Source organism: Paenibacillus sp. 2RAB27 (genome assembly GCF_052115445.1).
Taxonomy (GTDB): domain Bacteria; phylum Bacillota; class Bacilli; order Paenibacillales; family NBRC-103111; genus Paenibacillus_E.
The window spans coordinates 1-230,686 of record NZ_JBFRGR010000006.1 but is presented as its reverse complement, the minus strand read 5'-3'; the positions used below and the strand labels follow the sequence as shown (position 1 = coordinate 230,686).

253 protein-coding genes, 16 tRNA genes, 1 rRNA gene, 2 riboswitches and 1 other annotated feature (1 of these 273 cut by a window edge) are annotated in these 230,686 nt (G+C 44.3%); of the genes, 57 read left to right on the top strand and 213 right to left on the bottom strand.

The annotated features are described in order from the left end of the window. The 10 genes from AB4114_RS11875 to AB4114_RS11830 form a co-directional block, all read right to left on the bottom strand. Positions 1-737, bottom strand: partial view of a UbiD family decarboxylase gene (locus tag AB4114_RS11875; RefSeq protein ID WP_441988651.1) — the 5' end (the start) only. It extends 1,027 nt beyond the left edge of the window; 737 of the gene's 1,764 nt are visible here — the first part of the coding sequence; its start codon is at positions 735-737; its stop codon lies beyond the left edge, outside the window. Positions 738-843: 106 nt separating this feature from the next. Continuing rightward, positions 844-1,743: a COX15/CtaA family protein gene (locus tag AB4114_RS11870; RefSeq protein WP_441988650.1), complete on the bottom strand. Its 900-nt coding sequence runs from the start codon at positions 1,741-1,743 to the stop codon at positions 844-846. A gap of 524 nt (positions 1,744-2,267) precedes the next feature. After that, positions 2,268-2,612: a thioredoxin family protein gene (locus tag AB4114_RS11865; protein WP_441988649.1), complete on the bottom strand. Its 345-nt coding sequence runs from the start codon at positions 2,610-2,612 to the stop codon at positions 2,268-2,270. 385 nt (positions 2,613-2,997) lie between these two features. Then, positions 2,998-4,902 carry a heparinase II/III domain-containing protein gene (locus tag AB4114_RS11860; protein WP_441988648.1) on the bottom strand — a complete coding sequence of 635 codons (1,905 nt, stop codon included), beginning with the start codon at positions 4,900-4,902 and terminating at the stop codon, positions 2,998-3,000. Between the two features lie 34 nt (positions 4,903-4,936). Continuing rightward, positions 4,937-7,435 carry a glycoside hydrolase family 2 TIM barrel-domain containing protein gene (locus AB4114_RS11855; protein WP_441988647.1) on the bottom strand — a complete coding sequence of 833 codons (2,499 nt, stop codon included), beginning with the start codon at positions 7,433-7,435 and terminating at the stop codon, positions 4,937-4,939. Between the two features lie 23 nt (positions 7,436-7,458). Beyond that, positions 7,459-8,700: a glycoside hydrolase family 88 protein gene (locus AB4114_RS11850; RefSeq protein ID WP_441988646.1), complete on the bottom strand. Its 1,242-nt coding sequence runs from the start codon at positions 8,698-8,700 to the stop codon at positions 7,459-7,461. Positions 8,701-8,743: 43 nt separating this feature from the next. Then, entirely contained in the window at positions 8,744-9,613 is an 870-nt protein-coding gene (locus tag AB4114_RS11845; protein WP_441988645.1) for a carbohydrate ABC transporter permease, read from the bottom strand. Between the two features lie 36 nt (positions 9,614-9,649). Beyond that, entirely contained in the window at positions 9,650-10,603 is a 954-nt protein-coding gene (locus AB4114_RS11840; RefSeq protein ID WP_441988644.1) for an ABC transporter permease, read from the bottom strand. Positions 10,604-10,709: 106 nt separating this feature from the next. Further along, the gene (locus AB4114_RS11835) at positions 10,710-12,293 is read right to left on the bottom strand and encodes an extracellular solute-binding protein (RefSeq protein ID WP_441988643.1); all 1,584 of its coding nucleotides are present in this window, start codon (positions 12,291-12,293) and stop codon (positions 10,710-10,712) included. Between the two features lie 291 nt (positions 12,294-12,584). Then, positions 12,585-16,535: an OmpL47-type beta-barrel domain-containing protein gene (locus tag AB4114_RS11830; RefSeq protein ID WP_441988642.1), complete on the bottom strand. Its 3,951-nt coding sequence runs from the start codon at positions 16,533-16,535 to the stop codon at positions 12,585-12,587. 393 nt (positions 16,536-16,928) lie between these two features. Between AB4114_RS11830 and AB4114_RS11825 the strand changes: the two genes are divergently transcribed. The 3 genes from AB4114_RS11825 to AB4114_RS11815 all read left to right on the top strand — a co-directional run bounded on the left by AB4114_RS11825 (position 16,929) and on the right by AB4114_RS11815 (position 21,480). After that, on the top strand, positions 16,929-19,265 hold the full coding sequence (locus AB4114_RS11825; protein WP_441988641.1) for a helix-turn-helix domain-containing protein: 2,337 nt from the start codon (positions 16,929-16,931) through the stop codon (positions 19,263-19,265). 1,171 nt (positions 19,266-20,436) lie between these two features. Then, entirely contained in the window at positions 20,437-21,276 is an 840-nt protein-coding gene (locus AB4114_RS11820) for an SPFH domain-containing protein (protein WP_171629155.1), read from the top strand. 12 nt (positions 21,277-21,288) lie between these two features. Further along, positions 21,289-21,480, top strand: coding sequence for a toxin-antitoxin system HicB family antitoxin (locus tag AB4114_RS11815; RefSeq protein ID WP_441988640.1), 192 nt, complete (start codon positions 21,289-21,291; stop codon positions 21,478-21,480). A 135-nt stretch (positions 21,481-21,615) separates the two neighbouring features. Here the strand turns inward: AB4114_RS11815 and AB4114_RS11810 are convergent, their stop codons facing one another. From AB4114_RS11810 to AB4114_RS11795, 4 genes are all read right to left on the bottom strand, one after another. Next, positions 21,616-22,842, bottom strand: a complete 1,227-nt coding sequence (locus AB4114_RS11810; RefSeq protein WP_441988639.1) for a hypothetical protein — start codon at positions 22,840-22,842, stop codon at positions 21,616-21,618. Positions 22,843-22,904: 62 nt separating this feature from the next. After that, entirely contained in the window at positions 22,905-23,738 is an 834-nt protein-coding gene (locus tag AB4114_RS11805) for a hypothetical protein (protein ID WP_441988638.1), read from the bottom strand. Further along, on the bottom strand, positions 23,735-24,424 hold the full coding sequence (locus tag AB4114_RS11800) for an ATP-binding cassette domain-containing protein (RefSeq protein ID WP_441988637.1): 690 nt from the start codon (positions 24,422-24,424) through the stop codon (positions 23,735-23,737). The genes AB4114_RS11805 and AB4114_RS11800 overlap by 4 nt, the downstream gene beginning before the upstream one ends. Next, complete coding sequence (locus AB4114_RS11795; RefSeq protein ID WP_441988636.1) at positions 24,421-24,807, bottom strand: GntR family transcriptional regulator; 387 nt, start codon at positions 24,805-24,807, stop codon at positions 24,421-24,423. The genes AB4114_RS11800 and AB4114_RS11795 overlap by 4 nt, the downstream gene beginning before the upstream one ends. Before the next feature lie 223 nt (positions 24,808-25,030). Between AB4114_RS11795 and AB4114_RS11790 the strand changes: the two genes are divergently transcribed. Next, the gene (locus AB4114_RS11790; protein ID WP_441988635.1) at positions 25,031-26,332 is read left to right on the top strand and encodes a DUF2515 family protein; all 1,302 of its coding nucleotides are present in this window, start codon (positions 25,031-25,033) and stop codon (positions 26,330-26,332) included. A 14-nt stretch (positions 26,333-26,346) separates the two neighbouring features. Here AB4114_RS11790 and AB4114_RS11785 read toward each other — a convergent pair whose 3' ends face one another. The 8 genes from AB4114_RS11785 to AB4114_RS11750 form a co-directional block, all read right to left on the bottom strand. Beyond that, positions 26,347-28,035 (bottom strand): putative polysaccharide biosynthesis protein, encoded by a 1,689-nt coding sequence (locus tag AB4114_RS11785; protein WP_441988634.1) that lies wholly within the window; start codon positions 28,033-28,035, stop codon positions 26,347-26,349. A gap of 46 nt (positions 28,036-28,081) precedes the next feature. After that, positions 28,082-28,561: a DUF456 domain-containing protein gene (locus tag AB4114_RS11780; protein WP_441988633.1), complete on the bottom strand. Its 480-nt coding sequence runs from the start codon at positions 28,559-28,561 to the stop codon at positions 28,082-28,084. Between the two features lie 49 nt (positions 28,562-28,610). Beyond that, a complete protein-coding gene (locus AB4114_RS11775) occupies positions 28,611-29,348 on the bottom strand; it encodes a Cof-type HAD-IIB family hydrolase (RefSeq protein WP_441988632.1) in 738 nt (245 codons plus the stop codon). Between the two features lie 40 nt (positions 29,349-29,388). Next, positions 29,389-31,263, bottom strand: coding sequence for an asparagine synthase (glutamine-hydrolyzing) (gene asnB / locus AB4114_RS11770; protein WP_441988631.1), 1,875 nt, complete (start codon positions 31,261-31,263; stop codon positions 29,389-29,391). A 1,243-nt stretch (positions 31,264-32,506) separates the two neighbouring features. Further along, positions 32,507-34,567 carry a peptidoglycan D,D-transpeptidase FtsI family protein gene (locus tag AB4114_RS11765; RefSeq protein WP_441988630.1) on the bottom strand — a complete coding sequence of 687 codons (2,061 nt, stop codon included), beginning with the start codon at positions 34,565-34,567 and terminating at the stop codon, positions 32,507-32,509. Positions 34,568-34,648: 81 nt separating this feature from the next. Next, the gene (locus tag AB4114_RS11760) at positions 34,649-35,356 is read right to left on the bottom strand and encodes an HAD-IA family hydrolase (protein ID WP_441988629.1); all 708 of its coding nucleotides are present in this window, start codon (positions 35,354-35,356) and stop codon (positions 34,649-34,651) included. A gap of 10 nt (positions 35,357-35,366) precedes the next feature. After that, positions 35,367-36,515 (bottom strand): transglutaminase domain-containing protein, encoded by a 1,149-nt coding sequence (locus AB4114_RS11755; protein WP_441988628.1) that lies wholly within the window; start codon positions 36,513-36,515, stop codon positions 35,367-35,369. A gap of 40 nt (positions 36,516-36,555) precedes the next feature. Continuing rightward, the gene (locus AB4114_RS11750) at positions 36,556-36,984 is read right to left on the bottom strand and encodes a hypothetical protein (protein WP_441988627.1); all 429 of its coding nucleotides are present in this window, start codon (positions 36,982-36,984) and stop codon (positions 36,556-36,558) included. Positions 36,985-37,306: 322 nt separating this feature from the next. Between AB4114_RS11750 and AB4114_RS11745 the strand changes: the two genes are divergently transcribed. Together AB4114_RS11745 and AB4114_RS11740 are read left to right on the top strand one after the other, a co-directional pair. Further along, positions 37,307-38,491 (top strand): MFS transporter, encoded by a 1,185-nt coding sequence (locus AB4114_RS11745; protein WP_441988626.1) that lies wholly within the window; start codon positions 37,307-37,309, stop codon positions 38,489-38,491. Positions 38,492-38,649: 158 nt separating this feature from the next. Then, positions 38,650-39,003: a toprim domain-containing protein gene (locus tag AB4114_RS11740; protein ID WP_441988625.1), complete on the top strand. Its 354-nt coding sequence runs from the start codon at positions 38,650-38,652 to the stop codon at positions 39,001-39,003. Positions 39,004-39,013: 10 nt separating this feature from the next. Here the strand turns inward: AB4114_RS11740 and AB4114_RS11735 are convergent, their stop codons facing one another. The 8 genes from AB4114_RS11735 to AB4114_RS11700 form a co-directional block, all read right to left on the bottom strand. Further along, positions 39,014-39,646, bottom strand: a complete 633-nt coding sequence (locus AB4114_RS11735; RefSeq protein WP_441988624.1) for an SCO family protein — start codon at positions 39,644-39,646, stop codon at positions 39,014-39,016. 17 nt (positions 39,647-39,663) lie between these two features. After that, complete coding sequence (gene cyoE / locus AB4114_RS11730; protein ID WP_441988623.1) at positions 39,664-40,641, bottom strand: heme o synthase; 978 nt, start codon at positions 40,639-40,641, stop codon at positions 39,664-39,666. A gap of 394 nt (positions 40,642-41,035) precedes the next feature. Continuing rightward, positions 41,036-41,890: an urease accessory protein UreD gene (locus tag AB4114_RS11725; RefSeq protein WP_441988622.1), complete on the bottom strand. Its 855-nt coding sequence runs from the start codon at positions 41,888-41,890 to the stop codon at positions 41,036-41,038. Further along, positions 41,883-42,542, bottom strand: a complete 660-nt coding sequence (gene ureG, locus AB4114_RS11720; protein ID WP_441988621.1) for an urease accessory protein UreG — start codon at positions 42,540-42,542, stop codon at positions 41,883-41,885. The genes AB4114_RS11725 and ureG overlap by 8 nt, the downstream gene beginning before the upstream one ends. A 36-nt stretch (positions 42,543-42,578) precedes the next feature. Further along, a complete protein-coding gene (locus tag AB4114_RS11715) occupies positions 42,579-43,283 on the bottom strand; it encodes an urease accessory protein UreF (protein ID WP_441988620.1) in 705 nt (234 codons plus the stop codon). A gap of 36 nt (positions 43,284-43,319) precedes the next feature. Next, positions 43,320-45,035: an urease subunit alpha gene (gene ureC / locus AB4114_RS11710; protein ID WP_441988619.1), complete on the bottom strand. Its 1,716-nt coding sequence runs from the start codon at positions 45,033-45,035 to the stop codon at positions 43,320-43,322. Further along, positions 45,016-45,399 (bottom strand): urease subunit beta, encoded by a 384-nt coding sequence (gene ureB / locus AB4114_RS11705; protein WP_441988618.1) that lies wholly within the window; start codon positions 45,397-45,399, stop codon positions 45,016-45,018. Before ureB ends, ureC begins: the two co-directional genes overlap by 20 nt. Positions 45,400-45,422: 23 nt before the next feature. Further along, positions 45,423-45,725 (bottom strand): urease subunit gamma, encoded by a 303-nt coding sequence (locus tag AB4114_RS11700; protein ID WP_441988617.1) that lies wholly within the window; start codon positions 45,723-45,725, stop codon positions 45,423-45,425. 283 nt (positions 45,726-46,008) lie between these two features. Between AB4114_RS11700 and urtA the strand changes: the two genes are divergently transcribed. The 7 genes from urtA (at position 46,009) to gerQ (ending at position 52,407) form a co-directional block, all read left to right on the top strand. Then, on the top strand, positions 46,009-47,256 hold the full coding sequence (gene urtA, locus AB4114_RS11695) for an urea ABC transporter substrate-binding protein (protein WP_246302581.1): 1,248 nt from the start codon (positions 46,009-46,011) through the stop codon (positions 47,254-47,256). A gap of 93 nt (positions 47,257-47,349) precedes the next feature. Continuing rightward, positions 47,350-48,255: an urea ABC transporter permease subunit UrtB gene (urtB, locus tag AB4114_RS11690; protein ID WP_056613419.1), complete on the top strand. Its 906-nt coding sequence runs from the start codon at positions 47,350-47,352 to the stop codon at positions 48,253-48,255. A 22-nt stretch (positions 48,256-48,277) separates the two neighbouring features. Then, entirely contained in the window at positions 48,278-49,369 is a 1,092-nt protein-coding gene (gene urtC, locus AB4114_RS11685) for an urea ABC transporter permease subunit UrtC (RefSeq protein WP_441988616.1), read from the top strand. Positions 49,370-49,404: 35 nt separating this feature from the next. Continuing rightward, positions 49,405-50,196: an urea ABC transporter ATP-binding protein UrtD gene (gene urtD / locus AB4114_RS11680; protein WP_441988615.1), complete on the top strand. Its 792-nt coding sequence runs from the start codon at positions 49,405-49,407 to the stop codon at positions 50,194-50,196. Then, on the top strand, positions 50,189-50,884 hold the full coding sequence (gene urtE, locus AB4114_RS11675; protein WP_441988614.1) for an urea ABC transporter ATP-binding subunit UrtE: 696 nt from the start codon (positions 50,189-50,191) through the stop codon (positions 50,882-50,884). Before urtD ends, urtE begins: the two co-directional genes overlap by 8 nt. Before the next feature lie 216 nt (positions 50,885-51,100). Beyond that, a complete protein-coding gene (locus AB4114_RS11670; RefSeq protein WP_441988613.1) occupies positions 51,101-51,790 on the top strand; it encodes a response regulator transcription factor in 690 nt (229 codons plus the stop codon). Between the two features lie 164 nt (positions 51,791-51,954). Then, complete coding sequence (gene gerQ, locus AB4114_RS11665) at positions 51,955-52,407, top strand: spore coat protein GerQ (protein WP_441988612.1); 453 nt, start codon at positions 51,955-51,957, stop codon at positions 52,405-52,407. Positions 52,408-52,461: 54 nt separating this feature from the next. On the opposite strand, the gene AB4114_RS11660 is transcribed toward gerQ, so the two are convergent. Further along, entirely contained in the window at positions 52,462-52,761 is a 300-nt protein-coding gene (locus AB4114_RS11660) for a hypothetical protein (RefSeq protein ID WP_441988611.1), read from the bottom strand. 124 nt (positions 52,762-52,885) lie between these two features. On the opposite strand from AB4114_RS11660, the gene AB4114_RS11655 reads away from it, so the two are divergent. Continuing rightward, positions 52,886-53,869, top strand: coding sequence for a metal-dependent hydrolase (locus AB4114_RS11655; protein WP_441988610.1), 984 nt, complete (start codon positions 52,886-52,888; stop codon positions 53,867-53,869). A 144-nt stretch (positions 53,870-54,013) separates the two neighbouring features. Here AB4114_RS11655 and AB4114_RS11650 read toward each other — a convergent pair whose 3' ends face one another. Then, the gene (locus AB4114_RS11650) at positions 54,014-54,244 is read right to left on the bottom strand and encodes an alpha/beta-type small acid-soluble spore protein (protein ID WP_236288880.1); all 231 of its coding nucleotides are present in this window, start codon (positions 54,242-54,244) and stop codon (positions 54,014-54,016) included. 151 nt (positions 54,245-54,395) lie between these two features. On the opposite strand from AB4114_RS11650, the gene AB4114_RS11645 reads away from it, so the two are divergent. Beyond that, positions 54,396-54,584, top strand: a complete 189-nt coding sequence (locus AB4114_RS11645; RefSeq protein WP_082595379.1) for a DUF5325 family protein — start codon at positions 54,396-54,398, stop codon at positions 54,582-54,584. A 60-nt stretch (positions 54,585-54,644) separates the two neighbouring features. Here AB4114_RS11645 and trpS read toward each other — a convergent pair whose 3' ends face one another. After that, positions 54,645-55,628 carry a tryptophan--tRNA ligase gene (trpS, locus tag AB4114_RS11640; protein ID WP_441988609.1) on the bottom strand — a complete coding sequence of 328 codons (984 nt, stop codon included), beginning with the start codon at positions 55,626-55,628 and terminating at the stop codon, positions 54,645-54,647. Between the two features lie 73 nt (positions 55,629-55,701). After that, positions 55,702-55,974: a binding site (T-box leader), on the bottom strand. Positions 55,975-56,200: 226 nt separating this feature from the next. Between trpS and AB4114_RS11635 the strand changes: the two genes are divergently transcribed. Then, positions 56,201-57,235, top strand: a complete 1,035-nt coding sequence (locus tag AB4114_RS11635; protein WP_441988608.1) for a permease — start codon at positions 56,201-56,203, stop codon at positions 57,233-57,235. A gap of 218 nt (positions 57,236-57,453) precedes the next feature. Here AB4114_RS11635 and ilvD read toward each other — a convergent pair whose 3' ends face one another. The 3 genes from ilvD to AB4114_RS11620 form a co-directional block, all read right to left on the bottom strand. Further along, a complete protein-coding gene (gene ilvD, locus AB4114_RS11630) occupies positions 57,454-59,139 on the bottom strand; it encodes a dihydroxy-acid dehydratase (protein ID WP_068668162.1) in 1,686 nt (561 codons plus the stop codon). Between the two features lie 150 nt (positions 59,140-59,289). Then, complete coding sequence (gene rnhA / locus AB4114_RS11625; RefSeq protein ID WP_441988607.1) at positions 59,290-59,937, bottom strand: ribonuclease H; 648 nt, start codon at positions 59,935-59,937, stop codon at positions 59,290-59,292. A 1-nt stretch (position 59,938) separates the two neighbouring features. After that, complete coding sequence (locus tag AB4114_RS11620) at positions 59,939-60,436, bottom strand: hypothetical protein (RefSeq protein ID WP_441988606.1); 498 nt, start codon at positions 60,434-60,436, stop codon at positions 59,939-59,941. Positions 60,437-60,592: 156 nt separating this feature from the next. Here AB4114_RS11620 and AB4114_RS11615 point away from each other — a divergent pair, with 156 nt between their 5' ends. Then, complete coding sequence (locus AB4114_RS11615; RefSeq protein WP_441988605.1) at positions 60,593-60,847, top strand: small, acid-soluble spore protein, alpha/beta type; 255 nt, start codon at positions 60,593-60,595, stop codon at positions 60,845-60,847. 77 nt (positions 60,848-60,924) lie between these two features. Here the strand turns inward: AB4114_RS11615 and AB4114_RS11610 are convergent, their stop codons facing one another. Then, positions 60,925-61,920 carry an ABC transporter substrate-binding protein gene (locus tag AB4114_RS11610; protein ID WP_441988604.1) on the bottom strand — a complete coding sequence of 332 codons (996 nt, stop codon included), beginning with the start codon at positions 61,918-61,920 and terminating at the stop codon, positions 60,925-60,927. Between the two features lie 185 nt (positions 61,921-62,105). On the opposite strand from AB4114_RS11610, the gene AB4114_RS11605 reads away from it, so the two are divergent. Genes AB4114_RS11605 through AB4114_RS11595 form a run of 3 tightly spaced genes read left to right on the top strand, consistent with a single transcriptional unit; the run spans position 62,106 to position 65,036 of the window. Next, complete coding sequence (locus tag AB4114_RS11605) at positions 62,106-63,128, top strand: FecCD family ABC transporter permease (protein WP_441988603.1); 1,023 nt, start codon at positions 62,106-62,108, stop codon at positions 63,126-63,128. Continuing rightward, positions 63,125-64,174, top strand: a complete 1,050-nt coding sequence (locus AB4114_RS11600) for a FecCD family ABC transporter permease (protein ID WP_441988602.1) — start codon at positions 63,125-63,127, stop codon at positions 64,172-64,174. The genes AB4114_RS11605 and AB4114_RS11600 overlap by 4 nt, the downstream gene beginning before the upstream one ends. Positions 64,175-64,205: 31 nt before the next feature. Further along, positions 64,206-65,036, top strand: coding sequence for an ABC transporter ATP-binding protein (locus AB4114_RS11595; protein WP_441988601.1), 831 nt, complete (start codon positions 64,206-64,208; stop codon positions 65,034-65,036). Between the two features lie 40 nt (positions 65,037-65,076). Here the strand turns inward: AB4114_RS11595 and AB4114_RS11590 are convergent, their stop codons facing one another. Beyond that, positions 65,077-65,439: an O-methyltransferase gene (locus tag AB4114_RS11590; RefSeq protein ID WP_441988600.1), complete on the bottom strand. Its 363-nt coding sequence runs from the start codon at positions 65,437-65,439 to the stop codon at positions 65,077-65,079. A gap of 289 nt (positions 65,440-65,728) precedes the next feature. Between AB4114_RS11590 and AB4114_RS11585 the strand changes: the two genes are divergently transcribed. Continuing rightward, positions 65,729-66,988, top strand: coding sequence for a methyl-accepting chemotaxis protein (locus AB4114_RS11585; RefSeq protein ID WP_441988599.1), 1,260 nt, complete (start codon positions 65,729-65,731; stop codon positions 66,986-66,988). A gap of 351 nt (positions 66,989-67,339) precedes the next feature. Here the strand turns inward: AB4114_RS11585 and AB4114_RS11580 are convergent, their stop codons facing one another. Continuing rightward, positions 67,340-69,157, bottom strand: coding sequence for a M3 family oligoendopeptidase (locus AB4114_RS11580; protein WP_441988598.1), 1,818 nt, complete (start codon positions 69,155-69,157; stop codon positions 67,340-67,342). A 147-nt stretch (positions 69,158-69,304) separates the two neighbouring features. On the opposite strand from AB4114_RS11580, the gene AB4114_RS11575 reads away from it, so the two are divergent. Genes AB4114_RS11575 through AB4114_RS11565 form a run of 3 tightly spaced genes read left to right on the top strand, consistent with a single transcriptional unit; the run spans position 69,305 to position 70,855 of the window. Continuing rightward, positions 69,305-69,469: a YycC family protein gene (locus AB4114_RS11575; protein WP_068668182.1), complete on the top strand. Its 165-nt coding sequence runs from the start codon at positions 69,305-69,307 to the stop codon at positions 69,467-69,469. 3 nt (positions 69,470-69,472) lie between these two features. Beyond that, the gene (locus AB4114_RS11570; RefSeq protein ID WP_082595376.1) at positions 69,473-69,718 is read left to right on the top strand and encodes a hypothetical protein; all 246 of its coding nucleotides are present in this window, start codon (positions 69,473-69,475) and stop codon (positions 69,716-69,718) included. Positions 69,719-69,745: 27 nt separating this feature from the next. Continuing rightward, on the top strand, positions 69,746-70,855 hold the full coding sequence (locus AB4114_RS11565; RefSeq protein ID WP_441988597.1) for a diguanylate cyclase: 1,110 nt from the start codon (positions 69,746-69,748) through the stop codon (positions 70,853-70,855). A 66-nt stretch (positions 70,856-70,921) separates the two neighbouring features. Here AB4114_RS11565 and AB4114_RS11560 read toward each other — a convergent pair whose 3' ends face one another. Then, entirely contained in the window at positions 70,922-71,623 is a 702-nt protein-coding gene (locus tag AB4114_RS11560) for a DUF2225 domain-containing protein (protein WP_441988596.1), read from the bottom strand. Between the two features lie 52 nt (positions 71,624-71,675). Continuing rightward, entirely contained in the window at positions 71,676-72,068 is a 393-nt protein-coding gene (locus tag AB4114_RS11555) for a globin domain-containing protein (RefSeq protein ID WP_056613325.1), read from the bottom strand. A gap of 332 nt (positions 72,069-72,400) precedes the next feature. On the opposite strand from AB4114_RS11555, the gene ylbJ reads away from it, so the two are divergent. The 4 genes from ylbJ to AB4114_RS11535 all read left to right on the top strand — a co-directional run bounded on the left by ylbJ (position 72,401) and on the right by AB4114_RS11535 (position 78,103). Continuing rightward, entirely contained in the window at positions 72,401-73,639 is a 1,239-nt protein-coding gene (ylbJ, locus tag AB4114_RS11550; RefSeq protein WP_441988595.1) for a sporulation integral membrane protein YlbJ, read from the top strand. 1 nt (position 73,640) lies between these two features. Next, a complete protein-coding gene (gene glgP, locus AB4114_RS11545; RefSeq protein WP_441988594.1) occupies positions 73,641-76,235 on the top strand; it encodes an alpha-glucan family phosphorylase in 2,595 nt (864 codons plus the stop codon). Positions 76,236-76,541: 306 nt separating this feature from the next. Next, positions 76,542-77,213 (top strand): PilZ domain-containing protein, encoded by a 672-nt coding sequence (locus AB4114_RS11540; RefSeq protein ID WP_441988593.1) that lies wholly within the window; start codon positions 76,542-76,544, stop codon positions 77,211-77,213. Positions 77,214-77,290: 77 nt separating this feature from the next. Further along, on the top strand, positions 77,291-78,103 hold the full coding sequence (locus AB4114_RS11535) for an NAD kinase (RefSeq protein ID WP_441988592.1): 813 nt from the start codon (positions 77,291-77,293) through the stop codon (positions 78,101-78,103). Between the two features lie 89 nt (positions 78,104-78,192). On the opposite strand, the gene AB4114_RS11530 is transcribed toward AB4114_RS11535, so the two are convergent. Continuing rightward, a complete protein-coding gene (locus tag AB4114_RS11530; RefSeq protein WP_056613316.1) occupies positions 78,193-78,513 on the bottom strand; it encodes a YutD family protein in 321 nt (106 codons plus the stop codon). A gap of 48 nt (positions 78,514-78,561) precedes the next feature. Continuing rightward, positions 78,562-79,509: a lipoyl synthase gene (lipA, locus tag AB4114_RS11525; protein WP_441988591.1), complete on the bottom strand. Its 948-nt coding sequence runs from the start codon at positions 79,507-79,509 to the stop codon at positions 78,562-78,564. An 85-nt stretch (positions 79,510-79,594) separates the two neighbouring features. On the opposite strand from lipA, the gene larE reads away from it, so the two are divergent. From larE to larC (AB4114_RS11510), 3 genes are read left to right on the top strand one after another with little or no spacing between them, the layout of a single operon-like run. Then, entirely contained in the window at positions 79,595-80,443 is an 849-nt protein-coding gene (gene larE, locus AB4114_RS11520; RefSeq protein WP_171629210.1) for an ATP-dependent sacrificial sulfur transferase LarE, read from the top strand. Further along, entirely contained in the window at positions 80,440-81,213 is a 774-nt protein-coding gene (larB, locus tag AB4114_RS11515; protein WP_441988590.1) for a nickel pincer cofactor biosynthesis protein LarB, read from the top strand. The genes larE and larB overlap by 4 nt, the downstream gene beginning before the upstream one ends. Before the next feature lie 9 nt (positions 81,214-81,222). After that, entirely contained in the window at positions 81,223-82,215 is a 993-nt protein-coding gene (gene larC / locus AB4114_RS11510) for a nickel pincer cofactor biosynthesis protein LarC (protein ID WP_441988589.1), read from the top strand. A 25-nt stretch (positions 82,216-82,240) separates the two neighbouring features. Here larC (AB4114_RS11510) and larC (AB4114_RS11505) read toward each other — a convergent pair whose 3' ends face one another. Continuing rightward, complete coding sequence (gene larC / locus AB4114_RS11505; RefSeq protein WP_441988588.1) at positions 82,241-82,735, bottom strand: nickel insertion protein; 495 nt, start codon at positions 82,733-82,735, stop codon at positions 82,241-82,243. 116 nt (positions 82,736-82,851) lie between these two features. Here larC (AB4114_RS11505) and AB4114_RS11500 point away from each other — a divergent pair, with 116 nt between their 5' ends. After that, complete coding sequence (locus tag AB4114_RS11500) at positions 82,852-83,898, top strand: M23 family metallopeptidase (protein WP_441988587.1); 1,047 nt, start codon at positions 82,852-82,854, stop codon at positions 83,896-83,898. 33 nt (positions 83,899-83,931) lie between these two features. Here AB4114_RS11500 and yunB read toward each other — a convergent pair whose 3' ends face one another. Continuing rightward, positions 83,932-84,663 (bottom strand): sporulation protein YunB, encoded by a 732-nt coding sequence (gene yunB / locus AB4114_RS11495; protein ID WP_441988586.1) that lies wholly within the window; start codon positions 84,661-84,663, stop codon positions 83,932-83,934. A 412-nt stretch (positions 84,664-85,075) separates the two neighbouring features. On the opposite strand from yunB, the gene AB4114_RS11490 reads away from it, so the two are divergent. Further along, the gene (locus AB4114_RS11490) at positions 85,076-85,975 is read left to right on the top strand and encodes a transposase (protein ID WP_441988585.1); all 900 of its coding nucleotides are present in this window, start codon (positions 85,076-85,078) and stop codon (positions 85,973-85,975) included. 328 nt (positions 85,976-86,303) lie between these two features. On the opposite strand, the gene AB4114_RS11485 is transcribed toward AB4114_RS11490, so the two are convergent. The 42 genes from AB4114_RS11485 to AB4114_RS11280 all read right to left on the bottom strand — a co-directional run bounded on the left by AB4114_RS11485 (position 86,304) and on the right by AB4114_RS11280 (position 118,006). Then, positions 86,304-86,867, bottom strand: a complete 564-nt coding sequence (locus tag AB4114_RS11485) for a 5' nucleotidase, NT5C type (protein WP_441988584.1) — start codon at positions 86,865-86,867, stop codon at positions 86,304-86,306. 26 nt (positions 86,868-86,893) lie between these two features. After that, positions 86,894-87,538, bottom strand: a complete 645-nt coding sequence (locus tag AB4114_RS11480; protein WP_441988583.1) for a pentapeptide repeat-containing protein — start codon at positions 87,536-87,538, stop codon at positions 86,894-86,896. A gap of 56 nt (positions 87,539-87,594) precedes the next feature. Continuing rightward, on the bottom strand, positions 87,595-88,203 hold the full coding sequence (locus tag AB4114_RS11475) for a sigma-70 family RNA polymerase sigma factor (RefSeq protein ID WP_441988582.1): 609 nt from the start codon (positions 88,201-88,203) through the stop codon (positions 87,595-87,597). Between the two features lie 261 nt (positions 88,204-88,464). Next, positions 88,465-89,487, bottom strand: a complete 1,023-nt coding sequence (locus tag AB4114_RS11470; RefSeq protein WP_441988581.1) for an ATP-grasp domain-containing protein — start codon at positions 89,485-89,487, stop codon at positions 88,465-88,467. After that, complete coding sequence (locus AB4114_RS11465) at positions 89,484-90,317, bottom strand: HAD family hydrolase (protein WP_441988580.1); 834 nt, start codon at positions 90,315-90,317, stop codon at positions 89,484-89,486. The genes AB4114_RS11470 and AB4114_RS11465 overlap by 4 nt, the downstream gene beginning before the upstream one ends. Continuing rightward, positions 90,314-91,447: a cysteine protease StiP family protein gene (locus AB4114_RS11460; RefSeq protein ID WP_441988579.1), complete on the bottom strand. Its 1,134-nt coding sequence runs from the start codon at positions 91,445-91,447 to the stop codon at positions 90,314-90,316. The genes AB4114_RS11465 and AB4114_RS11460 overlap by 4 nt, the downstream gene beginning before the upstream one ends. Beyond that, positions 91,420-92,832, bottom strand: a complete 1,413-nt coding sequence (locus AB4114_RS11455; protein ID WP_441988578.1) for a phosphoribosyltransferase family protein — start codon at positions 92,830-92,832, stop codon at positions 91,420-91,422. Before AB4114_RS11455 ends, AB4114_RS11460 begins: the two co-directional genes overlap by 28 nt. Beyond that, complete coding sequence (locus AB4114_RS11450; protein ID WP_441988577.1) at positions 92,777-93,880, bottom strand: HpcH/HpaI aldolase/citrate lyase family protein; 1,104 nt, start codon at positions 93,878-93,880, stop codon at positions 92,777-92,779. The genes AB4114_RS11455 and AB4114_RS11450 overlap by 56 nt, the downstream gene beginning before the upstream one ends. A gap of 191 nt (positions 93,881-94,071) precedes the next feature. Further along, complete coding sequence (locus AB4114_RS11445; RefSeq protein WP_441988576.1) at positions 94,072-94,818, bottom strand: TerC family protein; 747 nt, start codon at positions 94,816-94,818, stop codon at positions 94,072-94,074. A gap of 217 nt (positions 94,819-95,035) precedes the next feature. Then, positions 95,036-95,617: a TerD family protein gene (locus AB4114_RS11440; RefSeq protein ID WP_441988575.1), complete on the bottom strand. Its 582-nt coding sequence runs from the start codon at positions 95,615-95,617 to the stop codon at positions 95,036-95,038. Positions 95,618-95,655: 38 nt separating this feature from the next. Next, positions 95,656-96,255, bottom strand: a complete 600-nt coding sequence (locus AB4114_RS11435) for a TerD family protein (protein ID WP_441988574.1) — start codon at positions 96,253-96,255, stop codon at positions 95,656-95,658. Between the two features lie 231 nt (positions 96,256-96,486). Further along, positions 96,487-97,836, bottom strand: a complete 1,350-nt coding sequence (locus tag AB4114_RS11430; protein ID WP_441988573.1) for a TrkH family potassium uptake protein — start codon at positions 97,834-97,836, stop codon at positions 96,487-96,489. Between the two features lie 29 nt (positions 97,837-97,865). After that, entirely contained in the window at positions 97,866-98,666 is an 801-nt protein-coding gene (locus AB4114_RS11425; RefSeq protein WP_441988572.1) for a sugar phosphate isomerase/epimerase family protein, read from the bottom strand. Between the two features lie 341 nt (positions 98,667-99,007). After that, complete coding sequence (locus AB4114_RS11420) at positions 99,008-99,913, bottom strand: DMT family transporter (RefSeq protein ID WP_441988735.1); 906 nt, start codon at positions 99,911-99,913, stop codon at positions 99,008-99,010. Between the two features lie 186 nt (positions 99,914-100,099). Next, positions 100,100-100,251, bottom strand: a riboswitch (FMN riboswitch). Positions 100,252-100,494: 243 nt separating this feature from the next. Beyond that, positions 100,495-100,701 carry a helix-turn-helix domain-containing protein gene (locus AB4114_RS11415; RefSeq protein WP_441988571.1) on the bottom strand — a complete coding sequence of 69 codons (207 nt, stop codon included), beginning with the start codon at positions 100,699-100,701 and terminating at the stop codon, positions 100,495-100,497. 100 nt (positions 100,702-100,801) lie between these two features. Next, positions 100,802-102,586 (bottom strand): DNA cytosine methyltransferase, encoded by a 1,785-nt coding sequence (locus AB4114_RS11410; RefSeq protein WP_441988570.1) that lies wholly within the window; start codon positions 102,584-102,586, stop codon positions 100,802-100,804. A gap of 86 nt (positions 102,587-102,672) precedes the next feature. Then, entirely contained in the window at positions 102,673-103,074 is a 402-nt protein-coding gene (locus AB4114_RS11405; RefSeq protein ID WP_441988569.1) for a hypothetical protein, read from the bottom strand. Next, on the bottom strand, positions 103,071-104,153 hold the full coding sequence (gene dnaN, locus AB4114_RS11400) for a DNA polymerase III subunit beta (protein ID WP_441988568.1): 1,083 nt from the start codon (positions 104,151-104,153) through the stop codon (positions 103,071-103,073). The genes AB4114_RS11405 and dnaN overlap by 4 nt, the downstream gene beginning before the upstream one ends. 86 nt (positions 104,154-104,239) lie before the next feature. Continuing rightward, complete coding sequence (locus AB4114_RS11395) at positions 104,240-104,947, bottom strand: ATP-binding protein (RefSeq protein WP_441988567.1); 708 nt, start codon at positions 104,945-104,947, stop codon at positions 104,240-104,242. 52 nt (positions 104,948-104,999) lie between these two features. Then, positions 105,000-105,800, bottom strand: a complete 801-nt coding sequence (locus AB4114_RS11390) for a phage replisome organizer N-terminal domain-containing protein (RefSeq protein WP_441988566.1) — start codon at positions 105,798-105,800, stop codon at positions 105,000-105,002. A 6-nt stretch (positions 105,801-105,806) separates the two neighbouring features. Further along, positions 105,807-106,115: a LexA family protein gene (locus AB4114_RS11385; RefSeq protein WP_441988565.1), complete on the bottom strand. Its 309-nt coding sequence runs from the start codon at positions 106,113-106,115 to the stop codon at positions 105,807-105,809. Next, a complete protein-coding gene (locus AB4114_RS11380) occupies positions 106,112-106,522 on the bottom strand; it encodes a hypothetical protein (protein WP_441988564.1) in 411 nt (136 codons plus the stop codon). The genes AB4114_RS11385 and AB4114_RS11380 overlap by 4 nt, the downstream gene beginning before the upstream one ends. Continuing rightward, a complete protein-coding gene (locus AB4114_RS11375; RefSeq protein ID WP_441988563.1) occupies positions 106,512-107,144 on the bottom strand; it encodes a hypothetical protein in 633 nt (210 codons plus the stop codon). The genes AB4114_RS11380 and AB4114_RS11375 overlap by 11 nt, the downstream gene beginning before the upstream one ends. Before the next feature lie 28 nt (positions 107,145-107,172). Continuing rightward, on the bottom strand, positions 107,173-107,577 hold the full coding sequence (locus AB4114_RS11370; RefSeq protein ID WP_441988562.1) for a hypothetical protein: 405 nt from the start codon (positions 107,575-107,577) through the stop codon (positions 107,173-107,175). A 13-nt stretch (positions 107,578-107,590) separates the two neighbouring features. Then, on the bottom strand, positions 107,591-109,420 hold the full coding sequence (locus tag AB4114_RS11365; protein WP_441988561.1) for an ATP-dependent helicase: 1,830 nt from the start codon (positions 109,418-109,420) through the stop codon (positions 107,591-107,593). Beyond that, positions 109,408-111,516 (bottom strand): hypothetical protein, encoded by a 2,109-nt coding sequence (locus tag AB4114_RS11360; protein ID WP_441988560.1) that lies wholly within the window; start codon positions 111,514-111,516, stop codon positions 109,408-109,410. Before AB4114_RS11360 ends, AB4114_RS11365 begins: the two co-directional genes overlap by 13 nt. Further along, positions 111,516-112,382 carry a hypothetical protein gene (locus AB4114_RS11355; RefSeq protein ID WP_441988559.1) on the bottom strand — a complete coding sequence of 289 codons (867 nt, stop codon included), beginning with the start codon at positions 112,380-112,382 and terminating at the stop codon, positions 111,516-111,518. Before AB4114_RS11355 ends, AB4114_RS11360 begins: the two co-directional genes overlap by 1 nt. Before the next feature lie 2 nt (positions 112,383-112,384). Next, the gene (locus AB4114_RS11350) at positions 112,385-112,960 is read right to left on the bottom strand and encodes a hypothetical protein (RefSeq protein WP_441988558.1); all 576 of its coding nucleotides are present in this window, start codon (positions 112,958-112,960) and stop codon (positions 112,385-112,387) included. 125 nt (positions 112,961-113,085) lie between these two features. Next, positions 113,086-113,331 (bottom strand): hypothetical protein, encoded by a 246-nt coding sequence (locus AB4114_RS11345; protein ID WP_441988557.1) that lies wholly within the window; start codon positions 113,329-113,331, stop codon positions 113,086-113,088. Continuing rightward, positions 113,303-113,560, bottom strand: coding sequence for a KTSC domain-containing protein (locus tag AB4114_RS11340; protein ID WP_441988556.1), 258 nt, complete (start codon positions 113,558-113,560; stop codon positions 113,303-113,305). The genes AB4114_RS11345 and AB4114_RS11340 overlap by 29 nt, the downstream gene beginning before the upstream one ends. A gap of 2 nt (positions 113,561-113,562) precedes the next feature. Then, complete coding sequence (locus AB4114_RS11335; protein ID WP_441988555.1) at positions 113,563-113,877, bottom strand: DNA-entry nuclease; 315 nt, start codon at positions 113,875-113,877, stop codon at positions 113,563-113,565. Between the two features lie 2 nt (positions 113,878-113,879). Beyond that, positions 113,880-114,302 (bottom strand): ORF6C domain-containing protein, encoded by a 423-nt coding sequence (locus AB4114_RS11330; RefSeq protein WP_441988554.1) that lies wholly within the window; start codon positions 114,300-114,302, stop codon positions 113,880-113,882. Continuing rightward, positions 114,289-115,422, bottom strand: a complete 1,134-nt coding sequence (locus AB4114_RS11325) for a ParB N-terminal domain-containing protein (RefSeq protein WP_441988553.1) — start codon at positions 115,420-115,422, stop codon at positions 114,289-114,291. The genes AB4114_RS11330 and AB4114_RS11325 overlap by 14 nt, the downstream gene beginning before the upstream one ends. Before the next feature lie 20 nt (positions 115,423-115,442). After that, a complete protein-coding gene (locus tag AB4114_RS11320; RefSeq protein ID WP_441988552.1) occupies positions 115,443-115,631 on the bottom strand; it encodes a helix-turn-helix domain-containing protein in 189 nt (62 codons plus the stop codon). Positions 115,632-115,636: 5 nt separating this feature from the next. Beyond that, positions 115,637-116,107, bottom strand: coding sequence for a DUF1360 domain-containing protein (locus AB4114_RS11315; protein WP_441988551.1), 471 nt, complete (start codon positions 116,105-116,107; stop codon positions 115,637-115,639). A gap of 3 nt (positions 116,108-116,110) precedes the next feature. Next, complete coding sequence (locus tag AB4114_RS11310) at positions 116,111-116,371, bottom strand: AbrB/MazE/SpoVT family DNA-binding domain-containing protein (RefSeq protein WP_441988550.1); 261 nt, start codon at positions 116,369-116,371, stop codon at positions 116,111-116,113. Next, positions 116,372-116,629, bottom strand: coding sequence for a hypothetical protein (locus AB4114_RS11305; RefSeq protein WP_441988549.1), 258 nt, complete (start codon positions 116,627-116,629; stop codon positions 116,372-116,374). Positions 116,630-116,743: 114 nt separating this feature from the next. Beyond that, on the bottom strand, positions 116,744-116,965 hold the full coding sequence (locus AB4114_RS11300) for a hypothetical protein (RefSeq protein WP_441988548.1): 222 nt from the start codon (positions 116,963-116,965) through the stop codon (positions 116,744-116,746). A gap of 17 nt (positions 116,966-116,982) precedes the next feature. Further along, on the bottom strand, positions 116,983-117,231 hold the full coding sequence (locus tag AB4114_RS11295; RefSeq protein WP_441988547.1) for a DUF7667 family protein: 249 nt from the start codon (positions 117,229-117,231) through the stop codon (positions 116,983-116,985). Next, positions 117,231-117,377 (bottom strand): hypothetical protein, encoded by a 147-nt coding sequence (locus AB4114_RS11290; protein ID WP_441988546.1) that lies wholly within the window; start codon positions 117,375-117,377, stop codon positions 117,231-117,233. The genes AB4114_RS11295 and AB4114_RS11290 overlap by 1 nt, the downstream gene beginning before the upstream one ends. Beyond that, positions 117,361-117,558, bottom strand: coding sequence for a hypothetical protein (locus AB4114_RS11285; protein ID WP_441988545.1), 198 nt, complete (start codon positions 117,556-117,558; stop codon positions 117,361-117,363). Before AB4114_RS11285 ends, AB4114_RS11290 begins: the two co-directional genes overlap by 17 nt. A 157-nt stretch (positions 117,559-117,715) precedes the next feature. Continuing rightward, positions 117,716-118,006, bottom strand: a complete 291-nt coding sequence (locus AB4114_RS11280) for a hypothetical protein (RefSeq protein WP_441988544.1) — start codon at positions 118,004-118,006, stop codon at positions 117,716-117,718. Between the two features lie 111 nt (positions 118,007-118,117). On the opposite strand from AB4114_RS11280, the gene AB4114_RS11275 reads away from it, so the two are divergent. Next, on the top strand, positions 118,118-118,528 hold the full coding sequence (locus tag AB4114_RS11275) for a helix-turn-helix domain-containing protein (protein WP_441988543.1): 411 nt from the start codon (positions 118,118-118,120) through the stop codon (positions 118,526-118,528). Between the two features lie 239 nt (positions 118,529-118,767). Here the strand turns inward: AB4114_RS11275 and AB4114_RS11270 are convergent, their stop codons facing one another. Next, entirely contained in the window at positions 118,768-119,034 is a 267-nt protein-coding gene (locus AB4114_RS11270) for a helix-turn-helix domain-containing protein (protein ID WP_441988542.1), read from the bottom strand. 332 nt (positions 119,035-119,366) lie between these two features. Between AB4114_RS11270 and AB4114_RS11265 the strand changes: the two genes are divergently transcribed. Continuing rightward, positions 119,367-119,723: a hypothetical protein gene (locus AB4114_RS11265; RefSeq protein WP_441988541.1), complete on the top strand. Its 357-nt coding sequence runs from the start codon at positions 119,367-119,369 to the stop codon at positions 119,721-119,723. 68 nt (positions 119,724-119,791) lie between these two features. Here the strand turns inward: AB4114_RS11265 and AB4114_RS11260 are convergent, their stop codons facing one another. From AB4114_RS11260 to AB4114_RS11245, 4 genes are read right to left on the bottom strand one after another with little or no spacing between them, the layout of a single operon-like run. Continuing rightward, positions 119,792-119,914 (bottom strand): AgrD family cyclic lactone autoinducer peptide, encoded by a 123-nt coding sequence (locus AB4114_RS11260; RefSeq protein ID WP_441988540.1) that lies wholly within the window; start codon positions 119,912-119,914, stop codon positions 119,792-119,794. A gap of 16 nt (positions 119,915-119,930) precedes the next feature. Continuing rightward, entirely contained in the window at positions 119,931-120,467 is a 537-nt protein-coding gene (locus AB4114_RS11255) for an accessory gene regulator B family protein (RefSeq protein ID WP_441988539.1), read from the bottom strand. Next, a complete protein-coding gene (locus AB4114_RS11250; protein ID WP_441988538.1) occupies positions 120,468-121,163 on the bottom strand; it encodes a hypothetical protein in 696 nt (231 codons plus the stop codon). After that, positions 121,164-121,373, bottom strand: a complete 210-nt coding sequence (locus AB4114_RS11245) for a hypothetical protein (protein WP_441988537.1) — start codon at positions 121,371-121,373, stop codon at positions 121,164-121,166. A gap of 108 nt (positions 121,374-121,481) precedes the next feature. On the opposite strand from AB4114_RS11245, the gene AB4114_RS11240 reads away from it, so the two are divergent. Beyond that, entirely contained in the window at positions 121,482-122,144 is a 663-nt protein-coding gene (locus AB4114_RS11240) for a CPBP family intramembrane glutamic endopeptidase (RefSeq protein WP_441988536.1), read from the top strand. A 38-nt stretch (positions 122,145-122,182) separates the two neighbouring features. Here the strand turns inward: AB4114_RS11240 and AB4114_RS11235 are convergent, their stop codons facing one another. The 17 genes from AB4114_RS11235 to AB4114_RS11155 form a co-directional block, all read right to left on the bottom strand. Continuing rightward, entirely contained in the window at positions 122,183-122,326 is a 144-nt protein-coding gene (locus AB4114_RS11235) for a hypothetical protein (protein ID WP_441988535.1), read from the bottom strand. A 1,041-nt stretch (positions 122,327-123,367) separates the two neighbouring features. After that, on the bottom strand, positions 123,368-123,517 hold the full coding sequence (locus AB4114_RS11230; RefSeq protein WP_441988534.1) for a hypothetical protein: 150 nt from the start codon (positions 123,515-123,517) through the stop codon (positions 123,368-123,370). A 12-nt stretch (positions 123,518-123,529) separates the two neighbouring features. Then, positions 123,530-124,381, bottom strand: a complete 852-nt coding sequence (locus tag AB4114_RS11225; protein ID WP_441988533.1) for an ATP-dependent DNA ligase — start codon at positions 124,379-124,381, stop codon at positions 123,530-123,532. 96 nt (positions 124,382-124,477) lie between these two features. Further along, positions 124,478-124,669: a YqaE/Pmp3 family membrane protein gene (locus AB4114_RS11220; protein ID WP_441988532.1), complete on the bottom strand. Its 192-nt coding sequence runs from the start codon at positions 124,667-124,669 to the stop codon at positions 124,478-124,480. A gap of 93 nt (positions 124,670-124,762) precedes the next feature. Beyond that, complete coding sequence (locus AB4114_RS11215; protein WP_441988531.1) at positions 124,763-127,141, bottom strand: type IV secretion system DNA-binding domain-containing protein; 2,379 nt, start codon at positions 127,139-127,141, stop codon at positions 124,763-124,765. Further along, positions 127,138-127,356: a hypothetical protein gene (locus AB4114_RS11210; protein ID WP_441988530.1), complete on the bottom strand. Its 219-nt coding sequence runs from the start codon at positions 127,354-127,356 to the stop codon at positions 127,138-127,140. The genes AB4114_RS11215 and AB4114_RS11210 overlap by 4 nt, the downstream gene beginning before the upstream one ends. A 7-nt stretch (positions 127,357-127,363) precedes the next feature. Continuing rightward, a complete protein-coding gene (locus AB4114_RS11205; protein ID WP_441988529.1) occupies positions 127,364-127,501 on the bottom strand; it encodes a hypothetical protein in 138 nt (45 codons plus the stop codon). 1 nt (position 127,502) lies between these two features. Further along, a complete protein-coding gene (locus tag AB4114_RS11200; protein ID WP_441988528.1) occupies positions 127,503-127,736 on the bottom strand; it encodes a hypothetical protein in 234 nt (77 codons plus the stop codon). 130 nt (positions 127,737-127,866) lie between these two features. Further along, the gene (locus AB4114_RS11195; protein WP_441988527.1) at positions 127,867-128,529 is read right to left on the bottom strand and encodes a M23 family metallopeptidase; all 663 of its coding nucleotides are present in this window, start codon (positions 128,527-128,529) and stop codon (positions 127,867-127,869) included. Then, positions 128,526-128,930: a hypothetical protein gene (locus tag AB4114_RS11190; RefSeq protein WP_441988526.1), complete on the bottom strand. Its 405-nt coding sequence runs from the start codon at positions 128,928-128,930 to the stop codon at positions 128,526-128,528. The genes AB4114_RS11195 and AB4114_RS11190 overlap by 4 nt, the downstream gene beginning before the upstream one ends. Before the next feature lie 4 nt (positions 128,931-128,934). Next, positions 128,935-129,210, bottom strand: a complete 276-nt coding sequence (locus AB4114_RS11185) for a hypothetical protein (protein ID WP_441988525.1) — start codon at positions 129,208-129,210, stop codon at positions 128,935-128,937. A 105-nt stretch (positions 129,211-129,315) separates the two neighbouring features. Then, positions 129,316-129,555: a hypothetical protein gene (locus AB4114_RS11180; protein WP_441988524.1), complete on the bottom strand. Its 240-nt coding sequence runs from the start codon at positions 129,553-129,555 to the stop codon at positions 129,316-129,318. After that, complete coding sequence (locus tag AB4114_RS11175; protein ID WP_441988523.1) at positions 129,545-130,342, bottom strand: ParM/StbA family protein; 798 nt, start codon at positions 130,340-130,342, stop codon at positions 129,545-129,547. The genes AB4114_RS11180 and AB4114_RS11175 overlap by 11 nt, the downstream gene beginning before the upstream one ends. Before the next feature lie 736 nt (positions 130,343-131,078). Continuing rightward, positions 131,079-131,330: a hypothetical protein gene (locus AB4114_RS11170; protein ID WP_441988522.1), complete on the bottom strand. Its 252-nt coding sequence runs from the start codon at positions 131,328-131,330 to the stop codon at positions 131,079-131,081. Between the two features lie 65 nt (positions 131,331-131,395). Beyond that, positions 131,396-131,776: a YolD-like family protein gene (locus AB4114_RS11165; protein WP_441988521.1), complete on the bottom strand. Its 381-nt coding sequence runs from the start codon at positions 131,774-131,776 to the stop codon at positions 131,396-131,398. Beyond that, the gene (locus AB4114_RS11160) at positions 131,773-133,044 is read right to left on the bottom strand and encodes a DNA polymerase IV (RefSeq protein WP_441988520.1); all 1,272 of its coding nucleotides are present in this window, start codon (positions 133,042-133,044) and stop codon (positions 131,773-131,775) included. Before AB4114_RS11160 ends, AB4114_RS11165 begins: the two co-directional genes overlap by 4 nt. Next, positions 133,044-133,412, bottom strand: a complete 369-nt coding sequence (locus AB4114_RS11155; protein ID WP_441988519.1) for a hypothetical protein — start codon at positions 133,410-133,412, stop codon at positions 133,044-133,046. The genes AB4114_RS11160 and AB4114_RS11155 overlap by 1 nt, the downstream gene beginning before the upstream one ends. A 241-nt stretch (positions 133,413-133,653) precedes the next feature. Between AB4114_RS11155 and AB4114_RS11150 the strand changes: the two genes are divergently transcribed. Continuing rightward, entirely contained in the window at positions 133,654-134,757 is a 1,104-nt protein-coding gene (locus tag AB4114_RS11150) for an acyltransferase family protein (RefSeq protein ID WP_441988518.1), read from the top strand. 54 nt (positions 134,758-134,811) lie between these two features. On the opposite strand, the gene AB4114_RS11145 is transcribed toward AB4114_RS11150, so the two are convergent. From AB4114_RS11145 to AB4114_RS10975, 35 genes are all read right to left on the bottom strand, one after another. Next, on the bottom strand, positions 134,812-135,564 hold the full coding sequence (locus AB4114_RS11145) for a DUF1906 domain-containing protein (protein WP_441988517.1): 753 nt from the start codon (positions 135,562-135,564) through the stop codon (positions 134,812-134,814). Then, positions 135,548-136,003, bottom strand: coding sequence for a phage holin family protein (locus tag AB4114_RS11140; protein ID WP_441988516.1), 456 nt, complete (start codon positions 136,001-136,003; stop codon positions 135,548-135,550). The genes AB4114_RS11145 and AB4114_RS11140 overlap by 17 nt, the downstream gene beginning before the upstream one ends. Positions 136,004-136,066: 63 nt before the next feature. Next, the gene (locus AB4114_RS11135) at positions 136,067-137,605 is read right to left on the bottom strand and encodes a hypothetical protein (RefSeq protein WP_441988515.1); all 1,539 of its coding nucleotides are present in this window, start codon (positions 137,603-137,605) and stop codon (positions 136,067-136,069) included. Between the two features lie 15 nt (positions 137,606-137,620). Next, on the bottom strand, positions 137,621-140,317 hold the full coding sequence (locus AB4114_RS11130; RefSeq protein ID WP_441988514.1) for a fibronectin type III domain-containing protein: 2,697 nt from the start codon (positions 140,315-140,317) through the stop codon (positions 137,621-137,623). Continuing rightward, positions 140,317-140,721 (bottom strand): hypothetical protein, encoded by a 405-nt coding sequence (locus tag AB4114_RS11125; RefSeq protein WP_441988513.1) that lies wholly within the window; start codon positions 140,719-140,721, stop codon positions 140,317-140,319. The genes AB4114_RS11130 and AB4114_RS11125 overlap by 1 nt, the downstream gene beginning before the upstream one ends. Before the next feature lie 344 nt (positions 140,722-141,065). Next, positions 141,066-141,506 (bottom strand): DUF4376 domain-containing protein, encoded by a 441-nt coding sequence (locus AB4114_RS11120; protein WP_441988512.1) that lies wholly within the window; start codon positions 141,504-141,506, stop codon positions 141,066-141,068. 13 nt (positions 141,507-141,519) lie between these two features. Then, positions 141,520-142,689 carry a hypothetical protein gene (locus AB4114_RS11115; protein ID WP_441988511.1) on the bottom strand — a complete coding sequence of 390 codons (1,170 nt, stop codon included), beginning with the start codon at positions 142,687-142,689 and terminating at the stop codon, positions 141,520-141,522. A 2-nt stretch (positions 142,690-142,691) separates the two neighbouring features. Beyond that, positions 142,692-143,480: a hypothetical protein gene (locus tag AB4114_RS11110; protein ID WP_441988510.1), complete on the bottom strand. Its 789-nt coding sequence runs from the start codon at positions 143,478-143,480 to the stop codon at positions 142,692-142,694. A gap of 16 nt (positions 143,481-143,496) precedes the next feature. Continuing rightward, positions 143,497-144,060 (bottom strand): DUF2612 domain-containing protein, encoded by a 564-nt coding sequence (locus AB4114_RS11105; protein WP_441988509.1) that lies wholly within the window; start codon positions 144,058-144,060, stop codon positions 143,497-143,499. 12 nt (positions 144,061-144,072) lie between these two features. Next, the gene (locus AB4114_RS11100) at positions 144,073-145,251 is read right to left on the bottom strand and encodes a baseplate J/gp47 family protein (RefSeq protein ID WP_441988508.1); all 1,179 of its coding nucleotides are present in this window, start codon (positions 145,249-145,251) and stop codon (positions 144,073-144,075) included. After that, positions 145,251-145,613, bottom strand: a complete 363-nt coding sequence (locus tag AB4114_RS11095; RefSeq protein WP_441988507.1) for a hypothetical protein — start codon at positions 145,611-145,613, stop codon at positions 145,251-145,253. The genes AB4114_RS11100 and AB4114_RS11095 overlap by 1 nt, the downstream gene beginning before the upstream one ends. A gap of 12 nt (positions 145,614-145,625) precedes the next feature. After that, positions 145,626-146,222 (bottom strand): Gp138 family membrane-puncturing spike protein, encoded by a 597-nt coding sequence (locus AB4114_RS11090; RefSeq protein WP_441988506.1) that lies wholly within the window; start codon positions 146,220-146,222, stop codon positions 145,626-145,628. Between the two features lie 12 nt (positions 146,223-146,234). Continuing rightward, positions 146,235-147,668: a phage protein gene (locus tag AB4114_RS11085; protein WP_441988505.1), complete on the bottom strand. Its 1,434-nt coding sequence runs from the start codon at positions 147,666-147,668 to the stop codon at positions 146,235-146,237. Beyond that, entirely contained in the window at positions 147,658-148,005 is a 348-nt protein-coding gene (locus AB4114_RS11080; protein WP_441988504.1) for a phage baseplate plug family protein, read from the bottom strand. Before AB4114_RS11080 ends, AB4114_RS11085 begins: the two co-directional genes overlap by 11 nt. Before the next feature lie 2 nt (positions 148,006-148,007). After that, positions 148,008-148,595, bottom strand: a complete 588-nt coding sequence (locus AB4114_RS11075; protein WP_441988503.1) for a phage baseplate protein — start codon at positions 148,593-148,595, stop codon at positions 148,008-148,010. Next, positions 148,589-150,232, bottom strand: a complete 1,644-nt coding sequence (locus AB4114_RS11070) for a hypothetical protein (RefSeq protein ID WP_441988502.1) — start codon at positions 150,230-150,232, stop codon at positions 148,589-148,591. Before AB4114_RS11070 ends, AB4114_RS11075 begins: the two co-directional genes overlap by 7 nt. Next, the gene (locus tag AB4114_RS11065) at positions 150,225-150,374 is read right to left on the bottom strand and encodes a DUF6889 family protein (RefSeq protein WP_441988501.1); all 150 of its coding nucleotides are present in this window, start codon (positions 150,372-150,374) and stop codon (positions 150,225-150,227) included. Before AB4114_RS11065 ends, AB4114_RS11070 begins: the two co-directional genes overlap by 8 nt. A gap of 23 nt (positions 150,375-150,397) precedes the next feature. Continuing rightward, positions 150,398-150,877: a phage tail assembly chaperone gene (locus AB4114_RS11060; RefSeq protein WP_441988500.1), complete on the bottom strand. Its 480-nt coding sequence runs from the start codon at positions 150,875-150,877 to the stop codon at positions 150,398-150,400. 13 nt (positions 150,878-150,890) lie between these two features. After that, positions 150,891-151,328, bottom strand: a complete 438-nt coding sequence (locus AB4114_RS11055; protein ID WP_441988499.1) for a phage protein — start codon at positions 151,326-151,328, stop codon at positions 150,891-150,893. Between the two features lie 11 nt (positions 151,329-151,339). Continuing rightward, positions 151,340-152,449, bottom strand: coding sequence for a DUF3383 family protein (locus tag AB4114_RS11050; RefSeq protein WP_441988498.1), 1,110 nt, complete (start codon positions 152,447-152,449; stop codon positions 151,340-151,342). A 14-nt stretch (positions 152,450-152,463) separates the two neighbouring features. Further along, positions 152,464-153,009 carry a phage neck terminator protein gene (locus AB4114_RS11045; RefSeq protein ID WP_441988497.1) on the bottom strand — a complete coding sequence of 182 codons (546 nt, stop codon included), beginning with the start codon at positions 153,007-153,009 and terminating at the stop codon, positions 152,464-152,466. Then, entirely contained in the window at positions 153,006-153,380 is a 375-nt protein-coding gene (locus AB4114_RS11040; RefSeq protein WP_441988496.1) for a hypothetical protein, read from the bottom strand. Before AB4114_RS11040 ends, AB4114_RS11045 begins: the two co-directional genes overlap by 4 nt. A 135-nt stretch (positions 153,381-153,515) precedes the next feature. Further along, positions 153,516-154,100, bottom strand: a complete 585-nt coding sequence (locus AB4114_RS11035) for a hypothetical protein (protein ID WP_441988495.1) — start codon at positions 154,098-154,100, stop codon at positions 153,516-153,518. Beyond that, positions 154,100-154,309: a hypothetical protein gene (locus AB4114_RS11030; protein WP_441988494.1), complete on the bottom strand. Its 210-nt coding sequence runs from the start codon at positions 154,307-154,309 to the stop codon at positions 154,100-154,102. Before AB4114_RS11030 ends, AB4114_RS11035 begins: the two co-directional genes overlap by 1 nt. 19 nt (positions 154,310-154,328) lie before the next feature. After that, the gene (locus AB4114_RS11025; protein ID WP_441988493.1) at positions 154,329-154,802 is read right to left on the bottom strand and encodes a DUF4054 domain-containing protein; all 474 of its coding nucleotides are present in this window, start codon (positions 154,800-154,802) and stop codon (positions 154,329-154,331) included. A 56-nt stretch (positions 154,803-154,858) separates the two neighbouring features. After that, positions 154,859-155,179: a hypothetical protein gene (locus tag AB4114_RS11020; protein WP_441988492.1), complete on the bottom strand. Its 321-nt coding sequence runs from the start codon at positions 155,177-155,179 to the stop codon at positions 154,859-154,861. Positions 155,180-155,193: 14 nt separating this feature from the next. After that, positions 155,194-156,195 (bottom strand): DUF2184 domain-containing protein, encoded by a 1,002-nt coding sequence (locus AB4114_RS11015; protein ID WP_441988491.1) that lies wholly within the window; start codon positions 156,193-156,195, stop codon positions 155,194-155,196. 19 nt (positions 156,196-156,214) lie between these two features. Further along, entirely contained in the window at positions 156,215-156,733 is a 519-nt protein-coding gene (locus AB4114_RS11010) for a structural cement protein Gp24 (RefSeq protein ID WP_441988490.1), read from the bottom strand. A 27-nt stretch (positions 156,734-156,760) separates the two neighbouring features. Further along, positions 156,761-158,029 (bottom strand): DUF2213 domain-containing protein, encoded by a 1,269-nt coding sequence (locus AB4114_RS11005; protein WP_441988489.1) that lies wholly within the window; start codon positions 158,027-158,029, stop codon positions 156,761-156,763. A gap of 33 nt (positions 158,030-158,062) precedes the next feature. After that, the gene (locus tag AB4114_RS11000) at positions 158,063-158,263 is read right to left on the bottom strand and encodes a hypothetical protein (protein WP_441988488.1); all 201 of its coding nucleotides are present in this window, start codon (positions 158,261-158,263) and stop codon (positions 158,063-158,065) included. Between the two features lie 122 nt (positions 158,264-158,385). Further along, a complete protein-coding gene (locus AB4114_RS10995) occupies positions 158,386-158,577 on the bottom strand; it encodes a hypothetical protein (protein WP_441988487.1) in 192 nt (63 codons plus the stop codon). 932 nt (positions 158,578-159,509) lie between these two features. Further along, a complete protein-coding gene (locus tag AB4114_RS10990; RefSeq protein WP_441988486.1) occupies positions 159,510-160,271 on the bottom strand; it encodes a phage minor head protein in 762 nt (253 codons plus the stop codon). After that, positions 160,216-161,805: a phage portal protein gene (locus AB4114_RS10985; RefSeq protein ID WP_441988485.1), complete on the bottom strand. Its 1,590-nt coding sequence runs from the start codon at positions 161,803-161,805 to the stop codon at positions 160,216-160,218. The genes AB4114_RS10990 and AB4114_RS10985 overlap by 56 nt, the downstream gene beginning before the upstream one ends. A 251-nt stretch (positions 161,806-162,056) precedes the next feature. Continuing rightward, on the bottom strand, positions 162,057-163,313 hold the full coding sequence (locus AB4114_RS10980; protein ID WP_441988484.1) for a PBSX family phage terminase large subunit: 1,257 nt from the start codon (positions 163,311-163,313) through the stop codon (positions 162,057-162,059). Beyond that, positions 163,314-164,528: a terminase small subunit gene (locus tag AB4114_RS10975; RefSeq protein WP_441988483.1), complete on the bottom strand. Its 1,215-nt coding sequence runs from the start codon at positions 164,526-164,528 to the stop codon at positions 163,314-163,316. Between the two features lie 1,645 nt (positions 164,529-166,173). Here AB4114_RS10975 and AB4114_RS10970 point away from each other — a divergent pair. Next, complete coding sequence (locus AB4114_RS10970; protein WP_441988482.1) at positions 166,174-166,656, top strand: CBO0543 family protein; 483 nt, start codon at positions 166,174-166,176, stop codon at positions 166,654-166,656. A gap of 367 nt (positions 166,657-167,023) precedes the next feature. Here the strand turns inward: AB4114_RS10970 and AB4114_RS10965 are convergent, their stop codons facing one another. From AB4114_RS10965 to AB4114_RS10940, 6 genes are read right to left on the bottom strand one after another with little or no spacing between them, the layout of a single operon-like run. Next, a complete protein-coding gene (locus AB4114_RS10965) occupies positions 167,024-167,470 on the bottom strand; it encodes a hypothetical protein (RefSeq protein WP_441988481.1) in 447 nt (148 codons plus the stop codon). A gap of 2 nt (positions 167,471-167,472) precedes the next feature. Next, a complete protein-coding gene (locus AB4114_RS10960) occupies positions 167,473-168,030 on the bottom strand; it encodes a dUTP diphosphatase (protein ID WP_441988480.1) in 558 nt (185 codons plus the stop codon). 13 nt (positions 168,031-168,043) lie between these two features. Then, the gene (locus AB4114_RS10955; protein ID WP_441988479.1) at positions 168,044-168,292 is read right to left on the bottom strand and encodes a hypothetical protein; all 249 of its coding nucleotides are present in this window, start codon (positions 168,290-168,292) and stop codon (positions 168,044-168,046) included. Further along, positions 168,267-168,923: an HNH endonuclease gene (locus AB4114_RS10950; RefSeq protein ID WP_441988478.1), complete on the bottom strand. Its 657-nt coding sequence runs from the start codon at positions 168,921-168,923 to the stop codon at positions 168,267-168,269. The genes AB4114_RS10955 and AB4114_RS10950 overlap by 26 nt, the downstream gene beginning before the upstream one ends. 29 nt (positions 168,924-168,952) lie before the next feature. Then, positions 168,953-169,102 carry a DUF6011 domain-containing protein gene (locus AB4114_RS10945; protein ID WP_441988477.1) on the bottom strand — a complete coding sequence of 50 codons (150 nt, stop codon included), beginning with the start codon at positions 169,100-169,102 and terminating at the stop codon, positions 168,953-168,955. Positions 169,103-169,155: 53 nt separating this feature from the next. After that, the gene (locus AB4114_RS10940) at positions 169,156-169,353 is read right to left on the bottom strand and encodes a helix-turn-helix transcriptional regulator (protein WP_441988476.1); all 198 of its coding nucleotides are present in this window, start codon (positions 169,351-169,353) and stop codon (positions 169,156-169,158) included. Between the two features lie 98 nt (positions 169,354-169,451). On the opposite strand from AB4114_RS10940, the gene AB4114_RS10935 reads away from it, so the two are divergent. Next, positions 169,452-169,772: a helix-turn-helix domain-containing protein gene (locus tag AB4114_RS10935; RefSeq protein WP_441988475.1), complete on the top strand. Its 321-nt coding sequence runs from the start codon at positions 169,452-169,454 to the stop codon at positions 169,770-169,772. Between the two features lie 40 nt (positions 169,773-169,812). Here AB4114_RS10935 and AB4114_RS10930 read toward each other — a convergent pair whose 3' ends face one another. The 3 genes from AB4114_RS10930 to AB4114_RS10920 form a co-directional block, all read right to left on the bottom strand. Continuing rightward, positions 169,813-170,427 (bottom strand): hypothetical protein, encoded by a 615-nt coding sequence (locus AB4114_RS10930; RefSeq protein ID WP_441988474.1) that lies wholly within the window; start codon positions 170,425-170,427, stop codon positions 169,813-169,815. Between the two features lie 277 nt (positions 170,428-170,704). Then, positions 170,705-171,046: a hypothetical protein gene (locus tag AB4114_RS10925; protein ID WP_441988473.1), complete on the bottom strand. Its 342-nt coding sequence runs from the start codon at positions 171,044-171,046 to the stop codon at positions 170,705-170,707. Then, positions 171,039-171,359 (bottom strand): hypothetical protein, encoded by a 321-nt coding sequence (locus AB4114_RS10920; protein WP_441988472.1) that lies wholly within the window; start codon positions 171,357-171,359, stop codon positions 171,039-171,041. The genes AB4114_RS10925 and AB4114_RS10920 overlap by 8 nt, the downstream gene beginning before the upstream one ends. A 463-nt stretch (positions 171,360-171,822) precedes the next feature. Between AB4114_RS10920 and AB4114_RS10915 the strand changes: the two genes are divergently transcribed. Both AB4114_RS10915 and AB4114_RS10910 read left to right on the top strand, forming a co-directional pair. After that, a complete protein-coding gene (locus AB4114_RS10915; RefSeq protein ID WP_441988471.1) occupies positions 171,823-172,038 on the top strand; it encodes a helix-turn-helix domain-containing protein in 216 nt (71 codons plus the stop codon). 2 nt (positions 172,039-172,040) lie between these two features. Continuing rightward, complete coding sequence (locus AB4114_RS10910) at positions 172,041-173,168, top strand: tyrosine-type recombinase/integrase (protein WP_441988470.1); 1,128 nt, start codon at positions 172,041-172,043, stop codon at positions 173,166-173,168. 256 nt (positions 173,169-173,424) lie between these two features. Here the strand turns inward: AB4114_RS10910 and AB4114_RS10905 are convergent, their stop codons facing one another. After that, positions 173,425-174,252 (bottom strand): ATP-dependent DNA ligase, encoded by an 828-nt coding sequence (locus AB4114_RS10905; RefSeq protein ID WP_441988734.1) that lies wholly within the window; start codon positions 174,250-174,252, stop codon positions 173,425-173,427. A 179-nt stretch (positions 174,253-174,431) separates the two neighbouring features. Here AB4114_RS10905 and AB4114_RS10900 point away from each other — a divergent pair, with 179 nt between their 5' ends. Next, positions 174,432-174,935, top strand: a complete 504-nt coding sequence (locus tag AB4114_RS10900) for a carboxymuconolactone decarboxylase family protein (protein ID WP_441988469.1) — start codon at positions 174,432-174,434, stop codon at positions 174,933-174,935. An 83-nt stretch (positions 174,936-175,018) separates the two neighbouring features. On the opposite strand, the gene AB4114_RS10895 is transcribed toward AB4114_RS10900, so the two are convergent. The 4 genes from AB4114_RS10895 to AB4114_RS10880 all read right to left on the bottom strand — a co-directional run bounded on the left by AB4114_RS10895 (position 175,019) and on the right by AB4114_RS10880 (position 177,426). Next, entirely contained in the window at positions 175,019-175,372 is a 354-nt protein-coding gene (locus AB4114_RS10895) for a sigma factor (protein ID WP_441988468.1), read from the bottom strand. A 156-nt stretch (positions 175,373-175,528) separates the two neighbouring features. Further along, positions 175,529-176,611, bottom strand: coding sequence for a Gfo/Idh/MocA family protein (locus AB4114_RS10890; RefSeq protein WP_441988467.1), 1,083 nt, complete (start codon positions 176,609-176,611; stop codon positions 175,529-175,531). 144 nt (positions 176,612-176,755) lie between these two features. Further along, positions 176,756-177,088 (bottom strand): carboxymuconolactone decarboxylase family protein, encoded by a 333-nt coding sequence (locus AB4114_RS10885; protein WP_441988466.1) that lies wholly within the window; start codon positions 177,086-177,088, stop codon positions 176,756-176,758. After that, on the bottom strand, positions 177,085-177,426 hold the full coding sequence (locus AB4114_RS10880) for a tautomerase family protein (RefSeq protein WP_441988733.1): 342 nt from the start codon (positions 177,424-177,426) through the stop codon (positions 177,085-177,087). Before AB4114_RS10880 ends, AB4114_RS10885 begins: the two co-directional genes overlap by 4 nt. 8 nt (positions 177,427-177,434) lie before the next feature. Here AB4114_RS10880 and AB4114_RS10875 point away from each other — a divergent pair, with 8 nt between their 5' ends. Both AB4114_RS10875 and AB4114_RS10870 read left to right on the top strand, forming a co-directional pair. After that, positions 177,435-177,677: a helix-turn-helix domain-containing protein gene (locus AB4114_RS10875; RefSeq protein ID WP_441988732.1), complete on the top strand. Its 243-nt coding sequence runs from the start codon at positions 177,435-177,437 to the stop codon at positions 177,675-177,677. Then, positions 177,638-178,327, top strand: coding sequence for a LysR family transcriptional regulator substrate-binding protein (locus tag AB4114_RS10870; RefSeq protein ID WP_441988465.1), 690 nt, complete (start codon positions 177,638-177,640; stop codon positions 178,325-178,327). Before AB4114_RS10875 ends, AB4114_RS10870 begins: the two co-directional genes overlap by 40 nt. 8 nt (positions 178,328-178,335) lie before the next feature. Here the strand turns inward: AB4114_RS10870 and AB4114_RS10865 are convergent, their stop codons facing one another. Both AB4114_RS10865 and AB4114_RS10860 read right to left on the bottom strand, forming a co-directional pair. After that, positions 178,336-178,863, bottom strand: coding sequence for an NUDIX hydrolase (locus AB4114_RS10865; protein ID WP_441988464.1), 528 nt, complete (start codon positions 178,861-178,863; stop codon positions 178,336-178,338). Between the two features lie 391 nt (positions 178,864-179,254). Beyond that, positions 179,255-179,542 carry a hypothetical protein gene (locus AB4114_RS10860; protein WP_441988463.1) on the bottom strand — a complete coding sequence of 96 codons (288 nt, stop codon included), beginning with the start codon at positions 179,540-179,542 and terminating at the stop codon, positions 179,255-179,257. A gap of 76 nt (positions 179,543-179,618) precedes the next feature. On the opposite strand from AB4114_RS10860, the gene AB4114_RS10855 reads away from it, so the two are divergent. The 4 genes from AB4114_RS10855 to AB4114_RS10840 are packed head-to-tail and all read left to right on the top strand — an operon-like array spanning position 179,619 to position 182,378. Beyond that, the gene (locus AB4114_RS10855) at positions 179,619-179,948 is read left to right on the top strand and encodes a PadR family transcriptional regulator (RefSeq protein WP_441988462.1); all 330 of its coding nucleotides are present in this window, start codon (positions 179,619-179,621) and stop codon (positions 179,946-179,948) included. A gap of 16 nt (positions 179,949-179,964) precedes the next feature. Then, complete coding sequence (locus tag AB4114_RS10850; protein WP_441988731.1) at positions 179,965-180,831, top strand: pentapeptide repeat-containing protein; 867 nt, start codon at positions 179,965-179,967, stop codon at positions 180,829-180,831. Positions 180,832-180,848: 17 nt separating this feature from the next. Next, a complete protein-coding gene (locus tag AB4114_RS10845) occupies positions 180,849-181,610 on the top strand; it encodes an ABC transporter ATP-binding protein (RefSeq protein ID WP_441988461.1) in 762 nt (253 codons plus the stop codon). Then, positions 181,611-182,378, top strand: a complete 768-nt coding sequence (locus AB4114_RS10840; RefSeq protein ID WP_441988460.1) for an ABC transporter permease — start codon at positions 181,611-181,613, stop codon at positions 182,376-182,378. 110 nt (positions 182,379-182,488) lie between these two features. On the opposite strand, the gene AB4114_RS10835 is transcribed toward AB4114_RS10840, so the two are convergent. After that, the gene (locus AB4114_RS10835; protein ID WP_441988459.1) at positions 182,489-183,457 is read right to left on the bottom strand and encodes a helix-turn-helix transcriptional regulator; all 969 of its coding nucleotides are present in this window, start codon (positions 183,455-183,457) and stop codon (positions 182,489-182,491) included. 225 nt (positions 183,458-183,682) lie between these two features. Here AB4114_RS10835 and AB4114_RS10830 point away from each other — a divergent pair, with 225 nt between their 5' ends. Continuing rightward, positions 183,683-184,162: a hypothetical protein gene (locus AB4114_RS10830; RefSeq protein WP_441988458.1), complete on the top strand. Its 480-nt coding sequence runs from the start codon at positions 183,683-183,685 to the stop codon at positions 184,160-184,162. Between the two features lie 11 nt (positions 184,163-184,173). Then, complete coding sequence (locus AB4114_RS10825) at positions 184,174-184,650, top strand: GyrI-like domain-containing protein (protein ID WP_441988457.1); 477 nt, start codon at positions 184,174-184,176, stop codon at positions 184,648-184,650. 195 nt (positions 184,651-184,845) lie between these two features. Here AB4114_RS10825 and AB4114_RS10820 read toward each other — a convergent pair whose 3' ends face one another. Together AB4114_RS10820 and AB4114_RS10815 are read right to left on the bottom strand one after the other, a co-directional pair. Next, the gene (locus tag AB4114_RS10820) at positions 184,846-185,643 is read right to left on the bottom strand and encodes a TrmH family RNA methyltransferase (RefSeq protein ID WP_441988456.1); all 798 of its coding nucleotides are present in this window, start codon (positions 185,641-185,643) and stop codon (positions 184,846-184,848) included. 8 nt (positions 185,644-185,651) lie between these two features. Next, complete coding sequence (locus AB4114_RS10815) at positions 185,652-186,311, bottom strand: potassium channel family protein (protein WP_441988455.1); 660 nt, start codon at positions 186,309-186,311, stop codon at positions 185,652-185,654. A 175-nt stretch (positions 186,312-186,486) separates the two neighbouring features. Here AB4114_RS10815 and sspI point away from each other — a divergent pair, with 175 nt between their 5' ends. After that, on the top strand, positions 186,487-186,690 hold the full coding sequence (sspI, locus tag AB4114_RS10810; RefSeq protein ID WP_056618924.1) for a small acid-soluble spore protein SspI: 204 nt from the start codon (positions 186,487-186,489) through the stop codon (positions 186,688-186,690). A gap of 140 nt (positions 186,691-186,830) precedes the next feature. Here sspI and AB4114_RS10805 read toward each other — a convergent pair whose 3' ends face one another. From AB4114_RS10805 to AB4114_RS10790, 4 genes are all read right to left on the bottom strand, one after another. Continuing rightward, positions 186,831-187,925: a Gfo/Idh/MocA family protein gene (locus tag AB4114_RS10805; protein WP_441988454.1), complete on the bottom strand. Its 1,095-nt coding sequence runs from the start codon at positions 187,923-187,925 to the stop codon at positions 186,831-186,833. A 20-nt stretch (positions 187,926-187,945) separates the two neighbouring features. After that, the gene (locus tag AB4114_RS10800; protein WP_171629263.1) at positions 187,946-188,578 is read right to left on the bottom strand and encodes a ThuA domain-containing protein; all 633 of its coding nucleotides are present in this window, start codon (positions 188,576-188,578) and stop codon (positions 187,946-187,948) included. Positions 188,579-188,608: 30 nt separating this feature from the next. After that, positions 188,609-189,772, bottom strand: coding sequence for a Gfo/Idh/MocA family protein (locus AB4114_RS10795; protein ID WP_441988453.1), 1,164 nt, complete (start codon positions 189,770-189,772; stop codon positions 188,609-188,611). 246 nt (positions 189,773-190,018) lie between these two features. Then, positions 190,019-191,044 (bottom strand): LacI family DNA-binding transcriptional regulator, encoded by a 1,026-nt coding sequence (locus AB4114_RS10790; protein ID WP_441988452.1) that lies wholly within the window; start codon positions 191,042-191,044, stop codon positions 190,019-190,021. 271 nt (positions 191,045-191,315) lie between these two features. On the opposite strand from AB4114_RS10790, the gene AB4114_RS10785 reads away from it, so the two are divergent. Next, a complete protein-coding gene (locus AB4114_RS10785; protein ID WP_441988451.1) occupies positions 191,316-192,680 on the top strand; it encodes a putative bifunctional diguanylate cyclase/phosphodiesterase in 1,365 nt (454 codons plus the stop codon). Here AB4114_RS10785 and AB4114_RS10780 read toward each other — a convergent pair. From AB4114_RS10780 to zwf, 4 genes are all read right to left on the bottom strand, one after another. Beyond that, complete coding sequence (locus tag AB4114_RS10780) at positions 192,675-193,475, bottom strand: YheC/YheD family protein (protein ID WP_441988450.1); 801 nt, start codon at positions 193,473-193,475, stop codon at positions 192,675-192,677. The two genes, AB4114_RS10785 and AB4114_RS10780, sit on opposite strands and share 6 nt — an antisense overlap. A gap of 126 nt (positions 193,476-193,601) precedes the next feature. Beyond that, a complete protein-coding gene (locus AB4114_RS10775) occupies positions 193,602-195,185 on the bottom strand; it encodes a peptide chain release factor 3 (RefSeq protein ID WP_056618904.1) in 1,584 nt (527 codons plus the stop codon). A 44-nt stretch (positions 195,186-195,229) separates the two neighbouring features. After that, positions 195,230-196,306, bottom strand: a complete 1,077-nt coding sequence (locus tag AB4114_RS10770; protein WP_441988449.1) for a metallophosphoesterase family protein — start codon at positions 196,304-196,306, stop codon at positions 195,230-195,232. Positions 196,307-196,477: 171 nt separating this feature from the next. Next, positions 196,478-198,013: a glucose-6-phosphate dehydrogenase gene (gene zwf / locus AB4114_RS10765; RefSeq protein ID WP_441988448.1), complete on the bottom strand. Its 1,536-nt coding sequence runs from the start codon at positions 198,011-198,013 to the stop codon at positions 196,478-196,480. Positions 198,014-198,203: 190 nt separating this feature from the next. On the opposite strand from zwf, the gene AB4114_RS10760 reads away from it, so the two are divergent. After that, entirely contained in the window at positions 198,204-198,572 is a 369-nt protein-coding gene (locus AB4114_RS10760; protein ID WP_441988447.1) for a hypothetical protein, read from the top strand. Between the two features lie 45 nt (positions 198,573-198,617). Here AB4114_RS10760 and AB4114_RS10755 read toward each other — a convergent pair whose 3' ends face one another. Further along, the gene (locus tag AB4114_RS10755) at positions 198,618-199,064 is read right to left on the bottom strand and encodes a GNAT family N-acetyltransferase (protein ID WP_441988446.1); all 447 of its coding nucleotides are present in this window, start codon (positions 199,062-199,064) and stop codon (positions 198,618-198,620) included. A gap of 129 nt (positions 199,065-199,193) precedes the next feature. On the opposite strand from AB4114_RS10755, the gene AB4114_RS10750 reads away from it, so the two are divergent. Continuing rightward, on the top strand, positions 199,194-199,889 hold the full coding sequence (locus AB4114_RS10750) for a hypothetical protein (protein ID WP_441988445.1): 696 nt from the start codon (positions 199,194-199,196) through the stop codon (positions 199,887-199,889). 546 nt (positions 199,890-200,435) lie between these two features. On the opposite strand, the gene lepB is transcribed toward AB4114_RS10750, so the two are convergent. The 5 genes from lepB to AB4114_RS10725 all read right to left on the bottom strand — a co-directional run bounded on the left by lepB (position 200,436) and on the right by AB4114_RS10725 (position 204,316). Next, positions 200,436-200,984: a signal peptidase I gene (gene lepB, locus AB4114_RS10745; RefSeq protein WP_441988444.1), complete on the bottom strand. Its 549-nt coding sequence runs from the start codon at positions 200,982-200,984 to the stop codon at positions 200,436-200,438. 18 nt (positions 200,985-201,002) lie between these two features. Next, the gene (locus AB4114_RS10740) at positions 201,003-201,650 is read right to left on the bottom strand and encodes a response regulator transcription factor (protein WP_056618875.1); all 648 of its coding nucleotides are present in this window, start codon (positions 201,648-201,650) and stop codon (positions 201,003-201,005) included. Between the two features lie 26 nt (positions 201,651-201,676). Further along, the gene (locus AB4114_RS10735) at positions 201,677-202,744 is read right to left on the bottom strand and encodes a sensor histidine kinase (RefSeq protein WP_171629275.1); all 1,068 of its coding nucleotides are present in this window, start codon (positions 202,742-202,744) and stop codon (positions 201,677-201,679) included. 115 nt (positions 202,745-202,859) lie between these two features. Next, complete coding sequence (liaF, locus tag AB4114_RS10730; RefSeq protein ID WP_441988443.1) at positions 202,860-203,522, bottom strand: cell wall-active antibiotics response protein LiaF; 663 nt, start codon at positions 203,520-203,522, stop codon at positions 202,860-202,862. A 131-nt stretch (positions 203,523-203,653) separates the two neighbouring features. Beyond that, entirely contained in the window at positions 203,654-204,316 is a 663-nt protein-coding gene (locus tag AB4114_RS10725; RefSeq protein ID WP_441988442.1) for a PspA/IM30 family protein, read from the bottom strand. Between the two features lie 155 nt (positions 204,317-204,471). Then, positions 204,472-204,624: riboswitch (cyclic di-AMP (ydaO/yuaA leader) on the top strand. A gap of 4 nt (positions 204,625-204,628) precedes the next feature. Between AB4114_RS10725 and AB4114_RS10720 the strand changes: the two genes are divergently transcribed. Continuing rightward, positions 204,629-205,420 (top strand): stalk domain-containing protein, encoded by a 792-nt coding sequence (locus tag AB4114_RS10720; protein WP_441988441.1) that lies wholly within the window; start codon positions 204,629-204,631, stop codon positions 205,418-205,420. A 153-nt stretch (positions 205,421-205,573) separates the two neighbouring features. Beyond that, positions 205,574-205,678 (top strand): YjcZ family sporulation protein, encoded by a 105-nt coding sequence (locus tag AB4114_RS10715; protein WP_441988440.1) that lies wholly within the window; start codon positions 205,574-205,576, stop codon positions 205,676-205,678. 74 nt (positions 205,679-205,752) lie between these two features. Here the strand turns inward: AB4114_RS10715 and eutC are convergent, their stop codons facing one another. The 12 genes from eutC to AB4114_RS10655 form a co-directional block, all read right to left on the bottom strand. Continuing rightward, a complete protein-coding gene (gene eutC / locus AB4114_RS10710; protein WP_441988439.1) occupies positions 205,753-206,445 on the bottom strand; it encodes an ethanolamine ammonia-lyase subunit EutC in 693 nt (230 codons plus the stop codon). Further along, on the bottom strand, positions 206,438-207,820 hold the full coding sequence (locus AB4114_RS10705; RefSeq protein WP_441988438.1) for an ethanolamine ammonia-lyase subunit EutB: 1,383 nt from the start codon (positions 207,818-207,820) through the stop codon (positions 206,438-206,440). The genes eutC and AB4114_RS10705 overlap by 8 nt, the downstream gene beginning before the upstream one ends. Continuing rightward, positions 207,817-209,283 (bottom strand): ethanolamine ammonia-lyase reactivating factor EutA, encoded by a 1,467-nt coding sequence (locus AB4114_RS10700; RefSeq protein WP_441988437.1) that lies wholly within the window; start codon positions 209,281-209,283, stop codon positions 207,817-207,819. The genes AB4114_RS10705 and AB4114_RS10700 overlap by 4 nt, the downstream gene beginning before the upstream one ends. Positions 209,284-209,863: 580 nt before the next feature. Continuing rightward, positions 209,864-211,132: a molybdopterin molybdotransferase MoeA gene (locus AB4114_RS10695; protein WP_441988436.1), complete on the bottom strand. Its 1,269-nt coding sequence runs from the start codon at positions 211,130-211,132 to the stop codon at positions 209,864-209,866. A 30-nt stretch (positions 211,133-211,162) separates the two neighbouring features. Further along, the gene (gene moaA / locus AB4114_RS10690) at positions 211,163-212,167 is read right to left on the bottom strand and encodes a GTP 3',8-cyclase MoaA (protein WP_441988435.1); all 1,005 of its coding nucleotides are present in this window, start codon (positions 212,165-212,167) and stop codon (positions 211,163-211,165) included. 85 nt (positions 212,168-212,252) lie between these two features. Further along, the gene (gene mobA, locus AB4114_RS10685) at positions 212,253-212,867 is read right to left on the bottom strand and encodes a molybdenum cofactor guanylyltransferase (protein ID WP_441988434.1); all 615 of its coding nucleotides are present in this window, start codon (positions 212,865-212,867) and stop codon (positions 212,253-212,255) included. Further along, complete coding sequence (locus AB4114_RS10680; RefSeq protein ID WP_441988433.1) at positions 212,864-213,508, bottom strand: MOSC domain-containing protein; 645 nt, start codon at positions 213,506-213,508, stop codon at positions 212,864-212,866. The genes mobA and AB4114_RS10680 overlap by 4 nt, the downstream gene beginning before the upstream one ends. A gap of 96 nt (positions 213,509-213,604) precedes the next feature. Next, positions 213,605-214,399, bottom strand: a complete 795-nt coding sequence (locus AB4114_RS10675; RefSeq protein WP_441988432.1) for a molybdopterin-dependent oxidoreductase — start codon at positions 214,397-214,399, stop codon at positions 213,605-213,607. Between the two features lie 674 nt (positions 214,400-215,073). Continuing rightward, a complete protein-coding gene (locus tag AB4114_RS10670) occupies positions 215,074-215,571 on the bottom strand; it encodes a stalk domain-containing protein (protein WP_441988431.1) in 498 nt (165 codons plus the stop codon). Positions 215,572-215,734: 163 nt separating this feature from the next. Beyond that, the gene (locus AB4114_RS10665) at positions 215,735-216,784 is read right to left on the bottom strand and encodes a HAMP domain-containing sensor histidine kinase (RefSeq protein ID WP_441988430.1); all 1,050 of its coding nucleotides are present in this window, start codon (positions 216,782-216,784) and stop codon (positions 215,735-215,737) included. Beyond that, positions 216,781-217,500, bottom strand: a complete 720-nt coding sequence (locus tag AB4114_RS10660; protein WP_441988429.1) for a response regulator transcription factor — start codon at positions 217,498-217,500, stop codon at positions 216,781-216,783. Before AB4114_RS10660 ends, AB4114_RS10665 begins: the two co-directional genes overlap by 4 nt. 182 nt (positions 217,501-217,682) lie before the next feature. Beyond that, positions 217,683-218,066 (bottom strand): hypothetical protein, encoded by a 384-nt coding sequence (locus AB4114_RS10655; protein WP_441988428.1) that lies wholly within the window; start codon positions 218,064-218,066, stop codon positions 217,683-217,685. Between the two features lie 299 nt (positions 218,067-218,365). Here AB4114_RS10655 and AB4114_RS10650 point away from each other — a divergent pair, with 299 nt between their 5' ends. Next, entirely contained in the window at positions 218,366-219,187 is an 822-nt protein-coding gene (locus AB4114_RS10650; RefSeq protein ID WP_441988427.1) for an alpha/beta fold hydrolase, read from the top strand. Positions 219,188-219,193: 6 nt separating this feature from the next. Here the strand turns inward: AB4114_RS10650 and AB4114_RS10645 are convergent, their stop codons facing one another. The 24 genes from AB4114_RS10645 to AB4114_RS10530 all read right to left on the bottom strand — a co-directional run. Beyond that, positions 219,194-220,408 (bottom strand): ROK family protein, encoded by a 1,215-nt coding sequence (locus AB4114_RS10645; RefSeq protein ID WP_441988426.1) that lies wholly within the window; start codon positions 220,406-220,408, stop codon positions 219,194-219,196. A gap of 77 nt (positions 220,409-220,485) precedes the next feature. Next, on the bottom strand, positions 220,486-221,196 hold the full coding sequence (locus tag AB4114_RS10640) for a class I SAM-dependent methyltransferase (RefSeq protein ID WP_441988730.1): 711 nt from the start codon (positions 221,194-221,196) through the stop codon (positions 220,486-220,488). Positions 221,197-221,635: 439 nt separating this feature from the next. Then, positions 221,636-223,186: an ABC transporter substrate-binding protein gene (locus AB4114_RS10635; protein ID WP_441988425.1), complete on the bottom strand. Its 1,551-nt coding sequence runs from the start codon at positions 223,184-223,186 to the stop codon at positions 221,636-221,638. Between the two features lie 74 nt (positions 223,187-223,260). Next, complete coding sequence (locus AB4114_RS10630; protein ID WP_441988424.1) at positions 223,261-224,205, bottom strand: carbohydrate ABC transporter permease; 945 nt, start codon at positions 224,203-224,205, stop codon at positions 223,261-223,263. 15 nt (positions 224,206-224,220) lie between these two features. Then, the gene (locus AB4114_RS10625) at positions 224,221-225,204 is read right to left on the bottom strand and encodes an ABC transporter permease (protein WP_441988423.1); all 984 of its coding nucleotides are present in this window, start codon (positions 225,202-225,204) and stop codon (positions 224,221-224,223) included. Positions 225,205-225,439: 235 nt separating this feature from the next. Then, a complete protein-coding gene (locus tag AB4114_RS10620; RefSeq protein ID WP_441988422.1) occupies positions 225,440-227,044 on the bottom strand; it encodes a response regulator transcription factor in 1,605 nt (534 codons plus the stop codon). Then, complete coding sequence (locus AB4114_RS10615; protein WP_441988729.1) at positions 227,037-228,800, bottom strand: histidine kinase; 1,764 nt, start codon at positions 228,798-228,800, stop codon at positions 227,037-227,039. The genes AB4114_RS10620 and AB4114_RS10615 overlap by 8 nt, the downstream gene beginning before the upstream one ends. A 211-nt stretch (positions 228,801-229,011) precedes the next feature. Further along, a tRNA-Leu gene (locus AB4114_RS10610) sits at positions 229,012-229,090 on the bottom strand. 18 nt (positions 229,091-229,108) lie between these two features. Next, a tRNA-Leu gene (locus AB4114_RS10605) sits at positions 229,109-229,197 on the bottom strand. A gap of 11 nt (positions 229,198-229,208) precedes the next feature. Further along, positions 229,209-229,282: transfer RNA gene (locus tag AB4114_RS10600), tRNA-Cys, on the bottom strand. Between the two features lie 10 nt (positions 229,283-229,292). Next, positions 229,293-229,367: transfer RNA gene (locus AB4114_RS10595), tRNA-Gly, on the bottom strand. Positions 229,368-229,375: 8 nt separating this feature from the next. Then, positions 229,376-229,447: transfer RNA gene (locus AB4114_RS10590), tRNA-Gln, on the bottom strand. A gap of 22 nt (positions 229,448-229,469) precedes the next feature. Continuing rightward, positions 229,470-229,542, bottom strand: a tRNA-His gene (locus tag AB4114_RS10585). Positions 229,543-229,567: 25 nt separating this feature from the next. Beyond that, positions 229,568-229,641 (bottom strand) — tRNA-Trp (locus tag AB4114_RS10580). Between the two features lie 13 nt (positions 229,642-229,654). Next, positions 229,655-229,736 (bottom strand) — tRNA-Tyr (locus AB4114_RS10575). 9 nt (positions 229,737-229,745) lie between these two features. Then, positions 229,746-229,821, bottom strand: a tRNA-Thr gene (locus AB4114_RS10570). 14 nt (positions 229,822-229,835) lie between these two features. Beyond that, a tRNA-Phe gene (locus AB4114_RS10565) sits at positions 229,836-229,911 on the bottom strand. 22 nt (positions 229,912-229,933) lie between these two features. Then, positions 229,934-230,010 (bottom strand) — tRNA-Asp (locus AB4114_RS10560). Positions 230,011-230,022: 12 nt separating this feature from the next. Beyond that, positions 230,023-230,099 (bottom strand) — tRNA-Met (locus AB4114_RS10555). A gap of 56 nt (positions 230,100-230,155) precedes the next feature. Then, positions 230,156-230,228, bottom strand: a tRNA-Val gene (locus tag AB4114_RS10550). 14 nt (positions 230,229-230,242) lie between these two features. Beyond that, a tRNA-Glu gene (locus tag AB4114_RS10545) sits at positions 230,243-230,317 on the bottom strand. A gap of 15 nt (positions 230,318-230,332) precedes the next feature. After that, positions 230,333-230,424, bottom strand: a tRNA-Ser gene (locus AB4114_RS10540). Positions 230,425-230,427: 3 nt separating this feature from the next. Further along, positions 230,428-230,503: transfer RNA gene (locus tag AB4114_RS10535), tRNA-Asn, on the bottom strand. 81 nt (positions 230,504-230,584) lie between these two features. After that, positions 230,585-230,686: ribosomal RNA gene (locus tag AB4114_RS10530) — 23S ribosomal RNA — on the bottom strand; the annotation flags it as partial.

Here is a 230,686-nt window from a genome sequence, read left to right as displayed (position 1 = left end):
ATGGGCAGCTTCTGCCCGAGGATGAGCGAAGCGAGCATCAGCTCGGGCAGGTGCTCGGGCACCGGCGCAATCGCCGAAGCGATGAGCGCGGGCGGTCCGCCCAGGAACACGGTGACGGGCAGCGCTTGATTGCGCTTCTCGGCTTCGTGGTAGTGGAAGCCGCCGCCTTTGTGGATTTGCCAGTGCATCCCGGTGGTGAAGTCATCATACACCTGCATGCGATACATGCCCAGGTTATGATGACCGCCGTCTGGATGCTCGGTGTACACCAGCGGCAGCGTGACGAACGGGCCGCCGTCTTCTTGCCAACTCGTCAGGACAGGCAGTCCTGCCATCGGGTTGTCCTTCTTCAAGCCGCCGAGAATCGGCGCTTGATTCGGTTGGATCTTCTTCGTCCCGACTTTCATGAGGTCAAGGATAAGACCTCTTTCACCCCACAGCGCTTTGGGCGTAGGGGGCAACAACGAGTTCGTCGCGTTGATAACCGCTTTCATGAATTGCTCCGGCTTCGGACCGAAAGCCAGATCCACTCTTCTTGTTGTGCCGAAGAGGTTCGTCACGACAGGGAATGCGCTGCCTTTTACATTCGTGAACAGTAAAGCTGGCCCTTGCTCGTCGATGACGCGACGATGGATTTCTGCAAGCTCGAGATTCGGATCCACGGGAGCCGAGATTTCGATTAATTCATTTTCGCGTCGTAGAATCTCTAGAAACGCTCGAAGATTGGTTGGTACCATGGGAACTTCCACCTTTGTCTATGTAATGTTTACTCATTCTTTGGAGATGAAAAAGGAAATGGCCTTCCATTAGAAGGCCTTGTTGTGCCTATGCCGCATGATACTGCTAGGCTTTGCGATCATATAGCGTGAGTACACACAAATAACATAAGAATCCAAACATACAAGCCACAATAATAGCGTGAATCATACCTGTGAATAAATAGGCGACTTCATTCCCTAAAGACCAGGTTACGACTGCGCCGCTAATCACTTGAAGCGAAACGAGTATAAGTGCCCATTTGCTCCCGAACCAAAGTTTGTCTGTCTTTTGATAATAACGTCGCGCTTGCAGATAAAGAAATAAAATACAAACAAAAAGCAGCAAAGCGGCAATCCGATGTGTAAATACAATTCCTGTCGCACCGCTAAGTTCTGGAATCACTTCGCCATTACATAACGGCCAGCCATAGCAGCCACCAGAAGAAACGGTATGACGCACGAATGCTCCTAAATAAACAACGACATAGCTATAAATCGTGGTAAACCAAACGATCACTTTAAAGCTAGTATGAATCTGCGTTGTGCGTACAAATTGTCCCCACGGAGTAAACACGAGTGCAAGCAGCAGTGAGAAAGCAAAGGCGAGCAAGGATAATCCGAAATGAAGTGCTAGGACAAGGGAAGATTGCGGCCAAACAACGGCCAACGCGCCCATTGCTGCTTGAACCAGGGTCATGACCACTGTTGCTGTAATAAAGAATTTTGCATCTCTACGCTTCACATATCGGAAAACTAAGTAAAACGTTGCAACAAGTATCATGGTCACAATACCTACAACTAAGCGATGGCTGTACTCGATAAACGAAGAAATGGTATGTGCTGGAATGAATTTTCCATGACACAACGGCCACTCGTCTCCACAGCCCCGACCTGCGTCAGCTTTGGTTACTAAGGCCCCCATAGCAAGAATTAGAAACATGCCGATGGCTGATAAATTAGCTAATCTTTGGATCCATTTTTGCATGATTGCACCTACTTTATGTCATATCTACTGAGGATCATGTCGAATACTGTAGTTCCGCTTTCAATTATAGCTGTAATATGAAGGCATTTCCATTCGCAATTGTTACAAAGCTCCGAAACCACAAGGAATCGGTTTGTTGGCTTATCGCCGAGTTGCGCCCAACACTTGGAAAAAACATTATAGTGTGTGTAGTATGGAAGCATTTATTCCGAAGTGGATCTTGAAATGGAAAAAGACTGCCGTTAGTCCGATTTCTCCCAACTAAAACGATGATCGCTTTCATTGGTAGACCGTTAGTCCGATTCTGCCGAACTATTTACCTATTTTTCTTGCTTGAAGGTAGTTTGGGGCGATTTAGTTCGGCGATTTCGGACTAATTAGGATTTAATGATGCGGACAGTGAGATTAGTTCGGTCATTTCGGACTAAATAGGCGTCGGTCGGGGATCAACGTAAAAAAAACCGCCTTCGGATTAAACCGACGACGGTGTTGCTATTCCTGCTATCCTCTATGCCTTACTCCTTCTAAGGAGCTAAAGCATTCGAAACTTCAATTGCACGATCAAGGAATTGCTCGATTTCCTCACGGGTTTTACGCAGCTTGCTAACGAACCGAACGACCTCTTGACCGTTGCGGAAAGCAATGAAACTCGGGATGCCTAAGATGTTCAATTGTTCACACAAATCCGGGAATTCATCGCGATCCAGTTCAATGAAAGTGAGACGGCCTTCATAAGCTTGCTCCACTGCTGGCATAAAAGGGTCAATATAGTGGCAATCCTTACACCAAGTCGTTTTGAAAATGGCGATGGTCGCACCGGATTGCGAAATTTGTTCTTGAAATTGTTGTTCAGTCGATACTTTACGCATGGGACACCTCATCACTTCTGGCATTTACTCTCTTATAGCATGTGAGAAAATCAGTGTCAAGCGACTGGTCCAGTAAAATAAAGTTCGTTACCCAAAACCCAGTAATTACAAGGTTCCAAAAAATGTTTTACTCTTATTAAGTTCGTTAGTATGGGAACTCTCCTCTGCCAACACGCTTAAAAGTTGGAAATTAAAGTTCGTTATTTTCGTTTACTATTGTAATCACAAATAAAAAAATGACCAAGACTTTTTCTTGTCTTTGGTCATTTTTTTATTATTCAATTCATTGGGTCACACGATCTGTTTAAAAACCCTTATTTCCACATGTGTTATTTAATCAGTTAGTTGTAAGCTGTGCCCTCGTTAGATCATCATTTGGAACCATCTATCCCATTAGCGATGGAGTTACTGTGATCGTCGTAGGCCATGTACTCCGTTTGAGAGTCAGTTCCCATGAGGCTGTCTTCACCTTGTTAGCAGATTCTAGCACTAAACGGTACAAGCGATCTCCCCAAACCTTTTGGAGCTTTTCATCCGTCAATTCGATGATATCTACCTTGCATTTCACTTGAGGACCCGAGATAGAAATACATACCACTTCCTTGTTCTCAATAAAAAGCCATATCTCATTATTCTCATCGATCCGGGGCAGACAAGGAGTGATCAGATGCATACATACATCTCCGTATTCCTCCCGCAGAGCAACTTCCTCTGCAATGGTTACTTTAGATTCTGGCAAGCGATGAAGCGTTATTGTACGCAGCCATTTTGCTATGTCCGCTTCATCCGGATATGCCCCAGACAGATCTACCGACATCATGGCCTGATCTAGTTTTGTCTCATACTTGCAGGCTTTTGCCGAATATTTACGGCCTGCGAGTTGCTGATACCCGTTTATAGCGGGCAGGTTGTGATAGGAGGATTGCATGGTCCAGATCTCATACCTCCCTTCGGAGAAGGTTTGGGCCGTATACGTCCCCACTCCCGGGTCCACTAGAACTGGTTTGCCATCCAGATAGACGATGAATTGACCTATATCGTTATGGTTATGGTTTTCTGCATTGTGCCCGCCCTTGGCTGCGATATAGAAGCCTTCAGCCGTTCCACTAAACTCTCTGGCGGTCATGACCTGAAGGTCCGGCAGCCAGGCATCCGAAAGAAATATCTGATCTTCCCCAACCTCTGTCTGAATCCCGTCATAACAGGCGATCTCCGTTAGCTCTCGGTATAAAGAATCCGCTTGCAGCAACTTGCCCTGAAGACGACCCAGCTTGTGGAGATGCCTTCCAATCGCAGACAAGCTGCTGTTTCCAGTTCGTTCCCCATATCGATACAGGCATACGGGAATACCAAGATTGCGAGCAGCTCCATCAGCAAAGTTTACGAAGTAGTCGTCAGCTATGTACACCTTGGACATAAAGCGGCCTATCTCACGAATCAAAGACTCATCGAATATATCGATCCTTCCTCCACTTGCCACGTATAAATGTTCCAGACATTCAAACAAAGAGCCACCGGCGCGGTACCAGTACGAACTGCCCTCATCGCAACCGCCGTCCTTCGGGTAGTGTGCCAGGAACAAGTCCAATGTTCGCATTGCTTTGGTCACACAAGTTAAACGCTTATTCTGGTCAGATTCATGTAGTAGAATAACCGACAGACAATTAGAGGTACACCAAGGTGCCCAGTTGTTGATGCCGAAGGGATTTACCTCCAGCATCCACCAGAAATCGCTACGCGTAAGGTAAGGGGTGATGATACGCTGCTTCAATTCTCGGTGCATGCGGCTTACCAACAGCGGACTTACCTTAGCCAGGGGACGTTCCAATATATACAGAATCCAGGCCAGCAGCGCTCCTGTTTCACTTGCAAATAGATCAATGACTGGTTCATCGATATCAGTTATAGGTTCCATCTTACTTCTGGTCATATACAGATGAGCAGGAAGCACCCAGGTTGTTTCCTCGCAAATGGCCCAAATGCCGTTTACCAGATCATTCATGAATGTCCCTTTTCCCTCTAGCCACTCCCCCAGAGCCAGAGTCTGGAGTGCCCGTCGGCGGGCAAAATATCGGGATTCGTATAGTTTCCGATCACCACTCCTAGAAAACTCCATAAACAATGTAGCCGGCAAACACGGCCATTCATAATTCAAGTAACTCTCAGCGCGATTTTGCGCGTACTGCTTCAAAGCTTGAGGCAAGGCTCTTGCAACGCGATCAAGCGGAATCATCCGATCTACTGGCAGCAGCAAGTCATTCAAATTTCTGGCATAACGTTCAGTTAACATTTGATCCTCCATGTAGATTATTTATTTACGCTTATCAACAGCTTGTCAAAACAATGGTTGATGATGTCAGACCTTTCCCTTCCACCACAACCTCTATGGGTCCCTGTGTTATCCCGGCACGAATAACAGCCACGCACCTGCCTTTAAATGCTTTGCAACTGCTTGCTCTATAGCTGGTATTGCTGGTCAAGTCCCCGGAGATAACCCCAAGCAGATTTCCATGGCCTGTCACACCGACAGTTACCAGATTGGATGCATCCGGCACAAGAACCCCTTTCTCATCCACGATAGAAATTTCGATGACTGTATCCTCACGTTCTCCTCCCTGAAGAAGGCCATCTTGGCAGTACAACTGGATCTGCGAAGCTTGGCCTGAGGTAACAAGTTCACTTGTGCTGACAGGCTTGCCTCCTATATAACCCACTGCCTGCAGGATTCCAGGGGCATATTCAAGCTCCCACTCCATGGCAAAGGGATTGTTTGGTTCGGTTTTCCGCACACCAAGGGAATTGCCGTTGAGAAACAACTCCACCTGCTCACAATTCGTAAAGCAATAAGCCGTCTTGATGGCTGCGTTATCTTGGAAATTCCAGTGCAAATCCGCTTTTAGATAGCGGTAATGTTTAAATTTCTCTGCTTCTTTCGCTTTTACAGCCAAATGAAGGACCGGGGCATCGGACCAGATACTGGCTCTGTAGAAATATTCCCCATTGGGAGTGTCAGCGCTGTCCACCATGCCATATGCATAGCCGTGGCGTAATATCCGCTCTGCACATTTATGGGAGCTGGCCAACTGCGAGATATCGAAGGTATCCCCGAGATGGGCATCCTCTCCGAATCGATCAACGCCCTCTCCCATATAGTCATACCCAGCCCACAGAAACTGACCGATTGCATAATCCTGATCGCAGATAGCTTGCCAATGATGGGGCTCAAAGCCTGTCTCCGAGCCTAGAAGAATCCAATCGGGGTGTGACCGATGCAGGTTTGCATAGTAGGCACTTCCTTCCCGGTTAGATACATAATTGAACCCAGCCACATCCACTTGATCCATGATCCCCTCATAGATAGGAAGCATATGGCTGCCCTCTGCGCAAACCGTAATAGGTCGGGTCATATCTTCTTCTTTGCAGATCCCTACCAGCTTTTTCAGAATTTCAACGCCTTCCTTAAAATACAATTCCGGAATCTCATTCCCTACACTCCACATGATGATACTTGGATGATTTCGGCCACTGCGAATCATAGCACGCAGATCGGTATCATGCCATTGCTGAAAATCCAGATAATACCCATAAACATTTTTGCCATATGGCTGATCGCTGTACCCCCGTGTCCAACCAGCTTGCCACTCGTCGAACGCTTCATCCATTACCATAAGACCCAAGAAATCACAGGCATGATAAAACTCAGCGGGAAACGGATGATGCGCAGTACGAATCGCATTGACTCCGGCTCCCTTCAGTAGCTTCAATCTCTTAACCCAGGCTTTGGGCGGCACCGCTCCTCCGTATATTCCCACATCCTGATGCAAACAGACACCCTTCAACTTCAAGGAATCACCGTTAATCTCAAATCCTCTATCCTGGTGAAAAGAGAGCGTCCTAATGCCCAACGGGGTAATGCAGTCATCCACGAGTTCACCATCCGCCAAGAGTTTGGATTGAAGCCTGTACAGTTCCGGATGTGCCGGACTCCAGAGTAAGGGGCTGATCACCCGCAGCTTCTGTGTGAACTCATGCCTGCTGAATTGGGGGAGAATAGCCGAATCCCTTGCCTCCGCTACCACATTCCCCTTGTTATCTATAAGGGAGGTAACCAGTAAAGCTCTTTTTTTCACTTCACAATTATCTTTCATTCCCGTTCCTTGCCAGTTGAAGGCGTTCCAGACGGTATCCTGATATCGCTCAACGCGGACTTTCGTGTGAACCTGAAGCTCTGCCAGATCGGTATCGATTTTAACCGTATCGGTCCTGATCCCCCATTGCTCAATATGTAGAGAATTCATGGAAATCAAACAAACTTGACGATACAAGCCTGCCCCTGTATAAAATCGGGAATATGGCTGCAAGGAACTGTCTGCTCTGACAGCTATCCTATTCACCGCTCTTTCCTCTTGATGGACATAAGGAGTGATGTCATACCAGAAAGGGGTAAATCCGTAAGGGTGTTGCCCTAGATAGTGTCCATTCACCCACACCTGACTATGCATGGCAACACCGTCAAAAAGCAAATAGTACTTTTCATGATTGTTTCCAGAGGGTAATGTCAAGTTCTTCCGGTACCAGAGCACACCACTTTGTACAAAGCCATTAGCCTCATGGTCTTCAGAAAATTCGCCCTCAACAGAAAAATCATGTGGAATATCCAGTGTGCGCCAGGAGGAATCATCAAAATCCTCACGGTGAGCATCGGAGATATCTTTCGGACAAAACTTCCAGTCCTGACATAGAAATTGTACCTCTCTCGCTTCTAAATCCGAGGTTATCCGCTTCATATAAGATTCGAACATAGCAGTAAGACTCACGTTCATGACAAACCTCMGTAACCGTATTGTTAAAAATCCCAGGGCAGAAGGGTATTGCAGCTCTGCAGTCTCATGATCGACTCGTAGAGAAAATAATCCCCATATATCAGACTTTGGTTGGAGTAGAAATAGTTCCGATCTTTCTCATCCATGCTCCCTTCCCTATAAGCAGGCCCCACGCATCCATGCAAGAGGAAAGCATTACCCACGGGAAAGGCCGGGGCGCGATGGGTCTGGAGCAAATGGGAAATCATACGTTCCGCCAACACTCGCAACTCCCAATCGTCCTGAGCGTGCAGATACAATTCCAGAATGCCGCAACTTGCAATGGTCATAGCGGAAGTATCTACTGGAAGCCATTTATTCCGTGGTGCTGCAAAATCCCAAGGAGCATCTCCTACAGGAAGAATCGAATGTTTCCAATAATTCAGACAGCGCTGAGAAGCTTGAAGGAATTCCTCATTGCCCGTATACCGGTATGCTAGCGCAAAACCATAAATTGCCCACGCTTGCCCCCTGGACCAAGTAGAGGCATGAGAATAACCTTGCACACTACGCCCGCCAATCGGAATACCTGTATCGGGATTGAAATTATAAGAGTGATAGGTGCTGCCATCATCTCTAACGATGTTACATGCCAATTGACGAATATGAGCCTCCGCAGCATGCTTGTAGCGAGACTCTCCGGTTTCCTTGGCAGCCCAGAATAGGAGAGGCACATTCATAAGGCTGTCAATAATGACCTTCCCCTTCTTCTCTTCCCGGAATTCCGGCGTGTCTGTATCCCAGTCATTCCATGCGCGAATGTAGCTGCCCTTTTCCTGAAAACGGCCCAGCAGCGATTCTGCTGCCTTTAGCCCTATTTCCCTTGAAGATAGCGATCCGGTTAGTGCATAGTGATAGACTGCAGTGAGATGAAATATAAAACCTACATCATGATCCAGATTCAAATAACCMCGTTCTTTATTGACTGTCGGATCATTATTAACCCGCTCTATAAGAAACGGCATATACCGCTCATACTCACCTAACAGCAGATCATCCTGCAGCCCGGCGTATGCCAGCAATTGTAACCCTGGCCAGAAACCGTCTGTCCACTGTCCTTTTCCTGAAAGGGTGTACTTACCGTCCATGGAACCAACCGCAAAGGGAATGTCTCCATTGTAAAGCAGGCAGTTTCTGTATATTTTCATATTCATATCCCGCATCGCATTTTCATATCGATTTGGCTCATTTCGAACCAAACCAAGTTCCGGTTGAACAGTGTCCATATTCTTTTCTATCCTTCCATTTAGATTGCAGCAATTGTATTTTTTATCCTTTCACCGCGCCAAGGGTAACTCCTTTAACGAAATATCTTTGTAGAAAAGGATATAGAACCACAATTGGTAGGGCTGTCAAAATGACTGTTGCCATTTGGATAGAAATCGCAGGAGGCAAAGGGCGGTCAGAGTCATTCAAATTAAATAAATCGGACTGCCCTACAGAAACAACCTGCCGAAGAAGAACCTGAAGCGGCCACAATGTTGGTTTGTTTATATAAATAACTGCGGAAAAGTACTGATTCCAGTTGCCTACTGCATAAAACAAGGTAAATGTCGCAAGAGAAGCAGTGGAGAGCGGCAGCACAATTCGCCAGAAAATTCCCCAGTCGGAACAGCCGTCGATAACAGCAGACTCGATAATCCCTTCATCAATGCTTTCAAAGAATTCGCGGATGATGATGACATTGAAAGCAGATATGGCGCTGGGAATGATCAAGGCCCATAGACTGTTGATGAGTCCAGTTGCTTTCACTACTAGGTAAGTGGGAATAAGTCCACCTCCGAACATCATAGTGAATATGATCATCAGCATAATCCAGCGCCTGCCCGAGAAATTCCGCCGTGACAAAACGAAGGCTGTAAGTGTAGTAAGGATCATGTTAACCGCAGTTCCCATGATCGTAATAAAAATCGAATTGTTAAATGATTGAAAAAAGACACCTGTGTCAAAAATATATATATAAGAAGTGAAATCCCATGTTTTTGGCCAAAGAATAAAATCGCCGGACATCTGATCCTTTACATTCGCCATTGACATGGCGATAACGTGAAAGAAAGGGACAAGACATAAAAAGCAAAAAATTAACAAAAGTAACACATTAATCATGTCAAACCATCGGGAAGTCCATTTTTCTGTCATTCTGTAAGCTCCTCCACATCCAATTCCGAAAATAGTTCAATACAGCCCTCGTCCGTTTATTCGTCGAGCTACCTTGTTTGATCCGTATATGAGTACAAAACCGAGAACCCCTTTAAGCAAGCCCACAGCAGTTGCGAAGCTGAATTTGCCGCTAACCAACCCAGTGGAATATAGATAAGTCTCCAGCACATCTCCAACCACGCTAACTCGTGCGTTCAGCATGAGAAAAACCTGTTCGAAGCCTACATCCAGAACGTTGCCCAGACGCAATGTGAAGAGTATCATAATCGTACTGCGAAGGCCCGGGAGCGATACATGCCATATTTGCCTAAATCTCCCTGCCCCGTCCATCTTAGCCGCTTCGTACAGTTCCGGACTGATGCTTAGTAAGGCGGCCAGATAGATGATCGTTCCCCAGCCGGATTCTTTCCAAATCAGTTGGAGTACTAACATTAGCCGAAAATGGTCAGGATCAGAGAGCAGATTGAAATCTTGAATCCCCCATTGTCCCAGAAGAGTTGTAACACCGCCATTGCTGCTAAACATGAGGTAGAAAATACCTGCAATAACCGGCCAAGACAAAAAGTGAGGCAAATAAACAATCGTTTGGATTGACCGCTTCAACCAACTTCTACTCACTTCATTAATCATGATGGCCAGCACAATGGGAAATGAAAAAGCCAACACAATTTGATAGAAACTAATTACAAGGGTATTCCACATCACCCGAGGGATGGCATCGTTGGTGATGAGATTTGAAAAATGCTTCAGTCCCACCCACGGACTGTTCAGGATACCGCGAACAGGGTTGTAATCCTGAAAAGCAATCACGATACCTAACATCGGAATATACTTATAAATAATAAAATACAGGATACCTGGCAACACCATTAACCATAAATACCTTTCTCTCTTGAGTGTCCGCCAGAATCCAGTTCTCTTCGTTGCCGCTGAATCAGCATTCAATGCCAGAAGCTCTTGTCCATTCATTGCCGTGCCTCCTCAAAAGCATGCATGTTAAAATCTAATCCTTTGCAACAAGTCGTTGCATTTTACCAAAAACGGGACAGCCCTTGCCGTCCCGTCCACCTGAACATTATTTGGTTTGGCCTTGGCTAGCCACATAAGCTTCGTTCATTTCGTCGAGAATCTTTTGGCCTCCCTTTGCTTTCCAATCCGCTAACGCCTTATCGTAGCTTTCCAGCGACTGTTCTCCAGTGATTACTTTTACGATGCTTTCGAACAAATTTTTATTCAATTCTGTTCCTTTTTCCTTTAATGTCGGTGTAGGCACAAGCTTAAGCGCAGGATCGGAATATGGAGTTCCTGCTAATGCAGCTTTGTACGAAGCATTCTTGACATCCTGAAGCTCCTTGCTATCGTTGGGATTGTTCAATCCAGTGGCTTCACTCGGAGGATTCGTTATTAGATACAAAGAAGGACGTTCCTTGTTGCCTAGATCGGTATAAACAACCTTGCCGTCCTTCAGGTTATAATGTTCGCCTTCTTTTCCGTAATTTAATAATTTATACAAATCGGAATTCATATCAGCTGCCATCTGGTCATCAAGGAATTTCAGCATTCGTTTTACTTTAGCTACATCCTTGCTCTGCGTTGCCGGGATCGCTACAAAGCCGTTAATGCCCGACCCTTTGGCATATCCTTGGAAACCATTTGGTCCTTTAAGGGCGGGAATTGGCTCCCATTGAAAATTCGGATTGACAGCTCTGGCTTTGTTCAGCCTATCCGCGGAATAGGCATTCCAGGCAAAATCCCCAATTACACCTGCACGGCCGTTCAGAAAATCATCCTCTGCCTGGTTGCCTTTCATAATGACAAAATCCTTGGATAGGATGCCTTCCTTATACAGCTTAGTCAAGTATGAAAGTCCATCACGGAAATTAGGATGTGCTAGAACCGGATAGATTTTTCYGTCCGTATGCTTACTCCAGTTAATATTCGTAGGCGTGTTGAACGATCCGAGAAGAGAAACCGCCCCCAGGGTTCCTGATCCTGCATTAAACGCCAGGCCATACGTATCTTTTTTGCCGTTTCCATCCGGATCACGTTCCACGAATTGCTTCATTACCGCTTCCAGTTCATCGTATGTGGTAGGCATGGCCAATCCCAGCTTATCCAGCCAATCTTTGCGAATTGTCAGGGTGTGAGCCGCTTGAGAACGGAGTCTTGGCAGGCCGTATACATGACCTTTATAAGTAACTAAACCCAACGTTTCTTTTGGGATTTTAGCCAGATTTGGCGTATCCTTCTCATTAATATAGTCTTCGAGAGGCATGAACACGCCATTATCCAAATAGTTATACCAATTCTCGTCTAATCCGGGATAAACCGTTAGATCCGGAAGATCGCCGGAAGCAACCGCTACCCCTAGCTTGTTGTAGTAATCTGCAGCAGTCACGGGAATAAAGGTATAATCCATATTATATTTATCTTCCAAAATCTTCATCCCCGAGCTCTTGTCCGGTGGTGCAGCTGAATACAGTATCGTCATGGCCGACACTTTGATTCTTTTGGAAGTATCGCCATTGTTGCTGGCAGCAGATTGTGCCTTCGTTGGCTCTGCATCAGAGCCCTTGTTATTCGAGTTATTCGAGCAAGCTGTCAGAAGTGATGTTAACACCAACATGGATGCTAGTGGCAAAGCAATCTTTTTTTTCATCTGGCAAATAAACCTCCCTTTAATAATCGAGCTTTATTATCACATTTTTCGCCATCGGCCGAATGGATGCTTTTACTTTACCCTACTGTTTGATTAGCAAGCAATGAAACTCTTTTGACCTCAGTTTTTCTATTGTGTACACTTACTTTTTGCAAATAAGATTCACATTCTGCAAAAAACGTTCATGTTCAATGGTAACTTGTTGCACCAAATTAAGAACTCATTGTATGATAAAAAAGACGGCTCCGTTCCATAAGTTAATGGAATGAGTCGTCTTTTTATTGATCTTAACTACCTTGCATTCAGTACTGCTCGAGCATCACGCAACAGGTAATTAGCCGCCTCTTGTGTAATATGCTTCCCGCTTTGAGCCTCAACTTCATTGATGAATGGTTGCAAATGATCTCCGCTTAACTTTTTTTGCAAGCTCTTGACTATGCCATCATTGTCAATCCAATTTTTGTCCCCAAAGATAGTCACCAATTGTTTTAGCCCATCGACACTGGCACTTGTCCGGAACGTCCAGGTTGTATTCGTTGTATTCCCTGCTAAATCGCTCGCATAAACAACAAGCGTATGTGAGCCCAACTGCAGCGAATAAAGATCAATAGGGTCACCAAGGTGATAAACATGGGTATCCAGTGTTGCCATTGTCTTGCTTGAATCCACTCCGGAGCTTCTATCGCTCAGTGTAATCAAAGGCAGTAATGTTTCGGCAGAGCTTAAACGATATACGCTGTTCGTTACCGTGATCGCCGGAGCCTCAGTATCTATGTTAAATGTTACGGTTTGGGCAGCCTCCACCTTCCCTGCCTTATCAGTCGAGCGGTAGCCTACCCTGTAGGCTCCATCCTTATCAATTATCACGGGTTGGTTATACGTTAACCACGTTGCACCATCATCGAGACTATATTCCGTCTTTACCAGCGTTGAAGAACTGTCCGATGCACTCAGGCTTAGTGTTACAGGATCCACGTACCAATCATTTTTTCCATTCGACTGTTCTGGCGTGAGCGTGGCGTTCGTGGCGGGCAGCTTGGCGGGAACGGCAACCGTCGCACCGTCATCAACCAGAACCCAGTCAATTTTGCCACTCCAGGTGCTCGTAAGAGCACTAATACGGTAATTCCATCGGTACGATGGCTGGATCATGAGTCGCTCAATGGTACCTGTCCAGGCCGGTATTGTCGACATATCCAGCACGTAGTCGACCATTCCACTTCCCGGTACCAGCGGGAAAACAATCCCTCTTCCGTCCACTTCATTGCCGGCAGGCCAACCTTTCTCCGGGGTGTCGAATGCAGGAGCTTCACTCGTCGTAAACAGCAGATAAGCGGTGAACCGATTGTCGGGATTGGACATGCGGATATGCACATAGCGCTGCGTGGCCGCATCGATTCCCAAACCGTTTGGAGAGAGAAGGGCTGGCTCGTATGCGCCGCTTCCAACGATCTTTCCATTCGATACCGTAACGGGTTTATATCCCTTGTCTATCGGAGTTGCTTCGAACTGTGTAGCAGAATAAGTGCGGAATTTCATGCTGCGTTTGGATGATCCCTCTGGACCGCGCCAGATGCCTCTGCCATCAACACTGTAATAAACGTTCCCTTGAAGGTATCGACCTGTGTCGTCATAAGCAATGCCATAGTTGCCCCCGTTTGGAACCACATAGGGACTGAAAATTTGCCAGCTGTAAAGCTCATTAGGATCAAGTCCCGTAAGCCTCGGATATACGCTGATAAAGTTCCCCGTCGTAGTAACTGCACTTGGTGGAACTGCTCCTGTGAACAACACCTTGTCATGGGAATCCGCCACTTTAATGTAAAGAGCGCCAGCTGGTGTACCTGTCTTATACACCCATACGTCCAGTTGAGCCAATGTGCCTGTTGACACCCGGAAGGTTTGGGAACGGGCTTTATTCCAGTTGATGTCTGCTACCTTGCTGGCGCTCCAATCCCCGTTGTTAATGTCGATTTGCGGATCAAGCGGGCGAATCCCGTCCGAGCCCTTGCTGATGTCAGGGTTAATCTTCCATCCCCCGTCGCTGTCAAAGTCCCAGCGAGGACCCGCAGGTTTGGCAAATTGCACAGAGTCAATCCTCACCTCGCCAGCGCCTGTACTCGTACCTAGTTCTATTCGAATTTGGTCAATTGTTCCAACCCAGCCTTCAGCTTCAGTAACCGGAATGAGAATGTCGACAAAGCCTTCCGTAAGTCCTTGCATTTCGCGGGGGTTTACTTGGAAACTAACCGCTCGATCCTCAGAAAAGATTTCATCATCCGCCCGAAAAAGGAGGCGACCTGAGCTTATACCACTGCGGTTAGCAAGACGGAGGCGAATGGCACTGCTTCCCGCCGCCTCAATGCCTAAGGACGGCGGAGAGGTCAACGTTGCACCGGCCGAAGTCGTTCCGATGGCAAGCCAGCCAGCTTTCACCTGGATGGGGCTATTCGAAGTCCAGCCTTGGGCATCGTTGTCGACTGAAAAATTCCATTCTCCGAGCGTGTCTTGAGAAAGAGCTTCGCCCGTGAAGCTAACGGATGGCGTCCAACTGACTGCAGGTCCCCCAGCCGGCGCCACGAAACGAATGACATCTCCCGGCTGCACGGCGATATCGTCCGCGATCAGCACAGTCCCTTGCACAGTTGTCGTAGCGGTTGCAACTTCGGCCCCATTAACAGTGATGCGTACGTCCGAGGTTCCTGACCAAGCGACTGGGTAACTCCGAATGGCAATTTTTCCAGAACGCGGAGCAGTCCAGGCAAGCTCGGCGGAGGAACCTAGGCTGGGGGTGAGTTCGAAACGTGAAATAGCCACATCACCGTCCCTGTATGTCCCAGAAGCGGAATCCAGCGTCAGGTCCGACCAACCTGTAATCGTCGAGCGCTGGTAAGACCACAGGCTGGACGAATTGCCATAGTCAGCAGAAGATTGCGATATCCATTCAGCTTTCTCAAGCTGAAGATTGTTTGTAACGGTGAGCGCTGAGGCAGTTCCCCTCAGGTGTGCCGTCAGAAATGCATACGGCTCGTATGCGATGTTGTCTGCGATTACTGCATCCGGGACGATGCCATTGCCAACTTGGGCAATGGCCCCGCCACCTGGATACGGAATATTATGAATATAACCGTTCCGAACGAAGACATTGGCCCGAATCGAATTCTCAGTGGAATAGTCGTTGGAACCATGAATCGCTAAATATTCAATGCCACCACCATAATTGTCTGCAAAATAATTGCCCGCGATCAAAACCTTGTTGGTGCCTGCTTCGTGATCGATGGCCACCATGTCCGGATTCTCGGTATTCGGAGTGTTGACAAAGATATTGTTGGCAACAACAACGTCTTTAACCGTTCCCAGATAAAGAGCTGCGGTACCCGAATTTGTACGGCATCCTGCGGAACCGTCAAACACGGAGTTACGAATCATCACCGAGGAGGCGGATGCAACTGAGAGACTGTCGGGGCAACCGGCATCTGTCTGAGCGAATACTTGGGATGGATCAGGGTTGTTGTTGTCGTCGTCATGCTGAAAAAGCCCCTCAATCAACACATTGCGAAAAATCCGATTGGCTGCATTATCAGGTGAAGCCACAGAAGCCGGGTTAGTGACTGTCCCTTGACTGGCAAATACGATGCCGTGGGCGTTGTGGGTAGTTTCGATGTTGCGCAGCGTTATGCCATCTATTGCGGTATCTGTTCGTGCCAGATTTGTTAAGTTGCGAACGAACATTCCTGCAACACGATTGTCGTGAATGTAGAGGTCTTCAAAGATGACATTGCTGTTGTTAAGAGTCGAAAAATCCACACGCAGCCCGTACTGAAAAGCCCCTTTTCCATCGGCAGTTGTGTCACCAATGTCCAAATTTCTTACAATCACGTTACTTGGATTGGCGATTATCATGGCGGCGTTTGTGCCGTTAGAGATAAATCGTGGACGAGGGCCTTGGCCATAAGCTTCAATGGTGATGCGCTCCGAGAGTGTACCCTTTAGATTGGCAATACTGACTTGCTCCGCGAAGCTGGTTCCCCGGGCGATGAGAAGATGGTCACCAGGGCCAAGAGTAAGTCTGGCAAGTGGAGCGAAGCTGCACCAGGGCGCATTGGAATCAGTACCGGCCCCATCGTCTGAGCACGTGGTTGCTGCACGGTTGTCGATGTAATAGGATTGTGCAGCTGCTTTCACCAGATTTGGAAGCGCTAACAATGAACTCAATAGCAAAATAAATACAATTGCCGCCATAAGCTTTCTTCTTGCACTTGCAAAGTCAGTTAAAGCTAAGTGTTCGACCGTTTTCAGATTAGTTTCCTCCTTAGAGTAAATTACCTGTAAAAAAAGATGTTTGTGCCTCCCGATCCCGCCGACTGATTAGCCTGMCTGCGCCAGCATCTCGAACTCTCACCTCCTTTTTAATCTTTCTGAAGCAACACATTCAACATTACCCATCTTGTGCATGACACGCAATGAAACTGTTTTGATGGTACATTTCCTACCGGGATGGGGCATTCGCAAGAAAAGTTCATTTTTCTCAAAAGATGTTCATGTACTTGGGGCAAAAAACCGCTCCTCTCATGTTGACCCGTTTCTTGCTTCAAGATATGCTTAACTAATCATTTGAACTAAGGAGATGGCTATGTGAAGTATTGGGCAACACGTTTTTTTCAATTAGCGTTCACACCTAAGCTGAAAACCAAAATGCTGGCCTATCTACTCTTGTTATCGAGCATTCCGGTTGCCCTAATGGGCTTCGTCTCTGCATACAATACCTCAAGGATCATTCGGGAGCAGGCGGTTGAATCGAATGCCGTACTGCTCAAGCAGACAGAAAAAGAATTGAATATGTTCTTCAAGAAGATCGATGATCTGATGCTCCAATATACATATGCCTCTTCTAACTCAACCCTATTGCTTAAGCGATTTGTCGATGAAGATTTATCTAGCGGGAATTGGAAAACAGTGATGGATTTGAGCGAAATTCTCGTCAAGTTGCAAAGCGGGATGGAGCATGTACTAGAACTTGATTTCTATTCTGTCCCTTACGGCAAAGTATTGAGTTCCCATGGCAATATCTATACGGAAGAAGAGTTTGTCGACCCGGTGGCTATCAGTGAAGCTAAGAAATTAACTTACTCCAACCGTTTTCTTAATCTTCGCATGTCCATTTCCAACCAAAAAGTTCTGGAGAGGCCTGTTTTAACCATTATCAAACCAATCCTGCTAAACAATCAGGTGAATGCCGCCCTTATCGTCTATCTGGATGCCGCTTCCATCAGCAGCTATAAACTGGCTCCACCTTCCCCGTATGAAGGCTCTACACTTTTCGTCACGGATGAGCAAGGCAAGATTATTTTGCATTCCCAAACCTCCCGAATCGGTACTTCGGCTGACGAAGCTGTTGTTAAGAAGATTAAGGAGACTGCCACTTCGGATTGGATTATTCATGATAAAGTAAGTATCAGCGGTACTGTTTCCAATACCGTGATGCTGCGCTCAGATTCGAGGAATTGGTTTTATTTTGCTACTGTTCCTGAGAAATCGTTTATTACAAAAGCTAACAGCCAACGCAATACCATATTTGCTATCAGTTTAGTACTAGCCTTAAGTGGCTTGCTTATCGGCTATCGTGCGTCCAATGTGCTGTACCGGCCGCTCAAGGACCTGACCAATAAGGTGAAGCCTGCGGCGATGAAGACGAATATGGACACAGACGGCGATGAAGTAATATGGTTGGACCGCTATCTGGAGAGTATCGCTTTTGAGAACAGACAACTCTTAAATGAGATGAGTATTTATTTTGATCAAGCCAAGCATTTTATGCTCCACCAATTGCTCGTCGGAAGCATGCCTCATCAGAATTTTCTGCTTGACGAGCAGGAAGCGTTTCCCTACGAATGCTTCTTCATCCCTCTCTTGGTATTGGATTTGAACCGAATGAGGATGATGGAGAGCTATTCCCGTCAAGATTGCTCCCTGTTTTATTATGCGGTAGATAACATCACCAAAGAACTACTAAGTGAGTACGGTAAACCGCAGGTTATCATGATTCAACCGGGAATGTTCGTAGCCATCGTCCCCATGGCAAACCTGCTGACACAAGAGGAACTACGTGGTCTGGGTCGCAACCTTCAGGACGCGCTTCATAAGTATCTAAAGCTGGATTCCTATATCACCGTCAGCTATTCTGAAACTGGAACGGACGGCTTGCACGAAGCCTATGAGGAAGCCTCCGACCTTTTGCGTTACCGATTTCTTGTCGGGGATAACCAGGTATTGTTGATTCATGATCTGGAATTTTCCGTTTCCATGCAAGCAGATGTCTTGTTTCACAGTGATAGCGAAATTGCCGCTGCCATCTGTTTACAAAAATGGAATGAAGCGGAAGAAATCTTCCAGACGCTGATCGATGCACTTCAAGAATCATTCAATATTTCTGAGGATTTATTGCGCGGCTACTTTCCTCAATTAGTCAATACGATAGTAAAATCCTTAAGATCAGCGCCACAAGGTCCTTTCGATGATAATAAAGTCCAAGAGCTTATGCTGCATCTTTCCGAGTGCAGTACGCTTGATGAAATCGGGTTATTTTTTCGAAACCGTGTGTTTGCCGTGCTGCGCCAAGAATACAAGGAAACTGGAGCATCTTCTAGCCGCATCCAACTTGTGGAGCAGGTTCAGGCTTTCATTCAAAATCATTATGATACGGATCTTTCCTTGCAACAATGCGCAGAACAAACCGGTCTTAACTCTTTTGAATTAAGTCGCTTATTTAAACAAGTTACAGGAGTTAATTTTATTGATTACCTGATTGAGTTTCGGATGGAGAAAGCTAAGGAGTACCTTGCCGATCCAACTATGAAGATCCAGGATATTGCAGATAAACTGCGCTATACCTCTATTCAAGGATTTATGCGGGCCTTTAAAAAATCAACGGGGATGACTTCCGGTCAATACCGCGATAAATTTAAAGCTTGAGAATAGTGCACACATTTTGACTTTTATTTATTCGCAGTCCGCAGTCCCAGCAAAGAGAATTTTCTGTCAATTGCAAGTAAAACAATAGGTATTTAATTAAACTTAACTTTATTTTATTCTCCTTGTGCCCATCCGTATCGACAAAACAAGTCGTTACCCGCTCCAAGAGGCGGGTTATCGTTCCAATCAATAGCTTAACGTCCCCGCATTTCCAGCTCATTGCGTAATCCGTAAAAAAATCGTTCACTCAGAGTTGATGAGTGAACGCTTATTAAAATTCACTTGAACAGGTGAACATGGCTCAGGATGCATAGGCACCTCGAACCAGCTTGCTTGGCAAATTCGAGTCCGGGACGATTATTATCGTCTTTATAATGGTATGGCTTAAAATTCCGCGGATCTGCTTGATGCCAGCCGATATTACGATCTCGGTTGTTTTGATAACCCATTCCTCGGCCAGTTCAACAAGTGTCTCATCCAATTGAAGAACCTGATATTAATACTATACACTTTGATAAAGACCCAATGGAAAAGGCGTATTCCATTTAAGTATTTAAGTGCTTGCGCCAGATGCGCCAATTATTCGTTATCCGCTAACGTAAACATCCAAATCTCATTTGCTATTTATGGTTATATCGCTTGAAGATACGTATAAATAAAAAAATGCAGATGCATTATGCCATCAGCAGTTCCTAAGCAATATGAATCTCAAACAACTCCTCAACTTCCCTCTCAAGCAATTCACTCAGCTTCTTCGCAGTGAAAGGTCCTAATACTCTTCCAATTGCCGTAGAGACAACATCAGTGATATGTACGCATGACTAACTCCATAGTGCCGTGCCAACTCTCTTTGAGAGAATCCCTAAAAATCCGAGCTTTAATAAAAACTTCTGGTTTGGCTGCTATTTCTATTCTAATCTTGATCCCCCCCCCMCAACAATCGTAATTCTGCTCGGATCTGTCGTTCTTTTGATGTGTTTGCTTTTGTAAAACTGATTAACGAACTTTATTTTCAATTAACACACTTTATTTTCCACTAACGAACTTTATTTTCCTTGATCAGCGACGCCCTTATCCCTCCCTTGGACACCTAATTTAATTTTACAATTTAAGTAAAAAGTGATATCATATAAATATCACAACGATATACACTAGGGAGGTTTTTCAACGTATGAAAGAAACGAAGACATGGGCACTCAATGGTTTTATCGGCTTACTCTTATTTTTCGCCGCGCTCGGGCTAGGTATTTACAGTTTCACACAAGAGAGCTTTTTGATTGGGGCTATTTTGATCGTAGTTAGCATCATTTCCCTCACGACAATTAATGTCGTTCAGCCGAATCAAGCCTCGGTCATTACTTTTTTCGGGAGCTATCTAGGGACGATTCGCAAAAGTGGTATGTGGCTCGTAATCCCTTTCTCTTCACATAAGAAAATATCGCTGCGGGTTCGCAACTTTAACAGTGTCAAATTAAAAGTGAATGATATTGATGGCAATCCGATTGAAATTGCTGCTGTAATCGTGTTTAAAGTCGTTGATACGTACAAGGCTTTGTTCGATGTAGATAGTTATGAGAAATTCGTTGAAATTCAAAGCGAGACTGCACTACGTCATGTAGCTAGCAAGTATCCTTATGATCGTTACGAAACAGAAGGCTATTCGTTAAGAGGAAATGCCGATGAGGTTGCGGCTGAGCTCAGCACAGAGCTTCAACATCGTCTTTCCGTTGCAGGTGTTGAGGTGATTGAGTCTCGTCTGACTCACCTGGCCTACTCCACCGAAATTGCCAGCGCCATGCTGCAGCGTCAACAAGCCTCTGCGATTTTATCAGCACGCTCCATTATTGTCGAAGGCGCCGTGGGCATGGTTCAACTGGCTGTCGAACAATTGGAAGCGAAGGGCTTGCAGCTTGACGAGGAGCGTAAAGCTGCCATGATCAACAATCTTCTAGTTGCGATTGTGTCTGATCGTTCAGCGACACCGGTCATTAATACCGGAACGTTGTACTAACGGAGCCATGTTATGGCTCCCAAGAAGAATTTCCCACTTCGACTAGATCCGAAGCTGCACCAAGCTCTTGAACAGTGGGCAGAAGACGAATTTCGAAGTGTTAACGGACACATTGAATATTTACTACGCGAAGCGCTCCTCCGTTCGGGACGGCTCTCCAAAGCAAGTCTTGCACAGCAACCGAATGAAGATACGGACACGTAACAAAAAACATCTTACATGCTTTATGCCATAAGTGAGGCTGCCATCTAATTCACCCCCATATTCACCTCAGTACGTATCCCCATTTATAACAAACAAAACCCCCTAATCATGGTGATTAGGGGGTTTTCTACAGTTTTAGTTCTGCACTTTGATTCCGTTCGCGTTGATATAGCCAATACTATTTTGATCCTTACGCTCAACTTCTCCCTGATACAGGATGTTCCCCGTTTGCAGCTCAATGATAGCAGCGGATGGTTTGGGACGACCAGACATGAGTAGATACAATCGATCCTTCTCTACTACGCTATAATTGACTCTGCCCCACTCTTTCTGAAGAGCTTGCAGCGGTAATTGAACATCACGAATCATTTTATTCTCCGCTACATTTACTACCATGACGTGAGTGTCTTTATTCTCCGATATAGCAGCCATTGATAGCTCCTGATTGGCATACTGAATAGACATCCCCATCGAGTTATCCTCCATCAAAAAGCTATGCAGTGGCTCACTCTGCAGTGTTCGCCATTGTCCGTTCCAAATATCGTATACTCGAATTTCCCGGTTTACTAACCCTTCATTTCTCTTTACGGTCTGACTTTCGACCTTATCTATGATTTTATTTTCACTGCGATCAAATATCGCATATCCACTTGGGCCAATCCGAGCATTTCCCGCTATATACCATGTGGTCGTTCTTATTTCATTCGCTTGCGTCTCGGCAGCCAAGATCTGCTCGCTTTTCAGCAAGCTTTTGTTTGTTAGATCAATCGTATACATATCGTATCCAACATGATAGAACTGCGGATATTTGTCGGTTCGCATACGATTAACAAGTACCTTCATGATCTGATCTTTGACCTGAACGTCATGAATATTAATATATTCATCGTTTTTCTTGTCTGCACGAACTTGAAATGAAGAGGTTTCTTGGTTCAATTTCCCCATTATCGAGATCGTTAACCGGTTAGATTGCTTCTTCGATGCATCATTGTGAGCTTCAGTACCCACATACGCAAGTACCTGATCATCCTCATAAAAAGCATCCACATCATTCTTCCCTCGCATGAAAGAACGTTGCTCTTTGACAAGCCGTTTTAAATCGTCCTCATAGTAAGATTCCGCATCAAGCCTTTCCAAATAGGAGAGTTGCTCGACTTCCGACTCGCTCCCTTTCGTAGAAACTGTTGTCGTGATGCCATCCATATTTACCTTAATTTGCAGCCCAGCAGCATCGCTTTCTAAGCCTTTCATCGTTTTCAACACAAATTCCTGCTTCTGATCACTAGTACCTGACACATAATACGTTCCCATGGCTATTACACAAAAAGGTATCAGTGTAGCAAGCAGCCAGTATCGTTTCATGCGTGCACCTCCTTAGCATTGTCTTTGAAAGCTTTTCATGAGAATTTCGAGAATTCGAGAATTTACACCGTCACCTTTTTTCGCAGCAAATAAGAACTAAATCCGATTGAAACGGCGATCATACACAGTCCGATGAACACCTGCAACAACACGATTTCGCTTGGAAATAATGGAAGCGTAATTCCTAATTGACTTATTTCTTGTGGCAAAATGATCACGATCAGAACCACTGCACCGTACAGAATACCCGCAACAATGCCCTTCCAACGATAACTTCGTTCCAACAGTATGGCCGTGAAGAGTACAAAAACCCCTAGAATKCCAGCTCCATAATACAAAATAAATTGCATAACATAGCTTGGCATAAACAAATTCAGCAAAGGATCTCTTCGGATCAGTTCCCCTATAGAAACCGTTACTCTTAGTTCAGCTGGAATGATGGCAAGAAAGGAGGCCAATTGAAGCGGAATCACCACAAATTGTAGGGAGACATAACCAAATACAAACAGCACAATTGCACTTAACTTAGCGAAATATACGTTCATTCGTGATGTTGGCAACATAAGAAGTCGATATGCAAACGTATTCCKGCCGAACCATTCCTTGTACCAAATCATAAAAACATAAAGGAGCAGAACGATGGCACATAAACTGATGGCTCCTTCGTACCAGACCGAATGAAAAATATTAATAAGATTCAATTTTTGAAAGTTTTCCGCGTATTGCGCTTCTGTTCCACCATTTCTGTCCACCCAAGCATGTGCATCACTGAGATAGGATTGGGCTGTAAGCCAAATTCCCGCAAACTGAGATACTACTAACAGAAGTGCCAAGGCACCGTATAGTTTGCTAAACCGTACAAGTTCCCAGTTCAACAACTTGATAAAGAATTTCAAGTCACATACACCTCTCTCATGACATCCACAACGGACTTTCCTTCATTCGTTCGCATTTCCTCTGGATAAAACTGTTTGCGAACCCGACCTCCATCCAGCAAAACAACTTTATCAATCAAATGCTCGATGTCTTGGATTTCGTGAGTTGTGATCAGAACACCGCGGTCTTCCATCAAATGGCTTGTGAATACGGCTGTAATTTGCTCGCGACTGAACATGTCAATCCCCGAGAATGGCTCGTCCATGAGTAAATAGTCTGCGTCCAAAGACAGTCCTAGCAGCAGATTCGCCTTCGCAGAATTTCCTTTGGACAAGCTCGAAAGTCGATCCTCAGGATTCAATTTGAAAAAGGTGATCAACTCTTCCGCCCGCGCTTCATTCCAGTTCCCATAGAAATCCTTCATAAATAGCATGGCTTCTTTAATTTTCATATGTGAAGGCATAGTTAAAGTATCAGGAATGAATACAAGCTTCTCATAGGTATGCGTAGTTGGAACCTGGCCATCCACACGTATGACTCCGCCTTGCATCGAGGTCAGCCCCATGATTGCCTTCATGATCGTAGATTTGCCTACGCCGTTGATCCCAATCAAACAGGTGATTTGGCCTTTCTCCGCGGTAAAGGAAACGAGATCCAACACATTTTTTCGCCCATATCGCTTAATAAGTCCATCCACTTCAATCATTCCGATACCTCCCTTACGCGTTCTGCCTCATACTTTTCTTTAACAACACGAAGTAATTCATTCGTTGGCAGTCCAATCTTGCTTATGGATTGAACGAACACCCCAACGGCTTCTTGAATGAGTTCTTCACGAATGGTATTCAAAATGTGCTTATCCGTCGTTATCCGACTCGGTGAATTGCCTGCAGTTGTAATCAACTTCTGCTCCTCCATTTCTTTATATGCCTTCTGTGCGGTATTTGGATTGATTTGAAGCAGCCCTGCTAGCTCACGCCGCGACGGAATTTCTTGTCCGCCTTTCAGCCTGTTTGTGGCCATTTCCACTTTGAAATACCTGACAACCTGCAGATAAACGGGATCGCGATTATTAAACGTAATGTTCATCTACCCATCTCCTATGTTCCTTTCTAGGTAAAACTGGAATTATTTAGTGTATGTACTAACTAGTTCATACACTTTAAGTGTACTATACTACCCATACACTTATTCTGTCAACATTTGGATATTTCAAAAGTTCTTCCTTCGTTTTTTTCACACCTATGACATACCTGACTCGTTACATGCAAATAATAGAAAGTAGGATTGCGTTTCTAGTGAGGAGGCCATCATGAGAGTCAATCTTCCACCAAAAGACAAGGATAATCAGGGGTTTTACGAAAAAATGCGAGGACTGCCAGGTGCAGTTGTACAGCTTGTTAAACAGCAGGCCGCCAAGTTCATGACTTCCTCAGAACTTGCTGAACATGGATTATCGACTCCCAACATCGATATTCCCCCTGCCACACAAGCCAGATTAGAAAAAGCGTTGCATCAACAAATAGCCTTACAGGAAGGAGGCGTCTTATCTCCCTCACCCACTGTTCAAGAACAACAGATTGTGGAACAAATCGTCGCCCTGACTCAGATCAATAATCGCAATAACGTGACACGTACACAAGCCTACTGGGCTTGTTATCGTGATTATCCCGAATTGCATTGGGCCTTGTTAGCCCATATGGTTTCCCGCAACGGAGGCTGGTGCATGACGGATTTACGTGGTGAACTTATGCCACACCTGTTGAACAACGATGCCACGGCGTATATATTTTCTTTTCTTGAGCGCGCGAACGCCCTGATTTTCCAAGATGCTTACCCGCAATTACTGCTCTATGCTGAAAGCAAAAAAAGGCAGATTAACCTATTTCATCTTCTTCCGCATTTACATATATCCGCTTGGATGCTCCCCATCTGGCAGGAATTCTGGCTTCATCAAGATTCGGCACTGCTCACCTTAGGTCTAATTGTCAATGAGCAGCATTATGTCGAGGAACGTGTTGTTCAGAATCCACTCTACAAACAAACGGTCTTAGATACCGCTCTGTTCAAAACACAAGCCTGGCTGCAGCTCAATCATGTCGGATTCCCTTTTCGTTCCACATCCATGGATCCACCTCAACCCCATCTTGCCGGCCTTATTCTTGAAAATTTCTCAAAGCTCTCCGAACGCATCGAATTCGGCAAAAGCTTATACGCGATCCTGTTTGGAGCTCCAGGTGTGCTTCAAGGTGCTTTAGCTTTCGCGTCTGCTACTCCACACACCGGCTCTCGTTCCGACTACTGGCCTCATCTATTCGCCCCCATACGAAAAACCCCTCCTGATCGCAAGTATCAGGAGAGGCTCGATGGCTACACCCTTAAAAAAGGAGCTGCGCCGTTCTATAGTCCCCCGCTTCACTCGGCATGGCCTGACAGGCCAATGGCTCCAGTTGAGCGAGGTGATTGGTTAAAGCTTGAACATGAACCTTTACAGCATATTAGCTCGATGAAGGTTCCAAGTGCTTTCGATTTGACACAAGATCTGTGCCTAGGATTAAGTAAAATTGAACTCGCTGTTCTAAGTGCACAAGCGATTAAGAAAATCATTCGCTAACAAGCGCGATGCGATTACGAACGTCGGAGCAAACGACTCGCTTTCCCAATGAGCTTCTGTATGGGTGATGGAAAGTTCTTCACATCATCCTTCGTCACCACGCGCGTCATCATGAGCATAAGGGGATACAAAGCAACTGTTAACCCACAGATTAGCACCGCTTGGATACCTTGATTCAAGCGGAACCAAGGTGATGGTACTACAAAGTTATGTGTCAGCCATTCTGCTGCAAAGCCAAGGACGCCGATGACAATGATCGTGAGGATAAGTCCACCGAACCGACGACCCAGTATGGTGAACGATACTTCCTTGCGTAGTGAGCGTATATTCAGCCATGACATTGCGATGAAACATAATCCTGTTGAGATAATGATGCCGTATATGCCAAACCAATGCCCCAGCACGAAGCTGCCCAGCAGTTTGATCGCGATGCCGATACMCACATGAACCATCAATGGCTTCATCCGTCCCATCCCCATCAGAACGGCTCCTGAGGTCTGCATCACGATCTGGAACATTGCTCCTGCCGTCAGCAAGGAAATCATCGCGGGTCCATGGGCGATTCCATAGGCGGAATCCTCATGCCCAAAGAGGAAGAAGTCGAGCGGTCTAGCCGCAATACTGATCATTAGTACAGCAGGAAGACCAGATAGAATTGCAAGCTGCAACACGCGTGTCGTCTGCTGTCCGACCTGTTTCAAATCTTTGCGTGAATACGCAGCCGAAATAATAGGTACAACGGATTGACTCAAGGCGATGGCCAAAATAATGGGAATCCCCGCGAGCGATTGCGCGCGTCCACCTAGAATACCTACTAATCGTGAGGCTTCGTCAGTGCCGATAGCATCTTGCAGGATTGGAATAATCATTGACGTATCAATCAGATACACGAGTGTAACCGTCACGGAGAAGACGACAATCGGTATCGAGAGCCTTAACATGCTGCGATAAATATCCCTGTAACGCATCAATTCCACAGGACGATCTTCTGACCTTGCAACCCCCATCTGCTCTGCCGCGGCTTGTGATACAGCTGGCTGTCGTTCTTGTGCATCGGCTTTCTTCAGCTTTATGGCATAATACAGCATAACGGCTAGAGCCGCTAAACCTCCAACCACGCCTCCAAAAGAAGCGCCAGCTACAGCCCATCCAAGCGAGAAATCGAGCAAGAAAAAGGCAAGCGTAATTGAGATAATAAGTCTAAAAATCTGTTCCACGACTTGTGAAATGCCGTTTGGCATCATATTCTGTCGCCCTTGGAAATACCCTCGCATGATTGCGATAAGCGGAAATACAAGCATGGCTGGCGCGATCGCTCTTGTAGCTAAAGTCGCGTCGGGACCACCCTGTGATATGCTTTCTGCGTAGAACGGGGCGAAAACATATAACAACACAGTCATGGCTGCACCCGCAACAACAGCGAACCAAATTGCAGCCTGATAGATTCTTTGCGCTTCATCCGGTCGACCGATGGCACGTTTCTCTGCCACCATTTTACTTAATGCGCTGGGAATTCCTGCGGTCGCAATGACCAACAGAACCGAATACAAATTGAATGCGATAACATAACTCTTCATACCTTCTTCATGAAGCAAGTGCACCAGCGGTATTCGCTGGAAAACGCCGAGAAACCGCGCTACAAGCGCGGCCACGGTGAGAATGAGCGTCCCTTTTACAAGGGAATCTTTGGTTACCTTCGTCAAGTCCGTTCCTTCTCTCTCTTACAGTTTTCTTACGTCCTTCTAAGCCTCAAAAGACCCACAGGAAGAAAATAATAATCATAGCCAGCTGCAAAACAATTTTCACCACTGAGCTGGCAAAAAAACCAAGCACAGACCCAATTCCTGCGCGTATAGCATTTTGCCAATTGGTTCCGGCAATTAATTCACCCACTACGGCGCCGATGAATGGTCCTAGGATGATCCCGAATGCTGGAATCACGAAAGGACCAATGATCAAACCAATGGTGCTTCCAACGATTGCCGGTTTCGAGCCTCCGAACTTTTTGACCCCCAAGGCACTAACCGCATAATCCGCCACGATAATAATAATGACAACCAAGGTCTGGATCAACCAAAACCAGAAGCCGAAGTGCTTCCAAGTGATCAGCCAACCATAGATGAAAAAGGCAGCATAAATAGCTAGTACACCAGGCAGGATCGGATAGACGGCACCCACCATTCCGATGACAAATAAAAGAATAACGACAATCCAACCCAAGGTAATCATGCGCAGTTCATTCCTCCATGTTAGCGTGAATGTGGAGCTTGGTCCTGGGCTAGGTGAGCAGGTAAGTGCGAATGACTTGTGCGACAGCATGCTCATTGTTCGTCACTGTCGTAATATCAGCGATCCGTTTCACTTCATCCTGGGCATTCCCCATAGCCACACCTAATCCTGCTTCACGAATCATCGCAATATCATTTTCGCTGTCGCCCATAGCAATCACCTCGGACATCGCAATGCCCAGAAGTTGGCACACCGTTTCAACACCCGTTGCTTTGCTGATCCCGAGCGGATTCAGTTCCAAGTTCGACGGGTGTGAATTGGTGATTTCAAGCGTCCCCCAACTCGACACCACTTCGCGAATACGTTGCAATTTCTCAGCATTGTCTGTGAAATAACCGAATTTTAGCCATTCATGCTGATTCATATCTAATCCTTCACTTTCTCGATTGAACACACCCTCTACGGAATACGCCCACCACCAGCAGTCGTTTTCCACCGCTAGCTGGTGCAAATTACGTATCGTTTCAATCGGTACTAGTGTTCGTTTCAGCAACGTATCTGGCGACGCCCACACTTCACTACCGTTTACCACAACAAGGGGTGTTGAGAGCCCCAGTTCCTTAATGAAAGGCATAGCACTGATGGCACCGCGTCCCGTGGACATGATCACCACTTTTCCTTGTTCAGTGGCTTCGCGAATCGCTGCTTGATTCTCTGCAGATATTTTCTTGTCCTCGTTTAGTAACGTGCCATCCATATCAAGTGCGATTAATTTATAGGTTCCCATCCCCGCCAACCCCCATCTCTATGCTGCTTCATTTGTCGAATTAGTAAGCGGTGAGCACTCTCTTCGGCAGCTCTTCCATGAACGTTTTGTGCCATAGTGCAAAAATATAAAGCGTCCACAAGCGTCGTGCGTAGTCTCCTTGACCGATGCGATGCTTATGCAGCATTTTCTCCACTGCTTCAATGTCGATGTAATCTTCAATTCCGCTGGTTTTGATTTGATCCATGACCATATCTCCCATCGCGCCTTTCATCCAATCCCGCAGGGGTACTGGGAAGCCTAACTTCGGACGATTCAGAATCGGATCCGGAATGATGCCTTCCATCGCTTTTCGGAAAATGTACTTCGTTGTCCCATTCGCTATGCGATACTTCGCTGGAATGCGGCGAGCCACTTCGTACAGCTCCTTGTCCAGAAAAGGAACACGCAATTCCAAGGAATGCGCCATCGTCATTTTGTCGGCTTTCATGAGAATATCGCCAGGCATCCACAAATTCATGTCGATATACTGCATCCGGCTTACTGGATCCAAATGTTTCGTTTTGTTATAGTAATCGCCGGCGATTTGCACGGGATTCTTGTAGGCGCGCAGCATCTCACTATCGAGACGGAGCACTTCCGCTTTCATATCCTCGGAGAAAATTTTGGCATTCCCGAGGAAGCGTTCTTCTAGCGGAGTCGTCCCCCGCAACACATAGTTGCGGCCTTTCACTCCGCTCGGCAGTATGCGTGCGAAGCGGTTCAGCATGCGCTTCACCGATGGCGGCAGCTGATCCAGCGGCTTGAGCGACTGCGGCTCGCGATAGATGCGATAGCCGCCGAAGAGCTCGTCCGCGCCTTCGCCGGACAGCACGACCGTTACATGCTCGCGCGCAAGCTGCGCCACGTGGTAGAGGGCAATGGCCGAAGGATCGGCGACAGGCTCGTCCTGGTGCCAGATCGCCTTCGGCATCGTCGCAAAGAAATCATCCTGCGTGATGATTTTGTCGTAGTGCTCGGTCCCGAGCGTCGCTGCGGTCTGAGCAGCGATCGGCGTCTCGTTGTTGGCGCCATCGAAGCCAACGGAGAACGTGCGGATCGGTTCGATATTCCGCATGTGCGTAGCAATCGCCGTCGAGTCGATCCCGCTCGACAGGAAGCATCCGCGTTCCACATCACTGACCATGTGGAGCTTGACGGACTCTTTCAAGCCTTCACGAATTTGTTCCACATAGTAGTCAAATGGCTTCTCTTCCGGCTCAAACATGGGATCCCAATATTTATGTAGGGTCATTTTGCCGTCAAAAGTAATTGTAACCGAATGAGCAGGCGGCAGCTTATAAATCCCTTGGAACATCGTATGTGGCTCTGGTACATATTGAAAGGTCAAGTAATTCAGCAAGCTGTCCGTATGGATCAACCGATTCATGCCTTCCGCCGCAAGCAAGCTCTTGATTTCCGAGCCGAACAAGAATTGACGGTCACTCACATGATAATAAAACGGCTTAATGCCGAAGTGGTCTCTCGCTCCGAACAGCTGCTTTTTCTTGCGGTCCCAGATCACAAAACCGAACATACCTCGCATGTGCTTCACGCAATCCTCGCCAAATTCCTCATAAAGATGGACGATAACTTCTGTGTCGCTCTGCGTGCGGAAAATATGACCGCGCTCTTTCAACATCGTGCGCAGCTCTTTGTAATTATAAATTTCACCGTTGAAAATAATCCAGACGGTTTCATCTTCATTCGCTAACGGCTGATGGCCTTCTTTGATATCGATAACGGATAATCGTCTAAATCCTAAGCCAATGCGATTCTCTGTCCAGAAGCCGACATCATTAGGCCCCCGATGCACAATCACATCTGTCATTTGCTTCAAGCTTGCCTCAGTTGGTTCTCTATCTTCAAAATACATTACACCCGTAATACCACACATGGTGAGACTCACTCCTCCGTACTCTCATCATTCTTTCTCTTGGACAACCGATATATTAGTATACCATATCAGCCCGTCTTTCAGGAAATACCGTGAGCGTACGAGAATGGCTGTATCTTATAGAAAAATGATGGAAATGAGAAGTCGTTTTAGAGAAGCAGATAACCGGCTTTTTTTCATGAGATTCGACCACCTTTCCTCTGCGCACAAAAGTTGACCTCGGGCAACATTTAGGGTGAAGCTAATTCTTACCCTTGGAATAGGATATGCCGTTGGGCAGTAACTGGTGCATGTTGCTAAAAAGGCAGAGTTTCGTTACTCGATTAGGTGCCTCAGTAGATCAACTTATACTTAACTCGACCTGACTTAATTTTTCTCAACTCAACTTAATTTAACTTAGCTTAGCTTAACTCAATTCAAACTTAACTGGAAAATGTACAGCTATTTAGGAGAAATCCATCGGATAAATCGATTTAGATGGAAAACATGTAGCTAATTCTCCCCCATCAGCACATATTGGCGAAATTTCCTGAAATTAACTGTACAAAATCCAGCTATTCTCGATTTATATCGGTTTTACGAAGAATTAACTACAGGAAATCCATCTATTCGCAAAAATGGGGCAAACGACGTTCAGTGGGCGGGAGGAGTGGGAGTTGAAGCGGCAGCGGGCAGTTGCAGTTGCTATGTGGTCAGTAATTTGTGGTTTGTGACTTGCGGTATGTGATTTGTGATTTGCGGCTTGTTATTTGTTATTTGTGATTTGCGGTTTGTGATTTGTGATTTGTGGTTTGCAGGTTGCGGGTTGTGGTTTGTGGTTTGTGGTTGTGGTTTCCGGTCAGCGGGTTGCGGGTTGTGATTTATGGTTTGTGGTTTACGGTTTACGGTTTACGGTTTACGGTTTTACGGTTTGTGGTTTACTGTTTACGGTTTGCGGTTTTCGGTTTACGGTTTACGGTTTACGGTTTACGGTTTACGGTTTACGGTTTACGGTTTACGGTTTACCGTTTACGGTTTATGGTTTACGGTTTACGGTTTACGGTTTACGGTTTGCGATATGTGGGTTGCTTTGTACTTTGTGCATAGTGGCACTCGACAGTTGACAACCGAAGCCGACATACCGCGGCAAAATAGCCAATGCCAAAGACCCTTGCACGCTACAATAGCTTTAATCACAAAAAAAGAGCCTGCCGCAGCAAGCTCTTTCCCATTCATATCTCTATACTATCTTTCTTCTGCTTTCTTACCAAGGCCGCTTCCCGCCGCCAAGCTTCGTCAGAACTCCACCGTATGCCGCGTCATATGCTTCGAAGATTTTCGCCGCAATCGGGGATGCCCCATAACGTCCGAAACCACCTTCCGGCACTACGACCGCTACGGCCAGTTTTGGATTCTCCACAGGTGCAAAGGCAATCAGAACGGCATTCTCTACCCTTCCGCCAGCCACATCCTGCGTGGATGTTCCTGTCTTACGAGCGACATTGAAGGGTAATTCGTCAATGCCTTGAGCGCCGCTTTTCATCCCATGAATAATTGTATTCCAGTCCGACTGTGTGAACTCCTTGGATGAATCATCTAGGACCTCAGGCTCAATCGTCTTCACAAGATTGCCTTGATAATCACGTATTTCTTCTACGAACTGAGGTTTCATCCGTTTCCCACGACTAGCAAGTGTTGCCGTATATTGCGCAAGTTGCAGCGTTGTCGTTTTCTCATTCTGTCCCCATGATGCGTAAACCATCGCGGATTGATAACTGTCTTTCTCCGCATTTTTAATAAAGTCATTGGAGCCTGCGTATTCACCAGGCAATCCACTGCCCGTTTGCACACCCATTCCGAACTTAGCTAGATACTCTGCCCATTTGGCTGTCACCTTCGAGCTTTCCCGACCGTATTTATTCCAGAAAGGGATACCTACCATCGCCGACATATACGTATTCGAGGAAACCTCAATGGCGGACGACGCATTTAAACTGCCATAAGCGTGTTTATCGGAGTTTGAAATGGAGCTATTGCCATCCCTACCAAAGGTAAATGTACCTGTATCATTGTAATTCTGAACCCCCGCTGAAAAGAACTTTTCTTTCAATCCGATTAATACGGATAACGGTTTAATCGTTGAACCCATGAAAACAATGGAAGAAGGATGCTTCGCATTTTCTTTGGCGTCTGGATATTTGGCTTTGGCAGTAGTGATCGTACCATTCTGTATGTACGTCTCGATCTCCTTATAGGTGGTTGTTGCCATCCCACCTGTCCAGGCATTCGCATCGTAATCCGGGTAGTTCGCCATCGTGATGACACGTCCAGTGTCTACTTCCATCGCTACTGCGAAGCCCGAGGAGGCCTTCACCCCATATTTCAAATACGCATCATTCGCATTGGAAGGAGAACGGAGATATTGGATATGATCATGCAGCATTTTCTCCGTCGCCTTCTGAACATCCTTGTTGATCGACAGATACAGATTATTCCCCTTAACCGGGGCTGTGACTTCGGCCCTTCCAATGATTTTCATCGCGGCATTCACTGGATACTTCTTACTCCCGTTCTTGCCGCGCAGCTCATCTTGATACATTCGCTCGATCCCATCGAAACCGACATTCTCGTTGCTTAAATATTCTTCACTATTCGGATTATCCTTATAGATTTTTTTCGCTGTTTCGGTTGAAAATGCATTCGTATACCCGACCAATTGTGTAGCAATTGTCGTCTTATCGTCTTCCACCTCATAGGTACGGATACTTTCTTCCGTCACTTCCAGCCCTTTGAATTCATCCCGGTGTTCCAGCAAAAATGCAATTTCAGCATTGGATAAATCTGCTTTAATACGGCGTGGTACGGAATAGTAGCTAGGGTCTTTCACTTTATTTTTATTAATGTCATAGCCCAAGTCCATGGCAAGAACAATCTCTTCAGCTGTTGGACTAACTGTATTCGGTTTAGCATACTTGTCAAATACTTCGCTCTTAATGCGTTTGGCTAAATCAATATTAGCATCCTTATCCTGGCCTGGTTCAATACGGAAAAATAAGGACTGTACGGGAATGGTATACGCCAGCGGGGATTTCGTAGAATCATAAATATTGCCGCGAATTGGGGCGATTTTGTTGGTTTGATTCGTGTTGGTATTCTCTGCAGCCTTCAGATCCTTGGCTTGAACGAATTGAAGAATCGCTAACCGTACAATGAGTACGGAAAAAAGTAAAAAAGTAACGAAGAAAAATATATTGATCCGAAACGAAAAGTGCCGTTTTTTAGTGATTTCTTTTTTCTTCGGATCATCCATAATGGATGACTTCATGCGGGTTCATATCCTTTCTCTCCACATAGGAACTACTATGTTTTCGGTCCCCGAAAACTGCTTTCCTATTGGCGATAAAACTTACTGAATCAATTCAAGTAGGGATCGGATTCCATCTCCCGTGTGATAAGGGTACCGAATAATACGAACAGCATCTATTCCTACTTGATTAGGGGCCCAAATATCATTCGTCTCATGATCCCCGACATATAGGACATCACTAGCCTCAACGTCCGCCATCTGTAAAGCAAGCCGAAAAATTGCAGGGTCAGGCTTCTCCAAACCAACTTCGGTGGATACCAGTACGGGGTCAAAATAGTGTAATACCMCTTTGTCAGCTAGAATCGCTTTCAGTGTCGGCGCAAAATTAGAGATAATACCGATACGAAAACCTTGTTTCTTCAGCTCTTCCAGAAATGGCTTCACATCATCAAATAAATCATAATACTCCGGTGCTGTGAAAATCTCGTATAGCTCATGACAGCAGTTGAAAATCTCTTCCTCTGTCCAATCCTCATGAACGCCTAACTTATGCAGAACATAGTGGTATAGGTTAACCCAGAATTCACGATCTGACTCTGGACTGCACACCACGAAGTTATCTTTTTTCTCAACATAATAAAATAGACGAAATGCTTCTGTAAAAAGTTCATTAATATGATCTTCATCTCGGTCAACTGCGCGCAGTTGCAAGTATTGTTTTAAAATCGTTTGTGCCGCAGGAATCGTTACTAACGTATCACCTGCATCCAAATAAATCATCTTGTAAGCATGTAACTCTTTCCGCATATTCTCTCCTCTAAACGTCCCTCACATGTGTTTGATCGAAATTCGGTGGATTGAACCAATTTGCTCCGCTTGCCACCCAAGTAGAATCCAGAGGTACCCACTTATTCGTTTCCTTGAGATACACTTCATTCCAAGCGTGCGGGCCATATCCACCCTGACCATCATACCCTAGACCTGTGACAACCTTCACATCAAGTCCAATGGATCTGGCCATTTGTGCGTATAACCTTGAATAATCGATACAAACGCCTTCTTTGGTATTGAACGTATCCTCTGGCGTTTGCTCCTTCCAAATTCGTTGTTCTTCATATAGCTTTACTTTATTCCAATCATACTGAACGCGGGTTCCGACCCAACTGTACAGCAGTTTAGCTTTTTCTTCATCTGTCGTGGCATTTGCTGTAATTTCCTTGGCTGCATCCGCAATGTTACCCGGGATTTTCGCGTCAAGAACTTCATATTTTCGTTGCAAAATATTCGTGAATTCTTGCTCTACAGCACGTGTGAAAACAGGCGCCTTCTCCGCAATAAAATCACCTGTGAACGGTGAAATCACTTCTTGAGCTCCTTTTTGATACATATGTGAAGACTCAATATATGGGGTTAGCATCGAGTGAGGGAATATGGAAACATAAATGAATAAAATAGCTATTAGCATTAGAGCTCTAGCAAATCCAGCTATGGATCCAATGGCCCCGCCTGAAATCGAGCTCAAGATCGAATGGCTCCGTTTGGGCATGGCAAACCGTTCTGCTAACCAACGCCCAAACACTAAATCAACCAAGTGATTCAAGATTTGTTTGATAATAACATAGCCCAGAATAAATAAAACGCCAAAACGGAGTAATGGAAAATCGCGCAAGCTAGTAATGACGGTATAGTAAGCTTGTTTTAACGCACTTATGTCCACCGTCGGAATCTGCAAATTCTGATCTTTCAGCCACGTTTGAATCCAAGGTGAAATCAGTTGCACACCCTTCCAAGCAATAAACATGGCGAGGATGGCGAGCACTGCTTCCACCAACATAGCAACGAAATGCCTGGCTGAACCAGAGCCACCACGGAAAAACCCCTGTAGCACAGAAGCTGCAATCGTGAGAACGATCAAGATGGATATAAAATTGATTGAGGTGGTTGAAAACCACGCGGTATCCGTCATGTGTACTCACCTTCCTTTGATAAGCTAGCCCAGCAATTGACTAGGCATTTTTCTTTGCTTGCTCGATGAATGCATTCACCGCAGCATTTGCATTCATCTTGAAAGTTTTCCCGAGAAAAGTGACCTGAACCTCATCGGATCCCGGTTTCCCTTCTACTTGCAAACTTTTCGTGGTAATTAAAAAGKAACCGTCCGGGTTAGCCTTGAATTTCGCCTCTTTGGCTTCCGAAGTCAAGGCGCTAACCGTCTTATCTTTGATGTCATCGCTGACTTGAGAAATAACCGTTGCCCCAATATCTTTTATTTTATCCTTATAACTCGCTCCATAAACGATAAGCGCCCCAACGATGACAAGGACTACGACCCATTTCACCACGGTTTTGACAATACCAATCACAATAAATAGAACAATAATAGCCCCTACAATTAAATACCAACGATCCTGTGCAAACGAAATCCACTGATCCAACTTTAACCCCTCCTTATAATCCAAAAGTCCCTTCCTATCATACTACACGGACTCCTTAATCTTCATCTCTTTTTTTCCTTAACTGTGCTAGCTTCTGCTCGATTTCTTTGGTCTTATCTATGCTTTTTCCAGTTCTACGATAAGATTGTCTTAAACGAAAAACTAGAAAAATCCCGACGGCAGCCAAAAGTATAAAAACTATAGGGTCCATACTTCCTCCCTGTTTCGAATTTGTGTCATTTGTCCCGAACGGTCATATCCTTGGGACGAGCGGCGTAAAACTTAAGAAGAGATGAAACTAAAGGATCGAGGTGGTAAAACCGTGCGAACAGCCATATGGTTGTACTTATTTATGTTTGTTGCATTTTTTGATTTACACGCGCAATACCCGATTTTATCCCCTTTCGCCTTATCGCTGGGAGCTGCTCCTTCATTTATAGGGCTCATCATGGGCGTATATTCACTCACACATCTTCCTGGCAATCTCCTTGCAGGCTATGGTGTAGACAAATACGGCAGTAAATTTTTCATTGTCTTTAGTTTAATTGTAGCAGGGATCATATTACTATTTCAATCCAACGTGAAAGATCCGTGGCATCTGCTTTACATTCGTTCCATCAGTGGATTTGTACTTGCCTTCCTATCACCTGCTTGTTTATCTCTACTTGCTCGCATAGCGCGTGATCGCATTCATCAAAGCAAGCTCATGGCAGGCAACGGCCTGGTCCACACCCTAGCATCCGTAGTCTCGCCTGCGGCAGGTGCTGTATTAGTAGCCAAAATTGGCTTTACAACCTCTTTTTCCGTATTAGGCTGGATCCTTATTTTCACGGGTATTCTTGCCATTTTCGGTGTAAAAGAGAAGGAAATGCTAGCTCACAAAGAGGACAAGACAGGAGCCAAAGCCCTCTTAGATCCGCACGGACATCATGCATCACAGGATATCAAAGAAGGTGATGAAGGTGATGGTGTCTCTATCCCCTGGCTTTTCTTCCTCATTCCCATGGCACTCTCTTGCTCACAGGGGATTCTGTTCTTCGAACTGCCCTTAATGAAATCAGCACGAGAGTCAATTCTTACTTCTGGCGTATTTTTTACATTAGTCAGTTTAGGCGCATTGCTTAGTATCTCTTTCTGGTTTTTGAATAAAATATCACCTTTTTTACGGACAATCGGCGGGAGTATCGGGCTTGCCGCAGTTTTCTTCGGATTAGCCATCCAGTGGCCAATTCCATTAACCGTATCCCTTTTCTTAATCGGCATGGCCAAAGGTGTCATTTATCCCGCACTTGCAGCTTTACTTGCCAGTATTACCAGCAGCTCTAGGTATGGTCGTGTGTTTTCTTTGCTTTCGATTTCTTATTCGGTCGGTGCCTTTATTGGACCCATGATGGCTGGCCAGCTTCGCGATCATATATCCTCCTACTTCATTGCATTCTTCATCCTAATGTTAGCTCTATCACTTCTACCTTTTCGTACGTTCAAATCACCTGTGATAACTTCATAATTTCTCTTCACATAAAAGGCTTGATGTCGTCAGGCCTTTTTCCATGTGTCATACGCTGTAAATCCTTGTCATTTCCCAGGAAATATCGCAGCTCCGCGTTACTTGGATCGCCGCTCCAAACGGGGTATACTACTCTAAAAAGGAGTGAAGGTGAATCCATGTCCATTGCCATAATTGTTGAGGGAAAAAATGATAGGAGTCGCTTGAAGCGAGTCGTTGATGATACCGTCATCATCCAATGTACCTTCGGCACTCCCAGTTCCATTACCTTGGACTCGTTGCGCAAAAAGGTAGGCGATCTGCCTGTTTATATTTTCACTGACAATGACGCATCCGGCAAAAAAATCCGCTATTTGCTGCGCGATACATTTCCCGATGCCGAACACATCTATACCCGTAAGGGCTATGCAGGTGTCGAAGGCACACCAGAAGAATATCTCATTGGGCAATTAGAAAAAGCAGGACTGGACGCGTATATTATCTACCCTGCGCCCAACCCTGCTTATGAATAATCACTTTGCGTTATTTCCCTTTTGAAAGGGTTACAACATCCTTCACGATATGATCTGCATCCAATTCTGGATTACTTGCATCATAGTAATTTCTTAGCTGACCCTTTGGATCGACGAGCAAGATCGCATTGGAATGTGAGAAATTGCCGTCTTTCTCTTTGATGACCATAATACCGAAATCTTCAGCAAGCTTATGAACCTTCGCTTCTTCACCTCGTAGGAACGTCCATCCGCCTGGAACCGGCTTCGATTCGAAGCGATTTCCGAATGCTTTCAGCACCTCTGCAGTATCCCTTACTGGATCCACAGTTATCGATAATATTTCCGCTTTGGATCCCAGTAAATCCTTTTTCTTCAATTCATCCTGCACCTGTGAAATCAAGAAACTTGTCGGCAAGCACACATCTGGACAAAAAGAGTAAAAGAAATACACGAGTCGTACTTTACCGTTCATACTTTCGGAGGTAACTGTTTTACCATCTAAATCTTGCAGTGTAAAAGAAGGCGCAGCCTTCATTGCTGTTAATCTTTCATCCGGCTTACTGCCGTTCGTCACTAATTTATAAGCAAAGGATGCAATCATTGCAATTAAAATCGCACCCAGTGCTAGCTTAAACCAGTTTTTCTCCAAAAACGTCCCCATCGTTTTCGTCCCCCAGACTAAATTTTCGCTGTCGTATCAATAACCATCAAGATCGATAACAGCGTTAAATATAAAAGGGAGAACAAGAACATGCGCTTTGCCCATACAATTTCTGCTTCCCCATTTGCTTTGAATCCTTTGACACTCATGAAAACCCACGTTAATCCAAGAATTGTCGATACGATTAGGAAGATCGTCCCTACATAACCATATGCCGTTAACATTACTGTAACAGGTACTAATAGAACGACATAACGAACCATACTAATTTTCGTTACAAAAGTTCCTCTGACTACCGGCAATAACGGGAAGCCCGCTGCACGATACTCTTCCATACGGCGAATACCAAGCGCCCAGAAATGCGGCGGCTGCCATAGGAATAAGAACAAGAAAACCAAGATCGCTCCCAAATCAATATTCCCGCTAACCGCGCAATAACCGATCAGAGGTGGTACTGCTCCTGAGATCGCTCCTACGAATGTGCTCCATACCGATGTTCTTTTGAACCACGCTGTATAGATCCAAACATAAAAGAACAATCCAAGTAAACCCATTAATGTAGCTAAAGGTGAATGCGCCCCTAAATAGAGAACCCCTAATCCAATCGTACCAAGAATAATTCCGAACCAAAGAACAAAATTAGCGCTTAACCGTCCACTTGGCAGTGCTCTATTCTGTGTGCGTTCCATCTTCGCATCCATCTCACGGTCCAAATAATTATTCAGTACCGTACCTCCAGCCATAACAAGTGCTGTGCCTAGCATCGTCATAAATAAATGGAGCCAGTCAACATCCCACTTGGCCGCTACCCAGTATCCAGCGAATGCTGTCATCAAATTGGAATAAATAATACCCGGTTTCACCAGTCGGTAATATTCCTTCAAGGTCACAGGCCCATTTGCACCTTTCGTCGAGCTAGCATCTATGGCATCAGTTCCAGCTTGCCCTTGGGACGAGCCGGTTGAAACATTTTCGTAAGTGACTTGATTATCCATGTGCGTTTACCTCCTCTATATCAAATTTCCGATCCTACATCTTAATGAACATTCTCATCATACCAACCACTACATCATTTGACAATGAAGCACGGGCAGTTGTCATCATATTGTCGATTCTCCCTTCCAGTATGCGTGGAAAATGCACTTACCATTCGATTCCATTTTGGAATATGTGAAAAAATTGTGGAATTAACCTCTGGGACACCTTAACGCCTCTATCTATGCTCCCTTAAAGCTATCTAACGCCACTATCCCCTTCGCTCAGGTTAGCAAGCGGCAACGATCCTGAGCCAATGGGATAGTGTCCATAAGCTTCAGCCTTAAACATATTCCCCCACCAGCAGCCGGTATGAATAGAAAGAGGAGACAGGTCATAACCTGCCTCCTCTTTCTATTTATTCATTAGCAACGGCGTTAAATCAAATAAGCTGCGGCGGATTTGATGCCATGCCTTCGTCAAGACATCTTGCAGCTCCCAGGCATGCCTTCCCATGACGTTCACAACAAGTCCATATTTATAAGTTAGACTTGCTCCTACTCGAACCGTATGGCTTTCCAGCTGACTTAATTTGTCCACAATGACTTCAAGGTGGCGTGGACCAAGCCGGTCTGAGAAGATAAACAGATTTCCCATATGCGTCTCACCTTCCCAGCAACCTGGTGCAGTCAGCTGCATCGTCCCCGGTTCAACACGCAGATTCTGATAGAAGATCAGCTGACCCTCATACCAGACCTTCATCCTGTTCACATACCTCGTATAGTGAAATATTTCCCCTCGCTGCGTGCGACCGGGACAAAGGACATCTGAGAAAATCAATGCTGATCCTCTCGATAGATGCGCTTCCGTTTCAGCGAATAAATCAGCATCCTTATAGAGCATTAACGGCTCCGGCATATACTCGAGCAGCGCATCAGCTTCCAGTCGAAGTATTTGATGCTGCGTGCTTCCTTGATCCCCCGGAGAAGGATGCACCTTCGTGAACGACTGGTTCGTTAGAAAAACACGTGCGCCCTCTTCAAGGCGCACGTTAATTTCATAATGATCACCGGCCATCAGCCCAGGTGAGCAATCCATCATATAAACGCCCAACTGATCCATAGGGGCGGCACCATCCATGCACGTTTCATTTTCGTAACGAAACGTTTTGGCGATTTTGAGCGGGGAGGCATGATATTTGTGTACGAGCCGTGTGAAGCCGCTGCGCACCGCAAATTGTGCGGATATCTCCCCCGTCAGCTTAGGCATGGCTGAACTCCGTCTCCACCCAAGACACGATATCATCCACCCCTGTACCACCCATCAGGTTTGAGAAGATATACGGGCGCTCGCCGCGCATTTTTTTCGTATCGGAATCCATTACTTCTAATCTGGCGCCCACATAAGGAGCAAGATCGATTTTGTTAATGATCAGCATATCTGAACGCATGATGCCTGGCCCGCCTTTACGAGGGATTTTCTCCCCTTGAGCCACATCAATAATATAGATGAAGCGATCCACGAGCTCCGGACTGAATGCAGCTGCCAAATTATCACCGCCACTCTCAATGAAAATAATATCGAGATTCTCAAATCGTTTCTCCAGCTCTTCAATCGCTTCGAAATTCATCGACGCATCCTCACGGATCGCCGTATGCGGACATCCACCTGTCTCTACCCCAATGATACGCTCTTCTGGCAATGCCTCAGAACTAATCAGAATACGTGCATCTTCCTTAGTATAAATGTCATTCGTGATAACTGCGATACTATAGCGTCCGTTCAACTTTCTTGCCAAGCGCTCTACTAGCGCTGTTTTACCGGAACCTACAGGACCTCCGATCCCAATTCGCATCGGGCGACTACGGTCTGCTGCCGGCTTCTCCCATTCGTGATGATGATGACCATTTCCTTGACACATTGTAATTCCTCCTCAGATATATAGTTAGATTTCCTTCTAGGACATAAATAAACGTGAATATAACGTTTCATGCTGCATCATAGCTAAATCAGCCGCTGGTGAATTCGTGAAAGCCTCCATTGGATCCAGATGTGAAACTCGCTGCCATTCACTTCCCGTCAAAGGAACGAGCTTCGCAAGCAGCATCTGACCTTGCGTTTGTCCAATGGACATTAGCCTGAGCGCACTATTAATACATGTCATGATACACGTATATAGATAGCCTTCAGCAGCCTGATGAAGAGGAACGCCTAAATGGTAGCTCACCCATCCATGAACAACAGGATGATTCGAGCTGCATTTCCCAGCACTTACCGCATCATCGAGCGGCTGCCAATTCAGTTCCGGATACAGCGAACGTGATAATTGGAGTAATCTGCGTCCCATTTTCTGAACGCCGCTTCGCGTCTCACTCCCTACCCGCTGCACATGAAGCATATGGTCGAGGTCCCAAAGCTGCCCCAACTCCCCTCGAGGGATGTGCCGATAAGCCGCTTTAATGACCATGGCATCCGAGGATGCCCAGCTGCCCGCAAGCATCGAACGAATATAGGATTCAAGCTCCCCAATCGTCGTCAATCTCCCTTGCTGGACGAGAGTTTCCAATCCAAAAGAGTGGGAAAACCCGCCAATCGGAAGCGCCGAATCCAACAGTTGCTGATAAGCTAACCAATGGAACGGTGGATGTTCTAACGCAGTCATTGTTGTCACCTCAATCGGGACTTTCTTCTCTTCTTTTTAAAATAAGAAATATAACTGCGCCATCGGCAGCTCTGTCGCAGGCTCACAGGTTACGGCTTCGCCATCAACCTTCACCTCGTAGGTTTCTGGATTCACTTCTATAGAAGGAGTTCCGTCGTTATGAATCATATCTTTCTTGGAAATGCTGCGGCAGCCTTTCACCGGCTCAATCCGCTTCTGCAATCCGAATCGCTCCCCGATCCCGCTGTCATACGCTGCCTGAGAAACGAAGGTAATCGAGCTTTGCGTCAACGCTTTCCCAAATGCAGCGAACATCGGTCTACCGAAGACAGGCTGCGGTGTTGGGATGGATGCGTTCGGATCTCCCATTTGGGCGTAAGCAATGCTGCCGCCTTTAAGGACGAGATCCGGCTTCACACCGAAAAACATCGGACTCCAAACGACCAAATCTGCGAATTTGCCTGGTTCAATCGACCCTACAAGATGCGATATACCGTGGGTAATCGCTGGATTTATTGTATACTTCGCCATGTAGCGTTTGATTCGAAAATTATCATTGCTTTCGGTATCCGGAGCTAGCGGTCCGCGCTGTTTTTTCATTTTATCCGCGGTTTGCCACGTTCGAATAATGACCTCACCCACTCGCCCCATTGCCTGGGAGTCGGAACTCAGCATACTGAACACGCCTAAGTCATGCAGAATATCCTCCGCTGCAATCGTCTCAGGGCGAATCCGAGAATCGGCGAAAGCGACATCTTCCGKAATTCGACTATCCAAGTGATGGCACACCATCAACATATCCAAATGTTCTTCAATTGTATTGATCGTGTACGGACGTGTCGGATTGGTCGAGGAGGGCAGGACATTCAGCTCTGCGGCCGCTCGGATAATATCCGGTGCATGACCGCCCCCAGCTCCCTCGGTATGATACGTATGAATGGTACGTCCTTTAATCGCTGCAAGCGTGTCCTCAAGAAATCCCGCTTCATTCAATGTATCCGTATGAATCGCCACTTGCACATCATAACGATCTGCCGCTTCCAAACACATGTCGATCGCTGCCGGCGTCGTTCCCCAATCCTCATGAAGCTTCAAGCCAATGGCGCCCGCTTCAATTTGTTCCGTCAGAGGCGCCAAGAAGGAAGAGTTCCCTTTGCCGGTAAAGCCCAGATTCATCGGAAACGCTTCGGCTGCCTCCAACATCCGCTGCATGTGCCATGCGCCTGGCGTGCAGGTTGTCGCATTCGTTCCGGTTGCTGGACCTGTACCACCGCCGATCATCGTCGTCATGCCTGAAGAAAGCGCAGTTTCAATTTGCTGCGGACAAATGAAATGGATATGCGCGTCGATGCCGCCAGCCGTTACGATTTTACCCTCACCCGCAATAACCTCGGTGCTTGCACCTACGATCATATTCGGATGTACGCCATCCATAATATCCGGGTTGCCAGCTTTGCCAATACCAACAATATGACCATCACGAATACCGATATCACCTTTGACAATCCCCCAGTGATCAATAATGACAGCATTCGTTATTAATGTATCTAGAACCCCCTGTGTACGGGTCGCGCCGCTGGATTGTCCCATACCGTCACGGATAACCTTGCCGCCGCCAAATTTACATTCATCCCCATATACGGTGTAATCATGCTCAATTTGTGCCCATAGTTCTGTGTCTGCCAATCGAATGGCATCGCCTGTTGTAGGGCCAAACATCAGTGCATAGTTCTTACGATCTATTCGACTCACCGTGCATCCCCTCCCAAGCCTGCCATCTTGCTTTCGTTTCTGTCGGCATTTTGTCTTTTACCGCTAAACCTTGACTCAAATTATTGAGTCCATAACTCAATTTGGCTCCACCTAATTCGACAAGTTGAACCGGTTTCTGCTCACCAGGCTCGAAACGGACTGCTGTTCCTGCAGGAATGTCTAGGCGCATGCCAAAGGCTAGCTCTCTTGAGAAATCCAACCCTCGATTGACTTCAAAAAAATGAAAATGCGACCCCACTTGAACCGGTCGATCTCCTGTATTCGTAACGATGATTTCTATCGTCTGTCTGCCAACATTCATTTCTATATAGCCTTTGGCTGTTCGATATTCACCGGGAACCATGTGCTCGCCCCTTTCATGTGTAATTAAGTAATAGGTTCATGTACCGTAATTAATTTGGTTCCATCGGGGAACGTGGCTTCCACTTGCACTTCGTGAATCATTTGCGGCACACCTTCCATAACTTGATCTGCCTTCAATATCGTCGTACCGAATGCCATGAGCTGCGCGACCGTCAAGCCATCCCTTGCTCCTTCCATAATCTCGGAAGTCAGCAGAGCAATACTTTCTGGATAATTCAGCTTTAAGCCTCTGGCAAGCCTTCGTCTAGCTAAGTCAGCAGCTACGGTAATGAGTAGCTTCTCTTTCTCTCTTTCCGTTAAATGCACGTTTCTCACCTCTTCTAAATCCGAATAATGGCATTCCTTTACACTCATTATATTCGTGTATTTATCGATTGTAAATCTTCAATGTTATGTATATTGACGTTAAATCGGTGTTTTCGAACCAATTTTTTCGTTTTCATGTGATTTTTACAAGTTTTTCGCTTGATTTTGTGCATTTTTACCAAAAAACTGTATTTCAATGTTATCTATGTTGACATTAACTTGTATCGCCATTTATCATAAGCCATGTAATCCAAATCTTGTAAGGCAAGGGAGTGGGACGTGAATGAGAGAGATAAGAAACAAAGGTAAGCTTACAGTTGCACTAAGTATGGCTTTGATGTTAGTAGCGGCCGGCTGTGCGAAGACAGAATCTACCACCTCTACGACGACTGCACCTGTGGCTTCAACATCTGGCGATACCGTACCAGTGGGAATTCTTCACTCACTAACAGGTACAATGTCCATCAGTGAGGTATCTGTTCGAGATGCTGAGCTCATGGCGATTGATGAAATTAATGCAGCTGGGGGACTATTGGGCAAAAAGATTAAACCCGTGATCGAAGATGGGGCATCGGATTGGCCAACTTTTGCAGAGAAGACAAAGAAGCTCCTGCAAAAAGACAGCGTAGTAACAATTTTCGGTTGTTGGACATCAGCTAGCCGTAAAGCCGTACTACCGGTTGTCGAGCAAAACAAAGGATTACTTTGGTACCCGGTACAGTATGAAGGCGTAGAATCCTCACCTAACATCTTCTACGTCGGCGCAACAACGAACCAACAAATCATCCCCGCAGTCACATGGCTCCTGCAAAACAAAGGCAAGAAATTTTTCCTCCTTGGTTCCGACTACGTCTTCCCAAGAACAGCCAACAAAATTATTAAAGAGCAGTTGAAAGCGGATGGCGGAACACTGGTTGCTGAAGAATACACACCGCTTGGACACACAGACTACAATACAATCATTAGTAAGATTAAAAAGGAAAAACCAGACGTTGTCTTCAACACATTGAACGGCGATAGCAACGTTGCTTTCTTCAAGCAGCTGAAAGATGCTGGAATTTCGGCAAAAGATTTAACAACCATGTCCGTGAGTATTGCCGAAGAAGAAGTGCGTGGTATCGGTGCTTCCGTTCTCGACGGTCACTACACAGCATGGAACTACTATCAAACAACAGATACACCTGAAAACAAAAAATTCGTTGATGCTTACAAAGCCAAATACGGTAAGGACCGCGTAACAGATGATCCAATTGAAGCTGGGTACACAGCTGTGTATCTGTGGGCTGAAGCTGTGAAGAAAGCAGGTTCCTTTGACGTAGAGAAAGTAAAAGCAGCAGCCAAAGGAATCGAGTGGAATTCACCTGAAGGTAAAGTCACCATTGATGGTGAGAATCAACATATTTACAAAACAGCACGTATCGGTCAAATTACAGCTGATGGCCAAATCAAAGAAATTTGGAATTCCGGCAAAGCACTCAAACCGGATCCATTCCTCAAAACATACCCTTGGGGCGCAGAAGTAACGAAATAATACTTACAAGTTGGTACTCAGAAACCAGGACTGCCTAACCGCAGTCCTGGATTTCATCATTTTACTCCCGCATCTGAGAAAGGAGAGGTCGCCATGAGTTTGCTACTGCTTCAAATATTTAACGGACTCAGCTTAAGCTCCATTCTGCTTTTGATCGCAATCGGTCTCGCCATTACCTTTGGTCTCATGAACGTTATGAATATGGCGCATGGCGAATTTATTATGATCGGTGCTTATATGGCTTACCTCGTACAGAAATGGTTTCAATCGTATATGCCCGCTTCTGCATTCGGCTGGTATTTCGTCGTTTCACTCGGCGTTGCCTTTGTCGTTGCTTTCGCCATAGGCTGGCTGCTCGAAGTTGTGCTCATTCGCTTCATGTACGGCAGACCGTTGGATAGCCTACTCGCTACCTGGGGCGTCTCCCTTGCCTTACAGCAAATTGCGCGATCCATCTTTGGCGCTCCCAACGTCGCTGTGAAAGCACCACAATGGCTAGAAGGCGGATGGCACGTAACGGCAGACTTAATTCTTCCATATAAGAGACTCTTTATCATTGGGCTTGTGGCATTATGCATCTTGATTATCTATCTCTATCTCTATCACTCTGCTGGCGGAAGACGAATGAGAGCGGTTATGCAAAATCGCCAAATGGCTTCGTGTTTAGGAATATCTACGCGTAGAGTTGATGCCCAATCCTTCGCTTTTGGCTCCGCTATGGCAGGTATCGCCGGTTGTGCCCTATCCTTACTTGGACCGATCGGGCCCACAATTGGGACCTATTATATTGTAGATGCCTTCATGGTCGTCGTACTTGGCGGAATCGGCAAGCTAATCGGCACCGTAGCTGGTGCATTAGGAATCGGGGTATTCAATACGGCTTTGGAATATACAACCAGCGCTACACTCGGTAAAGTACTTGTGTTTACACTGATCATCGCCTTCCTACAATGGAAACCAATGGGACTTGTAACGATGCGTTCGAGATCCTTAGATTGAAGAAAGGATGTGACTACTATCTATGCTTTTTGCCAAACAATCTAAGCTCAAACTAACCATCTATGGGATCTGTCTACTACTCATCGCGCTTGCCCCCCTATTCTTGTCTGACTTTCGTTTATCCTTACTCGGCAAATTCCTGGCTTATGCCATTATCGCGATCGGAATTGATTTAATCTGGGGATATACAGGCATCTTGAGCCTTGGTCATGGCGTATATTTCGGTCTCGGCGCTTATTGTATGGCTATGCACCTGAAGCTGGCTTCCACGCCAAATCAATTGCCTGATTTCATGTCCTGGAGTGGTGTCAAAAGCTTGCCGTGGTTCTGGATGCCGTTCCACAGTGCCGCGGCCGCATTCCTATTGGCGCTCATTGTACCGATGATCGTCGCCTTCATCCTTGGTTATTTTACGTTTCGCAATCGGATTAAAGGTGCATTCTTCTCGATTTTATCCCAAGCTTTAGTCATCATTACGGTGACACTCTTCGTTGGGCAGCAAGGGTATACGGGCGGGACGAATGGTTTGACGAATTTCACGACCTTTCTTGGTCTGAATCTACAGTTGCAATCAACCAAGCTGCTGTTTTTCTATCTCACCTTAGCTGTCGTACTACTCGTGCTGATCCTTAGCACTATGCTCGTGACTAGCCGACTCGGCAATATTCTTACTGCCATTCGTGATGGTGAGAATCGGGTGCGCTTCATTGGCTATAATCCCGTAACGTATAAGGTATTCATCTACTGCCTCTCCGCGGGGTTAGCTGGGCTTGCTGGCGTACTCTTCGTACTTCAAGAAGGGATCATCTCCCCTGCGCAAATGGGCATCGTGCCATCTATTGAAATGGTGCTATGGGTAGCCATTGGCGGTCGATCAACGATTGGCGGCGCTGTTCTTGGAGCATTAGTTACGAATACAGCTAAAACAACCTTTAGCGAAGCCTATCCGGCTTGGTGGCCCATCATGCTCGGCGCCATGTTCATCGTCGTGGTCCTTTTACTGCCGAAGGGAATCGTCGGCACATTGACCCACTTTTTCTCCAATTGGAAAAGAAACAGAAATCAGCATCCGAAGAAGCAGATCTCTACATCGCAAGAAGTCATAGAAACTTAACCGCGCTTATGCAAATCGGAAAGKGGAACATTTCAATGCTAGGACAATTAGCGAAACAACAACCGACAACTGACGAGACAATCCTGAGCGTCAAGGGACTTGAGGTGAACTTCGACGGTTTCAAAGCCTTGCGAAATCTAGATTTCTCGTTAAAACAAGGTGAACTCCGCTTCCTTATCGGGCCTAATGGTGCGGGCAAAACAACACTCCTTGATGTCATTTGCGGCAAAGTAAAGCCTTCGCAAGGCCACGTCTTATTCAAGGATTCGATTGATCTCACCAAGCACCAAGAGCACCAAATTGCCCAACTAGGGATTGGACGCAAATTCCAGGCGCCTACCGTTTTCTCGACATTGACAGTGTTTGAAAATTTGGCACTATCCATGAAGCAGCAGCGCGGCCTTCTCAGCGCGCTTTGGGCCAAAACCACAAGTGAACAAAGAGAACGACTTCACCTCAGGCTTGAAATGATCGGTCTGCAAAGTAAAGCCAAAGAACATGCGGGTTCCCTCTCCCATGGGGAGAAGCAGTGGCTTGAAATCGGGATGCTTCTCATGCAAGAGCCTGATCTCTTGCTGCTCGACGAGCCTGCCGCTGGCATGACAGATAGTGAAACAGAGAAGACGGGTGAACTGCTCCATGAAATTGCAGCCAATCAAACTATTATCGTCGTTGAGCACGACATGGCTTTCGTACGCCAATTCGCTAGAATGGTAACGGTTCTCCATGAAGGAACTGTCCTGCGCGAAGGCACCATGCAAGAGATTCAGAATGACGATAAAGTGGCGGAAGTCTACCTCGGAAGGAGAGTTGAACGCGGTGCTTAAACTACAAGGTATAGAGTCCGGCTATGGCGAAAGTATGGTCATCCGTAACGTCAACCTCGAAGTAAGACCCGGTCAGATCGTTTGTCTAATGGGGCGCAATGGGGTTGGAAAATCAACTTTAATGAAGAGTATTATGGGACTCATTAAGCCCCGATCGGGTTCCATTCAGTACTCGGATACAGACATCACTTCATCTTCACCAGACCGCCGTGCCAAGTCAGGCATTGGTTATGTACCACAGGGCAGGGAAATATTTCCCCAGCTATCGGTAGAGGAGAATCTTTTATTAGGCTTAGAAGCCTCATTCGATCGTCGCAAGAAATTACCCGATACGATCTTCGATACGTTTCCTGTACTTCGACAAATGCTCCATCGCAAAGGAGGGGACCTCAGTGGCGGCCAGCAGCAGCAATTAGCTATCGCACGGGCATTGGCTCCTGGACCTAAACTGCTGCTCCTAGATGAACCTATGGAGGGGATACAGCCATCTATCGTCATGGAGATTGAGGCCATTATTGAAACGATTAAGCGCAATCGAGAAATTGCCGTTCTATTGGTAGAGCAAAGTTTAGAGTTTGCTACTAGCATCGCTGATTACTACTATGTACTTGACCGCGGCACCATTGCTGCCGAAGGGAAAGCAGAGCATCTGAGCGAAGATCTCGTCCGGAAGCATTTGACCGTATGATCGTTCCCCTTCTTCTCCCCCTAACGGAATGAAGCTGACTCACTTGACCTAAGATTGAAGGTTCAAGTAAACATCAGCTTCTTTTCTCTGTTTACAAATAAGTTAAAACTGGACGTCACAAAATGGATAGGATAACATGTCTTATAGATAGGATCGATTATTGCGGGAAGGCATATCGAGCACCTAACCTTTTAAAGGAAAAGGAGGGGAACCTGTATGTCCAAAATTTTAATCATCGAAGACGATTTAAGTATCGGTGAAATGATGTCCATTTACTTATACGAAGATGGCTATGAAGTGAAACGAGCAGAGAACGGCCGACAAGGCAAGGTCTTATTCCGGGATTTTCAACCAGATATGATTATTCTTGATCTTATGTTACCTGATATGGATGGGATTCAGCTGTGTACAACAATTCGTCAGACCTCATCCATACCGATCTTGATGGTATCGGCCAAGAACGAAGTTTCGGATCGTGTGAAGGGCCTTCAAACAGGTGCAGATGACTATTTATGCAAACCATTTTCGATGAGAGAGCTATCGGCCAGAATACAAGCCTTATTTCGACGTTCCAACGCCTATCCTTCACAAGTCCCATCGCCATCTGACGTGATTGATCCCCTAGGGATCCACTTGGATTTGGAAAAGCGCTGCCTATATGTTAGTGGCAGAAGTATTGAGACAACCTTCTCCGAATACGAAATTATGAAGCTTTTCTGGCAAAATCAAGGCAGGGTTTACAGTCGAGAAGAGCTGTTAAATCGTGTTCGCGGCTTTGATTCCCAGGTAACTGAGCGTGCAATCGATGTACATATCGCCAACCTTCGCAAAAAAATCGAGGATGATCCTAAAGAACCCAAGCACGTCAAGACGGTGTGGGGTGTCGGTTATAAATTTCTACTTTGATAAAGCTCCTTCGGGAGCTTTTTTGTTTTGTAAAATGCCCACAAATTCGTCACCAAATAGGCAGAAGCACAATATGATGATTATGGAAAATGACCTTTTCGATCGTTCAAACACATTATATGAAGAAGCTTTCGTATGGAAAGCTCAAGGAGGAAATTATACTCATGTTGAATAACCCTTACAAAATAGGTAATCAAGCAATGCCGCAAATGCAATATGGCAATCCGTATCCAGCGTACCCCGTTCCAACTGCAATTACGAATAAAGTTGTTCCCCAAACACCAGCCGGGTCTGTCCTCACTCCACCAGGAAGTGGTTTACAAACAGGCGTTAATGTACCGGGACTTCCAGCACTTGAAGAATCGTATATCGAAAATATTCTGCGTTTGAACCTTGGTAAAATGGCAACCATCTATATGACATACGAAAACAACTCCGAGTGGAACGCCAAAATTTTCAAAGGAAGATTAGAAGCCGCAGGAAGAGATCATATCATTATCAGTGATCCTGTTACTGGCATGCGTTTCCTATTACTTATGGTGAATTTAGATTACATTACATTTGATGAAGAACTCAATTACACCTACCCCTTCCGGGGCGGAGCTTTCTCCAGATAATAGCTGATTCGCATACGAAAGCCGTTGCTCGCTTAGAGCAGCGGTTTTTTCGTTTTAAGAATACGTAGCTGGCGAGAAATGCCACATGTGCAGTTTGGGGATGCCGCCKTTGATCCATTGCTCCCAGTCGCCATGCTGCCCATCACGCAATCGTTCAACGTTCAATCGTTCCTCCTTCATGCTCAGGTATTCCTCATACGTCACATCATGCCAAATTTCTACATAAAGTCCTTCTTGATCGGTCCCCTCCAATAGCTCCAAACGCCCTTCCCGTCGCTGGATTCCTTGCATATAGATGTGAAAAGAAGCTCGAAATTCTGATTTTATGGCATACTCTACAAAAACTTTAGACATTTTTAGATCTCCTTCTGATTTATTTTTTGCTCTAAAATGGTAAACTAAGAGCAAGATGTAATTTGTCCCTTCAGCTCAGAGACAGAACAAACCGTGTGTACAGAACACTTAGGAGGATAACCAGTTGGATACAGGCACTCATCTCGTCATTGGCTTAGGATTAGCAGGGCTCTCGCAAATCGACCCGAGCATTTCCGCAAATACAGCAGCAACAACTGCTGTTTTCATTGGAACCGTCGTTGGCTCGCAGATTCCCGATATTGATGGACTGCTCCGTTTCAAGGGCAATGCCCTCTATATTCGCAATCATCGCGGTCGCTCACATTCGTTGCCTGCCCTCCCCTTATGGACGTTGTTGATTACTGGTGCACTTGCACCATTTTTCCATGGCATATCCTTCCTGCATCTCGCTATGTGGATCGGGATCGCGGTTTGCGTTCATGTGTTCACCGACTGTTTCAATACGTATGGTACACAAGCCATTCGACCTTTTTCGGAAAAATGGGTGTCGTGGAACATCATTCACATCTTCGATCCGTTCATATTCACGAGTCACATTGCCGCGATCTTCATGTGGTCCTTCCATCTAGCGAAGCCGCAGCTGATTTTCCCTACCTTATACGGCTTACTTGCGCTGTATTACATTTGGCGGACTCTGGATCACGCTATTATTGAAAAAGGGCTCTATCGCAAAGATGCTACTTATCAGCCCGGTGATAAATATACCCTTATTGTAACATTCAACCTCTATGTCTGGAATATTGTGAAAGAGTGCACAGACGGAACCTACCAATTAGGCGAACTCAAAAATGGCAAGCTGAAATGGCTGGACACCATCACCTGCTCTGACCACCCGGCCGTCGAGGTTTCCAAGCAGCATGAGGACATTCAAGCGCTGCTCTATTTCTCCTCTTTCACTTGTGCTGAGGTCAAAGAACATCGGTGGGGCTATGAAGTGAGGTGGGCGGATGTCCGCTACCGCCATCGCAAGCAATTCCCATTCGTCGGTGTTATTCGGATGGACCGCAATTTCCAAACACTTGATTCTTATGTAGGCTGGGTGAACGATACGAAGCTTGAGAAGAAGTTTAAAGTTGACCTTTATTGAGAATGGGGCCCTTGCATGGTTGCAGGGGTTCTTCTTATTCGTAGCTTCGCATACCCACACGCAACAAAAGCCCAGGAGCTATTTAGGCTCCTAGGCTTTATTATTACATAGTTCGGGAATGCTAGTACGGAGTCTAGTATCTAATTAACGGAAATTAGAACCAGATTGCCCCGCGAGCGTTTGCTCAGCGATTTGTACCAAGCGGCGAGTAATCGCACCACCAATGGAACCTGTATCACGAGTTGCCATGTTGCCATAGTAACCGTCTTGAGGGATTTGAATGCCCAGCTCTTGAGCTACCTCATATTTCAATTGATCTAAAGCTTGATTTGCTTGTGGAACTACCAGTTGATTGCTGCTACGATTTTGTGCCATCAGGATCGAACTCCTTTCAGTCAGCTATAATCTTTGATGTATTTGCAAGCTTGCAAAGATAGTATGTGGAGGAAATGAATTTATATGCACAGCGCTCAAAAAAGTTTAATATAAGAAGATGTCATGAACTTCAAGAAAGTAGGTCGCCTAGATGAGTAAACCACTTGCTCTCCTATTCGCAGTTGTTGGTACGCTGCTGCTCGCTTGTATTTCCCTATTCATTGCTCTACGCGAGCCGTGGATGGTGCTCCTCTTCTCCCTCATTTCGTTAGGATTTATCGGATACGGCTTCGTTACGAAAGCCAAAATGCGTCGTCGGAAAAATACACCTTCCGAATGAAAAAAAAGCTCAAATCCCCAGTCATTGGGATTTGAGCTTTTTGTTTGTGTAGAGATGCGCTTAGCGAACAATAAAGCCCATCCGTTTCTTTACTTCAAGCAGCGTTTGATTCGCCACCTCGGCAGCTTCGTCCGCACCCTTTTTCAAAATGTCAAAAATGGCTCCAGAACTGCGAATCTCACGATAGCGCTGTTGGATAGGCTCCAGAACAGCAACGATATGTTCGGCCAGTTCCTTTTTGAAAGGACCATAACCTTGCCCTTCATATCGAGCCTCAATCTCCGCTAAACTCATCTCCGCAAAGTGTGAGTAAATCGACATCAAATTACTAACCTCAGGTTTATTCTGAGGATCATACGTCACTTCGCGCCCAGAATCCGTAACAGCACGACTAAGTTTCTTACGAATGACATCTGGCTCGTCGAGCATCGCGATGTAACTGCCGGCATTTGGACTGCTCTTGCTCATCTTCTTGGAAGCATCATCGAGCGACATAATACGGGCGCCTACCTCAGGCATATAGGGCTGTGGCATTGTGAACATATCGCCGAAACGGTTATTAAATCGATTAGCCAAATCACGCGTCAGCTCCAAATGCTGTTTCTGATCGTCTCCAACTGGAATAAGATCTGCGTTATATAACAAGATGTCAGCCGCCATCAGAGACGGATACGTGAATAGTCCTGCACCGACAGATTCTTTACCTTCAGACTTATCTTTAAATTGTGTCATGCGCTCAAGCTCGCCCATGTGCGTCAGCGTCGTCATAATCCAGCCTAGCTCTGCATGTGCGTGAACATGGGACTGTAAGAAGACAGAAGCCTTATTCGGATCAAGACCCGAAGCAATGTATAACGAAGCGATGGACTCCGTTTGTTCCCGAAGCGCTGCTGGCTCTTGCGGCACTGTGATCGCATGCATATCGACCACCATGAAATAACAGCGATGAAGTTCTTGCAGCTTCACAAAGTTGCGAAGTGCCCCAATATAATTGCCAATCGTCAGCTGACCGCTGGATTGCATACCAGATAATACACGTTTCATTCCAAATACCTCCAATGATTTTCACTATTTCTCATTCGTATCGCTAAAAAAGACAACAAAAAAGCCTCCCTCCGCAAGGGACGAGAGACCGTGGTACCACCCTAATTTGTCTACCTACTTATAACCGAAGTTATGTGCATGTAAACCTTCAGGCTCTGATAACGGAGAGCTACCGTTTAGCATAGTTAACTGTGGTTTTAATCCGGCCTAGGTTCCGGTGATTCTACACAGTGTTCAGCTTCAAGCTCAAGGATCCATTCGGTCTGCTTGTTTCACCGGTTCGCACCAACCACCGGCTCTCTGAGAAACGGGAGACAAACGTACTTGTTCCTATCATCGCAATTGATTTMCTATTATTATACACGCTTAAGTAGCAATGTCAATCAAGGACATTGTCCTAGATAGCCCAGCATGTACATAGGATAGTTACATACCAATTCCTTCGGCAAAGGGGTGTTACTGCATTGTCCTCAACTCTATACCGCTGGAGCCTTCCCGTCTCCTCGGTGATATGCGTGTTTCTCTTGTTTCTGATTGTAACAACAAGACAACTCCCCCCAATGGGGATGGTCATGGAACCGATCAGCCATGTCTTTATGGCTTTTATGGACATCTTCTTAGATGCCCTTCCGTTCATGATTCTCGGCGTCCTGTTATCTACGATCGTTGAAAACTTTATTCCTGAGGGTGTCATCCAAAGATTGACCCCCAAACACCCCCTCGGTGGTGTGTTATTCGCCTGCGTGCTGGGAATTATGTTCCCCCTCTGTGAGTGCGGCATGATTCCTTTCGTACGCAGGTTGATGCGTAAAGGCATGCCCGTCTACATCGCTGTTATTTTCATTCTAGTGGGGCCTATCCTTAATCCCATCGTCTTCGCTTCCACTTGGATGGCTTTCCGCGGTAACCCTGCTATGGCCTATTCACGTATGGGGCTCACCTTTGGCGTCGCGCTGGTCATTGGCTTCCTGCTCACGCGTTTCCTTAAAAGCAACCCTTTGAGGCATCCAATTGAGCCTGCAGCAAGCCTGACACATCAACATAATCATGCACATGGAAAAGAACACATTGAGCAGCATGATCATCACCACAGCCACGATCACGCTCACAAGCACGACCATAGTCATACTCATGATCATAGTCACAATCATCACGATCATGGTCATGACCATCATGGCCACAACCACGCCCATGGTGGCAGCCAGCTCATGACCATGGTCAGCCATGGATCCTCCGAGCTGTTCGAGATGAGCAAGTACTTGATGCTGGGCGCGCTTCTGACGGCGCTGATACAGACATTCGTGGCACAGGATAGCCTGAGCGCCATCGGCCAGGGAGCCTTCATCTCTCACGTGTTCATGATGGGCTTCGCTTACCTGCTCTCCTTGTGCTCAACGACAGACGCCTTCGTCGCAGTCTCCTTCGCCAAATCATTCTCACCTGGCTCCTTGCTTGCCTTCTTAGTATTCGGGCCCATGATCGACGTGAAGAGTACACTCATGATGCTTTCGATCTTCAAGGCGCGATTTGTATTGACGCTATCTATTGTTGTTGCGATAACAGTTTTGGGCGGTTCTCTTCTGTTTATGCATTTTTTTCTGGCTTGAATTCCCTACACTCTTGATTCGTCTATATATTTGTAACACTTCATCAAGGTTCTTCATGACAGCTAAATCTATGGCCACTATCCCTTTCGCTCAGGTTGTCGGTTCAATGAAGGCTGAACTGAGCTTAGGGGATAGTGATGACAGCATTCTCGCATCCAATAGTTGAACAAAAAGCCCTACCCGACACAAGTCGGATAAGGCTTTTATCTTGTAAAGAATTAGATTTTTAAAATAGCGCCAGCACTCGCGTTCGTTACCATTTTCGTATAACGCGCTAGGTAACCAGAAGTAATCTTCTGTTGGAATCCTGCCCATGACTCACGACGTTTGGCAAACTCTTCATCGCTGATTTGTAATTCAATTTTGCGTCCATCCATGTCGACGTCGATGATGTCGCCATCATGTACGAAAGCGAGTGGTCCACCTTCGGCAGCTTCAGGTGACATATGACCAAGCGAGATACCGCGGGATGCGCCGGAGAAACGTCCGTCGGTAATCAAGGCTACTTTCGCGCCAAGACCCATACCTACGATTTGGGATGTTGGTGCCAACATTTCTGGCATACCAGGTCCACCTTTTGGCCCTTCATAACGAATGACAACAACGTGTCCTTCTTTTACTTTACCATTTGCGATACCGTACAAAGCTTCGTCTTGGGAGTCGAAACAGATCGCTGGGCCTACGTGACGTCCGCCAACAGACTTATCAACAGCACCAACTTTTACGATACTGCCTTCTGGTGCCAAGTTACCGAATAGAACAGCTAGACCACCGCGCTCACTGTGCGGGTTCGTAAGTGGACGAATGACATCAAAGTTCTGAATTTCACGTCCAGCCACGTTCTCGCGAAGTGTTTGTGCCGTAACGGATAGACAGTCACCGTTGAAAGCACCTGGTTTTTTGAGCAACTCATTGATTACCGCACTCACACCGCCTGCCAAATGCACATCTTCGATGTGGTAATCAGAAGCTGGAGCGATTTTCGCAAGGTGAGGCACGCGCTCTGCTACTTCGTTAATACGAGCGATCGGATACTCGATACCCGCTTCAGCCGCGATAGCCAAAGTGTGTAGAACCGTGTTCGTGGATCCACCCATCGCCATATCCAAAGCAAATGCGTTATCAATCGCATCAATCGTTACAATATCACGCGGCTTGATATCTTTCTCGATCAGAACCATCAATTGCTTCGCGCAATCTTTAACGAATTGCTTACGCTCTTCCGCAACAGCAAGAATGGTTCCGTTACCTGGCATTGCAAGTCCAAGACCTTCAGCTAGACAGTTCATGGAGTTCGCTGTGAACATACCGGAGCATGATCCACATGTTGGACAACCGTATTGTTCCAACTCTTCCAGACCCGCTTCATCCAATTTACCCGCTTGGAAAGCACCAACGCCTTCAAATACGGAAGAAAGGGAAATGGATTTACCGTTTTTATCTTTACCAGCTTTCATCGGTCCACCGCTTACTAACATCGTTGGAATGTTAACGCGAAGAGCACCCATGATCATACCAGGTGTAATTTTATCACAGTTAGGAATACAAACCATGCCATCAAACCAGTGTGCATTTACTACTGTTTCCAAGGAATCGGCAATAATCTCACGGCTTGGCAAGGAATAACGCATCCCGATATGACCCATTGCAATTCCATCGTCAACACCGATCGTGTTAAACTCGAAAGGAACCCCGCCTGCTTCGCGAATCGCTTCTTTCACAAGCTTACCGAATTCTTGCAAATGCACATGTCCAGGAATAATGTCTATATAAGAGTTACAAACCGCAATAAACGGCTTGCCGAAATCTTCCTCTTTAACGCCAGCTGCACGTAGCAAGCTACGGTGTGGAGCACGGTCGAAACCTTTTTTAATCATGTCACTGCGCTGTTTTGGATGTGCCATTCTTTATTCCTCCTAGAATTCATATCTGTTATGAAAACAATGAAACTATCATACCACACTTCTCGCAATATTTCTCCCTTTAGTGTGATAACGCATCAAAGTAAAAGCAAACCAACTTATTCACGAATTAGGACGTCACATTCATTCGACTTACTTCCTGCCGAAATCCGCCTTGATCTCGCCCCATTTTTTCGTGTCCCACTTGACGATCTTATTGGTATACGTATTCGTATGCAGCCATTTCAACGCGCGATCCACCAAAGTCCATATTTCCGCGGTAGATGCATCTCGCACTAAATTAGTAGATACTTCCTTCTTCCGAATCCAACTTAACGCTGTAACCGAATCAGTATAAATGGTTTGTTTACTTCCTTTTTTCTGCAGGTAAGCCAGTCCATGTACAATGGCAAGAAACTCCCCCAGATTATTCGTGCCCTTCGAAATCGGTCCTTGATAGAATATGATTTCACCAGTCCGCGTATCCACGCCTTTGTACTCCACAATCCCTGGATTTCCGGAACAGCCAACGTCCACTGAAATACTGTCATAATCCACCTCAGGCGCTGACTCAGGAGTCGCCGTTTTTTTACCAACGGCCGAACCACCAGTCCCTTTTGCAGCAAAATTCAGTGACTTCTGCCATCCTTTCTCAAGTGCTTGACGCGCTTCACCTTCAGTCTCATAAGACTTGAACTTCGCTTGTGGATAGCCATTCGTTTGGGCTTGGCATTCCGCCCATGAACGATATACACCTGGCTTGTGTCCAACCCAAACCACATAATATTTCGATGCAGCCATATTATTCACTCCGTAATGTTAGTTGTAATTGCTCTACCAGCTCTTCGACGACCTTCACCGTATTCTGAAAATAAGGACGGTAATCCAAATCTGCAACAAATCGCAAATAGGTTTCCCCGATGTTTACAACTTGTTCGCGATATTCGCGAATCGGGATGACATGCGTCTCCAGTTCGCGATATGTACCGTTCGTTCGCTCTTCCACAGAAGAGAGTTCAAGCTGTTCCTCGGGCAAATGCCGAACAACGAAAGAGAAACCTCTGCACTCTGGGTCGCCGCATCCGCATACGAAGAACGGCATCCGTTCCCACTGATCGGCAGGGGCAAAGCGGTTCGGTGCTGTATCATGCAGCGCACTATATAACAAAGCAGGAAGACCAACATCAATGCATAAAGGTTCTTCTATAATAAGACTATCATCCACAGACATATGAACATCCGCTTGAATAATTTGTAAATCTTTATCTAAGGACCAGCCCTTAATCACTAGTTCAAACATGCTTTCTCCCCGCCTTCCCGACGTCCATTTTTCCATTATACCAAAGTCGAATCATTCCTGCTTTTACGCTTTTATAAAAAGGATTAATTTCCCAAAAAAAGTATGAGTAATATTTACAAAACTGTTCATACTACCTATTACTGGAGGTGATATCAGATGGCTACAGGACAATCTCGCAGCAGTAACAACAATAGTAACAGTAACTCCCTACTAGTTCCACAAGCATCATCAGCCCTAGACCAATTGAAGTATGAAGTTGCACAAGAATTGGGCATCCAAATTCCTCAAGATGGCTACTATGGTTACATGACGTCTTATGACACAGGATCTATCGGGGGCAGCATCACTCGTCGTCTCGTTCAAATTGCTGAGCAACAACTTGCTGGTGCAAGCAACAATTTCAGCAGATAATTTAACGAACCAAAATACTTAAGCAACAAAAGGGCCTTCATCCKGGTAGATACTCGGAGAAAGCCCTTTTTTTCAACCTATTTAATGTCGTAGATTTTGTACAAATCATCCAACATAATGTTTGCTGATCGAACGCCGCCGCCTGTATTCCAAGTTGCATCGTTTACTTTGACAATTTTATTTTCTTTCACCACTTTTAAATTTTTCCAAAGCGGATCATTCATCCACTCTTGCTCTTGTTTATTGCCTTTGCCATCACCAATTTCATACGTAAAGTAGAATACGCGATCAGCATTATCCAGCTCAGTTAAACGTTCTTTGGTAATATCTTCGAAGGACTTCTCATCACTCTTAGCATCCGAACGAGCAAAGCCTAGTTGTTTGAAAACAACCCCAGAGAACATATCACCATAGTAATATCTCGATTTACCACCCATAAATCGGACAACAGCCACTTTTTCTTTCAGCTTGTCGCCTGCTTTGGATTTGAAATCTTCAATACGTTTATCGTAATCCCCGATTACTTTGGCGCCTTCGGCTTTCTTATTCAATGCATCTGCATACAGACTGAAGTTATTTTTCCATTCTCCACGCAGTGTTTCTGCGAAAACAGTTGGCGCAATAGCTTTCAATTGCTCGTATACTTTCTCTTGGCGAAGCTTATTTCCAATAATTAAATCGGGTTTCAGTGAAGCTATGACTTCCAGGTTCGGCTGTCCTTCTACACCTACTGTTGTAACACCTTGCATGTCCGCTTTGAAATGGTCAAACCAAGGATTACCATAGAAGGATTCAACAGCTCCAACCGGCTTAATTCCTAAAGCAAGTAAAGCTTCTGTTCCTTCATTCGTTAAAATGACAACACGTTTAGGGTTGGCAGGTACGGCTGTTTCTCCCATAGCGTGCTTAATTGTGCGAGTAGCATCCGATTTCGCTGATTCTTGCGGAGCCGCTGAGGCAGACGACTTCGTTTCTGCTTTCTCTCCACATGCGGTTACGATCATACTAAAAACAAAGAGACATGCAACAAGAGCCCACGCTCTTCCAAACGTGCGGCGTTTTTGATTAAACATACGAATTGTGTTCCCCCTAGTTGTACTTTTTTATGATAACGATTCTCACTACTGTGCACATAATACTAGAAATGGACCTGATTTGTCAACAATTTTGATAATGATTCTCATATTCATTGACTTCAAATACCGTTGACTTTAGAATATATGAAGCAAGAAAGGTAGGAAGGAAGAGGGTACCCACCGTGCATACACCAACAACAGAACGTCTCTCTCATATTTATAAAAGTATCGGGTTACTAGCAGCCGTTTGTGTTCTACTTGTACTCATACTTAGCAGTGTCCGATTTGGCCTCAAAACGTATTCTTGGGATCAAATCATGACTTCCTTTGATCCTTCTGACAAACCAACGAATGAATCGATAATTATTCAAACTGTGCGAATTCCTAGAGCTTTAATTGCCGCACTCGTTGGTGGCAGTTTGGCCGTTGCTGGTGCACTTATGCAAGCAATGACTCGAAATCCACTCGCTTCGCCGAGTATATTCGGAATTAATTCTGGGGCTGCTTTTGCTATTGTTGTAGCTGTAAGCTTTTTCAACATATCCAGCCTAACGCAATTTACGTGGGTTGCTTTTTTTGGCGCTGCCGTGAGTGCTACATTGGTCTACGGGCTTGGATCGCTAGGACGCGACGGCTTGACACCCATGAAGATCACACTTGCAGGCGCTGCGATGACGGCTTTTTTCGCTTCACTCACACAAGGAATATTGCTGGGTAATGGCAAAGCCTTCGAACAAGTACTCTACTGGCTTGTAGGATCTGTCGAAGGGCGTACGATGGCTATGCTGCAATCCGTGTATCCGTATATGCTGCTCGCTTGGATCGGGGCTATTCTGCTATCCCCCCACATCAATATCTTATCCATGGGTGATGATATTGCCAAAGGATTAGGACAACAAACCGTGTACATCAAACTAATTACTGCACTCATTATAATAATTCTTGCTGGCGGATCTGTTGCTGTTGCAGGCCCAATTGTGTTCGTCGGCCTCATGATACCTCATATTGTCCGCTTCCTTGTCGGGATTGACTACCGATGGGTCATTCCTTATTGCGCTGTGCTAGGCGGTATTCTGTTGGTAAGCGCGGATATCGGAGCGCGGTTTATTATTATGCCGAAGGAAGTTCATGTCGGTGTAATGACCGCTATCCTTGGCGTTCCTTTCTTTATCTACATAGCGCGTAAAGGGGGACTCCTGAAATGAGTACTTCTAAGCGAGATATTACGATTCGAAGCAAAAGTTACTCTTTTTTAATAAGCAAAAAAGCCATTGTCGTCACGCTATCTCTATTCCTAGCGGTTATCCTCATGATGATTATAAGCACAGGCGTCGGCAGTATTACGATTAAACCGGTGAATGTCATAAAGGCCGTATTCGGCTATGGAACAGATTCAAGTATGATGATCGTTCGCTCATTGCGTTTGCCTCGTGTCATCGTAGCTGTTCTAATCGGCGCATCTTTAGGTGTAGCAGGCGCAATTCTACAAGGGATCGTGCGCAACCCGCTCACTTCACCAGATACGATTGGAACAACAGGCGGTGCAACGCTTGGCGCTGTATCTTTCTTCTTCTTTTTCTCAGATAAACTCAGCATTCATTGGCTGCCGGTCGCAGCTATTCTAGGCGCATTCCTTGCAACCTTGCTGGTATACTTCTTTTCTTGGAAAAATGGCATTACGCCGCTGCGACTCGTCCTCATTGGGACAGGGCTCACAGCTGCAATGAGTGCAGTATCCTATCTCATGATGCTAACGGGCCCTATCGTACTCGCTCAGCAATCACTAACTTTTATGACGGGCAGTATCTATGGCGTATCTTGGGCCAAAGCGGTTTACCCCTTGCTCCCCTGGGTCGCTGTGCTGATACCCGTTATCTTCTTCTACGCGCGGCACATTACCATCCAGTCCCTAGGTGAAGATATTGCACAGAGTGTTGGAAGCCATGTACAGCGTCAACGTTTTCTGTTAATTATGCTGAGTGTTGCCCTGGCTGGAGCTGCTGTCGCCTTTGGCGGTGCGATAAGCTTCATTGGGCTCATGGCTCCGCACATTTCACGTAAACTTGTCGGTCCTAGCTTCGGCTCCTTGATTCCTGTCTCTGCGTTCACTGGCGCTCTGCTATTGCTGATCGCAGACTTATGTGGTCGTTTCCTGTTCAAGCCACTCGATATCCCAGCAGGTGTATTTACAGCAGCCATTGGCGCACCTATTTTCATCTACGTCCTATATCGCAGTAGGAATCGGGGATAACCCCCATGTCTACGAAAAGGAGAACGAGCTTATGACAACCTCAGACCAAGCACTCGAAGCCCAATCGCTTCAATTGACATATGGCGATACAACGATTTTCCAAAGTTTAAATGTACAAATCCCTAAGGGCAAAATAACCGTATTTATCGGCAGTAACGGCTGTGGAAAATCCACACTATTACGCTCACTTGCTCGACTTATGAAACCAACTTCAGGTAGCATTCTATTAGACGGGAATGAGATCGCGAAGCTCTCGACCAAAGAGATCGCACGACGAATGGCGATCTTGCCCCAAGGGCCAACTGCTCCAGAAGGCCTCACCGTTAGACAACTTGTTAAACAAGGGCGCTATCCATATCAGAGTTGGCTGCAGCAATGGAGTCAAGAGGATGAAAACAAGGTTATGAAGGCACTCGATCTTACCGATATGCTAGAAGTTGCCGATCGCACCGTGGATTCGCTCTCTGGCGGACAACGCCAGCGCGCATGGATCGCGATGACTTTAGCGCAAGACACGCCTACATTACTCCTAGATGAACCAACCACCTATCTCGATCTTACCCATCAGATTGAAGTGTTGGACTTATTATTTGACCTGAACGAGAGAGAACAGCGCACAATTGTCATGGTTCTGCATGACATTAATCTAGCTTGTCGTTACGCGCATCACATTGTCAGCATCAAGAAAGGCTCTATATATGCGGAAGGGAAGCCAGAGGACATCGTCAATGCATCTTTGTTGCGTGAAGTGTTTGGGATGGATTGTCAGGTAACAACTGACCCGATCTTCGGAACTCCAATGTGTATTCCCTATGGCAAGGGCCGTATACTGTTAGCGAAAGAACCCCAATCACAATTGTGATCGGGGTTCTTCTTTCACCTAATAGAAATGGGTATAAGTGCTAAATCGTACGTGCGAATGTGGCCATATTATAATTGCTTTCGAACATGATGCTAATTGAAATAACATTCTTTCTTACCGTAAAGTCAAACATAATTTCCCCATGCGTCCAGCTCTTCTTCCGCTTAAGTGACTCGATCGCCATTTGACGAAATGTTTGGAATTGTATTTCTGTTAACCCTGCACTAACAACTGCAGGCAGTACACCCTCTGAGCTTTCAAACGGCAAATGTTTAATACCAAATTTGCCAATCTCATTGTTGCGAATATGAACAAACACTGTGCCTGAGTTCACATGAGAAAGCTCATCTTTAATCTTACGAAATACCATATCGATTTGTCTCGCGAGTGTAAACTGTTCCAATTTTATAATACTCCTCCTTAAATTTCGTATATTTACTAATTATGTTAATTATGCGACTGTAGACCTATTATACCCAGACAATTTACATAATTCAACAGTTTATTTCCAATATTTGAATAATTAACTATATTCTTTATATTCACTTAATGTAATTTCCAAATTTCTTGTAAATACCGAACGATTGGTGTCGAAAAACTGTAGAATGTTTCCAAGTTCGGTGATATAATTTTCAAATGCACCTATTATTTTTCTCCATAAGTAAACAAATTTTGCAGAGGAGTCGATCGGATTGGAACAAATCTCATCCTTATCGTTTAGAAAGAAACTACAACTTGGTTGTTTTGCACTAATTGGTTTAAATTCGATCTTCATGTTAATTGTAACTTTTGCCTCAGACTGGAACCGCTTACTTGGCATTATTTTCCTAGTTATTATCCTAGCCGGAAGCTTTCCCTTCATTCGTTGGTTTGAAGCACAACTGACAGAGCCAATTGCCGATATCTCTCGCATTGCGCTTAATATTTCCAAAKGGGACTTCTCTCAAAAGGTGGCAATCACGTCTGACGACTCACTCGGTCAACTCGGCCAATCTTTTAACAAAATGATTGACAAGCTCCGCGATATTTTACGCGATACAGGATCTATTTCGAAACAAGTTTTCCAGACAAGCCGTGATATCTATGTAAAGAATGAAAGTTTTCGTACTGTTCTTGAGCAAGTGAGTATTTCGGCCCATGAGCTCGCTGCTGGTGCGGGACAAATCTCTGAGGAGATTTCTGGCGTTTCCATCACTTCCAAAGATATTGAAGTGAAAATCGTAAATTATGCTGGATCTGCTCAAGAAATGAAACACCGTTCAGATCTAATGATGACCCTCGTAGAAAAAGGACGCACATCCGTTGAGAGCCAAGGCGTCGGTATGAAACGAAATGTTGAAGTAACGAGACAAGTATCCGATACGATTGATATGCTTGCTCGCCAAGCCGCAGGAATTACGAGTGTTACTCGCTCCATTTCCGAGATCGCTGAGCAAACGAACCTATTGTCCCTCAACGCATCCATTGAGGCTGCTAGAGCTGGTGAACATGGCCGAGGCTTCGCTGTCGTAGCGCAAGAAGTACGTAAGCTTGCTGAAGAATCCACTTCCCTCACACGTGAAGTATTCGGCTTCGTTAAGAGCATTGAGCAAGGCATTCAAGATGCGATTCGCAGCATCCAAGTCAATGAAGATGTCGTTAAGAAACAAACCGTCTTAATCGATCAAACCGAAATTGTATTTGCTGAGATTGTTGGCAGCGTCGGCTTCATTTCTGAGGAAATTACACGCTTTGCAGAAGAAAGTGAAAGCATGCTTCAAAGCTCTGGACAAATCGCCGCAGCGATGGAAAATATTTCAGCCATTACCGAAGAGTCCGCGGCGGGTACGCAAGAAGTGTCTGCTTCCATGAATGAGCAAATTTCCACCGTACAGGGCATCGTTACCCAAGCGGAAGAAATGACGCGGGTTGTGACCCAGTTGCAGCAAACCATTCAAATCTTTAAGCTATAATACATAAAAGAACAGCCCCTCAGATACCTTCTCTGAGGGGCTGTTTATTTATCCGAAACGAGGTAGAAAGCAGCGAGAGCGTCTATGTTATCAGGTTAGAAAATACGTGTAAATAGGCATCCTTTATATCGATTTTCAACAATCTCCACTGGATTTCCTCCAAATTGATGCCTTTTTGCATCAATTTCCAATAAAACAACTGAAAACCCATTCAAAAGTGCACTTTTGGAATTTTGACATCGCTAACTGCTTTGAGAACTTTGATTGGAACCCTAGTGGCTCCAGTACAGCAGTAAAGTTCATCCATTGCCTACTACTCCCTAGTGTGTCAACCAACGCCACCAACCAAACTTACACCCGTATCTTCGATTCGGTTAGCTCCATGAACTGCTTCACATCTTGCGCTGCCATGTCGACAGCACTTTGCCAGAAATCCGGCTCTGTGAGATCTACACCTAAATGCTTCTGCGCTAGTTCCTCTACGTTCATGCTTCCTGTATCGCGAAGCAAGGAGATGTACTTGTCTTCGAAAGTTGCGCCTTCCTGCACCGCTCTTGCATAAATACCAGCACTGAACATGTACCCGAACGTATATGGGAAATTGTAGAATGGAACGTCTGTCGCATAGAAGTGCAGTTTAGCTGCCCAAAAATGCGGATGGTAGCTGCTCAAGGCATTTTTGTAAGCAAGCTTTTGTGCATCGACCATGAGCTCATTAAGGCGCTCTACACTAACTAAGCCTTGACTGCGTTCCCCATAGAAGTTCGTTTCAAAAATAAACCGTGCATGAATGTTCATGAAGAACGCGATAGCCCTTTGGATTTTATCCTCGAGCAAAACAATGCGTTCATCATCCGACGTCGCACTCTTCACGACCGCATCTGCTACGATCATTTCAGCAAAAGTAGAAGCTGTTTCAGCTACATTCATCGCATATTCCTGCGCGAGCGCCGGCATATCCGTCATCACATGCTGGTGGTAACCATGTCCTAGCTCATGAGCGAGCGTAGAGACGTTATTCAGCGTCCCGCCGTACGTCATGAAGATCCGAGTCTCACCCGCTAGCGGGAATGAGGTACAGAAGCCGCCAGGGCGCTTGCCAGGGCGATCCTCCGCTTCGATCCAGCGCTTCTCGAAAGCTTCCTCAGAGAAGGCAGCAAGCTTCGGACTAAACCGTTTGAACTGATCAATGATCAGACTCGCACCCTCGTCGTAAGAAATCTTCTTGGATGAATCGCCTAGCGGCGCATCCACGTCAACCCATGCCAGCTTGTCAACGCCTAGCAGCTTCGCTTTTCGATTTAGATAATCCACGAAAAGACCTTTATTACGGTCAATAACGTCCCACATCACGTTCAATGTTTTTTCTTCCATACGATTGATGGCTAGTGGTTCTTTATGTATGCTTTTCCAGCCTCTTGCCTTATAAACTTGAAGACGGAAGCCAGCCAAGTGATTTAATGCTTCTGCACAATATTCTTCTTTATCCGTCCATGCTTGTTCCCATTTATCAAATAAGTCTAAACGTTCCTCACGATTCTCAGTATGCAGCTTATTAAAAGCTTGACCTGCGGATAATTCAACCTGCTTACCGTCAACTTCAACAGTCATACTGAATTGACCCACGGTTGAATTATACAAATCGCTCCACCCATGATAGCCGTCAACGGCTAAATCATTAATTAAAGCTTCTTGCTCAGGCGGCAGTTTCTCCTTAGCCAGTGCGCGACGTTCATCAAGCGAAAAGGCAATGGCTTGAAAGGGCTCTTGTTGCAATACGGCTGCCCAAACCTGATCTGGAACTCCAGTCAGAATCTGATCAAAATGCGTAAGGGAAGATAAATGCTCCGCATATAAGCTTTTCACTTGTCCGCTTAACACAGGTGCTTTCTTATCTTTCTGATTGTCTGCTTGCAAACAGCCTACGAAAGAATCTGCCTCGTGAATATGCATCACATTATGCTGAAGCAATTCAATCAATTGGGCCAGCGACGAGGTATCCTCTACGCTTTGCGKAGAAGCTGTACGACGTACTTGCTCTTGAAAAGATGCAATGGACTCCTGAAGCTTCTTTAGATGTGCAGCGAATGCAGGAGAATCACTTCCTCCAGGGAAAAATGTTTCAAGATTCCATGTTTGATTAAGAGGTAATGTTAACAATGCGATCACCTTTCCTTTCCACTTTTAATTAAATCATATCCACCAGGCATTCGCCAACTATCCGCATCTTCCTCATTGCTTCTCTTCAAAAAGTATGATTCAATTATGTATAGTTCCTTCGGACTAAATCGGAACAGGATGGGTGATTTCTAAATTATGAAACCGTTACAAATTTCTCCTGAAACAGCTGTTAAGTTAGCGGAGCAGCTTAAAGTACCATTAGAACATCTCATGCATATGCCACAACATATTCTTCTTCAGAAATTAGCAGAGCTCGCGAAAAGCACATCGTCAGACACGAGCGAATCGGAATCGAAGTAACCCTTGATACCTTTTGCTAACACTTGGCCTTACGACATCATCATGAAGGACATTTATGTGGCCCAATGTCCGTTCTGTCTAAGCTCAAATGTCTTGCTGCCGCTCAAAATTCATGAGCTCGAGTCCATACACGAGGGGAAAAAGAAACTGCTTGTCTTCCCTTGTTGTCATAACAAGTTGACGCTTGTGGATACAGATCGCGATTATTTACTAGCGGACACCGCGGTACGAAATAAACATAATTCATAGTTCATTGCAAGGAGCAAACGAACCTTTATGAATGAGTACCTCATTCCTTTGACAAGCGCATGTACATTAGTTACCTTAAATTATTTAGCCTTGAAAGTTCATAGCAAGATGTTAATTGATTCGCATGAACATCTATTCGCCTCCTTGCTTACAGGGTTAGCCAGCATCATCATGATGCTGGTTCCACTTCCTGAGGCATTCGGCTTAATCGATCTACGCTCGTTACCCATCTTCATGGCCGGATTGCGATACGGATTACCTGTTGCCCTCTTCTCGACCATACTGCCTGCTGGTACTAGTATTATTTCACAAGAAAATCAAGCCTGGTTCATCATCGCACAAGACCTCATTGCCCCAGCCTTCATTAGCTCCTTTTTCCATAACAAAGAATACCGCAATGGCTTCTTGGACATACCTATTCGACTCTCGCTACAAATATGTGGTTTCGTTTTCATTATGCGTATACTTACCCATAGCTTCCTGGAACGCAGCTTATCTTGGTCCTATACCCTTGATCAATTGTTCATGTTTGGCATTACCTCCGCCACCCTCTTCATGATCATCATTATGGTGAATGACGAGAACAACAATTGGCGATTGCAGCGCAAGCTTGAAATGCAAGCGAATCAAGATGGTTTGACCAAACTGCCCAACTTAAGAAGCTTTATGCCTATCGCTCAAAGTACCTTACATAAGCGTAAAGTATCTATCATGATGATTGATCTCGATAATTTCAAGCTGTATAACGATCGATTCGGACATTTAGAAGGCGATCAATTACTCCAAGAAGTAAGCTCTGTTCTTCGTCATTTGATTCAAGAGCAAGATTACCTGGCGAGGTATGGGGGAGAAGAATTTATTCTGCTCTGTACGGAAACAGACCCTATTCGAGTCCTTAACTACGGCCAAACCTTATGCACCTCCATTGCGGAATTATTTCTCTACAAAAAGAACGGCTTGGAAGCGGCTCCCATCTCTATTTCTATCGGGATCTCAACGGCTGACTCTCCACACATGGATCTTAAAACACTGATCTCGGAAGCCGATCACGCCCTCTATCAATCCAAGCATACTGGCAAAAACCGTCCCACACTATTCAAGCATCCACAAGGAATCGCACAAAAAATGAACGCTTAACCATCCGGTTAGATACCGTGTCATGGCTAAGCGTTCATTTTATTTGAATGCCGATCTATTGTTTATTTACGTAGCTTGTTTCATCTCATCCGGCAGTTCTAGACGCATAGCAAGCATATCTTCTCGCGTTGTCACCCATTGTTCGCGACTAGCCCTAATCATCCCGGCGTCCATAATTTTACGATCATTAATAATCCGTGAAAACCATTTAACCGCATCGGGAAAACGTTTTAATCTCCGGTTCAACTCGCCCATTAAATACATAAGCTTCGCATTATTTAAATCCATACCTTCCGTTTCGAACACATTCACATACGCATCTAGTGCAAATGAGAGGAAACGTTCTTCTTGCTCCCAGTCACCTTTAATCCGGTAAAGCCAAGCCAAATGATGCAATAATCCAGCAACCACGCGTGACTTCTCGTTTTTAATTTGCGCACTTAGCAGCGCTAGCTTAAAGCACTGCAGGGAATCTTCCCACGTTCTCTCTTTGCAATAATCCCGCATTGACCAGTTCTGAGCTACTTTTTCATGGAACATAGCTCGTTCTCCCGGAGTCCATTTATCCGAGAAGTTCTCCGTATGTGCGTACCCGCAGAAAGGACAGATCCGTACAACGTAGTAATCGGGATTAACATCCTTATAGTGAATACAGAAATCTGAATCCGATTTACTTGCTTTCTTGAAGCTAGGTCGAACCTTCTTCGACTTGAACGTATTTGTACAGTAAGTGCATGTTACTGAGATCTCATATAAGGGTTCGACCACTTGATATCCCGCCTTTTTCCCTAAGTAATAAATATTGTATGGGAAGAATGGACTAATCTTCCTCAGGTGTGTTGATGAAATGATAAGCAGAACCTCTAAGCCGTTCTATTAGAAAATCCTGTAAATCATCCGGCATGCCGATGTCAGCCATCGCTTCTGTCATACAAGCTAACCATGCATCCGCACGCTCTCTTGTAATCGGAAAAGGCATATGCCTAGCTCGCATCATCGGATGACCGTGGCGATCGGAGTACAAGGTTGGGCCACCGAAAAATTGGGTTAGAAACAACGTCTGTTTCTCTATAACTGGGTCTATGTTAGCAGGAAAAAGCGGCGAAAGTAACGGATGCTGCTGTACTTTCGGATAGAAGGCCTCTACCAAACGACTTACCGTCTCCGCCCCCCCCATTAACTCAAATATGGTTCTGTTTTTGCTCTCTGACATACCAAGAAACCTCGCAATTCGTATTCAATAGTTCTCTAAATCCTCGTCCCCTGCGTGCATGAGCGTTTCTCGAATGACAAACACGAACATACAGACAACCAATCCGGCAATGACACCTGTCATTTGAATCACTCCCGACGTATGGATTTTAGTTTTACTAGTTCTATTTTACCATAAAAACAAGGACTGAACAGTCCCAAGAACCAAATTAAACGACTATACAGTCCTACTTGGACATAGGCGCTTATCTATCTACTATTTCATGAAATTCGGGACGGTATGTATGTCCAAGCTTATTCATATAGTTGACTAAGAGGAGGTATCTACGATCTATGCCGAAACAAAACTTCACCMCAGCCTTGCTTATGTCATTTGTTATTATAGGCATCATTGTATGCTTGGTTCTATTCCCGCATGACGGTTTTCAAGCCGCTTTACGCGGTGTTGCTATTTGGTGGGATGTGCTCTTCCCAGCCCTGTTTCCCTTCTTCGTTATCTCCGAAATTATGCTCGGCTTCGGGATCGTTCATTTCTTCGGTACACTGCTTGATCCGATGATGCGTCCCGTCTTCCGTATCCCTGGGATAGGCGGATTCGTGATGGCGATGGGTTTTGCCGCGGGATATCCCGTAGCGGCTAAGTTAACTGCTCAGCTCTGGGAACAGAAGCTGGTCAACCGGGAAGAAGGCGAACGGCTTGTTGCCTTCACAACGAGCTCGGATCCGATATTTCTAATCGGAGCCGTATCGATTGGCTTTTTCCACGATGCCACCTTAGCCTTTATTTTGGCCATTGCCCACTATGGAGGCTCGTTCATGATTGGCCTCATCATGCGGTTTCATGGCAGGAAAGCCTTACCTACTCCTGGGCCACCTAGGGAGAGGGGCTCTATATGGAAACAAGCCTTCCAAACAATGCATAGCGCGAGATTACGGGATGGAAGATCTTTAGGTACTTTATTAAGTGAGTCGATTCTCCACTCTCTCCGCTTGATGTTCGTTGTAGGTGGACTTGTTGTCTTCTTCTCTGTCGTTCTAGAGGTGCTTACTTCTGCCCAGGTTATGAATGTGTTCTATCTGTTAATTACATCCCTCTTATCCATCACAGGGTTGCCTCACGAGCTCTCGCAAGCCGTCATGAATGGGTTATTCGAAGTCACACTGGGTGCTAAAGCTGCAGGTGGTGCCCCTGCTTCGATTGCCCTTTCCAGTAAAGTCGCGATAGGCGCCTTTATCCTCTCCTGGGCCGGCATGTCCGTGCATGCTCAAATTGTCAGCTTATTAAGCCATACCAACATGCGCTATCTCCCGTTCCTTTTTGCCCGCCTCCTTCACGGCATACTCTCTGCTGCTATTGTTCTCCTGATTTGGGAGCCTATGCAGCGATTTCGAAGTCCCCAGGCTGTATTCATGCCGTACTATGAGGCGAATTCACCCGTTATTAGCTATCTAAAGCTTATTTTCCCGATAAGTGCGATGGTCTTTGTTGGTGCTTTTGCTGTCATCATGAGTCTCTTCCTCGCATATTCCTTACTTAGACTGGTGTATGAAAAGGTTGGTGGAACAAGATAATATGGGTAATTACGATCATGTTTATAAAGGGAGAGAATATTCAGATATGATAGCAGCCGACCCCCAAGAGGCGAAAGGTTTACCGCAGGCGATTGAACGACTTCGCGAGCTGGCTTTTAATTTATGGTTCAGCTGGAACCATGATGCTCTGCAGCTTTTTGAAAGCATCGACCCTGGCCGCTGGAAAGCCCTCGGTCACAATCCCGTTCGACTTCTTCATGAGCTAGAGGAACCCCAGCTTGAAGCCTTAAGCCAGAACACTGATTTTGTCGAGCGTTATCGCCAAGTCATGCAAAGATTTGATACGTATTTGAATGAACCCAGTTGGTATTCAACTAACTATGCCGACGAAGAAAATGTGCAAATTGCTTATTTCTCTGCTGAATTTGGTTTTCATGAATCGCTTCCGATTTATTCAGGCGGGCTCGGCATTCTTGCCGGCGATCATATCAAATCGTCCAGTGACCTCGGAATACCACTTGCAGGCGTGGGCCTACTCTATAAAAAAGGCTATTTCACGCAAAAGATTGATGCGAGCGGCAGTCAGCAAAGTGAATTATTCCCCTATGATTTTGAGCAATTACCGATTCGTCCGGTACTTCAAAATGGCCAGCAGCTCACAGTTTCACTTGATATCTCTGGTCGTACGATCACCGTCTTGGTTTGGGCTGCTAAGGTAGGACGCAATCTGGTCTTTTTGCTGGATACCGATCATGAAGCCAATCAAGACGCAGATAAAGAGTTGACCGCACAGCTGTATGGCGGGAATCAAGATATGCGGATCGCCCAGGAAATGGTACTGGGAATCGGTGGTGTCAAAGTGCTGCGTGCACTCGGTATTTACCCGAATGTGTACCACATTAATGAAGGTCACGCGGCTTTCCTCACGTTAGAACGGTTGAAGGAATTGCTTCACATGGGCCTTCCTTTTCATGTAGCTGTAGAGACCGTGCGCTCCGCCACCGTTTTCACGACCCATACACCTGTTCCAGCAGGTCATGATACGTTCTCCGTCGGGATGGTGGAACACTATCTCGGTCACCTTTTCAGCGAGCTGCCTAAGCATAAACAAAGCATTATTTCATTAGGGCTTGATCATAAGTCCGGTCAATTCAATATGACACATCTAGCGATGAATACAGCGGGGTTGCGCAATGGCGTCAGCAAGCTGCATGGGCAAGTTTCACGCGAAATGTTCAAGGAATTCCATGGTCATATCGATGCCAGCGAGGTGCCGATCAGCTCTATCACGAACGGTGTCCACCTGGATACTTGGACCGCCCCTGCTTGGAAGGAGCTCTTCGATCGATTCCTCCCCGGCACATGGCGAGCAAAGCAGTCCAACGAGCATCAATGGGCGCAAATTGAGGTCATTCCCGATGAATCCATTTGGAAGGTTCATCAGCATTTGAAAGATGATCTGGTACGTTATGCTCGCAATAGTCTCATGGAGCAACGCAAACGTAACGGGGAATCCGAAGAACGGATTGAAGAAGTTAGGCACTATTTAAATCCTAAAGCCCTTACAGTTGGGTTCGCCAGACGCTTCGCTACTTACAAACGGGCCAATATGATTTTCAATGATTTGTATCGGCTCAAGAAATTAATTAATAATCCTGAGAGACCCGTGCAATTTATATTTGCTGGGAAAGCCCACCCTGCTGATTACCCAGGCCAAGATCTCATCCGAGAAATTTACCGCATCTCTCAATTAAAAGAGTTTCTCGGTAAAGTCGTTATTCTCGAGAATTATGATATCAACATGGCTCGCTATCTCGTTCAAGGCGTCGACGTATGGCTAAACAACCCTCGCAGACCCCTTGAGGCTAGCGGAACTAGCGGCCAGAAAGCTGCCATGAACGGCGTTCTTAATTTCAGCGTGCTGGACGGCTGGTGGGAGGAAGGCTACAACGGTATGAATGGTTGGGCTATCGGATCCACGGGAGCCGCGGACTGGGCCGCACAGGAAAAAGAAAATACGAAAGCGATTTATCACCTTTTGGAGAATGAGATTATCCCTCTTTACTACAATCAGGGTGAGATCCCTCATCAATGGATTGGACGCATGAAGCGGTCTGTTCAATCGCTCAGCCCCGTCTATAATACGCACCGAATGGTGCAGGACTACACGAATCTTTCGTATGTACCAACAGCCAAACGTGCTCGTCTGTTTGTCGCGGACAATTATGATGTGGCTACCAAAGTTGCCGACTACAAGCAGTTTATCCGCAGCAATTGGCATCAGGTAAGAATAATGAATATTGATGATCATGCCGATAAATCGACTTCTGACGTTCCCTTAGACGAGATTCTCCCATCAACGAAAGAGATTACGGCGCAAATCCATTTCGGCCCTATTTGGCCGCAGGATACGGCAGTTGAAGTCATTTATTATGCAGAAAATGGCGAAACGTGGGAGCAGAAAATCATCCTCATGGCTCCAATCGGGGAACTTATTGAGCAATCGCAGCGCTTCCAAGCAACCATTCCATCCCATCTTATTCATGGACCTCACTTCTCGATTCGTGTGCGTCCGATCTCAACCAACTTTGCGCATTCGTTTGAACTCTCCCTCGTTACGAGCACCTTGTCTTAATAATGAGAAAACTTCTATCGAAGCCATTCAAAGATGAGCGACCGCTATTCTACCCCTCAAAGTGACGCTAACCTTCGAAGCAAATTCCGATTACTTTGTAGGGACCCCAGGAGAGGTAAGTTTTATCGCCAATAGGAAAGCGGTTTTCGGTATCGAAAACTTAACTTCCTATGTGGTAAAATCGCTTAACCTAAGCTAAAGCCCCGTTTGGGGCTTTTCTTATTGACTTAGATAAATTATGATGAGAAGAGTATTTACAGGATGTACAGGCAGATGTGAATGTAAATCTAACGACTTGGTGATGCTATGGATTGGAATAAGGTACTAGAATTGGCTTCTTTTTCACCAAATCAGGATTGTCATATTATCATTGTTGGTGAAAGTAAAGATGGACAACCTTTCTGCTTTGAAGATAACTTTGCTATCGACAAAATAAGCGAAGATTCGATAACCGTATGTCTTGAACAATTGGGTGTCTACCCCTTTGACAAGCTCGAACATGTTTCTTTCGTTGAATTTTCTTTCAAAGATGGTGCCATTTTATATTACGCCTATGTCGATTTGATTGGGCTTGAACTAAAAAAAACGATCTGTTCCCTGACTCTATCTCTTCCAGAGGAAGTTTTTCAACATCAAAACCGCAGACATCCTCGTGCTAAGCTTACACTGCGTACACCGATTACACTGCGTGTCGCTGGCATTCGAAGCTTATCTGCTCAGAAGGGTGTCGCTTTTACTGGACAACTTCTCGATATCAGTGTTGGCGGATTATCCTTTGTCACATCCAATCGACTATTCTTTCCATTGATTCTGGAGTTCAGCTTCATTCTCCCGAATGTCTCTCAGCCTATGACTGTCTATGGTGAAATTGTAAGAGTTACGCATTTCAGCAACGACAGCTATCGGGTCGCCGCAGAATTTCGGTATACGCCTGAATCCATTCTCCAAGATATTGATGCCTTCTGTTCCAATTATTAAGATTATAATTCTACGAAAACTCAGTCCACGCTTACGAAGCAATTTTTGCTAAAGCAAAACTCTTAGGAGGAACAAGATTGAAATATAACGTCATTGAACGAGGCGATGACATCTCCAAGGGGCTGACCGAACGCTTCCACGCTCTCGCCGCTCAGCAAGGCATGCCAAGGGATGAAGACCATCCCGATATCGTCCTGTCCATTGGCGGAGATGGCACGATGCTCCAAGCCTTTCATAAATATGTCGACAAGTTAGATCATATCGCATTCGTTGGGATCCATACGGGGCATCTTGGATTTTTCGCAGATTGGAAGCCGGACGAATTAGATCATCTAGCTTCATTAATGTTTAGTGTCGCAACACCAGAGGAGTTGCAAGTCGTGCGCTACCCCGTTGTCGAAATCGAAATTACGACGGACAAGGGTGTTGAAACACACCTCGCACTTAACGAGTTTACGATCCGTGGGATCGAAGTTTCACTAGTCGCAAGACTTCACGTGAACGATGAAATGTTTGAAATGTTCCGCGGTGACGGTATTTGCATATCTTCTCCTGCAGGCAGTACGGCTTACAACAAGAGCTTAGGCGGCGCCATGGTCCATCCATCGCTTGAAGCTATTCAAATTGCCGAGATCGCATCGATTAACAATCGCGTGTATCGAACACTAGGTTCATCGATGATCTTGCCAAAGCATCACCACTGTGACATTTATCCAAAAGCACAGCAGAATATGCTGTTGTCGCTGGACCATTTATATATGCAGCGTGCCGATGTCGTTTCCATTCGTTGCCGAGTGGCTTCCAATGTGAAAGTAAAGTTCGCACGGTTCCGTCCGTTTCCATTCTGGAATCGGGTTCGCGAAGCCTTCGTTGGCCTTGAAATAAAATAAGCTTTACACGCATGTATAACAAAAAACATAACGCCATCTGCTCTCCACACTTGTTGGAGTTCAGATGGCGTTATTTGGTTTATTGCTGATTAAACCGTTGTAGAACTAATAACTTCAGACGGTATTTGTTGTTTAGGCGCGTTTACTTTCTCGATAATAAAGTAAGCACAGCCGAAGTTGCAGTACTCATTCAAATAATCTTGAAGAGCTGCGATGGAGGATTCTTTGGTCGCTTTTGGGTGGATTTCTTTGAAAAACCCTCTCAGTCGTAATTGACTATATCCCCAATCGCCCACAATATAATCGTACCGCTCCAACACTTCGCTGAAGCGTTCCTTGAACACTTCGAAATTCCAACCATTTTTGTGATCGGTAACAAGCTCGTATGTTTTATTGGCAATATGAATCATGGTGGTAGGAAGCTCTCCTTTCTATGATCCGTTCATTGAATTCGCCTTCTAAACGCTTGATGCTGCTTTCACCTGTTCATGTGCATGATAGGAACTGCGTACCAGCGGACCCGATTCCACGTGCTTAAAGCCGCGTTTCATGCCCTCTTCCTTCAGCATAGCAAACTGTTCAGGTGTGTAATACTTGGATACCGATAAATGCGTCGTGGACGGCTGTAAGTATTGACCGATCGTCATAATATCACAATCCACTTCTCGCAGATCTTCCATCGTTTGTAGCAGCTCGTCCCACTCTTCCCCTACACCAATCATGACACTGGATTTCGTTGGAATGTTCGGGGCTATCCGTTTAGAACGCTGCAATAGCTCGAGGGAACGACGGTATTTCGCTTTAGAACGAACACGATCTGACATCCGCTCTACCGTTTCCATATTGTGATTCAGAATATCTGGCTTTGCCTCAAGCACGATAGCTAGTGATTCTTCTCGACCTAGAAAGTCAGGAATCAACACTTCAACTGTGCACATCGGCAGTTTACGACGGATCGCTTTGATCGTCTCAGCGAAAATCATGGCACCGCCATCTGTTAAATCATCGCGTGCCACCGAAGTAACAACACAATGACGAAGCCCCATTTGTAGCGCTGCATCTGCAACACGTTCCGGCTCTTCCAAATCAAGCTCCGTTGGGAGACCTGTTTTAACTGCACAAAAGCGACAAGCACGCGTACAAATATCACCTAATATCATAAAAGTCGCTGTCCGATTCGCCCAGCATTCATGAATGTTCGGACACTTGGCTTCTTCACAAACTGTATGCAACGTCTTGGAACGCATCATCGATTTAATTTCTTTGAAATTCTCATCGGTCTTCAGATTGATCTTTAACCAGTCTGGTTTTCTCTCTAACACTTTTCTAGGCACTGTAATTCCCGCCTTTTTATTTGGTTTCTCAATGATGTTATTATAACATGAATGACTGACAAAACAATCCACTTTGGGGGTCAGTTGTGATACACTTGTTTAGATGGACCAAAACAGCTCAGCTTACTACATAAAGGCTGTATGGGAGGAAAGAAACATGAGCATAACTGAAGTGACGCGCGAGAAAGATCGCAAGCTTGGTGAAATTTTAAGAAACATGGGCCGTGTCATCGTCGCCTTCTCCGGAGGGGTTGACAGTACATTCGTCCTCAAACGTGCACAGCAAGAGCTTGGTGACCAAGTCCTTGCCGTAACTGCAGCATCTGAAACGTTTCCCACGAGGGAGTTCGATGCCGCTGCACAACTAGCTGAACAATTTGGCGTTCGCTTGCACAAAACAGAGGTAAAGGAATTGGAGAACGCGAATTTCGTTGCCAATAATCCTGACCGTTGTTACCACTGCAAGACAGGGCTTTATTCCCATTTACAAGACATCGCGAAGGAACTGGGCTATCCGTTTCTCTTGGATGGTTCCAATGTCGACGATCTAGGCGACTATAGACCAGGACTACAAGCGAAGAATGAGCAAGGCGTCCGCAGTACGCTGCAAGAAGCCGGCTTAACCAAAGACGAGATCCGAGCGCTTTCCAAAGAGCTTGGTCTGAAAACATGGAACAAACCTTCATTTGCCTGCTTATCTTCTCGTATACCGTATGGTACGCAAATCGAGAAGTGGAAGATTGACCAATTGGATGAAGGCGAATATTTCCTTTCCCAACTAGGTCTCTATCAAGTACGTGTGCGTCATCACGAGAAGATTGCTCGGATCGAAGTCATGCCGGACGAGATTCACAAAGTCCTTGAACATCGCGATGCGATCTACGAGAAATTTAGCAAGCTTGGCTTTACATATGTCACATTAGATTTGCAAGGCTACCGCACTGGCAGTATGAATGAAGTGCTATCTCAAGAAACGAAAGATAAGGTGAAAGAAGCTTCCTTATGATGGACTTAGAGAAGATCCTAAAACTCGTCCAGACCGGCGATCTGGACATCGACGAAGCCAAGAAGCAAATCATCAAGGAAGGCGGGTCAGGTCCCGCCAACCTTGATCTTGGATTTGCGCAGCTCGACATCGATCGCGAGAAGCGGACAGGCTTCCCCGAGGTCATCTTCGGGGAAGGCAAGACGCCCGAGCAGATCGAGGCCATTTTCCGGCGGCTGATGGAGCATACCGACCGCGTACTCGCCACACGGGTCGACGCGGCCAAAGCCGCCTATGTCGTAGCCAACGTGGAAGGTGTCACCTACCACGAAACTGCACGGGCGCTCACTTGGTTTAAGCGCCCGCTGCTCAAAGTCCACGACGGCTATATCGCCGTCGTGTGCGCAGGCACCTCCGACCTCCCTGTGGCGGAGGAGGCTGCCCTTACGGCAGAATGCCTAGGCAGCCACGTTGAACGTATATACGACGTGGGTGTCGCTGGCATTCACCGGCTCTTCCGCCGGCTCGAGCTCATTCGCGGTGCGAACGCGATTGTGGTAGTTGCCGGCATGGAGGGCGCACTCGCCAGTGTCATGGGCGGGCTTGTCTCTAAACCCATCGTCGCTGTGCCGACGAGTATTGGGTACGGTGCGAACCTTGCCGGGATCGCACCGCTGCTGTCCATGCTCAATAGCTGTTCGCCGGGCATCTCTGTCGTTAACATTGACAATGGCTTTGGCGCTGGTTATTATGCAGGACTCATTAACAAAAATATGTCGAAACGAGCGTGAATTACAACCATGCGCATTTTATATTTGGACTGCTTCTCTGGAATTAGCGGCGATATGACCCTTGGCGCTTTGGTTGATGCGGGAGCAGATCGTGCTTATATTGAGGATGAGCTTTCCAAAATCAAACTAGAGCCCTACACCTTGGAATGGAAGCGCGTTGTGAAACGCGGCATTTCTGCTCTTAAGCTGGATGTCATACTCGACCCTGAACATCCTCCGAAGCAGCACAGACATTATTCAGAAATCGTCAATGCCATTCAAAAAGCAGAATACAATGAGCGTGTTACAGCACTAAGCCTAGCTATTTTCGAAAAAATTGCGATTGCCGAAGCTAAGATTCACGGGATACCTATTGAAAAAGTACATTTTCATGAAGTCGGTGCCATTGATTCCATCGTTGACATCGTAGGTGTTGCATTAGCCATCGATTCCTTGCAAATCGAGCGTATTTTCTCCTCTCCAGTACCACTAGGATCAGGAACCATACATATCGATCATGGTATTTATCCAGTACCCGCTCCTGCCACACTGGAGATGATGAGAGGCTTACCGATCGCATCAACTCCTTATAGTTTAGAAATGACAACGCCTACGGGAGCCGGTATTATTTCAGGAATTGCTGATGAATTTTCCAAAAGCTTCCCACCCATGGTCGTTGATCATATTGGCTATGGTGCAGGCACTAGGGACTTACCCAAGCAACCCAATGTGCTGCGCGTTGTAGTTGGTAGAGTTGATCCATTTATTGGTAAATGGCAAATTAGCCATGAGCATCTAGCGCATGATCATAGTCATGAACATACACATACGCACGATGACCATCACCACCATCATGATCATACGCATACACACGATGATCATCACCACCATCATGATCATACGCATACACACGATGATCATTCACACAGCCATGATCATAAACACGATCACGATCATCATCATCATGATCACTCTCATACGCACACGCATCATGGCGATGCCACACCTGGCACCCCACAATAGCGTAGACATGACAAACGCCCTTCCATCACAATGGAAGAGCGTTTTTTTGTCTCAGTTGTTGCAAGAATAATAACCTAACTTCCTCATAAACCATCTTCAGCGGTACTTCATGCATCCTTGCTACTTGTTCACATTCCTTAAATTCAGGTGCAAATTGCACTAATTTTCCTGCGTGATAACCAACTTTTACCGTTAAGGGTCCCCAAGGTGTTTCTACACGCTCAAATTCTCTGGCTAATCGATGACAAGATGCATGAAGATATCGAATGCCAAGTGTGGTCGTTTCACTAAAAATAATCTCCTCAATCGGAGACAAACGACCCTCATCCACTAATACATTCAGCATGATTCCAGGACGTCCTCGTTTCATAATGATGGGTACCATATATACATCATTAGCACCTGCATCAAAAAGCTTATCCATCACATAAGTCATCCACTCCGGATTCATATCGTCCAAATTGGCTTGAACTAATAACAATTGATCATCAATATGCTCTTCTCTATGGTTAAAAGTCACTTTTCCCACCTCTTATTGGCATCATAGCAAATATCCCGCGGTAACGAAAGATCGAAGGATAAACAACAAGACATCCGTACATCCTAAGAACTAACATTTCAGGAAGGATGATAGAGATGCAAAGCAGAGCATTTTGGTCAAAGGTTCTCGTCCTTAGCCTCCTCCTATCAACAATCACATTACCGCCTTTTTCAAATATGGATGTATCATCAGCTATGACAAATGATCAGATAGCTCCAATACCTAGCTCCCAACCGACCAAACCTTCACAATCGGAGCGAAAAGAGCTTTTTGAAAAAATAAGCTTACTTACGGGTATTCCTTGGACATACCTAGCTGCTGTAGATCAATATGAGAAAACCATAAACACTGCCAAAAAAAGAACCGTTCAACAAAGCATCACGAATATTTATTTTTCAGAACTTGTTTGGGCGGGTATGCTTAATCCAGATCCAAACGATTCCAATTTGATAAGGATTTCCTTCTTCCATGGCTTAGGGCGGGATGGATCGGGGGATGGCATCGCTGACCGTGCCAACGATTTAGATGTACTAGCGGCTATGGCAGCGATCTTAGGCAACAATGGAACGAAAGTTGATAACTTACAAATGAACCTTTGGAATTATTACCACAACGCACGTAGCGTAGAACGCATCCGTCAATTCGCTGCGATCTATGAGTCTTTGGGCACACTAGAAGCAAATGCTCATGCATTCCCACTGCCAATTTCATCCGACTATTCTTATCGTAGCACGTGGGGAGATAGTCGCGGCTGGGGTGGGCACCGTACTCATGAAGGTACAGATTTATTCGCTGGCTACGGTGTTCCTGTTAGAAGCACTTGCTATGGTATCGTTGAAATCAAAGGATGGAACCCCTACGGTGGCTGGCGAGTTGGCATTCGTGATCTCAACAACATTTATCACTACTACGCCCACCTTTCCGGCTTTCAAAAAACGCTCAAAATAAACGATATCGTCAAGCCCGGACAAACTATCGGTTGGGTCGGCAGCTCCGGCTATGGAAAACCAGGTACATCCGGTAAATTTCCCCCTCATCTTCACTTCGGATTATACCGTGATAACGGCTCAACAGAGTGGAGCTACGATCCCTATCCATCCTTACGAAGATGGGAGCGCGAAGATCGAGCTAAAAAGAAATAAACCCACCTTCACGGTGGGTTTATTTTTTGGGGCTTATGGTTTGATTATGCCCTCCTTGGGCGTAGAATTCGTTGCCCCTGAGTGCGGAATAGTTGGTAACGTTATGCTCGGTGGGCTGCCATCCTTCGAACTTCCCACTGGATTACCTTTATTGTCATAGTAATAAGTAGGAACATCCCCCACAACAAGCGAATAAGAAATCGGAATTTCAGTCTCTACAATTTCAGTTTCTGAATCAAAAGGGATAATAACAGAAACCTCTGCAACAATGTGCACATATACCTCAAACATCACCATATTAATACCAGCATTTTGAGTTCGTGTGTTTAAATCCACCTTCACACTTCCAACAGGAAGTAATCTGATCGGGATATCTGGGCCAAAAGAGGCGAGAATAGCACTATTCATAGCCTGCCCAAGGGGAATATGATCTGCAATACTTTCCAGATTATTCAACTCGCCTTGGACCGTTTTAATAGCCTCCGAAGTAATCCTCATATGCTCATTATAATTCAACATAAAACCTGTAATTTTGTTGTTTTTATCCATTTTCCAATCAATTAATTGCTCTGCATTCGTTCCCCCTGCCACATGATCGGCGATTGCACTATTTATCGCTTGGGTTGCAATCTGCTTAACCCTAACCTTCGCCAGATTCATCAAAGGCGGTCTTAGATTCCGTTCTATAAAAATAAAAAACTGAATGCAAAACAAGACTAAGATGAGCAAACCAATCCACAGTACCTTTTTACGGCTTGTTTTCACAGTTGGCCTGCTTCTCCATCGTCGCCTCTGCAGCATGCTTCTCCCCCTTCCTCCGTGACCAAATCCTACTTATTCGCCATAATTCATTAGTACTACCTTATGCGGACATGTTTTGAAAAAGACGATCCAATCCTTCATCATCCTTCATTCCTTACTAACATACGCCGCCCTTAATCAAATCCCCCCTCATTGCACTCCCCTATCCTACTCACTACCTTCCCCAATCACTCTCCCCCTACCTGCCCTTCTCTCCACTACTTCTTCTCGTCAAACCGTATCCCCACTATCCCCTTCACTCAGAAAAAGAAGCCAGCTTTTTTATACAAATCATTGAAAACAGATCATATGTTTGGTAAAATAATAAAAAAAGAGAACAAACGTTTCTATTCCATTTATTTTAGGGAGGATTATTATGGACATTTCAAGTTTGTCATACGAGCAATTTCATAATTATTTTTCCTCTGAAGATATCTGCATTGACTTTCTTTTTCAAACAAAATGGCCTTCAGGCTTTTATTGTCCACGTTGTGAACATCGTCATGCCTATGTAACTACAACTCGACGTTTACCCTTGTATGAATGTTCCCGATGTCGTTTCCAAGTCTCATTACTTTCAGGAACGATTATGGAAGGCTCCAGAACTGAGCTTCGTAAGTGGTTATTGGCAATTTTCCTATTTTCGCGTACTCATATTGGTACAACTGCCATGGAGCTTTCAAGACTTATTAAAGTCACTTACAAAACAGCCTGGCTAATCCTGCATAAAATTCGCAATTCCATCCTACAGGCGGATAACCAAAGTCCGCTCTCAGGATCAGTCCAAATTAACTCCGCTATCTATGGAAAACCCTTCAATCCAACTGTCCACAAACATCCTCAAGAACATCTCCTGCTCGTAGGCTCATCACTCAATGATTCAGGCGAACCTACGCATATCAAAATTAAACATGTTATACCGTCCCATCCTACAAATAAACATATTACTAAAAGCGACATATCCACCTTTCAGCAGCAACATATCGAACCTACTGTGAAAGAGATCCACTCGATTACTGGATTTTATACGCCAAAACGGCAGCGACCCCTACTTGAAATTGTTAAACAAGCAAGCACTTGGATTAATACTACCTTCCATGGCATCGGCGCCCGTCATCTTCAAAGCTATTTAGACGAGTTCTGCTACCGAATTAATCTAACTACCTCCAAAATACCTATTTTCGAAAACTTGATTAAACGATGCATTCTTAGTAATAGTGCAGCGACTAATCTTTCTGAGGACACTACTCAATTCTCGCATTTTTATGTCTTCTAGGCTCCTTCATTTTATTTCGTTATCACCAACTTTTAAATTACAGTATTATCATTTTTCTGAGCTAAGGGGATAGTGGACATAGATGGCTGTGAAAGATATAGAACAGTATAAAATATCTTGCGTTAGTTTTGTGGGTAATTAGAGACTGGGGCGTTTTTATGGCGCAGCAATATAAAAACAAAAAACTTTCGTCCGCATCATTTGGATGAGGACGAAAGTTTGGAGTTAGTGACTATGTAGACATTTGGAGAGGGAGAGCAAGATCTGCTCTCCCTTCAGCCAGGTGCTCGAATCGTTTTGTAACGATGCGAGTACCTCTTTTCACTGTTTAACCCTTCATAAGCTCATCTAGCTCATCCCAAGACGTAATCCGCGGCAATTCCAGATGTTGATTATAGGATCTGTCCTTCACACAAATGCGGACAGGCAGGTGGGCTAATGTCTCCAGAACGGTCGGTTTATCATCAAAATAATAATCCAACTCCAATGCCTCAATAATATGTACTTTCTCGGAATCACTCATCCCGCAGAAAAAATGCCCCTCTACGACAGGGAATCCATGGTCGAGCAACCATTGTCGTGTGCGCTCCGTATGTTCTTTGGCGCGAGCCGTAATGTAGTACACCTCATGACCTTGCTCCACCAACTTGTTCAAAACCTCACGCGCATGGGGGAATAACGCACAGTCTGAATAATAAATCTCATCACGCAGGCTGTACCACAACTTCCCGCCTTCTTCCTTCGTTAGTCCAAAAGCACTGTGAATTTCCATCGTTGGCAAGGCATGAAACACCTCTAGCCCAATGTCCTGCTGCAGCTTCTGATTATAAATATGAAACGCATGCTCTCTTAGATTAATGAGGGTATCATCAATATCAAATCCAAATTTCACCGTCTCCCCCTCCATTCACCTTGCCTCTATTCCTTTAATTTGATCCCAAAAAGACTTACAAATACCGAAGCCTGTCCTCTAGAAATGATACATCCGCGCAGATCTTCAATACTTACACCTAAGCTTGTAAATTCACATGTGCTGAGGTCGATCCCATCCAGTTTCGTACCCGTAAATTGTGCTTGTTCTAATTGACAAACCTCAAATTGTAGCTTTTGCAAAGTCGCTTCATAAAAATCAGAGTTGTTTAAAGAACACGTATGAAACGTGATTTGTTTGAGATTTGCCATTCGGAAAGTCGAAAAATCCCCTAAACAATCTTGAAAAAGGATGTTTCGTAATGTAGATCCAGTAAGATCCATGCCGATAATTTTGCAATTCCGAAATTCCGTTCGATGTATCGTTGCTTCTGTAAAGTCGACATTCGATAAATCACATCGATCAAAAATAACATCCGTAAATTCAATTTCTTTCATCGCGATTCGTGTAAATGTCACATTGCGAAAAATTACTTTATCAAACGCGACCTTATAGGCTGACTGATTATCAATGATACAATCACTTATGATGCCAGTATGAAAACTATCTTCAGGTTCAAATTTTCCTTCTTGCAAGGTTATGATGGGCAATTCTTTAGGCATTTTAGGTGCATCTAATTTAAGATTACTCATGAAAAACTCCTTAACATAAGGTAATGGGCAAAAAAATAAGCCTTACCGGCTTACCTTTATAAAATGATCATCGTGGATAAGCTGTGCAGCATGAAGAATAAGGATCCCCATTTTCTTTTGATATAATTCCGGCCACGGAAAAGCCTCGTCTTAATCGTAGAAACAGGTAAATTCACTTCTYGACTGATGTCTTCTAAGGACATATCCAAATAATATTTGTAAACAATGAGGTCTTTGTATTTGTCTGGCAGATCTTGAATCATTTGTTCCACCTGGCTATACGTTTCCTGTTCAATAAGCTGAAGCTCAGGCGTTTTCTCATGACTCACCAACTTCTCAATCAGGGGGCGTTCATCTTGGGATGGAAACCCACTTGTATCCATGGAGAGCTCTTTTTTCTTCTTCCGCATCAGATCAATCGTAACATTTTTGCCAATACTAAAGATCCAGCTGGAGAAATTTTTGGTAGCGTCAAATCGATGAGAATTCAAATGTGCACGCAAAAAAGTCTCCTGAACAACATCTTCGGAATCTGATTTATTTCGAAGCATACGAAAAGCTAATCGATAAATTCTGTCCTTATACAGCTCCAGAAGTCGATTAAACGCTTTCGCATCTCCTTGACTCCACATTGTTGCAAGTTGACTATCGCTTAATTGCAGCATGTTAAATCTCCTTCACATAGTAAACTACCTATCTTCTATTCTACCAAATTGAAGCAAAAAAAAGAAACCTTTTCAGGCTTCAAAGATGACTATTTATCGATAAAATTGGACACATATTCCGCTTTCTCTGCACTTGCTATGACGATTAGCGTTACAATAATTCCGAATAAGATAATTCCGCCTACGATCATACCGCGCACCCTCTTCGCTGATTGATACGAAATGATCATCTCTTATCAAAGATATGATGCGCGGCAGTGATTATTCACCGAGATTCATAATAACATATTGCTCAATATGGCTTGCCAATAGGCCGAAGGTTGGCTTTTGGACCTCAACCTGTTCACCAAGCAGTGATTTCACAGCTAAATACGGGAAGTTAATGCCCGATAAACAAGTGACATGTAAACCGCCTGACATCCGCGGATTAATTTCCAACAGCTTCGGTACATCCTGATTGTATTTGACTTGAATATTATAATTGAACGGAATGCGGTAGGTAGCAGCTACCCGATTAGCAAGTTCAATCAGCTCTGGCACTTCCTCCAATAGCCTCAATCGTCCATCCGCCTTACGACGCGGGACAGCCGCAAGAAGCTCACCAGACGCGGAAGCTAAGCAATCGATGCTGTATTCATGGCCACCCAGTACTTCCATAACCATGACGTCATCAAATCGTTCCACAGTCGATAAGTTCTGGTAGGCTTGCTCTTTCGTGAGATACGGCATAACCGGTCCAAACATATCAGTGAGCGCATTTCGCTTATTGCTGATAATCCGAAATCCATTGCCGCCCTCACCATTCGTTGGCTTCATGCAGACGCCATGCCCAGCCGCAGTAAGCGCATCATGCGCTTTAAGAAACTGCTCAGCCGTATTCACCACATGATAATCCGGAATCGCGACGATCCCCTTAGGCCGGATGGACTCGTAAAATTTCTGCTTTTCCATGAGATTTTCTAAGAGCTCCAGATCACGACACACCGTTACGCGTGTACCTATTTTCTCAAACTCATCGATATGTTTGGCAATCGCATACATATGCAGCCTAGGAATAAACACATCAATCCCATGCTGTTTACAAAAATTCAGGGCAAATTCCACATAGTCGTCATCGCCAAGAACAGGCTCTGTATCTGCAAAGTCCGCTGCTTGCAGCGCCATGTGGGTACGATCCGGATGCGTTGCATACATCTTAAACTGAGCCCCATCCTCATTATTACGGATGCTGTTCATGTAATGATAAGCAACAGAGAACCAGCGGTTAAACCATACTTTTTTCATGAGGGCTCCTTTATGAGCAACTTTCGATGCTCGCTATGTGTGGAATGAACAAATGCGGTGATGTCATCAGCTGCAAAAATGCCGGATTCCTCCGTAAATCTGTATATCCCAGACGGGGTCATTTGCTCTTGGCGGAATAACTCTCCATGACCTGGAGCAATCGCATAATCAGCGATGTCTAACAAGCTCTGATCCAGCAGGGAGTCACCGGAAGCAATGACTTTCCGACCATCAAGTATTTGCTTCAGATGAGCAACTGCTGCCCCCTTGCTCACGGCCTCAGGGACAATGTAGACCTTCCTACCTTGAACAGAAGTGCGCCAGCCCTTACTCTTCAACAGTTTGCTCAAATCGGCTATTTCCTGCACAGGCATGCGGTCGCGCTCGACGATATGCGAGTAGAATAACTCATCGCAGAAGCTCGAGCTAATCAACCAATCCTGCTGCAGCACTGCCTGCATGACAGGCAGGACATCCTCGACAGGAGCACTCGTCTCGCTAACACGGGTCCTAACGAGATCTCGCCATTCCGTATCCACTTTGCCATCGATCAACATATTCCCCCCGTTGCTTGTAACCGCATATTGGGGTTTCAGAATTTGACTGATGAGATGTATTCGCTCATATTGGGCAATCGTTCGCGTTGTCACAGGGATGAAAATGAGTTCATTCATCAGCTCTTGTAACCGTTGATACGTGCTGGAGGACATATAAGATCTCACTTTGCCATCGATCAGCTCGGCAACCATGATACGTTCCCCCAAATGCTCCGCTCGCTCTGCTGGTTGGGAGTAGATTAAGGTCTGATCTAAATCACTGGCATAAATCATTCGGCATCCCCTTTCACAGATTGTATGAGGCCGCAACACGAATACGTGAGGCCTGGATACACCTCAATAGGTACACCACGCGCCTCAGCTAGCAGCAAAATATGCCGAATATGCGGATTATCCATGCGATCTACCAAGATCCGCCACGGTACTCTCCGAAGCAACACACGAGTTGTTTCTCCCACACCAGGCTTAATCAAGTTGATATCAGCCATGAGATAGGTCGTCTGAATCGCTTGGATATCCCGTAAGCCATGCCAGGTAATTTCAGGTGGATTAGTCACTAAAGATTGGGCCAACTCCTGGGCTTCCTTAGTCACCTTGTTGAAAAAGGGAACAATCGATTCGATAAAATGATTAGACTGATCGTGATCCAGCCAATCTTTGTAATATTTCGAGCCATGAAAATCATGCGGGCCAATCAAATCATCGCGCAGCACTGTGCGACTCATTAATCCGGAGACTGTCGAGTTCAGACATGCACTCGGAATGAGAAAGTCCTCGCGGGTTCCGAACATGTCTGTACAATGCCCAGGATCGGCGAGTACCGCTAGATCATCGTCTAGGATGATCCCGTAATCCCTTGCCATTTTAACACAAGCTTGGGTAAGCACTTTACGAATGGCCCCCTTGCCTGTCCACCCATCAATGAATTGCAGCCTTGCACCCGGATGTTTCTGCAACATATACAAGAGAGCGTTCTCATCAATCCCTTTACCCCGAATAATTGAGATACTATAATGCGGCAGGTTCATCTGGTGGATATCTTGCAAGTATCGCTTGATCAAAATGCCAACAGGCGTACCCGCTCTAGCCAAGGAAACAAGGACCGTGTTCGCCCCCTTCTTGGTTCGGATAAGCTCAGCAACCACACCTACGGATACAGCTACTTTCTCGGCAGACAGCTCGAGGGTTTCATGATACAGGTTCAAATAATCCGAGGAGGGCAGATGCTCCTGAGGAAGCATTTCGGAATAGTGCGTTCCAGATTGAATAGCTCGCTCTCTAGCTTCTAAGGCGACTTCCAGCTTTATGTTGCTGATATCCTTCAGTAGAAATGTCACATCAGATGGTGGATAACTCCCCATGGGTTGGGGAGCATCTATGCGTTTGGATTGCCAAGCTTCCATACCTTAGCCTCCTTCCAATCGACCGTTTGCGGCGAGAAGAAGACGATATGCAGGGTGTGCAGTCCCTTGGCTTGGAGAATTCGCACAATCGGCTCCATAGACGAAGGGGAAGCTTCTCTCTCCATAAAAAGAAAGATCTCCTGATACGTGCCGTAAGGAATATTGTAGAAGAAGTGCACGACTCGTTCATCCTCTGGCGAGGGGAAAGCGTGGCCATATTTCACTGCATAGTCACCGTGTTCCGTGACATGAATCGGGCTGCGTGTCGTTGATTGGTAAGACACCCCTGCCCCCATCTCAGCGGCAATTCGCATTGGGATATACATAAACTCCCCTGTGCCGACACAGAGTGTCTTAATCCCTGTACGTTTACGCTTAAGCAGCTCGGCCGTCTGCGTAATGGAACGATCCAATTGTTCCGAATTGGAGGGGGTAAGTCCGAACCTTCCGCTATGCTGCAAATAAGGGCGGTTCCCTGCATAAGGAGCATGCGAGAATAGCTGATTCACATAGCAAATTTGCAGATCTGTGCGCTCCTCAAGCAAAGGGCTAGGCGCTTGCAAGGGCAAGCTCTCGCTAGAGCCAACTACCTTCGTATTCCCGCGGATTAATGAGATGACGTGAATCGTAATCTGCAATTCCTGCTCCAACTGGGCAAACTGTAGGATGTCTTCCTCTGTACGCCAATCCAGCAGTGCTAACACGTAGTACATTTTCTTGGGGTATTTCCCTTGCAGGTCGCGAATGATATTAAGCGAGGTACGGCCTGTCGTAATTTCATCATCGACGAGAACGAGAATTTCAGGTTGCGCAAGTATGGCAGGGTCATCGGAATATCCATAGTGATCTGTAGCATGCGAATGCTCTTCTTGGAATTGAAATATGGACGGTGATTCATCGATCACTTCGCGTGTCGTGTGCAAATAATGGCTTCCTTGGCCAAAAGCTTCATAGACCGCATGACCAATGGCCGTCGCTGTTTCCGCAAATCCAATGAAAGCAATAGGCTGCTTTAATGGTAAACGTTCAGACATGATCGCTTTATAGGCCGTTTCCGCTTTATCCGGGTATATTAGCCCCTCAACAGCCAGCCCTACCTTCTCTTCTAACTTCGTTTCTTGTAACACTTCCTGCAATAATATCGCTAAAGTAGTTCCACTTAACAGTGACGTGTACGGATTCACCGGGATATGTTTGCCTAGCACCTTGCTTACAAACAAGAAAGATCGTTTCTTATTAATTCTCGCTGCCATCGCGAATAACGCATCGGGCGGTATGTTGTGGGGATTGGACGTCACGGTGACGTGAAGCTCCAAATCGCCTGCTATTTTATACGTACGCTCGGTTAGGTCCAGTGAGTAATCCATCAAAGGTTTGTTGTTCATGCAGCACCCCATAAACTTGTGATCGTAAAAGAATACGTTTTGCCCAATTGAAATGGGGTTTGAATTCATTCATTTTATTGCCGTAGACACTCTTCATAACCCCAAGGTCGCCATGACTGTTCTTCAGAATGCTTATAGCATCCGTATATTCTTCATGTGTGACCGCATAGAGAGTTTGCACCGGTTTAATGTGCGTAGGATGAATAATTGTTTTGCCGATCAAGCCATTCTCTTTATCGAGCATGACTTCATTTAAGAGTCCCTTCGTCGGGAAATATTCCCATACGGGCCCAGAAATCACGTTGGAGGCTTCCATACGACCAAACATATTAATAATATCAGCGACACAATCCCGTATCGGGGCAATGTCATAAATCGTTCTGTCCGGACTTCGTCTCAGCCCAAATAAGCTTGAAAAGTCAGTAGCGCCAATCCTGATGTTCAAGACCAAATCCTTAAAATTCGTTATAATTTCGTTAATTGCCAGTAAGGTAAAAGTGCGGCTTTCTTTATAAATAATCGAGGCAGATTCCAGAATCGGTAATCCATATAAAATTGGTGCAGATGCCGACTTCTCATCGTTGTAATTTTCTAAAACTTGAAAATAATCCTCGCCATTTTCCACAGTAAATTTCGGGAACACAATACCCGTTAGAAGAGCTACATGCTCTTCCAGTCTCTCTAGTACGTAGTTCAATTGATTTACACTTCTAACACGGATGAATATCAGCGGAAGATTCTCAGCACTTACAATGCCAACTTCCATCCAATGGGCGATCTGATTCATTTGCCCAATAAGCGATTCTTCTGCAGCATGTACTTCGTTATCACCTACAGCATCCTCCAGATCAAGGACAACGGACACCAAGCCTTCAATTTTACCAAAAGCAATATCTTCTGCGAACGAACGTCTGGTCGCTGGCATATACAGCGCAGCACCGACAGAATGAGCTAAAATGTCTTTGTGCGAATGATTATGGAAGGAATTCGGCGGTAAACAAAATAAAGCTTTCTCTTCATCCGCAGTTAAATAATTGAAATATCGCATGCCGATTCCTCCCTCTTTATTTCAATGAGAAAACCTCTATCGCGGCCATTCATGGATGAGCGACCGCGTTTAGAGGTTGGTTTTATCGCCAATATGCAGTTTTCGGTAACCGAAAACTTATACTTTCCTATGTGGTAAACAAATCCCTCCTTAGCGGAGGGATTGCCCATTGGTTACTCGTAAGATTAAATTTAAGATTCTTTTACGGATCCAGACTTGTTCTTTTTACGAAGCATGCTAAGAATGATCGTTCCTCCGAACAAGGCAATAATGACGGAGAAGAAGATCACATGTGAGATGTGGAAGCCGAATGCTCCAGCAATCATTTTAAGACCGATAACGATAATTAAGATAAACGCTGTTCTCTCCAGTTCCGGGATCTTGTCAATGAGCTTCAAGAAGACTTGCGCCACGCCTCTCATCATGAGGACGCCTAAGATACCACCTAAGAACAATACCCACACCTTGTCGCTCACACCAAATGCGGCAAGAACGCTATCGACACTGAACGCGATATCCATGATTTCTACGGCAAGAACGGTACGCCAGAAGGAAAGACCTTTATTCTTGACTTCCCCGCCTTCGTCGCCATGCTTCTTCATGAAGAGGTTACTATAAGCAATCCAAAGGAGATACAACCCACCGGCTACCTTAATCCAGGTAATCTGTACTAAGAACGTACCCACACCAATGGCGATAAACCTAAATATGTAGGCTCCTAATAAACCATAAAATAAAGCTCGCTTCTGCTGTTCCTTAGGCAAATGCTTAACCATTACAGCAAGTACTAGCGCATTATCTGCAGAAAGTAATCCTTCGAGAAGGACGAGTGTACCGATAATCCCCCAGTTTACGGGATCAGTTAGTGTTGACGAGAGTACGTCCCAACTAAAGAAATTCATAAAATTATCTACAAAGCTTTGGAAAAAGTCTGACATTAAGATGGACCCCCTGTTTAATTGCTATTCATCCTTACGCGATCTTCCTCATCTATCTCATTCACCGATTACACAATTCGTCTACTCGGATCATTGAATTCCAATCCATAACGCAACAAAGCTGGTCAAGTGAACACCATTTCTCGAGTTGAATTGATTAAGAAGAGTAGGGAGGTGATGCTCCAGAAAGCACCACCCTATTCCATTAGACTTCTTATTAGGAAGTTTGCAAACCATAATCACGTGCCAAACCTGCTAGTCCGTCTTTATAACCGCTGCCGATTGCACTAAATTTCCACTCACCGTTGTTACGGTAAAGTTCACCGATAACAACACCTGTTTCAATGGAGAAATCCTCGCCAAGATCGAAACGAATTAATTCCGCGCCAGATCCCTCATTTAGCACACGCACATAAGCATTGGAAACTTGTCCAAAGTTTTGCGCTCTTGCTTCCGCATCGTGAATCGTGATGCAGAATGCAATTTTCTCTGTTGTTGCTGGAACTGCGCTTAGATCAATGACGATAACTTCATCGTCGCCATCCCCTTCACCCGTACGATTGTCACCTTTGTGCTCGATGGAACCATTCGCATTTTTAGTGTTGTTGTAGAAAATGAAATCAGATTCATTGGCAACTTTACCAGCAGCATTCGCTGCAAAAATGGAAGCATCCAAGTCGAAATCCTTACCGCCATCATATTTGTTCGTGTCCCATCCTAAGCCAACGATAACTTTCGTCAAGCCTGGGTTTGTTTTCGTTAAATCGACTTTCTGACCTTTAGATAATGAAATAGACATGGGAAATACCTCTCTTTATATAGGATTTGGCTGAGCCATTACTGATATCTTTTGACCAATTGTCCAATGGTTGTGTCTGTGCTACCTTCACCAATTGCACTGAATTTCCATTCGCCGCTATGTCGGTAAATTTCACCAACAATAAGGGATGATTTGCCTGAATAGTCATCAGTTAAGTTAAACTTAACCAACTCTTGTTGATTAGAACCATTCAATACACGGATATATGCTGATTGAATGAGACCGAAATCTTGTTTTCTATTCACACAGTCATAAATATTGACGACGAAAACAATTTTATTCACATCCGCAGGAACTTGTCCTAATTGAATAGCAATCGTCTCATCGTCACCATCGCCTTCTCCGGTACGGTTGTCACCAGAGTGAACGACAGAACCATCAGGGCTTTGTAGATTAGCAAAATAAATCACATGTTTCTGATTCGTGATTCTTCCCTTTTCATCCAATAGAATTGCGGAAGCATCACAATCGATCTCAACTGTCGATTTCTTAGTACCGAAGAACCCCTTTTTCTCAACAACAGCAGGATCCCAACCCAATCCAACCGCAACTTTAGAAAGACCTGCGTTACCTTTTGTTAAATCAATCTTCTGACCTTTGACTAAACTGATTGTCAACGAGGTCACCTCCCTTCGCTTACCTGTTTTAGTGAACTCCCTTATCTGATACGCATAAAATTAAAACACGTTTCACTTTCCTGGGTAAATTATTTGTGAATTCGACTCCTGTAGTCAAAATCCCCCAGAATTCAAAAGAAAAACAGCCACAGGATCCTCCTAGGCTGCGTTTTATCTTATTATAACATTTTACAACTTATGGTATTCAATAATTTTCCACTGGAAGGCTAATCATCCAATGATGAGCTTCTCCTCTGGGTACCGGATGACCGGTTTCTTTTTCCCATTGGTAAACAGGGAGTAAAACAAGAACAATCCGATGCGTCCAATGAACATGAGCACGACGAGTGAGATTTTGCTAGCGGTACCAAGATCTGCGGTAATTCCCGTGGATAAACCACACGTGCCGAACGCAGACGCCACCTCGAATAGGATCGCAGACACTCCCCAACGGTTAGGTTCAGCTATCAGCAGGACGAAGATCCCTCCGAGAAGCAGTGCTATACCCGTTAGGAAAAACACAAAGCTTTTGAGTGAGTCCTCTTGGCTTATCATCCGACTGAATACCTTCGGTTCTTTCTCCCCGCGCGCATAAGCAATAAGGGCAAGGACAATAACGGCTACGGTCGTTGTTCGAACACCGCCCCCCATAGAGGATGGGCTTGCCCCAACAAACATTAAGATAGAAACAAGCAATAAGCTTGCCTCTGTAATGGTAGACATATCAATCGTTGTAAGTCCAGCGCTGCGCGATGTGACGGATGTGAAGAGTGCGGTGATTATTTTCCCATGCCAGCTCATCCCTGCCAACGCATGTGTTCGCTCCGTCAACCAGAAGCCGATCGTTCCGAACAGTAGCAACACCGATGTCGTCACGAGGGTCAGCTTGGTAAAAAGGGAGAAACGGAAATTCTTATGCCCGCCCCACCAATATTCTCGCAACTCAGCCACGACAGGGAACCCAATCCCGCCTAATACAATCAGGAATATCGTAAGCGCCTGAACGAAATAATCACTCGAATAATTCAGCAAGGAGTTGCCGAATAGATCAAATCCAGCATTCGTAAATGCGGAAATGGTATGAAACATCCCATAATACACTGCTTTCCCAATCGACCCGTATTCACCAGTAAAATAAAAATACAAGCCAAATGCCAATGTACTAATCGCCTCTAGAATCAGCGTAAAGCCCAACACTAGCTGCATTAACTGAACCAATCCAGATAAATGGTGGCGATTCTGGTCAATCATAATCATCTTTCGCTGCAGCAATCCGATTTCCTGACAGAACAATAGCCAATAGAAGCTCCCCAATGTCATGACGCCGATCCCACCGAATTGAAAAGCAACGATAAGTACGCCAATACCGAAATTGCTAAGCGTATCCGTGATACCAACCGTCGTCAGACCTGTCACGCTGACTGCACTAACAGATGTAAAGAGGGCGTCCACGAAAGAGATCGTGGCGCCCGGTTTTAAACTAATAGGTAATTTAAGAAGAATAGCAATTAGAAAAATACCAATCACATAAGCGATAACAATATGTCTTGATGCTGGCATTTTCTTTAGTTTATTGAGCATGATTATACCTTCAACTGAGAGTAATAAGATTAGATACTCTTATATTGTCCTTTGAAATGTTCTCCCATCCAAAGGCAAACTTCCCATAAATCTGCAACAGGTTGGTTGGTGAATGGCAAGGTGTGCAAATACCCTGGGGGCCCAAACTCTGGCGTAAAGGTGATTGTCGTTAGTCCTGCCTCCTGCTTCGCTTGTACGATGCTATCCCACCAGCTCATGTGCCTCTGCAATTCGTTTGCATACTCCGGTGCTCTTGGATCTGGCACTTGAGGTCCTTGTGCATAGCCTACTCGGCCATGAATATGCTGGACACGGGAAAAGGTTTTATGCAAATTCTCCTCTTCATTCTCTAAGGTTGTCTCGGCTACACAGCACCAGTGGCTGTAATCGGCTGTTAGGTTGATCCCAGGCACGGCATCTAGCAGTCTGCCTGTTTCCCATGGATTATACAAGGCTCTGCCGCGATGCGTTTCATGACCGATCGCAATCCCGTATCTTTTCTCAATTTCAGCCGCTTCACGAAAGAATTCAACTTGCTCTTCAAAAGGCATCGAATCCTTGGCGCTGTGGGATGTAATGCTAACGGGACGAAATGAAACCGCCCGTGCCACTTGCTCAGCAAAAGAAGCGATATGGTCAGGTCCAGCGGTAAACACCATGGAAATATAGTCCAATTGATTGGCTTCCAACAGCTTTCGGAAGCGATCTTCATCGGCAAGTGTCGGCATCGGTGCCTCAATTCCCACATAACCCGCTGCTGCAATTCGTTCAAATTGGGATTCTAGCGAGCCTTCCATGCCCCACAATGCTTTAAATAATTTGATTTCCATCTTTCATAGCCCTCCTCAACACAATCAATGAGTCAAGCTTAAATCATCTTACATTATTTGACTAGTGCAATTTTCGGACCTCTAGCAGCCTTGTGTAAGGGATGATCTCATTGGTGCTGCTAGTTGCAATGTCCTAACGGACATGATTGACGCTATTGCGGTCAAAGTAGTTCTTTTTAGGAGCTAACGGACGCAGGAGCCGCTATTATGGCAATGATACCCCATATAATGGCATATTTCATAGATTAACGTCTTCTCTGTCCGTTAGTTTTCTTATTTCGTACTTTCCGGTTTAATAGAAGCTCCTGTGGCCGTTAGCCATGAGCAGGATGTCGGAGGTATCAAGCTGTCACATTCCTATTGTTACGACTCATAAACCATAGCGTCAACCAGATAAGTATAAACCCAAGCAGCTGACCTATCGTCAGCTTTTGACCAAATACAAGCCAGTTCATACAGACCCCAACTGCTGGGAATGCAAGTTCAGCTAACGTCGCAAAGAACGCTTTGGTGGTGGACAAGCCTTTATAATAAAGCAGCATGCTGAGCAATCCTGGGAAAAAGGCTTGGAACAGCAGGTTTACCGCGATTATCGTCAACTCACTGCTCGATCCGTTCAATCCCCAATGGTCACCACTTGCTAACAGAACAATCGTCAGAAGTGGAAGTGCCAGCAAGAAGCGAAGTGAGGTCACGACAGGGAAATTCAACTTTTTCTGAAGCAGGAATTTCCCCATCACCGTGGAGCCGCCCCACAAAACAGCCGCCAATATGGAAAATAAGCAGCTTATTGTACCTAAATCCTTCAAACCCATACCAGGTAACCCGAGGCCGAACGTCAACAGATAGGTACCTAACAGGGCCACCCCGATATAGGCGAAAAACTTCGACGGCAACGTCTCTTTGAGCAGCACACGAGCTAGGATAATTGCGAATAAGGGCTGTAATTTCTGTAGAAGCAAGATCGCATTGGCGCTGCCTTGAGAGAAAGCCGCGGTAAATAGAATGGTGGCAATGGCCGATCCACCCCACGAAATGAACAGCAGAACTCCAATAACAGCAAGCGAAAGCTTACCTGTTAACGTACGACGATACTTCATCAATACGGGCACAGCGTAAATGGCCAATAGAACATGTTCGATGAATACGATTTGCGCCGAGGTAAAGCTTTTCAGTAACAAGATGCGAAACAGAGGATCCAGTCCCCACAGGGTTGCGCCAAGAGCGACATACCAGATCCCCCTCATACCACTCGTACGTGTGGGTTGAAGAGTCGCGCCCTTATTTCCAAACTTAAATGCATTTTCCAATTCAAAAACCTCCTAAATAACGGTTTGAATTGAACCTTCTCGAAGAACAATGCCCCCGCTCATGATAATGGCGGGGGCATTGACAAACAGACCTGTTAAATGATGAAATTTAACAAGTTTGTTCTTCACCTTCTCTCATCCGGACTATACCGTCGGCCTTGGAATCACACCAAATCAGTCCCAGCCATTACTGGCTGAGAGTCGCGGGCTGGAGATACACGCATGCATGTATCCTCACCGCCGGTAGGGAATTGCACCCTGCCCCGAAGGTTCATATTCGTTATTTGTAGGTTCTTTTAGTTTCCTTTGGTGTTCATATCGTTACCTAAACCCTTGATATTACTGAGTTTTCATCAGTTCTCAGTTTCCGTTGATGATCCCTTGTTTCCTATAAACTTCATCAAGTATCCTACCAAAATCCTACCACGGTTCCAACCATAATCCTACCAGATTTTCAACCAAAGAAACGCTACATTTGAATGCTATCTTATCACCAGAAAAACAAAAAAAGCAAGGATTTATAATCCCTGCTTCGTTCCACCTTCGAGCCAATTAAAAAACGTTTCTCTAGATACTTTTATGATTCCGCGCTTACCAATTCGTTCAACATGAAATGGTGGTTTTTCAAGTAATTCATATGTCTGTCGCCTGCCGATGGATAAAATACTTTGAATGTCCTTAGCTTCTAACACCAAAGGTAAGTCTTCCTTATTTTTTGTAAACAAAATATCACCTCTTATCTCCGTTAATGGTTATCTTGTATTATCTAATGCTTTTAAGTGCTTGTATAATTACCTTTATTTCAACAAATGTTATTTTGATAAATTAATGTATAATGGCTGATTCTGGACTTTCACCTTGTGGAACAACCCATACTTCCTGATGACTAAAAGTGAATGATATCCCTGCATCAGACATCACCATTGCCATAAGGATCACATTTGCCATTCCTTCAGCTGCATCCGGTGGAACCGCGTTGCCCACGTATTCGCGAGCTTTAGCATCGCTACAACCTTCTAATTGAAATGGCCTGCCATCAGGCAAATGGCTAGGGAACCCTTGAAGTGCTCCAAGCTCATATGTAGTCATCGGACGATGCCACGTTCCATCTTCTGAGATTATGACCATCACGCATCTCTCATTGTGATCAGGAATGCGAGGGTCTGCGATAGCTGTACTTCCTGAATGAACATCCCCAGAACCTGTTACAGTAGTTGCTGGTTCATCCCATTTCTGAACTCCGTATGATCCAGCTCGGGGAGAACAGCCTAGTCGAGGATCATTTATGGATGGTGCTCCACATTGAATATCTGTTTGACCGAGAATTGTATTTGAAGCTTCATTCCAATCCTCGACCCGATAAGTACCGGGATATCGTTGACTTCGAGCATTAAGCATTGGATCAGCTACGGCTATGGCACCACTTCCAAACCTAGTTCCAGTTACACAAGGGGACGTTTCGTCAGCCCTCACGATACGGTACACTCCAGGGTGCCTGCTTTCTCTTTCACTTAACCTTGGATCACCTACACAAAGCGATCCATTATTAGGTCTCATAGCACCTGTTACGGTTGGTGCTGGCTCGTCATTCTTTGACACACGATATATTGATGCATGAGTGCCGCTCTTAAAACCTGTTCTTGGATCATTGACTGCTGACAGTCCATTGCTTCTACCTACTCCAGCGCCGCCAGTGACCGTCCTTCCCGTTTTATCCCAATCATCAACCGCCCAAGCACCAGCTCGTGGTGAATGCTCTAATCTATATTTTTCAAACTCAACTTTCTCAAGGTCCCGCCAATCTCCGCCAGCGGGGATAAATGCTAATCGCTCCCACGTCTTACGTTGAAGCATTGGAACCCTATGCATCGGACCTCCATTAATTTCGTCTCCAGGTAAAGGTAACAGTCCAATTACATCTCCAATTGTCTTGAGTGGCTTAATTTCAGGTTTATATATAAAGGCAGGCATCCTTTTTTCATTCCTTGCAATCAGGAGATACCTTTTTCGGTGCTGCCCTAAACCTCCAATCTCACCGCAATCATGAGTTTCGTCGTTAACCAGATATCCGTATTTCCTTAACGTTGCTTTGATGAGTTGGAGAATCTTTTTGCCTCGCGTCATTATTCGAGGTACATTTTCGAGTAAAAATAACGCTGGAAGCTCCCCTCCATAATCCCTGCAAGCCGCTAGTGAGATATCGATGCCGCGGATCGTCAACAAGTTAAGGGCTTGATATTTCTTGCTACTTGCTGACTTCTCAGGTAATAAGCCACTGAATCCCTTACAAGGTGGAGAAGTGAATATTACATCTGGGACTTGTTCGCCAAAAGCCTTCCATATGTCCCAAGGAGAAGCTTCCTGCCACTCTTTAGGTGGTTCATTTCCGTAGAAGTCTGTATATTGCTGCCGATCAAACAAATCCATCTGCACTGCTTTTCCGCCCGTAATTGCTTCGTAATTTTTGCAAACAACAGGATCTGAATCTATGCTGCACAACGACCTGAACTTTGCGATTTTACCCATGTATTCTGCTCTAGAACCTGAGAAGCCTAAACTTCCTCCACCAATTCCTCCGAATAAAAATGCTGCTGTATATTCAGTTTTCAATTAATCAATCCCCCGGATAACAAGATGGTATTTTAAAGACATCGTCAACAATTGATAAGGTAACTTGGTTTTCATCTTCTTCAAATTCAGGATTCAGTTCTTGTTGTTGTGTCAACTGTTTCATTCCCCTCGTATTCAATGACTACTTCCATATGTGGGCTCTTCTTATTGGGTTCACCTAGAACAGCCTTTAGATCAATGTGATTGAATGTATCATTGGCAATGATTCCGATTTTCCTTAATCCATCAAGTGTCCACTTACCAGCATAGTTATCTGGGTCCCGACCTCGGTTATCTCGGAAGTGGTAGATCAGTTGAACTTTACATTTAATGAGCGGCTTTGCTGGTATAACTTTTTGTGCTTTCGCTTCCCAACCTACTTCTTCTTCCCATTGATTCTTAGCCTTCTGTCGGGCAAAATGATGCATACGCTCGATAACGTTAAGTGATGGGGGAATGGCATGTATCTTTAAAATGATCGTCTTCATGTTCGATATGGAAGTATTAGGTGTAGGGATAACTCATCCTTGCCACGAACAATAATCGGTTCCATCTGGTCATTCAAACAAAGCTCGATTTCCATAGTCCCAATTGCTTTAAGTGCATCAGCAAGGTATTTTCCATTGCAATTAACAGTCAATGCATTGCCGATGTATTTTTTTACATCAACGGTTTCTTTTGCACGCTTTTTTTGTTCCTTAGATTCGATCACAATCCCATCTTTACTAAGGTTTAGTTTAACTAGATTTGACTTGTTCTCTTTTGCTACAATTAGCACTCTTTCCAGTGCCTCAGTAATATCACGCTTATTAACGGTCATCTCTGTTGAGAAGCTAGTCGGAATGAGTCTTTCCGTCTCTGGATAGCTTCCATCTAAGATTCTGGAATAAAAAGTGAATTCATTAGATTTCACGAGTAATGCATTGTGAAAGCTGATTTCCAATTCATCGTCGCCTAGAATCTTGGCAAGTTCTACTAAAACCGAACCATGTAGAACGGTTTGAAAATTTTCTCCTTCGTTTTCAAAATCAATTCGAGCCAGACGATGACGATCACAGGAAACAATCCTTAGAGACCCATCTCGTTGTGCAAACAATGTACCCGTTAGGATAGGCGTTGCTTCATTCGTACTAGTGGCATATGTCGTCGTGGCAATCAGTTCTTTAAAGTCCTTACCTTTCATTCGAATTGATGACTCGTTCACAATTGGAAATGGAGGGTATTCTTCATGATCTAGCACATCTAATTCGTATTCTGATTTATCAGTATGGAGCACAACTTCACGTTTTCTAGTCTCAATAGTTATTAAGCCAGATAGCTTTTTCACAATTTCGGAAAGTTCTTTACCTGGAATTGCTGCTGATCCACTTTCAATGATTACTAAGTTTTCCGAATTAATTACTGGCTTCAGGAATGTTTCAGAATTCCCCGCAACAATTTCAAGACCTGAGGAGTTAGCTGAAAGGATAATATGCGACAGGATTGGAATCACATCTTTCTTTGGTAAAAACTTAGCTGCATTGTCCAAATGCTTACTTAATACAGATTGTTCAATTTGTATTTTCAAATTATTTCCTCCTCGGGAACTGGTGTTCTATTTCAGGGTGTAGCGTTGCATTGGATTACTGTTTAGTATCCATTTCACTTTTTTGCCTAAAACCGCTTATTTTTAATTCTGTAGTCTTCACCGTCAAACTTGATAGGCTTCGTATTCATCATCATCCGTGAAAAGTTCCTTTGCCCGACTTTTCGAGCTAATTCTTCTGACGTTAGATTAGTTGTGTAAATCGTATGCCGTCCGCTTCTGCCATCGATGATCTCAAACAATTTTTCCGTTGCCCATGTCTCGCCTTCTTCTTCCTTTCTTGCTTTCTCTGCTCCGATGTCGTCAAAGGCGAGAATATMCACTTTGGATAGTACGTCCAAAAGTTCAGCCTCTGTAAACTCACTGCTTTTGTTGTATGTGCTTTTAATGATCGTGAGCAGCTTTGGCACAGAGATAAATATTGCCAAGAATCCCCTTGCTTGCAAAGACGTGCAAATCGAGTAGGCAAGATGTGATTTACCTAAACCATACAGTCCTGCGAATAGCAGGTTCTTTGGTCTGTCGAGTGAAAATTCTTGTGCATACTCGATGGAGAGCTCTAACGATTTTTTTAAAACTGGTGTGTCTACTTCAAAGTTATCAAACTTCGCTTTCTCCAAGTCTGGATTTATCGTGCTATAGCGGTCTACCATATGCTTAATTTTCTGCGCTCTTTGATTCCGTTTTACCTCCCGAGCCTGTTCATTCTCCCAGCATACACAGCCACGATTTTTGGTGATCAGTTTTCCCTTGTCTGGTCCGCCTAAGATTGGCATCTGAATTATTACGACTTCGTTTCCGCAACCCTCGCAGATATGTCGACCGATCTCAGAACCCGTAGTCGACCCCGGAATTATGCTTTTCAGAACTTCGCCCATTGACTGAATTTTTTGCACCCCGTTTCTTTAGGTCCTCGCGGTACCAGTTTAGAATCGTTAGATAAGCGCTGCGACTTTTTTGAACTCTTGCGGTCTGTCCACTCAACCAACTTCCAAATCGAATGAAATAGTCTTGAAGTTCATCTTTCAACTGGTTTGAGAGTTTGCGGTACTCTTCATCCGTTAAGAAAACGAAATCAGCATACTTCCGTTTTGATTTGGCGTCGACAGGCGCAACATCTTTTATATCTTCTTCTTTATCTATATCTATTTCTAAATCTAAATCTATACACCGGACATCAGCGGGACCGTCCGGGACATTTCCGGGACATGTCCCTAAAATATCCCCATTTTCAATTTGAGGTTGTTTTTTTGCCGCCCGTTGCTTCGCCTTTCGAATTCTTTCATATTCCTTTACCTTTTCCATGGATTCAACGTTCTGATGCTTTTCCCAATTATTTACGTATATCGCTCCGTCATCCATCGAAATCATTCCGAGTTTCTGAAAAGTTGTTAATGCAAATCTTACTGTATTAATACTTTTCTTGAACTTGTTTGCCAGCATGTCGTCCGTGAACGGTATAGACTCAGTTAACATAATGTATCCACCAGCGTTACTCCTACCTGCAAGTGTCAGTAGGCGAATCCATATAATTATTATTGCATCAGCCTCAGGAAGACTTTCAATAAAATCTATTTTGTCATGTTCGAACATACCCGTGTTTAGCTTTATCCACTTGATGTCAGACACTCTTTATCACCCCAATGGATCAAATACATACCGTCTTCCCTGCCATAGAATGACGCTAGGAAGATTCCCTTGCTTCTCGACTACTGTTACTTCATCCGTGTAGTTTCGCTCTCCAATGACCTCTAGAGCCCGTGATGAGAAGCGAATTCTTGTAATGAGTCCTTCGTCCTGTAACATATTTAGATATTTAAAAACACAAGATGGTGCTTTTAGTCCTACACCTTTGCCGATCTCGCGAAGAGACGGTGAGTAGCCTCTTTCCTGATTGTATTTGCGAATGAATTCTAAAATTGCTGTTTTCATATTATTACTCATGATTGAAACCTTCCCCCACCGATAGATCCATCTGCGAATCCAACATTCATCTTCATTTTTAGCATGTGAATGTTTTCCCGCATGCTATCATATTCATTTCTGTATTTTTGCATAAGACCATAAGCTTCAGCTTCATCGACCTTCAGACGTGCCACCAGCAGCTCTGCGTTCTCTCTCTTGGGCCTTGGTGTCTTAGGGTCAACCATAGCCCTTGCAAACTCAATATCACGGTGTACGTGGAGTAATTTATAGTTGCGGTCATACTCCGCGGACACCTCGCCAATGAGGTATAAACATTTTGAAAGGTATTCGATTTTTTTCATTAAAGGACCTGGATTATCTTCAGGGAGAGGCTTTGTTAATTCTTTGTAACGTTTTATTTCTGATATATAGTGATCAAGATTCATGTCGTGCCACTTCCATTTTTAGATATCCTAATTCAACAGCTGCTGTTCTTATAGCTTCCATTTCCTCTTCTGGGTAACCCCAGTGTGGGCAATATAGACCACCATAACCATTATTGTGGTTTGCATCATCATCCCCAAAGATATAATCTCTAAAGTCATTAACTAAGCCCCATAAGGTTCCACCGTGTGAGAAAGCGTGCTTTTGTTCGCGAGTCTTTCCTTCTTTACCGTTCTCCATCAACATAGGCTCGCCAGTATAATCGTCTGTATACCACAATCGATCATTAGCCCAATGAAAAGCAGCGAATCTGTCATGTTTCTTCGAGTAAAGGAATTTACGTCCTCTGGTACCAATCTCACGAATCAATTGATTTACTAAATCAATCCGCTCTGGATGATCAAAAGGAGTAGATTTAAGATGAGGTGCCGAACTTCCAACTTTACGAACCCTTACTTGCTTGCAGAAATCAATGAAGGTAATGTCCCAACAATCGCTCGCATCTAAAAATTCATCGTATTTAGCAGCTCCTGCTGATTTGGCCGTTTTGAGAATGGTATATGCTGGGTGGTCTCCCCACATCCCAGCTGGGTAGCTAACCTCGAATAAGTTAATCGATTCCAACTAACATAACCTCCTCTCATTTTTGATATCAAGAAATTTCAAAATACTTTTTTACAATATCAGCAACATTGTCATAGTTGTGATGCTTGTCAATTGATTGTGTGACTTCCTTTTTCTGAAAACCTCTACTTTCCCTTCGGCTATCCTCTTTGTAACTCCAACTTTCCCACATCAATTTATTCGCATAATCACTTTGAAGTAAATAAATATCTCCGCTATCATTAATATTGAATCGCGTCCGACTTCCATCTCCTGAGTATTTAGGATCAAGATCACCTAAGTACATTTCCCTTGTGCTAGTTTCTTCCCGCTTGTATGTCATTAGTTCTTTGGCAAATTCCCTTGCTTTATCAAGAAAGTCAGAAGGTCGCTTTACGATGAAAAAATGTCGAGAGTAATAATATTGAGATATGATTAAAACGTAGTTGAACATCTTATTCCTCCTATTATTTCAGTTCATTACCTTTGGATTTAAGTTCTGCAATGAAGCGACTTGGTGCCATCTCTTCAGTCTTACCCCAATTACGAGTCATCTTCGATGATGTAATGGTTAGAAACCGCTTTGCCCTTGTTACAGCTACGAATGCCAACCGCCGCTCTTCTTCCATATCTCGTGTATTACGGCTAGGGAATATCCCCTCATTCATGCCAATTAAGTACACGTTCTCGAATTCAAGTCCCTTGCTACCGTGTACAGTCATGAGCTTAACAGCGTCACGTTCCTCCATGAACTTCTCTTGAATGTCCCTGATCTTTACCCACTTAAGGAACGCTGAAGGGCTGTAATCCTCGCCTGCTTTCTCTTGCCTTTCCGTCCAATATAAGATGTAGGTAAGAGCCTTACTTATGTCCTCTTTCCTATTAAGTAATAAGCGTTCTTCGTAATGATCATCCAGCTTTAACTTTCTGATCAGCATTTGGAAAGCATCTGTTGCAAAGTAGCAGCCCCGTACATCCTCGGCAATACTATGAAGATCACTTCCGTACTGATAAACCTTAGGATCATCCGAACGAATAAGTGCATGCCATAATGGCTCTGAATTTCTTATCGCAACTTCTTCAGCTTCTTGGATTTGCAATTCACTTAGATGCATTTCAGGAAATCGCAGGACCTTTTTGAACGCGAATTCATCTTTCGGGTTAAAAATCCAATCTAGATATGATAGTAAATTTTTCACATCTGGCTGCTTTAGTGGGTCATCTGAGTTACTAATAACCATACAAGGGATGCCCTTGCTTCTTAAGAAGTTCCGCGCTTCCTCTACTAATGCATTCGTTCTGGCCAATACAGCATAGTCAGAATATTTCTCTTTGGGATCTTTTTGCAGGATACCTCTAACTAGAATATCCATTTCAATGTCTTGATCTTGGACAGAGAGGATTTCAACTTCAGGACCTTCTAGAGTGGAAATAAGCGTCTTCTCAGTTTGGAACACGTTATGACTAATCAGGTTATTAGCTGCTTCAACAATCTGCCTTGTTGAACGATAGTTGTGTTCCAGTTTTATTGTTTCGGTACCTGGGAACTCTTGCGGAAACTCCAAGATGTTTTTTACCCTAGCACCGGTGAATGAGTAAATGGTTTGATAATCGTCGCCAACAACAAACAAATTATGCGGGTTATGGAGTTGTAGGAATAGTAGTTGATCATTGCTTGTGTCTTGCATCTCATCAACGTATACATGCTTCCACATTTTCCGATAGTACTCAGAAACATCAGCATGATTCCTAAATAGGTCAACTACCTTTGGGATTAAATTATCGATGTCAACCGCATTGAATCGTTTAAGCTGCCATTGATACTCATTCCAAGCGGACGCTTCTTCGGACATGAACACTTTATCTCTTTTATCAAGAATTTTACTAAAGGTTGTTTTAAATCCGAATTTGGTAAGGATAGCTTTAATAATTTCTTCCCGATCCTCTTGTGAGTAAATCGTGAAATGTTTATCAAGTCCTAAACGTTGACTCCATTCCTGCAATATTCGAACAGCCAAAGCATGGAACGTACAGCAGACTAATTTCTTCGTTTCACTCTCACCGATCAGTGGTTTGAGCCTTTCTTTCATTTCTTTCGCAGCGGCACGAGTAAATGTTATTGCGATGATAGAAGATGTTCCAACACGGCAGTTAAGGTTTAAATGAGCTAATCGGCGGGTGAGGGTACGGGTCTTGCCCGTACCTGCTCCAGCTAACATAAGAATACGTTCCGATTCTGATAATACTGCTTTAGCTTGCTCATCGTTAAGGCCGCTTGTTAAATCTACAGTTGCCATACTTTCCACCCACTCGACTCCACCGGATTGACAACACCTGCAATGAGGATGTTATCCAGTTTATGCGAGATTTCATTTAAACCACTTAGAAGGTTACAAAGGTTCGTTTCATCAAGATGCTCGATATTATCAAGCGCAAGTACCTTTAAAGGCGGATTTGCTCGTTCCAAAAGAGTAACCAAGAAAGCGGATAAGAATAATAATTGCTCACCAGTTGAAAGTACATCAAAATTCGTTTGACGCTCCCCGTTTACCCAACCGAATTGAAAAACTTCTTTACCTGTTTCAGATTCCATTGAAAAGAACACTGGATTTTGTTTCCCCATTAATAGCAGATTTTGATTGATTGAGCGTTCAATGGGGCCAAGAATGCTCTTAACCAGTTCACCTTGTATTCCTTTGGCACCAAGCGCTTCCGCAATACTTTTGCAAGCTGCATGATAGTAGCGTGCTTTACTAGCACTTATCATGGCTGTCTGTGAATTAAGCAGGGTAATCTTCGCCTTCTCCTTCTCCTCAATAACTCGTTCCAGTTCATTTATTTGACTAGTAAGCGCAGCGAACTGTGGCTGGAGTATATCAAGTGGAGCAAGAGTTGGAGCAGGTTCATCCTTAATGCGAATCAATTCACCCTGTAACAAATGCTGAGTGTTCGAATCATTTAGGCGTGACTGTTGAGCTGTTTGTGCTGCAACTCTAATTTTTTCTATTTCGGATCGAATTTGATCATTATCCTTTGATTCCTGTATAAATAATTGATGTAACAGTCTCTTACCAGTTTCTAAGTTGTCTTCCTCTTGCTTAAGCAAGGAGATCTCCGATGACAGTTCAATACGCTTCTTTATTAGTTCATCAAGTTCGATTTGAAGCTTTGGTCCATTCATGGTTACATGCCCCGTGAATTTAGAAAAATCTTTATCACAACTTATTTGATGATGAATGACGCAAATGCCTGCGCCTTTTTCCTGAATATTTTTCAGCACCGTGTTCATTGTATATAGCTCGGCAGTTAATTTAGATTCCTTCACCTTTATTTCATCCAGCTCAGCCAATTTTTCATCTCTGATGAACCGAGCCGCATTAATTCTTTTTTGAAACTCGCTAGATTCCGAACTTATATCCGATTGCTTGATTCGAGATCTTAAATCCTCTACTCTGACTTCATAGTCATTTTCATCTGGGATTTCAAGCTTCGAAACAAGCTTCTGGATATCATCCTGCAACTGGGATATCCGTTCTTGCTTTTGATCCCATTGACGCTTTATTTCCTGCCCAGCTTGTATTTGCCCATGAACATTAGTAAGATCCAGTCGCAACTGTTTAATTTCATCTTTTTTAGCTACAATATCGCGATCAGTCTCTTCCAGTTTATTTTTCATTTCGGCTAGCTCACGAACAGCACCAGTTGCATCATCTTGTTTCTTATTCCAAGCTCTCTGCTGAGTTTCGACCCAAGCAAGCATGGACTGAAGACCGGATGACAAATCATATCCTAGAGGCCATTCATTTAGGCTCTGAGTAATTAGTTCATGAGTCGTTTCGTATAAGTCCCTATTTGCACCTTTTAATTCAGGTGTAAGAAGCTTTTTACTCAGGTGTGCTGACACTTTATTTTTATCCCAGTCATCGTTAGTTATAGGTGACAATGAATAGATAAAGTCTCTACGTTTGGTATCAGACATATCAAGGAACTGCTGAAAATCGAACACAATTGGAAAACTGCCAACTTCACTTACTACCCTTGAATTCATTTGGGTTGCGTTCTTTTCACCTTTATTTGGTGATACAGTCAATGACTCACTATATTTGATATCCTTTGAGCCATCACCCTTTAGCTTCTCCGTACGAGTAATCAATCGATCAAACGAGAAACTATCTAAGCCTATACCTGCTGACATTTCATCACCGGAGCTCAGTTTAAATGTCTCTTGATTAGTTCTACCCTTACCTGGTATGTAACCCACCATGGCTAACTGCACTGCTTGCAGCCGGGTTGACTTGCCAGCACCATTTGGGCCAATGAATATATCCTTACCGGTAAGAGCTTGTTCAATGGTATTTCCTTTGATATTTTTAGTTCGAATGGTCTTAATCATTAGAATCGTGTTCCTCCTTCAGTGGATAAAAGACTGAATTCTGCATTTTCGTGACTATCCTCAGAAGTAGTGCTCACTGTTTCAAGCACTTCTGCACCTTCAACTAATCCCGTTTCCTTATACTCTTTGGATATAGCCTCTAGCTCATTAAGTGACATATCCAACTTATAGCCGACTACCAAGACACTAGCAGACCCATTGACTACTCTGATTTTTGAAGGTGGCATGCTTGGCTGTTGTTTAATTGATGACTTCCATGCAAGCGTCTGAACGATCTTGTCACCATGTTCTTTATTAGAAATCAGATTTTGAATGACTCGAATTGTATCAGTGCAATCATGGCGACCATAAACACCTATGCTTCCTTGAAAAGGAATAAAGATTCCTGATCGTTTTTCTTCATCTGACAAAGATTCCGACATACACAACTTCCCAGCATCTCTGTTAGATTCGATTTTTTGCATTAGCTCTCTGGCAAATCGAACTCGAATATCTAGAAGGACAGTCGCGGAGCTTACTACTAATCCACCTAAGGCAGATTTACCGACTGTTATTTTATGAGACCAAAACTTATCTGCTGTTCCGGTAGCTGGATCTAATTCAATGTAAGGATTGCATACCTCACGGCCATCAGGAAGCTTCATTGTGTCAGGTGTAATAGTCGGGATCCCAGCTACAACATTACACGCTCTATATCCTTCAGCGCTTATTCCCCAGTCGCCATTGTCCAATTGCATCAAGTGCCCATCCAAGTTACTGAGCTTTACAACACCAACAGCTTGATTAACTTTAACGTACAACTGACCATCAGAAACATTAGCAGGAATCCATTCTTGCGGATCTTGAATAGTTACAATTTCACTCATAATTACAATTCCTCCAAATCATCAGGTATAGATTGAAGAAAATCTTCTATAGTTAAACCCATTTGAAGCTTCCTATAAATACCACTTTTGCTAATATTAAATTTATGAGAAATCTCACTTATCGACATTTCTGTTCCATATATGATTAATTTCCTTTCAACTCTTTTCGATTTGCCGACTTTGGTTTTTAATGCTGTTTCTACTGACCATCCCTTTGCTAATCTGTCAGCAAATGTTTTTCTGTTGATCCCGTATTTTTGTAAGGCATCTTCCTTTGATATATATGTCTCATCAACAAACAGTAAAGTTGGATCATATTTATTTTTGCTATTCCTTGTATTGTAATTTTGTTCAGTTCTTGTTGCCCATTTACAGTTACTTGGTAAATAGCCCTTGTTATTATCGATCCTTTCAATTGAGGTTTCTTTTTCACCGAAAACACTCGCATGAGCTAAATAAGATTCATACATATCGTCAATAAAACTTTTGAAGTGTGTCCATTGATCACAAATAGTTATTCCGCGACCGCCGTAATCTGGGTAAGCATTACTGTTTTCATTTGTACATCGATCCTTCATATTTACCCATATCCTGTAGAATCTTGTCTTCGACAATCCATGCCGTAAATTACCGTGTTTAACAATAAGTTGCATTGTTTACCTCACCGTCTTTGCGGTATAATAATTCACATCAACAATAATTTTCACCCTGAAAGGTCTGCTACTCCAATAGCAGGCTTTTCTTCATTACAGTACCTTTTTGTTAAAACTTCCTTAGCCTCTGCATGAAATTCAGCTAATTTATTGGTTAGAGTTGCCGCCAAGATTACATATTGCATTTCCCTGTAACTGTCTTTTTCATTCAATGCTTTTCGTGAAGCTAACTTACTCGCTTCGATTAACAACTTAATCGACTGTCCATCAAGATTGATTGTGGCTGTCGCTTTCACTTGCATTTCCCCTTTCTGGATCTTCCTGCGATCTAAAATTCTTTTTAATTCTTCGAGCGTAAAAGCTGCCTACTGAGGGAGCTGCCATCATCTCATCAAATGTTTCAACTGGTACGCCATAATATTTGTAAGTTGTTTCTTTACCGATGAATTGAATATGAAGGATATTTTGAATCGCATCGTAGCCAACTGCGGCAATGTTTGAAGATACTACTGGAATGAAATCCATGATCATTTTCCCTCCCTAATCTTTGTCATCTGTTCCCATTGATCGTAAGGCAGTTCACGGTATTTGAAATATAAGCCCTCTTTTTTTAACTTGGAAATCATCGTTGCAACAGATTTTTCAGTCTTACCGATTGCAAAGGCTAATGTCCGAGGCTCATCAATTTTGTGATATTTACATATATAAATGAGGTCATCTAACTTAAATGGCTTGCCTTGATTAAAATGGAAATCTGGATGAAACTCCATTCGACCAGAATTGTCGTAACAGATTCCATCTATCCTATCGTCCTCTGGATTTCCCCTGCGGATAGGCTTCATATCTACAAGTAATCTTCTGGCCTAAAATTCTGAGCAAATTCAAGTGCATCCTCGTAATCGATCCGCCGAATGTGAGAATACTTAGCTACACTGAAACGAACTTTGAGCTTGCTCCAAATCATTCTGCGATGCCTGCCAACAACAACATTAAATTTATCATCGGTTGCCTGGTATCTATCTTTAGTCAATGAGGTTGATCTAATCTGAACGGCACTTTGTAACACGAAGCACTCACGATCATTTAACGTTACGCTATCTCGTACTTCTTGAACCATAAGCTGCACTTCTTCAACCTTCTCAGTCACATCTAGATGCATTTGGCGGATACCCTCCACCAATCCCCGTATTGCCATTCCCTGAACTTCAGTTAATTGCATTTGTCTCTCAACTATACTTAAGAACTCCGGTTGTTCAGCTGTTTGCATCGTTCACTACCACCTTTCTACCATTTACAGCAGGTTTGATTTGTTCAATGAATGCCTCAAGCATTTCAATACTTTCCAACAATCGTTTCTTCTCGCCTGCGCTAGCACTAGCTACTGCACCGAGCATAAATGAAGTAATACCTACTTTTTGTAAAAACTGCTTAACTTGAATGCTAACCTGGATTGTATTGTTATCAGCTTCGAACCGAAGTTTCTTCATCTGAGCTGCCGCCATCTGTTCATCAAAATTGTCAGGTTGTTGCAGCCTCAAAGCATCCAATTCTTCATTTACGCTTTTATAACCGGATTTTAACTGTTCGATCTTTACTCTCTCTTGTTCAAGAGCTTCACTTAATTTCTCTTTCCAAACTTTCTCCAATTGCTTAATCCTGACATCTGCTTCTTTTTCTTTTTCCCGTACAAAGACAGCTGATTCTTCTTGAGTACGTTCAACAGCTTCTGCTATTGCCTCATCTAACTGGTCAGCAGGGATAACATTTCTATATTTTCGCTGCATCTCCAACTTTTCACGTTCGGCTTCATCAGCTCGTTCTTCAGCGTTCCGTACTGCCTCTTCTAATCGAGCTTTTGTTTCAACAAACGCCTTATGAGTACTTATAGTCCCTGCATCCACTTGTTGAATTATTTCAGGAGTAGCATTATCAATAATGAATTTTGCCTTATCAAACTGTTTTCCGCTTCCAAACCCGACTTGTTCAGCTACAATATCCCTGACTTGCCCCACTTCATGTTCAGGTAAATTTTCCTTACCTGAGGTCATGCGTTCCTTGGCTTTCAGTTTCTCAACCTGTTCCAATCGTTTACCCCATTCAACTCTTTCGCTAAATGTGAATTCTTTACGGTGCTCGTTCTCAGAAATTTCGATACGTAAATGATGCTCGTAGTCGGAAACGGTCATCTCACGAACTTCCACATGTGACCTTTGCAGAAAGATATGAGCTCGTAACCTTCTCTCACCAGCAATCAGTTCAAGATCGGGAGTCACAACTATTGGATTAATAAGACCATTAGCCTCAATATCTTTAGCTAAGTCCTCGATATCGCCAAAGTCCTTACGGATTCGTTCACTAACTTTGATTTTTCCAATTTCCAAAAACACTCTGAAATCCTCCCTTCTGTCTATCGAATTATGTAATCAACTGTTACCTTAAAAAAATCAGCAATCCTAATTAATGTTTTGTAGTCTGGTTCCCTGCGGTTGTTCTCGTAATGAGACAGTGCTGCTCTCTTAATCCCTACCTTTGGAGCAAATTGATATTGAGTTAAGCTTCTTGCCTGCCTCAACTCAGCAATCTTGTCGCCATACATTGAGATCACCTCATCAGTGCTAATACAATACCGAGGACAATCAGCAGTGCTCCTAATGTCATCAATAGAGCGTTCACAAATCCTCTAGCTCCACTTATTTCATCTTCTTCAAGAACTGCTGGAACTTCTTTCATTTCAATCGGCATACCTACTGATTTCAGTAGCTTTGTTTCAATTAGTGCCTGTACGGATGATAGGGCGAAGATATAGCTTATATAGAAGGTAATAGTTGGTGACAGCAGATATCCGCCTATCACAATCGCTGAAACCCAAATACCAGCACACCAGTAGCAATTCACGATGTTTCCAATTAACCTTCTAACATTGCCACCTTGAAGCGTGAATGTAATGTTCTGGCCATCAAAGCCACGTGTAACGAAACGTTTACGAATCGGTTCAGTGATTTTATCAAATACGAATAAGTGGGTAATACGGAACACAGCTAGTGATAGGATGATGAAGGTTAAAATATTCATTCACTACCTCCTTGGTAAATGGAGCATCTTTGCGACTTCACCAGCACAGTCAACACAGACAAGCTTTCCGCTTATGGTTTTTAGTCCATCTACAGTAGAACAAAATATACATCCCGGTTCGTATTTTTTGAGCATGATACGTTCCCCATCAACATAAATCTCAAGCGAATCTTTCTCTTTGATTCCGAGCGTATCCCGTAATTCTTTAGGAATAACTACACGTCCAAGCTCATCTACCTTACGAACAATACCAGTTGATTTCATTTATTTATCCTCACTCTCATCAATTACTATTTGTTGGTATTCAACAATAACTGGACAATTTTCAATAGTCGCGATCAACTTTCGATCTTCCCCGTATACGTGGTATAAGGATTCAGTATGATCCTCATATTCCGTACCAGCATCAACGATCTCAATAATCACGCGCCCTTGGCTTAACTCACATCCCACTTCATATTTACGATTAGGTATAGACGCAACAGTGACAGATTGGATAACGGGTATTTCTAAAATGATCATGTAATCTCTCGCCTCCTTACTCGTCTTCCTTTACTACTCTGTGAATCCATAAAGGATAAGTTATAATTGCCAGAAGACTAAAAACCCCGAAACTGTTCCATAATGTATGTAGGATCATGAACGTGGTCCTCGCAATCCCATAACACTTAAGAAAGTATTTTCACGCTCCAAAGCAGTAATTCGTCGATGCAGGCTATCAATCGCAGGAGTTAGGGAAGCACTTCTAAACCCGAGCTCTTTTTCTAACGCATATATCTCAGCTGTAACTTCATACTCGCCATTTGCTAATTGCCGATACAAACCGAGCAACAACATGTAATTGGCATGGGAAGACATCTTATGAACCTCCCTCTTCACATCATTTGTATTTCGAGTTTTTCAATTTCCATGCATAGCTCTTGTTCCCATTCAAAATCGCCAAGTTCATGAGCAATCAGCGTAGCTTCTTTTAATAGATCGAGATTTGCAATCATCATCATGTTTTTTCTAAGTAACCCGAAGAGTAACTTGATCTCAATTTCGCCTATGCACTTTGCTTCCTTCGGGAGATTCTGTAATGCCCAGTTCGCTAACTCGCGGTGTATAGAATGAATTGCAAGCATCAAAACCACCCTCCCTTGGCGATCATGTAGATGAAAGCAGCTCCAACAAGGATTACCGTATACGCCTGGCCATCAGAATAATTAGAAGCTTCAAAAGTTACTCGGTCATTCCGATCAATATCACGTCCATTAATTTTTACTCTCATCCTTACCACCGCTTCCCATGAATGATTGCAGCAGCGTTAATTGGCATGAAATGAATTCGAGTGTTGTTGGATCGGCATCGTCGATTAATTGTGTGAATTGCTTAATGACTGAGTCTTTGGTGAGGTTTTTTAGGGTTTTCTCTCTCAGTAGATCGGCTATGTATAATTGAAAAGAACTCATTCACATCAACCACCCTTATCATCATAAAAAACACGATATTAATAATTTTGTGTATATAATTAACATTGAAGACATAGATAAACAAACCCGTTGCGAACAAAGGTTCCTGTTGCGTGTTTTTAAAACACATAGTACAATGAAAAAGTAATTAAGAATTTCATTCCATGGTTTTTAGTTTTCTAACATTCTCCACTGCAATGGAGAACAGGTCAGGGAAAAGTTCTTCAAGTGGCTTACCAAAAAAAATGGAATACATGAAAGCATTTAGTAAATTTGGTGTGGAATCACCGTCTTCAGTTTTCCTTACAGAAGAGTCTGTAACCCCAAACAATAAACCAACCTCTCTAGCAGATCCAAAATTGTTTCTGCACTCTTTAAATAGTCTACGTTTACCATCAGCAGATATTTTAGTGCTTGGGCCTCGTCTCTTTTTGTGCTGCTCGTTCATATCGTCACCTCCTTGTGAAACCAATAGTAACATGTGAACTTAAAACACGCAATACCCAAATTAGTTATTTTTATACACAAGAAAATAAATATATAGAAAGGCGTGAGTTACTTGAAGACACCAGAAGAAAAAAAGTTGTTTGGAGAGAGAATACGTGATCTTAGAGAAAAAAGGAATCTTAAACAAGATGAACTTGCGTTATTGATTGGAAAATCAAGAGATAATATTGCTAGTTATGAGACAGGAAGAAGCACGCCACCGGCGGATGCATTGATAAACATGGCCGATGTATTTAAGATTTCAACTGACTTTCTTTTGGGTAGAACTGAAGATCCCACTCCGCCTAAAATAGACGATGAACTTCCATCAGAACTAGAAATCAAGAAAAGGAAATTCAGAATGGAGATGGATGATATTCTGAGGAGAAGCAGCAATATGGATGATAAGATGATTGAACACACACTTATGGTTATGGAGATGACTTTCGTAGAGGGTTTGAATAGGGATAAAAATAAAAAGTAATTAATTCCAAAAAATTGGCATTCTATAGAACAACCGTTCGTATACAATAAACATATGATCTTACACGTAGTACAAGCAATCGACACCAAATGACACGGACATTAAATTTATCTAAAGCCGATTTGTTCCCCTATTGTTCGTGATATAATGAAATTCCATTCCMCTCMTAATTATGGGGAAATAGTAGGTACTTTGTAAAGCAAATGCTTGACAACTTTGCCGAGAAGAGAAACCGAAGTTCACTCTTCTTTCATGGACTTTTCCTGCAGCCTGCGCGTCGATGGTTTCATAGGCACTTCGATGAGTTGGTAGATGTCACGATCAAGGATGCCCAAAGTATCAGCAACTGAGAATATAAGTGCAGTTCCCATCTTTCTCTCGTTATTGATATATTGACCTGCTTGCTGACGAGACATGCCCATCTTTTCTGCAAATTCAGTGTATGAAATGCCTAACTCAACTAAAATATCTGGCAGGTTACAGTGTCCGAGCTTATAGCGCGGCATAGCTGTCCTCCATAGTTTATTTCAAACAATATCGTACCATTTGAAACAAACTTTAATCAAATCATATTCTGGGAAAAGGAGGTAAATAAAAAAACCATTCAACAATGTGCGGTAGTTTGGCGGCTCCCTGCACAAAGTAAATGGTCTTTAAGAAAATCAATATACTGATATTATACTACATAAAATTCCGTTTAAACAATTCATATGTCATGTATATTTTAGTAATTTATATGTCTTAAAATTTGCGTTGAGATGCAGTTGGAAATGTCTGTATGTGTAATTAGACATTCGGATTACCATCTCTTACATCACATAACTGGAGGGATGATTGAATGTACAAAGATCAGAATTTAGATGCATATAGAATGGCGATTCTTCAAAATGTACATGTTGAACCTGTACCACTTGGGGAAATCTGTGGGATATATAAAGAACTGGTTCCTGGTGTTTATCAAATTTTTCTGAATGAAGAACTCATAAATGATGAAGATACTGACCCTTGCGACAAAACTTTGTACATCCTTATGAAACACCACAACAGCGATAGGAGAGGCGAAACTAAGGTCGTAACTCTCGCTGACCTAGACTTCTTTAAACGACTGCGTGATGAAGTTAAACGCTATGAACAGAAAGCTGTTGATGGTTTTCTGAATAGCATGACGTATATCAAAAGATTAAAACTGAATTAATAGATGCAGGAAAGAAAAAGGCGGGCTGCCCTCAATTAAGAGGAAGCCCGCCTTTAAGATTATGTATACTACTTCATCAATTCTTGTGGAACATCTTCGTTGTAACAAGCGATCCAGCAGTTTGTTTTGCTAAATTTCTTAGCTAGGAATTCAAGGACAGCTCCAGCTTTTTTTGCAGCGAATTCTCTCATGCTTGTCCACCTCCCTTCATAACTTTAATTTGTGAATCAACTTTTGGGAATAAGGGATAGTTGTTATTGCTTGAATCAAGAAAGAAAGAGCTAATGAGTGTGATTGAAAAATAAAATTACATGCTACGATAATTACCGCGGCCACCTTGAGTTTTGGATAGTTCTTGGGATCCATCGTCCCAGTCACTCCATTAGGTGACCATATCAAAAGAACTATTACTGCAATTATATTAATAATAAATCCTGCATACCAGTAATTTATTGGGAAAAAAACCGATGTTAGGATGAAACCGATAGATACAACATTACATAGACCATTAGACTTAAAGTGYATTCCACCAGAAATGTGCCTGAGCAATGGAAATGCCCAGACACATGCTAATGCATCTATAAAATGACCAGTTAACCCTGAGATAATGAGTACACCACCAATTACAAACACGAAGTTCAATAGAACTTTTATCATATACTTCATCACAGCTGGAGATCGATTTTCATCATATTTAGTTATAGAATTAGCCAGGTATGAAGAAAGCTTGTCGATAGTAACCATCTAATTCCTCCCTTTTGTTAACTTATCCAATACTTCTTTACGCAATTGCCTATCCTGTTTGTTTTGTATGTATCCATATCCTAGATAGATAATTAGTCCTAAAGTAACGATGCCAATTATAAACAAGTGTAATGAATTGACATTAATGTTCTTACTGGAGTATATGAGAACTGAAGTTAAGAGGATAATTATCATCATCCAAATTAGATTGAACCATTCCAAGACATAAAATTTATATTTATGAGCAATGAGATTGTATCCTATTTTGTATCTAATAAGGAGTCCAGCAATTAAGAAATATATTACTGTTTGCGCTAGGTGAAAAATGATAAAGTGTGTTAAGTCATTTGCCATTAAATCCAATGTGCTTAACTTTAGACCTACAGCTGCAAAAGAAACGCTGGTATCCATTACAGTGGCTGCAATTGCTCCACCTAAAGCAACAATACACGAGAATAGCAATGGAAATCTCATTAGGGCTGCCAGCATTACGATGTATGTAAGTAGTTGAATTATCATGAAATAATCTGAATTGATTACAAATTTAAAGTAAAAATTTACGCTCCCAACCAGCACTGCCATAATAGTAATTTTCTTATCATGACCCTTAATTCGAAACTTGAAGATAGCGAAATTTAATACAACAAAAGATGCCATGTAAATAATCGAGAGCAGAAGTTTTACAAACAAATCCATTTAATTTTCACCATCCCTTTTAGTTCTAGATTTTCTCTTCATTTTCAGCAGTTCATTTTCACATATTAAATGGCGGACAAATGATGATATTGATTGCTCAGATTTATCGATCATTTCCCATTGCTCTGGGGACAAAGTCAACGACACTCTTCTTGCAATACCACCACTTGATTTTCTTCCTGATCCCTCTCTTTTTCCTCCTCTTGTCAATCAAATCACCTTCCTTTCCATTTGATTTTTGTTACATTAATCATAACTGAAATACCTTGCATCGTCAATTGATTAATGTTACATTAATCAAAAGAAAGAAGGTGCTAAATGAACGTAATCCTTGTTGTCTCGATACTAATATTTATGCCGCTTCTCAACGTCATCATGGTTAGAAAGATCAAGTCAGCTACATACAATGACATAGCTAAAGAACGTGGCTATCTCCTCATATATGCCGTTTACTGGCTTCTAACACTTCCGATCATACTTACAGGTCGAACAAACTATATAGCACCTGACTACTCGTTCAACACCTTCTGGCACATTCTCATTTGGCTTCTAATCGCTTATCTCGTCTTCACCGTTGTATTGCCTTTCGCGCTCCTTCCGTTCGTTAAAAGGCTACGTGAGAGTGTAGCAGATAACTATGATGCGAAACTGTATCCTGTAACGAATAAACAGCAGCTCATGTTTGTTGGAGTTACTATTACAGTGGGGATCTGTGAGGAGATTATCTTCAGGGGTTTCCTGCAACGCTATGCTGTGAGTTTGGGGTTATCGGAACTCGTGGCTTTCGTAGTCATCTCAGTTATCTTCGGGGCAGGACATTTCATGCAGGGGTTAAGCGGAGTTATCAGCTCTACAATATTCGGATTGATTATGGGATATCTGTACTTCACTACCGGAAGTTTATTAGTGCCTATTATCATTCACATTCTTTACGATGCTAAGGCAATTTACATAACGAGGGTTTTACTGAAAACTAAATGAGAAAAGGCCCTCTGAGAACTAACTCAGGGGCCTTTCTTCTATTCCATTACGCTGGCGGTTTCTCCAGGTAGTTCATAAATGATAATCGCTGCTCTAGCTAAAGCTTTCGCATCTTCTTCGTTACATTGATTCATATAGTATCCTAATAACCCAATAGCCGTTACTTTTTTATCATTTTCCAACTGACCCACTCGCCCTTCTAATGATGATTATTTATGTAGTTCAAGGTTTTCTAATTGAGTTAAGTACAAGTTCTTCTGCGACACTTACTCCACAATTGATTCGATAAACAATCACCCCTAATCAGAATTAACCAAAATAAAAAACCACCATTGTCATTCAAAAGGAACAGAATAGCAAGAATGCGAATACCTTCTTTTCAGGGCCTAGGCAAACTACACCAATTTCAAAATATCGAATAGGCACAATTGAACATACCAATCCTATATTTTATGGGTAGATTAACAAATATTTCGGCGCATACTGACTCTCACTGTATGCCCGCATTAATATTGTCGATTGCTCAAAGTTCTGAATGAACTTAGACTTATCAATATTTACCGTGATTTCACTGTCAAAATATTGATAAAGCTGTAGTTTAGTTAGAAGATATTACTTTCTTCTGTACTCTCTTACTTTTGAATAAAATAGTAGTTTAAATTTTGGAACGATTAGAGTGTGATTGTTGCAATAGATCAAAATTTTCTTAAGTACGTTTCAATTCAACATCTTATGTATTAGAAGATTTCCTGACTACTCCATTACCTAATAATAGATACATGTGTCCTGGTTGACCTTCCATGTTGCTCAATATAAACTTATCCGTCGACTATACTTCCACATAAAATAAATAAATGTCTGTCATAATGTTCGAATATTAGAATAATAAATTCCTTATTTCCCCGTACATCATAGTTATACTCCATAAAAACATGTCAGTCATCCTCTAGAATTCTTCTAAAAATTTCTTTAAAATAAAATATTATTTCTAAATAAAAAATCTACAACTTATCCTATTTTTTATAGTCATTTTTTTATCCTCCTCATAATAATTAGATTATTTAAAAAATGAAGTCACATAATAGTTTGGTGACTTATCGATAATATTAAATCTTGTTCGCATTTTTTGTCAATTAAGATTTGATAAAGAATTCTGAATATTTTTGGTAGAAAAGCATCGGACAAAACGAAAGCCCTGAGGGAAAGCATCCCCAAGGGCTTTTTTATTTCTCTTCATCAATTAACACATATTCTTCCATCTCTATATCAAAAACTATTACCTGGCCTGCATCGCTATAAACCATGTCATTCACTTCTGAAACACTCAGTGTCTTCTCTTCGCCTGTCTCCTTATTCTTCACTCGGTATTCCATGAATCTCATCCCCTAAACAATAAACTCCTCAAACACTGGTAGCCGCATTGCTCCCGACTTATACCAATCCCGATATTTCACTTTACAACGCACAACCGGCTGCACATAGACGTGATCCTTGCTCTCTCCAGTTTTGTAAGCTTGAAAAACTGGCCACATTGACTGGCGAGCTGATGGTGTAATCCCAAGTTCCATGGCACCGATCGGTCGGATTCTGTCACCATCTGGATAACCTAATAGCCATGAATGCTCTTTCTTGCTGTAACCGGTTATGAATACTTCTGTCCTTTGATAATTTATTACCTTTTGCCATGACCAGGAGCGAACAGATTTCATTGATCTTAAATCTGTCTCATACTTCGAGTTCTTCTTTTTAATCACAATGCCTTCGAGTCCATGCTGGCAAACGATATTAAAGAAACTCTCAGCACTGCCCTCTATTGGGCGAACGATCCTATAATGTTCAGTCTCAATAAGAGTATCTTCAAGTAGCTGCTTGCGATGTTCTAGAGGCAAACCCGTTACATCTACGCCGCGGTGGTACAAGATATCGAAAGCCATAAATACAACTGGTTTACGCAACTTGCTCGACCGAAACCCTGCGTTCGTCGCTTCAAAATCTGCTCTGCCTTGTTCGTCGAGCACCACGATCTCACCATCGAGAACAGTTCCTTTCGGGATAGGAGGATTTTGCAACTCGGGATATTTTGATGTTGCATTCGTGTTCTTCGTATATAGATTCAGTTCATCTAAGTTAGAAACAATCAATCTTATGCCATCCCACTTGAGTTCTGCAAATGTGGATGAATCGTCAAATGGTTCATTATTTTTGGCATATTGTAAAAGCATTGGAGGAATAAACATTATCTTCATCACCCATAATAATGTTACACCTTAGAGATATTTATGACTAATGGGACTTGAAGGAAAAAAGCCCGAGAACCCTTCCCCCCTCGGGCTTCATTTCTTCTTTATTGCTTTAATTAATTGATTATGTCTGTTATCTGAATGATACTGATTTACGACAAGAATTGCATGAATGACTCCAGGAATGTAAAAGAGCAACGTCAAAACAATACTTAGTAGAAACTGAAATATCTTGCCACATGACAAAACTGCCAGTGGTGGTATAAAACATAATAAATACCTCAAAATACAATCCCATCCTCTTCATTTGAATTATTTAAATATTCTGCAATTGGATTAATTTTCCTTCTACTAATGTATGAGTGGTTCAAATTATTATTAGATCGGTTTTGGCAATTTTGTAATAAACCTTGCATAGCCATCCTTGCTCTTTAGCAGATTCATGCTGTTATACCTCGGCAGCTTCAGTAGATCTTCCTCAGTGAATGGGTGAAGCTCAGACTGCAGCTCGTTGAAATTCTTCTTGTCACATCCACTAATTAGCATATATGATGCATTCGAACTGCGGAGCTCATCACGAATGTGTTTAATTTGATTCAAGTAATGAGCACTGATAATAGCCTTCACACCAAATTTAGCTAGCCGACTTAATTTATCTGACAAGAACTTTTGAGTATTCTCCACTTGATACAACTCATCGATTATAAAATTAACCTTAGTCAGCTTAGTCCGGTCACCACCAACCATCTTTTCACGAATCTGTGATGCCATCCAAAGCTTTGTCATCCAATACGTTGTGTATACGTCACGTTCTTGGTCGGTACTAAACATTGTTTCTGGCATTCTAAGAATAATAAGCTGATTTTTTTGCATCTCATTGGCTAAATTGATATTACCTGCCGTAGACTTCTTTAACATTGCCTCCATAAACGTATTTGCCTTCAGTTTATTCAAGCGATCGATAACTCCTGTGATGAGATGATCCTTTGTACCACACAACTCCTGTATGGTCTTTTTGTTGTTTCCTTCTCCAACCTTCACATCCTTGTATTCATCAAGTTCAAAAAGACTGTCTATGTTCTCAGAGAGGTTTTCGTGCTGAGACTCCGGTACACTATCAATAAATTTGTGCCGAGCCACGTGGTTCTGAAGTACCTTAAATACGTCTGTCACGCTACCGCCGCTCACAAATACAACGTTACTTGCACTTTCAAGGTATCTTTCCATTTTTGCTGAAAGATTTGTATCACCATTGCCGTTTGCATTTACCGAATTAATTAAAGTTTTTATTTGTGTAGTTTGCTTCTTAGCGTTATCGTATTGCTGGAATGGATCCAAACTTACGCCAACCTCATTGTAACCCAGTCCTTCAATTTTCATTGGGTCTTCGCAATCAATGACTAGTGTTTTATCTTTAGGAAATAGTGTTGCCACTTCACTACTTAGCTGACAGCTTGCTATGAAATCAAAAATGAATACGCACTCACCAGCATTAAGAGCATCATTACTTAAGTTTCCTATCAATGTTGACTTACCTGCACGCTGCGGCCCGATAAGAATTAAGGGCAGATTCTTATACTCTTTATCAGTACTTAAAAATGCCTGTTGATCATTACCTCTATATCGATTTGTCCCCACGCACATTCCCCCTTCCTGTAGGTCCTCAGGAACCTCAGTTTCTTGTGTTTCTACCCGTTCAATCATCTGATGTTGCTCAAGCAACTCGCGACCAGCCATGGAAATAAAACTTTGACACTCTTCATCTCCAACTTTGTTCACGGCGGCACCACGCAATAATCTGTCCGTATATTTGAATTCTCCTTTGTATGACCGGTGAGTAAGTTCGTTATCCTCCGAAATGGAATCGAACGTTCTCGCCAGGCTTTTGGCATTGTTCCGCTGACGCAGCGCGTCTTCACTTTTACTCATGACAATGATCTGAGTATCAAGAATGTTTGCAGTTGCTTTCCGTTGAGTACTATCACTAATTTTGACACCGCCATTCAGTCTCTCTAGAAGCGATTCTAACGGACTTTCGCTGTTGACCTTCTTAGTATCTGAGAACACACTGGTTACTGCATCAACGGTACCTACTAGGAATGATACTGCCATCTTGAAGACATAGCTTGTGCCAAGCTTATTTCTATCAACCGGTTTCTTGCTCTTCACTTTCTCAATCGTATGTTTGTAAGTGGATCTCCAACTAAACTGGGATACTGGGATGAAGTTATAGAACACCCCAGCTCGATCTCCGTCTTCCATGACATCCACCACATTCAATGTTGAGCGTAACAAGTCATTGTCACGACGATCTACGTTGAGGCTCAGCGCATCCTCTTTCGTATAAGAAAGCTGATACTTAGTTGCGTCTTTCCCGAACTCAGGAAGGCTATCTACCTCTTCTACGGTGATACTGGTCCATACATCTCCTATCTTCTCCTTTATGACACTAAGATGCTGCTTGGGGGCAATAAAGTAAAACTCAACTTTCTTCTTTTCGATATAGATGAAATAGGAAACCTTGGCGGAAGTCTCGAGCGAAACCTTAGTTGGAATGAAGAACTGCTTACCTAGAATGCGAGTCGCCCGGTGTTCTTCCTTCTTAACGTTCTCCAACACATTTTTGTAAAGAGATGCTATGGCCCTAGCGATCTTGTGTGTGTTGTTGTTTCTAATGGAGTTGTTTGGTTTTAGTTTGAGAAATACATACTCGGGCCGAACAATGCGGATTGCATCGCGAAGAGATATTGTACTCATGATTTATTCTCCTGGATGTACCGGAACATATCGTAAGCCAATCCGAAATTACCAGTATTAATGAACGATAGGAATTTCACAAGTTCGGCAGCAGATACCGACTCCGCCATCTTTTCGATAATGACTGAAGCCTCTTCTATTTCTGCAACTCCATCTTCTGTGTAATAAGTCAATATCCTTGGGAATAAATCCGTTGTGACAATTTTAGCTTTCATATACAGCTCACCCTTTCGTTGTAATCCTATGCTTTACGTAAGTCGCCACACAATCAATGCCCGATGTGACAAGTTTAATGCCTGCAATATACGGTCCGTATTTTAGGAATAGAACAGCAGCAGCAGTCAGCCCAGATGTAAACATTTTAAAATAACCCTACTGCTTGAATTGACTTTACAAATAACTCGGTGAATTTAGTGATGTAAGGCCAGAAAAAACAGAGCAGCCCAATTCTAATTGCTAAGTCCATAGCACCACGCATCAATTCTGCATATGCAGAGGCTACGTCCATTGTGGCCTCGACGACTTTCTTTGTTGCACCAATTGCACTATTTACGAAGTCACCTTTCTCATTTCTAACAAAAGTCATTTTACTCATTGGACCTTTCACCGACCTTTCAATTTCGCTATTTTGACAATATTGACATGAGGATGAATGAATTGAAACTAGACCACAAAATGAACAGTTATACGTTGAACTAGAAAATTTAGGAGTAGTATACTTTTGATCACGCTCCTGCCGCTAAAAATTTAATAAATACATAAGCCACAGTCAGTATTCCTGCCCACTTCATACCTTTATCCCAACCAGCAACATGAAAAATGATACACATACCTGCACCAATCAAGCCTATGCAATAAGATAGATCAATCAAGAGATCACCTACGCCTTGGATGAATCCTAATGCCGTGTCGTATAACACCGAACGAGCATGTTCTTGTACGTTATCCTGAGCCTGATTGTAGGACTTCTCAAGAACCTTTCCGAGGATGCCAAGATGACCGCCTGCCTTTGGCGCTGCTTCCGCAGGATCGATAAATGCTCCAACTTTATTAACGAGTCCAATATGAAGATGTGGACCAGTGCTGAAGCCTGTAGATCCTGACAATGCAATACAGTCTCCCGCATGAACGCGAGTACCTTCTTTAACAATCGTGTTATCAGACAGGTGACCAAAAATATATTGATAACCTGCCTTGGTTTTGATAAACACCGCCTTCCCTAAAGATGAGTCGCCGTAGTCCGCAATGCGGGAGACGATACCACCTTCAGGCGCGTAGACCTTACTACCGATTGGCATTGCGATATCTATACCGGTATGAGGTGTTTTGTGAACAGAGTCGATGGAACCAAATGGTGCTGTTATTCGAGGGGCAAGTTGGATGTTCATTGGCTTGATGCCTCCAAATTATCGCCAAATAACGTATCAATTTCATTGAACAACCACGGCAACGCCCAGAGACTGGCATATGTGACGCTATAACCAATCATCTTTGATTTAACGCCTGTTGTATCCCCGTCCATTCCACACTTTATTGTGTCGATATCCCCTTTAATAATAATGATCCATTTCCCAACACTGAGGATTTGTTTATAAAGTTTCCTTGCCCCAACATCGATACCAGTTGAAGCATGTGCAAAACCTGACAATCCGACAAACAAAATTATCGCAGTCCCTATTACTCGATACTTAATTTTGTTTCTATTTAGGTGAGCGAGTAACTTTTTAATCACCGTTTCCTCTTGCCACCCGCAGCGGACAAAATCAGGGATGCTCATTGTGTAGGCCATGATGTCACTTCCCCTCTTCCGTCCATTCGTGATCGCAAGCCGTGCAAGTAAATTCTCCTGCAGAGGCCACGTCACTCCAGCAACAATCGCAGTCATCCGGCTGCTCCCATAATTCAAGTGTGTTTACGTTAACTAAGGCGGGGCCACTTACAATAATTTCTGTGTAGACTCGCGCAGATCCGCACTCTGGGCAAGACTTCAGAGGTTTAGAAGTTGCCTTTGCACCACTCGGCGCCTTCAAATTCACTATAATTCTGGAGCCTATACTTTTAATATTCATCCTAAGCCCTCCCTGTTGTAATGATTCTGACTGTTGTAATTGTTGCAATGACCATAGTAACTGCTCGTCGCATAGAAACCTACGAAAGACATATCAAACACCTACCTAAAGTAATTTTGAGTAACCTTGTTTTGAATCTTGAGTAATGGGCTGCTGAATAACTGCAGGAGTGAAATGCCCTCCCTCGTTTTGCATACACCATTCCAATTTATCTCTCACAAATGCGGCGAAGTTCTGTCCCTTGAAATTATTAGTGCTACTCTCAATCCAATCCCAAATACGTTTCTCTCTTGCACTACCTGGATTAAACACCGCAGGCTTCCGGATATAGTTCTTATCGGCCATAGATTTCCACCGCAGTTCTATAGAGCGCTTCCGCATCTAAGAACACGGAATTTTCCACCACCCTCGCCAAAGGATAAAACTGTTTTAGGTGCTCCACGATTTCAGCAGCTCCCCCGCCTCCGAGCAACACCTCGTCATCTTTCTTCCACTTCAAAGATCCTGTCTTACCAGCTATAGCTCTGGCCATCTCAAAACGATCCTTGCTCTTTCCCGACTCTGTACCAAAGTCGAACGTGTCGCTCTCCCGGCCAATCTTCTCCTCATCTCTAAATGTAATTGCGTTCACCGTCCGGCTGCCGATGTTTAACCCTCGGATCGTCTTTCCGGGCTTTGCATGCTTATAAAATCCGATTCCCTCTGGGGCCACACGACAATCATCAATCAAAAAGACTTTGATATCTCCATTGAGAGTTAACTTCTTCATTCCCAGTAACATTGATCTCAACGCCGCTTTGTCGCGTTCATGGCAATCAATAGGAAGGTTAGTGACCATCTTTACTCGCCCAGTTCCCGAAACAGCCTTATGAAGCGCAATGAGGTTTAAAATCACGGTATCTTCATGAAGTTTGCTCTCAGTCATCATAGATTCACCATACTCCGCTTCTCGAATAGCCAACGTTCCTGCAGTGAACTTCCTTCCCTCATAGCTGCCGTACATATCATCACTTCCCTTGGAATCACCAAATTCTAATTCACGAGCCTCACCAAGGTTTGAATAAAACTCGAAATTACCCGTAGCATGCCAAACCTTTACTTTATAACGACCAACATCGATTCCAATGTTCATCTGCATCACGCTCCTGTTGTTAAGTAGTTATGAACTGTCCGAGCACTTGAGTGTGCTGTTGTGAAGAGGTTGTGAAGCAGTTCATAACTCGCTTGATGATATAGGTTATGGCCTATGCTTGGGCATGTTGCGGAGTTTTTTGAATAATTTTTTCATAGATTGTCCATCCTATTGCTAGACAGGCAATGGAAGGGATGATTATTTTGGGTTTAGGAAAAAGCAGAACGCCATTAGGGGAATTCATTGATAAACATAAAATTACGCAAGGGGAACTAGCTAAAGGAACTGGTAGGAACAGAGATACTATCTCTGACCTATGTGATGGAAGTAAGTCGGTGAGAGCCAACGCGGATACACAAATCGCAGTTGTTGGTTATTTAAGAAGGAGAGGTCACAACGTAAGTGTTTCGAATTTCTGGTAAAACGCAAAAAGCGCGCCACCGGATCTCTCCGATGACGCGCCGCGGTCAAGCTATCATATTAGGATGTAGTCTGGCCACTGAGCCGGGGGCGATTCTACCCCCAGCATATGCGAGAGACTACCAGAATAATGCAAGTACATTCAGAAAAATAAAAAAAAAGCCAAACCATTCACAGCTAGGTTTGGCGCGGTTATCAATGAAATGACTGACTTCCGCTTAGGGTGCGTTTGATAAGCTCACCATAAAGGTGCTGTGCCCTAGAATTTAATTATATCAAATTAATTAGAAATTAAAACACGAATCAGAAATCAACTTCATGAAATTTTCTTCTCACGACTACATTTAGGGCAAGGCATTCTTTCATTTGTCCGTCCGGGCACGAAACTATTTCCATCACAAAAATCACACGTTGCCTTTCGTATTGCCTCTATAATTTCTGCTTCTACATAATCAATTTCTGGATTCAGGGAAGTGGACTCGATCTGGTTACCTTTATTCTTCAATCTTCTAAAATACTTATAACCATACCATACTGACCAAAATAACAATGCAATAATAAGCTCCATACGACCACCTCCGGAAGAGTTTGATCGTATTATGCCTCTATATTAAGAGTACTACTCGTGGAATCTTATGGATCAACCATTTCATCTTCTAACCAATCTTTGCTTAACTCCGCTTTCAGAACATCTCTGTATCCAATCCATTCCCAATCAACAACACCGCTAAAAGGTTCTACTGTTTCAAAGCGAAATTCACCATGCCTACTACGTGCAACAATACCAGTAATTGAGCGAGCCTTAAACTCTTCAAATATAGTTAGCTCGACTGGTTTCTTATACATTTGAGACAAACTCAAAACGGCTGCTATGTTTTGTATTTCTTGCTCGTCACGTATAGGTCGTGTTAAACGCTGAGCCTCTTTTCGAGTTTTAATTGCTGACTCCTTATGCTGTGGAAGCATCATCCGACTAGACTCCCAAAGTCCGTTTAGTTCTAATTTTTTACTCATCTATAGTGGCCTCCAATTTTGCCTGCTCTATCCGTTGCTAGACCGGCTTTCATTAGACTTGATGCGCGAATAATTGCCGTGTTACCAAACCTATCCTTGATACCATCCAATACACTATCTAGCTTACGCATCTTAGTTACATCCTCAAAGAGATCCAATTGTGTAACTTCCTCATCATCAAGAGATCCCAGTGTAACACCAACCTTACGCACTGGATGACCATTCCAATTTCGATGAAATATCTCTCGAACTGAACCGAATACTTTTAGCGTATTGTTCGTGGTAAAAGGCATTTTACGCTGCTGACTAAATCCAGTAGGTGCATCATAAGGCGAACACATGCAAAATACATGTACCGTACCACTTGTATATCCTTTTGCTCTGGCATCACGACAAACCTCTTCCGTTAATTCCAAAAGTACGATATCTACTTCTTCTGCTGTCGTGTAATCCCTCGGCAAGGTCATTCCATGACCAATTGATTTCGGAGCTACATCAAACGTTCCTGGTGTTACTGGACTGTCATCCAGTCCATTTGCTGTACGCCACATGACTTCCGCTTGAATATCCGACTGTTTACCGAAACGCGCACGAAATTTTTGCTTAAGAACATGCAAAGGTGTCCTCGCAACGTGACCGATTGTGGTCATGCCAAGATTAACAAAATGTCTTGTCATGCGGGAACCGACTCCATACATTTTATCCACGCTTAAAGGCCAAAGTACTCGTTCGACATCTTCTTTACCAAGTGTAAAAATACCACTTTGATTTTTCTTTGCGAAATTGTCCGTTGCTTGCTTCGCAAGGATTTTAGTTGGGCCAATCCCAACGCGTACACGTATATTCATTGAAGCCGCGACCTTCTTTTGAATCATGACAGCCAGTTCTTCCGGAGTACATCGGAAATGATTGAGCGACCCTGACACGTCCAAAAACTGCTCGTCAATGGAAAATATTTCAACTAAATCAGTGTATTGTTTGTAGATATCTGTTATTGCAAGTGATACATCAATATAGCGCTGCATGTGCGGCCGCATAACGATTGCGTCTGGACATAACTGAAGTGCTTCACCAAGACGCTGGGCTGTAGTAATGCCAAAGCTTTTAGCGATAGGACATGCTGCCAAAATAATTCCTGATCTTCTGGCTGGATCACCAGCGACAACCACCGGCAAGTTATCAAGACCTGGATGTGTAGCCTTTTCGACGCTTGCGTAAAATGATTGGCAATCCGAGAGATAAATTGTGCGAACACTTTTTTCTCCCATCACAATGACCTCCGCATTCTCATTAAACTTGTCATGAGTTCAGCTTTAATCAAGGTTCGAAGCATTGTGAAATGGTGGATGTAGCCACGAACTTTATATTCAACATTAATCCCTAAAGATGTGGTTGTTGTTTTTAGAACTTTAATGTCCCTCTTTTTCATTTTACTCTTAACATTTTGTATTTCAGGATAAATTGCATTCTCAACCTCTTTTAAATAAAACAAAATATGACCATATATTATTTTATCTTTGTGTACCTTAAGCTCCTCCGTATCTCTCGCCAGCATATCGAGCAGAATAGGAAGCAAAGTAAATTCTTTGATTAATTGAACATCCTCGTCAGTCTCAACATTTGTAATGACACTCATTTAATCACCTCAAAATAAGAACATTTGTTTGTGTTTTACTATTATATACCGAACATGTATTCGTTATGCAAGTGAATTTTATGGAAAACAAAAAAATCCCCCACCAGCCTATTGAAGGCTAATGGGGGAAGGAAAATTTTCCTGAGCACTTTAATATTCTGCTTTGTTTTTGTTCTCAATAAAGAATTTTCATGTTACAATACATCTAAATTACAAATTTTAACATGGTGGTGTTTAATTGTTGAGTAAACTATCTTTAACTTTAGTAAAGAATGATACCCAAGCATCGCATATTCTAGATTTATTAAGATTTATGTCTGCCCTTGTTGTTTTCCTTTTCCACTTCTATGTCCCTTTGCCTGGATCTCAAGCTGTTATGGTCTTCTTCGTATTAAGTGGATACTTTATTTCATCGAGTATTCTAAAAGCAATCTCAGAAAACAGGTGGAGTTGGTTCGATTATCTACTAAGACGAATTATAAGATTATGGATAGTTCTTGTACCGGCTTTATTTCTCACCTATATCATTGTAAAAACGCAACTTGGAATATTTGGTGAAGAACTAAGCCCGCCAAACTTAAAAATTTCTAACTTTATAAACCCAGAGTTGTTTTTTGGAAATTTATTTTTTATGCAAGGAATATTGGTGAAAGGTGCATTTGGCTTAAATGGACCAATGTGGAGTCTAACGTATGAATTTTGGTACTACATGTTATTCCCTTGTCTAGTTTTAATATTTCGTTCGAGAAAAAAAAGCCACAAAGTAATTTATCTTTTTTTATCAATCGTTATTTCATTATTCGTGGGCCAAAAGATAATGGAATATTTTTTGATATGGTTACTTGGTGCCTTAATCCCACTTATTAAGCCTTTAAAATTAGAGAAGTCATATGTAAAGTTAATAATTACTCTGTTTGTTACTTTATTAGCAATTGTTTCGATGAACTACAAGGCAGGGAGTAGTTACTTTCTTGATTTAAGGGTTGGTTTAATATTTGCGCTCCTCACCTATCTTATCGTTTCTTTCTTTACTAACAGAAGTACCCAAAAGTATAATATCCCTAATTATTTAGCAGGGTTCTCTTATACCTTATACTTAACACATTACCCTTTAGCAAACTTAATATTGACTTGGCGAGTCTCTCCATTTTGGCCTTTTGAGGGAAACTCATTAGTAATTAAAGCAACTCTTGCACTTTTAGTCTTTGGTTATGCTTGGGTAATTGGATTATTAACTGAGAAACATACAGACAAAGTGAGGATAATGATTTCTAAATTGATTTTTAGGAAAGACGTAAAAAGTTCGACGTTTAATAATAATACTATTCCACAAAATATCCCGTAGTTAATATAAGCCCCCCACAAAGCAAACAGCAGCCTGTGGGGGCTTTTTTTTTTGTTACTCTATCGGTTGCCCTGATGCTTTTCGTAATTCATTAGCCAATCGGTGTACTTCATCTTTACTGACCTGATCTATGCAAATGGCATATATTTTACTTAACACTTCAATCAATTTGTCAGCATCTTCGACTTTGAGCATAATCTCATCCTCCTCCTTCAGATTATTCCATGCTCCTTCATTTCCATAACCTTCGTTTAGATCTACGCCAATTCCATTCATGGTTAGCCCCAGACCTTGAGGTCCGCAATCGTATTGATAAATATTAGCTGCTGCCGACTTCTTATTGTAGCTCCATGCTCGTGTCTGCCAGAATCGAGAACAAGCGCCTGCTTTGCTGATAGCTTCTATAACTGCAAACGATCCATATACGCCAGTTGTGTACTCTGGTGTGGCCTCACTAGCCGCCCTAATGTATTCAATAACCGTTGCCATTTGAGCTTTCGTTGCCTCGAAGTCCACTGCAAAGTATATACAAGACCCCGCGGGCTGACCAACCTTTTGGGCTACTTTCACGGCTGTAGCACCATCTGCCAATCCCGCAGCACGACCACCAAGGGCTCTATCAGCAGTTGTTTCAAATACCGAAACAATATCCATACCTGCTTGATTAATTATATCAGCTTCTGTCTTCGTCAACGCCTTCCATCCGGATGGGACCAAGTAACGAGCTGCAAAAGAAAATCCACCTAATGCGAATGCAGCAGCTGTCTTTGTTGTCAAAGGTGTCGCACAGTCAATTCCCTTTGTCATTGGTGGCATCCCCTTTGCTCTTTAACACCTGGATAACCTGCTTCACTCCCGGTGGCAATGGGCAGTTCATTCGACCTAAATTCTCAGTTATGCTGATTAACTCATTGGCACAATAAAAATAAATGGCCCCAGTCATTACGACAGTGGAGCCAAATAAAGTATCTATTTTGTGTGCGAGCATAACTACGAGAAGCATTACCCCTTTTTTCGCTAAACCCCTAGAACCAATACTACTGCTTAGGCCAGTCCCTTCTTTTAGAGAAGCACCAATACCACTAAGGTAATCAACGACCATCGCCCATAAAAATAAACTTAGCAAGTCACTCCACCCCCCGAATGAATATGTAAGTATCGCACCTAGAACTCCGGTGGAGGTTGTTACTGCTGCCTGTTGTGTGGTTGAGATACCAAGTAGATCGGTGAATAGTTTTTTAATCATGATTCACTCTCCCGGAAATGAAAATAGCCCCGATCGGCTCGGAGCGCATCTTTAACTCGAAATTTATAAAGTGGCATCAAACACATACATTTTTGGATAAGTCGCATGTCCGCAAATTATCTGTCCGTTATAAGCTACTATACCTTCTGGGCTGCCTGTCAATAGAGGTTGTCCGTCCTGGCCTATTGGATTGTAGTAAATTAAGTCCGTCTTAATTTGTCCGCTGCTTCCACATAGGTAGGATCTTTGAATTTTGTAACCCCCATTTGTATATTTTAGTGGATACCATAGGCTTCCACGGTAAAACTGTAAATCTTTATTCCCATATTTCATCGCATCCTGGGAATAAGTTTGTATGATTTTGTATGTTCCGTTGTATCTTTTAGCCGCATCATAAGCATACGTCCCATTTCCTAGGTTACTAGTACCTACACCTAGCAATAATTTATGAACATATTTAAGATCTGTTGTTGTTAAGTAGCACATATCCTTCTCTGCGGCCCAACACATCTTGGCAGTTGTCTGTCCCGGAAACAATGCAGGGAGAAAATCCAACTTTGTATATAATCCACAGTTAGCAAAAGTTACTGTAGTGGCTGAGTTTTTCCAAGTATCCGCATTGTAAAAAATATACCCTTTCATGTATTCTTCTGCGCCATTATTTGTCGAGTTGCCCATAATAAGTGCCCTAACCTCTTGGTTATAGTCACTAGCAACTAGCCGCATTTCGCTGGTCGTTAAGTTAGCATTTGTCTCTATAAAGGAAACATTAAAAGACTTAACAAACGTTAAATCTGGAAGAGAAAATACATTTGAAGAACCCACCGAAGGCACTTCGATTGTTATTAACTCATTATCACAAACAAACATTGAATGGTATGTTTTAAGGCTACCTATGGGAACTTCCTTAAAATTTACCGAATACTCTTTTTCATATATCGGATATCGCTTATTGTATATATCAAATATTACCCCCCCTGTAATTTTACCGTTCCAATTCATAGCTATCAGAACGGAATCAAAAGGCACAGATATGCCAGCACTCTGTGATTTGATCTGAAACCCCAGAGCCGCGTTCCAGACCATATATTCCCCAGCTTGCAACGTAAATGGGTTTGGAATTGATTCACTTCTTGTGGTTCCGTTTGAGTAATTAACAGAGAGTATCCGATTTAATGGTAAGTCCGTGTTCAAGGATACTGTTATGGACTTTTGGTTTGCGTCGGTGTTAATCAATACATCACCACATAGTACAAATGCAGAGGTGACAAAGATTGAATTTGTACCTCCTGCACTTCCTACAGCTACTCCATTAAAAAGGAGCCCAGAACCATTGTCGGACAATTTATTTAATGTATCAAGATTACTATGGGTGGGATCGCTGCCCCCTCCAGTACCTCCACCTATGGCTGACCCATTAAAAAGGAGACTAGTACCATTATCAGATAACTTATCTAATGTCGGACGATTATTATGTGTAGCAAGGTTCTTTACGACAGTTTCATCGTAAACATTTACGTCACTTCCGCTGATAATTATGTGTCCATTTGTATTGCTTGGAGATACTCCAGTACCATTACTGGAACTTCTTTTTATCAACATACTGACCTTCCTCCTTTAATTAGCAATCCAAAAGGTTAATCTATGATCCTTCAGGTATTGCTTAATGCTGGGCAAATCGCAGACAGTTAGTTTTTCTTGGGGAATTTTAAAGTTTAACCTAGTAGTAGCGTTAACGTACCAGGTTTCTTGATTGACGACTGAGCTGGTGTATCTTCCGGATATGGAGTTTACCCCGCCTGTAATCGAGGTTTTACCATTTAAACCTGCAGCTAGGTTAGCGAAACTTGAATACATACCATTAGTAATGGTTACGGTACTCAAAGATGTGATTGCGTTTATTATAGTATCCGTTAAAATTATTTCCTCGTTTGCTGGATTATTCAGTATAGGCAACCTATTGGCTATGCTGTATAAAGATTTCTGTATACTGTTTGAGTTAGCTGTGTATAGGGTAGTAGGTATCCGCAAGAAAATTACTGAGTTATAATAAATATAGCAGGTTTCTGGATAACTACCTCCTGCAGTAAATGTCGGTAAACCCACACCAGGCACATAAGGGATTATGCCCTCAAAAACATTGGTTATATCTACAGTATTCGTATTAATTTTTCGGTTGACAGCGTCAAAAAGATTAGACATTGAGAAGTATATGTGATCTGCTTCTCCTTCTGCTCTAAATGCGATATCAATGTCTAAGATAGTTAAGGGATTTACGTACATATAGGAATTTTCAACATACACATTTTGACTATGGTCTACCGATGCCGCGGACGTTGTTTTTTGGACCGTTGGATTACTCGATGAACGATTATTCGAAGTGTCAATTGAAGCCACTCTGAACGTATACAGAGTATTAGATGTTAAGCCAGTAACTGTATAAGAAGTTCCTGTAACTACCGCACTAGCAATCGTGAAGTTTGTACCATCAGTCGAATAAGCCACTTCATACTTCGAGATGTCTGACGCAACAGATGCTGTCCAAGTTAAAGGAACTGTGGTTGTTGTCGGCGTACCTGCCACAAGAGAAGTAACTACCTCAGGTGGCGTAGTATCAGCAGCAGCGGCCGTTGTGGCCGTTGTAGTTACCGCTGTTGACCTGTTACCTGATCCATCAATAGCTACAACACGGAAAGTGTAAGCTGTATTTGCAGCAAGCCCCGTTACAGTATAGGAGTTGGAGCTCGGATTAATCACTGCACTTGCTATAGTGTAGCTAGTACCTCCGTTTGAAGAGTATGCAACCTCTTGATTAGCCACATCACCAGAGCTCGATATAGTCCAAGTTAACGGTACAGTGCTGCTAGTAGGTGTTCCAGCAGTCAATCCACTGACTGGATTTAGAAATGGTGTAGCATTTACAGCGGCACTTTGAGAAGATTCTCCAGCTCCGTTTACGGCGGATACGGTATATGCGTATGTTGTACCATTAGTCAACGCTGAATCGTTGTAGCTAGCCGTCGTCGGGCTTGCAATTTTAACTCCACCACGATATACGTTGTACGAAGTCGCTCCGCTAACGGCAGACCACGTAAGGGAGACTTTCGCACTTCCTGCCGTTGCTGCTAAGCCTGTCGGTACTGCAGGGAGTACAGGTGCTACTGGGGTTGAGTTCACAGATGAAGTTTGAGTAGATTCACCAGCTGAGTTCACCGCGGAAACCGTGTAAGAATACGATGTTCCGTTTGTTAGTCCTGTGTCCGTAAAGCTAGCTGTTGTTGGGCTTGATACCTTCGTGCCTCCACGGTACACATTATATGATGTAGCTCCGCTAACGGCTGCCCACGTTAAAGCGACTTGTGCATTACCTGGAGTTGCTGTTAGTCCTGTTGGTACAGATGGCACAACGATTACCGCTGGAGTTCCTTTCACATAGGCGCGAAATGGAACGGTTGTAGTAACGGTTACTTGGGTGAATGGATCGAATAAATATTCCTTCACTTCACCAGCTACTACAATGACCGTAATCCCATTCACCACTAAAGATAATGAATTGGAACCGTCGTTGCTTATGACTACGCTAGATCCTGAGGTTGTCTTTGTAATGTTAGCTGATCCCGAGAAAGCATCTTTTACCGTCTTCGTAGGTGCACTAACTTTAACCCCTGCTTTTGCGTCGAATGAGCTTGTAGCGGCCACTGTAACCTGTGAAAATTGGTCATAGTAATCAAGGAATTCCTCATTAGGTTTTAAAATTTCCGTAATACTGTTTATTGTAAATGTTAAATCAGCCGTTCCCGTATTGTTAATGTAAAAGGTATCCATTCCCGCTGGTGTGGGGTGTACTCCTGTTGTGGTCCATGAATCTTTAATAACAAAGCTATCAAAGCCAGGAATGACACCCGAAGAACCACCTGCTGGACCTTGGACACCTGTTGCTCCTGTTGCTCCTGTTGCTCCTGTTGGCCCTGCTGGACCAGTAGCGCCCGCAGGACCTGCAACACCTTGAATACCTTGTGCACCTTGAATTCCTTGCGGCCCTGTCTGACCTTGAGCTCCTGTAGCTCCATCCTGACCTTTTAATGAATTCAAGAAATTTTGAACAGTACCTGTGTTACCAGCCTCTTGCCATAACTGATAAGCACTCTTACCATTTGCACCGACAACAGGATAAAGCAGACTATTTACAGAGTTTGAGGAGCCCACGAACAACTCCTTAGTGTCTGTACAAAACCCTAATTCTCCATCACTCAGAACCGGAAGATTAACTTTCAATCCCTTACGAATAATAACCTTCGCATTAATCACTGGCATTAGAAAACACCTCCATTGTATTCAGTTGAAAAATCAGGATCTAAGAAAGTTCCACCATTGATTATATCAATGCTAATTGGAACGCTACTCAGTTCCTTATCTATAATTATCGTGAGGTAGCCATTGTTCGGGAAAGTTTCGACTGTTCCATCTGAGAAGTTAACCTTGAATTCAGCTTGAAGTGTTCCTGTTTCAGATGTCTCCCCTTCTTGGAAGTTGAATATTACCCGCCCACCTGCTGCATCTAAAATATCAGCCTCTCTTGCTACAATGTTGCTCCCATTTTTACTCATATAAAATCCTACTACTGCTCCTACTAAGGGAACCGGTTCACCTTCGGGATCTCTTAGTGTAGCTCTTATTGGGGTATGAGTATCATTTTGTTTAAGGTATATAGTAGCCAAAGGAGATACTCCTTTCTATTCTTCAATCTCTATGTCAGTTTGATTTTTAGTTAATTCTAGCTCGACCTTATTCGGGGTTGGTTCCACATCAACCTGATTTCTGGTGTAATCAACTTCTATAATTTGTGCCATGTCTCTTCCCCTTCATCTTTCTCAATCGACTTGTAACAATGATCCTTCTGAAATAAATCTAAAAATCTGCAAATAAAAAAGCACACTTTACAATCAGTGCGCTTTCCCATTCTTGAGCTGAGTGTTTCGTCTGGATAACCACCTAAAAGAGTGTTGATTAGCTGATCGATGGAGATTAGCAAATTCCAGATATATCTTTTCACACAATCACCTCACCATACAATATCCTCAAGTGGTGTTTCTCCCGCTAATGCAATACCCTCTAAATACTGATACCGACCAATATTAGTGTTTTTATGAATCATGCCATGCGCAAATAAAATCTTTAGTTGATCAATGGTGTGTGGAACTGGAACTCCCGAAGCTCTCCAAACTTGGGGTGTTGTGATTAGTCCGCCTAATATTGCGCTGTAGATGCCTCCCAAATTAATCTGAGAATCGTAATCAAAAGAATAAGTATGGGGTGATCCTAGAGCATCCGAGGTGAAGCCTGCAAGGATTGCCGCATTACAAGCTGCGTTGAGTTCTGCAATTTTAGCATCAGACGGTGAAATGCTAGGATCGTGGTTTAAAAATGTTGGCTCGTACTCCCATTCATAACCACCTTCTTCAACGCAGTACGTTTTACCGTCACGTTCAATTAAGTTACCCACTCAAAAACATCCCCTAACGAATAAATTTAATAGCGTGACCGTTACCACCAACGCCACCTGCCGCCGAACCAGTTGTACCACTTCCAGCACCACCAGTTCCGCCAACGGCTGAAAGTGTAGGGGATACAGCGGCGCCAACCGTAATGACGCAACCACCGCCACCGCCACCAGCACCACCCGCTTGACCAGTTCCGGCCGCACCATTCAACCCATCAGCGCGTATAGAGCCTGCTCCGGTTATTGCTTTTGCGACAACTACAATACAACCACCGCCTGCTCCGCTTAATACAGGCCCAAGGGTATTACTACCGCCACTAGCGCCATAAGTTTTCCTAAACTGTTCCAAACCAAAAGAAAGGGCTTTGTCAATAGTTCCGTGTCCACCAGACCCGCCAACTAATGAAGGTGTATTTCCAGCACCAACCCCGCCCGCTCCGCCCGCTCCGGCAGCTCCAGCATCACTACCACCACCACCACCACCCGCACCACCCGCGCCACCGCCACCAAATGCGAAGTAATTTCCACCAGCAGCACCACCAGCACCACCAGCGCCACCGCCAGCACCTCCACCCGCTGCGCCACCGTTACTACCAGTACCAGCCGCACCTTTTCCACTCGCTGAAAGTAGCCCATCAATGTTGGCTGTCCCGTTCACGAGTATAACTAAATACGACCCACCTGTGGGTGTTATCGTCACACCAGCAGGAATGTTCAAACTAGAGTATCTATACAACCCAGTCGTGAGAGTTGTATTGCTAACTGGGCTAAAAGCCCCGTCTGTACCATCATTAATTAAATCCAATTCAGCTAACCAATCGGGGGCAGTCGCATTTTTATTATCTAGCTTCTTTAAATATGAAAAGAGTGTTGATGTTCCAGAAGAATCGGTGTTTGCTCCAATTTTAGCTCCGTTTGAACTGACATTTGTATTGGCTGTATTCAAAATTGCATTGATTTGAGCCAGTCGAGCCATCACTGATCCCGTTCCGTTAGCTACATCTCCCGTTAATCCAAGCAAAGTTTTCAGTGTGTCCGTATACCCTTCTACCTGATCAACATAGGCAGCAATCTGGGCTAATCGAGCAAACACGGTGGATGTACCTGAAACATCCGAACTCAATCCAATCCTGTTAAGGACTTCTATTACACGGCTCAGGTTAGCTATTTCCAATGAAGAACTCATTATTAAACCACACCCCTTGTTACATTAGTCAAGTTACCACTTCCGTCATATACCAATGTAGATGTCACAGTCGACCCGCCAGCGACTTCAACTACGGTGTCTAACCTTGATCCGCTATAGTTCAAGGTGGATGTTTTTACAACAGTAGATCCATCTTTCTCTTCAACTTTTGTCAACTTACCACTCGTATAGGTCAATGGGGTGCTGCGAGTGTCAGTTTCGAGGATGCCAGCGTTAACTTTAACAACATACTGATTACCACCACTAAAAGGAAGTTGACTTACTGGGACTCTTGAATCTGAACCTAAAGATGCAACCCCATTAGCAGCACCTCTGTCTGTAGTAGGAATATACACACCAGCAGGAACCGTTGCTGTTACACTTGAAGCATTCCCAACAGCCGCGTTAATTTGATACTGCTTTGCAAAAGGACCAGCTGAGATAGGTGGAATCGTATCCCCTTGAGCTCCAGCATTTACGTAAGCATAGAGAATTTCTCCTGCGGTTGGATCTTGTGCAAATAAACCTATTTCACATGAATACTTGGAAGTTGCTAGCCCAGCGTTATCAAATACACCTCTGATGGTTKCTTGACTACCACTGCTCTGTGCAGAAATGATGGAAAAATAAGCTATCGGAGTAATTAATCCGGTTAACGATGGGATACTTTGACCCGTTAACAACCCAGAACCAATCTGCATCCGAGTGAAATTTAAAGTCACACCTGTTTGAGCCTTCGCATATAAGGCTAACCCAGCAGTTGTAATTGTCATTGGTCCGTAAACTGCCATCTAATATATCTCCTCTCTAAGGAAGCGTCAGAGTGATGTAATCCATCTCAGTTACGATCATTCCTATATAACTCGATTCCGAAACTTCAATTGATTCAATGATGTTCAACTTGACCCCCATTGGTTTAGGGATGATATGTCCACCCACAACTAGTTCTGTTGCCACGGGATCTAATAAACCTGAAACCACGGCACTCACTGTCATGTCTTGGTTATCAATCATGACCAATTTCACATCAGGAAAGATGCTGTTCCATATCTCGTATATTTTCGGAAGTGTACCGTCCCATTGATTCTGGGCAATCTTTGCCTTTAAAGATATCCGATAGTTCGCATCATTTAGAATTGGAGAAGTTCCGCCAGAAGGCTGAAAGCTTAATACTCGACTTCTGCCCAATATGCTCCCGATCAAGTCCAATTGGACTCCAACGGCATTATCAATATCGAAGGCTGAAGGGATAGATTCTGTAACTTCCATGATGTCATCCAACATGTTAAGCGTTGATCCTAACCAAGCCATAAATTTAGGTTGAACCTTGTGCTGTGATGTGATCAGGTTCAGGTATTTTTCAGTTGACATACATGAACCCCCTTAAGTCACATTCACAGTAATATAGGATACATTTCCTCTAGTTACCTCATTGAAATCAGCGACTATATCCGCTGTTCCTTGAGTTAATGAGTGCTTAGCAGCAGTCAACCCCGTAATGGAGAATAAAGGCTTAGTAGGCACTATGTTAGCGGATAGCGCCGCGCCCCATAAGCTTGATACTGACAGATCATCACCGATCGACAACCCACTGATGTAGGCTGCGACTGCGTTTTTAATTGTAGCTGTTGTTTCGGTCGTGTACCCAGCCAGAGCCTTCACATTAATGACTACGTCGATATCCAGATAAGTTGGACGATAGAATCTGACAGTTGTTGGACTACCGTAGAAGTCTGTAATAACGGTTGATACGGAGCCGTTTGTATATGCCCCAGGTCCTTTCTTGGAGAAGATCTCCTGAGCAATGTCCGCATTTGATCCACCTTCAACTACTGCTGTCATCGAGTGAGCTGGTAAGCCCGCAGCATCAGTGGCATTGGTATCATTCTCGTATACAATCGAACGCGTGACACCCTGCACTGAAGCTATAGCACCTTTTAGCCCTTCTAATACTGTTCTACTTGGCTTGGCCGTATTAATTGCTTGAAGAGATCTTAATGATGCGTCAGACTGCACATGCGATCCAACTGTACCGGGTAAAGCCGCGTTAGTCACGCTTGTCCATCCATAAGTCGGGGTAACAATCGTGTTCAATTCGCCCACGTTTACAGTTACTGGACCTGAAATCTGACATGAAGCCAATGTAGTGACATGCCCTGTTCCATCCAGAGTGATCGGACTCGTTAGATTCCATTTATTCTTATTTATATCCGATACTACTCCACCCGTAATTACTGTTCCTGGAGTTCCTGTTAAGGTGACATTACACGTGGAGAAGACCGCTGGCGCTCTCTTCAGACCGTTTATCTTAACTACGATGTCTAATCCACTTCCTACTGCTGTAGATGGCCCTCGGCTATTGTAAGCAGCTTGACTCGTTAAGAATGCATCGTAAACCATGTTTGATACTGATGAAATCCATTGATAATCCTGACTATCATTTTCAAGATATATGTCGTCTCCGAATATGCCTCTAGCATTTGACATGAGTTGGTCCCTAATATCTGAATAGCTAGGCATATGAAAGCCTGTTGCATCAATATATGGAGCAAAATAAGCCATTAAAAGATCACCTCCTCTAAAGTGATTTCTCCATAGATGGTTTCGACAGTACAACTTATTGTGTAGGTTCTGGTGATGCTATCGTAATCCGAAGCAAGTTTGGAAATGTTTTTCACTCCGGGAGTTGATGCAATAGTGCTTTGAATAAGTAAATCTACAGCTTGATTATTTTCAGGAGTTCCTGCTCTAGAAAGGATGTTTTGAAACAGCGGCAGCCCCTTCTCTAGATCTTCCCACCACTCACCGAGCAGCAGACGCAAGTTGGTCTTGATTGCTTGGGCGGCGGCCAATTTACCTTCCAGAAAGTCATTCTGATTATTCCCGAAACTGTAGTCGCCGTTCACCAGTTTTCTGTATCTCAATTATTCCACCACCTAACTCGGGCCTGTCGTAGTACCACCACCTGAAGGAGCAGTATGCTTGTGAGTTGCGAAATTAATCCCATTGATCTTTACTGTTGAGGCAACAAGGTCAATTTCCCCATTCGCCATGTTAATGTAAGTAGAACCATCATCGGATCTAAGCTGAGCAGATGTTGTGGAATAGTTTGATAGCTTTCTTGGCTGGCTCCAGATTCCCAAGATAGCGAAAGCGTCCGACAAATCATGCCTTCTCTTTTCGATCTGGTTTTGAATATCCCCGTTGCTAAACCAAGCATCTATACACATGTCAGTAAACATGATCAAACATTCATCTCCTGGCTGTATAGGGAGCGTCAAAGCGAATCCGCCAGCTCTAGGAATGACTACAGGAACATCAAGCAGCAACGGAAGTTCTTCCCATCGAGGTTCTAATTTCTCGTCCATGACTTTCTCCCTCAACGCGGGTTGAACGTTTACGGTCTGAGTTTCAGGATCAAACGATTGGACGATTGCTGGAATACCAACTCTTAAATTCATAGCAAAGTTGTCGAGCATTTGCCTATAAAACTCCTCAGGCTCATCCATCCTTTGACTTATTGGAATACCCACTCTTTCATCTCCTTACCATGGATTAGCAGTCACAGTGTTCATCATTCCCGGCATTAACCCAGCCTGAGAAACTGTTTCACATTCGGAGTACCAGTCATCTCCTCGGGTATCTCCGATATAGGTTGTGCTAACCACGCGATATATTCCGTCATGATCCAAGCTTCTGAGGATTTGAGTTGATCCAGCTTGCAGAGCTTGAGCCCTAATCGAGCTGTTATCTATGTGAACCAAAGAGTTGATCAAAATTCTAGGGTTCAGCAAGCATTTGAATGTTACTCCTTGATCATTTTGAGCGGGTATTCCAATAAGCCCTGAAGAGGGGGCCAGTTCAGTAATCTCCCCTTCTGGCAGATCGGTAGCACGAATGATATTGACCTTACCGTTCTCCACATAGAATGATGCGGATTGCGTTTGTGCTAGCTGCCTAAGATAATCCTTGGCTAAGCCAAATACAGCCTTACCACGAGTCAACTCAGATGAGCTAAACGAGTCTGAGATACCTCCTAGTTCAGTTGCGACTGTCGCTTTACTGACCATGTTATCAATTAATGCCCTAGAGGTTTGTCCTTTGATCATGGAAAAGTTAACGAACCCTTGATTCAGGAATCTTTCCCCATCCATCGCTAGGATTGTGAGCTTAAAAGTTACCCCATCTTCTTTGTCCCTGATCGTTTGGATGATATCTCCATCAAAGATGAGTCCGTACTGATCTCCTTCATACCCAGCTTCAACGATAATCCGACTGCCTTCATTGATGATGCTGTTTTCTGAGTTTGCCGATAAGTTGTAAATGGTAACCTCTGAAAAGTTTGGAGGCTGGAGGATCGTCTTTTTTATTTTAAAGGTACATCTCAGCTTAGACACATCTAGAGCCGTTCCGTTGGAGTCGCTGACTAGTACACGATATTTTCTACCGTAAAGTACATTCCCTAGCTTCTGAGTACCCTCATCTACGCCGTAGCTTGAAGTTGGAATGTTAACGTTGTATTGAGAAGTTCCCGTTTCTGATCCTGTATTGTAGTTACTGCTTCCACCTGATACACCTTGGTAAACCAACCAGATGTTATATCTGCGGTTATAGTCTCCGTCCGGAATAGCAGGACCAACATAACTCAAGCTAAATTGTCTGAAATTCTTTCCTTGCTCATTCCATATCTTCTTGATTACATACACAGCCACACACATGGAGAATTGATCGTTTCCTAGTGTAAGCTGCTGCTGTCCTTCAAGAGTAGTTGGAAGGTTAAGTCGATATTTATTAGCCGCGAATCTGAATGCATCCATATGCCATTTTGGCCACACTTGACCATATCCCAAGGCGTTCCCATGATCCCCTAATTGGTTTACACCGCCAGTTTCTGCGTCCACTGTGGCCAGAACGATATTGACATCAGCACCCTGTGACTGCGCTTCAGCAATCGCTATGTTTTTCCAATTAGCTGACAAATGTATCACCCCAAACTAAAACATATTCGGTTCCAATGTTAGTGTCATCCGGTATGCCAATTGCTAATGAGTTAGTTGGCACAACAAACGCACTGCCGATGTTCATATACTCGTATTGTTCGAGTAAGTTAGCAGCAGGGTAGTCTCCAGTTATCAATGGGACTGCGTCTAACAGCAGCTCTTTGGTTTTAAAGTTTGTCACGGACATGAACCAGTACTCTGCCATTACGTTGTATCGAAAGGTGAAAGAGAGCGTTATGTTCTTTCCGTCCACCGGTAAGGTACATGTAAAGCTTTGATTAGGATTAGAAGTAAGGGGAACTACTTTATATGCCATTGCTAGTTCCCTCCTAAGAAAGTTTGGCCCAGTGCCTTGAGTCCCATTTGCGACAAAATGCTTTGGTTCGGTTCAGATGGCTCTGGTATACCTCGGTTAGAATTGTCCGTCACCTGCGGCCGCGCACTTATTTTAACAGTAGCGGTCTGTGCTACCTGAATTTCTTTGAATGTTACAGTGCATCTAAGGCCATTTAAGCTTTGGTAATCATCAGGGCTTGAAAGAACCTCGATTAACATATTCTGATATAATCCCAGCCGAGTATGAACCTGTATTGGAACTCTAAGTGCTTGCAGTGACTTGAGCACCTTATGTGCCTCAACAGCCCGTGAATACCCACCTGAAAACTGACCAGGTACATAGCTTTTGGCAACATTAGACATCCCGACTTCAATAGTAAGCTCCTGAGGTTGCATGTATGAATGATCTGCGGCTGCCGCACCCACTTGAATCGGATGCTCTGTGATAATTAACCGGCTAGTATGGGTCATTCGCAAATAAGCATCGAAGAACCATCCTCCGATGTTTGTTTTGGTATATACCAGATCTTTGATTTCAGGAGCGTCAAGATCCAGTAGTGCATTTACCATCCCTGAGCCCCCCTCATATTTCTGGTTAAGGTCCTCATACTGTCTGATACACTATCAGCATTAGCCTGAGGATCAGATCCATAGATATTGTTTGTCTGATTAACCGTAACCTTATTGTTGTTATTATTCGTATTGCTTGAAGCTTGAGGATACATATAATTCGAGCTCTCTCCACCGCCGCCGAACATCTTGCCGAAGAACCTGTTGAAATTCTTCATTGCGTTAACAATGGTATCAGATGTTCCGCCCAAAGCTTCTTTCTGAGATGGTGTTATGTTATCCTGAATCGATTCTTTGGACCTGTTACCGATCTTCGCCAGTGCTGGAAGGTCTTTATTTATGATGGCTGCAATAGCTCCGATCAGGTCTCTGGTAAACGCCAACGACTTATTCAAGGTATCCACAGCTTGAACCACCACTGTTGTAATGATCTTTGCTACGCCTTTAAGAGCAGTTTGAACCCATTCCAGCTCAAGGGTTTCGTCGATCATGCCAGACCATGCAGCCCCTAATTCAGCGACCGCAGTTGCCAATCCAGCTAGGTTAGTCTTAAGCTCCTGGAATTCTCCCCGTTTCTGAAGCTCTTCGTATATGTCTTTGAACTGATACTTAATTCCTCCTGCTATGGACTTAAATATCCCCGTGACATTCTCAAAGCTTTTCTTTATCTCATCAGCAGCTTTGGAATCCTTCAGCTTATCCCAAAGATTTCCTATCTCTGTGATAGCCTTAGTTGCCCCTAATGAGATCTTATCCATGAACTCCGGTAGTTTCTCCCATAATGGGCCTAAGGCGCTTTCTCCACCCTGCATGTACGTATAGAAATCATCCAGTAGAAGGATGAGCCCAGTCAGAGCAAATATGAGGATCCCAATAGGTCCGGTTTTGATCAGCAAACCTAATGCAACTATTGCAGCACCGATGATTCTCAGGTTTGCCGGTATCTTCTCCGCGAGCTTATCAAATAAGCCCCCTACGTCCCTACCAAAGTGTACGAGCGTCTCTCCTGCGCGTATGAACCAACTCAAAACACGAGCTACCTCTTTAGTCCAGACAGGCATGTATTTCACAATAGCGTCGTTGATGTTCATGAGCCCTGCTTTGATCTTGGTTAGTGGTCCAGCCATATACTGAACCAGATAATAACCAACCCATTGCATAGCGTACTTGGCCTCCAGCCTCAAACGAGTAAACTCCAGTTGGATAGATCGAATGAACTTCATTTCGGATGCATATTCTGCGGGAGCTCTCATGTTCATTGCCTGCTGCCTAAGCATTTGAAAGTTACGCATTAACTCTGGACTAAGGTAAAGATCATTCAAAGAGACTTTCATCGCCTTCAACGTACTGTCAAAAGCCATGGCATTGTCCTTTGATGTCCACATTTGACGAGCTAGCTTCTCCATCTCAAGATCAGCCTTAGCAAGTTCTCCGACGAATTTAGCTAAACCGAACACGGCAGTTGTGACGAAGGTGGTTACAGCAGCCCCAGCTATTGCAAACTTGGTCACCGATGTATTAGCAAACTTAGAAACGGATTGCTCTACAGTATTCATTGACTGAGTGGCCTGTCCGAATGAAGCTCGGTCTACATTGAAACCCAGACTCACCAAATAGCTTTTAATTACATCAAGCACCGTTCACACCTCCCCTTCTGGCTGCATCTTCTGCTCTTTGCCTATTCTCGAATTCAACAGCTAGGATCTCATGAGCATCAAGAAGATCGTCTAGATCGTATGTGCCATCCCATGTCTCGTGTTGTTTCCACAACTTAGCCACTACAGGAGCAAATAAGAATCCATTTACATTTGCGAAGTCCGCTGGGACGTATTCAAAATTCCCCCTAGTATCGAACCCAAGGGGCTTCCTGTAAAAAAACCCTGAAGATTAACCATGATTGCATGACCAGTGAGTGCCATAACACTCATAGTGTCGTCTTCTAGTCCAATGACTCCAAAGTTCCCCCTGTCATCTAATACTGGAGCAGGTCCTGCGGGAAGCAACTCATAACAAACTCTCAGGCATTTCTCTTGTACGTATGCGAAATCAGCCTCAGACAATTTTCCAAGCTCTCCGATGATACCCATGATGTCAAATGAACCTGTATCAATCTGGCTTGGATCTGTAGCTTCGGCGTTGATTTTTTTAAAGTCAATTTTTCCTAACAAAGGGGCAATAAGCCCCGCAATCTTGATCAACATGAATGACCCTGTCCGGGCATCGAACTTCTTAACCCGAAATTCTCTACCCAGAATTGTCACATCTTTATGCTTATCTGCCATTCATTTCGTCCTCCTAGATTACGTCTCTTTGAACATCGGCTGCCATCAATAGCCACGTGATTTGCTGACCTTGAGCTTGTCGAGGAACATCAGGCAGCTTTTGAAAGCTTACGCCTGTAAGAGTCTCTTGTTCCCTCATACGTGGAGCACGAATTGTGATTACCATAGAAGCCCACTGGTCAGTAGGAGCAATTTCAAGGTAGTTGTACAATCGTGTAAGCCAGTGGTTAAGCTCTGATGTTTGTTGAGTTGATACACTTGCAGTACCATTGCGCGCTTTGATCTTGGATACCATTACGGAACCATCTGCGGAAACATCCTGAGCAGAGCGATCAGTAGACATAGCAGTTGTAATCCCACCTAGACCAGTTCCATTTGCCACGTACTGTCCAAATAGAGCATGAGAGAAAACAACAGTAGAATCAGAAAAACTATATGTTGAAGTTGACATCTATTTCCCTCCTATCTATTCACTATGATGCCGATGACTACATGCTCGATAGCTCCTGCCATCTTAACAGCCACATATATCGGAGGAGATTTACGCGCGTCCCGGTCTGCCTGAGATTGGTTTGCCAAAGTATCCGCTAGGATCAAGAACCCTGCCGATAATGTGTCTCCAGTCTTCAGACCGCCAATAGTTGCGCCTTTCCAAGTACCTGGAGCGAGAATCCCACGAGTGCGGGCATCATTACATGGAGTCGTGATAGCTCCTACGAGTTGACTTACACCATCCTCGGTTTGTGGAATCTTTGGTGCGGTAGTCAAAGCGTTCATTACTGATCTTTGAATGTTACTTGTCAAAACATCGATATTCAGTACTTCATCAAATGGAATGCCATCAGCCATAGTCCCTTGTACGAGAAGGTTATATGTTGCACCATAGTTGGTGTAGACGTTTCCTGAGTACCCTAAGATCGTATCCACCTGAGTAGGCGTTAAAGATAGCTCTGGGTTAACTCCAGGCAATGACTTATAAGCTAAGGAATACGCTGAATTAGCTAAGCCGGTATTTGCACCCATTGCATAACCCAAAGTAGCCGCTGCTGCGTATGGATCATTGCTGAATTGACCAAATGAGCGATGTCTTTTAGCCTTCTTCAAGGTATCCATGACATTATTGGTTGTTCCTGCTGTCACTTCAGAGTCCGCTGTGTTATAGAAATAAGTCGATAATGGAGTCATCGACTCTACAGCTGTTGCTGCCGCTACGATATCAGTTTTCACCGCACCAACTACGAAGCATGCATACCAATCACTGTTGATTGCTCTACACGCTGTAATAGCTTGTGCTGCGGTTTCAGATCCCGTACCATCCCAACGTCCAATAGCCACGCTATTCGGTCTAGGATTGGCGCTGAAGTAGATTTGAGCAGCTAAATACTCTGGTTCAGTTCCTGCCCATCCATCTGAAATCATCGCATCAGGGCTCGTGTACGTCTTAACACGAACTAAGGGTGTAATTAAGGTTGATTTACCTATGATAAGTCCCAAATTAAACGTACCATTGACCGTTGAGAGTGGGGATACGATAACTGAGACATTTACGATACTGCTAATAGACTGTGTCATGTAATTCAAATCACCTACCCTTGTATAATTTGAACATCTGCGGAATCAATTGATGGTACAGATGATCTAATAACAACCAACTCATTGAATCTCGCATAGAACGTCGTTCGTTCCCACCATTGACCACCATAGAGTTCTGGAAATCTAACCGGCATAGGCACATTGAGGATTAGAGCCAGATTATTCACTGCTAAGAACTCAGTTATCTCTGGCTTATACAACCCTCTACGTATCTTTCCCATGTCATCGAAGCTATTGGGGCCATAACAGTTCCAATTTACCCTGATAACCTGAGTGGATGCAGTTTCGGTGATTATCCCAGTAGAATCTGTCCCAATATAGGATGTCTCCTGCTGCTGAGTAATTGCATCATCGTCATATCCCAACATAATAAAAGCAACGTCCTCTTCACGTTTCCATGAAGGAGCTCCATCTTTAGGCCATGCGATTCGAACACGATCTTGATTGGCGTATTTCAACGGATCAAGTCCTAGTAAGTTGTAGGTCAATAGCGCAAACAGGTCTTCAGCTTCAGTAAGCTTTAGAATAGTGTCCGTCATGTACCCACCATCCTCACACCAATTGCTTTATTAAACCCAAAGTCTCCCCAAGGGAAAACAGAAACAACTCTGTATCTATCGTTTCTCCAAACTATCTCATCCGATGTTCCGCCTTCTTCTGTATCAGTCTCTGCACGAGTAGTGAATAAAGGTTTCTGAGAATAGAAGCACATTGCCCCTTTGACTCTATCTCCCTCAGGTACTTGCTCGATATCAGTTGAAGTAGCTACAGTTATTGTCCCTTCCATCTTCAAGGTATCTTCTGTAGTCACCCATCTAGAAGCCTTCCATCTACCCGTTTTTCGATACACGACAAACCCACCTGGTTGTGCGAAGTTTCTGCTATTCACGATCCTACCCACGTTGATCATTTATTCACCTTCTTTTGCACTGATCACAAATAATGCGCGCGGAGGGTTTTTCAGAAATCTTACGAATGGTTGATGGAATGATTTTTCCGCAGCCTATGCAATTATTTCCTTGCTCATTAGTTATCAACACATTCGTCACTCACCTTCTTTGATTACGTAAGTAATCGACTTCCTAAGCTCACCCTGATTAATCAGCGGCCTATCGCTACCCTTCATTTGCACCGTTGACTCAGCGTTAGCTGCCCAACCGTTAGAGGGGTTTGTAAACCAATCACGGACAACGTTCTGACCGAGCAATCCCACTTTATGAAGCTCCTGATCTGGGTTCTGACCGTTTAGGACAGCCTCCAGGACCTTTCGGAGTTGTTTAGCTATGATGTCCTTGTTGTATTGAATGGCAGGCTCTATCACAGGTCTAGGAGGAGAGTGCCAAAGGGGAGAGCCGTGAGTCTGCAAGTACATTTGATATGCCTTGCTGTATTTCATCCCAGCTTCAACCTTTGGATTCATCTCATCACGCATTGCCTTTCGCCTCACACCATGTGTATGGATGTAAAGCAATTCAGCATTCGTTATGTCGCCGCTCACAGTTGGACGGTTGTTCTCGCTTCCTTCTGGAACACCTACATAGACTTGTTTTCCTGCCAGTTCCTTCAGCCTCTTGGAGAGGTCGCTAGTATTATCAATTGGCGATAGCACCCGAGCGAATCCAGCAAACATTAGACTTCCAAAGCAGGAGTGAAATCAACATAATACTCTTTGCCGACTTCGAATTGGTCCTGTGCCTTTTCATTGTCAACGCTCATTTGAATTTGACCAGCAGGAGTATACTTCCAAAACTCTTTATTTTCGTCTGAGCCAGAAATTACAACCTCGAATCGAACGCTATTGCCTTCTTTAAGGGTACATTTAAATTTTGCTCTTACCATACTTGTTCTACCTCCCCTGTTAATAGACATACATGCCACCTCTACCCACTAACTTACCTATGGTAGCGAGTTGCTGTCCGTATATGGTTAACTTCCATGCGGCCCATCCATCCAAATCCTGTGCGATTGTACTGAAATCAGTACTTACTGAAACATCCCCAACGGACTCCGAGACATTTAACCCTTTTGCTTGACCTGCGGCAATAACAGCAGCGGCCCCACCGTTGGGATCAGCAACACCTTGCAGATACATAGTTAGGAAGTGCGCTACGAACCATCCCATAGCAATCTTCCAATGAGATCTCCAACGCGCTTCTTGGATGCTTTCATGTGCCAGATCGATAAACATTTGAGTTATGAGTGTAGGTACAATCAAGTAATCGCCATCTTCATTGGGACCGAACTGAGGATACTGGTCAAAGAAATCTGATAAAACAAAAGGGGGATTACTCCCAACTCTTATGTTGGAAGCATCCCCAGATATCCCGTTCATACAGGATCACCCTTTCAGGTCTAAGCATATGCTAAGGAAATTTTTCCTAGGCACTATTATTGCTGTCCAGCGGCCAACGCCAATGCGTCAGCTTCTGCTTTTTCAGCTGCAACTTTCTTTTCTGCTTCCTTCGCTGCCTTTGCGGCTGCTTTAGCTGCGGCTTTTTCGTCATCCTCTGTATTGCCGTGTTCAGCCTTGATCTCATCTTCCTTGGATTCAATTACAGTAATTGTTTCATCAGATAAGGCCAGCTTGAACATTTTTGATTCTTTTACCCAATCTGGGACAGCTCCAAAACTTTCATGCCTAACAATTACAGGAGCTTCTGCCTGTGTAGGGTGATCGAACTGAAGTGTTGCTTTAGAATAAATTTTCATGGATATTATCCCCCTTAGATTCCATCAACGTATTTAGCACATGTTAAGTACAAGAACTTCACTTGACCAAGTTGTCCCATGTAAGCGGTTAGGTAGGCGATCTCAGTAACTTGTGCTTGAGTCATAATGCGTGTGAGCGGTACAGGCAAGTCAAATACCACCCGATTATCATCATTAACGTATGCGATTAATCGATCTGTTCCACCAGTACCAGCGCCTACGCACCAGCGAGAAGGTGCAATAACAAGATCTCGGCCTTGGTTATTAGCGATATTGTTTTCAAGCAAGAACTTAAGGATGGAAATGCTTCCCGCTGTGCTTACTGTCTTACCTGCGATGTAAGCGAACAGGTTAGGTGGAATCAAAATGTGATTCGCCATCCCCGTTAGATCATACTCAGAGGCAGCCCACGTATCCGTGATGATTTGATTCACATCTTTTAGAATCTCATCAGGAGTCTTGGTAAACCACGTTGCCGTTCCAGCAGCACCGTTCGGGGCAGTTGAGGCAGTTACGGCAGGATTATTCGCCAAGCCATAAATTTTAAAGCTCGGAAGCCMGTTGTACACGATATTGTCAATTGACTTGTTATAGTTAAGACGAATACCTTTATCCAAGATATCATCTAGACTACGGCCAATTCCTTGTAGCTTTTGTTGATCAATGAAAGGCACTTTTAAGATATTGGCAAAGTTGAATACCTTACCAACATCTTTGCTTACATTGGCCTGCATGATTGGGATGTCATTCGTTTCCCCACCGATGATCCCGCCTTCATTACCACCAGTTGTGGCATAATCAACGAAGTTGTTCGATGTGTAGTCTACCCAGCCACCGCCAGTAATAGCGACAATGTCACGCTGCCATGTTACCGACTGCAAAGGTTCATGCAGTTTTGGATCACGCTTTTCTAGCTCCCCTTGCAAAAATGCCATACCGGTAGAGATTGCTGCGGCATCCATATTGAACTGTGCAGCTCCACCAACAGAATAAACTTTAGGTGTTGTTAAATTCATCGAATGTTATCCCCCTTAATTACGGATTGATCCGCGACAAGATTGTGACTTCTGCTGTACGGTTAGCATCGAGCTTCCCAGTTGTCCATTTAATATTTGTAAGGAGAATAGTATTCGCTCCATCGGCTGCGGCTTCAAATCCTCCAACTATACCAGCAGGAATTGCACCATTTGCTGTAATACGGACATATACTCCACCGGCTGGTGTTGGAGTTCCTACGTTACAAGTGACTGTAACCGATCCACGGCCAATCACATCACAAGGATCACCAGGTGCATAAGAGCCGTTAACATTATTCGCAAATACAGTAGCCTGCTTTACGTTACGTACGGCAATACCTGCGAATGTAGCAGCTGTTCCAGTTGCACCAAATCTGGAATATGAGTTGTCACTATTTAAAATAGCCGGTTCGCCAAATGCAATACCTACTGTATCTGTGGTCTTTACTACACGGTTGTCAATTACTGCATCCAAACTGCGCGATACGTTCCCTGGATAACCAAAGTTAAGAGCCTTACCAACTACTGATCCTGGCATAGTTTTATCATCCTTTCCTGCGCTAATTTATGCGCGGTCCTTGAAATGTGGATTGTGTTTTCTAGCGATTTCCCTACCGAGTTGTGCAGGATCTTGTTGTGCTGCGGTTTTATTATCGGATGTTTGTTTATTATCAGTAGCCGACTGCTTTTGACCTTTATTAATGTCTGCATATGTGTTCTTTGTAGGCTTCACGCCCCTAATGCTTGCAATAGCAGCATCAGAAGCACGCTTGCGCTCTGCTGGATCAGTAATTTGAGCAATGATTGGTTTCAATGCTCTCAAAGCAGCCACCTTATAAGCGTTATCGCCAGTAAGTGCAGACTTCGGACGATCTTCTGGGCTAGAAACTGGACCTTCTTCATCCATGTTCTCAGCAGAGATTGTGTGGCTCTCTTCCTCATCGTTGTCCTTTGCAGAACCTTCGATTTCAGAAATTGCAGCATCGATCGCATCCTCAGGGGCAGCATCGGCTCCCTTTGTTTGTGCAAGCTTTGTTACAAGGTCAGTAAGGTGTGCAACTTGTGCAGTTAAAGCTTCAATTGCTGGATCAGCATCTTTCGCTGCGGACTCAGTGCTCTCGATCCCTTCATCTTTAGCACCTTCTTTTTCTTCCGCCATTGCGGATACCGCGTCCATGATTTCTTCTGGCTCAGCATCAGTTGCAAATACTTTTAAGCCAACTGCCGCTAAGATATCCTTAACACTATGAATGGATTTCTTGGGGAAACTAATTTTCATTCTTTTTTCTCCTTCCGGAACTGGGTTTGTTTTTGAATCCTTTATCGCAACACGGTCACCTGCCCTGCCGCTTTTCACGACAGCTACGTGATTACCGCAGATATGCTTTTGATGGTAACCATCACTCTCTTGCTCATAGATACAATCGTAGCCGCATGAGACTTCACGCTTACCTTCTTGGATCTCATAGATCAGCGTTTGATCATGAAACACAAGATCAGCAATTAGGAGGTCATCTTCATCTCCCGAGCCCTGCCGCACGTTCTGAACAACTCCTCGCATGTATCGAGTAGCGTTATCAGGCGTGACTGCTTCAGGAGGATGTTCATCGGTCGTAACCTTCCCCTCGAAACTGGCCATTGCCGCAGGGCTGAAGACTTCTTCGGGACTTCGGTACACTTGTACAATCTGTCCTCTCATCTCGGTAACTCCGATTTCCTCACCTAAGTACTCATACCAACCAGTACGGGCAATAGGGACGTTATGAGCAATTAAGAAGCCTTCAGGTGTAACCGTCATGTTCGGGCTAAATCGTGAACCATAATAGGCTCTCATGTATGTTCATCACCTCCTTTCAGGCATAACTGATTAACGAAATAAGTTGTTGTACATCTCATTTACAGAACTTACGAGGTTGGAATCCACTGACCCGTTCTTACATTGCTCTTGGATGTGTTCCATTAGCTTGAGCATAGTTTCTACGTATGCCTCTTGCGTCTTATCCACAGGCTTAGGGTAGTATGTCGTAGGTGGAGGTCCAACAGGACCATCATGATGTGGTCGTATCATTTAATCACCTCATCTCGTTATAACAAACATGCGGATGTAGCTCGCATAAAGCCATGGTTCTAGGTTTCTTCTAGATACTCCCGAATAGGTTAGCTTGCTTATGCATTCTGTAAATTTAAACATTATGTAGTGCCGCAAGTAGTTTTCAAAAAGTCCCACTGTGTAGTCGTCAACCACTTTTTAAAATCCTCAGGATTTTGATTCACAGTTATCTGTTGAGGATTAATAGCATTTTTTAGGTCAACCACACCTTGAAGCGTTTCATGTTCATAAGTGAGTTCTATTTCTCCAACCCTCTCGGTCAGCTTGTACATGATGTTCATTCCTCCTTTTAAGGCATTATTTATGCATAAATAGTGAATAACTATTGCATACACACAGTTCTGTCCGTATCCAACAACCTTTGAAATTACAAAACCCTTATGTGGCGCGGGTTCTCGGGTTTTGGACTTCTTCACAAACATCTTATTTTGTGGTCAAGTAAAATACCCTTACACCTTATTCAGCATAAAAAAGAAGCCTCATCACAATTGAATGGGCTTCAGTATTAAACTCGCTTATAAAATGTTGGTGCTGCGTTTATAGTTGTAAAGGCATATGGTTCTACAGTTCTTTGTGTTCTGATTAGAGGACTATTTAACTCCAACCTCCCAGTTTCCAGTAAAGTTGAGAATGCTAAATCCCTTACTTCCTCAGTATCGAACCATTTCGTTTCGGTAGGTGTATTAACCGTCTCCGAGAACATGATACCAAACTGTAATGGTGACTCTTCTTCTTTCCAGTGCATCAAATACAACCACACTCCATTTCTGTAAGCAACCTAATCCTTGGAGGTTCAGGAGCTTTAATCATAGGAGGTAACCAAGCACCCAGTATAATMATTACTGCTCCACATATGCCGATAGTCAGTACATTGATCCTATCCCTAATTTTGTTTTTCATCCCAATTCACCTTTTCCTAAAATTAGCAAGTATTCCTAATACAAACTCGCATCTTTCGAGATCCGAGAACTTGATGTTTAATGATTGCGACTTCAATGTTCCTTCTGTCGAATATCGGGATCTTTTTGCTTGATTCTAGTTCTTTAATAGACTCAACGAACTCCTCGAACATGCTTTTTAATGCCTCAGTTGTTCGCTCGATCTTCTTTTGAATCTCCATGAAAGCATCAGATAAGGTGGTAAAATCGAAGTGCGCTCTTACTCCCCCACACACAATCACTGCATTCATAATTCCCCTCCAATATTACATGATCGATTCAAACTGTTTCCTATTCATCCGTTGCAACGTCCCACCATAATGGACAATAGCAGGCCATGTAATCCAATCAAGATCAATCACTGGCTCTGGATAACACCTACAGTTGAATATGTCTCCTGCATGATAGTTACCAAAACTTCTCCGCATGCCCTTCAGTGATTCAGGGTTAGGTGGACTGTTCCACTTAATTAACACTCCATCCATGAGCCTGTGGGCATCACGAACGCGGGAATCTCGGCTAGACCTCCATACATACCAACCTGCACCAACAAACTCACTACGAGCCCGCGTGAGAGCTGTAGACGTTTTACTTGTTTCAGTTCTAGCGATGAGTCCAGCTTTTGCTTTTGTAGCTTCAGGGAAGAATGCTTTAATCTGCATTGCCATGTTAACCGCTCTTGTTCCCTTCATTGCCTCAGTGAGCACATGTTCATTAACCTTCTGGGCAATCGATAGAGGTAAGCTCTTTACTATTGCAGCATTACGTAAAATTTGATGACGTACAGCCCCGCCAATAGGACCATTCAGTTCCTTAAGCAAAGCCTGATAGATAACTCTACCTTGGCTATTCTTCCTAGCTGCCTGCCTCCAGGTGCGTCCTGCATCCGTAAACAGATGAGTAACCATCTTAGTGGCAATTGCCTCGGCATATTGATCGAATCCCTTAGTCAACGTGTAGTCTTTGATTGCCTTAAGTATTTCTAAAGGTTCGCTTAATCCATGAAGCAATGCCTCTAGGTCTTGCATCGAAGCTAGGAGGGCCTTTTTGTACGTTAGTTCTATCTTTCTTTTCGGAGCCCATAAACTCGCCATAGTCTAAATCCCCCACATCAGGCAGCTCACCAGGGTTAGTACTTTCATCAGCATTATCAATATCCTCATCAGTGATATTGGTGAACATGCCAGTTGTATCACTCATTTGCTTGAGCTCTTTCAACACTGTCTTTTGACTAATAGCACCGCCAGTGAATACTGACATGATAGCTTCTGTTTTGTTCTTCGCAAGATCCGCTACTTCTTTATCATTAGGAGTTCGGATAGGATTGAAAATGTAATCAATGTCATCTGGCACCGCACCCAATTCAGACATACACATGATCGGGAGTAGCTTGTCCAGAATCGGAGCAAGTATTGATTCCTGGCTCTGCTCGATCTTCTCATAGTAGTTCTGGAGATCAGATTCACCAGTTGCATTCATACCAGCAGGAGCACGACCAAAAAGCTTGGTAGCAGGAATGTCACAAGCTCCAGCTACATCAAGCATAAAACTTTCATAGATATCATTTAAACCGGTGAAGGAATATTGGTGTGTCTCGAAATGGTCCTCGTTATCCATTACATGCATGCCCATGTTGCTCATTAGCCAATTCTGCATCTCAAGGGTTTTATACAAGTCTTCTTGTAACCTACCGCCACCAACAGCGAGATCCTGCCCTAAATCCCCCATTTTCAAAACTCGAAGGTTCGCGAGGAAGATCAGCTGTGCAATGTTCCAACTTGTATTGTCCCGTTTCTTCAATTCGTCGAATAGGGCTTCAACCTCTGATGCTCCCCATTGTTGTTCAGCAACCTTTTCCCAGTACGGCAACTCACGGCCAGTGAACCGAATGATACGACTGTGGTGTACTTGAAGGATGCTTCCCTGTTCAGTTGTTACTTGATATGACTTAGGCAAACCGAACTCAACATCATTGATATCATCCACAAGCTCCGATGCACTTGGGACAACACCCGACCATCGATCTATAATCATGAGCCCTTTAAACGATCCCGGCATGACAGTATCAAAATCAATAGGCAGATGCAAACTGTCTTCATGTCCTTCAATGAGAATCAAACCGACAGAACCGCCATACAGCCTCCCCCACTTCAAACCAAGTAGGATCTTCTGCTTAACACTGCGCGTCCGCCATAACTTGTTTATCTTTCGGATCATCTCTGGAGCTATTTGAGATGTAATATTGATCCAATTCCGCGTCATGTCTTCAGGGATAGTATCGATTACCTTACGCACAATCCAATGACCACGGTACAAGCTGTTCATCAATTGATAGTTCTGCGTCAACCGTGTGTTTATGTAGTTGGTTCCCTCAAGCAAGTTAGGTGTTCCTGCACCTAAACGAGCCATCGGATTCGAGAACGCATCCATCATAAAGCTCAGACCAGGCGGCAACTTTGATTGAATCTGCTTTTGCTTACTATCGATAACCGTAGTGATCGGCACCTGACTTGTATCACGTTGCTGTAACCGTTTCTTCTGTTTGGTTCGTTTGTTCAACATTGCTCCTCCTTTCTTTATTCACTCTTCATGCAAAGACATCTGTATAAAATTCAATATTTTGTACAAAAGTACTTTCCCACAACCGCAAGGAAAATGTATCAACCACGCCACTTTTGAGCGTTTCTGTAATAGGCCGATTATTCATCGTTTATGCAGAAACATCAGATACCGCGTCATTGCTGGGTTTTACTCTCTAAGCCATTTTTGATGTTTGCATATGTAAACGGTGAAAATGCTCATTTATTCATCGCTTATGCATCACCACGTTCTAACCTTCGTACCTTAATCATCGTTTTAACAAAGTACCTGGCAGCATCCATACAGTGATCATCCTTCTTCACTGGTTGCTCTACTCCACGTTGGCCTGCTTTCTCATCCCACACATAACCTGATACTTCTTTTAAAAAGTTAGGGCATTTTGTACGATGTACCTTCAGCTTTCGTTTAGCAATCATTGTTGCTGTCATCCGTAGCCCTTCCAGCACATCATTATCAGCATCTTTGGGACGAAGCCCTCTGTTCCTCATTGTCACCTTAAAGCTTGCGGCCGATGGATCAACGATGACGTACATGGGATACTCATCACCTACGAATTTCACAAGATCATCTGCATACTCCGAAGACTCTTTTTGCCTACCTGAATCTCCGCCTTTATTTGCATCTCTGCCACTATGATAGTACTCGTCTAGCACCCAGCATGTATCTCCATCGTCCCACACATCAAGGAATACAGTAGCGTTCTGGGTACCAACGTCAATTGAGATGTAACGGTGTGCTAGTCCCTTGAATCCTACGACCAGATCATCATCTGTGAAGGTATTCAGTGTGTCATCCCACATATCAAAGATTGCGCCTTGAGCAACAACCCACTTACCTTCAATCATCCTTAAATACCAAAAACCCGTGTAAGCGCCACGGATAAACGTTTTATACTCATCATCGAGGTTAGGGTTATCATCCAGCTCGAAGTGATATACCTTCACCATGCCACTCTCTAGCTTCTTCTTATCAGTAATGAACTCTGTATAGAGGAAGTGATGAGGATGATCAGGGTTAGTTGTTGCATATAGCTTTGCACCTTTAACCGAGAGCCTGTTAAGGAGCTGCTTAAAGAACTTCTCAGGCATCAACGAAAGTTCATCACAGTAAGCCCCTGCAAGCGTCTTACCACGCAGATACTTCTCTGAACCTTCGTCCTTTGCTCCGATAACCTTAATCTTGCGGCCATACATGGTGATTAAGCCTTTTTGCGAATTGTACTTGTAATTCTTCTCCCCAACAGTATCGAATATATCCTGAAGGACGTTATCAAATATGGTTTCTTTCGATACGCCGGTAATGATGAGTAAGCCCTTGGGACCATGCTTAATGTAATTGAGCCATTTGGGTATCATCCCAACTGTTTTACCAGAACGTACAGAGCCCTCAAGGATATTGATTCGAGCATCTTTCTCAATAGGGTTTAAGATGAATTCTGTTATCTTCGCGCCGAAAATTTGGAATTCCATCTATTCAGCACTCCTTGCTTTAGCTGCCGCCTCTGCACTCAGTCTTATCATTTCTGTCAATTGATCGATGTTGCCAGAATCCGAATCACCGCCTTCTCCTTTATCACGATCAATCTCAAGACGTTCTCTTGAGATCTTCAGTTTCTCTTCTTCAATCATGCGCTTATGCTTATCCGGGAGTAGATCTATATATTTAACTAAGACTTCGAGAGCTTTGGTCTTGTCATACAACTTAACGCTTACGCCCTCTTTGCTTTGTTTGACTTCACTAATTAAGGTGCCATCAATCTCGGCTCCGTCTTTAAAGTTAGTAAAATTAATTTTGTATTTAACTGGATCTCCATTCTCATCTAGTTGAATCTCGCCTTTCTTATTCCTGGCGATGTGCTCTTCCTGTCCAAACTCAATGAAGTCCGTTATATCTGCGAATGCAATCTTCATGTACTCCATGAGAATTCTCTGAGCGTTTAATCCTACGTCACTCATGATAGACTCTGTGTACTTCTTAATAGCAACTTGCACTTCAGGTTTTCTCAGGAGCTCCCAACCAATGGAGTAAGCAGTCTTCTTACTGTACCCTGCTGCCATAGCAGCTCTTGTGGCATTGAAGTCTCGAAGGTACTCACCAATGAATATGCGCTTCTTAATAGTAAGTCCATCATCATCGGGTTCATCATTCTCTATCTCTGGTTGTTCTATAACAGGAATTGGAGCGTTCTTTACTATATTGGAACGTTCCGTTCTTATTGGCGGTCGTTCCGTTTCTTTCGTTGCGTTTCGTTCCTTACGTTCCGTTACTTTGGGAACCATATCAAACGCCTTGATGATTACTTCTCTTGGCTTATCTCCACTATAAGGACCGATAAAGCCTCTCTTCTCCATCGCATCAATTAACCTAGCTGCGCGAGTATAACCGCATCTCAATCTCCTCTGAAGCAATGAGGTGGATGCTTGCTTGGCTTCTATAACTATCTGAACAGCCTGTAGGAATAGTTCATCTTGCTCTTCTTCATCCTCAACCTGTTCAACTGGCTTCTCAGTCGTTTCAGCACCGTGCTTTGTGTTGTTGTCCCAGTTGTCCTTGGCCTTCCAGCCTCTAACCGTTCCATCACCTACACCAAGCTGTGCAGCTATGGCATTAAGGTTAATATTCCCGCCGCTGTCTTTGTAAATCTTGAATGCTTCATCACGCTTCGGATCTCGTTGTCTTGGCATCTTACATGATCACCACCGCCGCTCTGTTATAGGTAAGGAAAATTTCTCTTAACGGTTAAACATTACTTTCGTATCATCCACGGATCCACGCCTTATCATTTTATCAACAGAGTTGCACCAACGTTGCATCCGTGATTTTTCATTCCTGTGCTGTATGTATGCGTTATGCATGAATATAGACAACCTAGTTAAGTTCATGCTTGATCCATTAAAGAAGTACCGTATACGGTCTTTCATCACTCCACCTCCGAGACGTAATAAACGCTACATTCCGCACCACATAATTGTGTATTTTTGAAGCCAGCTCTTGTTTGGGCGGCTGGCATTGCCCTCCAGATCTCGACCTTAACGCCTTGGATCAACGCCGGAGGAAAGCCCTATTCCACTTGCCTTTGCCCCGACAAGGGAGTGTCCGTATAGAGCTTTCGAGGGGAGGTAGAGAGTGTTCAGCGAAAAGAAAAAAGAGCCACATCGCTGTGACTCTTACCTGATACATTGGTTATGGTATCACTGTGAGAATGCCCTTTGTTTCTCCTGTTCGGCAAAAGGGCTTAAGCCGGTTCGTGAGTTCATCCCACGACTCTGAGGCCGTTGCAAGGTTTCTTTACAGAGACTAACAAGAACGACAAAGGCAAAAGTCTCACACTAATACCATTTGTTTTAATATCCGCAAAAAGCATAATGGATGGTTTCCCATCGCCGTTGCCATCGGCCAGTGGCGGATATGGCGCATTGAAATAGTAATTATTTAATACATAAGGGCATTTAACCCTGCCTCACCATCACACCACTGACGCTAAACGTCTAAGGACATATGTCCCACAGCATGACCGAGTGCCTACGTTGTTAACGATTCAGTAGGTATCACCGGAGCAGTTAAGCTCTTGTAATACCTACTTTAATCCCGAACCACCGACACTTTGCGGACACGCTACAGACATTTTCGGAACGTTCATTCTTGCCAAATTTTAAACGTATTTGCGATTGATTCAATACCTTCGTATATGTTTCGGTCGATTGTACGCTCACATCTGTCGTTAAAGAGTTCGATAGTTCTGGGACGAGATACACCCTTCAAGCATCTATTAATGATCAGCTTCCTTATCCGATCATTCATGATCAGGGCTACCGCTCTCTCCACATCATGTGTAAGCTTCTTATACTCTCTGTAAGATTTAATGTGTGTTGAATTGTTTCTTTCCAAGTCCTCTACAATCAGCTTTGCTTTTCTGTAATCAACCAGGACGATTTGTTTTGCCCTCTCAATCTCCTCAATTGATGCTACTGGAAACAATGTAGACTGTACCAAACTCATTACAACCACCCTCGCAGAATTTATTTCATCTTGCGGTTGTCGATCATTCTGTTGCAATAGCACGAGTTGATCATCAGGGACATCACCTAGAACATATACCAATATTTGGAATATACTAATAATGCTTCACTGCTTCATTCCCCCTTCTAAACACCTCTTCCTGCGGGGGTGTTTTTTTATGATCTTCAATATTCAAGGCGTTGGTTATTTCTCATGAATTTCTAATGAATTTTTTGCCATGAATTAGCATCATTATTTTTAAATGATTATCACTCTGTAATTATGAGCATAATTATATTTAGAAAATATATAGGGGACTATTAACTAACTATGGATACGATTATTCTTTACTTAGTTTGGATAATTACTGCTATTCTCCTGGTGATTTTTATCAGAAGGAAAAATTTGATTAAAGCACAAGTAAGTTTTTTGTTCATGCAAGTACCAACTTGGTTATTTGGTACCTTAGTTGTTAAGGGAAGATTAATTGAATACCCTGTTGGTTTTCTTAGCGTTGTATACAAAGCAAGTTTTACCTTTGAGTTTTTCGTTTTCCCTGCTATAAGTGCCATATTTAACGTTCATTTCCCTCGTGAGAAATCGTGGTTTATAAAAACGATTTATACTCTTAGCTTTCCAACAATAATGACAATAATTGAGATTTTTCTAGAGAAGCGCACAGACTTGATTAAATACATAAATTGGACATGGTATATGAGCTTCCTCTCAATAACAATCACTCTATTACTTTCTTACTGGTACTACTTGTGGTTTTTTAAGAAAATCAAGAAAATGTACGCCGAGGACCTGTAGCGATTCGATTCCAAATAATTTGTAACTTAAATATTCATGATTTTTCATTTCTACCAAACACGATATCCGTCATCATTCGCCCTGGCTTTCTATCGTGATGAGACTTAATGTATTCATGCAGCTTGTTGCACGTTGGACAAAACCCGTGTCCGTTGTACTGGATTACACACTCTTTGCATAATTGATTGTCACAAGTTGTGGGATGCGGTGGAATGATTCCTCCATCACGAGGTGAGCGAAATATAATACTTGCATAATCAATTACAAAATCGCAAAACTGAGTAGCTTCATTCTTTCGGCAGAAGGAGCATGGATACTTCGGTAAGGAAAGTACAGTCATTTTTCACCTCATGTCCTTCAATATTCATTATGTTCCATCACCATTTGATTTCCTTTTCTGCACAATACCCGTTTTATTCATGACCTGGTTTAATTCAAGCTTGCTGATCCCTAGCTTTTCAGCCAACTGGGATCTACTCAGTAAATCCTTATTTTCACGCAAAAACCTTAAGTTCTCTTCACTTAGTGATACATTGACTAAATCATTTAAATACTTATCTTCAAAGGTCGGTATATTTATATCTTCCGTTTTTCTGATCTCTACAACAACGTAAGGTTTATCAACTACATGGTACTTATATTTCTTTGGCTGACCTTCACGAGTCATAAATCCTAAATCAATCATTCTTTTCACACGCGCGAATGTAGATCCATTTTCCTCGTTTTGCTCACCTGCTATCTGCGATATTTTTTTCCCAGCCTTAATGCCTTCGTAGATAGGGACCTCATATGGTAACAGCTTCATTTTGTCCATGATCAATACCCGTTAGATTGCCGCTCATGATTGACTGCGTTTTTATCCATGTACGCTTTCTCGATTTGTTCCCAGGTGAAACCAAGCATTTCTCCAAGACCTAAGAATTGAGAGCAAATACGCATGTAATCCCCTTCGTTATGATCATCATCGAAACTCCCAATAGTCCAAAACAACCGCATTTTTTGGGGAACCTTTACTGGAAAGTGAGGGTACTCTTCAAAAGCGGGAATGTATTCGCCATTTGATGCTGCATATTCATTTTTGGTCATATCCCAGCATTGTTTGCACATATTGGCATTATAATCGGCCATAAATGGGCTTGGCCGCGTGAAATCGACCTGTTCTTCGCAATAATTGCATTCCTCTTGCGGTAACATCTTTGGCGACTTCCGGCTGCTCCAATACTTAAACCCGCGCCATTCATTCGCGCACTCGCCAAGCTCCACCTGAAGAGCCAAAACTAAGTAAGGCAACCTATCCATGTCCTGTAAACCTTTTTCCTTGATGATCTTTGCATCCAGTATTTTTTGCATATCGTACATTCTTGTTAAGTTCATCCAATCACTCTCCCTAATGATTTCTTTGACTCCAAAGTAATGTAGCCACTTTCTCTATCCGATCCCAGTTATGAACCTCACGCCAGCCGCGTCCCTCTGTCCAATAATCCACTTCTGCCCACTTCCTACCGCTACCGTTCTTCCTGATGTTGGATGCTCTGTATATCCGACCATGTATTTCAATCTGTGGAAGTAGAATTACCTCAGATTGACTCTTCTCATAAGCAAGTTTCGTTTTAATCATTGAAATGACCGTAGCCATGTGACTTGTAAACACTTGCTAGCTTATCGACAACATCAGATACAAGGTTAGAAATAATAGCAATATCCTTTTCATTCATTCCGTCTAACAAACGGATCTCACCAGCCTTTAAAGTTCTCCCCGCGGCGGAAGAAAGTATTTCTACAACTGGCTCTATCCGTTGCATCCGTTCCTTTTGTGCACTCTCTGCCCTTGAAACTGATAATTGTTTAAGGTTGAATTCTTCCCAGTCCTGTTCATCAAACCAGAAGTATTCACCATATAGAATCCGGTACTCATCAATGATTGAATTCTTTAATTCATCATTTCCTTCGATTTTAATGTGACAGTTGCCGCATGCTCTATAAGCATTACTGAGGACTCCACGCCCTCCTCTGCCTCTTCCGAATACATGGTGAGTAGTTTTACACTCAGCTTGCTTGCAATACTGGCAAACGCCTTGTGAGCGTTCTGTAGCTGCCTTTACAACTGACTTAGGAAACTCTGCTCGATCTGCTTTGCTTGGTTTGGATTCATGATGAGAAAATAAGTTTTGTTTCCATTCGGGGAGTTCACGCTTTCCTTTTTTACGTCCCTGTAGGCTGTTATAGGGTTTCTTCTCTTTTTCATTTGGGGTAGGTTTGGGGAACATCAATATTTATCACCTACAAATTCGAATTTTTAGAACAATTCGATCTGCACAATCTTCTTGATGAATTTCTTTTGGTATTTCTTTAAACATACTGGCCCGATACCAGTCTTACGGTATTTTTCGTTCGATAGCTTTCTGCGGCAGATTAAACAATGAGAATATTCCTTATTACCTTCCATTAGATTTACCAACTTTCTTTGGTAAGGACATTTTTCCTTACCTGTGGTATACTTTAAGCATCCTTCAAAAGGATTTCATCAATTGAAGCACAACCAAATGTAACAGCGATTTTTTGAGCCATTTTCAGAGATGGTGATCGAGTGCCACTTTCAAGGTTTTTCACGTAAATCAAAGAAATATTCAGAGCTTCAGCTGCTTGTTCTTGTGTCATTTTCTTTGAAGTTCTGAGTTCCTTTAATTTTATTCTCAAAATTTATCACCTCATTAATGGTATGCTTATTGTATTCTTATTTCCAATTATAGTATGCTAATTGTGTACTGTCAAACAAAAATAAGGGAGCGATCTATTTGAATTCCACTTTTGGTAAGCGAGTCAAAAAGCTGAGGATGCAGCTAGGTTGGACACAACCAGAGCTTGCAGAGAAACTTGACGTATCATTGCCACTAATCAAGAATTACGAGGGAGATACACGGAGCCCTAGCATAGATAAGCTAAATAAGTTATGTGATCTGTTCGGGGTTAGTTCTGACTATCTACTGTGTAGGACGGATGAACTTATGCCTGCATACGTTCCAAATGATGCTGTTTTGAGTTTTGATAAAAATGCATTTTCAGATGAGCAATTGAAGTTTATCGAGGCTTTCCTAGAGGCATTTAATAAAAGGTGAAAAATAAACAGCCGCTCAAATGAGCGACTGTTTATAATTACTATTTCTTGCTATTCAGGTGGATAAAGGTGTTATTTTCACCTTCGAATTCAAGTATTGTTTTATCAAGAAATATATCATTTAAAATTACTTTAGTTGAGATTATTGACTTATTATCTATTTTAGTTGTCTTTTCCTCAAAATAAAATTTTTCACCTAATTGTGTGTAGTAGTTAATCATCGTCTCGGTAACTAGACATTTCCTTCCACTCATAGCTTTATCAACTACAGGAATTAAAACATATTCATCTTTTGAAATGATCGGAACGTTAACATTGAATCGCAAGTCTTCGTTATGTCCTTCCATGTTAACCGTTATTCTCACCTTACAGTTTACCATATGACCTGGTCCCAGATTGGTAACTCTCAAGTAGATTGCTTCTGGTCCCCTAACATCATCGTAATCTCCAACTACATACAATTTAGTATTTTCTTTTACTTTATAATACGTCTCATCGAAAGGTATAGGTAAGTATAAGTTATCTATATGTGGCATCGCCCTAAGGTTTACTCTCACCTGTCTTTTAGCAAGGAAGTAGCTAAACAATGAACCCAAGGAAAACGTAATAATAGGTGTCGCAATCTTCCAAAATGTTTCGTTTGTAATCCAAGACAATGCTTTTTACTCCCCTTTTTATATAATCCCCATTTGTTTTGCTTCATCCCTGGATTGTTTATCGAGCTTCTTGCTGACTACTCTGAAGTTTATGTATCCAGTGATGATAGACAAGGCCATGCCAATTAACCCTATTGTCGAGACGACAATTTGATCCTTATTAACTCCTACGAAAATCAATATTGCACAAACGATGAAAGCTGCTGATACGTAATTGCCTAAATTGACCACTAAATCACACGCTCCTAAAAGTTCATCTTAGCTGATTATAACACATTCAATGAGTTATATTTCCGATCCATTTCCATTTACCTTTATCATCTATTGTGTAGAAATTAAACGAAACAGATAAGAGAGTGTAAGTATATGTGGTCCTCCATTGTTTAGCAGTAAGTAAAAATGTTTCTTCCTCAAGACAATTGTTACAGTTTAAAGTGAAACGTTTTTCTACTGGTGGATGCTTTATGAACTCCCCTTCCATCTTACCGGAAGAACATCTTGCACATTTGATTAATAAATCTTTGGATGCTTTATCTACGGAAACTCTTCTAACATCCGTTGGATCAGTGAGGGCATATCCAAATGGTTTTAGAATTAAATTAACAGCTGTTCTAAGCATTATCTCTAACCTCCTCATTCGCCCACTTAATATAATGTTCCATCATGCCAATCGTTTGGCTAAATCTAGTCTCAAAAGATTTATGCTTTCGGAAGAATGTAAAGGTTAATACTGTGCGTGCAATATTTTGCGGACGATCTGGATCTGCAAGCCACGCTTCTAGAACCATGATCTGAAAGGAGCGCTCATCATCTCTTTCTACTTCATATTTCAGAATCTTGGATTGATACTTATCCCCCATCATTTCACTCTTAATATGAGCAACAAACTCAGGAGAAGTATTTTCTGCTAACTCTTCAAAATTGAAATCCATTCTGGCCACGCTCCTCATCATTTATTTCCCTCATCCTACGCTTCCACTTCTGCTCCATATGCAACTTGAGTAACCCGCGGCGGTGCAGCGCCTCATTACGTTTTAATGCAAACTTGAACGCCTGGCGCTGCGGAGTGATCGGTCCTCCAAATGATGTGTTGCGGGTYATGTAAGTATTTCAACACGAAAGCCAGTTTTTTCAATGAATTCATTAATCTCTGATTCGTCTTTGAAATAACATACATAAGGCATTACAGATCCACCATATTGAACCTCATAAACCCTAGCGCGAATTAGATTTCCCATTCAATACCACTCCCATCAATTAACTTCTTAATCGTTTTGATCACCTTGTTGATTATAATGTACAACATAATAATCAATTAGTCAACAATTTTAACCAACATGTTGATGATTTTAATTATCTTTGTTATTATTTTATTTATGAAAGGTGTGATTCGAATTGATTAATAATAAGTTAAGTGAAGTAATGGGCAGAAAACGCCTTAAAATATCTGATGTAATTGAAATGACTGGCCTTGCTCGTAATACTGTCGCAGAACTATATCACGGCCGCGCTAAGCGCGTCGATTTTGAAACATTAGATAAATTATGTAATGCCCTTGAATGCAATCTAGACGAGATACTGATACATACTCCTCCTAAGGCTGGTGAATAAAAATGCCAATGTATGAGTATCAGAAGGGCGGTAAAACGCACTACTACTACGCATTTGAAGTTAAAGACACAAATGGTGATCGTAAGACAATAAAGAAACGTGGATTCACAGGAAAGACAGAATGTCGTGCTGCTGAAAGGGAAGCGAGAGTTGCGTGGGAAAAGGGTAGTTACATCGATCCTTCTACAATGCTATATGCTGAGTACGCGAACAACTGGTTAGAGGCAAAACAGGACATATCTGAGCAAACAAGATATGTCAATGAAGGTCATCTCAAAAACCACATACTACCTGTGATTGGAAACATCCCTTTGCAGAAAGTAAAGGTTAATCATATTGAACTACTCATAAAAACTCTTCAAGAAAAAGTATTAGCAAACGGCAAGAAGTTAGCTGGCGGAACGATAAAGAAAATTTATAATCTTGTTCAAACATCTTTCAAAGCAGCTGTTCAGAAAGAGTATATTATCAGAGACCCTTTCACTCTGTTAGACAAAGGATCGAAACCTCAGGCTAAAAAGGCGAATGTAGATTATTGGACCAAAGAAGAGACTAAGGAGTTTTTAAACAGCTTCGAACATCGTCAAAAGATTCTATTCATTCTCGCGATCTACACCGGTATGCGCCGCGGAGAGATACTTGGATTACGTTGGAAGGATGTTGATCTCGAAAACGGGCAATTGCGAATTAGTCAGATTCTCGCCTTTAAAAGCAAAATTAAAGATGGAGCTAAGACTTTGGCAGGTAACCGATCTATCTCAATCCCTCCCATTGTTGTTGCTGAACTACGAAAGCACAGAACTGTAATTATTCAAGAAAAATGGGAAGCAAAAGACAAGTACAAGGATCATGATCTAGTGGTCTGCGGCAAAGATGGACGACCTGTTAGCTGGAGTAACTTCCATAAGTTTTGGATAAGGAGATTGGAAAAGACCACCGTTCGCCCAATCAGATTCCACGATTTAAGACACACATGCGCATCTTTGCTTTTAAGTGCTGGCACTCACCCAAAAATTGTACAAGAGTTATTGGGCCACTCATCGATCAAAGTAACATTGGATACTTACTCACATATGATGCCTAACATCCAGGCTGATGCAGTTAAGAACTTAGAGAAAATGCTCACGTAGTTTCCTTTGAGTTCGTTTGGTTATTTGAAGTTTCCTACCAAAAAACCTACCAAGTTGACTTCACGAACAAAATAAAAGGCTGAAACCCGTTGATATATAAGGGTTTCAGCCTTTTCTAATGGAAGAACATAATAGTCCTGCCCCGAAGGTTCATATTCGATTAAGTGTATACTATCAGGTTACAGTTTAGTTGGCAACCGTATAAATGAAAAAAGACTGAAATCACCTCATCTTCCCTGGTGATTTCAGTCTCTAATTAAATAACAAATTCTATAAATTCCGGTGAACGCAGTCTCCCGCTTTGGGTCCAGCTTCTAGTTTTTACCCTCGCCATAATCCGCGGCTCCATATAGGCGAAATTCTTGTCTTCCTTGAAGACTAAGCGTTTTTGCACGCTTTCTATCGCTTTTTTGTGGATTGGTGATACGCCGGACTCAATGATTCCTACTGGTAACTTGGACCCATCTGCTGCATCAATAGAGGCCAGTAAAGCAAAATTATTTTTCCTATATCCAGAAATGTACACATCGGCGTACGTCCAATTAATTACTTTTTGCCAGCGGATGGAGCGTTTGTTTATTTCGTAAGTGGAATTCTCTTTTGTGGATTTCATGATAATGCCCTCAAGCCCGCGGCCGCGAACGTGCTCAAAATAGTCTTTGGCATTCCCCTCGAACATTTCAATCTTTTTATAGTTCTCATTCTCAGTAAAAGCCTGCTCCAACAGCTCTTTACGCTTAAGCAAACTTAAACCMGTGACATCAATTCCCTTGTATCGCAAAATGTCAAAAGCACAAAAAACCACAGGTTTCTTATTTTTCTTAGATAAAAACCGTGCGGACATCGCTTCAAAATCAGGTTTCCCTTGATCATCCAACACGACTAATTCACCATCAAGTATGGTGCCTTCCGGTATAGGGCATCTTAATAGCTCAGGGAATTTATGCGTTATTAAGTCATTGTGTCTCGTATATACATACAGTTTATCCATATGAGAAAGAATACATCGTAAACCATCTAATTTTAATTCCGCAATATGATTCTTACTGTAAAATGGCTGATTATTTTTGGCATTGTACAACATCATAGGAGAAATGAACATGTTATTATCACCCTGATTTAAATGATACTTCACTATGAACCTTCTGCCTATTGGTAACTGTTTCCCACGGTAAACAATAAAAAATTTATTCGCTTTGATGTCACACATGAATGCCCTCAATTGTCTTATAAGTGTCACAAAAAAATTGGAGGTAATCACTGATGACACAACGTTTAAATTATATGCAGCAATCACCTGAGCTTTTCAAAAAAATGCTGGAATTCAGCAACGCCGAACACGATAGTGCCATTGAAGAGAAGATTCTTGATCTTGTTCACATCCGTGCTTCGCAAATGAATGGTTGTGGGTTCTGTCTAGACATGCACGTCAAGCAAGCGAAGATCCATGGGGAAGGCGAACTTCGCCTCTACCACATTGCCATATGGCGTGAATCCACGTTGTTTACACCGCGCGAGCGGGTAGCACTGGCTTGGACAGAGATTCTGACTAAGCTTCCTGAACATGGTGTGCCGGACGAATTGTATGATCGCGTTCGCGGTCTATTCTCTGAAAAAGAAATCTCAGATCTAACTTTCTCCGTCATGGCTATTAATGCTTGGAATCGCATCAATGTCGCTTTCAAGAACGTACCAGGTTCGGCAGATGCAGCATTTGGACTAACGAAAGCTGGTTTGAGTTCCCCCCACCATCTGCAATCAGGATGACATCCTCTGTTAACATATCCACCAAGGATTGAATGTTACCATTCGAAATCGATGAAATGAATCGTGTCACCAGTTCCTTTTCTTCAACCAGACGGGTGGATGGACTTGCCTGCTTGGGTGAGGATACATCTACGATCCTCCCCTAGCTGAACGGTTGGTTCAGGCAGCCAATTCCCCACATAGCTAATTCTCCTTTTTCTCGCTGACTTTAATTCATTCAAGCATCGGTTGACCATCATTTTGCTTAAATAAGACTTGGTAATATGAATATTCTCATTGAGATGTCCATGAATACTTATGAACAAATCTTGCACCATATCTTCTGCATCTGATCTAGAACCAAGCATTCGGTATGCAATGGCAAACAAATGAGGCTTATAGGTTGTATACAAATCTTCCATACTCGTTGTAGGTTGGTCCTTTGTGAAACTTTGCATAATAACCCTCCTTCATTCCTAAAGTGAAACTTCAGCCAATCTGACAAAAACATGCGTCTCTGATAAGACAACTGGCGTTGTCCATCTGTGACATGAATCTTGAAATAAAAAAACAGCCACCATTGGCTGCTTTTCCTTATATCGCATATATCACTTTCAGTGAGGCAACTCCACCGATACTTCACGACGGGCCGCCGCGGAGCGCAGTACGCCGTCAATAATCGCTTGCTGGATTAGAATTTGCTCACCAGGAATTGGGGCTGGTCGACCATCCCGAACCGCTTCGGCAAAATCATGTACTTTCTGATCGAACAGATTCAATTTATGCTCGACAAGCGGAACTGGCGTCGCTGTATGTCCGCCGAATTCATCATGGAATAGCGTGATGGAACCTACGGAGCCATCCCATACCCCTGACCACGGCCCAGCACCAGCCGGAGTCACTTTAAGACCCGCATCCGTACCGAGAAACATCGTTGCTCCAAGGGTATCCATGTGCATCGCCCACGATATTTTGAATTGCAGCACAAGATCATTCTCGAAGCGCACCATCGCAACCCCGAAATCTTCGACTTCGAACTTGCTCGCTTCCGGATGGTACAGGGAGTTCGTGCCGAAATGGTTAGACGTAAATGCGGACACCGTTAGCGGACGAGGATATCCAAGCGTATTAAGCGCCATATCTAGCGAGTAACAACCAATATCCGCCATCGCGCCTGCTCCGGCGAGCTGTTTACTGATGAATGTTCCGCCTGGCATACCCCGACGACGCCCGCCTCCCGTCTCTACATAATAGACATTGCCAAGACGTCCTGATTGCACAATCGTTTGCAGCAGCTTCATATTCGGATCATAGCGAGGCTGGAAACCGAGTGTTAGCATCTTCCCGCTCTCATTCGCCGCTTGTGTCATATCGATACCTTCTTGAAGTGTCACCGACATCGGTTTCTCAAGTAACACGTTCTTTCCTGCGCGCAGAGAATCCACGGTCGTTACGTGATGTGAAACGTTTGGCGTACAAATACTAACCCCATCCAAATCTAAGCGCAATAAATCCGTATGGCTATCAAATGAAGCAGCTTCCGTTAATCCTTCCGTTTTCGCGAATGCTGACGCCTTGCCTGGGATTACATCGGCCACACCTACAATCTCTACATAGTCAAGCTTCTTATACGCAGATATATGGGCTCTGGCAATGCCCCCAGTTCCGATTATCCCAATACGCAGCTTTTTGCTCATTCTCGTCAATCCTTCTCTCTATGAAAGTGTATGAAGTCCGAACTTCCGCTTCATTTCTATACAATTTGACAATAGCATAGAGAAGGACGTTTTTTTAGTTCATATTGATGCCATCGGAAGTGTAAGATTGCGACATTCGCCAAATCACCGTTCTATCGACTCGCTAATCCCCTGTACAATACCAAGAGCCGAAGCAGCTCGAGGCCATCCTGCATAGAAGGCCATATGCGTAATTGCTTCTACTAATTCTTCTGTGCTTAGGCCATTCTCTATAGCCCACCGCAAGTGATATGGTAGTTGTTCTGTCATTCCTCCCGCTATCAGCACCGCAATGGTGACTAAGCTTCGATCCCGAAGAGAAAGCTGCTCCCTTCGCCACAAATCTCCGAAAAGCACGTCTTCTGAGTATGCAACGAATGCTGGCGCGATTTCACCGTAGGCTTCCCTTGAGGTAGACACTATTTTCCGATGAGTCATAGGTCACAACCGATCTTGAGCATCTGTGCTTCTCCGTTACCGAATGACCAATCCTCAAATTCGTTATCCATCAGTACAACAAATACATCTTCTTTCCGCATAGGAAGTTGATTGGATAATTGTTCAGCTAGCTCGCTATAAAAACCTTTCTTCTGCGAAGTCGTTCTCCCTGATTTCAGTGTTATTTGAAAGTAGAGCAGTCCATCGCTTCGTTCGACACCTAGATAGCTAGGACTATAATAGAAGTCACCTTCCTTATGAGAATGAAATACTTGAAAAACATCGTCTTCCGGAACGTTGAAGTACTCCACCAACGCGCTTCCGATAATTCGGCTGATCTGTCCTAATTTGTTACGATCATATTGGTGCTCGTATCACTTTTCAAACCATTCTTAAAGAGGGGACGTTCTCTCGTGCAGCGGAGAAATTAAATTATGCACAATCTACAATATCGAACCAAATGCAACGATTGGAGAAGGAAATTGGGGTACAACTATTCAACCGGGGATGGGACGTAGAACTGACGAGAGCGCAGGGAAACTTTTCGCGTTGGAGATTGATAAACTCATTCAACATTGGACCGACGTGACCAATCTGACCAAAGCTTTGCAGCAAGATGAGATCGGCAACTTGCACGTAGGCGGAATTGAATCTGCCATGCAGACGTTACTTCCTACTACCATGCGGCTATTTCACGAACAGAAGCCACGAATCTCCTGTCAATTCACGGTGGGGAATACCGATGCATTATCACAAGCGATTATCAAAAAAGAGCTCGAATTCGCAATTTGCGGCGAACCGTCCGATTCGTTGCCATTCTTTTTCGAGCCGCTTTATCAAGAGAAAATGACAATTGTCGTTGATCGAAGTCATCCACTGCTGGAACGAAATCACGTTACTTTCCGTGAGCTTCTTCATTACCCCATCATCTCAGGGGGACCCACCTGTCTCTATTATTCACAAATAACAAAGTTACTATCTCATTACGAAGTAACGCTTCCCCATTTTCATACCATAAACCAAATTTCAGCCATCCCCCATTTTGCAAAAGGAACGCTGGCAGTGGGCTTCGTTCTGGATTCGACTCCTTTGATCCCGGAAGTGGTGAGAATTGATGTGGCATGGGATGAACCTGTCATCCCCATCGGGATCTTGATGCTTCGTGGGCAGCATACGGCCCCTTTCTCACATAAGCAATTGTTTTTACAACTTTTGAAAAAGGGAGTAACCAGCTCCTGAGTGTCCTTCTACACAGCCTCTTCAGTTAATAGGCGCGCGGCCTCTTCAAGTATCGTCTTATCTCGTAAAAGCATGAATTTGGATGAGTAATCGGTACAAGTTAGCATCGACTCCTGCATCACGGCCAGCGCTTGATCTAATGACATCCACGCAACGGCCATGCCTAGCTGGATCTCGTTTTCAGTAAGCTTGGTATCGCGGAAGCTAACTTTCGCTTTTGCGATATAACAGTAGGAGAATTGAAAAAACTTGTTTCTGTTTTTATGCTCTTCGATATACCCCAATTCATGGAGGATTTCAGCTTCATAACCCGTCTCTTCCTGGATTTCACGTAGAAAGGCTTCCTTTGCTTCTTCTCCTTCATCTACACCACCACCAGGCAGCTTGTACAGGTTCGTTTTGGACATATACATCATGGCGACATTTGACTGACTATCTACTAAAATACCTCTTGATCCGTATCGAGAGATGGTATCTAGGAATTCAGGCGCACTTCCTAGGATATCGTTATCTGTAATCCTTATGATCAGTTGCACAAAATCAGCCCCCATTAAAGTACTTATTTCACATCATTATAAGCTATTGATTACATTTTGCGTGTGTGAAATCAGTTGTTGTTACGCGTACTGGTGGTGAAAGTGCAAAAGTGCAACCTATTTCCGCGCATGAACTTCTCAAACGGAAATACGTGCGAAAGTGCAACCATTTCGGCCTACACGCCTCCATTTGGCCCTTTACGGCCCAAAAGGATGCTCTTTTGCACGTATTTATCGATGTGCCGCCGTTTCTCCCGAAAATAAGTGTACATTCGCATCTTTGACCTATTACAAGCTTCCAACGCGCAGCGTCAGGCGATTCTGCAACAATGTACATATGTACAACAAAGGAGCTAAGCGCCAACGCGCTACAGCTCCTTCACATTTTTCCCTATAGATATCCGTGCAGCTCAGCCTTCAGCCTCTCCGTCACCTCTGGATGATCCTCCGCCACGTTCCGGGTCTCCCAAGGATCACTGGTCAGGTGATACAGCCGATCTGGACGGTTCAACTCCACGATCAGCTTCCACTCGCCGTCCGATGCGTTCCGCCAAGAGCTCGGATGCTGCGGCCCTTCGTCCAGGCCTGCAATTTGCAACTCGCGTAACGCCGCCTCGGCTTCCCCCTGCAGAATGCGTTTGAGCGGCACTCTTTCCTTATTTTTTGGCAGTCTGATCAAACAAGGTATTTTATTTAAAATAGTACCTTGACAGTCATAGTACTATGCCGTATTATAATAAATGTGAGGTGATGATATGAGCGAAAACAAAATTACATCCGACCTGCTCCGCGGACATACCGATACGATGATACTACGGCTCTTATCCGAAGCTGACCGTTACGGTTACGAAATTGTCAAATTAATTGCTGAACGCTCGGGCGGCGAATATGAATTAAAAGAAGCCACGATGTACTCCAGCGTTAAGCGGCTTGAGACAGACGGCGATATCGAGTGGTATTGGGGCGATGAGTCACAGGGAGGAAGACGCAAGTATTTCAGGATTACCGAAAAGGGCAAAAATGCTTACGTTCGCAACAAGAACAATTGGGAGTATTCGAAGCGCGTACTAGAAAATTTATTATAAGGGAGAGATTGCTATGATGAATCAGAAATTGACGAACTATTTGAACGGTATTTTCACGCCATACGATGGGGTAAAAAGCGTCACCGAATTAAAGACAGACCTGCACTCCGATTTGCAGGAGCGATATCGTGAACTCAAAGCTGAGGGTAAAGACGATGAAACAGCGTTTCATATGACCATTGAGAGCATCGGCGACATCGAACAAACGATTCTGGAAGTCGCCAACCTCTCCCGCTCGCTGGAACGGCAAGTCGTGACCAACTTTAGCGCAAGCAATCTGGCAATGAGCGACTTTGCAGGCGTTAAGGCTCATAAAGGTCAATTTAATGCTAGTGCTTTACGCGGCGCCGACTTTGCAGGTGCTGACTTAACTGGAAGTTCGTTTAAGACCAGTGATCTACGTGACGCCAATTTTGACGGTGCAAATTTGACGGACTGCGTCCTAACGGCAACTGACCTTTCGAATGTAAGCTTCAAAGAATCAACCCTTGTACGTACCAACTTCAGCGTTTCGGGGCTGGATGGAGCCAAATTTACAGGTGCCAAATTGACCGACGTCACACTAAGCAAGATCGACCTTAGAAAAACAATTTTTGAAAATTGTATCTTTGACGGCGTGAACTTTGAATTATCCGACTTAAGCGGGGTGCGTTTTGACGGGCAAACCTTTATCGGCGTTAAGTTTGATAAATCGGCCGTAAACGAAGTTTCATTTAAAGGCGCTATTTTCAAAAATGTATCTTTCCAAGCATTCTTTTCGCTAACCAATAAGTATTACCGTGCCTTCAAAACCATCTGCTTTGACGGCGCAGTCATGGATAAACTGACTTATGCTTCGCTTAAAGGCATGGGAGCCGATTTGTCAAAAGTTACTGTTCGATAATGAGGAGGGGAAACTTTATGCCAAACAATTCCATTCAAGTCGTTGGATTGCAAAAGTCCTATAAGCAGCATCAAGTCCTAAAGGGCGTTGATTTCGAGGTGGAAAAGGGCAGTATTTTCGCCCTTCTCGGCTCCAACGGTGCAGGTAAGACAACGGTTGTCAAAATCCTTACAACGCTGCTTAAACAAGATAGTGGAACTGCCACCGTAAACGGATTCGATGTTGCGTCAAAACCCGATCATGTGCGGCAGGCGATCTCTCTGACGGGGCAATTTGCCGCGGTGGACGAAATTTTGACCGGTCGGGAAAATCTGATCATGATTGCGAAGCTGCGATACCTCAAGGATCCGGGTCAGGTTGCGGACAACTTGCTTAAACGCTTCGACTTGACTGACGCCGCCGACCGCAGGGCGTCTACGTATTCCGGTGGTATGCGCCGCAGGCTCGACATCGCCTTGAGCCTTGTGGGTAATCCTCAGATTATTTTCCTCGACGAGCCGACAACTGGGCTTGACCCCGAGGCGCGCATCGAGGTTTGGAAGATCGTTAAGGAACTTGCGGGCGGCGGCACGACGGTTCTCTTAACCACGCAATATTTGGAGGAGGCTGAACAGCTTGCTGACCGAATTGCTATTCTGCATGAAGGTAAGATTATCGCAAGCGGCACGCTCTCGGATCTTAAAAAGCTCTTTCCATCTGCAAAGGTGGAGTATATTGAAAAACAGCCATCATTAGAGGACATATTCCTCTCTATCGTCGGCAAAAAGGAGGCGAAGTAAATGGAAACGGCAAAAAACCACTTCTTCACCGACATTAGCGTTATGCTTGGACGTTCCATGCGCCATATTTTCCGCAGTATGGACACCATCATCACAGTCTGCATCACGCCAATTGCCATGATGCTACTGTTCGTCTATGTGTTAGGCGGCGCCATTCAAACCGGAACGGATAATTATGTGAATTACCTGTTGCCAGGCATACTGCTGATGGCGATCGCAAGCGGGATAGCCTATACATCTTACCGCCTGTTTATGGATAAGCAGCGAGGCATATTCGAGCGGTTTCACACGATGCCGATTTCACGTTCCGCCTTGCTTTGGGGACATGTGCTGACCTCTCTGGTGTCTAATGCCATATCACTAATCGTCATCATTCTTGTAGCGTTGATTATGGGTTTTCGTTCGTCCGCAGGCATACTGCCATGGCTTGCCGTAGTAGGCATACTAGCGTTGTTTACTTTGGCCTTAACTTGGGTCGCGGCGATTGCAGGACTGTCCGCAAAAACGATTGAAGGTGCAAGCGCATTTTCCTATCCACTCATCTTCCTGCCGTTTATCAGTTCGGCGTTTGTGCCGACCGAGTCAATGCCGACGGTCGTTCGTGCCTTTGCCGAAAACCAGCCGGTGACCTCGATCGTTAACGCCATCCGTGCGCTACTGGCAGAGCAGCCAGTGGGCAATGAGATATGGGTCGCTCTTGCATGGTGCGTTGGGATTTTGGTAGTAGCCTTTTTCTTCGCGATGAGGGTGTATAAAAATCGGGTGTAAATAATGTACCTGTATCAGCTCAGCTCTAAGCACCTCATTGGTGCTTTTTTTGCTTTCTCTCATTTTTTCACACTGGACAATCGCCAATATAAACGGTTGGACTTATAGACTCAAGGGAATCTTAAAGTGACTAAACGCTCTTCCAAAATTACACGCAGTTCATCAGGAATTCGCTCAAACTCGACCCCTTTCCCCAAAAACAAAAGCCAATCCGCATAATACGCCAGTGCCACAACATCGTTCACATCCAACTGAACATTGAAAATCCCACTCGACTGAAACATCCCAGTTAAGGACAAAATTATTCCAGGAGGGTGCATACGCTTAAAGCGCTGAATCCCAATCGTATCAAGTTTCACAACAAGATTGGCTTCACGTGCACGAAGCAGTTTTTTGTTCAAAATCTCTTCTTCAGACAACTTCATCTCCTGCTCAGAAATTGCCGAATTCCGCAGCATCTCCACAGGCAAATAACGAAACTCATCCGTATCAAAATTATAAACCTCGACAAGCCACTGAGCATTCGAGTTAAATATATGTAGCAAAAAAACGTCCAGTAACTGCGGCCAACCAAAACTCAGCTCATAAGTCACGCGTAAATGCTTATCCCGCACAGCAAGCGAAATCAGCTGGTTCAACTCCGCAGGCGCAGCATCATCGAGCTCCAAAAGATTCGGATTGGCGGGATTTGTATTTTCGAAAAGCAAGATATTATTCAGCTCGATCAGCTCGTCTTGCTGGGTTTGCGATGCGATGCCGATAAGTTTTTCAGTGATTGAGCGGCGATTTTGCAGATAAGGCAACTGCGAATTTTTCGAGGCAATAAAGCTAATAAAAATCGCCTTCAACTCTTCTGGTGTGAAGCGAGCGGCGGGCAGATATTGATTTTGCAGGACATTGTATCCGCCTCCGCGCCCCAGCTCGGACGTCAGTGGAAAACCCATCGCCTGAATCTCGTTTATATCGCGGATCGCCGTCGCGCGGGAAATCTTGAACTCTCGCTGAATCTCGGCAATCGTAAAATGCGCGCGGTTATTGATGTAACGCATGATTAGGTTCACTCGTTCTGTTTTCTTCATGATTTTATTATATCAAAAATGTAGCATTTCGATAATCAGTATCATGTTTTGATACATTTGAGAAATAGAATCAATTTTGTGAGAAAACCTTTATCGAGGCCATTCAAGGATGAGCGACCGCGTTTAGAGGAAGGTTTTATCGCCAAATAGAAAGATGTTTTCGGGATCCGAAAACTTATACTTTCTATTGTGGTAAAGAATAAATCCMACAAAGGAGAGAACAAAATGTCTAATTACTCTATCAAAACAATCTCAGAAAATTACAAGATGACTGCTTTCGGTGTTTCATTTGATGACTACAACGACTGGGCAGGTAATGCAGCAAAAACTGCAGCGAAAAAAGCTGAAATCACTGAAAACGGCAAGTTTGCTGAACTTCTCGCACTCGCTGACGGACAAGAATATCAAATTAACTACAACCTCGACCACAAGCCTTGGCGCGGCTTCGGCGTAATGGGTGAGTTCAACGTGGAAGGCGCGGTTGTCCTCGATTTCCTCGCTGGCGAGTACATCGTCGTGCCTGGGACAGGCGCTGACAAAGACCGTCTTGCTGACGAAATCACAGGCAAAGTTTTCGGCGGCCTGATCCAAGAAATCACAGAATACAAATACGTTGGTCCTGGTAACTCAACGTTCGTTAAAGCAAATGAAACAGGCGAATTCTACGGCGAAATGTGGCTTCGCGCAAATAAAGTCGAAAACTAAGGAGCACTCATATGGCAGATTATACACTTGAAAACAAAAAATCATTCACATTGACCGCTTATGGTTTTTCAATCCAGTCGAATTTTCAAGATATGCCTGCTTTGCAAAAAGAAAAAAACGAGTTTTGGGACAGACTCAAGGCTGACGGGCGTTTTAATAAGCTCAAAGACGCTGCAAAAGATGATCGCGAATGGTCAGTCAATGAGGTTTATCAAGGAAAACCGTGGAATTATTTCGCGGTAGAAGCTAGCAAATCAGTGGCTGACGCAACACGCTTCATTGAGTTTCCAGAGAGCGAGTACATCGTGGTCGCAGGAAATGGCGACAAGGAAACTTTGTTTGATCAGCTGACTTACCGAGCTTTTGGTGAAGTCTTGGCACAAATCACTGATTATGCTTACATCGGTGGTCCAAATGCGACTTATCGCCAAGATAACGGCGACGGCACTTTCTACGGTGAATTTTGGGTGCCTGTGGTTAAAAAATAAGGGAATTCAGAAGACCAATCTACCGATTCGAAATCAACAACTGCCTCTCGCTCGTACGTAATAGCGAGAGGATTCTTTAGTAAAACAGGCAGCCATTATTCAGTTGGCTGCCTGTTGCGTTATATTGAACAAACGTTTCTCCGTTATTTCAACTCAAGAAATCACCAACCTACTATACTATCTGCTTGAGTGGACTTACATCCGCTGCCTAGCAGCCTCAAACAGCAAAACCGTCGCCGCCATCGCGACGTTCAGCGATTCCGCCTTGCCCTGCATCGGAATAATGACCTTCACGTCCGACTGCGCAGCAACTTCCGGCGACACGCCCTTGGCCTCGTTGCCGAAAATCAGCCACGTCGACTGCCGCAGGTCCGTGTCGTAACACGAGCCCTGCGCCTGCAGGCTCGTCGTCACGAGCCGCACGCCGCGCTCACGCGCGCGCGGCAACAACTCACCCAAATCTGCCTCCACGATCGGCAGATGATACATCGATCCCATCGTCGAGCGGATCGTCTTGGGATTGAACAGATCGACCGTGCCGCGGCCGAGCACGACCGCTTTGGCCCCGACGGCATCCGCGCTGCGGATGATCGTGCCGAGGTTGCCCGGGTCCTGAACGCCGTCCAGGACCACGACCAGATCGTGCTCGCCAGCAAGCAGCTCGTCCATGCCAACCTGTGGACGCGTCACGATGGCCACTACACCCTGCGGCGTCTGTGCGTCCGAGCACTTGGCCAACACCCCGGCGCTCACGCCGATCCATTCGACGGCGCGATCACCAGCAAGGGCGGCGAGCTCTTGTGGACTCCCCTTTTCCACTTGAAAAAGAATAGTTTCCACCTCAGCCCCAGCCTTCAAAGCTTCCTCAATCAAATGGTAACCCTCAATGATATATTTGCCTTGCTTGTCTCTGCCGCGCCGCTCTAAAAGCTGAGCCCAGTCCTTGACTCTCGTATTTTGAACAGACATGATTTCTACATATGCATTTGTCATGAATATACCTACTCCGCAAAAGAGACTTCAAGGTTCTGAAGACTCGAATTTTTACCCACAATGACCAAAATATCTTCTTGTTTAAGCGGTGCCTCCGCACTCGGCGGAATGGTCATCTGCTCGTTATGTTTAATCGCAATCACGTTGCAGCCATATTTGGCACGCACATCGAGCTCACGCAGACTTTTGCCAATCATCTCTTTCGATGCTCTCATTTCAACAATACTGTAATCGGCGGAGAGCTCTATATAATCGATAATGTTCGATGAAATCATATGATGGGCTACACGTTGCCCCATATCCCGTTCTGGATAGACGATTTTATCTGCGCCAATTTTTTTGAGAACCTTGCCATGGAGATCATTCACAGCTTTGACGATCGTCGTAGCTACGCCCATTTCTTTGAGAATTAATGTCGTTAGAATACTTGCTTGAATATCTTCCCCTATAGCCACAACCACAACGTCAAAATTGCGAATTCCGAGCGCCCGCATAGCTTCCTCATCCGTAGAATCAGCTTGAACCGCATGAGTCACATAAGCGGAAACGTCTTGAACTGTTTCTTCGTCCTGATCAATGGCAAGAACCTCGAATCCTAGTTGTGATAACGTCTTAGCAACAGCTGAACCAAATCTTCCCATCCCAATAACCGCAAATTGTTTTCTCACCGCTCACGTTCCTCCATATTCCAAGAATATATCCCATTTATTATACCATACTCAGCCCCCTGAGCCACTTCACAACAATGGAGCCACTGCCTGCATTGGCGAMGAGTGGGAAGGATGAAGCCGTCTGAAACTGCACATAGTAATAGCGAGAATGAAATGGAAGCGAGGTCCTTGAATGAATATTACCCTTAGACAAGCCATACACCAGCGGGTTAATAACAAAACACCAGAAGAACTCAAAGAAGTTATTGAAGACTCGATTGGTGGAGAAGAGAAGGTTTTACCTGGGTTAGGTGTTCTTTTTGAAATTATATGGCAGCATTCAGAAGCAAGTACGCAAGATACACTCGTCGAAACACTTAAGGCGCATCTTGAGTAAATTCCTCCCTATATGGACCATCGTATTGTTAAAATAATTAAAACTTGCTGAGGGATGTTTCGGCATCCCTTAGCTCCACCAAAATAAAATCCCCCTCATCAGTCACTGACCAACGAGGAGGATATCGCCACGTAATATTACTATAATACCGTTAACGGATTCATCGCTGCAGGCTTCTCGCAGCTGCTTTTCATTACATAATGCTGACCGGAGTCAGACGCATCATGGAAACCGTGCATCGCTTCCAGCACGTGATAAGCAAGCTCGCCGTTCGCACGATGTGCTGAGCTATCGCCTGTTAGCAACGCTTGCGCCATTGCTGCAACGCCCAATCCGCGATTATTATCCTTGTAGCCATGCGAAAGTGGGATGGGCTCATACTCTGAACCGCCTTTGCGAATAAGCACCTGGCCACCGAACGTATTCGGATCGGGGACTCGCAACGAACCATGACTACCATAGATTTCAATATTAGGCAATTGCGTACCCGCCATGATATCAAAACTTGTCACAAGCGTTGCAATAGCACCATTGTGGAAATCTAATACCCCAGCCACGTGTGTTGGCGTATCTACTTGAATTTTCTGCCCGCGCTTCTTCTCACTCGAAATCGTCCGCTCTGGGAAACTCACAGCCGTTGAACCTGTTACACGACGAATTGGCCCGAGCAATGCCACTAGTGCTGTTAAGTAATAGGGACCCATGTCGAACATCGGGCCACCGCCCTTGGCATAGTAAAACTCTGGATCTGGGTGCCAATGCTCATGCCCCTTCCCCATCATGAAAGCCGTAGCCGCAATCGGTGTACCAATCCATCCATCCTGAATCAGTTTCACGCAAGTTTGGATACCGCCGCCCAGGAACGTATCTGGCGCGCTGCCAATCAGAAGTCCTTTGCGCTTAGCTACCTCCAAGATCTTCATCCCTTCTTCCCGTGTTACGGCAAGAGGCTTTTCGACATACGCATGTTTACCTGCTTCCAGAATTTGAATACAGACTGCCGCATGTACAGCCGGGATCGTCAAATTAATCACGATGTCCACCTGTGGATCACCCAGTAATTGCTCTACCGTGTACGCATGCGGAATCCTGAACTCCTCAGCACGCGCTTCAGCTTTGCTCACATCAATATCTGCACAAGCGACCAATTCCAAGTGTGCATAGTTAGGAATATTTTTCATATAAGCCGCGCTTATATTTCCACATCCAATGATACCAACCTTCATCTTACTCATCGCTTTATGTCCCCCTATAGTTAGCGTGTTGCCCAAAGCAATCCGCGTCGCATTAATTCTAACGTCTCTGGCATACGAACAATGTTAGCCTGATGGCCCAGTGAATTATAATAGACTTTGCCTGCACCGTACGTTTTGGTCCAAATAACCGGCATCTCCACATCATCAAAATCAGTCACCGCATGCACCTTAATCGCAGGATCGACATGCATATAATACTTTTCCGAAACGACGACGAAATCACCAATGCCCGCGGTCAGTGGCTGCTCGCTGTCTTTCATACGAACCGTATAGGTAACACCATCATTTCCCGGATGTGCGACCCATTGGCCGCCAACCATATACTGATAGTTCACTTCATTTCGGAAAGAATCCGCCATACCGCCATGACAGCCTGCAATCCCTGTTCCGCCTACTTGGACCGCGTTAATCAGAGGAGTTAGCTGTTCTTTCTCAATTTGCCCCATGGTCCACACAGGAACGATCAGATCAATACTTGCCAATCGTTCCTCATCCCGGAAGCTGTCCAGCGTAGCCGAAACCTCTACCCCATAGCCCTCTTCACGCAGCAGACCTGCAAAAATCCCCGCAACCTCCTCGGGTTGATGACCATCCCAGCCACCCCATACAATCAATGCTTGTTTCTGACTCATGCCATTTCGGCTCCTCTCTCCATGACCCTGTTATACTTCACTTATACGAACCCAACGGCGCTGTGCGATCGATTGATCCACGGCTTCCAGTACCTCTTGACACTTGACGCCATCCACAAAATTCGGAACCGGTTGCCGATCCTCGGAAAGCGCTGTCATCAGCTCCACAACTTCATGTACAAACGTATGCTCATACCCAATCGTATGTCCTGCTGGCCACCAAGCATCCATATAAGCATGTGAGGCATCCGTTGCTAGCACGCGTCTAAAGCCCTGAACATCCTCATCATCACTTGTAAAATACACCTGCAACTCATTCAATCGCTCGAAATCGAATTTCACACTACCTTTGCTGCCGTTAATTTCAAAAGAGTTCGTACACCGGTGCCCGGGAGCAAATCTCGTTGCCTCGAAGCTGCCCAATGCACCATTCGCGAAGCGAGCCATGAATAATGTCGCGTCATCAACTGTAACAGGACCATGCGGGGCATCTTTGCTGCCTTTGGCACTAAGCCCCGTCATCGATGTCGGAAGCGGACGCTCCTTCACGAATGTTTCACTCATCCCGATCACTTCGGTCATCTCGCCAACGAGGAAATGCGCCAGATCGATGAGATGCGCGCCCAGATCGCCATGCGATCCTGAACCTGCAATCTCCTTCTGCAAACGCCATACCAACGGGAACGTCGGATCGACGATCCAATCCTGCAAGAACCAAGCACGGAAGTGGTAGATTTGGCCGAGGCGGCCACTCTCCACGAGCTTCTTCGCCAGCTGTACCGCTGGTGCAAAACGATAGTTGAAGCCCACCATGTGCTTCACGCCAGCTTCTTCAGCCGCCTCCAGCATCTCCCTTGCATCCGCAAGGGTCAGCGCCAGCGGCTTTTCGCAGAACAGATGTTTGCCGGCCTTCGCCGCCGCCAAAGCAATTTCCTTGTGCGCATCACTCGGCGCATTGATATCGACGACGTCGATATCCGGATGCGTAACCAGCTCGCGCCAATCCGTTACATACCMGTCCCAGCCGAATTGCTCGGCTGCTTGGCGAACACCGTTCTCGTCGCGACCACAGATGAGCTTCATCTTCGGAATCGCCGTCTGTGGAAAGAACATAGGTAAATCTTTATAGGCATGACTATGTGCTTTTCCCATAAATTTATAGCCAATCATACCGATATTGAACGTTTTTTTCATCCCATACACGCCTCCCCAAGTGTGTTCGAATCGAGCCTCTCACCTACCACTTACCCCAAGCCGACTAACCACCCAACCCATCACCCATACAATAACTGGAAAACATACAGCTATTTCTTCCATATTCAAAGAAATTACCTACAGGAAATCCAGTTATTTTTACAAACACCCTAGCTACTCTCACTTCACACACTGCATCCATCCAGCACTTTGCACTTATCACTTTCTACTTTCTACTTTCAACTCTCAACGCTCATTCTTCGACGACTGCCTAATCTTCACTTCCGTCGGCAGCTTAACTTGCAGCCCAGCCTCGCTGTTTCCCTGCCCAACACTTGCTAGAACGGCACGGGCTGCCTGTTTGCCCATTTCAAAAAAAGGCACTTTAATAGAGCTGAGAGGTGGATCACTTAGCTTCGCAGCATCCGAGTCATCGCACCCGATGACCGCATAATCTCGCCCAGCTATCCATCCCCGTTCGCGAAGTCCTTGCATGAGTCCTATGGCCATTCGATCATTAGCCGCAAATACAGCCTCTATTTGATCACGGTTCTCCCACACCTTTGCGGCAATCTCATATCCGCTAGTCCGGCTGTAGTTCCCCTCAAATTGCAGAGAAGGATCCATCGTTAAGCCAGCTTCTAACATCGCCTTTTGATACCCAAGACGTCTATCCAAGGAATTCGTATATTGAGGAGAACCATTGAGAAAGGCAATCTTCCGATAGCCTTCATCCAGTAAATGACGAACCGCTCGATAGCTCCCCTCCACATGATCCGCATCAACTTCCAGGAAGGATAGACCCTCGAATCGTTGATTGACCAAGCAGAAAGGTAGTCCCTGTTCCTGCAATTGCAGCAAAGAACTTCGCTGTGATTCGGTATCTCTCGCCCCGAGAATGACACAGGCATCTACCTTTTGCGAGCGGTATAACCGGCCGTAATCCAAATCATCATCTGGTGTTAAGAGGGACAATAACATGTCATAGCCTTGCTCCCTCACCTGCTCCCCAATCCCACTAAGAATCTCTGCGAAATAATACGCAGAAAACAGATGCACCTTCGGCATATAGGGAAGGACGACCCCCAAATTACCGCTTCTTCTTCGAGCAAAGCTTTGCGCAATTGCATTCGGATGATACCCAAGTACCTTCGCTGCTGCGAGAACTCTTTCTTTGGTTGCAGGCTTCATCGGACCAAGTCCATTGAATACACGAGATACAGTCGCCTCAGATACTTTGGCTAAGTCAGCAACCTCTTTTCTCGTCACCATGTTGATTGGCTCCTTTCCGCCTAATTTCACGCAAAATGTACACGCGTACATTTTCTCATTCAGGGGCTACTTCTGTCAATATAAATTCAGAATTTTACTCTTCAACTCATTATCGTCACAATTCGACATTTACATCAATTTTTCATTAAGAAACACGGAAATAAAGTCCATTTTTTGTCATAAAAGCAAACTCTTAATATTGTTTATCTCCTCTTAGACCTTTATGATAAAGGATATTGGGACAACTATGAGATGGAATGAGTGATAGCAAATGAAAGCAATCTGGCGCCATCTTCGGTTCACTGCGTCATCAACGATCGAAGCTCTCACAAGCCGATCACAGATCACTCGACTTCACTCTCGTGGGCAGCTCCTTGCCCAGTTAGAACATGCTGTTCGGAAACACGTTGACACCTCAACCGCTCAGATCCGTGCATGTCTTATTTTTGATATTGATCGTTTTCGCCAAGTAAATTTCTCCTTAGGATACGCATGCGGAGATCATCTACTGCATGAAATAAACCGCAGATTGAAAGGACTGGATCACATTGATCTTGTTGTTCGGTCTGGCGATGATGAATATACACTTCTTCTTCGAGCACACAAACAAGAACAACTTCAATCTGCGCTACATCGTGTTATGCAGGTATTTGAGCCCCCTTTTACTTACCAGGATCAGGACTGTTTCCTTCGTGCAAGCTTCGGTCTGAGTGACCTTACAATAACACCTGAGAATGTACCACAAGCTTTCCACCAAGCGGAGCAAGCACTCCTCATTGCCAAACAAACAGGCAAGAATAAACTCATTACTTTTCACCCCTTACCAACACAACAACGTTTTGCTAGCCAGATTCAAATGGAAAATGACCTGCGCAAAGCAATCACAGAGAATCAGCTATTGTTATACTATCAACCTCGACTCGAACTCTCGACTGGTCAAATTAGTTGTCTGGAAGCCCTGGTGCGTTGGAATCATCCCCTGCATGGCATGATTGCGCCTGCCGATTTCATCCCCCTTGCTGAGGAATCAGGCCTCATTTTGCCACTTGGTGAATGGGTATTGCGGGAGGCTTGTCTACAGAAAGCACGATGGCTCGCTGAAAATAAGCTTGATTATCAAGTTGCGGTCAACATTTCGCCTTGCCAGTTTCAAGATGAGGACTTTGCGGATAAAGCCATTCACATCATACAACAAACCGGCATTCCCCCCTCTTATTTGGAGTTCGAAATTACCGAAAGCTCAATTATGCAAAATATGGAGAAAACCATCGCCGTCCTTGATAAGCTTTGTTCCAAAGGAATTTCCATTTCCATCGATGATTTTGGGATTGGCTATTCGTCCCTCAATTATTTGAAGGAGTTTCCTATACATTGCCTCAAAATCGACCGTTCCTTCGTCAAAAACATTCAACGTAATTCCAATGATTGGGCGATTACGAACGCCATCATTCACCTCGGTCATGCCCTTAATATCCAAGTTGTCGCCGAAGGGGTTGAGGATGTAGGGCAACTTGATATTCTTAAAGAAACAACCTGTACAACCATTCAAGGTTTCTTGCTTAGCCCTCCGATTTCTGCTTATGAGATTGAACAAACCTTTCATATGAATGACAACAGACCGGTTATGATTTCATAACCGGCCGTATGATTTGGCGTATTTTCTGATTTTGGCATAAATGCGTTTATCCTTTAATCTCCGAAAAATATAAGGATCTGGACTTGTATTCACTTCAAGAATCCATGGCTGCAAATCTTTATCTAAGGCTACATCAACGCCTATCTCTTTTACCCCTCTATACCTTGTATGAATCGCCTTAGCCACTTGAATCCCCATCACTTGCAGCCGTTTCACATACCCATTCCTCTCCGTAGGAGGCAAATACGCCTTTAACAAGGTATCCACCGATTTCAACGTACCTCCATTATGAAAGTTCGTCACAATCTTTGCGGGATGTGCCACGCGGCCGATAACCCCTGTTGTCTCCCATTTGCGAGTAGGTGATTGCTGCACCATAACGCGAAGATCAAAGCGGTTTCCCTTGTAAGTCAACAGATGAATCCCTTTCTGTACTAAATAAGGCCGTTTTCTTGTCACATTGAGCAGCGAGACGTACATGTCAGCGAAGGTTTTGAACCTTTTGATGGTGACACCAGATTGGTAGGAATAGGATTTTTCTGCTTCTTCCCCTGCCAGCTCGATACGAATCACACCGTTCCCGAACATGCCTATATTAGGTTTCACGTAGACCATTTTATATTGTTCGAGCATTTCTTGTAAGGTTACAGCCGTCATGCACTTGGTGCTTGGCACATACTTGCGAAGTGATTCGACAGACTCGACGGCCTTCGTTTTGCCAATTTTGCTGCTTACGTATCTTGCCCTATTCAAACTTATCGGTTTCTTTGTACTCTTCTTCCTAATTCTCTTCATACCAGGCCTCCAGCTTCGAATTCACCCCATCCTAGTGTATGAAGGCAACAGAGCATTGGCGACAAAAATACAAGAAGAGGCTGCCCCTGAAATCCATCAGGAGAGCCTCTTTATCATGTCTAGCTATTAAGGAGCACTTGTTAAGAACTGTGCGGTTGGATTTTTATCGATGGAAGAGCGCAGCGCATATTCACTTTCGAACAAGCCTACGAAATTCCCTTTCTTGTCTTTGACCAATTGGGAGTTAATGCGGAATTTAGCTGGATCAATTTTATCATCGATAATCCAACGGGCGAATTGATAATTCTGTCGTTGCAAAAGAATATCCACACCATATTCCGATTTCATCCGATGCTCCAGTACTTCGAATTGAAGTTGGCCTACGACGCCAAGAATCATATCTTCGAAGCCAATCGTCGTGAAGACTTGGATCATCCCTTCTTCCGTCAACTGATCGATCCCTTTCAGGAACTGCTTTTGCTTCAAAGCATTTTTGATCGACACCTTGCTGAATAACTCTGGTGAGAAGGTAGGAAGCTCATCGAAAATAACCTCTTCTCCTTCGCTTAAGGAATCGCCAATTCGGAAAATACCTGGATCGAATAGACCAATGATATCCCCTGGGAAAGCCTCTTCCACGATATCACGATCTTGGGCTAGGAACTGCTGCGGCTGTGCCAGCTTAATATCCTTGCCGAGCCTTACATGCTTCACGGACATTCCCCGTTCGAACTTTCCAGAGACGATACGCAAGAAAGCTACGCGGTCGCGGTGTGCTGGGTTCATGTTCGCTTGAATTTTGAACACATAACCAGAGAATTTCTCTCTCGTTGGTTCGATTACACCAGCCGTGCTAGTACGCGGCTCTGGCTGTGGTGCTAATTGTAGGAAGTTCTCAAGGAACGTCTGAACACCGAAGTTATTCACCGCACTCCCGAAGAAAACAGGCGTAAGTTCACCCTTCATCACTTTTTCCATATCAAAAGGATCACCAGCAACATCCAACAGCTCGATATCTCCGCACAATTGCTTGTGTAGGAACTCACCTGCGATTTGTTTCACTAACGGATCTTCTACGCCATCTACCTTGCGGACTTCAATATCCTTGTGATCGTCGCCTTGGTATAGCTCTAGCTGTGATTTCCCGCGGTCGTAAACCCCACAGAACTGCTTCCCTGACCCAATTGGCCAGTTCATCGGATAAGAACGAATACCGAGTACTTCTTCAAGCTCTTCTAATAACTCGAACGGATCACGGCCTTCACGGTCCAATTTATTAATGAATGTGAAAATGGGAATCCCACGCATACGGCATACTTGGAAAAGCTTCTTCGTCTGGGTCTCGACCCCTTTGGCAACGTCGATCAACATCACCGCGCTATCCGCGGCTGTCAACGTACGGTAGGTGTCCTCACTGAAGTCTTGGTGACCTGGAGTATCTAGAATATTGACGCGGTGACCTTCATAGTCGAACTGCATAACGCTTGACGTTACAGAGATCCCCCGTTGTTTCTCAATTTCCATCCAATCTGACGTAGCATGTTTACTAGCTTTACGACCTTTAACTGTTCCGGCTAAGCGAATTGCGCCCCCGAACAAAAGCAGTTTCTCAGTTAAAGTTGTTTTCCCCGCATCCGGGTGAGAAATAATCGCGAACGTCCGTCGTTTAGCGACTTCCGTTTCGAGAAGTTTAGTGAGTTGCGTTTTCATGTGTTCGTTTATTCCCTTCTTCTTTACATATAGACTATTCAAAATCAAGCGTGTGCTTTCTCCAAGGGAACGGTCCAGTTCGCTTCTTCAATGAACGTGCGATTGCTGAATTCCCTGCCGCGCACAACCACTTTATCTGCAAATACTTGCACATAAATCCCTTGTGCTTTATCCTGTGCAGTTTGCTGATATGCCCGATTCAGCGTTCTCCCTACAGAGGCATTATGGAAATAATGGAACGTTTCCTGAATATAGTGCGGTGTTCCATTCTGAAAATCTTGATGGCGATGTCCACAGAAGACGAATACATTCTTGTATGGCTTCAACGTTTCGCGGAACTGAATAGCCCGAATGAGCTGGTGAGTAGCCCCATCGGTACCAACAGGTGGCAATGGTTGATGCGTCATCACGAATAGAGGTCTTCCTGGTTTATATAAATTGCCCAGTCTTCCTTTGAACCAAGCGAGTTGTTCATCGGAGTACCATGCACCTTCACCCACTTCAGGCTTCTCTTGCACGTAAGCTTCTTGTGACAGCAATAAGATAGAGTGTCCGTTCGTCGTAAAATCATTATAAATGGACGTATAGCCCATGAACTTCTTGAAATTGTCTCTACTTACCGCATCACTTTTGCCATTCGGTACATTATCCTGATCCCAACTATTCGCTTTATTAATCCAAATCGTATAATAATCATGATTCCCCATATTCCCATGCATAGGCGGAAGCTTATAATTATTCAATATGGCACGCAATGCCTTATAGTCAACATCAGTTCCTGTATCCGTCAAATCACCGGTTAGCATAATCGCATCGACAGGACCATCGAATTGCGTGACATCATCTAACGCAAGCCTTAGCTTTTTATTAGGAAGCGAATCACCCGATGTAACATGAAGATCACTTAAGATAAAAAAGGACATCAATGGGCCAAGAGGCAGAGGTTCCTCCGAAGGCGCTGGCGTAGCTTGTTGAGGAGGCTCGGAGCTTGCTACGGGTGCGGCCACAGCCTGTTCTTCGGGAATGAATTTTTTCTTAACCAACAGACTAAACCAAGCACTTAATCCTACTAAAACAGCCCCAATGGCAAGCAGCCATCGCACAAACGCTCTTCGTGACATCGATGCACCTCAAGTGTATAAAATGAAAAAATGGCCATATTCACTAGTATACCACAAATTGTGTCCTATACGTCGTCCAGACTCGACATCATCAAGTGATTTCTTGCTGCGCTTGTACCCACATGCAAAAAACCAACAGGCGAAATTCGCCTGTTGGATAAACTCCTTATTCTAAGCCAATACGGTTGTTTTCTGAATAGCTTCCCAATCGACTTCCCCTTCATTCTGGCCGTTAATCGGCCACCACTTGAACCCATCATCACTCAACAGCTTCGCTGCTTCTTCAGGGCCCCAAGATCCAGCAGGATAGTGCTTGAGATCTTCGGTCTGCTCGTTCCACGCAGCAGCAATGCGATCCACATAAGACCATGCAAGCGCAACTTCATCCCAACGCGTAAAGTAAGTGGAATCCCCGCGAGTTGCATCATACAGCAAGCGCTCGTAAGCCTCTGGCGTATTGATGCCGATTTGACAGCTTTGGCAGAAGTCCATCGCAACCGGTACGATCACACCCTCTGAACCAGGCTGCTTCGCGTTCATTTTCAAATAGATGCCTTCCATCGGATTCACTCGGAATACGAGCAGATTCGGCTCAAGCTCATGCTTTTTGGCCAAATAGACATTGTTTGGAATGTTCTTGAATTCGACAACGACCTCTGTCGTTTTGACCGGTAATCGTTTTCCGGTACGAATATAGAATGGCACACCCGCCCAGCGGAAATTATCCACGTGAACACGCGCTGCAAAATAAGTCTCTGTCGTCGATTGCGGATTCACAGAATCCTCTTCACGGTATGCAGGAAGTGCTTTGCCTTTGGCAGAACCGCTGGCATATTGACCGCGAATCACGTTCGCACGTACATCCTCACCGTCTTCGAACAGACGAAGTGAACGGAGTACCTTCACCTTCTCATCTCGGATATCCTCCGGATGTAGACGGCTAGGCGGTTCCATCGCCATCATCATCAGCATTTGCAGCATGTGATTTTGACCCATATCGCGAAGCGCCCCTGAGTGGTCATAGTAGCCACCACGCTCTTCTACACCCACAGTCTCACTCAACGTGATCTGAATGTTCGCTATGTATTTATTATTCCAAAGCGGCTCGAAGAAAGCATTCGCGAAACGAACGAACTCGATGTTTTGGACCATTTCTTTACCCAGGTAATGATCGATACGGTAAATATCTTTCTCTTCGAATACTTGACGAAGCTGTCCATTCAAACGCTCCGCAGATGGCAAATCGTAACCGAATGGTTTTTCAATAACTAAGCGATGCCAGCCTTCCGTTTGGAGCAAGCCTCCTTCACTTAAATTGTACGAAACATTGCCAAACAACTCAGGTGCAAGCGCCAAATAGAACAGACGGTTACCGCCCGTTTGATACTTCTCATCCAATTTCGCTGTCAGTGTATTCAGTTCATGGAAACCTGCAACATTGTTAATGTCGAGAGACATATACTCGAATCTTTGGGCGAACTTTTCCCATTCTGCAGCATCCGTATTTTTGTAACGAGCGAAATCTTGAATCGAATTTTTCACATCTTCACGGAATTGCTCGTTCGTCCGCGGTCTGCGAGCTAGACCAACTACAGCAAAGTTTTCTCCCAGCTTACCTTCGCGATAAAGGCTATAAAAGGCTGGAAACAGTTTTCTTTTGGCTAAATCACCCGTTGCTCCGAAAATATAAAACACAGCTCCACTCATCTATGCATCATTCTTTCTCTATTAGAATTAGTTAATATGCTTAGCATACCTAAAATTGTCAAGCTATTCAACTTATATACCCACTTTAACCCATAACATTTTCTTATAAGAAACTAGACATCCGTCTATACCGTTACATTCTGCGTGGCATAGGCTAACAGTACATACGAATACGGAGGTGCCCTAAGTCATGCAACCCTTTCACCCAATCACCGAAAAAAGCTGCAAAAACCTTGTCGGAAAGCCCGTTCTTGTCTTCTTAACAAATGGCTCTGAGATATATGGAATCGTCAGTCGCGTGGAGAAAAACAAACTCATCCTTAATGACGATCGACAAGCGAACACGAAGTCCTCTTCCAAAAATACCAAGCCAATGCTTACGAAAAAGGGGAAAAAGAAGCAAGCTCAACCTGTTTCACCAACTCAGCCATCAACAGAAGATCCGTTATCTTCCTTCGGTCTGATCCGTTTTGGAGGACCGCTCCAAGCCCCAACGGCTAGACCCACTGGACCCGTAGATATTCAAATGGACTATATTGCCGCCATGTTTAGTGAATAACGGAAATCAAGGCTGTGGATGTGTATCTCATCTACAGCCCTTTCCTCAACGTTTCAACTTTTTATTCATACGGTAACAGCTAAGGTCAGGTACATAAGAATCAATCTCATAACCTCTTTTACTATAAAATCGGATCGCCTTCGGGTTGCTGTCATCAACAAATAGCTCCACCGTATGGCAACGTTCACTAAGCCCGTAGTCTTCCGCAGCTTTCATAAGTGTATGTCCAATGCCTTTGCCCTGCTCACGCGGATCAACAGCCAGCATATCTATGAAGAGCTTACTCGATTTACGTATGATCGAAATGAAACCGTAAGGCCGTTTGTACCCTTTGGCGATGACGAACGTTTTATTGGCGTTCAGTCGCCTACGGATCTCCGAGTATGTCACAGAATTACCTGAATCATACATTCTGGAAAAAGGAACTAATTGTTCAACAACTAATCGATATATAGCAGGGTCGTCAATGGTAGCCAAACGTTTGCGTATCACATGGCACCGCCTCCACAAGAAACAATAATGCTATCTTATGTTGGTAAAGACGTAATTGACCCCACAAGTACCAATTTACCCCAGTCTACTGGGGTGATATACTTATCGTATAGAAATGAGGTGATCGTAATGATCAATGCTTACCCCTCCGTCATGGCGGTGAACAGGTATCAAACTCATAAAGATTATTACCGTGTTGGTGCTGTTAGTGCGGTTACCGGTGGTAAATCGAATACAATACGACGAATGTTGGATTTACCTTATGAGCAACTCGCCTACAAGCAGTTCGCACAGAACGCTGCCAAAGACGTGGCTGGCTTAGTTCAATCTACGCAAACCGTCAAACAATCCGCTCAGACACTCGTCAACACGACTACGTTCACCACGACTAAAGCGTCACAAGCCGATCTCACCCAGAACCTTCAAACGTTTATTCATACATATAATGAGTTGCAAGATCAGCTAGGGGATTCACCTGACTACGTGAGCCATGCCCTTCTTCAAGGTCTGGAAGAAGCCGCAAAGCCTAACACATTGCACGATCTTGGCATCACCAAGAGTGATAATGGCAAGTTGATGCTACAACCTGAAGTGTTAGAGAAGCAACTTAATCAACCTAGTGGCATTCATCGCAAAAGCTTGCTTGATCTCACCAACTTCGCAAGCTCGTTAGTAAGCCGAATTGATCGTCTGCAGCAGCTGCCTTCCGTCTCGTTGTTTCAGCTTTCCACATCACCGCTTAAGCCATATGGCCAGTATCAATCGCAGCTTGAGGCGTATTTACCGGTTCCGTTGCGCGGTATATTGCTGGATGCGAAGATGTGAGCGGGGAGTACTCCGAGGCGGGTTAGCAGCCCTGCTACCATAGGAGCAGCCACGCTGAATCCAACAAACGGCCCTCCACCTAGAGGAGCAGCGCCACACCCCACAAACGGCTCTCCACCTCGGGGAGCTGCGCTGCCACCAACAACCATCCCCACCTCGGGGGCTGTGCTGCCACCAACAACTATTTCCCCATCGGGGAGCTACGCTGCCACCAACAACCACCCCCCATCGGGGAGCTACGCCATTCTATATTAACTGGAAAACATGTAGCTATTTTCACAGTTTTGAGCCCTTATTCGCATTTAACTGGAATAACTCCAGCTATTTCCACCATTTCTACCCCATTGAGCACAAAAGTCGAGAATTAGCTGTACATTTTACATTTATTAGCAGATTCAAGCTATTTCCGGCAAATTTAACTGTATATTTTACATCTAAAGCAACCAAGCAAGCCTCCCTATTCACCTGCCTTCTGGCAAACTACAACAAAAAAGCTGTATCCCCAAGTAGAATCATCTACGGAACGRGTGATACAGCCTTTTCCATTTAAAATAGCTTTTTACCTAGCACATGATCAATCGGAATGTAGCCAATGACACGACTATCCATGCTGTTGTTCCGATTATCCCCCATCACGAAAATATGCTCAGCTGGAACGGTCCACTTTTTGTTCCCGTTTGCTCTCATTTCCTCATTGATGTAAGACTCATTCAGCAGTTCACCATTGCGATACATCTGATTATCCTTCAGCTCAAGCTGATCCCCTGGCTTACCGATCACACGCTTAATCCATACGTGTTTATCATCGCCTCGAACAAATAAGCTGAGCAATGGGCTGTCCAACAAATCATTTTTAAAAGTCCGCTTCATTTCAACCCTAGAGTCGATAATGACAATGTCTTCATAATTAGGCTCGTAGTGAAACGTATGCGAAAGCTTCGAAACATACACGCGCTGACTATCATGCAATGTCGGATCCATCGAATGGCCGCTAACTCTCGTAGATTGAAACACAAAAACACCTAGAAAGACGACTAATACAAAGGAAATTACAATGGAACCAAACCAGCTCCAAATCTGTTTGACTACATTCAAATTTATCGCTCCCTTGCCTTATTCCGCCAGTCCGTGCTTAAAGGCATAAATCGCCGCTTGCGTGCGATCTTCTACGCCTAGCTTGGATAGAACGTTGGTGACGTGGAATTTCACTGTCTTCACGCCGATGAATAAATCATCAGCTAACTCTTGATTCGATTTGCCCTTCGCGATCAAGCGAAGCACTTCCATCTCGCGGTCCGTCAGCTCCTCATGCGGCTCCGCAACGGGCTTTGGTTGACGGAAGCGATTCATGATTTTCGAAGCCACCTGCGACTCCAGAATCGATTGTCCTTTGGCCGCGGCTCTAATCGCTTGCGCGATTTCGGAGGCACGCGAGGTTTTCAACAAATAACTGAAGGCACCCGCTTCAATAACTGGATACATTTTCTCATCATCTAAGAAGCTAGTCAATACAATGACTTTACAATCTGGATAGAGTTGCAATAATTTCCTTGTCGTTTCGATGCCGTCCATACCTTCCATAACTAGGTCCATCAGCACCACATCCGGACGATATTCCTGAGCTAAACGAATGCCATCGTGGCCATTGCTCGCTTCGCCAACGACCTCAATCCCATCTTCCGTCCCTAGAACAGCTGCAAGTCCAATTCTGACCATTTCATGATCATCGACTAGTAATACTTTGATTAAGGTGTCGTCCATTCGCTTCTTCCTCTCTATGTACGATGTTAATTTTCGATCAATTGAGGATCGGTTGCTAAGATTGGTACTCGAATTTCAATACGTGTTCCTCGGTCTGGTGCTGTAATAATATCCACTGAACCGCCGATTTCGTTCACGCGTTCCTTCATGGACACGATGCCATAAGAAGTCAGCTTCTTCGCATCCAGCTCAAAACCAACACCGTCATCGCGGATCACTAACCGGATACCGTCAGAACGATGCAGCAGCTTCACTTCCAGCTTATTCGCCTTAGAGTGACGCAGGGCATTCGAAAGCGCCTCTTGCACAATTCGGAATAAATGATCCTCGATCCCTTTGTTCAAGCGGATTTCCTCATCCATATCCCAGCTGATCGCCATTGGAACCTTGGCCGCTAGCTCCTTCAAGAGCTCAACGAGTCCCTCCGACAGTCGTTTTCCTTCGAGATGGATCGGTCTCAGATGCAGCAACAAGGCTCTCATTTCGGATTGAGCGACGGAAGCCATCTCTTCAATCAGATGAATCTGCCGCTTCGCTTTCTCAAAATCTTTATCCAGTGTCCGTCCAACAGCCGTAGCTGTCATGGATATAGCAAACAATTGCTGACTTACCGCATCATGCAGCTCACGCGCCAAGCGCTGACGCTCTTCAATAACCGCGGAAAGCTTGGCTTTCTCGGTAAGCTCAGCATTGCTATTCGACAGCCGTTGAAGGGAGGTCACTTGCTCTTCCCATCGCTTCATAATACGGCTGAGTTGTTCGCCTAAGCGTCCAATCTCATCGTCATCCCCGTTTTGAAAGCCTTCTCGGGCAAATGTCCCTTTTTCTAATAAAATCATCGTCTCCATCATGGGCTCAAGTCTGCGTGTCACCTTAGAACTGTTCCAGTAACCGAATACCGCCCCAATTACACCCAGAATCAACAAAGCCATGAACGAGAACTTGACTCCCTGCTGCCAACTGGTAAAGGGCTCAATCAAATGACTTGAATTCAGAAAATACAGCATAGCTCCGAAAACGGCGAAGCTAAATAGGATGGCTTCCCCCATGCTGCGCCAGATCATGTTCGTTAATCGTCGTTTGTAGCCGTCCACTTGGTGAAGTACCCCCTTGAAATAAACGACTACACCGTCCTCTAAAAACGGTCTCGTTTATCTAAAATATAGCCCATGTATATATGAGACTATATTTTCTACTATTTAAAGAAAGTTACAATACTTTGACCTTTATATCTCCTACGATGAAAGAAAGTATGAGTTTCACCCGATGGTCACAATGCCCATAATTCTGCGATTGCCAAACGACTTTGTTCATCACACCTGACTCTTTTTCTTCCGCGATTTGAAGCTGACCCAGCATGACGGAAGCTGTGACGGAAACGCCGATATCGTCAGGCACCTTTATATCAATATCTCCTACAACACCTTGTAGGATAACTGTCGTTTCTTTTTGCTCGAGAATTGCCATGGAAAGATCCATATACGTTTCTCCCACCAAGTACCACGTCGAGGAATTCCGTTGAATCCATGGTTCTCGGCCTAGGCGAAGGCTATCAACAATCTTCTGCTTTTGGGTATACGTATCATCTTTATGAATCTGCTTGGATCGAATGAAAAATAAACCTAATGAAATCAACACAACCGAAATGACAATGGTAAGATGATCACCGAATAATATGACGGCACCAATCCCCATCAGCACATAGCCCTTGCGCTCTTTGCGTGAACGAACACGATGAATGCCCAGCAAAATAAGGATTACGGCCATAACGGGAAAAAAGCCTATGGTATGTTCCAGAAGCAAAAAAATACCGGCTCCAATCAGCAAAAGCGCTGTATTCCGGCTGCGGTTATTTTTCGTTTCCTCTCCCATCGATGCACCTCCTCTGGCTGCCATTTCTCTTTCGTTCATACGATTCCTAGCATACCATAAGAATGGACGACCTCCAAGATGCAAATCCTTATAGATCAAGGCTTTGCTTTCGTGGAGGTCACCGTCCATGACTATTTGCTGTCGTGCGGGTCTCGCTCACCGCGAGAACGCTGCTCCTGCTGCCACTCATGCTGCAGCTTGCTGCGCAGCGCGCGCAGTTCGTGTTGAAGGTTGCCACCGGCTTCCTTCAGCGTCTCCTTCGACAGGCGGCCCGCTACGCGTAGCCCCTGCAACGCCTCCCGGCCGAGCTCGCGGCCGGTGACCTCCAGCTCGCGCCATGTGTCGCGAGCCTCTTTGCCGTGCAGCCCGCCGCGCGGCTGCTCATCCTCGGCTGCGTGTCCCGCACGCAGCCCGCGCAGTTCCTCTGCGAGCGCCAGGCACAAGTCCTGGCTGCTCGCGTACTGCGCGCGGTAGTGCTCGCTCGCGGCTTCCTCGTTCAGCTTCTCTTGCAGGGCAAGCCGCGCTAGATCTTCTTCGCCAGCGCGCATCGCAAGCTCGGCCTGCTCACCGCGCAGCTTCGCCATCTCTTCCGCTCGCGCGATGTTACTGCGCAAGGCAATCGTTGCTTGCAGCGCTTCCTCATAGCGTTCCTCAAGCTGTGCGATCTGGCTACCGTCGTCAGAAGTGGCTGGATTCGTTTTGCCGATCGTCTCGTGCCAGACGGTTTCAGCCATTTTGCCAATACGGTCAAATATATTAGTAGGATCCATTTCCCGATTCTTATTATTATTCATGTACAATCGCCCCTCATCCATCATCATACTCTTATGGTAGCTCAATTTCTGAGGTTCTAAAACCGACTATCGACTGTTTTTGAACCTAGACCTAAGTCTAGTATAAATGGGCATAACCATATTTTGGTCGTTGCCCAAGCATGCCAGTGATGCTAAAATATTTGAAGCCGAGTCTAGTGCATATATGCAGGCACTGGTACGGGGGACGAAATACTTGGGGTGAATATTTGCTTCAGCTTGGAGCAGACTAGGGAGAACCTTCTTCCCGAACCCGTCAACTAACCTCGAAGGCTCAAGAAGGAGGATTACCAATTGAATAAGCTTACCAAAGGGTTAACTAGCCTAGCTGCCTCACTAGCAGTATTGGCTGGAGGCTTTCTTTCCCCATTTACAGCTCAAGCAGCTGAAATGGCCGTGAAAGTGCAAGTCAATGATGAACTGATCCATTTTCCTGATGCACAGCCATTTCTGGATGGCAACCACACCACCCAAGTCCCGCTTCGATTTGTAACGGAGAAGCTCGGATATACGGTCAACTGGCAGAAAGATGGCAATCAGATTAAGGTAACACTAAATAACGACAATCATACGATTACCTTGGTTTCAGGGCAAAAAGAAGCTAACGTTGATGATGCAACGGTCATCTTAGACGGAGCTTCTCAGTATCAAAATGGACGTGTATATGTACCTCTTCGCTTCCTTTCCACAACCGCAGGCGTACCTGTACAGTGGGATGCAAGCAGTAATCTAGCTATCTTAAGTAAAGATGGAGAGCAACATGCACCTGATTATCAAGTATTCGAATCTACAGCTTATTCGGCAGATCCTTCTGAAAATGGCGGGTATGGAGCCATTGATTACATGGGCAACCCACTAGCAATTGGCACAGTTGCTGTTGATCCTTCCGTCATTCCACTTGGCACGAAGCTTTATATTGAAGGCTATTCGTTTAGCGGGCTTCCTAAAGGCGGCATGTACGTCTACGCAACAGATACGGGCGGATCCATTAAAGGAAATCGCATGGACATCTTTATTCCAGGCTCAAGGAAATCATTACAAAGCTTTGGCTTCCAGAAGATTAAAGTGTATCAAATTCCCAATTAAATGCATGGAGAGAGCTGCCCTAAGAGTCATACAAGGGCAGCTCTTTTTGTAGTTGAATGTTCCACTCAATAAGGGCATATGTCCAATCAACAGGGTTCCCACCCACATATGTTATATAGTGTTTAACCCACATTCAAAACCGGAGGGGATACTATGTCAGCTGCAGTTGGTTGTGGAACGCCAGGATACGGAAGTTCCGCAGGTTTAGTTCTTGTACTTTATGTACTGTTGGTCATCATTCTTGCTACTTTCTACTAGGACCATCTTCCGCCTGCGAAAATAAACCCAGCTGCTGAAGCTTCTCATTACGAGGCTTCAGCAGCCGGGCTTTTTCATTTGAATTCGATGCCACTCGTTCGCTGCTTCAAGATTTCTTCCAGCATTCCCCCAATATACGCCCCCGCTTCCATGGCAGGTGTTCCACCGCGATGAATGTTCGAAATAACCATCCGATCCGAATCCGTTCCCCCCGTTCTTGGCTTATAACACATGTACGCACTTAACGACTCAGCAGTCACAAGACCGGGTCTCTCACCGATAAGCAGCACAAGACATTCCGGATTTAACAAATCTCCGATGGCATCCATACAGCCTACCCGTCCGCGATTCACATAGATTGTCGTTCCCGCTGTTAAGCCTCGCAATCGCAAGGAATCCAGCAAGGCAGGATACAGGTCACGCATATTCGCTTCGATGCTATTTGCACTTAACCCATCGGATACTACGATTTGCACTTGTGGCCTAAGCTGACATTTCGCTAATAGCTCCTGTTTGCTTTCGGGCTTCAATACTCTCCCTAGATGAGGACGCTTCAAATACATATTCTTCGTTTCTGCACAAGAATCGACGATGAGCCACCTCATTTCTGCTAAGAGAGCAGAACTCACCTCATTGTGCACAGCATCCACGCTGCTAGCATGATCCCATCGAAAAGTCAGTAACTCACTCGTTAATGGACGTGTACCTGATCTAGAAACGCCAATGCGTGCCGGAGTTAGTGCTTTCATCCGAGCGAATTCATCCACGCTTTCCACCTCCTCGCCAGAATAGCCTAGAATCACCTGCTAGCGGACTTAGCGTACCGTTCAACCATAGGCCTATGTCTTGCAGCCAATCTCGAAATTCTGGTGCTGGCGCGCGCCCAAACAACTCGCGTAAAGTCGCAATATCGTGGTAGCTGAGTGATTGGTAATTGAGCATGCAGTCATCCGCCATAGGTACGCCAATCAGGAAGTTCACATGAGCAGAAGCCAGCATGACCGCTAAGGAATCCATATCATTTTGATCAGCATTCATATGATTGGTATAGCACACATCAACCCCCATCGGGAGACCATGCATTTTGCCCATAAAATGATCCTCAAGGCCTGCACGTATAACTTGCTTGCTATTGTACAAATACTCTGGACCGATAAAACCTACCACCGTATTAACCAAAAAAGGCTTGTAGATTCTAGCTAATCCGTAGCATCTCGCTTCCAACGTCACTTGGTCTATGCCATGATGCGCTTCCGAAGATAGCTCCGAACCCTGCCCCGTTTCAAAATACCACCGATTCGGCCCCGCCGCACTGCCCATTCTATGAATCAAGGCATCCGCTTCATCCAGAAGCGCCTTATGAATGCCAAACGCGCGATTGCCTTTCTCCGTACCGGCCAAGCTCTGGAATATAAGATCAGCCCTGGCCCCCTGCTTGATCGCTTCCATCTGTGTCGTCACATGAGCTAAGACACAGTTCTGCGTCGGGATACGCCACGTCTCCATGACTTCCTTCGCCGCTTCTAGCAGCGCTTTGGTCGTCTGTGGATGGTCCGTTACGGGATTGATCCCAATAACCGCATCCCCAATCCCATAGCTCAGTGCCTCGTATAGCGAAGCTTTCATCCCTTCCAAGGAATCGGTCGGATGATTGGGCTGTGCTCGGCTGCTCAATGTACCTCGATGCCCGATCTCCGTATTACACCTTGTCCGCACTTCAATACGCGAAGCTGCTTGAATGAGATCCAGGTTCGACATGATTTTGGCAACAGCTGCAATCATCTCGCTCGTGAGTCCCTTCGAAATTCGAAGCAACTCATCTCCCGTTGTTTCCGTTCGCAGGATATATTCTCGCAGCTCCGCAACTGACCATTGGCTAATAGAAGCATAGACAGTTTCATCTATACTTTCCTCAATCAACCGCGATACCTCATCTTCTTCAKCAGGCAGCAGCGAATGATTTCGAATCTCAGTGAGGAGGAGATCTGCAAGTACGGTCTTTGCTGCAATCCTTTCCTTGAGATCTGAGGCACTGACACCTGCCAAGTCATCACCAGAGCGCTCTTCATTTGCCTTACCGAACACTTCATTCAAACTCCCAAACTCGTAGACATGGCCCTTCATCGATGTTTTCAATTTCATAGACGCACCTCAGAAATCTCATTTGGAAAAAGCAGTGTTTTTACGATTATTGGAATCGTTCGATTCCCAATTAGTTCGCCAAGATCGATATAATCACCGAAATTCAACGAAATGCCATCGAGGCAGACAATGCGAGGGCTCCCTTGGCATCCGAGTGAGAGTAACTGGCCCAGTGCTTTGGCCATATCTTGATCGCACAGAATGACTATCGTGTGTTGATGTGTAAAATGGGAAGTCAACGGAGGGATTAGTTGGCTCGCAAGCACTTGCAAGTGTTTATAGGTATAGGACTGCTCCTGCTCTGTCGTAAGTGCAATCCCAAATGGTGTCTGATTCGATGTTCCGTAGAGTTGACTTGCTTGTTGAAAAAGATCTTTTAAAGCAGTAGCTAGCCTAACCGGTTCCTGCTGTATGTGGAGCTTCACAATCGGTACATTACGTATGGGCAGCGTACCAGCGTCGACATGAATGGTCGAGCCACTGAGCTCCACGCTCTGCAAACCCGCTCCTATGACCGTTGCCCGCTGCATGTGCCCTGCCTTCACCAACGGAAAGCCAAGCTCCGTCCACATCTCCTGAATAGCTTGTGCAAGTAGGGGACCGATATCGTCATAGGTTGTGACCTCCGCTAGCTCCATAATTGCTGGACGTGACAGCAGCTCTGCAATACCGCCAGACAGTGTCCATTCATCTGCTTGCGGGAGCTGGTTGGGACGCTGGCCTAGAAGCAGAAGCTCGTTCCCTGCCTTATCTGGACTGCCAGCTACAAACTGCCCGACAGCCCGTGCCATGCGACATGTCAGCTCTCGCAGCTCAGGGATGTCGACGATTTGACCTGGCACCATTAACATGCCTTGCTCATCCAGCCAACGCTGAATGGCTGAGGACACATAAGTCACCGTTCCATCAGCTTGCAATCGAATGACGCTTCCCCCCATATGAAAGGTTACCGTTGCAATCGGTATTCCGTTCCGAAACCAGGCAATATTCGCTGTGCCGCCCCCTATGTCCATGTTCGCTACCGTGTTCTGAAGCGTTTGCGAACGCCAAGCTGCTCCTGAACCTTTACCGGCCATGATGGCTTCCAAATCACTTCCCGCCGTTGCCACAACGAAAGCGCCTGCTTGTTCCGCGAGTCTATGTAAAAGGGCTTCAGCGTTCGTTTTCGTCGCGGTTTCGCCCGTCATGATGACGGCTCCGCTGCCAATATCAGCAAGCTCTACACCTGCAGTCGCAAGCTCCGCTTCTAGAAATTCCGTGAGCTGAGCTGCATCTAACGTGATAGGATCAATCAATGGCGTCCGATGAATCGGACTCTCATACAGAAGCTTTCTCTCCGTGATTTCATCTCGTGAAATGGTGTATGATGAACCGCGTTCCGCCAATGTAAGCCGACTTACAACAAGCTTCGTTGTACAGGTTCCGATGTCGAGCCCAACACTCATGAGATGCGTTTCCTTCATTCAGGCTCCCCCTCTCTCCCTCTGCAGCCGACTTTAACTCCATTTAGAAAACTTTCTGTTAGTGGAGTGTGTAGAGTTTGATCGGATCGTAATTTGCAAATTTGATTAACTGGAAAATGTACATCTATATTTGAGGAATTTCCTCAAAAACTCAATTTAACTGTAAAACATGTAGTTATAACTGCCTTTTTTATTCACATCGGGTATAATGGTCAAAATTAACTGCAGGTTTTCCATCAATTCTGCATTCGTTCAAAAAACACCAATAATTAACATCAGTAAATCCATCTAATTATTTGGCGCACAGGAGAATTACGAAACTCCCCCTCCGATCATCTCCCTTTTCTAACTCAACAAAAAAACTCTACTCCACCTTCTGCTTCACTCCATCCACCCTAGCTCAACTCGCAACCTAACCCAAACAAATAAATCCTTGCCTACAAAAAAGACGCCACAGCTTCCCCTCCTGACAGACGGTTACTTGTTAGCGTCAAACTTGCGATGATATTGGTGATTGATGTTCTGCCTAACATTTTGCTTCCAAGATTTTCACATCTAAATAGGAACAAGTTCATTTAAATTATCGTGTTGTATACACCTTCACGCCATCACCACGTTGATAGCCCTGCCCCCCGGCTGGCAGCCAAATTAAGCAATCCGCATCTTTGATCGATACCATAATGCTCGATTTATCAATGCCAGAGGGTCTTACCCATAAGCACCCTGCGTCCACTCGTGTCGTCCCTCGTATATAACGCGGATAAACAGACGGTTTATCGTAGGGAACATCCAAAAAAGCTGTTAACACTTCCGCTTCCGGACGCAGACACCCTAACATCACTTTAATAATCGGCTTAGCCAATAGCTCGAAGCCTACGAACGAGGCGCCAGGGTTACCTGACAGCGCAATGAGCAGCTTGCCTTTCCATAACGCGGCACTCGTTGGAGTGCCTGGTCGCATCGCTACTTTATTAAACAATAGCTTCCCATCGAATCGACCGAATACATCGACAAGTACATCGTAATCGCCAACAGAGACACCACCAGAAGTCAGAATAAGATCGACCTCAGGCAGTACAGCTTCAAGTGCGCCTTCTACCTGCCCTGGATCGTCCGAGAGCGCTGGCATGATGAGGGCTGCTCCCCCGTTTGCTTCCACTTGAGCCGCTAACATGTAACTGTTACTGTTACGTATTTTCCCTGGCTGCATCTCCTGTTCGACTTGTAAGAGCTCAGAACCAGTTGAGAAAATAGCCACTCTTGGCCTTCGGTACACCTCAACCATGGAGAACCCGAAGGTCGCTAATATCGCGGCTTCTCCTGGACCAATCCGAGTCCCCTGTGGGATCACTAACTCCCCAAGACTAACTTCACCAGCGATCGCCGTAATATTACTTGCTGCTTGCACATTTTTCTTAATCTTCACCTTGGCACCCAATGATGAAAGTACCTCATCCTGCAAGGAATCTGTCATCTCCAACATCACAACCGTATCAGCACCATCTGGAACAGGCGCCCCCGTCATGATGCGAGCAGCCATTCCTGCTTGAACCGTGCAGTTAGGTACAGTACCGCTTGGTATTCGTTCAATCACATGTAACACAATCGGATTGTCTGGAGTCGCCGCTGCGATATCCTGGGAACGTACTGCATACCCATCCACACCTGATCTGCGAAAATGTGGTACAGCATGATCCGCATAAATATCTTTTGCTAACATTCTGCCAAAAGACGCCGGAAGCGAAACAGTTTCCGTTTCTATGGGTTTAACATATTCGTAAAGTGATGCTCGTGCTTCATCCACAGAGATCACTTTACGGCCAAACCTAAGCTTCATTTCGCTGCTCACTTGCTTCCCATGCCTCCCTGTGCCCGTTAGCTAACCGCCGATTTGAGACATTCGACGAATAGTTGGTGTATGCGACTGCTCTTCATTCATCAAAGCCTGTGCCATCTCGTGATTTTGTGGCTTAATATCCAGCGCTCGGAAGAACAAATCTTCCACCGCAGCATCATCCCCTATATATTTTCGCACATTAAATTCGTCCGACCAGTATAAGCAAGGTTTGATATTGCCATCTGCCGTCAGCCGCAGCCTGTTGCAGGTTTCACAGAAGTGATCGCTAATCGGATGAATGAGACCGAATGAGCCTAACGCACCTTCAATGCGATAATTCTGTGCTGGGCCGTTGCCATAAACCGCGTTCGAAGCTGTTGCTTCCCAACCCATTTCCTTGCAGCGATCGAGAACCGTTGTAAGAGATAAATAACGCTTTTTCCAATCCTCATCTTGATGACCGATAGGCATATATTCAATAAAACGAACTTGAATCGGTCGATCAATTGTCATTTGTAAGAAATCAGCAATCTCGTCATCATTAATGCCTTTCATCAGCACCACATTCAGCTTAATCGGCGTAATCCCTACACGATATGCTTCTTCAATGGAGGCAAGCACGCGACGAATATCACCACCGCGGGTGATTAATGAGAACCGATCTGCCCTTAAGGAATCCAAACTGATATTTACACGAGTTAGCCCTGCTGCACGGAGCTTCTCAGCCCGTGACGCAAAGTAAATCCCATTCGTAGTCAATGCTATATCTTCAATACCGGGAATCTGTGATAACATGCCGATCAGCTGCTCTAGGTTTTTACGAACCAACGGCTCTCCCCCAGTTAATCGCAATTTGCGAACACCAAGTCCAGCTAGTACTCGGACAATCTCGGTTATTTCATCAAAAGTTAACAGCTTCTCATCCGGTTCAAATTCCATTCCATCTTCCGGCATACAATATACACAACGCAAATTACAACGATCTGTCACTGAGATGCGCAGGTAATCATGCATCCGTCCAAAACGATCCAATAGCTGCTTTGGCATCGGAGTTCACCTTCTCTCTCTGTTCATTATGGCATATTTTCTAACAAATTCCTAGATTATCAAGCATTTTAACTAGAAAAATGAATTATCGCGGTAGATTATCTAACATATACTCATATTCTTCTGGCGTATTAATATTGGTTACGAAATCAGTTCGAAGACCACGTTGAACCAAATAATCCTCATCCACAGACTGCCAATCCAAATGCTCAAGCAGCCCCATCAAGCGGTAGTTTTGTTGCCCAAGCAGCAGCTCGGTTTCAGGCCCAACTTCTCTTGCATAGATCCCATGCAGGGGATGCAGACGTCCCTCTATCTCAGGAATAACTGCATCCACATTCGAATCTCGGCACAATTCTGCCATCATCTTAGCTGCATCTACAGAAATAAAAGGCATGTCGCACCCAACAACCCATACATGAGACCCGCTTGCGACTTTCATGGCAGCGTGGATGCCGCTTAACGGCCCCTTTTGGATATAATGGTCACTCACACACTGCACCCCAATATCCTTAACCTTAACCAGCAACGGCTTAAGGGTTTCAATGTCATTGGTCACCACAATAATTTGCTCGCATCCACGCGACATTTCTTTCAGTTGTCTTAAGAGAATAGCTTCGCCTTGCACAGGCAGAAGTGCTTTGTGCTTCCCACCCATGCGGCGATTCAAGCCCCCTGCAAGTATAACACCTGTCATCATGCCTCGAGCTCCGCCAATCTTTTCCTAAACGACTGCTTCCAGCTAGCCGAAAGGCTATCTACAGAAAGCACTCTTTTGATCGCATCGATATTGAACTTATCGTGATACTTGATCTGATTGGCGAAGGCAACCGTCACACCCGCTTCATCTCTAGCGATGAGTTTCATCTTGGAGTCCGGTGCAATGTAACCCACTTTCAGTACGCGAAAATAATAACCTGTATATCCTGTTTCCTGAACGTACAGCGTTGCTTCTGGCCAATCCATACGCTTTGCTAGCTTATGACAAGGCTGCCTAGGCTGTGAGACCTGCACGATAACCTCGTCAATGGCAAATTGATCACCAATACAAACCTCATGCTCCTGCAAGCCGCGAATCGTCAGATTTTCACCAAACGTAGCAGCGTCCAATGTATGGCCCCTAAAGTCTTCCCAGTACGCATAGTGCTCTTCAGGATACACGCAGATGGCTTTATCAACACCGCCATGAACCGTTAGATCGGCCTGCCCATCCCCGTCAATTTGTACCTTGGATACAAACAAAGAGGAGCTGACCGGCGTTTTATAAATCCCCGTGGTCAGCTCTTTTCCTTGATATGTTATATGCTGGGGTAACCCCACATTGATAGATGTAATTTGCATGGCAAATGCCCCTCATTCCGCACAGGATTCTTTGCCCTTACTATATCAAAATTTTCGCAAAAAGTCAGTGCCCACTTCAACAGCACTGAACTTATATTAGGCGTTTGATTTGCCTACCCAAGCATCGTTATCGTAGCCCCGTACTTCCCAATACCCCATGTGCTCTTTCTCGATTAACTCGATACCTTGCAGCCATTTCACTGATTTATAGGCGTACATCTGAGGCACAATCAGTCGCACTGGTCCACCTAGTTGCTGTGGAATCGGCTTACCGTCCATCAAGACGGCGACCATGATATCATCTCCGTTTGCCTGACTCAAGGACAGTGCATCTGTATATACTTTATCGCCTGAATAAAATTTCACAAATTTTGCCGATGCTTGAACACCAGCCGCCGCTAACAGCTGTTTCAGTGGAATGCCTTCCCATGTACATTTGTACACGGACCATCCTGTCACACAGTGAAAGTCACTTACTTGAACCGTGCGTTTCATCTGTAGGAACTGTTCCCAGTTCCACGCATTGGGTTTATCCACGAGACCTGAAATCGCGAATTTCCAGGTGTCTGAGGAGAACGATGGTATTTCCGTCACCGTGTAGATGCGGAAATTCCCTTTGGCCCCTCCGCCTACAACAGCGGCGGAGTCGGGCAATGGCGCTGGCGGCGGCAACATGCGGTTGCCGTCATTGGCCACATATTCGGCGGTCGACGACCCGCCGGTATCGAAGGCGCCTTTTATCCAGCGATAAAAGGCGGGGCCGACCGCGATCACGAGCAGCACCCCTGCGACGAGTCGCAGGAAGGAGGCGCGTGTGATCGGTGATTCCTTCAGCGCGGCGATAACCGCCTGCGCTGCTGTGCGCCCTGCAGTGGCGTCTTCGGACGCCACCGGGGCTATGTCTGCCGCTGCGACGCTCGCGGCGGCAGGCGGCCTGCTAGCAGCGGCTTGCTCGAGCCGCTGTTGGCGCTTGAGCCATCGGCTGCGCGAGATGGCGTGGTACACGGCATACGGCACTCCGACCCAGGTGAGCACATCATGCACGAGGAGTGCCGCGTTGTTCAAGCCTGGTGGCATGTGCCGGAACTGCCACAAGATCACGCCTGATGCGGCCCAGCCGATCAGGAGCGCGAGCACGAACACCAAATTCGCGCGTTGGTTGCGGCGCGCGCGAATCTGGCGCCAATGCTTGCGGATCATTGGCGCGTACAGAACCATGAGCAGCACAGAGGCTACTCCTAAGTAAATGTGAAGCTGCTTCAGTGTCACACGAAATGCGCCAAGATCCCCTCGAATTGCGCCAATACTGAGCACAATTCCTGTCACCGTCAACAACACCAAAATCCAAGCATTCCAGCTATGAATGGCGTTTAATCGCTTTCCAAACGACTGCTTGAGCCAGCCTCTTTTTGACTCCACCTTCGCCACATCCTTTATGCGTTCATCCTAATACATCTATCATAACGTATAAATATTAAAAAAGGCTTACAATTAGCTGCTAGGCCTACTTTTTACCTTCATAAGTTCAAAAGAGCCTGCCCAGTAGGCAGACTCCATCCATCCATTTATTTCAATAAGTACATTTCAACAAACGACTTCGGAACATACGTCATACTGCCAATCAGCATCGGAGTGTACATCAGCATGCCTTCCTTACCATCCGCGGTGATCATTGTACTATCAATCTGAATACTGAATGTGTGTCCCATCATCATATTCTTGTCTTCCATCATTCCTTTATCATCCATCATGCTCTTGTCTTCCATTTTCCCTTTATCATCCATCATCTTATCTTCCTTCATACCCATATCACCCATTTTCGCCAAAACAATCATATGTGTATCATCTTGCCATGTCACTTTGAACCCTAATGATTCCGCAATTTGGCGCAACGGGACTAATTCCGTGCCGTCCTTCATCATCGTTTGGATACCTGTATAATCATAAGACTTTGCCATCATTTCCTCGGCACTCGCGAATGTTGGAAGTGCCAGCGTGCAAGCAGCTACCCCCACAATCAGTGCTTTTCTCCAAGACAATCTCACATTCATTTTCGGATTCATCGCATTCATTCCTCTCATTTCAATTGTTATGTTCGCTTCACATCACCTAATTTACAGTGTCATGCTTACCAAGCTCTAACGATAACCTTACAAATCCCTTACAGAAGCATAACAAAAAGAAGCCTAGCATCTTGTTACATGCCAGACTTCTTCGAACATACCGCTATGCTTGATGGACCGGCAGCGTGAACCAGAACTGACTCCCGCCCCCGCCTGTCGCTTTATTTCTCTCAACGCCAATTGTGCCGCCATGCAGCTCTACAATCGATTTTGCAATAGCCAAACCGAGCCCAGCTCCTCCGCTTGATCTTGTTCGAGATGGATCAGAGCGATAGAACCGATCGAAGATTCGTTCTTTATCTTCTTCCACAATACCTTGTCCTTGATCTGTGATAGAAAGTTTTACGAACTGCCCTGTTACATGCTCCGCCCGAATATCTATCGTTCCGCCAACAGGCGAATGCCTTATCGCATTATCCAAAATATTGGCAAGCACTCGCTTCATTTCCTGCGGCATGATGGCAACTGGCGGTAATCGCTCAGGCAGATCGACTTCAACCTGCAATTCTTTTTCCTCTAGTTGAAAAGCTAAGCTTTGCAACCCATCCACAAGAAAATGATCTACATGGTACAGCTCAGGCGTGAACTCCGTACCACCTGCATCTAGCTGTGATAACTTAAACAGTTCTTGAATTAGCGCATCCAATCTTCCTGTTTCCAGTCGAATCGTTTGCAAATACCGCTCGAAAGTCGGCTTATCTGCAATCACATCATCCTGCAAAGCTTCAACAAAGGCTTGAATAGAGGCCATCGGGGTTCGCAAATCATGTGAAACGTGAGCTACTAGCTCTTTGCGAGAAGCTTCTGCCGATCGAATTTTACCGAAACTTTCATTTAATTTGGCCGTCATCTGATTAAATTGCGCCGCTAGCCGCTGGTATTCTAAAGGACCAATTAGCGGTACTTTACCTTTGAAATCCCCCTCCGCAATATGCGTGGTTTCCTGTGTAATGGCTTTAATCGCTTTTTCCAAGGGTCTCGTCATGACAAAATGAATGAGCATGGAAACGCCAGCCGCCCCCACCGTTACGGTTGATAAGAGCACAACATCTTTCCAATTCAACAGCATGTATCTATAGCATATAAATAAGCTGAGCAGGATCATCCCTGTACTTACGCCGCTTGCGATAAGCAGATATAACCGAAGCTTCATGATGGCTCCCTACCCTCAAATTTATAGCCGATTCCCCATACCGTCTTAATAAATCGTGGTTGAGACGGGTTCGCTTCTATTTTCTCCCTTAGCCTGCGAATGTGTACAGTGACCGTTGTGGTGTCGCCATAATAATCCACATCCCAAACTTTATTAAGCAGTTGATTTCGTGAAAAGACTTGTTCTGGATGCCTGACAAATAAATGCAGCAACTCAAACTCTTTCACGGTCAATTCGATTTCCTTCTCATTGACACGCACAGTGCGGTGTAGGACATTGAGCTCCAGTCCTGGAAATCTCATAATATGCGATGGCGTCACCTCCGCCATCTCTGGCAACACCAGCTGATTGCGCTGTTGCCTACGTAAGATAGCCTTCACGCGCAGCACCAGCTCACGAGGCGAGAAGGGTTTCGTCATGTAATCGTCTGCTCCCATTGTTAACCCCATCAAGCGATCCATTTCGTCCCCTCTCGCCGTTAGCATAATAATGGGCACGTCCTGCTCGTTGCGAATTTCTTCGCATACCTGCCAACCAGTCGTGCCAGGCATCATGAGATCAAGCACGATTAGCTCCGGATTATGCTGTCTCCATAGTCGAAGAGCCTCATCCCCGCTTTCTGCTGTCATTACTTGATAGCCTTCCCGCTTCAAATATACGGAGCATACATCGGTTATATTAGTCTCATCATCAACAACGAGAATGAGTGAATTCATCCTTATAATCTCCCCTAATGACGGAATGACGTCCAATACTGATTTTAAGTATACCTCATAACAGGGAGCTCAAAGCTTACAGATATCTTACAAATAGGTTGAATATCATGCCTTTCAAGCAAAAGAAAAAGGTCAAATCGCGTCGCAGCGCATTTCACCTTCATGAGTATGTATAGTTGAATTTAGCCGCCAATACGAATCTTGCGGTATGTATCGATAAACGACAGGACATCGACCCGTTTCCCCCTCTTTTTAGCTACACGAGCCATTTTCACAAGGGTTGTCCAGAACTCATCTAGCACAGGTGATTCAAATCCATCTTCATTTGATTCTTGCGTTAACTTATGCTTGTTTTTGTAGGAAGTGCCTTCATCCGAAATGAGGTACTGAATTTGACTTTTTTTCCATTGCTCACCCGATACATAACTGACACCCATTTCACGCATTTTTTTGCGGACCGATGTAACAGGACGTGATAATTCTCTAGCAATGACAACTGGCGGACACTCCGAGGAAAGTCGAATTAGTTTGTCCAGTTCTTGAGTGGACCATGGTTTTTTAGTCATAGCAATAAACCCCATTTCGTAAATATAAATGTTTCATTTTGCCTGTTCTTGGTGAAGTACTAAAGGTATAATCAGAGAATAGCAATGAAATGTTAAGTAAGTATGAGTTAACCATAATGAAAGTATGAAGACATAACTTTTTCGCTATTTTTCTGAGAAAACCTCATTTCGAGGCCGTTCGAAGATGAGCGACCGCGTTTTGAGGTAGGTTTTATCGCCAATAATAAAGCAGTTTTCGGGATTCGAAAACGCGATCTTTCTTATGTGGTCAAAAATATGTCAATGGAGGGTGAAAAACAATGAAAAAACACGTAAATGGTACCGAATTGTTCGTTCAAGATCAAGGTCAAGGAGCTCCTGTTATCCTCCTTCACGGCTTTCCCTTGGATCATCGGATGTGGCAATCACAAATCGAGGCATTGTCCGCAAACTACCGCGTACTTGCACCTGATTTCCGTGGCATGGGTCAATCCGATTTGCCAGTTACGCCAATGTCTCTCACACAGTATGCGCAAGATATTCTCGCTCTTATGGATGAATTACGGATAGAAAAAGCCACCCTTGGAGGCTTCTCCATGGGCGGCTATGTCGCTTTTGCTCTACTTCGTCTAGCACCTGAACGCTTCTCAGCATTGATTCTAGCCAATACACGTCCCGAGCTAGATGGCCAAGAAGGACGGAAAAATCGCATGAACATGGCTGTCTCTCTGTATGACAAGGGAGCCGCGGCCGCTCGAGATGCCATGCTGCCTAAACTTGTGACAGAAGCCACAGTTCAAGAGCAGCCGCAGCTGATCGATTCACTCAAAGTGATCATGGACAGCATGTCAGCCGAAGGTCTTGTCCACGCCAGCATCGCGATGGCCTTCCGCGCGGACTCGGTTGGCCTCCTGCCTACCATCTCTGTGCCAACCCTCGTCATCGCTGGCGAACAGGATGCAATCGCGCCGCCGGATGTTATGAAGTCTATGGCTGATCAGATTCCAGGCGCTAACTTTCACGTCATTCCTTCTGCTTCCCACTTAACACCCATGGAGAAACCGGAAGCCTTCAATGAACTAGTTCTTGCCTTTCTGAAGGAAGCTTCGCTTAAATCAATGGACTACCGCTCGCCTTCCTAAAAGAAACTAAGCTTTAACCAGTTGATTCATAACCATTACAGCAGCTCCAATGGCTAATGCTTCATCACCAAGCTGTCCTTTGCTGAAAACAACCTGATAGGCGGGGTAATAATACGTCTTACGAATCGCAACCTGCGTTGCTGTCTGGAAGAACAATTCCCCGCCTGTTATCAATGGCCCCCCGATGATCACTTTCTCCGGGTGCAAAATATTTAATAAATTCGCCAGGCCGATCCCGAAATAGGTCGCAGCCTCCGTCACGATCTCCACGGCTAGGGGATCATTTTTTTTGAGCGCCTCCATAATATGCTGGTAAGTAACCTGCTCTGGATCCTCAACCATATGTACTAAAACGGTAGATTTCCCTTGTTTCAAGGCAGATTTTGCAGCCTTCTCTATCGCATACAGCGAAGCGTAAGATTCCAAAGCGCCATAATTGCCAGATTGGTTACGATGGGCAACACCATCGGTTTGAATAATCATTTGCCCCACAGAGCCTTCCATATCTACCGCCCCATAGATAACCTTGCCTTCTGATACCATAGAAGAACGTAAGCCTACACCAGCGTGAATATAAAGCAGATGCTTAAAGCTCCGGGTCCGTTGGTGCCAGGATTCCGCCAGAATCGCTGTGTTCGCGCCATTGTCCAGCAATGCAGGAACTTGCAGTTCTTCACTCAACCACCTGCATATGTCCACATGTCTCCATCCACTCGCCGGGAAATAAGAGGGCTCCAGAATAACTCCGGATACTCGGTCTACCGGTCCCACTGCTCCAATTCCTATACCCAACACCTGCGAAGTTTCGATGCCATGGTGAGCTATCATGCGCTTCGCTTCTTTGACAATAAGGGGAAGCAGCACGCCTGGAGTCATAACTTCTGTCATCGCCCAGCTCTTCGTTTCCAGCTTGTTCATCCCTAGATCTACAAGTACCAGCTTGGACAAGGTTCTCGAGATTTCCAAACCAAATATATAAGCATAGGCCGGATTCTTCTCATACAAAATCGGCCTACGCCCGCCCGTAGATGCACCAAAGCCGGATTCCAAGATGAGTCCCTGACTCGTTAACTCCTCTAGCAGTCGCGTTAACGTCGAGACCGTCATACCGCTTTGATCTAATAAATCTATTTTCGAAACCGTCGTATGCCGTGTAATCAGCTCATAAACTTCCTTGGCTTTACGGTTCGAAATTCGTTCTGTAATAACGTCTACATTCAAAAGAAGCAGCCTCCAATGATAATCTTTCTCATATGCTTCGCCATGAAGGATTCATTATCCTGCTTCTTAGTGTATCCTTAGTCCTTGGAGCCAATCATTAGGGTATACCCCATATAAGGATGATACTTGCTGACCAGCTCATCATACCGAGCGGTGATCTGCCATACACGGGGATCCATGAAGGATTGTCGATCAGATAAATGAACAGGATCTGGATGCTGAACCTGATCTTCGAACATCATTAAGGGGAATGGATGGATGCCTGTCGAAGTGACGTTACTGAATTTATTGCTCTCCAGCAACTCTTGCCACTCTTCCAGCTTATAGATCTTACTCACCCCATAGAAGCTGCATAGCGCCCTATGAATGGCTGTTGTCATATCTTTTACTTTAATCACTTCTCGGTCATATAGCTTTCCTTCTGGTTTCAATACCCGATAGTACTCCGATACAGCTTTCTGGGCGTCTGCGAAGTTCGTAACAGATTCCACCATCACGACATCGAAAGAATTAGCATCGAATGGCAGCTGACAAACATCTCCAATCAGGAATTTCACCTGAGTCCCCTGCTTCTCCGCTCTGATCTTGGCTTTGTTGATCATCTCCGGACGTATATCGATGGCGGTGACATCACAGCCCTGCTCTGCCAAATAACAGGCCGTTCTACCTGTTCCGCAGCCAACTTCCAACACCTTTTTCCCTTTGTCGATCGGATATTTCTTCAGTTGCTCAATGGTTTCTCCAAATCCCCCGGGATGTGCGTTTCCTATCCCGAGCTTCGCTAACATATCCAAGTAATCGATAGCCCTTACACCTCCGCAATGGCATTACGTTCTTTTTCTACCATATGGAAGGCTACTGTCACTTGTTCAACTTCTCGCTATCTTTTTCCAAAAACAGGCGCTAGCCCAAAAGTCGTGATTAACCCTATAGATTTAGGCGAAACACCCAAGCAAATCGTGAAATCTCTCCATAGGATAGTATTGTCTCTCATTCGCTTCTGCGGAAGAGCATTCCTAGAGATGGGGGGTGACATAAATGGGTGTTGCTGTAGGTGCTGGTTCTTGTGCAGGTTATGGTGGTACGTCGTCCGCTGCAGTTGTTCTTGTATTGTACGTATTGTTAGTTATCGTATTAATGACTTTTGTTTGGTAATTAGCCATAGATGTCTGCAAACAAAAGGAGCCAAGGTTCATATGAACCTCGGCCCCTTATACATAGAATTTATTACTTCTTAGAAGCTGCTAAGAAAGCATCCAATTGCTTTTGCTTTTCAGCAATGATTTTATCAATGCCTGCTGCTTTCATTTTATCTTGATATTTCGGCAAGGAAGCATCCATATCCACAGAACCCGTATCCATCGCTGCATCGAATTCTTTACCTACGTTAACTGCTGCAGCCACTTGTGTTTTAACTGGCTCGGAGTCGAACGTAAAGCCTAGACCTGGTGATTTTTTGCCCGATTTATTGAACTCTTTGAATTTATCCCATTTCTGTGGATCTTCATTATCGTATAGGTAGTTCAAGAATTGGTTACCGAACTGCCATGCAGCACCTGGAGCATAATTTTTGCCTGCATCTGTTGCTTTAATAATGTTGTCCGACACTTTCGTGTAGTGCGTACCTTCGATACCGAAGTTGATCAAATTGTTCAATTGTTTATCTGTGTGCAAGAGATTAATCACCATCATCGTACGAGCTGGATCCTTGGAAGTTACGGAAATACCCAACATGGAACCCGCTGTGTCGCCAGTGGAAATGGTACGTGGTGTCAGCTCGATTTGACCAAGCTTGCCTACCAAGTTCGTTGCATTCGCAAGCTCACTATCTTTACCTGGTTTCAAAGAAGAAGTAATCATGAACACATTACCGGACTTCAATGCATCTTGACCCGACAATTGTGTCGTAGCCGCATCCTTATTGATATATCCTTTTTGCATAAAATCACGTGTTAATTTCAAAATTTCCTTATAACGCGGTTGATCCCATTTCGGAATCACTTTTGTATCTGTGCCATCTTTCATAATCACACCTGGAATTGTGCTATCACCCAGATAGTCATACTGTGCCAAATAGTGCGCATTCAAGTTATCCCCATCGCGAAGGAAGAAAGCTGTCATTTCTGGCTTTTTCTCTTTGACTGTTTTCAGTACATTAGCCAAGTCTGCCATCGTTTTCACAGCGGTCATATCAATGCCTAACTCTTTCGCGATATCGGCGCGATACACAACCCCACCTGAAGCTGCGAGTTCTTTATTCGTTGGAACACCATAGTTTTTACCGTTGATTTTAGCACCTTGCAAGAACGCTGGATCCAAGGAATCCGTAATCCCCTTGCCATATTGCCCAATCAAATCATTCAGCGGCATCAACGCACCTTTACCCACATTGACAGCGTGACCATTCCATTGTGCTGTGAAAAGGATATCGAACTCTTCACGGGAAGCGATCATTAAGTTCGTTTTGTTATCCCATTGACCCCAGTCGATTGGCATTAATTTGATCGTTGCATTGATTTTTTCTTTCAAAACCTTGTTCATTGCGTCTTCGACTTTAGCTTGATCCGGTTGTGGTGTACCAGGGTAGACTAGTTTCACTTCATAAGGCTTCAAATCCGTTGTAGCTGCTTTCGTCGCAGCAGGCGCTGTACTTGTTGCTGGTGCTGCTGTAGCACTTGCTGCAGGCTCTGGTGTGCTCTTCGAACAGCCCGCCAAGGTGAGTGATAACGAAAACGTTAGGGTAAGAAGTGCAAGAGTGCTTTTTTTCAAAGCTTTCATTGATGGATTGCCTCCCTTTATCTCAATTCTTCTTATATGCTAAACCAGTCTACACTGGTACAAGCCGTGTTTAACTATCCTTTTATTGCACCAACCGTTAGGCCTTTCTTAAAATACTTCTGGAAGAATGGATACGCGAACACGATCGGTCCTATTCCGAGTACGGCCATCGCCATACGGACTGTTTCCGTTGGTAGTTGTAGCATGCCCCCTGCCTGCGATAAACCTTGACTCGCCTGCACATTCGAAGTTAAGAACTGAATATCCAGCATTGTTTTGTACATCATGAACTGTAGATTGATGTTTTTGCTGCCAGAAATGAACACCAGACTCAGAAACCAGTCATTCCAATAGTTCAGCACCTGAAACAGACCGACGGAAGCCAATACCGGTAAGGAGAGTGGAATAATGATTTGGCTGAAAATCCGAACCTCACCGGCTCCATCAATCTTCGCTGCTTCGATTAAAGGCATCGGAATCGAATTCGCAAAGAATGTCCGAAGCAATAGGACGAAGAAAGCGGAGACTAACAAGGGCAGCATAAGTGCTGCGATCGTATTTTTCAAATCCAGCATCTGGGTATAAACAAGATACCATGGAACGAGCCCACCATTGAATAACATCGTGAAAAACATGAAGAAGGAGAAGAAACTTCGATGTGGAAAATCACTTCGGGAAATGGGATACGCATAAAGTGACATCATCACTAAACTAATTGCTGTTCCTACCGTTGCTAGGAAGACTGAGATTCCGAAGGAGCGCAAGATTTGATGCCAATCCTTAAACATGAACTTATAGGCTTCCAAACTCCAAGCTTCAGGTATGAAATTGTAGCCATGTATGAGAACTCCCTTTTCATCCGAAAAGGATACGATGATAACCAACACCAGAGGCATTATACAAGCTGCGGTATAAATCCAGAAGAACACGTTAACCAACAAATTCGCTGTAGGCGTTAATTCATTGGGTCCTCGTTTCCTGGCTATCCGTTGTTTACGTAATGAAATTGCTTCACTCATGACAGCCACTCCTTCTTAAAATAGTGCGTTCTCTTTGCTTACTTTTCTTACAAATAAGTTCGTAATTAGAACAAGTAGGAAGCCAACAACGGCTTGGTACAAGCCTGCTGCCGATGACATTCCGATATCCCCCATCGTCAGGAACGTTTGATACACATACGTATCAATAACTTGTGTGGTCGGAAATAAAGCCCCTGCATTTTTGGTTACTTGGAAGAAGAGGCCGAAGTCCGCATAGAAAATTCTACCTACTTGAAGCAGTGTCATTGTAATCATGACCGGCATAATCAGCGGAATCGTGATCCGTTTGACTTGCTGCCATTTATTCGCTCCATCGATCAATGCCGCTTCATAATACTCATGATCAATCCCAATAATGGCTGCCATATAGATGACCGTATAGTATCCAAGATTTTTCCATGTGTTCACAATCGGTAGAATGACCGTCCAATATTTCGGCTCTGTATACCAGTCAATCGGTTCGATACCTAATTTAGGTAGGAGCACGGTATTCACGAAACCATGCTCGGCGCCTAAGAAAGCGTATACCAGATAGGCTACACACACCATAGAGAGAAAGAAGGGCAGAAACATCGTGCTTTGATGAAACTTCGAAAGAAATTTGCTGCGCATCTCATTAAACATAATAGCCATTGCAACGGCGATTACCAAATTCAATACGATGAAAACCAGATTATACGAGATCGTATTTCGAGTAATGACCCACGCAACCTCACTAGAAAACAAATACTTGAAATTATCGAAGCCCACCCATGGACTTCCTAGAATCCCTTTTGTGTAATTCACATTTTTAAAAGCAATCAGAACGCCCGCCATTGGAATGTAGTTGTTAATGATGAGCAACAATGCTGCTGGTGCCATCATCACATAGAAGATCCAGTATTTGCGAACCGTCCATAGAAAGTTTGATTGAACCCTAGTTCGTTTCGTAGTACGTATAGAGGCTGCCTGCGCTGCCGTATTTGACGTATCGTTCATCGTTTAATTTGCTCCCCTTTCCATGCAATCCGCTTACATCCTCTCTCTTATAGGTTCATTGTAAATTGTTTGGAAATAAATCTCTATCTGCCTAGTGACCGAATAAGCACTTCTGTGACATTCGTCTAAACGTTGCCATCTCTTCCTGAAAGCACAAAAAGCTACCCATTCTTGGGTAGCTTTCCATTCCATCTGAAGTTGTTTTGTACCCCTGATCCCATGCTTCAGATCCTCATCAACCCTGAAAGTTCTTTCGATACTCTTGTGGGGAAAGTCCTGAATACTTCTTAAACATTTTCGCGAAAAAGGAAAAGTGTGAATACCCCGTTTGCTCCGCTACGTAGCTGATCTTATCGTTGGTTTCCGCAAGCAGCTTCATCGCTTTCTCCATCCGAACCTTCAGACTGTACTCCGAGATGGAAAGCCCCGTTTCTTTCTTAAATAAACGTGATAAATAGGCTGGATTGAGAAACACAGAAGCCGCCAATTCCTCTCTACTAAGCTCTTCCTCGCTATGTTCGTCAATGTACTGGCATACCTTCGCAGTAACCGCTGAGACGCCTTTCAGATGGCTATTCATGTAGTCACAACTTACTGTAGCGACTCGAACCGCCCAATTCCTCAGTTGATTTAATGAACGCGTCGCACTGCTATAGTCCTGTAACTCTTGATGAGGCAGCATATCATGTACAGCTAATCCTTTTTTGTGCAAAACATGATACACCACATGCAACAAGCCATAATAGAAAGCCTCAACCGTTTCGGAGCCCACGTCATCATTCTTCTGTAGACGATCAATATTCTCCTGTATGCGAGCTACCAGCTCCGCCTTCTTCCCAGACTCAAGCAGCACGATCCAGTCGGAAAAGGTTGGCGCCTGCGGCTTGTTCATGAGCGGCTGATCTGTTTCATTGTGCAAAAGCACGCAGTTACTTTTCGTCACATTGTTCCGCTCATTTTGAAAAAGATCCGCCACCTTCGCCGTTAGCTTGAGTAAAGGCGTTTCCTCGCCTACATAGCAGGACAAGCTGCACTGGAAATAACGGTGACAAGCACTAATATAAGCCTCACACTTCGCTTTGATGTCAGATAGAGATAGCTCGCTTCTTTCAGCTACATACAGAAGAACCAAAGATGAACCATTCTCCTGAATCACGCAGCCAGCCTGCTCCATAACAATAATTTCAGCAGCCGCTTTCCGAATCGCGTACTCCATAATCTCTTCATCTCTTGCATTCAGGTCTTCCTTCCAGTGCTCCACACTTATCAGGATAGGTAAAATCCTGCTCGTCATGTCCAAGGGGATTTCATACATCTGGAAATTACGAGTCAACCGCTCCTCATTCGCAGGTATTTTCCCGCTAAACAACTCCTGCCAAAACTTCTCAACCAACGACGGCAGCTCATTGACCCAGTGACTATAATACGTCTTATACGTTTCATGAAAATCTAACTGCTCCTGATCTTCTTTAATCTTCTCAATGGCGAGCTTCACAATATCTTGCAGCCGATCGTGATCTACTGGCTTTAAGACGTAATCAAAACTCCCTAACCGAACAGCCTGCTGCGCATATTCGAAATTCGCATGACCCGTTAAGAAAATCGTCTCCGTTTGCGGTGAATGCGTACGTACCCACTCCTGCAGTTGCAAGCCATTGGCACCTGGCATTTCGATATCCGAAATCATGATGTCAATTCGATTCTGAGATAGCACTTGCTTCGCTTCATTCACATCTAAAGCTTCAAAAATTTGACCCATCGGAAACGCCTCCCAATCGATCCCCACTGTTATTCCTTTTACCGCGATCTTCTCGTCGTCCACAACCAATAAGTTAAACATCCTTTTCCGTCCCTTCCACAATGGGGGTGTGAAGCGGCAGCCTAATTTGAACCAAGGCCCCTCTCTCCGGCTTATTCAGAAATCTCAGCGTAACTCTGTTCCCATAATTCATTTGTAACCGATGCCGTACATTCCAAATTCCCAGGTGATCATCGCCCGATTGGTCCAAATACTGAGCTGAATTTAATTGCTGCAGCATTTCTGGTTGAAATCCATTCCCGTTGTCACTAATCGACAAGAGAAAAAACTCCTCAGGCGCTTCTGGATCTTGCTCTGCTTTCACTTGAATAACATACGTACCGTACTGCTTCGTAAACCCATGGATCACAGCATTCTCTACAAATGGCTGTACAATAAGTGGAGGAATAGCGTACTGACTGTATGTCTCTGGTAATTGGAGGTCAAACGTCAAATTGTCCGGATATCTCATGACTTGAATCTCCAAATAATTGCGAATATGATCGATCTCATCCTTCAATGTCATCGTTGTCCGATTCGTACGCATAATAAAACGGAAATAATCTGCCAGATGCAGTGACATCTTCTGAACGGATTTCGTATCTTTTAACGCCGCGAGGTTATAAATGATATTTAAACTGTTCATATAGAAGTGTGGATTAATTTGTACCTGCAAATGCTTAAATTCCGCCTGCTGTACGCGGATCTTCTCCTCATAGACCGAAATCTTCAGATTCTCAATCTGATCCACCATGTTGTTAAATGTAGCTATCAGAAAGGCAAATTCTGTCGAGCTGCCTTCATGCAACCTGATTGACAATTCCCCTTGGGCAATCTTCCTCATACCTCGTATTAATTGCATCAACGGCTTGAATAAGATGCGCTGCACATACAACAAATAAATCCCAAGCACAAACGCTCCGCCTAATGGTAAAAAGTAAATCAACAGCTGCAAATATGGCAAATTCTGCAGCATATTTTTCTCGGCAATGATGAGTTCAAATTCCAAATCTGCATGCGAGGATGCTTCACGCACAATCAAAAACTGCTGATCAAGCTCCTTATCTTTGACAATTTGAAAGCCAGAGCTTTTGGGTGCAATTTGATCGCTGATATTCTGATACCTTTGTAACGGGAAAAAGTTGTTTGCTAACGTAATCCCGTCTGGAGACACCACAGTAGTTCCTCCACCCTCGCCTGTGTCCCACTTACTTAGTGGCTCAACCATGCTGCTCATTTTAATTAAAATGCCGCCTGACAGCCCTGCGCCCAAATCCTTATTAATTTTCATCAAATAGTGGTCACCGTTCGCTGCCTTCATAATAAGCCAGTTGCCATTTGAGCTGTCATTCGGACGGCTCTTCGAATTTTCAACGATGAATTGTTTCACCGTCTGAACACGGTCATAGTAATACGTATTTTCCCTTGTAGATACAAGTAAATCCCCCGTCGTATTCGAAAAGACGAAAAACGTATTGACCAAATTGTATATATCCAACTGTCGGGTTAACTTGTTGAACAAGCGCTGCTTTGCTAGCACATAATCATCCGATTCCAACGAGTACAAGTTCATGTTAATCACATCAGGATCACTATAGAGATGAAACAAATAATTATCAAATTCTTTGAGTGTATTATCCGTATCCTCCACGTACTGATGCAGGAGCTTATTATAGTTTTGAGAAATTTGATCCCTCACCACATTCATGGAGTACACATTATTAAAGATCAAGAACAAGACCAAGGGAGCTACCACCAACACAAACCCAATAAAAATCTTAAACCTTACCGAATTCACAATATTCAAAGGGTCCCCGCCTCATATGTCATATTTGGGAATGAACTTCCATTGTAAGCGTTCCCTTCCTATTTTACTATCTGTAAAACACATATACATAGCATTTTAGATACCATGTGTACGAAGTGCATTGATCCCTCTTCCGTAACGAAAGTGAACAAAAAAAAAGCCCATGAAATCAAATGATTTCATAGACTTTCTTTGTTCGTTATACCGGCAAGAGGACTCGAACCTCCACCCTTTCGGACTCGATTTTGAGTCGAGCGCGTCTGCCATTCCGCCATGCCGGCATAAACTTGTAAAAACAATGGTGCCGAAGACCAGACTTGAACTGGTACGGTAGTCACCTACCGCAGGATTTTAAGTCCTGTGCGTCTGCCGATTCCGCCACTCCGGCTTATAAATTTGTGGAGGCGCCACCCAGATTCGAACTGGGGGTAAAGCTTTTGCAGAGCTCTGCCTTACCACTTGGCTATGGCGCCTTAGTAATAATGGAGCGGAAGACGGGGATCGAACCCGCGACCCTCGCCTTGGCAAGGCGATGCTCTACCGCTGAGCCACTTCCGCATATAAAACTGGGGATCAAGGATTTGAACCTTGGCATGACGGAGTCAAAGTCCGTTGCCTTACCGCTTGGCTAATCCCCATTATGTTGCTTTGGTAATAATGGGCGGACGACGGGACTTGAACCCGCGAATGCCGGATCCACAAACCGGTGCGTTAACCCCTTCGCCACGACCGCCACAATATTAAGTTTCTTGCATTTTTGGCAGGGGCAGCAGGAATTGAACCCACACCAAAGGTTTTGGAGACCTTTGTTCTACCCTTAAACTATGCCCCTACAAAAAGGAAAATGGAGGCTGATGGATTCGAACCACCGAACTCGAAGAGAGCAGATTTACAGTCTGCCGTGTTTAGCCACTTCACTAAGCCTCCACAAAGCAATGGTGCCGTCGAGAGGACTTGAACCCCCAACCTACTGATTACAAGTCAGTTGCTCTACCAGTTGAGCTACAACGGCTTATTTAATTTAAATGGTGGCTTTGGACGGAATCGAACCGCCGACACGAGGATTTTCAGTCCTCTGCTCTACCGACTGAGCTACAAAGCCTAACTAAATTGTGTAATAATAATGGCGGAGCTGACGGGATTCGAACCCGCGGTCTCCTGCGTGACAGGCAGGCATGTTAGGCCACTACACCACAGCTCCACATGTATTATTTGGTTGCGGGGGCAGGATTTGAACCTGCGGCCTTCGGGTTATGAGCCCGACGAGCTACCGGGCTGCTCCACCCCGCGTCATTAAGTATATGTCACGTTTCCTATTAAATCAAGTCTTTCATAAGGAAAAGTGATGGAGGCTGACGGGATCGAACCGCCGACCCTCTGCTTGTAAGGCAGATGCTCTCCCAGCTGAGCTAAGCCTCCATGGGAAGTAAAGATGGTGACCCGTAGGGGACTCGAACCCCTGTTACCTCCGTGAAAGGGAGGTGTCTTAACCACTTGACCAACGGGCCTTACTAGAAAGATTGTGGCGGAGAGAGAGGGATTCGAACCCTCGAGACGCTTGTGACGCCTACACGATTTCCAATCGTGCTCCTTCGGCCAGCTCGGACACCTCTCCATATGGCTCCCCGAACAGGACTCGAACCTGTGACAACTCGATTAACAGTCGAGTGCTCTACCAACTGAGCTATCAGGGAATAGAAACAATGAATCTTTCAAGGATTTATTCCTTGAAAACTAGATACGAAACTCAACGTAAAGTACTTTACTTAGGAATTTTGGTTAAGCCCTCGACCGATTAGTATTCGTCAGCTGCATACGTTGCCGCACTTCCACCTCGAACCTATCAACCTCGTCGTCTACAAGGGGTCTTACATACT

What these genes read in the sequence shown, in the direction of transcription:
- AB4114_RS11870 (WP_441988650.1), bottom strand. Translation starts at nt 1,743, where the DNA reads ATGCAAAAATGGATCCAAAGATTAGCTAATTTATCAGCCATCGGCATG.
- AB4114_RS11865 (WP_441988649.1), bottom strand. Translation starts at nt 2,612, where the DNA reads ATGCGTAAAGTATCGACTGAACAACAATTTCAAGAACAAATTTCGCAA.
- AB4114_RS11860 (WP_441988648.1), bottom strand. Translation starts at nt 4,902, where the DNA reads ATGTTAACTGAACGTTATGCCAGAAATTTGAATGACTTGCTGCTGCCA.
- AB4114_RS11855 (WP_441988647.1), bottom strand. Translation starts at nt 7,435, where the DNA reads ATGAACGTGAGTCTTACTGCTATGTTCGAATCTTATATGAAGCGGATA.
- AB4114_RS11845 (WP_441988645.1), bottom strand. Translation starts at nt 9,613, where the DNA reads ATGACAGAAAAATGGACTTCCCGATGGTTTGACATGATTAATGTGTTA.
- AB4114_RS11840 (WP_441988644.1), bottom strand. Translation starts at nt 10,603, where the DNA reads ATGAATGGACAAGAGCTTCTGGCATTGAATGCTGATTCAGCGGCAACG.
- AB4114_RS11830 (WP_441988642.1), bottom strand. Translation starts at nt 16,535, where the DNA reads ATGGCGGCAATTGTATTTATTTTGCTATTGAGTTCATTGTTAGCGCTT.
- AB4114_RS11820 (WP_171629155.1), top strand. Translation starts at nt 20,437, where the DNA reads ATGAAAGAAACGAAGACATGGGCACTCAATGGTTTTATCGGCTTACTC.
- AB4114_RS11815 (WP_441988640.1), top strand. Translation starts at nt 21,289, where the DNA reads ATGGCTCCCAAGAAGAATTTCCCACTTCGACTAGATCCGAAGCTGCAC.
- AB4114_RS11810 (WP_441988639.1), bottom strand. Translation starts at nt 22,842, where the DNA reads ATGAAACGATACTGGCTGCTTGCTACACTGATACCTTTTTGTGTAATA.
- AB4114_RS11800 (WP_441988637.1), bottom strand. Translation starts at nt 24,424, where the DNA reads ATGATTGAAGTGGATGGACTTATTAAGCGATATGGGCGAAAAAATGTG.
- AB4114_RS11795 (WP_441988636.1), bottom strand. Translation starts at nt 24,807, where the DNA reads ATGAACATTACGTTTAATAATCGCGATCCCGTTTATCTGCAGGTTGTC.
- AB4114_RS11790 (WP_441988635.1), top strand. Translation starts at nt 25,031, where the DNA reads ATGAGAGTCAATCTTCCACCAAAAGACAAGGATAATCAGGGGTTTTAC.
- AB4114_RS11780 (WP_441988633.1), bottom strand. Translation starts at nt 28,561, where the DNA reads ATGATTACCTTGGGTTGGATTGTCGTTATTCTTTTATTTGTCATCGGA.
- AB4114_RS11775 (WP_441988632.1), bottom strand. Translation starts at nt 29,348, where the DNA reads ATGGGAACCTATAAATTAATCGCACTTGATATGGATGGCACGTTACTA.
- asnB (WP_441988631.1), bottom strand. Translation starts at nt 31,263, where the DNA reads ATGTGTGGTATTACGGGTGTAATGTATTTTGAAGATAGAGAACCAACT.
- AB4114_RS11765 (WP_441988630.1), bottom strand. Translation starts at nt 34,567, where the DNA reads ATGAAGTCATCCATTATGGATGATCCGAAGAAAAAAGAAATCACTAAA.
- AB4114_RS11755 (WP_441988628.1), bottom strand. Translation starts at nt 36,515, where the DNA reads ATGACGGATACCGCGTGGTTTTCAACCACCTCAATCAATTTTATATCC.
- AB4114_RS11740 (WP_441988625.1), top strand. Translation starts at nt 38,650, where the DNA reads ATGTCCATTGCCATAATTGTTGAGGGAAAAAATGATAGGAGTCGCTTG.
- AB4114_RS11735 (WP_441988624.1), bottom strand. Translation starts at nt 39,646, where the DNA reads ATGGGGACGTTTTTGGAGAAAAACTGGTTTAAGCTAGCACTGGGTGCG.
- cyoE (WP_441988623.1), bottom strand. Translation starts at nt 40,641, where the DNA reads ATGGATAATCAAGTCACTTACGAAAATGTTTCAACCGGCTCGTCCCAA.
- AB4114_RS11725 (WP_441988622.1), bottom strand. Translation starts at nt 41,890, where the DNA reads ATGCCTAAGCTGACGGGGGAGATATCCGCACAATTTGCGGTGCGCAGC.
- ureG (WP_441988621.1), bottom strand. Translation starts at nt 42,542, where the DNA reads ATGTGTCAAGGAAATGGTCATCATCATCACGAATGGGAGAAGCCGGCA.
- AB4114_RS11715 (WP_441988620.1), bottom strand. Translation starts at nt 43,283, where the DNA reads ATGACTGCGTTAGAACATCCACCGTTCCATTGGTTAGCTTATCAGCAA.
- ureB (WP_441988618.1), bottom strand. Translation starts at nt 45,399, where the DNA reads ATGGTTCCCGGTGAATATCGAACAGCCAAAGGCTATATAGAAATGAAT.
- urtA (WP_246302581.1), top strand. Translation starts at nt 46,009, where the DNA reads ATGAGAGAGATAAGAAACAAAGGTAAGCTTACAGTTGCACTAAGTATG.
- urtB (WP_056613419.1), top strand. Translation starts at nt 47,350, where the DNA reads ATGAGTTTGCTACTGCTTCAAATATTTAACGGACTCAGCTTAAGCTCC.
- urtC (WP_441988616.1), top strand. Translation starts at nt 48,278, where the DNA reads ATGCTTTTTGCCAAACAATCTAAGCTCAAACTAACCATCTATGGGATC.
- urtD (WP_441988615.1), top strand. Translation starts at nt 49,405, where the DNA reads ATGCTAGGACAATTAGCGAAACAACAACCGACAACTGACGAGACAATC.
- AB4114_RS11670 (WP_441988613.1), top strand. Translation starts at nt 51,101, where the DNA reads ATGTCCAAAATTTTAATCATCGAAGACGATTTAAGTATCGGTGAAATG.
- gerQ (WP_441988612.1), top strand. Translation starts at nt 51,955, where the DNA reads ATGTTGAATAACCCTTACAAAATAGGTAATCAAGCAATGCCGCAAATG.
- AB4114_RS11650 (WP_236288880.1), bottom strand. Translation starts at nt 54,244, where the DNA reads ATGGCACAAAATCGTAGCAGCAATCAACTGGTAGTTCCACAAGCAAAT.
- AB4114_RS11645 (WP_082595379.1), top strand. Translation starts at nt 54,396, where the DNA reads ATGAGTAAACCACTTGCTCTCCTATTCGCAGTTGTTGGTACGCTGCTG.
- trpS (WP_441988609.1), bottom strand. Translation starts at nt 55,628, where the DNA reads ATGAAACGTGTATTATCTGGTATGCAATCCAGCGGTCAGCTGACGATT.
- AB4114_RS11635 (WP_441988608.1), top strand. Translation starts at nt 56,201, where the DNA reads ATGGAACCGATCAGCCATGTCTTTATGGCTTTTATGGACATCTTCTTA.
- ilvD (WP_068668162.1), bottom strand. Translation starts at nt 59,139, where the DNA reads ATGGCACATCCAAAACAGCGCAGTGACATGATTAAAAAAGGTTTCGAC.
- rnhA (WP_441988607.1), bottom strand. Translation starts at nt 59,937, where the DNA reads ATGGCTGCATCGAAATATTATGTGGTTTGGGTTGGACACAAGCCAGGT.
- AB4114_RS11620 (WP_441988606.1), bottom strand. Translation starts at nt 60,436, where the DNA reads ATGTTTGAACTAGTGATTAAGGGCTGGTCCTTAGATAAAGATTTACAA.
- AB4114_RS11615 (WP_441988605.1), top strand. Translation starts at nt 60,593, where the DNA reads ATGGCTACAGGACAATCTCGCAGCAGTAACAACAATAGTAACAGTAAC.
- AB4114_RS11610 (WP_441988604.1), bottom strand. Translation starts at nt 61,920, where the DNA reads ATGTTTAATCAAAAACGCCGCACGTTTGGAAGAGCGTGGGCTCTTGTT.
- AB4114_RS11600 (WP_441988602.1), top strand. Translation starts at nt 63,125, where the DNA reads ATGAGTACTTCTAAGCGAGATATTACGATTCGAAGCAAAAGTTACTCT.
- AB4114_RS11595 (WP_441988601.1), top strand. Translation starts at nt 64,206, where the DNA reads ATGACAACCTCAGACCAAGCACTCGAAGCCCAATCGCTTCAATTGACA.
- AB4114_RS11575 (WP_068668182.1), top strand. Translation starts at nt 69,305, where the DNA reads ATGAAACCGTTACAAATTTCTCCTGAAACAGCTGTTAAGTTAGCGGAG.
- AB4114_RS11565 (WP_441988597.1), top strand. Translation starts at nt 69,746, where the DNA reads ATGAATGAGTACCTCATTCCTTTGACAAGCGCATGTACATTAGTTACC.
- AB4114_RS11555 (WP_056613325.1), bottom strand. Translation starts at nt 72,068, where the DNA reads ATGTCAGAGAGCAAAAACAGAACCATATTTGAGTTAATGGGGGGGGCG.
- glgP (WP_441988594.1), top strand. Translation starts at nt 73,641, where the DNA reads ATGGGTAATTACGATCATGTTTATAAAGGGAGAGAATATTCAGATATG.
- AB4114_RS11540 (WP_441988593.1), top strand. Translation starts at nt 76,542, where the DNA reads ATGGATTGGAATAAGGTACTAGAATTGGCTTCTTTTTCACCAAATCAG.
- AB4114_RS11530 (WP_056613316.1), bottom strand. Translation starts at nt 78,513, where the DNA reads ATGATTCATATTGCCAATAAAACATACGAGCTTGTTACCGATCACAAA.
- larE (WP_171629210.1), top strand. Translation starts at nt 79,595, where the DNA reads ATGAGCATAACTGAAGTGACGCGCGAGAAAGATCGCAAGCTTGGTGAA.
- larB (WP_441988590.1), top strand. Translation starts at nt 80,440, where the DNA reads ATGATGGACTTAGAGAAGATCCTAAAACTCGTCCAGACCGGCGATCTG.
- larC (WP_441988589.1), top strand. Translation starts at nt 81,223, where the DNA reads ATGCGCATTTTATATTTGGACTGCTTCTCTGGAATTAGCGGCGATATG.
- AB4114_RS11500 (WP_441988587.1), top strand. Translation starts at nt 82,852, where the DNA reads ATGCAAAGCAGAGCATTTTGGTCAAAGGTTCTCGTCCTTAGCCTCCTC.
- AB4114_RS11490 (WP_441988585.1), top strand. Translation starts at nt 85,076, where the DNA reads ATGGACATTTCAAGTTTGTCATACGAGCAATTTCATAATTATTTTTCC.
- AB4114_RS11480 (WP_441988583.1), bottom strand. Translation starts at nt 87,538, where the DNA reads ATGAGTAATCTTAAATTAGATGCACCTAAAATGCCTAAAGAATTGCCC.
- AB4114_RS11470 (WP_441988581.1), bottom strand. Translation starts at nt 89,487, where the DNA reads ATGAAAAAAGTATGGTTTAACCGCTGGTTCTCTGTTGCTTATCATTAC.
- AB4114_RS11465 (WP_441988580.1), bottom strand. Translation starts at nt 90,317, where the DNA reads ATGATTTATGCCAGTGATTTAGATCAGACCTTAATCTACTCCCAACCA.
- AB4114_RS11460 (WP_441988579.1), bottom strand. Translation starts at nt 91,447, where the DNA reads ATGGAAGCTTGGCAATCCAAACGCATAGATGCTCCCCAACCCATGGGG.
- AB4114_RS11455 (WP_441988578.1), bottom strand. Translation starts at nt 92,832, where the DNA reads ATGAACAACAAACCTTTGATGGATTACTCACTGGACCTAACCGAGCGT.
- AB4114_RS11450 (WP_441988577.1), bottom strand. Translation starts at nt 93,880, where the DNA reads ATGCGATATTTCAATTATTTAACTGCGGATGAAGAGAAAGCTTTATTT.
- AB4114_RS11445 (WP_441988576.1), bottom strand. Translation starts at nt 94,818, where the DNA reads ATGTCAGACTTTTTCCAAAGCTTTGTAGATAATTTTATGAATTTCTTT.
- AB4114_RS11440 (WP_441988575.1), bottom strand. Translation starts at nt 95,617, where the DNA reads ATGTCTATTTCATTATCTAAAGGTCAGAAAGTCGATTTAACGAAAACA.
- AB4114_RS11430 (WP_441988573.1), bottom strand. Translation starts at nt 97,836, where the DNA reads ATGCTCAATAAACTAAAGAAAATGCCAGCATCAAGACATATTGTTATC.
- AB4114_RS11425 (WP_441988572.1), bottom strand. Translation starts at nt 98,666, where the DNA reads ATGGAAATCAAATTATTTAAAGCATTGTGGGGCATGGAAGGCTCGCTA.
- AB4114_RS11420 (WP_441988735.1), bottom strand. Translation starts at nt 99,913, where the DNA reads ATGAGGGGGATCTGGTATGTCGCTCTTGGCGCAACCCTGTGGGGACTG.
- AB4114_RS11405 (WP_441988569.1), bottom strand. Translation starts at nt 103,074, where the DNA reads ATGAAGACGATCATTTTAAAGATACATGCCATTCCCCCATCACTTAAC.
- AB4114_RS11385 (WP_441988565.1), bottom strand. Translation starts at nt 106,115, where the DNA reads ATGAGTAATAATATGAAAACAGCAATTTTAGAATTCATTCGCAAATAC.
- AB4114_RS11380 (WP_441988564.1), bottom strand. Translation starts at nt 106,522, where the DNA reads ATGAATCTTGATCACTATATATCAGAAATAAAACGTTACAAAGAATTA.
- AB4114_RS11370 (WP_441988562.1), bottom strand. Translation starts at nt 107,577, where the DNA reads ATGTTCAACTACGTTTTAATCATATCTCAATATTATTACTCTCGACAT.
- AB4114_RS11365 (WP_441988561.1), bottom strand. Translation starts at nt 109,420, where the DNA reads ATGGCAACTGTAGATTTAACAAGCGGCCTTAACGATGAGCAAGCTAAA.
- AB4114_RS11360 (WP_441988560.1), bottom strand. Translation starts at nt 111,516, where the DNA reads ATGATTAAGACCATTCGAACTAAAAATATCAAAGGAAATACCATTGAA.
- AB4114_RS11355 (WP_441988559.1), bottom strand. Translation starts at nt 112,382, where the DNA reads ATGAGTGAAATTGTAACTATTCAAGATCCGCAAGAATGGATTCCTGCT.
- AB4114_RS11350 (WP_441988558.1), bottom strand. Translation starts at nt 112,960, where the DNA reads ATGAAGGATCGATGTACAAATGAAAACAGTAATGCTTACCCAGATTAC.
- AB4114_RS11340 (WP_441988556.1), bottom strand. Translation starts at nt 113,560, where the DNA reads ATGGATTTCATTCCAGTAGTATCTTCAAACATTGCCGCAGTTGGCTAC.
- AB4114_RS11335 (WP_441988555.1), bottom strand. Translation starts at nt 113,877, where the DNA reads ATGAAGCCTATCCGCAGGGGAAATCCAGAGGACGATAGGATAGATGGA.
- AB4114_RS11330 (WP_441988554.1), bottom strand. Translation starts at nt 114,302, where the DNA reads ATGCAAACAGCTGAACAACCGGAGTTCTTAAGTATAGTTGAGAGACAA.
- AB4114_RS11320 (WP_441988552.1), bottom strand. Translation starts at nt 115,631, where the DNA reads ATGTATGGCGACAAGATTGCTGAGTTGAGGCAGGCAAGAAGCTTAACT.
- AB4114_RS11315 (WP_441988551.1), bottom strand. Translation starts at nt 116,107, where the DNA reads ATGAATATTTTAACCTTCATCATCCTATCACTAGCTGTGTTCCGTATT.
- AB4114_RS11310 (WP_441988550.1), bottom strand. Translation starts at nt 116,371, where the DNA reads ATGAAATCAACTGGTATTGTTCGTAAGGTAGATGAGCTTGGACGTGTA.
- AB4114_RS11305 (WP_441988549.1), bottom strand. Translation starts at nt 116,629, where the DNA reads ATGATCATTTTAGAAATACCCGTTATCCAATCTGTCACTGTTGCGTCT.
- AB4114_RS11300 (WP_441988548.1), bottom strand. Translation starts at nt 116,965, where the DNA reads ATGTCTTCCCATGCCAATTACATGTTGTTGCTCGGTTTGTATCGGCAA.
- AB4114_RS11295 (WP_441988547.1), bottom strand. Translation starts at nt 117,231, where the DNA reads ATGCTTGCAATTCATTCTATACACCGCGAGTTAGCGAACTGGGCATTA.
- AB4114_RS11290 (WP_441988546.1), bottom strand. Translation starts at nt 117,377, where the DNA reads ATGAGAGTAAAAATTAATGGACGTGATATTGATCGGAATGACCGAGTA.
- AB4114_RS11285 (WP_441988545.1), bottom strand. Translation starts at nt 117,558, where the DNA reads ATGAGTTCTTTTCAATTATACATAGCCGATCTACTGAGAGAGAAAACC.
- AB4114_RS11280 (WP_441988544.1), bottom strand. Translation starts at nt 118,006, where the DNA reads ATGAACGAGCAGCACAAAAAGAGACGAGGCCCAAGCACTAAAATATCT.
- AB4114_RS11270 (WP_441988542.1), bottom strand. Translation starts at nt 119,034, where the DNA reads ATGCCGCGCTATAAGCTCGGACACTGTAACCTGCCAGATATTTTAGTT.
- AB4114_RS11265 (WP_441988541.1), top strand. Translation starts at nt 119,367, where the DNA reads ATGTACAAAGATCAGAATTTAGATGCATATAGAATGGCGATTCTTCAA.
- AB4114_RS11260 (WP_441988540.1), bottom strand. Translation starts at nt 119,914, where the DNA reads ATGAGAGAATTCGCTGCAAAAAAAGCTGGAGCTGTCCTTGAATTCCTA.
- AB4114_RS11250 (WP_441988538.1), bottom strand. Translation starts at nt 121,163, where the DNA reads ATGGATTTGTTTGTAAAACTTCTGCTCTCGATTATTTACATGGCATCT.
- AB4114_RS11240 (WP_441988536.1), top strand. Translation starts at nt 121,482, where the DNA reads ATGAACGTAATCCTTGTTGTCTCGATACTAATATTTATGCCGCTTCTC.
- AB4114_RS11230 (WP_441988534.1), bottom strand. Translation starts at nt 123,517, where the DNA reads ATGGAATACCGAGTGAAGAATAAGGAGACAGGCGAAGAGAAGACACTG.
- AB4114_RS11225 (WP_441988533.1), bottom strand. Translation starts at nt 124,381, where the DNA reads ATGTTTATTCCTCCAATGCTTTTACAATATGCCAAAAATAATGAACCA.
- AB4114_RS11215 (WP_441988531.1), bottom strand. Translation starts at nt 127,141, where the DNA reads ATGAGTACAATATCTCTTCGCGATGCAATCCGCATTGTTCGGCCCGAG.
- AB4114_RS11210 (WP_441988530.1), bottom strand. Translation starts at nt 127,356, where the DNA reads ATGAAAGCTAAAATTGTCACAACGGATTTATTCCCAAGGATATTGACT.
- AB4114_RS11205 (WP_441988529.1), bottom strand. Translation starts at nt 127,501, where the DNA reads ATGTTTACATCTGGGCTGACTGCTGCTGCTGTTCTATTCCTAAAATAC.
- AB4114_RS11200 (WP_441988528.1), bottom strand. Translation starts at nt 127,736, where the DNA reads ATGAGTAAAATGACTTTTGTTAGAAATGAGAAAGGTGACTTCGTAAAT.
- AB4114_RS11195 (WP_441988527.1), bottom strand. Translation starts at nt 128,529, where the DNA reads ATGAACATCCAACTTGCCCCTCGAATAACAGCACCATTTGGTTCCATC.
- AB4114_RS11190 (WP_441988526.1), bottom strand. Translation starts at nt 128,930, where the DNA reads ATGGCCTACACAATGAGCATCCCTGATTTTGTCCGCTGCGGGTGGCAA.
- AB4114_RS11185 (WP_441988525.1), bottom strand. Translation starts at nt 129,210, where the DNA reads ATGAATATTAAAAGTATAGGCTCCAGAATTATAGTGAATTTGAAGGCG.
- AB4114_RS11180 (WP_441988524.1), bottom strand. Translation starts at nt 129,555, where the DNA reads ATGGCCGATAAGAACTATATCCGGAAGCCTGCGGTGTTTAATCCAGGT.
- AB4114_RS11175 (WP_441988523.1), bottom strand. Translation starts at nt 130,342, where the DNA reads ATGAACATTGGAATCGATGTTGGTCGTTATAAAGTAAAGGTTTGGCAT.
- AB4114_RS11170 (WP_441988522.1), bottom strand. Translation starts at nt 131,330, where the DNA reads ATGGAGCTTATTATTGCATTGTTATTTTGGTCAGTATGGTATGGTTAT.
- AB4114_RS11165 (WP_441988521.1), bottom strand. Translation starts at nt 131,776, where the DNA reads ATGAGTAAAAAATTAGAACTAAACGGACTTTGGGAGTCTAGTCGGATG.
- AB4114_RS11160 (WP_441988520.1), bottom strand. Translation starts at nt 133,044, where the DNA reads ATGGGAGAAAAAAGTGTTCGCACAATTTATCTCTCGGATTGCCAATCA.
- AB4114_RS11155 (WP_441988519.1), bottom strand. Translation starts at nt 133,412, where the DNA reads ATGAGTGTCATTACAAATGTTGAGACTGACGAGGATGTTCAATTAATC.
- AB4114_RS11145 (WP_441988517.1), bottom strand. Translation starts at nt 135,564, where the DNA reads ATGACAAAGGGAATTGACTGTGCGACACCTTTGACAACAAAGACAGCT.
- AB4114_RS11140 (WP_441988516.1), bottom strand. Translation starts at nt 136,003, where the DNA reads ATGATTAAAAAACTATTCACCGATCTACTTGGTATCTCAACCACACAA.
- AB4114_RS11135 (WP_441988515.1), bottom strand. Translation starts at nt 137,605, where the DNA reads ATGTTGATAAAAAGAAGTTCCAGTAATGGTACTGGAGTATCTCCAAGC.
- AB4114_RS11130 (WP_441988514.1), bottom strand. Translation starts at nt 140,317, where the DNA reads ATGCCAGTGATTAATGCGAAGGTTATTATTCGTAAGGGATTGAAAGTT.
- AB4114_RS11115 (WP_441988511.1), bottom strand. Translation starts at nt 142,689, where the DNA reads ATGAGTTCTTCATTGGAAATAGCTAACCTGAGCCGTGTAATAGAAGTC.
- AB4114_RS11105 (WP_441988509.1), bottom strand. Translation starts at nt 144,060, where the DNA reads ATGTCAACTGAAAAATACCTGAACCTGATCACATCACAGCACAAGGTT.
- AB4114_RS11100 (WP_441988508.1), bottom strand. Translation starts at nt 145,251, where the DNA reads ATGGCTTATTTTGCTCCATATATTGATGCAACAGGCTTTCATATGCCT.
- AB4114_RS11080 (WP_441988504.1), bottom strand. Translation starts at nt 148,005, where the DNA reads ATGGCATATAAAGTAGTTCCCCTTACTTCTAATCCTAATCAAAGCTTT.
- AB4114_RS11075 (WP_441988503.1), bottom strand. Translation starts at nt 148,595, where the DNA reads ATGGTAAATGCACTACTGGATCTTGACGCTCCTGAAATCAAAGATCTG.
- AB4114_RS11060 (WP_441988500.1), bottom strand. Translation starts at nt 150,877, where the DNA reads ATGGCAGATAAGCATAAAGATGTGACAATTCTGGGTAGAGAATTTCGG.
- AB4114_RS11055 (WP_441988499.1), bottom strand. Translation starts at nt 151,328, where the DNA reads ATGTCAACTTCAACATATAGTTTTTCTGATTCTACTGTTGTTTTCTCT.
- AB4114_RS11050 (WP_441988498.1), bottom strand. Translation starts at nt 152,449, where the DNA reads ATGACACAGTCTATTAGCAGTATCGTAAATGTCTCAGTTATCGTATCC.
- AB4114_RS11045 (WP_441988497.1), bottom strand. Translation starts at nt 153,009, where the DNA reads ATGACGGACACTATTCTAAAGCTTACTGAAGCTGAAGACCTGTTTGCG.
- AB4114_RS11040 (WP_441988496.1), bottom strand. Translation starts at nt 153,380, where the DNA reads ATGATCAACGTGGGTAGGATCGTGAATAGCAGAAACTTCGCACAACCA.
- AB4114_RS11035 (WP_441988495.1), bottom strand. Translation starts at nt 154,100, where the DNA reads ATGTTTGCTGGATTCGCTCGGGTGCTATCGCCAATTGATAATACTAGC.
- AB4114_RS11030 (WP_441988494.1), bottom strand. Translation starts at nt 154,309, where the DNA reads ATGGTAAGAGCAAAATTTAAATGTACCCTTAAAGAAGGCAATAGCGTT.
- AB4114_RS11025 (WP_441988493.1), bottom strand. Translation starts at nt 154,802, where the DNA reads ATGAACGGGATATCTGGGGATGCTTCCAACATAAGAGTTGGGAGTAAT.
- AB4114_RS11020 (WP_441988492.1), bottom strand. Translation starts at nt 155,179, where the DNA reads ATGAAAATTTATTCTAAAGCAACACTTCAGTTCGATCACCCTACACAG.
- AB4114_RS11010 (WP_441988490.1), bottom strand. Translation starts at nt 156,733, where the DNA reads ATGCCAGGATCAGTAGTTGGTAAGGCTCTTAACTTTGGTTATCCAGGG.
- AB4114_RS11005 (WP_441988489.1), bottom strand. Translation starts at nt 158,029, where the DNA reads ATGAGAGCCTATTATGGTTCACGATTTAGCCCGAACATGACGGTTACA.
- AB4114_RS11000 (WP_441988488.1), bottom strand. Translation starts at nt 158,263, where the DNA reads ATGATACGACCACATCATGATGGTCCTGTTGGACCTCCACCTACGACA.
- AB4114_RS10995 (WP_441988487.1), bottom strand. Translation starts at nt 158,577, where the DNA reads ATGTACAAGCTGACCGAGAGGGTTGGAGAAATAGAACTCACTTATGAA.
- AB4114_RS10990 (WP_441988486.1), bottom strand. Translation starts at nt 160,271, where the DNA reads ATGCAAGACCTAGAGGCATTGCTTCATGGATTAAGCGAACCTTTAGAA.
- AB4114_RS10985 (WP_441988485.1), bottom strand. Translation starts at nt 161,805, where the DNA reads ATGTTGAACAAACGAACCAAACAGAAGAAACGGTTACAGCAACGTGAT.
- AB4114_RS10980 (WP_441988484.1), bottom strand. Translation starts at nt 163,313, where the DNA reads ATGGAATTCCAAATTTTCGGCGCGAAGATAACAGAATTCATCTTAAAC.
- AB4114_RS10975 (WP_441988483.1), bottom strand. Translation starts at nt 164,528, where the DNA reads ATGCCAAGACAACGAGATCCGAAGCGTGATGAAGCATTCAAGATTTAC.
- AB4114_RS10970 (WP_441988482.1), top strand. Translation starts at nt 166,174, where the DNA reads ATGGATACGATTATTCTTTACTTAGTTTGGATAATTACTGCTATTCTC.
- AB4114_RS10965 (WP_441988481.1), bottom strand. Translation starts at nt 167,470, where the DNA reads ATGGACAAAATGAAGCTGTTACCATATGAGGTCCCTATCTACGAAGGC.
- AB4114_RS10960 (WP_441988480.1), bottom strand. Translation starts at nt 168,030, where the DNA reads ATGAACTTAACAAGAATGTACGATATGCAAAAAATACTGGATGCAAAG.
- AB4114_RS10955 (WP_441988479.1), bottom strand. Translation starts at nt 168,292, where the DNA reads ATGGCTACGGTCATTTCAATGATTAAAACGAAACTTGCTTATGAGAAG.
- AB4114_RS10950 (WP_441988478.1), bottom strand. Translation starts at nt 168,923, where the DNA reads ATGTTCCCCAAACCTACCCCAAATGAAAAAGAGAAGAAACCCTATAAC.
- AB4114_RS10945 (WP_441988477.1), bottom strand. Translation starts at nt 169,102, where the DNA reads ATGGAAGGTAATAAGGAATATTCTCATTGTTTAATCTGCCGCAGAAAG.
- AB4114_RS10925 (WP_441988473.1), bottom strand. Translation starts at nt 171,046, where the DNA reads ATGCTTAGAACAGCTGTTAATTTAATTCTAAAACCATTTGGATATGCC.
- AB4114_RS10920 (WP_441988472.1), bottom strand. Translation starts at nt 171,359, where the DNA reads ATGGATTTCAATTTTGAAGAGTTAGCAGAAAATACTTCTCCTGAGTTT.
- AB4114_RS10910 (WP_441988470.1), top strand. Translation starts at nt 172,041, where the DNA reads ATGCCAATGTATGAGTATCAGAAGGGCGGTAAAACGCACTACTACTAC.
- AB4114_RS10900 (WP_441988469.1), top strand. Translation starts at nt 174,432, where the DNA reads ATGACACAACGTTTAAATTATATGCAGCAATCACCTGAGCTTTTCAAA.
- AB4114_RS10895 (WP_441988468.1), bottom strand. Translation starts at nt 175,372, where the DNA reads ATGCAAAGTTTCACAAAGGACCAACCTACAACGAGTATGGAAGATTTG.
- AB4114_RS10890 (WP_441988467.1), bottom strand. Translation starts at nt 176,611, where the DNA reads ATGAGCAAAAAGCTGCGTATTGGGATAATCGGAACTGGGGGCATTGCC.
- AB4114_RS10885 (WP_441988466.1), bottom strand. Translation starts at nt 177,088, where the DNA reads ATGACTCATCGGAAAATAGTGTCTACCTCAAGGGAAGCCTACGGTGAA.
- AB4114_RS10855 (WP_441988462.1), top strand. Translation starts at nt 179,619, where the DNA reads ATGAGCGAAAACAAAATTACATCCGACCTGCTCCGCGGACATACCGAT.
- AB4114_RS10850 (WP_441988731.1), top strand. Translation starts at nt 179,965, where the DNA reads ATGAATCAGAAATTGACGAACTATTTGAACGGTATTTTCACGCCATAC.
- AB4114_RS10845 (WP_441988461.1), top strand. Translation starts at nt 180,849, where the DNA reads ATGCCAAACAATTCCATTCAAGTCGTTGGATTGCAAAAGTCCTATAAG.
- AB4114_RS10840 (WP_441988460.1), top strand. Translation starts at nt 181,611, where the DNA reads ATGGAAACGGCAAAAAACCACTTCTTCACCGACATTAGCGTTATGCTT.
- AB4114_RS10835 (WP_441988459.1), bottom strand. Translation starts at nt 183,457, where the DNA reads ATGAAGAAAACAGAACGAGTGAACCTAATCATGCGTTACATCAATAAC.
- AB4114_RS10830 (WP_441988458.1), top strand. Translation starts at nt 183,683, where the DNA reads ATGTCTAATTACTCTATCAAAACAATCTCAGAAAATTACAAGATGACT.
- AB4114_RS10825 (WP_441988457.1), top strand. Translation starts at nt 184,174, where the DNA reads ATGGCAGATTATACACTTGAAAACAAAAAATCATTCACATTGACCGCT.
- AB4114_RS10820 (WP_441988456.1), bottom strand. Translation starts at nt 185,643, where the DNA reads ATGACAAATGCATATGTAGAAATCATGTCTGTTCAAAATACGAGAGTC.
- sspI (WP_056618924.1), top strand. Translation starts at nt 186,487, where the DNA reads ATGAATATTACCCTTAGACAAGCCATACACCAGCGGGTTAATAACAAA.
- AB4114_RS10805 (WP_441988454.1), bottom strand. Translation starts at nt 187,925, where the DNA reads ATGAGTAAGATGAAGGTTGGTATCATTGGATGTGGAAATATAAGCGCG.
- AB4114_RS10800 (WP_171629263.1), bottom strand. Translation starts at nt 188,578, where the DNA reads ATGAGTCAGAAACAAGCATTGATTGTATGGGGTGGCTGGGATGGTCAT.
- AB4114_RS10790 (WP_441988452.1), bottom strand. Translation starts at nt 191,044, where the DNA reads ATGGTGACGAGAAAAGAGGTTGCTGACTTAGCCAAAGTATCTGAGGCG.
- AB4114_RS10785 (WP_441988451.1), top strand. Translation starts at nt 191,316, where the DNA reads ATGAAAGCAATCTGGCGCCATCTTCGGTTCACTGCGTCATCAACGATC.
- AB4114_RS10780 (WP_441988450.1), bottom strand. Translation starts at nt 193,475, where the DNA reads ATGAAGAGAATTAGGAAGAAGAGTACAAAGAAACCGATAAGTTTGAAT.
- AB4114_RS10775 (WP_056618904.1), bottom strand. Translation starts at nt 195,185, where the DNA reads ATGAAAACGCAACTCACTAAACTTCTCGAAACGGAAGTCGCTAAACGA.
- AB4114_RS10770 (WP_441988449.1), bottom strand. Translation starts at nt 196,306, where the DNA reads ATGTCACGAAGAGCGTTTGTGCGATGGCTGCTTGCCATTGGGGCTGTT.
- zwf (WP_441988448.1), bottom strand. Translation starts at nt 198,013, where the DNA reads ATGAGTGGAGCTGTGTTTTATATTTTCGGAGCAACGGGTGATTTAGCC.
- AB4114_RS10760 (WP_441988447.1), top strand. Translation starts at nt 198,204, where the DNA reads ATGCAACCCTTTCACCCAATCACCGAAAAAAGCTGCAAAAACCTTGTC.
- AB4114_RS10750 (WP_441988445.1), top strand. Translation starts at nt 199,194, where the DNA reads ATGATCAATGCTTACCCCTCCGTCATGGCGGTGAACAGGTATCAAACT.
- AB4114_RS10740 (WP_056618875.1), bottom strand. Translation starts at nt 201,650, where the DNA reads ATGGACGACACCTTAATCAAAGTATTACTAGTCGATGATCATGAAATG.
- liaF (WP_441988443.1), bottom strand. Translation starts at nt 203,522, where the DNA reads ATGGGAGAGGAAACGAAAAATAACCGCAGCCGGAATACAGCGCTTTTG.
- AB4114_RS10725 (WP_441988442.1), bottom strand. Translation starts at nt 204,316, where the DNA reads ATGAATAATAATAAGAATCGGGAAATGGATCCTACTAATATATTTGAC.
- AB4114_RS10715 (WP_441988440.1), top strand. Translation starts at nt 205,574, where the DNA reads ATGTCAGCTGCAGTTGGTTGTGGAACGCCAGGATACGGAAGTTCCGCA.
- AB4114_RS10700 (WP_441988437.1), bottom strand. Translation starts at nt 209,283, where the DNA reads ATGAAGGAAACGCATCTCATGAGTGTTGGGCTCGACATCGGAACCTGT.
- moaA (WP_441988435.1), bottom strand. Translation starts at nt 212,167, where the DNA reads ATGCCAAAGCAGCTATTGGATCGTTTTGGACGGATGCATGATTACCTG.
- mobA (WP_441988434.1), bottom strand. Translation starts at nt 212,867, where the DNA reads ATGATGACAGGTGTTATACTTGCAGGGGGCTTGAATCGCCGCATGGGT.
- AB4114_RS10680 (WP_441988433.1), bottom strand. Translation starts at nt 213,508, where the DNA reads ATGCAAATTACATCTATCAATGTGGGGTTACCCCAGCATATAACATAT.
- AB4114_RS10670 (WP_441988431.1), bottom strand. Translation starts at nt 215,571, where the DNA reads ATGAATCCGAAAATGAATGTGAGATTGTCTTGGAGAAAAGCACTGATT.
- AB4114_RS10665 (WP_441988430.1), bottom strand. Translation starts at nt 216,784, where the DNA reads ATGAAGCTTCGGTTATATCTGCTTATCGCAAGCGGCGTAAGTACAGGG.
- AB4114_RS10660 (WP_441988429.1), bottom strand. Translation starts at nt 217,500, where the DNA reads ATGAATTCACTCATTCTCGTTGTTGATGATGAGACTAATATAACCGAT.
- AB4114_RS10655 (WP_441988428.1), bottom strand. Translation starts at nt 218,066, where the DNA reads ATGACTAAAAAACCATGGTCCACTCAAGAACTGGACAAACTAATTCGA.
- AB4114_RS10650 (WP_441988427.1), top strand. Translation starts at nt 218,366, where the DNA reads ATGAAAAAACACGTAAATGGTACCGAATTGTTCGTTCAAGATCAAGGT.
- AB4114_RS10640 (WP_441988730.1), bottom strand. Translation starts at nt 221,196, where the DNA reads ATGTTAGCGAAGCTCGGGATAGGAAACGCACATCCCGGGGGATTTGGA.
- AB4114_RS10635 (WP_441988425.1), bottom strand. Translation starts at nt 223,186, where the DNA reads ATGAAAGCTTTGAAAAAAAGCACTCTTGCACTTCTTACCCTAACGTTT.
- AB4114_RS10630 (WP_441988424.1), bottom strand. Translation starts at nt 224,205, where the DNA reads ATGAGTGAAGCAATTTCATTACGTAAACAACGGATAGCCAGGAAACGA.
- AB4114_RS10625 (WP_441988423.1), bottom strand. Translation starts at nt 225,204, where the DNA reads ATGAACGATACGTCAAATACGGCAGCGCAGGCAGCCTCTATACGTACT.
- AB4114_RS10620 (WP_441988422.1), bottom strand. Translation starts at nt 227,044, where the DNA reads ATGTTTAACTTATTGGTTGTGGACGACGAGAAGATCGCGGTAAAAGGA.